The sequence below is a fragment of the Streptomyces coeruleorubidus genome (assembly GCF_008705135.1).
In the GTDB taxonomy this organism is placed as follows: Bacteria; Actinomycetota; Actinomycetes; order Streptomycetales; family Streptomycetaceae; genus Streptomyces; species Streptomyces coeruleofuscus.
This window is the reverse complement of the sequence record NZ_CP023694.1, coordinates 4,055,687-4,284,852: the sequence shown is the minus strand read 5'-3', so window position 1 is coordinate 4,284,852 and position 229,166 is coordinate 4,055,687. Positions and strand designations below refer to the sequence as shown.

201 protein-coding genes, 2 tRNA genes and 6 pseudogenes (2 of these 209 running past the window's edge) are annotated in these 229,166 nt (G+C 70.9%); 109 read left to right on the top strand and 100 right to left on the bottom strand.

Annotation, left to right across the window (positions count from 1 at the left end; all coding sequences use genetic code 11):
- Positions 1–1,109, top strand: partial view of an alpha/beta hydrolase gene (locus CP976_RS19690; RefSeq protein ID WP_150481573.1) — the 3' portion only. It extends 484 nt beyond the left edge of the window; only the last 1,109 of its 1,593 coding nucleotides appear in the window; its start codon lies beyond the left edge, outside the window; the stop codon is at positions 1,107–1,109.
- A gap of 69 nt (positions 1,110–1,178) precedes the next feature.
- On the opposite strand, the gene CP976_RS19685 is transcribed toward CP976_RS19690, so the two are convergent.
- Complete coding sequence (locus CP976_RS19685) at positions 1,179–1,790, bottom strand: TetR/AcrR family transcriptional regulator (protein WP_150481572.1); 612 nt, start codon at positions 1,788–1,790, stop codon at positions 1,179–1,181.
- Positions 1,791–1,929: 139 nt separating this feature from the next.
- Between CP976_RS19685 and CP976_RS19680 the strand changes: the two genes are divergently transcribed.
- On the top strand, positions 1,930–2,832 hold the full coding sequence (locus tag CP976_RS19680; protein WP_268250145.1) for an NAD(P)-dependent oxidoreductase: 903 nt from the start codon (positions 1,930–1,932) through the stop codon (positions 2,830–2,832).
- 58 nt (positions 2,833–2,890) lie between these two features.
- Here the strand turns inward: CP976_RS19680 and serC are convergent, their stop codons facing one another.
- The gene (serC, locus tag CP976_RS19675) at positions 2,891–4,009 is read right to left on the bottom strand and encodes a phosphoserine transaminase (protein WP_150481570.1); all 1,119 of its coding nucleotides are present in this window, start codon (positions 4,007–4,009) and stop codon (positions 2,891–2,893) included.
- Positions 4,010–4,084: 75 nt separating this feature from the next.
- On the opposite strand from serC, the gene CP976_RS19670 reads away from it, so the two are divergent.
- The 4 genes from CP976_RS19670 to CP976_RS19655 all read left to right on the top strand — a co-directional run bounded on the left by CP976_RS19670 (position 4,085) and on the right by CP976_RS19655 (position 10,062).
- Complete coding sequence (locus tag CP976_RS19670) at positions 4,085–6,982, top strand: FAD-binding and (Fe-S)-binding domain-containing protein (RefSeq protein WP_150481569.1); 2,898 nt, start codon at positions 4,085–4,087, stop codon at positions 6,980–6,982.
- Positions 6,960–7,769, top strand: a complete 810-nt coding sequence (locus CP976_RS19665; RefSeq protein WP_150481568.1) for a metallophosphoesterase family protein — start codon at positions 6,960–6,962, stop codon at positions 7,767–7,769. The genes CP976_RS19670 and CP976_RS19665 overlap by 23 nt, the downstream gene beginning before the upstream one ends.
- Positions 7,770–7,803: 34 nt before the next feature.
- Positions 7,804–8,940 carry a lipid II:glycine glycyltransferase FemX gene (locus CP976_RS19660; protein ID WP_150481567.1) on the top strand — a complete coding sequence of 379 codons (1,137 nt, stop codon included), beginning with the start codon at positions 7,804–7,806 and terminating at the stop codon, positions 8,938–8,940.
- A 153-nt stretch (positions 8,941–9,093) separates the two neighbouring features.
- On the top strand, positions 9,094–10,062 hold the full coding sequence (locus CP976_RS19655; RefSeq protein ID WP_150481566.1) for an EamA family transporter: 969 nt from the start codon (positions 9,094–9,096) through the stop codon (positions 10,060–10,062).
- Positions 10,063–10,078: 16 nt separating this feature from the next.
- On the opposite strand, the gene CP976_RS19650 is transcribed toward CP976_RS19655, so the two are convergent.
- Positions 10,079–10,744 (bottom strand): formylglycine-generating enzyme family protein, encoded by a 666-nt coding sequence (locus CP976_RS19650; protein WP_150485413.1) that lies wholly within the window; start codon positions 10,742–10,744, stop codon positions 10,079–10,081.
- A gap of 102 nt (positions 10,745–10,846) precedes the next feature.
- On the opposite strand from CP976_RS19650, the gene CP976_RS19645 reads away from it, so the two are divergent.
- Positions 10,847–11,305, top strand: a complete 459-nt coding sequence (locus CP976_RS19645; RefSeq protein ID WP_150481565.1) for a pyridoxamine 5'-phosphate oxidase family protein — start codon at positions 10,847–10,849, stop codon at positions 11,303–11,305.
- A gap of 11 nt (positions 11,306–11,316) precedes the next feature.
- On the opposite strand, the gene CP976_RS19640 is transcribed toward CP976_RS19645, so the two are convergent.
- Positions 11,317–11,925 (bottom strand): TetR/AcrR family transcriptional regulator, encoded by a 609-nt coding sequence (locus CP976_RS19640; protein ID WP_150481564.1) that lies wholly within the window; start codon positions 11,923–11,925, stop codon positions 11,317–11,319.
- A 94-nt stretch (positions 11,926–12,019) separates the two neighbouring features.
- Between CP976_RS19640 and CP976_RS19635 the strand changes: the two genes are divergently transcribed.
- From CP976_RS19635 to CP976_RS19595, 9 genes are all read left to right on the top strand, one after another.
- A complete protein-coding gene (locus CP976_RS19635) occupies positions 12,020–12,766 on the top strand; it encodes an SDR family NAD(P)-dependent oxidoreductase (protein ID WP_150481563.1) in 747 nt (248 codons plus the stop codon).
- Positions 12,767–12,928: 162 nt separating this feature from the next.
- The gene (locus CP976_RS19630) at positions 12,929–13,726 is read left to right on the top strand and encodes a TIGR03084 family metal-binding protein (RefSeq protein ID WP_150481562.1); all 798 of its coding nucleotides are present in this window, start codon (positions 12,929–12,931) and stop codon (positions 13,724–13,726) included.
- Positions 13,723–15,390: an acyclic terpene utilization AtuA family protein gene (locus CP976_RS19625; protein ID WP_150481561.1), complete on the top strand. Its 1,668-nt coding sequence runs from the start codon at positions 13,723–13,725 to the stop codon at positions 15,388–15,390. Before CP976_RS19630 ends, CP976_RS19625 begins: the two co-directional genes overlap by 4 nt.
- Entirely contained in the window at positions 15,387–16,985 is a 1,599-nt protein-coding gene (locus CP976_RS19620; protein ID WP_150481560.1) for an acyl-CoA carboxylase subunit beta, read from the top strand. The genes CP976_RS19625 and CP976_RS19620 overlap by 4 nt, the downstream gene beginning before the upstream one ends.
- A gap of 11 nt (positions 16,986–16,996) precedes the next feature.
- Positions 16,997–18,844, top strand: a complete 1,848-nt coding sequence (locus tag CP976_RS19615) for an acetyl/propionyl/methylcrotonyl-CoA carboxylase subunit alpha (RefSeq protein WP_150481559.1) — start codon at positions 16,997–16,999, stop codon at positions 18,842–18,844.
- Positions 18,845–18,900: 56 nt separating this feature from the next.
- Positions 18,901–20,022 carry an acyl-CoA dehydrogenase family protein gene (locus CP976_RS19610; protein WP_150481558.1) on the top strand — a complete coding sequence of 374 codons (1,122 nt, stop codon included), beginning with the start codon at positions 18,901–18,903 and terminating at the stop codon, positions 20,020–20,022.
- A 25-nt stretch (positions 20,023–20,047) separates the two neighbouring features.
- Positions 20,048–21,652, top strand: coding sequence for a 4-coumarate--CoA ligase family protein (locus tag CP976_RS19605; protein WP_150481557.1), 1,605 nt, complete (start codon positions 20,048–20,050; stop codon positions 21,650–21,652).
- Positions 21,649–22,383, top strand: a complete 735-nt coding sequence (locus CP976_RS19600; protein WP_150481556.1) for an enoyl-CoA hydratase family protein — start codon at positions 21,649–21,651, stop codon at positions 22,381–22,383. Before CP976_RS19605 ends, CP976_RS19600 begins: the two co-directional genes overlap by 4 nt.
- A gap of 4 nt (positions 22,384–22,387) precedes the next feature.
- Positions 22,388–23,011: a TetR/AcrR family transcriptional regulator gene (locus CP976_RS19595; RefSeq protein ID WP_150481555.1), complete on the top strand. Its 624-nt coding sequence runs from the start codon at positions 22,388–22,390 to the stop codon at positions 23,009–23,011.
- Here CP976_RS19595 and pdxH read toward each other — a convergent pair.
- Complete coding sequence (gene pdxH / locus CP976_RS19590) at positions 23,001–23,669, bottom strand: pyridoxamine 5'-phosphate oxidase (RefSeq protein ID WP_150481554.1); 669 nt, start codon at positions 23,667–23,669, stop codon at positions 23,001–23,003. The genes CP976_RS19595 and pdxH overlap by 11 nt on opposite strands.
- A gap of 284 nt (positions 23,670–23,953) precedes the next feature.
- Between pdxH and CP976_RS19585 the strand changes: the two genes are divergently transcribed.
- Positions 23,954–25,054, top strand: coding sequence for a citrate synthase 2 (locus tag CP976_RS19585; RefSeq protein ID WP_150481553.1), 1,101 nt, complete (start codon positions 23,954–23,956; stop codon positions 25,052–25,054).
- A 51-nt stretch (positions 25,055–25,105) separates the two neighbouring features.
- Here the strand turns inward: CP976_RS19585 and CP976_RS19580 are convergent, their stop codons facing one another.
- Together CP976_RS19580 and iscB are read right to left on the bottom strand one after the other, a co-directional pair.
- The gene (locus tag CP976_RS19580) at positions 25,106–25,579 is read right to left on the bottom strand and encodes an HIT family protein (RefSeq protein ID WP_150481552.1); all 474 of its coding nucleotides are present in this window, start codon (positions 25,577–25,579) and stop codon (positions 25,106–25,108) included.
- A 262-nt stretch (positions 25,580–25,841) separates the two neighbouring features.
- Positions 25,842–27,197, bottom strand: coding sequence for an RNA-guided endonuclease IscB (gene iscB, locus CP976_RS19575; protein WP_308430023.1), 1,356 nt, complete (start codon positions 27,195–27,197; stop codon positions 25,842–25,844).
- A gap of 559 nt (positions 27,198–27,756) precedes the next feature.
- On the opposite strand from iscB, the pseudogene CP976_RS19570 reads away from it, so the two are divergent.
- Positions 27,757–28,172: pseudogene (locus tag CP976_RS19570) on the top strand (RidA family protein).
- Positions 28,173–28,278: 106 nt separating this feature from the next.
- On the top strand, positions 28,279–29,736 hold the full coding sequence (locus CP976_RS19565) for a PAS domain-containing protein (RefSeq protein ID WP_150481550.1): 1,458 nt from the start codon (positions 28,279–28,281) through the stop codon (positions 29,734–29,736).
- Positions 29,737–29,784: 48 nt separating this feature from the next.
- On the opposite strand, the gene CP976_RS19560 is transcribed toward CP976_RS19565, so the two are convergent.
- On the bottom strand, positions 29,785–30,540 hold the full coding sequence (locus CP976_RS19560) for an SIS domain-containing protein (protein ID WP_150481549.1): 756 nt from the start codon (positions 30,538–30,540) through the stop codon (positions 29,785–29,787).
- Between the two features lie 274 nt (positions 30,541–30,814).
- On the opposite strand from CP976_RS19560, the gene CP976_RS19555 reads away from it, so the two are divergent.
- Positions 30,815–31,507 (top strand): iron-dependent transcriptional repressor DtxR, encoded by a 693-nt coding sequence (locus CP976_RS19555; protein ID WP_010035781.1) that lies wholly within the window; start codon positions 30,815–30,817, stop codon positions 31,505–31,507.
- Between the two features lie 619 nt (positions 31,508–32,126).
- On the top strand, positions 32,127–33,014 hold the full coding sequence (locus tag CP976_RS19550) for an alpha/beta fold hydrolase (RefSeq protein WP_167537370.1): 888 nt from the start codon (positions 32,127–32,129) through the stop codon (positions 33,012–33,014).
- Between the two features lie 10 nt (positions 33,015–33,024).
- Here the strand turns inward: CP976_RS19550 and CP976_RS19545 are convergent, their stop codons facing one another.
- The 3 genes from CP976_RS19545 to CP976_RS19535 all read right to left on the bottom strand — a co-directional run bounded on the left by CP976_RS19545 (position 33,025) and on the right by CP976_RS19535 (position 36,179).
- Positions 33,025–34,617, bottom strand: a complete 1,593-nt coding sequence (locus CP976_RS19545; protein ID WP_190146924.1) for a transporter — start codon at positions 34,615–34,617, stop codon at positions 33,025–33,027.
- Positions 34,614–35,405 carry an ABC transporter ATP-binding protein gene (locus CP976_RS19540; protein ID WP_150481546.1) on the bottom strand — a complete coding sequence of 264 codons (792 nt, stop codon included), beginning with the start codon at positions 35,403–35,405 and terminating at the stop codon, positions 34,614–34,616. The genes CP976_RS19545 and CP976_RS19540 overlap by 4 nt, the downstream gene beginning before the upstream one ends.
- 111 nt (positions 35,406–35,516) lie before the next feature.
- Positions 35,517–36,179 (bottom strand): bifunctional DNA primase/polymerase, encoded by a 663-nt coding sequence (locus CP976_RS19535; protein WP_150481545.1) that lies wholly within the window; start codon positions 36,177–36,179, stop codon positions 35,517–35,519.
- A 307-nt stretch (positions 36,180–36,486) separates the two neighbouring features.
- Between CP976_RS19535 and CP976_RS19530 the strand changes: the two genes are divergently transcribed.
- Positions 36,487–37,872 carry an NsdA family TPR-like regulatory protein gene (locus CP976_RS19530; protein WP_150481544.1) on the top strand — a complete coding sequence of 462 codons (1,386 nt, stop codon included), beginning with the start codon at positions 36,487–36,489 and terminating at the stop codon, positions 37,870–37,872.
- A 200-nt stretch (positions 37,873–38,072) separates the two neighbouring features.
- Positions 38,073–40,037: a hypothetical protein gene (locus CP976_RS19525; RefSeq protein ID WP_150481543.1), complete on the top strand. Its 1,965-nt coding sequence runs from the start codon at positions 38,073–38,075 to the stop codon at positions 40,035–40,037.
- 37 nt (positions 40,038–40,074) lie between these two features.
- Here CP976_RS19525 and CP976_RS19520 read toward each other — a convergent pair whose 3' ends face one another.
- Positions 40,075–41,385: an ABC transporter substrate-binding protein gene (locus CP976_RS19520; protein ID WP_150481542.1), complete on the bottom strand. Its 1,311-nt coding sequence runs from the start codon at positions 41,383–41,385 to the stop codon at positions 40,075–40,077.
- A 117-nt stretch (positions 41,386–41,502) separates the two neighbouring features.
- On the opposite strand from CP976_RS19520, the gene CP976_RS19515 reads away from it, so the two are divergent.
- A complete protein-coding gene (locus CP976_RS19515; protein WP_059422658.1) occupies positions 41,503–42,003 on the top strand; it encodes an SCO4402 family protein in 501 nt (166 codons plus the stop codon).
- Positions 42,004–42,049: 46 nt separating this feature from the next.
- On the top strand, positions 42,050–42,931 hold the full coding sequence (gene purU, locus CP976_RS19510) for a formyltetrahydrofolate deformylase (RefSeq protein ID WP_150481541.1): 882 nt from the start codon (positions 42,050–42,052) through the stop codon (positions 42,929–42,931).
- A gap of 11 nt (positions 42,932–42,942) precedes the next feature.
- Here purU and CP976_RS19505 read toward each other — a convergent pair whose 3' ends face one another.
- Together CP976_RS19505 and CP976_RS19500 are read right to left on the bottom strand one after the other, a co-directional pair.
- Positions 42,943–44,241 (bottom strand): zf-HC2 domain-containing protein, encoded by a 1,299-nt coding sequence (locus CP976_RS19505; protein ID WP_150481540.1) that lies wholly within the window; start codon positions 44,239–44,241, stop codon positions 42,943–42,945.
- A complete protein-coding gene (locus CP976_RS19500) occupies positions 44,238–44,819 on the bottom strand; it encodes a sigma-70 family RNA polymerase sigma factor (protein WP_150481539.1) in 582 nt (193 codons plus the stop codon). The genes CP976_RS19505 and CP976_RS19500 overlap by 4 nt, the downstream gene beginning before the upstream one ends.
- A 360-nt stretch (positions 44,820–45,179) precedes the next feature.
- On the opposite strand from CP976_RS19500, the gene CP976_RS19495 reads away from it, so the two are divergent.
- Both CP976_RS19495 and CP976_RS19490 read left to right on the top strand, forming a co-directional pair.
- On the top strand, positions 45,180–45,560 hold the full coding sequence (locus CP976_RS19495) for an STAS domain-containing protein (RefSeq protein WP_086604412.1): 381 nt from the start codon (positions 45,180–45,182) through the stop codon (positions 45,558–45,560).
- 168 nt (positions 45,561–45,728) lie between these two features.
- Positions 45,729–46,241 (top strand): EF-hand domain-containing protein, encoded by a 513-nt coding sequence (locus CP976_RS19490; RefSeq protein ID WP_150481538.1) that lies wholly within the window; start codon positions 45,729–45,731, stop codon positions 46,239–46,241.
- Between the two features lie 19 nt (positions 46,242–46,260).
- On the opposite strand, the gene CP976_RS19485 is transcribed toward CP976_RS19490, so the two are convergent.
- Entirely contained in the window at positions 46,261–47,775 is a 1,515-nt protein-coding gene (locus CP976_RS19485) for an AMP-binding protein (protein ID WP_150481537.1), read from the bottom strand.
- Positions 47,776–47,865: 90 nt separating this feature from the next.
- On the opposite strand from CP976_RS19485, the gene CP976_RS19480 reads away from it, so the two are divergent.
- The 4 genes from CP976_RS19480 (at position 47,866) to CP976_RS19465 (ending at position 52,002) form a co-directional block, all read left to right on the top strand.
- Positions 47,866–49,062 (top strand): amidohydrolase family protein, encoded by a 1,197-nt coding sequence (locus CP976_RS19480; RefSeq protein WP_150481536.1) that lies wholly within the window; start codon positions 47,866–47,868, stop codon positions 49,060–49,062.
- Positions 49,062–50,195, top strand: a complete 1,134-nt coding sequence (locus tag CP976_RS19475; protein WP_150481535.1) for an acyl-CoA dehydrogenase family protein — start codon at positions 49,062–49,064, stop codon at positions 50,193–50,195. Before CP976_RS19480 ends, CP976_RS19475 begins: the two co-directional genes overlap by 1 nt.
- A gap of 2 nt (positions 50,196–50,197) precedes the next feature.
- Entirely contained in the window at positions 50,198–51,079 is an 882-nt protein-coding gene (locus tag CP976_RS19470) for an acyl-CoA dehydrogenase family protein (protein ID WP_150485412.1), read from the top strand.
- A gap of 443 nt (positions 51,080–51,522) precedes the next feature.
- Positions 51,523–52,002: an ATP-binding protein gene (locus tag CP976_RS19465; RefSeq protein WP_167537565.1), complete on the top strand. Its 480-nt coding sequence runs from the start codon at positions 51,523–51,525 to the stop codon at positions 52,000–52,002.
- Between the two features lie 528 nt (positions 52,003–52,530).
- Here the strand turns inward: CP976_RS19465 and CP976_RS19460 are convergent.
- Entirely contained in the window at positions 52,531–53,457 is a 927-nt protein-coding gene (locus CP976_RS19460; protein WP_150481533.1) for a cyclase family protein, read from the bottom strand.
- A gap of 105 nt (positions 53,458–53,562) precedes the next feature.
- Between CP976_RS19460 and CP976_RS19455 the strand changes: the two genes are divergently transcribed.
- From CP976_RS19455 to CP976_RS19445, 3 genes are all read left to right on the top strand, one after another.
- Positions 53,563–54,477, top strand: coding sequence for an SDR family oxidoreductase (locus CP976_RS19455; protein ID WP_150481532.1), 915 nt, complete (start codon positions 53,563–53,565; stop codon positions 54,475–54,477).
- A gap of 113 nt (positions 54,478–54,590) precedes the next feature.
- Positions 54,591–55,739, top strand: a complete 1,149-nt coding sequence (locus tag CP976_RS19450) for an acyl-CoA dehydrogenase family protein (RefSeq protein ID WP_150481531.1) — start codon at positions 54,591–54,593, stop codon at positions 55,737–55,739.
- Positions 55,739–56,788 (top strand): Zn-dependent alcohol dehydrogenase, encoded by a 1,050-nt coding sequence (locus tag CP976_RS19445; RefSeq protein ID WP_150481530.1) that lies wholly within the window; start codon positions 55,739–55,741, stop codon positions 56,786–56,788. Before CP976_RS19450 ends, CP976_RS19445 begins: the two co-directional genes overlap by 1 nt.
- Here CP976_RS19445 and CP976_RS19440 read toward each other — a convergent pair.
- Positions 56,778–57,818 carry a GlxA family transcriptional regulator gene (locus tag CP976_RS19440; RefSeq protein ID WP_150481529.1) on the bottom strand — a complete coding sequence of 347 codons (1,041 nt, stop codon included), beginning with the start codon at positions 57,816–57,818 and terminating at the stop codon, positions 56,778–56,780. The two genes, CP976_RS19445 and CP976_RS19440, sit on opposite strands and share 11 nt — an antisense overlap.
- Before the next feature lie 71 nt (positions 57,819–57,889).
- Here CP976_RS19440 and CP976_RS19435 point away from each other — a divergent pair, with 71 nt between their 5' ends.
- Together CP976_RS19435 and CP976_RS19430 are read left to right on the top strand one after the other, a co-directional pair.
- Entirely contained in the window at positions 57,890–59,206 is a 1,317-nt protein-coding gene (locus CP976_RS19435) for an MFS transporter (protein WP_150481528.1), read from the top strand.
- Between the two features lie 150 nt (positions 59,207–59,356).
- The gene (locus CP976_RS19430) at positions 59,357–60,580 is read left to right on the top strand and encodes a glycosyltransferase (protein ID WP_150481527.1); all 1,224 of its coding nucleotides are present in this window, start codon (positions 59,357–59,359) and stop codon (positions 60,578–60,580) included.
- Between the two features lie 44 nt (positions 60,581–60,624).
- Here CP976_RS19430 and CP976_RS19425 read toward each other — a convergent pair whose 3' ends face one another.
- Positions 60,625–61,524: a LysR family transcriptional regulator gene (locus CP976_RS19425; RefSeq protein ID WP_150481526.1), complete on the bottom strand. Its 900-nt coding sequence runs from the start codon at positions 61,522–61,524 to the stop codon at positions 60,625–60,627.
- Positions 61,525–61,622: 98 nt separating this feature from the next.
- Here CP976_RS19425 and CP976_RS19420 point away from each other — a divergent pair, with 98 nt between their 5' ends.
- Positions 61,623–61,988: a YybH family protein gene (locus CP976_RS19420; protein WP_150481525.1), complete on the top strand. Its 366-nt coding sequence runs from the start codon at positions 61,623–61,625 to the stop codon at positions 61,986–61,988.
- A 203-nt stretch (positions 61,989–62,191) separates the two neighbouring features.
- Positions 62,192–63,310, top strand: a complete 1,119-nt coding sequence (locus tag CP976_RS19415; protein ID WP_150481524.1) for a methyltransferase — start codon at positions 62,192–62,194, stop codon at positions 63,308–63,310.
- A gap of 15 nt (positions 63,311–63,325) precedes the next feature.
- Here CP976_RS19415 and CP976_RS19410 read toward each other — a convergent pair whose 3' ends face one another.
- The 3 genes from CP976_RS19410 to CP976_RS19400 are packed head-to-tail and all read right to left on the bottom strand — an operon-like array spanning position 63,326 to position 67,011.
- On the bottom strand, positions 63,326–63,949 hold the full coding sequence (locus tag CP976_RS19410; protein ID WP_229875745.1) for a flavin reductase family protein: 624 nt from the start codon (positions 63,947–63,949) through the stop codon (positions 63,326–63,328).
- 42 nt (positions 63,950–63,991) lie between these two features.
- Positions 63,992–64,786, bottom strand: coding sequence for an enoyl-CoA hydratase/isomerase family protein (locus CP976_RS19405; protein ID WP_150481523.1), 795 nt, complete (start codon positions 64,784–64,786; stop codon positions 63,992–63,994).
- Positions 64,783–67,011, bottom strand: coding sequence for an acetate--CoA ligase family protein (locus CP976_RS19400; RefSeq protein WP_150481522.1), 2,229 nt, complete (start codon positions 67,009–67,011; stop codon positions 64,783–64,785). Before CP976_RS19400 ends, CP976_RS19405 begins: the two co-directional genes overlap by 4 nt.
- A 154-nt stretch (positions 67,012–67,165) precedes the next feature.
- Here CP976_RS19400 and CP976_RS19395 point away from each other — a divergent pair, with 154 nt between their 5' ends.
- Positions 67,166–67,984, top strand: a complete 819-nt coding sequence (locus CP976_RS19395) for an endonuclease/exonuclease/phosphatase family protein (RefSeq protein ID WP_167537369.1) — start codon at positions 67,166–67,168, stop codon at positions 67,982–67,984.
- 45 nt (positions 67,985–68,029) lie between these two features.
- Here CP976_RS19395 and CP976_RS19390 read toward each other — a convergent pair whose 3' ends face one another.
- Entirely contained in the window at positions 68,030–69,229 is a 1,200-nt protein-coding gene (locus CP976_RS19390) for a flavin-containing monooxygenase (protein ID WP_150481520.1), read from the bottom strand.
- 233 nt (positions 69,230–69,462) lie between these two features.
- On the opposite strand from CP976_RS19390, the gene CP976_RS19385 reads away from it, so the two are divergent.
- Both CP976_RS19385 and CP976_RS19380 read left to right on the top strand, forming a co-directional pair.
- On the top strand, positions 69,463–69,888 hold the full coding sequence (locus CP976_RS19385) for a pyridoxamine 5'-phosphate oxidase family protein (protein ID WP_150481519.1): 426 nt from the start codon (positions 69,463–69,465) through the stop codon (positions 69,886–69,888).
- A 27-nt stretch (positions 69,889–69,915) separates the two neighbouring features.
- Entirely contained in the window at positions 69,916–70,581 is a 666-nt protein-coding gene (locus CP976_RS19380; RefSeq protein ID WP_150481518.1) for a pyridoxine/pyridoxamine 5'-phosphate oxidase, read from the top strand.
- A gap of 12 nt (positions 70,582–70,593) precedes the next feature.
- On the opposite strand, the gene CP976_RS19375 is transcribed toward CP976_RS19380, so the two are convergent.
- The 8 genes from CP976_RS19375 to CP976_RS19340 form a co-directional block, all read right to left on the bottom strand.
- Positions 70,594–71,598: a HEAT repeat domain-containing protein gene (locus tag CP976_RS19375; RefSeq protein ID WP_150481517.1), complete on the bottom strand. Its 1,005-nt coding sequence runs from the start codon at positions 71,596–71,598 to the stop codon at positions 70,594–70,596.
- 6 nt (positions 71,599–71,604) lie between these two features.
- The gene (locus CP976_RS19370; protein WP_150481516.1) at positions 71,605–72,273 is read right to left on the bottom strand and encodes a HEAT repeat domain-containing protein; all 669 of its coding nucleotides are present in this window, start codon (positions 72,271–72,273) and stop codon (positions 71,605–71,607) included.
- A 47-nt stretch (positions 72,274–72,320) separates the two neighbouring features.
- Complete coding sequence (locus CP976_RS19365) at positions 72,321–73,196, bottom strand: GNAT family N-acetyltransferase (protein WP_150481515.1); 876 nt, start codon at positions 73,194–73,196, stop codon at positions 72,321–72,323.
- A 52-nt stretch (positions 73,197–73,248) separates the two neighbouring features.
- Complete coding sequence (locus tag CP976_RS19360) at positions 73,249–73,902, bottom strand: GNAT family N-acetyltransferase (protein WP_150481514.1); 654 nt, start codon at positions 73,900–73,902, stop codon at positions 73,249–73,251.
- A gap of 31 nt (positions 73,903–73,933) precedes the next feature.
- The gene (locus CP976_RS19355) at positions 73,934–74,344 is read right to left on the bottom strand and encodes a Zn-ribbon domain-containing OB-fold protein (RefSeq protein ID WP_150481513.1); all 411 of its coding nucleotides are present in this window, start codon (positions 74,342–74,344) and stop codon (positions 73,934–73,936) included.
- Positions 74,344–74,793 (bottom strand): DoxX family protein, encoded by a 450-nt coding sequence (locus CP976_RS19350; protein WP_150481512.1) that lies wholly within the window; start codon positions 74,791–74,793, stop codon positions 74,344–74,346. The genes CP976_RS19355 and CP976_RS19350 overlap by 1 nt, the downstream gene beginning before the upstream one ends.
- 150 nt (positions 74,794–74,943) lie before the next feature.
- Positions 74,944–76,320, bottom strand: a complete 1,377-nt coding sequence (locus CP976_RS19345) for a pyridoxal phosphate-dependent decarboxylase family protein (RefSeq protein ID WP_150481511.1) — start codon at positions 76,318–76,320, stop codon at positions 74,944–74,946.
- 114 nt (positions 76,321–76,434) lie between these two features.
- A complete protein-coding gene (locus CP976_RS19340; protein WP_150481510.1) occupies positions 76,435–77,604 on the bottom strand; it encodes a thiolase C-terminal domain-containing protein in 1,170 nt (389 codons plus the stop codon).
- 110 nt (positions 77,605–77,714) lie between these two features.
- Between CP976_RS19340 and CP976_RS19335 the strand changes: the two genes are divergently transcribed.
- Positions 77,715–78,893: an acyl-CoA dehydrogenase family protein gene (locus CP976_RS19335; protein WP_150481509.1), complete on the top strand. Its 1,179-nt coding sequence runs from the start codon at positions 77,715–77,717 to the stop codon at positions 78,891–78,893.
- On the top strand, positions 78,893–79,378 hold the full coding sequence (locus tag CP976_RS19330; protein WP_229875748.1) for a nitroreductase/quinone reductase family protein: 486 nt from the start codon (positions 78,893–78,895) through the stop codon (positions 79,376–79,378). Before CP976_RS19335 ends, CP976_RS19330 begins: the two co-directional genes overlap by 1 nt.
- Before the next feature lie 88 nt (positions 79,379–79,466).
- On the opposite strand, the gene CP976_RS19325 is transcribed toward CP976_RS19330, so the two are convergent.
- The gene (locus CP976_RS19325; RefSeq protein ID WP_150485409.1) at positions 79,467–80,102 is read right to left on the bottom strand and encodes a TetR family transcriptional regulator; all 636 of its coding nucleotides are present in this window, start codon (positions 80,100–80,102) and stop codon (positions 79,467–79,469) included.
- Positions 80,103–80,236: 134 nt separating this feature from the next.
- Between CP976_RS19325 and kbpA the strand changes: the two genes are divergently transcribed.
- The 3 genes and pseudogenes from kbpA (at position 80,237) to CP976_RS19305 (ending at position 84,246) form a co-directional block, all read left to right on the top strand.
- Positions 80,237–80,959 carry an AfsK-binding protein KbpA gene (kbpA, locus tag CP976_RS19320; RefSeq protein ID WP_150481508.1) on the top strand — a complete coding sequence of 241 codons (723 nt, stop codon included), beginning with the start codon at positions 80,237–80,239 and terminating at the stop codon, positions 80,957–80,959.
- Between the two features lie 202 nt (positions 80,960–81,161).
- Positions 81,162–83,542: pseudogene (afsK, locus tag CP976_RS19310) on the top strand (protein serine/threonine kinase AfsK).
- Between the two features lie 95 nt (positions 83,543–83,637).
- A complete protein-coding gene (locus CP976_RS19305; RefSeq protein WP_150481507.1) occupies positions 83,638–84,246 on the top strand; it encodes a hypothetical protein in 609 nt (202 codons plus the stop codon).
- Positions 84,247–84,269: 23 nt separating this feature from the next.
- On the opposite strand, the gene CP976_RS19300 is transcribed toward CP976_RS19305, so the two are convergent.
- From CP976_RS19300 to CP976_RS19285, 4 genes are all read right to left on the bottom strand, one after another.
- Entirely contained in the window at positions 84,270–85,220 is a 951-nt protein-coding gene (locus CP976_RS19300) for an alpha/beta fold hydrolase (RefSeq protein ID WP_150485408.1), read from the bottom strand.
- 82 nt (positions 85,221–85,302) lie between these two features.
- Positions 85,303–86,076, bottom strand: coding sequence for an enoyl-CoA hydratase/isomerase family protein (locus CP976_RS19295; RefSeq protein ID WP_150481506.1), 774 nt, complete (start codon positions 86,074–86,076; stop codon positions 85,303–85,305).
- On the bottom strand, positions 86,073–86,486 hold the full coding sequence (locus CP976_RS19290) for a Zn-ribbon domain-containing OB-fold protein (protein WP_150481505.1): 414 nt from the start codon (positions 86,484–86,486) through the stop codon (positions 86,073–86,075). Before CP976_RS19290 ends, CP976_RS19295 begins: the two co-directional genes overlap by 4 nt.
- A 1-nt stretch (position 86,487) precedes the next feature.
- Positions 86,488–87,648, bottom strand: a complete 1,161-nt coding sequence (locus tag CP976_RS19285) for a lipid-transfer protein (protein WP_150481504.1) — start codon at positions 87,646–87,648, stop codon at positions 86,488–86,490.
- A 96-nt stretch (positions 87,649–87,744) separates the two neighbouring features.
- On the opposite strand from CP976_RS19285, the gene CP976_RS19280 reads away from it, so the two are divergent.
- Positions 87,745–89,355: a FadD3 family acyl-CoA ligase gene (locus CP976_RS19280; protein WP_150481503.1), complete on the top strand. Its 1,611-nt coding sequence runs from the start codon at positions 87,745–87,747 to the stop codon at positions 89,353–89,355.
- On the opposite strand, the gene CP976_RS19275 is transcribed toward CP976_RS19280, so the two are convergent.
- Positions 89,345–90,271, bottom strand: a complete 927-nt coding sequence (locus CP976_RS19275; RefSeq protein ID WP_150481502.1) for an SMP-30/gluconolactonase/LRE family protein — start codon at positions 90,269–90,271, stop codon at positions 89,345–89,347. The genes CP976_RS19280 and CP976_RS19275 overlap by 11 nt on opposite strands.
- Before the next feature lie 116 nt (positions 90,272–90,387).
- Between CP976_RS19275 and CP976_RS19270 the strand changes: the two genes are divergently transcribed.
- A complete protein-coding gene (locus CP976_RS19270; RefSeq protein ID WP_150481501.1) occupies positions 90,388–90,654 on the top strand; it encodes a hypothetical protein in 267 nt (88 codons plus the stop codon).
- The gene (locus CP976_RS19265; protein ID WP_150481500.1) at positions 90,654–91,049 is read left to right on the top strand and encodes a type II toxin-antitoxin system VapC family toxin; all 396 of its coding nucleotides are present in this window, start codon (positions 90,654–90,656) and stop codon (positions 91,047–91,049) included. Before CP976_RS19270 ends, CP976_RS19265 begins: the two co-directional genes overlap by 1 nt.
- A 108-nt stretch (positions 91,050–91,157) precedes the next feature.
- Here the strand turns inward: CP976_RS19265 and CP976_RS42945 are convergent, their stop codons facing one another.
- Together CP976_RS42945 and afsR are read right to left on the bottom strand one after the other, a co-directional pair.
- Positions 91,158–91,334, bottom strand: a complete 177-nt coding sequence (locus CP976_RS42945) for a hypothetical protein (RefSeq protein WP_167537368.1) — start codon at positions 91,332–91,334, stop codon at positions 91,158–91,160.
- Positions 91,335–91,552: 218 nt separating this feature from the next.
- Positions 91,553–94,555, bottom strand: coding sequence for an SARP-family global regulator AfsR (afsR, locus tag CP976_RS19260; protein WP_150481499.1), 3,003 nt, complete (start codon positions 94,553–94,555; stop codon positions 91,553–91,555).
- A gap of 217 nt (positions 94,556–94,772) precedes the next feature.
- On the opposite strand from afsR, the gene CP976_RS19255 reads away from it, so the two are divergent.
- The 6 genes from CP976_RS19255 to CP976_RS19230 all read left to right on the top strand — a co-directional run bounded on the left by CP976_RS19255 (position 94,773) and on the right by CP976_RS19230 (position 102,202).
- On the top strand, positions 94,773–96,008 hold the full coding sequence (locus tag CP976_RS19255; protein ID WP_150481498.1) for an amidohydrolase family protein: 1,236 nt from the start codon (positions 94,773–94,775) through the stop codon (positions 96,006–96,008).
- Positions 96,005–96,925 carry a TIGR03619 family F420-dependent LLM class oxidoreductase gene (locus CP976_RS19250; RefSeq protein ID WP_229875751.1) on the top strand — a complete coding sequence of 307 codons (921 nt, stop codon included), beginning with the start codon at positions 96,005–96,007 and terminating at the stop codon, positions 96,923–96,925. The genes CP976_RS19255 and CP976_RS19250 overlap by 4 nt, the downstream gene beginning before the upstream one ends.
- Positions 96,926–96,933: 8 nt before the next feature.
- A complete protein-coding gene (locus CP976_RS19245) occupies positions 96,934–97,704 on the top strand; it encodes an SDR family NAD(P)-dependent oxidoreductase (protein ID WP_150481497.1) in 771 nt (256 codons plus the stop codon).
- Positions 97,705–97,816: 112 nt separating this feature from the next.
- Positions 97,817–98,935 (top strand): LLM class flavin-dependent oxidoreductase, encoded by a 1,119-nt coding sequence (locus CP976_RS19240; RefSeq protein ID WP_150481496.1) that lies wholly within the window; start codon positions 97,817–97,819, stop codon positions 98,933–98,935.
- 88 nt (positions 98,936–99,023) lie between these two features.
- Complete coding sequence (locus tag CP976_RS19235; protein WP_150481495.1) at positions 99,024–100,754, top strand: N-acyl-D-amino-acid deacylase family protein; 1,731 nt, start codon at positions 99,024–99,026, stop codon at positions 100,752–100,754.
- Positions 100,751–102,202: an aldehyde dehydrogenase family protein gene (locus CP976_RS19230; protein ID WP_150481494.1), complete on the top strand. Its 1,452-nt coding sequence runs from the start codon at positions 100,751–100,753 to the stop codon at positions 102,200–102,202. Before CP976_RS19235 ends, CP976_RS19230 begins: the two co-directional genes overlap by 4 nt.
- 21 nt (positions 102,203–102,223) lie before the next feature.
- Here CP976_RS19230 and CP976_RS19225 read toward each other — a convergent pair whose 3' ends face one another.
- Positions 102,224–102,616, bottom strand: coding sequence for a nitroreductase/quinone reductase family protein (locus CP976_RS19225; protein ID WP_150481493.1), 393 nt, complete (start codon positions 102,614–102,616; stop codon positions 102,224–102,226).
- Between the two features lie 112 nt (positions 102,617–102,728).
- Here CP976_RS19225 and CP976_RS19220 point away from each other — a divergent pair, with 112 nt between their 5' ends.
- Positions 102,729–103,541 carry an endonuclease/exonuclease/phosphatase family protein gene (locus CP976_RS19220; RefSeq protein WP_150481492.1) on the top strand — a complete coding sequence of 271 codons (813 nt, stop codon included), beginning with the start codon at positions 102,729–102,731 and terminating at the stop codon, positions 103,539–103,541.
- Positions 103,542–103,591: 50 nt separating this feature from the next.
- Here the strand turns inward: CP976_RS19220 and CP976_RS43760 are convergent.
- A pseudogene (locus CP976_RS43760) lies at positions 103,592–103,699 on the bottom strand (DUF397 domain-containing protein); the annotation flags it as partial.
- A 10-nt stretch (positions 103,700–103,709) separates the two neighbouring features.
- Positions 103,710–104,561, bottom strand: coding sequence for a helix-turn-helix domain-containing protein (locus CP976_RS19210; RefSeq protein ID WP_150481491.1), 852 nt, complete (start codon positions 104,559–104,561; stop codon positions 103,710–103,712).
- Positions 104,562–104,762: 201 nt separating this feature from the next.
- Between CP976_RS19210 and CP976_RS19205 the strand changes: the two genes are divergently transcribed.
- The 3 genes from CP976_RS19205 (at position 104,763) to CP976_RS19195 (ending at position 105,855) form a co-directional block, all read left to right on the top strand.
- Positions 104,763–105,203 (top strand): ATP-binding protein, encoded by a 441-nt coding sequence (locus CP976_RS19205; RefSeq protein WP_150481490.1) that lies wholly within the window; start codon positions 104,763–104,765, stop codon positions 105,201–105,203.
- A gap of 101 nt (positions 105,204–105,304) precedes the next feature.
- Positions 105,305–105,577 carry a hypothetical protein gene (locus CP976_RS19200; protein ID WP_150481489.1) on the top strand — a complete coding sequence of 91 codons (273 nt, stop codon included), beginning with the start codon at positions 105,305–105,307 and terminating at the stop codon, positions 105,575–105,577.
- Entirely contained in the window at positions 105,574–105,855 is a 282-nt protein-coding gene (locus CP976_RS19195) for a hypothetical protein (protein ID WP_150481488.1), read from the top strand. Before CP976_RS19200 ends, CP976_RS19195 begins: the two co-directional genes overlap by 4 nt.
- A gap of 39 nt (positions 105,856–105,894) precedes the next feature.
- Here the strand turns inward: CP976_RS19195 and CP976_RS19190 are convergent, their stop codons facing one another.
- From CP976_RS19190 to CP976_RS19180, 3 genes are all read right to left on the bottom strand, one after another.
- Complete coding sequence (locus CP976_RS19190; RefSeq protein WP_150481487.1) at positions 105,895–107,418, bottom strand: CehA/McbA family metallohydrolase; 1,524 nt, start codon at positions 107,416–107,418, stop codon at positions 105,895–105,897.
- 147 nt (positions 107,419–107,565) lie between these two features.
- Positions 107,566–108,216 carry a response regulator gene (locus CP976_RS19185; RefSeq protein WP_086850195.1) on the bottom strand — a complete coding sequence of 217 codons (651 nt, stop codon included), beginning with the start codon at positions 108,214–108,216 and terminating at the stop codon, positions 107,566–107,568.
- Complete coding sequence (locus CP976_RS19180; protein WP_150481486.1) at positions 108,213–109,355, bottom strand: sensor histidine kinase; 1,143 nt, start codon at positions 109,353–109,355, stop codon at positions 108,213–108,215. The genes CP976_RS19185 and CP976_RS19180 overlap by 4 nt, the downstream gene beginning before the upstream one ends.
- 132 nt (positions 109,356–109,487) lie before the next feature.
- Here CP976_RS19180 and CP976_RS19175 point away from each other — a divergent pair, with 132 nt between their 5' ends.
- The 5 genes from CP976_RS19175 (at position 109,488) to CP976_RS19155 (ending at position 114,488) form a co-directional block, all read left to right on the top strand.
- The gene (locus tag CP976_RS19175) at positions 109,488–110,195 is read left to right on the top strand and encodes a class I SAM-dependent methyltransferase (protein ID WP_229875755.1); all 708 of its coding nucleotides are present in this window, start codon (positions 109,488–109,490) and stop codon (positions 110,193–110,195) included.
- The gene (locus tag CP976_RS19170) at positions 110,192–110,698 is read left to right on the top strand and encodes a DedA family protein (protein ID WP_150481484.1); all 507 of its coding nucleotides are present in this window, start codon (positions 110,192–110,194) and stop codon (positions 110,696–110,698) included. The genes CP976_RS19175 and CP976_RS19170 overlap by 4 nt, the downstream gene beginning before the upstream one ends.
- Positions 110,699–110,762: 64 nt before the next feature.
- Positions 110,763–111,617: an LLM class F420-dependent oxidoreductase gene (locus CP976_RS19165; RefSeq protein ID WP_150481483.1), complete on the top strand. Its 855-nt coding sequence runs from the start codon at positions 110,763–110,765 to the stop codon at positions 111,615–111,617.
- Positions 111,618–111,652: 35 nt separating this feature from the next.
- A complete protein-coding gene (locus CP976_RS19160) occupies positions 111,653–111,859 on the top strand; it encodes a hypothetical protein (RefSeq protein WP_150481482.1) in 207 nt (68 codons plus the stop codon).
- Between the two features lie 43 nt (positions 111,860–111,902).
- Entirely contained in the window at positions 111,903–114,488 is a 2,586-nt protein-coding gene (locus tag CP976_RS19155; protein WP_150481481.1) for a bifunctional FO biosynthesis protein CofGH, read from the top strand.
- A 5-nt stretch (positions 114,489–114,493) separates the two neighbouring features.
- Here CP976_RS19155 and CP976_RS19150 read toward each other — a convergent pair whose 3' ends face one another.
- Both CP976_RS19150 and CP976_RS19145 read right to left on the bottom strand, forming a co-directional pair.
- Positions 114,494–115,906: a hypothetical protein gene (locus tag CP976_RS19150; protein WP_229875765.1), complete on the bottom strand. Its 1,413-nt coding sequence runs from the start codon at positions 115,904–115,906 to the stop codon at positions 114,494–114,496.
- An 18-nt stretch (positions 115,907–115,924) separates the two neighbouring features.
- Positions 115,925–116,377, bottom strand: coding sequence for a GtrA family protein (locus CP976_RS19145; RefSeq protein ID WP_150481480.1), 453 nt, complete (start codon positions 116,375–116,377; stop codon positions 115,925–115,927).
- A gap of 133 nt (positions 116,378–116,510) precedes the next feature.
- Between CP976_RS19145 and CP976_RS19140 the strand changes: the two genes are divergently transcribed.
- Both CP976_RS19140 and CP976_RS19135 read left to right on the top strand, forming a co-directional pair.
- Positions 116,511–117,509, top strand: a complete 999-nt coding sequence (locus CP976_RS19140; protein WP_150481479.1) for a glycosyltransferase family 2 protein — start codon at positions 116,511–116,513, stop codon at positions 117,507–117,509.
- Positions 117,510–117,586: 77 nt separating this feature from the next.
- Entirely contained in the window at positions 117,587–118,147 is a 561-nt protein-coding gene (locus CP976_RS19135) for a hypothetical protein (protein WP_150481478.1), read from the top strand.
- Here the strand turns inward: CP976_RS19135 and CP976_RS19130 are convergent.
- A complete protein-coding gene (locus CP976_RS19130) occupies positions 118,140–118,652 on the bottom strand; it encodes a DUF2165 domain-containing protein (RefSeq protein WP_150481477.1) in 513 nt (170 codons plus the stop codon). The genes CP976_RS19135 and CP976_RS19130 overlap by 8 nt on opposite strands.
- Before the next feature lie 84 nt (positions 118,653–118,736).
- Between CP976_RS19130 and CP976_RS19125 the strand changes: the two genes are divergently transcribed.
- On the top strand, positions 118,737–121,250 hold the full coding sequence (locus CP976_RS19125) for a tetratricopeptide repeat protein (RefSeq protein WP_150481476.1): 2,514 nt from the start codon (positions 118,737–118,739) through the stop codon (positions 121,248–121,250).
- Between the two features lie 3 nt (positions 121,251–121,253).
- Here the strand turns inward: CP976_RS19125 and CP976_RS19120 are convergent, their stop codons facing one another.
- Together CP976_RS19120 and CP976_RS19115 are read right to left on the bottom strand one after the other, a co-directional pair.
- Positions 121,254–121,448, bottom strand: coding sequence for a DUF397 domain-containing protein (locus tag CP976_RS19120; RefSeq protein WP_150481475.1), 195 nt, complete (start codon positions 121,446–121,448; stop codon positions 121,254–121,256).
- Entirely contained in the window at positions 121,445–122,257 is an 813-nt protein-coding gene (locus CP976_RS19115) for a helix-turn-helix domain-containing protein (protein WP_150485404.1), read from the bottom strand. The genes CP976_RS19120 and CP976_RS19115 overlap by 4 nt, the downstream gene beginning before the upstream one ends.
- A gap of 15 nt (positions 122,258–122,272) precedes the next feature.
- Between CP976_RS19115 and CP976_RS19110 the strand changes: the two genes are divergently transcribed.
- The 4 genes from CP976_RS19110 (at position 122,273) to CP976_RS19095 (ending at position 127,821) form a co-directional block, all read left to right on the top strand.
- The gene (locus tag CP976_RS19110) at positions 122,273–122,503 is read left to right on the top strand and encodes a DUF1330 domain-containing protein (protein WP_208838938.1); all 231 of its coding nucleotides are present in this window, start codon (positions 122,273–122,275) and stop codon (positions 122,501–122,503) included.
- 168 nt (positions 122,504–122,671) lie between these two features.
- On the top strand, positions 122,672–125,527 hold the full coding sequence (gene uvrA, locus CP976_RS19105; protein ID WP_150481474.1) for an excinuclease ABC subunit UvrA: 2,856 nt from the start codon (positions 122,672–122,674) through the stop codon (positions 125,525–125,527).
- Entirely contained in the window at positions 125,524–126,543 is a 1,020-nt protein-coding gene (locus CP976_RS19100; protein ID WP_150481473.1) for an RNA polymerase sigma factor, read from the top strand. The genes uvrA and CP976_RS19100 overlap by 4 nt, the downstream gene beginning before the upstream one ends.
- Before the next feature lie 102 nt (positions 126,544–126,645).
- Positions 126,646–127,821: a DJ-1/PfpI family protein gene (locus CP976_RS19095; RefSeq protein ID WP_150481472.1), complete on the top strand. Its 1,176-nt coding sequence runs from the start codon at positions 126,646–126,648 to the stop codon at positions 127,819–127,821.
- Positions 127,822–127,900: 79 nt separating this feature from the next.
- On the opposite strand, the gene CP976_RS19090 is transcribed toward CP976_RS19095, so the two are convergent.
- A complete protein-coding gene (locus tag CP976_RS19090; RefSeq protein ID WP_150481471.1) occupies positions 127,901–128,716 on the bottom strand; it encodes an alpha/beta fold hydrolase in 816 nt (271 codons plus the stop codon).
- Between the two features lie 50 nt (positions 128,717–128,766).
- The gene (locus CP976_RS19085; protein ID WP_150481470.1) at positions 128,767–129,432 is read right to left on the bottom strand and encodes a DUF4097 family beta strand repeat-containing protein; all 666 of its coding nucleotides are present in this window, start codon (positions 129,430–129,432) and stop codon (positions 128,767–128,769) included.
- Positions 129,433–129,823: 391 nt separating this feature from the next.
- Here CP976_RS19085 and CP976_RS19080 point away from each other — a divergent pair, with 391 nt between their 5' ends.
- Together CP976_RS19080 and CP976_RS19075 are read left to right on the top strand one after the other, a co-directional pair.
- On the top strand, positions 129,824–130,351 hold the full coding sequence (locus CP976_RS19080) for a DUF1062 domain-containing protein (RefSeq protein WP_167537366.1): 528 nt from the start codon (positions 129,824–129,826) through the stop codon (positions 130,349–130,351).
- Positions 130,352–130,487: 136 nt separating this feature from the next.
- Positions 130,488–131,603 carry an ADP-ribosylglycohydrolase family protein gene (locus tag CP976_RS19075; RefSeq protein ID WP_150481468.1) on the top strand — a complete coding sequence of 372 codons (1,116 nt, stop codon included), beginning with the start codon at positions 130,488–130,490 and terminating at the stop codon, positions 131,601–131,603.
- Between the two features lie 44 nt (positions 131,604–131,647).
- Here the strand turns inward: CP976_RS19075 and CP976_RS19070 are convergent, their stop codons facing one another.
- Both CP976_RS19070 and CP976_RS19065 read right to left on the bottom strand, forming a co-directional pair.
- Positions 131,648–133,219, bottom strand: a complete 1,572-nt coding sequence (locus CP976_RS19070; RefSeq protein WP_150481467.1) for a sodium:solute symporter family protein — start codon at positions 133,217–133,219, stop codon at positions 131,648–131,650.
- Positions 133,220–133,381: 162 nt separating this feature from the next.
- Positions 133,382–134,167: an SDR family oxidoreductase gene (locus CP976_RS19065; protein ID WP_150481466.1), complete on the bottom strand. Its 786-nt coding sequence runs from the start codon at positions 134,165–134,167 to the stop codon at positions 133,382–133,384.
- A gap of 78 nt (positions 134,168–134,245) precedes the next feature.
- Here CP976_RS19065 and CP976_RS19060 point away from each other — a divergent pair, with 78 nt between their 5' ends.
- Complete coding sequence (locus CP976_RS19060; protein ID WP_150481465.1) at positions 134,246–135,085, top strand: hypothetical protein; 840 nt, start codon at positions 134,246–134,248, stop codon at positions 135,083–135,085.
- A 32-nt stretch (positions 135,086–135,117) separates the two neighbouring features.
- On the opposite strand, the gene CP976_RS19055 is transcribed toward CP976_RS19060, so the two are convergent.
- Positions 135,118–136,986, bottom strand: a complete 1,869-nt coding sequence (locus tag CP976_RS19055) for an MFS transporter (RefSeq protein ID WP_150481464.1) — start codon at positions 136,984–136,986, stop codon at positions 135,118–135,120.
- A gap of 168 nt (positions 136,987–137,154) precedes the next feature.
- Positions 137,155–139,998, bottom strand: a complete 2,844-nt coding sequence (locus tag CP976_RS19050; protein WP_150485403.1) for a D-alanyl-D-alanine carboxypeptidase — start codon at positions 139,996–139,998, stop codon at positions 137,155–137,157.
- Between the two features lie 237 nt (positions 139,999–140,235).
- Between CP976_RS19050 and CP976_RS19045 the strand changes: the two genes are divergently transcribed.
- The 3 genes from CP976_RS19045 to CP976_RS19035 all read left to right on the top strand — a co-directional run bounded on the left by CP976_RS19045 (position 140,236) and on the right by CP976_RS19035 (position 142,485).
- Positions 140,236–140,991, top strand: a complete 756-nt coding sequence (locus CP976_RS19045; protein WP_150481463.1) for a GOLPH3/VPS74 family protein — start codon at positions 140,236–140,238, stop codon at positions 140,989–140,991.
- 232 nt (positions 140,992–141,223) lie between these two features.
- Entirely contained in the window at positions 141,224–142,081 is an 858-nt protein-coding gene (locus tag CP976_RS19040) for a helix-turn-helix domain-containing protein (protein WP_150481462.1), read from the top strand.
- Between the two features lie 212 nt (positions 142,082–142,293).
- Positions 142,294–142,485, top strand: a complete 192-nt coding sequence (locus tag CP976_RS19035) for a DUF397 domain-containing protein (RefSeq protein WP_150481461.1) — start codon at positions 142,294–142,296, stop codon at positions 142,483–142,485.
- A 106-nt stretch (positions 142,486–142,591) separates the two neighbouring features.
- On the opposite strand, the gene CP976_RS19030 is transcribed toward CP976_RS19035, so the two are convergent.
- From CP976_RS19030 to CP976_RS19020, 3 genes are all read right to left on the bottom strand, one after another.
- Positions 142,592–143,509 carry a MerR family transcriptional regulator gene (locus CP976_RS19030; RefSeq protein ID WP_150481460.1) on the bottom strand — a complete coding sequence of 306 codons (918 nt, stop codon included), beginning with the start codon at positions 143,507–143,509 and terminating at the stop codon, positions 142,592–142,594.
- 71 nt (positions 143,510–143,580) lie between these two features.
- Positions 143,581–144,084: a glutathione peroxidase gene (locus CP976_RS19025; protein WP_086853406.1), complete on the bottom strand. Its 504-nt coding sequence runs from the start codon at positions 144,082–144,084 to the stop codon at positions 143,581–143,583.
- Between the two features lie 9 nt (positions 144,085–144,093).
- Positions 144,094–145,080 carry an ArsR/SmtB family transcription factor gene (locus tag CP976_RS19020; protein ID WP_150481459.1) on the bottom strand — a complete coding sequence of 329 codons (987 nt, stop codon included), beginning with the start codon at positions 145,078–145,080 and terminating at the stop codon, positions 144,094–144,096.
- A gap of 71 nt (positions 145,081–145,151) precedes the next feature.
- Here CP976_RS19020 and CP976_RS19015 point away from each other — a divergent pair, with 71 nt between their 5' ends.
- The gene (locus CP976_RS19015) at positions 145,152–146,369 is read left to right on the top strand and encodes an MFS transporter (RefSeq protein WP_150481458.1); all 1,218 of its coding nucleotides are present in this window, start codon (positions 145,152–145,154) and stop codon (positions 146,367–146,369) included.
- A gap of 9 nt (positions 146,370–146,378) precedes the next feature.
- Here the strand turns inward: CP976_RS19015 and CP976_RS19010 are convergent, their stop codons facing one another.
- From CP976_RS19010 to CP976_RS19000, 3 genes are all read right to left on the bottom strand, one after another.
- Complete coding sequence (locus CP976_RS19010) at positions 146,379–147,077, bottom strand: hypothetical protein (RefSeq protein ID WP_150481457.1); 699 nt, start codon at positions 147,075–147,077, stop codon at positions 146,379–146,381.
- A gap of 73 nt (positions 147,078–147,150) precedes the next feature.
- Positions 147,151–147,957 carry an SAM-dependent methyltransferase gene (locus CP976_RS19005; RefSeq protein ID WP_150481456.1) on the bottom strand — a complete coding sequence of 269 codons (807 nt, stop codon included), beginning with the start codon at positions 147,955–147,957 and terminating at the stop codon, positions 147,151–147,153.
- Positions 147,958–148,093: 136 nt separating this feature from the next.
- The gene (locus CP976_RS19000) at positions 148,094–148,573 is read right to left on the bottom strand and encodes a hypothetical protein (protein ID WP_190146928.1); all 480 of its coding nucleotides are present in this window, start codon (positions 148,571–148,573) and stop codon (positions 148,094–148,096) included.
- Between the two features lie 115 nt (positions 148,574–148,688).
- Between CP976_RS19000 and CP976_RS18995 the strand changes: the two genes are divergently transcribed.
- The gene (locus CP976_RS18995) at positions 148,689–149,921 is read left to right on the top strand and encodes an HNH endonuclease signature motif containing protein (protein ID WP_150481455.1); all 1,233 of its coding nucleotides are present in this window, start codon (positions 148,689–148,691) and stop codon (positions 149,919–149,921) included.
- A 100-nt stretch (positions 149,922–150,021) separates the two neighbouring features.
- On the opposite strand, the gene CP976_RS18990 is transcribed toward CP976_RS18995, so the two are convergent.
- Positions 150,022–150,693, bottom strand: coding sequence for a polysaccharide deacetylase family protein (locus CP976_RS18990; RefSeq protein WP_150481454.1), 672 nt, complete (start codon positions 150,691–150,693; stop codon positions 150,022–150,024).
- 2 nt (positions 150,694–150,695) lie between these two features.
- Complete coding sequence (locus tag CP976_RS18985) at positions 150,696–151,379, bottom strand: glycoside hydrolase family 11 protein (protein ID WP_150481453.1); 684 nt, start codon at positions 151,377–151,379, stop codon at positions 150,696–150,698.
- 295 nt (positions 151,380–151,674) lie between these two features.
- Here CP976_RS18985 and CP976_RS43755 point away from each other — a divergent pair.
- Positions 151,675–151,854: pseudogene (locus tag CP976_RS43755) on the top strand (VOC family protein); the annotation flags it as partial.
- Positions 151,855–151,943: 89 nt separating this feature from the next.
- Here CP976_RS43755 and CP976_RS18975 read toward each other — a convergent pair.
- Complete coding sequence (locus CP976_RS18975; protein WP_150481452.1) at positions 151,944–152,345, bottom strand: RidA family protein; 402 nt, start codon at positions 152,343–152,345, stop codon at positions 151,944–151,946.
- A gap of 97 nt (positions 152,346–152,442) precedes the next feature.
- Between CP976_RS18975 and CP976_RS18970 the strand changes: the two genes are divergently transcribed.
- On the top strand, positions 152,443–153,423 hold the full coding sequence (locus CP976_RS18970) for a helix-turn-helix transcriptional regulator (protein ID WP_150481451.1): 981 nt from the start codon (positions 152,443–152,445) through the stop codon (positions 153,421–153,423).
- 73 nt (positions 153,424–153,496) lie between these two features.
- Here CP976_RS18970 and CP976_RS18965 read toward each other — a convergent pair whose 3' ends face one another.
- The 3 genes from CP976_RS18965 to CP976_RS18955 form a co-directional block, all read right to left on the bottom strand.
- Positions 153,497–154,267, bottom strand: coding sequence for a DUF899 domain-containing protein (locus CP976_RS18965; protein ID WP_150481450.1), 771 nt, complete (start codon positions 154,265–154,267; stop codon positions 153,497–153,499).
- A gap of 71 nt (positions 154,268–154,338) precedes the next feature.
- Positions 154,339–155,430: an ArsR/SmtB family transcription factor gene (locus tag CP976_RS18960; protein WP_150481449.1), complete on the bottom strand. Its 1,092-nt coding sequence runs from the start codon at positions 155,428–155,430 to the stop codon at positions 154,339–154,341.
- A gap of 22 nt (positions 155,431–155,452) precedes the next feature.
- The gene (locus CP976_RS18955) at positions 155,453–157,027 is read right to left on the bottom strand and encodes an AbgT family transporter (protein WP_150481448.1); all 1,575 of its coding nucleotides are present in this window, start codon (positions 157,025–157,027) and stop codon (positions 155,453–155,455) included.
- Between the two features lie 273 nt (positions 157,028–157,300).
- On the opposite strand from CP976_RS18955, the gene CP976_RS18950 reads away from it, so the two are divergent.
- Entirely contained in the window at positions 157,301–159,250 is a 1,950-nt protein-coding gene (locus CP976_RS18950) for a CocE/NonD family hydrolase (protein WP_150481447.1), read from the top strand.
- An 8-nt stretch (positions 159,251–159,258) separates the two neighbouring features.
- On the opposite strand, the gene CP976_RS43750 is transcribed toward CP976_RS18950, so the two are convergent.
- Both CP976_RS43750 and CP976_RS18940 read right to left on the bottom strand, forming a co-directional pair.
- Positions 159,259–159,651 carry a hypothetical protein gene (locus CP976_RS43750; protein WP_229875768.1) on the bottom strand — a complete coding sequence of 131 codons (393 nt, stop codon included), beginning with the start codon at positions 159,649–159,651 and terminating at the stop codon, positions 159,259–159,261.
- Positions 159,652–159,712: 61 nt separating this feature from the next.
- A complete protein-coding gene (locus CP976_RS18940) occupies positions 159,713–160,612 on the bottom strand; it encodes a LysR family transcriptional regulator (protein WP_150485401.1) in 900 nt (299 codons plus the stop codon).
- A 79-nt stretch (positions 160,613–160,691) separates the two neighbouring features.
- Here CP976_RS18940 and CP976_RS18935 point away from each other — a divergent pair, with 79 nt between their 5' ends.
- From CP976_RS18935 to CP976_RS18905, 7 genes are all read left to right on the top strand, one after another.
- Positions 160,692–161,699, top strand: a complete 1,008-nt coding sequence (locus CP976_RS18935) for an EamA family transporter (protein ID WP_150481446.1) — start codon at positions 160,692–160,694, stop codon at positions 161,697–161,699.
- Positions 161,696–162,385, top strand: coding sequence for an NAD(P)-dependent oxidoreductase (locus CP976_RS18930; protein ID WP_229875771.1), 690 nt, complete (start codon positions 161,696–161,698; stop codon positions 162,383–162,385). The genes CP976_RS18935 and CP976_RS18930 overlap by 4 nt, the downstream gene beginning before the upstream one ends.
- Positions 162,386–163,383: 998 nt before the next feature.
- On the top strand, positions 163,384–164,394 hold the full coding sequence (locus CP976_RS18925) for an ABC transporter substrate-binding protein (RefSeq protein WP_150481445.1): 1,011 nt from the start codon (positions 163,384–163,386) through the stop codon (positions 164,392–164,394).
- A gap of 95 nt (positions 164,395–164,489) precedes the next feature.
- Entirely contained in the window at positions 164,490–166,028 is a 1,539-nt protein-coding gene (locus tag CP976_RS18920) for a sugar ABC transporter ATP-binding protein (protein WP_150481444.1), read from the top strand.
- Positions 166,025–167,119: an ABC transporter permease gene (locus CP976_RS18915; protein WP_150481443.1), complete on the top strand. Its 1,095-nt coding sequence runs from the start codon at positions 166,025–166,027 to the stop codon at positions 167,117–167,119. The genes CP976_RS18920 and CP976_RS18915 overlap by 4 nt, the downstream gene beginning before the upstream one ends.
- Entirely contained in the window at positions 167,116–168,147 is a 1,032-nt protein-coding gene (gene yjfF / locus CP976_RS18910; RefSeq protein ID WP_150481442.1) for a galactofuranose ABC transporter, permease protein YjfF, read from the top strand. Before CP976_RS18915 ends, yjfF begins: the two co-directional genes overlap by 4 nt.
- A gap of 129 nt (positions 168,148–168,276) precedes the next feature.
- Positions 168,277–169,707 (top strand): glycoside hydrolase family 43 protein, encoded by a 1,431-nt coding sequence (locus CP976_RS18905; protein ID WP_150481441.1) that lies wholly within the window; start codon positions 168,277–168,279, stop codon positions 169,705–169,707.
- Between the two features lie 55 nt (positions 169,708–169,762).
- On the opposite strand, the gene CP976_RS18900 is transcribed toward CP976_RS18905, so the two are convergent.
- Entirely contained in the window at positions 169,763–170,098 is a 336-nt protein-coding gene (locus tag CP976_RS18900; RefSeq protein WP_150481440.1) for a deoxyxylulose-5-phosphate synthase, read from the bottom strand.
- On the opposite strand from CP976_RS18900, the gene CP976_RS18895 reads away from it, so the two are divergent.
- Positions 170,090–171,190, top strand: a complete 1,101-nt coding sequence (locus CP976_RS18895; protein ID WP_425282095.1) for a DUF2332 domain-containing protein — start codon at positions 170,090–170,092, stop codon at positions 171,188–171,190. The genes CP976_RS18900 and CP976_RS18895 overlap by 9 nt on opposite strands.
- A 185-nt stretch (positions 171,191–171,375) precedes the next feature.
- Here the strand turns inward: CP976_RS18895 and CP976_RS44675 are convergent.
- Positions 171,376–171,763 (bottom strand): annotated as a pseudogene (locus CP976_RS44675) (VOC family protein).
- 343 nt (positions 171,764–172,106) lie between these two features.
- Between CP976_RS44675 and CP976_RS18875 the strand changes: the two are divergent.
- The 4 genes from CP976_RS18875 (at position 172,107) to CP976_RS18860 (ending at position 177,114) form a co-directional block, all read left to right on the top strand.
- The gene (locus tag CP976_RS18875) at positions 172,107–174,890 is read left to right on the top strand and encodes an alpha/beta hydrolase (protein ID WP_190146935.1); all 2,784 of its coding nucleotides are present in this window, start codon (positions 172,107–172,109) and stop codon (positions 174,888–174,890) included.
- 309 nt (positions 174,891–175,199) lie between these two features.
- Positions 175,200–175,466, top strand: coding sequence for a DUF6959 family protein (locus CP976_RS18870; protein ID WP_150481438.1), 267 nt, complete (start codon positions 175,200–175,202; stop codon positions 175,464–175,466).
- A gap of 270 nt (positions 175,467–175,736) precedes the next feature.
- Positions 175,737–176,435 (top strand): hypothetical protein, encoded by a 699-nt coding sequence (locus CP976_RS18865; RefSeq protein ID WP_229875774.1) that lies wholly within the window; start codon positions 175,737–175,739, stop codon positions 176,433–176,435.
- 178 nt (positions 176,436–176,613) lie between these two features.
- Entirely contained in the window at positions 176,614–177,114 is a 501-nt protein-coding gene (locus tag CP976_RS18860; RefSeq protein WP_167537365.1) for a YfbM family protein, read from the top strand.
- Between the two features lie 174 nt (positions 177,115–177,288).
- On the opposite strand, the gene CP976_RS18855 is transcribed toward CP976_RS18860, so the two are convergent.
- The 4 genes from CP976_RS18855 to CP976_RS18840 form a co-directional block, all read right to left on the bottom strand.
- Positions 177,289–177,768 (bottom strand): TRADD-N-associated membrane domain-containing protein, encoded by a 480-nt coding sequence (locus CP976_RS18855; RefSeq protein WP_150481437.1) that lies wholly within the window; start codon positions 177,766–177,768, stop codon positions 177,289–177,291.
- A 467-nt stretch (positions 177,769–178,235) separates the two neighbouring features.
- Positions 178,236–178,331, bottom strand: a tRNA-Arg gene (locus tag CP976_RS18850).
- A 95-nt stretch (positions 178,332–178,426) separates the two neighbouring features.
- Positions 178,427–178,774, bottom strand: a complete 348-nt coding sequence (locus tag CP976_RS18845; protein WP_150481436.1) for a hypothetical protein — start codon at positions 178,772–178,774, stop codon at positions 178,427–178,429.
- Between the two features lie 398 nt (positions 178,775–179,172).
- Positions 179,173–180,945 carry a hydroxysqualene dehydroxylase gene (locus CP976_RS18840; protein ID WP_150481435.1) on the bottom strand — a complete coding sequence of 591 codons (1,773 nt, stop codon included), beginning with the start codon at positions 180,943–180,945 and terminating at the stop codon, positions 179,173–179,175.
- 1,213 nt (positions 180,946–182,158) lie between these two features.
- Here CP976_RS18840 and CP976_RS18830 point away from each other — a divergent pair.
- Positions 182,159–184,720: a hypothetical protein gene (locus CP976_RS18830; RefSeq protein WP_150481433.1), complete on the top strand. Its 2,562-nt coding sequence runs from the start codon at positions 182,159–182,161 to the stop codon at positions 184,718–184,720.
- Between the two features lie 517 nt (positions 184,721–185,237).
- On the opposite strand, the gene CP976_RS18825 is transcribed toward CP976_RS18830, so the two are convergent.
- Positions 185,238–185,855, bottom strand: coding sequence for a hypothetical protein (locus CP976_RS18825; RefSeq protein WP_150481432.1), 618 nt, complete (start codon positions 185,853–185,855; stop codon positions 185,238–185,240).
- A gap of 92 nt (positions 185,856–185,947) precedes the next feature.
- The gene (locus tag CP976_RS18820) at positions 185,948–186,280 is read right to left on the bottom strand and encodes a hypothetical protein (protein ID WP_229875796.1); all 333 of its coding nucleotides are present in this window, start codon (positions 186,278–186,280) and stop codon (positions 185,948–185,950) included.
- On the opposite strand from CP976_RS18820, the pseudogene CP976_RS18815 reads away from it, so the two are divergent.
- Positions 186,215–187,036 (top strand): annotated as a pseudogene (locus CP976_RS18815) (replication initiator); the annotation flags it as partial. The gene CP976_RS18820 and the pseudogene CP976_RS18815 sit on opposite strands and share 66 nt — an antisense overlap.
- A gap of 11 nt (positions 187,037–187,047) precedes the next feature.
- Positions 187,048–188,196 carry a tyrosine-type recombinase/integrase gene (locus CP976_RS18810; protein WP_150481430.1) on the top strand — a complete coding sequence of 383 codons (1,149 nt, stop codon included), beginning with the start codon at positions 187,048–187,050 and terminating at the stop codon, positions 188,194–188,196.
- An 81-nt stretch (positions 188,197–188,277) separates the two neighbouring features.
- Here the strand turns inward: CP976_RS18810 and CP976_RS18805 are convergent.
- The 5 genes from CP976_RS18805 to CP976_RS18785 all read right to left on the bottom strand — a co-directional run bounded on the left by CP976_RS18805 (position 188,278) and on the right by CP976_RS18785 (position 196,169).
- Positions 188,278–188,350, bottom strand: a tRNA-Arg gene (locus CP976_RS18805).
- Positions 188,351–188,427: 77 nt separating this feature from the next.
- Positions 188,428–189,462, bottom strand: coding sequence for a hypothetical protein (locus tag CP976_RS18800; RefSeq protein WP_150481429.1), 1,035 nt, complete (start codon positions 189,460–189,462; stop codon positions 188,428–188,430).
- Between the two features lie 58 nt (positions 189,463–189,520).
- Positions 189,521–193,483: an FxSxx-COOH system tetratricopeptide repeat protein gene (gene fxsT, locus CP976_RS18795; protein ID WP_167537364.1), complete on the bottom strand. Its 3,963-nt coding sequence runs from the start codon at positions 193,481–193,483 to the stop codon at positions 189,521–189,523.
- A 51-nt stretch (positions 193,484–193,534) separates the two neighbouring features.
- Positions 193,535–194,746, bottom strand: a complete 1,212-nt coding sequence (fsxC, locus tag CP976_RS18790) for an FxsC protein (RefSeq protein WP_167537363.1) — start codon at positions 194,744–194,746, stop codon at positions 193,535–193,537.
- A 328-nt stretch (positions 194,747–195,074) separates the two neighbouring features.
- Positions 195,075–196,169 carry an FxsB family cyclophane-forming radical SAM/SPASM peptide maturase gene (locus tag CP976_RS18785; protein WP_280117573.1) on the bottom strand — a complete coding sequence of 365 codons (1,095 nt, stop codon included), beginning with the start codon at positions 196,167–196,169 and terminating at the stop codon, positions 195,075–195,077.
- A 360-nt stretch (positions 196,170–196,529) separates the two neighbouring features.
- Here CP976_RS18785 and CP976_RS18780 point away from each other — a divergent pair, with 360 nt between their 5' ends.
- The gene (locus tag CP976_RS18780; protein ID WP_150481425.1) at positions 196,530–197,615 is read left to right on the top strand and encodes a toll/interleukin-1 receptor domain-containing protein; all 1,086 of its coding nucleotides are present in this window, start codon (positions 196,530–196,532) and stop codon (positions 197,613–197,615) included.
- 36 nt (positions 197,616–197,651) lie between these two features.
- On the opposite strand, the gene CP976_RS18775 is transcribed toward CP976_RS18780, so the two are convergent.
- From CP976_RS18775 to CP976_RS18765, 3 genes are all read right to left on the bottom strand, one after another.
- Positions 197,652–198,104 (bottom strand): hypothetical protein, encoded by a 453-nt coding sequence (locus CP976_RS18775; protein ID WP_150481424.1) that lies wholly within the window; start codon positions 198,102–198,104, stop codon positions 197,652–197,654.
- Positions 198,105–198,200: 96 nt separating this feature from the next.
- Entirely contained in the window at positions 198,201–199,856 is a 1,656-nt protein-coding gene (locus CP976_RS18770; protein ID WP_167537362.1) for an IclR family transcriptional regulator domain-containing protein, read from the bottom strand.
- 276 nt (positions 199,857–200,132) lie between these two features.
- A complete protein-coding gene (locus CP976_RS18765; RefSeq protein WP_150481423.1) occupies positions 200,133–201,449 on the bottom strand; it encodes a M6 family metalloprotease domain-containing protein in 1,317 nt (438 codons plus the stop codon).
- 291 nt (positions 201,450–201,740) lie between these two features.
- On the opposite strand from CP976_RS18765, the gene CP976_RS18760 reads away from it, so the two are divergent.
- Positions 201,741–202,385: a TetR/AcrR family transcriptional regulator gene (locus CP976_RS18760; protein ID WP_150481422.1), complete on the top strand. Its 645-nt coding sequence runs from the start codon at positions 201,741–201,743 to the stop codon at positions 202,383–202,385.
- Positions 202,386–202,501: 116 nt separating this feature from the next.
- The gene (locus CP976_RS18755; protein ID WP_150481421.1) at positions 202,502–204,049 is read left to right on the top strand and encodes an MFS transporter; all 1,548 of its coding nucleotides are present in this window, start codon (positions 202,502–202,504) and stop codon (positions 204,047–204,049) included.
- An 88-nt stretch (positions 204,050–204,137) separates the two neighbouring features.
- Here the strand turns inward: CP976_RS18755 and CP976_RS18750 are convergent, their stop codons facing one another.
- Complete coding sequence (locus CP976_RS18750) at positions 204,138–204,671, bottom strand: MarR family winged helix-turn-helix transcriptional regulator (protein WP_150481420.1); 534 nt, start codon at positions 204,669–204,671, stop codon at positions 204,138–204,140.
- Positions 204,672–204,761: 90 nt separating this feature from the next.
- Between CP976_RS18750 and CP976_RS18745 the strand changes: the two genes are divergently transcribed.
- Positions 204,762–205,547, top strand: coding sequence for a dioxygenase family protein (locus tag CP976_RS18745; protein WP_190146988.1), 786 nt, complete (start codon positions 204,762–204,764; stop codon positions 205,545–205,547).
- Between the two features lie 23 nt (positions 205,548–205,570).
- Here the strand turns inward: CP976_RS18745 and CP976_RS18740 are convergent, their stop codons facing one another.
- The gene (locus tag CP976_RS18740) at positions 205,571–206,089 is read right to left on the bottom strand and encodes a GNAT family N-acetyltransferase (RefSeq protein WP_150481419.1); all 519 of its coding nucleotides are present in this window, start codon (positions 206,087–206,089) and stop codon (positions 205,571–205,573) included.
- A gap of 193 nt (positions 206,090–206,282) precedes the next feature.
- On the opposite strand from CP976_RS18740, the gene CP976_RS18735 reads away from it, so the two are divergent.
- Positions 206,283–207,281 carry a sigma-70 family RNA polymerase sigma factor gene (locus CP976_RS18735; RefSeq protein ID WP_150481418.1) on the top strand — a complete coding sequence of 333 codons (999 nt, stop codon included), beginning with the start codon at positions 206,283–206,285 and terminating at the stop codon, positions 207,279–207,281.
- A 444-nt stretch (positions 207,282–207,725) separates the two neighbouring features.
- Positions 207,726–208,436: a TetR/AcrR family transcriptional regulator gene (locus CP976_RS18730; protein ID WP_167537361.1), complete on the top strand. Its 711-nt coding sequence runs from the start codon at positions 207,726–207,728 to the stop codon at positions 208,434–208,436.
- Positions 208,437–208,449: 13 nt separating this feature from the next.
- Here CP976_RS18730 and CP976_RS18725 read toward each other — a convergent pair whose 3' ends face one another.
- From CP976_RS18725 to CP976_RS18710, 3 genes are all read right to left on the bottom strand, one after another.
- A complete protein-coding gene (locus CP976_RS18725) occupies positions 208,450–209,946 on the bottom strand; it encodes a DUF11 domain-containing protein (RefSeq protein ID WP_150481417.1) in 1,497 nt (498 codons plus the stop codon).
- 528 nt (positions 209,947–210,474) lie between these two features.
- Complete coding sequence (locus tag CP976_RS18715; protein ID WP_150481416.1) at positions 210,475–211,923, bottom strand: MATE family efflux transporter; 1,449 nt, start codon at positions 211,921–211,923, stop codon at positions 210,475–210,477.
- Between the two features lie 93 nt (positions 211,924–212,016).
- Entirely contained in the window at positions 212,017–212,997 is a 981-nt protein-coding gene (locus CP976_RS18710; RefSeq protein WP_150481415.1) for a helix-turn-helix transcriptional regulator, read from the bottom strand.
- A gap of 62 nt (positions 212,998–213,059) precedes the next feature.
- Here CP976_RS18710 and CP976_RS18705 point away from each other — a divergent pair, with 62 nt between their 5' ends.
- From CP976_RS18705 to CP976_RS42940, 5 genes are all read left to right on the top strand, one after another.
- On the top strand, positions 213,060–214,568 hold the full coding sequence (locus CP976_RS18705; protein WP_150481414.1) for an MFS transporter: 1,509 nt from the start codon (positions 213,060–213,062) through the stop codon (positions 214,566–214,568).
- 165 nt (positions 214,569–214,733) lie between these two features.
- Positions 214,734–215,495 (top strand): DeoR/GlpR family DNA-binding transcription regulator, encoded by a 762-nt coding sequence (locus tag CP976_RS18700; protein ID WP_150481413.1) that lies wholly within the window; start codon positions 214,734–214,736, stop codon positions 215,493–215,495.
- Complete coding sequence (pfkB, locus tag CP976_RS18695) at positions 215,492–216,439, top strand: 1-phosphofructokinase (RefSeq protein ID WP_150481412.1); 948 nt, start codon at positions 215,492–215,494, stop codon at positions 216,437–216,439. The genes CP976_RS18700 and pfkB overlap by 4 nt, the downstream gene beginning before the upstream one ends.
- Positions 216,440–216,584: 145 nt before the next feature.
- Positions 216,585–218,636 carry a PTS fructose transporter subunit IIABC gene (locus CP976_RS18690; RefSeq protein WP_150481411.1) on the top strand — a complete coding sequence of 684 codons (2,052 nt, stop codon included), beginning with the start codon at positions 216,585–216,587 and terminating at the stop codon, positions 218,634–218,636.
- 117 nt (positions 218,637–218,753) lie between these two features.
- On the top strand, positions 218,754–218,909 hold the full coding sequence (locus CP976_RS42940) for a hypothetical protein (RefSeq protein WP_167537229.1): 156 nt from the start codon (positions 218,754–218,756) through the stop codon (positions 218,907–218,909).
- Between the two features lie 10 nt (positions 218,910–218,919).
- Here CP976_RS42940 and CP976_RS18685 read toward each other — a convergent pair whose 3' ends face one another.
- From CP976_RS18685 to CP976_RS18670, 4 genes are all read right to left on the bottom strand, one after another.
- On the bottom strand, positions 218,920–219,666 hold the full coding sequence (locus CP976_RS18685) for a DUF6227 family protein (protein ID WP_150481410.1): 747 nt from the start codon (positions 219,664–219,666) through the stop codon (positions 218,920–218,922).
- A gap of 179 nt (positions 219,667–219,845) precedes the next feature.
- The gene (locus CP976_RS18680; RefSeq protein ID WP_150481409.1) at positions 219,846–221,063 is read right to left on the bottom strand and encodes a L,D-transpeptidase; all 1,218 of its coding nucleotides are present in this window, start codon (positions 221,061–221,063) and stop codon (positions 219,846–219,848) included.
- A gap of 162 nt (positions 221,064–221,225) precedes the next feature.
- Positions 221,226–222,266 carry a P1 family peptidase gene (locus CP976_RS18675; RefSeq protein ID WP_150481408.1) on the bottom strand — a complete coding sequence of 347 codons (1,041 nt, stop codon included), beginning with the start codon at positions 222,264–222,266 and terminating at the stop codon, positions 221,226–221,228.
- A gap of 269 nt (positions 222,267–222,535) precedes the next feature.
- Positions 222,536–223,804, bottom strand: coding sequence for a low temperature requirement protein A (locus tag CP976_RS18670; RefSeq protein ID WP_150481407.1), 1,269 nt, complete (start codon positions 223,802–223,804; stop codon positions 222,536–222,538).
- Positions 223,805–223,860: 56 nt separating this feature from the next.
- Here CP976_RS18670 and CP976_RS18665 point away from each other — a divergent pair, with 56 nt between their 5' ends.
- Positions 223,861–224,043: a hypothetical protein gene (locus CP976_RS18665; RefSeq protein ID WP_150481406.1), complete on the top strand. Its 183-nt coding sequence runs from the start codon at positions 223,861–223,863 to the stop codon at positions 224,041–224,043.
- Between the two features lie 28 nt (positions 224,044–224,071).
- On the opposite strand, the gene mscL is transcribed toward CP976_RS18665, so the two are convergent.
- The 6 genes from mscL to CP976_RS18635 all read right to left on the bottom strand — a co-directional run.
- On the bottom strand, positions 224,072–224,527 hold the full coding sequence (mscL, locus tag CP976_RS18660; protein ID WP_150481405.1) for a large conductance mechanosensitive channel protein MscL: 456 nt from the start codon (positions 224,525–224,527) through the stop codon (positions 224,072–224,074).
- Between the two features lie 120 nt (positions 224,528–224,647).
- Entirely contained in the window at positions 224,648–225,142 is a 495-nt protein-coding gene (locus CP976_RS18655; protein WP_150481404.1) for a hypothetical protein, read from the bottom strand.
- Between the two features lie 247 nt (positions 225,143–225,389).
- Positions 225,390–226,250, bottom strand: coding sequence for an S-methyl-5'-thioadenosine phosphorylase (locus tag CP976_RS18650; protein WP_150481403.1), 861 nt, complete (start codon positions 226,248–226,250; stop codon positions 225,390–225,392).
- A gap of 77 nt (positions 226,251–226,327) precedes the next feature.
- Positions 226,328–226,642, bottom strand: a complete 315-nt coding sequence (locus CP976_RS18645) for an FmdB family zinc ribbon protein (RefSeq protein WP_150481402.1) — start codon at positions 226,640–226,642, stop codon at positions 226,328–226,330.
- 67 nt (positions 226,643–226,709) lie between these two features.
- Positions 226,710–228,023, bottom strand: a complete 1,314-nt coding sequence (locus tag CP976_RS18640) for an MFS transporter (RefSeq protein WP_150481401.1) — start codon at positions 228,021–228,023, stop codon at positions 226,710–226,712.
- A 275-nt stretch (positions 228,024–228,298) separates the two neighbouring features.
- Positions 228,299–229,166, bottom strand: the 3' portion of a protein-coding gene (locus CP976_RS18635; protein WP_150481400.1) for a potassium/proton antiporter. Its footprint extends 662 nt past the window's final position; only the last 868 of its 1,530 coding nucleotides appear in the window; its start codon lies beyond the right edge, outside the window — the gene reads right to left on this strand; its stop codon occupies positions 228,299–228,301.

Below are 229,166 nucleotides of genomic sequence, written 5' to 3'. Positions count from 1 at the left end.
TCGACCGCGCCAAGTCCTTCGCCCAGGCCTGCGGCAAGAAGTACGCCGACGTCCTGCCGTACATCAACACGGTCAGCGCCGTGAAGGACATGGACTCGATCCGCAAGGCCCTCGGCGCCAAGAAGATCAACTACTTCGGCTACTCGTACGGCACCTACCTCGGCGCGGTCTACGGCAAGCTGTTCCCCGAGCGCGTGCGGCGCCTGGTGCTGGACTCGATCGTCGACCCGACCGGGGTCTGGTACGACGCCAACATCAAGCAGGACTACGCCTTCGACAAGCGCCACAAGGCGCTGATGGCGTGGATCGCGAAGTACGACTCCACGTACAAGCTCGGCACCGACCCGGCGAAGATCGAGGCCAAGTGGTACGCCATGCGGGCGGCCCTGGCCAAGAAGCCGGCGGGCGGCAAGGTGGGCGCCTCCGAGCTGGAGGACATCTTCATACCCGGCGGCTACAACAACGCCTACTGGCCCACCCTCGCCCAGACGTTCGCGGCGTACGTCAACAAGAAGGACACCGCTGCGCTGGTCAAGGCGTACGACAACATCGCCGCCATCGACGCCTCCGGCGACAACGGCTACAGCGTCTACGCCTCGGTCCAGTGCCGTGACGCGTCCTGGCCGCGCGACTGGAAGCAGTGGCGCAAGGACAACTGGGCGGTGTACGAGAAGGCGCCGTTCATGGCCTGGAACAACGCCTGGTACAACGCGCCGTGCGCGTTCTGGCCGACGAAGTCGCTGAAGCCGGTGAACGTCTCCAACACCAAGCTCCCGCCGGTGCTGCTGTTCCAGGCGACGGACGACGCGGCCACCCCGTACCAGGGCGGTGTCACCATGCACCGGCTGCTGCGCGGCTCCAGCCTGGTGGTGGAGCAGGGCGGCGGCAACCACGGCATCTCGCTGAGCGGCAACGCCTGCCTCGACAAGCACCTGGCGACGTACCTCACCAGCGGCAAGGTGCCGCAGGGCAGCGGCGTGGCCGACGCGGTCTGCAAGAAGCTGCCCGACCCGAAGCCGCAGGCCTCGGCGCAGAAGACGCCGAGCGCGCCCGAGTCGGCCGCGACGGTCGGCGACACCCTGCGCGGGATCCTGGGGTCCGTGGTCTGAGCGTGCCTGCTTGAACCGCCTGACGTGACATGAGGGGCGCCCGGTACCTGCCGGGCGCCCCTTGCGTCGTCACGTGCGGACGCTGCCTCCGTACGTCGCGATCAGACGCGCCAGATGCCGTCCCGCCGCCTCCAGCGGAGTCTCGCTGCGGGCGACCTGGGACGCCAGTTCGGCCCCCTCCAGTGTGGCGATCACCGTGTGGGCCAGATCCTCCGCGTCCGCTTCGGCGAACCCCGCGGTGACCAGCTTCCCGGCGACCACGGCCCGCCAGCGGGCGAACGCCTCGGCCGCCGCCTGCTGGATGCCGGGCGCGCCGGCCGCCGTGCCGACGACGGTCGAGGTGACCGGGCAGCCGTCGAGCCAGTCGGACTCGCGCAGGCCCTGGGCGAGGGAGGCGGTGAGCGCGACGAGGGCCTTCGCCGGGTCCGGCTCCGCGTCGAGAAACTCTCGCAGCAACTCGGTGAACTCCTCGTCGCCGAGCCGTACCGCGGCCGTGCCGAGCTCCTGCTTGCCGCCGGGGAAGAAGTGGTAGACCGAGCCGAGCGTCGCTCCGGCCTCGCGGGAGATCTGCTTGATGCCGGTGCCCTCGTAGCCCTGGCGCTGCATCAGCCGTGAGGCCGTGCGGACGATCCGCTCGCGGGTGCCGGCGGTCTCGAGGTCGTGCGGGGCCTTGGTCTTCACGACGCCACTTTACCGAATTAGAGCGATCGCTCTAGTCATCATGCTAGGTTCCACTCTGGATAGAGCGTTCGTTCTAGTCGCCGTTTCAGTGATCCCCGGGGAGATTTCTGTGAGTCCGTCCGCTGTGAGCCCGTCCGCTGTGAGTCCCTCTGTCACGCAGGCCTCGTCCGGCGTCTCCTCCGTCACCGTCATCGGTCTCGGTCCCATGGGCCGCGCGATGGCCGGTGCCTACCTGGACGCCGGCTACGACGTCACCGTCTGGAACCGCACCCCGAGCCGCGCCGACGAACTGATGGCCAGGGGCGCGCTGCGCGCCGCCACCGTCGAGGAGGCACTGGCGGCAGGCGAGGTGGTGGTGCTCAGTCTCACCGACTACGCCGCGATGTACGCCATCCTGGAGCCCGCCACCGCGGCACTGGCGGGCCGGGTCCTGGTCAACCTCAGTTCGGACACCCCGGAGAGGGCCCGCGAGGGGGCTGCCTGGGCGGTCGAGCACGGGGCGCGTCACCTCACCGGCGGAGTCCAGACACCGCCGTCCGGCATCGGCTCGCCGGAGTTCGACACCTTCTACAGCGGCCCGCGGGACCTCTTCGAGCGGTACGAGGACGTTCTGAAGGTCATCACGGGCACCGACTACCGCGGGGAGGACCCGGGCCTGGCCGCGCTCTACTACCAGCTCCAGATGGACCTCTTCTGGACCACCCTGACCGCCTGGCTGCACACGCTGGCGCTGGCGGACGCGAACGGCATCAGCGCCTCGGAGATCACGCCGTACGCGGCGCAGACGCTGGGCGGGATGGGCCAGTTCCTCGACTTCTACACACCGCGGATCGAGGCGGGGCGGCACTCCGGCGACGTCGAGCGGATCTCGATGGCCGTGGCGAGCATGGAACACGTCGTGCACACGGCTCGGGACGCGGGCGTGGACCCGGCGCTGCCCGCCGCGGTGCTGGAGGCGTTCCGGCGCGCGTCGGCGGAAGGCTACGCGGAGGACAGCCTGACCCGGCTGTTCGAGGTGTTCGGCAGGGGCGCGGCTGCCTGAGTACGAACGAGGGCGCCCCGCACAGGCAGGGCGCCCTCGGTCACGTACGCGAGAAGGGTCAGAGCTTCTCGATCACGTAGTCGACGCACTTCGTGAGGGCCTCGACGTCCGCCGGGTCGATCGCCGGGAACATCGCGACGCGGAGCTGGTTGCGGCCGAGCTTGCGGTAGGGCTCGGTGTCGACGATGCCGTTGGCGCGCAGGACCTTGGCGACGGCGGCGGCGTCGACCTCGTCCGTGAAGTCGATCGTGCCGATGACCTGGGAGCGCTTGGCCGGGTCGGTGACGAACGGGTTCGCGAACTTGACGTCCTCGGCCCAGCCGTACAGCGTCCGCGCGGACGTGGCGGTACGGCGGACCGACCAGTCCAGGCCGCCCTGGCCGTTGATCCACTCGAGCTGCTCGTTGAGGAGGAACAGCGTGGCGAGGGCCGGGGTGTTGTACGTCTGGTTCTTGCGGGAGTTGTCGATCGCCGTCGGCAGCGAGAAGAACTCGGGGACGTGCCGGCCGGAGGCGTGGACGCGCTCCGCGCGCTCGATCGCGGCCGGGGAGAAGACGCCGATCCACAGGCCGCCGTCGGAGGCGAAGGACTTCTGCGGGGCGAAGTAGTAGACGTCCGTCTCGGCGATGTCGACGGGCAGGCCGCCGGCGCCGGAAGTGGCGTCCACGAGGACCAGGGCGCCCTCGTCGGCGCCGGCCACGCGCTTGATCGGCATGGCGACACCGGTCGAGGTCTCGTTGTGGGTGAAGGCGTAGACGTCGACGCCCGCCTCGGCGACCGGCTCGGGGTGCGTGCCGGGGTCGGAGGAGATGACGTCCGGCTCGGCCAGCCAGGGGGCGAGCTTGGCGGCCTTGGCGAACTTGGAGGAGAACTCGCCGAAGCTGAGGTGCTGCGACTTGTTCTCGATCAGGCCGTGCGTCGCGACGTCCCAGAACGCGGTGGAGCCGCCGTTGCCGAGGATCACCTCGTAACCGTCGGGGAGCTGGAACAGCTCGCGGATGCCCTCACGCACCTTGCCGACCAGGTTCTTGACAGGAGCCTGGCGGTGGGAGGTGCCCATGAGGGAGGTGCCACTGGCGGCGAGGGCGTCCAGCGCCTCCGTCCGCACCTTGGAGGGACCCGCGCCGAAACGACCGTCCGCGGGCTTGATGTCAGAGGGAATCCGGATCTCAGCCACGAAGGGGAGCGTAGCCGTTCACAGAAACACGGGCGAAACGTCGTCCGTCGGGTGAGACGGTGTTGAGTAGGTGCCATGGCGAATCTTGAGGCGGAGCTTCGCGGGGCCGTCCGCGGCGAGGTCGGGTTCGATGCCACCTCCCGGGCGCTGGTCACCATGGACGCGTCCAACTACCGGAGGGTCCCTCGTGGGGTCGTCGCCCCCGTGGACGCCGACGACGTGGCCGCCGTGCTGGCCGTCTGCCGGGAGCACGGCGTGCCCGTCGTCGCCCGCGGCGGGGGTACGTCCATCGCCGGGCAGGCCACCGGCACCGGTGTCGTCCTGGACTTCACCCGGCACATGAACCGGCTGGTCACCCTGGATCCCGAGGCGCGTACGGCCGTCGTGCAGCCGGGGCTCGTGCTCGACCGGCTCCAGGAGGCGGCCGCTGCGCACGGGCTGCGGTTCGGGCCGGATCCGTCCACCCACAGCCGGTGCACGCTCGGCGGCATGATCGGCAACAACTCGTGCGGCTCGCACTCCGTGGCGTGGGGGACGACCGCGGACAGCGTGCGCGAGCTGGACGTGGTCACCGCGCGCGGGCGGCGGCTGCGGCTCGGACAGGACTGGGCCGGCGCCCCGGACGGTCTGCGGGAGCTGGTGGACGGCGAACTGGCCCGGCTGCGCACGGGCTTCCCGGAGCTGCCCCGCCGCATCTCCGGGTACGCGCTGGACGCCCTGCTGCCCGAGCGGGGCGCCGACGTGGCCCGCTCCTTCTGCGGTTCGGAGGGCACGCTGGGCGTGCTGACGGAGGCGGTCGTACGACTGGTCGAGGCACCACGCGCGCGTGCGCTGGCCGTGCTGGGCTACGCCGACGAGAGCGGGGCGGCGGAGGCGGCCGCCGGGCTGCTGCCGTTCGGCCCGCTGACGGTGGAGGGCATGGCGGCGGACCTGGTGCCGTCCGCGGCCGCGCTGCCACGGGGCAGGGCCTGGCTGTTCGTGGAGACCGGCGGGAAGTCGGCCGGGGAGGCACGCGCGCGTGCGGAGGCGATCGTGCGGGCGGCCGATGTCGTGGACGCCCTGGTGGTCACCGACCCGGCGGGGCAGCGCGCGCTGTGGCGGATCCGGGAGGACGCGAGCGGTACGGCGACCCGGATGCCCGATGGGAGTGAAGCCTGGCCGGGGTGGGAGGACTGTGCGGTGCCGCCCGCCCGGCTCGGGGCGTATCTGCGGGACTTCCGCGCGCTGCTCGGCGCGCACGGGCTGCGCGGCACGCCGTACGGGCACTTCGGGGACGGCTGTATCCACGTCCGTATCGACTTCGACCTGCTGACGGGGCCCGGCATCGCCCGTTTCCGGCGCTTCTCGGAGGAGCTCGCGGAACTGGTGGTGGCGCACGGCGGGTCGCTGTCCGGGGAGCACGGGGACGGGCAGGCGCGGGCGGAGCTGCTGCCGAAGATGTACGGGCGCGAGATGGTGGGCCTGTTCGAGCGGGTGAAAGGGGTGTGGGACCCCGACGACCTCCTCAACCCCGGCATGCTGGTCCGCCCCGCGCCCCTCGACGCCGACCTGCGCTTCTCCGTCCTCCCCCGCGAGCCCGTCGACGTCGCCTTCGGCTACCCCACCGACGGCGGTGACTTCTCGGCGGCGGTACGGCGCTGCGTGGGCGTCGCCAAATGCCGTACGGCATCGGTGTCCGGCTCGGCCGTCATGTGCCCGTCCTTCCGGGCGACCGGCGCGGAGGAGCACTCCACGCGCGGGCGTGCCCGGCTGCTGCACGAGATGCTCGCGGGTGAGGTGGTGACCGACGGCTGGCGCTCCACGGAAGTGCGGGACGCGCTGGATCTGTGCCTGTCCTGCAAGGGCTGCCGGTCGGACTGCCCGGTGGAGGTCGACATGGCCACGTACAAGGCGGAGTTCCTCCACCACCACTACGAGGGACGGCGCCGCCCGGCCGCGCACCACAGCATGGGCCGGCTCCCCGAGTGGCTGCGCGTGGTGGCACGCACGCGTACGGCGGCGCTGGTCAACGCCCTGACCGCGGTACGGCCGCTCGCCCGGGCGGCGAAACGGCTGGGCGGGATCGCACCGGAGCGGGAGATCCCGCGACTGGCGACACGGACGTTCAGCCGGTGGTGGGAGCGGCGGCGGGGGGAGAGGACACCCACCGGGCGCGGGGATCTCGTCGTGCTGTGGCCCGACACCTTCACCGAGCACCTCTCACCGGCCGTCGGACGGGCCGCCGTCCGCGTGCTGGAGGCGGCCGGGCTGCGGGTGGCGCTGCCGCCGACCGTGCGTCTGGCGAAACCGCCGGTGGGTGACGGGAGGACGGTCGCGCTCGACCCGCTGTCCCTGCTGCGGGGCCGGGGCCGTGTCTGCTGCGGGCTGACGTACGTGTCGACGGGGCAGCTCGACCGCGCCCGAGCGGTCATGCGCCGCACGCTCGACCTGATGGAGCCGGTGCTGGAGACCGACGCCCCGGTCGTGGTCCTGGAGCCGAGCTGCGCCGCGGCGCTCCGCACGGACGTCCCCGAGCTGCTGCACGACGATCCGCGCGCGGCCCGCCTCGCCGCAAAGGTCCTCACCTTCGCGGAGACGCTCGAACGCCACGCCCCCGACTGGACACCGCCGCGCGTGGACCGCCCGGTGGCCGGCCAGACCCACTGCCACCAGCACGCGGTGCTGGGCGACGCCGCCGACCGCCGGCTGCGTCAAGCCGCTCTGCTCTCCGGCGAACTGAGCGGCGGCTGCTGCGGCCTCGCGGGAAACTTCGGCTTCGAGAAGGGCCACTACGAGGTGTCCACCGCGTGCGCGGAGGAACAGCTCCTGCCGTCGGTACGGGACGCCCCGGACGGCACGGTGGTCCTGGCGGACGGCTTCTCCTGCCGCACACAGCTGGAGCAGCTGGCGGGCGTGCGGGGGAGGCACCTGGCGGAGGTCCTGGCGGCGGCATGGGAGGAAGGAGCAGGCAATGACCCGGAGGGCGAGCGCTGAACCGGGGCGGGTGGCCGTACTGTCCGACATCCACGGCGTCCTCCCCGTCCTGGAGGCCGTGCTCGCCGAGCCGGACGTGGCCGCCGCCGAGCGCGTCGTGCTCACCGGCGACATCGCGGCCGGCCCGCAACCGGGGGAGGTCATCGAGCTGCTGCGGGCGCAGGGCGACCGCGTGCTGTGGGTCGCGGGGAACGCCGACCGCGAGCTGGTCGAGATCCGCAGAGGCGGGCGGGACCGCTTCCCCGACACGATCACCCCGTACGCGGCACACCGGCTGACCGCCGGCCAGGTCGATTTCCTCGACTCCCTGCCCACGTCCCTGACCCTCACCGTCCCCGGCCACGGCAAGGTCCTCTTCTGCCACGCCACACCCCGCGACGACGAGGAGATCGTCCTGGTCGACTCCCGCCCGGCCCGCTGGGCGGAGGTGTTCACCGGCCTGGACGACGACATCCGCACGGTGGTGTGCGGCCACACCCACATGCCCTACGCCCGTCTGGCCCACGGCCGCCTGGTGGTCAACCCGGGCAGCGTCGGCATGCCGTACGGCCGCCCCGGCGCGCACTGGTGCCTGCTGGGCCCGGGCACCGATCTGCGCGTCACGCCGTACGACATCCCCACGGCGATCGCGCGGCTGACCGCCGAGTGCGCGTACCCGCACATCGCCGCCTGGGCGGACGAGTACCTCAACGCCCGCGCGAGTGACGTGGACGCACTTGAGGCGTTCGGGCCACGGGACGGGCGGACCCGAGTGTCTGAGCGGGGGGAGGGGCGGAGCCGCTCCTAGAGTCACGGCACCAGCCACTCGAAGGAGCCCGCGCATGAGCGTCCGCGTCCAGCCGATCACCCGTGACGAGCATCTCGCGTTCGTCTCGGCCCGCCCCTCCGCCAGTCACACGCAGCTCCCGTCCTGGGGCGAGGTGAAGCCCGACTGGCGGGCGGAGAGCCTCGGCTGGTTCGACGGTGCCGGGCAGCTCGTCGGCGCCGGACTGGTGCTGCTGCGCCCGCTGCCCGGGCCGAAGCTGCCCGGGCTGCCCCGGTACCTGGCGTACCTGCCCGAGGGCCCGCTCATCGACTGGCACGAGCCCGGTCTCGAACGCCTGCTGGAGCCGATGGTCGCCCATCTCGGACGGCGGGGCGCCTTCGCGGTGCGGATGGGCCCGCCGGTGGTGGTGCGCCGCTGGAGTGCCGAGGCGGTCAAGGCGGCGATCGCGGACCCGGCCGCCCGGCGGCTGCGCGACGTGCGGGCGACGTCGTTCGAACCGCGTGCCGGCCAGGTCGCGGACACCCTGCGCCGTATGGGCTGGCGGCAGACCGAACCCCGCGGCGAGGACGGCTTCGCCGCGGGACAGCCCCGGTACGTCTTCCAGGTGCCGTTCGCCGGACGATCGCTGGACGACATCCGCGGCGGCCTGAACCAGCAGTGGCGGCGCAACATCACCAAAGCGGAGAAGGCCGGCGTGAAGGTCGTGCGGGGCGGCTACGAGGATCTGCCGGCCTTCCACGAGCTGTACTCCGAGACCGCCGAGAGGGACCGCTTTCTCCCGCGTCCGCTTCCCTACTTCCAGCGCATGTGGAGCGCGCTCACGGCCGAGCACCCGGACCGGATGCGGCTCTACCTCGCCCACCACGACGGAGAGGTGCTGGCCGCCGCGACGATGCTGACCGTCGGCGACCACGTCTGGTACTCCTACGGCGCCTCCACCAGCCGGCGGCGCGAGGTCCAGCCGAGCAGCGCCGTGCAGTGGCGCATGATGACGGACGCCCATGAACTGGGCGCCGCCGTCTACGACCTGCGCGGCATCACCGACACCCTGGAGGAGTCCAGCCACCTGCTGGGCCTGCTCCGGTTCAAGGTGGGCACCGGCGGCGAGGCCGTCGAGTACCTCGGCGAGTGGGACTTCCCGCTCAACCGGCTGCTGTACAAGGCGCTGAACCTGTACCTCGCCCGCCGCTGACAGCCCGCATTCCGAGACAGTGGCATAAGCGGTTTACGCGCCTGACCGAGTCCATTACTCTGGACTGGAAAGTACAGCGTGTTGCATACGAGTGTGCAAGACGGTGTACGTACGCAGCCCCAGTACGCAGCCGAGCCGAGCACAGGACCGCCCGTGACCACCCCCGACGCCGTCACCACGCCCCCGCCCGCGACCACCGCCGCTGCCGCCGCACCGGCGGCCGGGCCGGGCCGGCTGGGCTCCCTCGGTCCGGTGGGCCTGGTGCTCGCGGGCGGGATCTCCGTGCAGTTCGGCGGCGCGCTGGCCGTGATGCTGATGCCCAGGGCGGGCGCCCTCGGGGTGGTGGCGCTGCGGCTGCTCGTGGCGGCGGTCGTCCTGCTGCTGGTCTGCCGCCCGCGGCTGCGCGGACACTCGCGCACCGACTGGGGCACGGTCGTCGTCTTCGGCATCACCATGGCCGCCATGAACGGCCTCTTCTACCAGGCGGTCGCCCGCATCCCACTGGGCCCCGCGGTCACCCTGGAGGTCCTCGGACCGCTCGCCCTCTCGGTCCTGGCGTCCCGCCGCGCGATCAACGTCGTCTGGGCGGCACTCGCCCTCGCCGGTGTCTTCCTCCTCGGCGGGGGAGGCTTCAGCGGCCTCGACCCCGCAGGAGTGGCCTTCGCCCTGGGGGCCGGCGCCATGTGGGCGTCCTACATCATCTTCAGCGCGCGTACGGGCCGCCGTTTCCCGCAGGCGGACGGCCTGGCACTGGCGATGGCGGTGGGGGCGGTGCTGTTCCTGCCCCTGGGCATCGCCGAGTCGGGCACGAAGCTGCTCGACCCGGTGACGCTGGGCCTGGGCGCGGCGGTGGCCCTGCTCTCCTCGGTCCTGCCCTACACCCTCGAACTGCTCGCCCTGCGCCGCCTGCCCGCCTCCGCCTTCGCGATCCTCATGAGCCTGGAACCGGCCATCGCCGCGGCGGCCGGCTTCCTCCTCCTCGACCAGGCCCTCACGGCCCTGCAGGCCGCCGCGATCGCCCTCGTCATCGCGGCGAGCATGGGGGCCGTACGGACCCAGGTCGGCCGGGGCCGCGGCCGCCGGAAGAAGGCGGCGCCGGAGGGTGCGGGGCTGGAGGGCTAGAGCGAGGGGGACGCGTTCACTGCGGCCGGTGCGCCCGCGCCACGCGAAACCCCACGTCGTCGATCCGGAACGTCGGATGACTACGGCGCCGTACGGAGGCGCGGCAACTCCAGTGCTCGTCGGCCCAGCCGCCGCCCCGCAGCACCCGGTAGGTGCCGTAGACCTCGGCGTCGTAGACGTCCCAGCACCACTCCCAGACATTGCCCAGCATGTCGTAGAGGCCCCACGCGTTGGGCTGCCTGCCGCCCACGGAACGGATCCGCTCCTGCGAGTTGCCGCGATACCAGGCGATCTCATCGAGCCGCCCGTACCGCGGCCCACCGCTCCCGGCCCGGCAGGCGTGCTCCCACTCGGCCTCGCTCGGCAGCCGGTACCCGTCACCGGAGACGTCCCGGCCGACCGACTCGGACTCACCGCACAGGCGATACACGGGCGTCAGCCCTTCCGCCCGGGACAGCGCGTTGCAGAACCGGACCGCGTCCCACCATGACACGCCCTCGACGGGCAGCCGCTCACCGTGAGCGGCACTCGGCCGCTCACCGGTGACCTGGGCGTACCAGGCCTGAGTGACCGGGAACGCCGACATCCGGAAGGGCGCGACCTCGACCGCCCAACTCCGCTGAGTCCGCCGGTCGGACAGCGTCACCCGCCCTGGCGGGACGGCCACCATCCCGTTCTCCATGTTCACGCCACCCCCTGCCGAGCCACCCTATGCCCGCCTCCACATGGAGCCCCGGACGACGGCCGGGGAATTCCCGCACTGGCAGGCGTAGTTGACCTGATCATGACTCAAGGTCCCGCACCCCGCCCGCTGTCCGACGAAGCCCTCTCCGACCTGCTCGGCAAGCAGCAGTTCGGCACTCTCGCCACCGTGAAGCGCAACGGCCGGCCCCATCTGACCACCATGGTCTACGGCTGGGACCCCGAGGCCCGGATCGTGCGGTTCTCGACCACGGCCGACCGCGTCAAGGTCAGGCAGCTGCGGCACAATCCGCGCGCGGCGCTGCATGTGCAGGGCGGTGACGTGTGGTCGTTCGCCGTCGCGGAGGGCGAGGCGGAGGTTTCCGAGGTCACGACGGTTCCCGGCGACGAGGTCGGGCGGGAGCTGCTCGGGATCATCCCGGAGCGGGCCAGGCCGGAGGACGAGGGCGCGTTCCTGGAGCAGTTGGTGGCCGAACGGCGGGTGGTCGTCCGGTTGCACGTGGACCGGCTGTACGGGACGGCGCTCGACATCGACGGCTGAGGTCGGTCCCGTCAGGCAGAAGGCCAGCCCCGCAGGGCCATGTCGGCCACCTGCTGGAGGGCGTCGCGGGTGGCGCCGCCGGCGGCCTGGACGGCGATGCCGTTGGCCACGGTCATGAGGTAACGGGCGAGCAGCTCGGGATCGGTGCCGGCGGGCAGGTCGCCCTCGTCGACGGCTCGCCGGAACCGGTCGCGCAGGAGGGAGGTGTGCTCATTGCGCCAGGCGGCGAGGGCGTCGCGGGCATGGCTTCCCTGAGCTCCGGCGGCGAGAGATCCCTGGACGCCTAGGCACCCGGCGGGGCAGCCGGGGCGGGTGGTGGCCCGGACGGAGCCGTTGAGGAAGGCGACGGCCACTTGCCGGGCGGTCGGTTCCCGCATGGCCCGGGCCCCGTACGAGGCGGGGCCTTCGGTGTAGCGCTCCAGGGCCTTGCGGAACAGGTCCTCCTTGTTGCCGAAGGCCGCGTACATGCTCGTGCGGGTGATGCCCATGGCGTTGGTCAGATCGGTGAGGCTGGCGCCTTCGTAGCCCTGCTCCCAGAAGACCCGCATGGCGCGTTCGAGGGCCTCCTCGGCGTCGAAACCCCTCGGCCGGCCGATCGGTGCCTTCCGCCGTGTCTCCATGCGGCCGATCATACCTCTTCCGTACTGATCGGTGCAGATGTGCTACGGTCCCGTTCGGTATCGATCGGTACGGAAATTCATGGAGGTCATCGGCATGGGGCAGTGTGAGGGCAAGACCGCCGTCGTCACCGGCGGCGGCACCGGGATCGGCCTGGCCACCGCCGTCCGGCTGGCAGCCGAGGGCGCGCACGTGTTCATCACCGGCCGGCGCAAGGACGTGCTGGACGCGGCCGTCGAGAAGATCGGCCCGGCGGGGGCCACCGCGGTGGTGGGTGACATCTCCGACCTGGCCGACCTGGACCGGCTCTACGCCGCGGTCCGCGCCCGGGGCCGGGGTCTGGACGTGTTGTTCGCCAATGCCGGCGCCACCTCGTTCGCGACGCTGGAGCAGGTCACCGAGGAGCACTTCGAGGAGACGTTCGGCGTCAACGTCCGGGGCACCTTGTTCACGGTGCAGAAGGCGCTGCCGCTGCTCAACGACGGCGCGTCGGTGATCCTGAACTCCTCGGTGCGCGCCGATGACGGTGTCGCGGCGTTCGGCGCGTACGCGGCCTCCAAGGCGGCGATACGGTCCTTCGCCCGGACCTGGGCCAACGAGCTCAAGGACCGCGGTGTCCGGGTCAACGCGGTCTCCCCGGGCACCATCGACACGCCCGGACTCGACGCCCTGGCTACGGGGGACGCGCCCGTCACCAAGTCACAGTTCGCCGCAGGAGTCCCGCTGGGCCGGATCGGACACCCGGACGACGTCGCCGACGTGGTGGCGTTCCTCGCTTCCGGGCAGAGCGGCTTCATGACCGGAGCGAACCTGTACGTCGACGGCGGCGAGAACCAGATCTGAGCCCGAACGGGCCTGAGGGGTGCTCGCCCTGGCGCACCAGCACCCCTCGGGAACATTTCATGCAAGCACGCTTGATTGTTTCTTGCCCCGCTGCCATGCTCCTCACCACGCCACACCACCCGGCATCACCCCGCACACCGCCGTGCCCCGAGGGGAGCGCCCGTGTCCGATCCGACGGCGTCCGTGATCGACGACCTGCGCGAGGAGAGCGAGGAACTCGACCGCCTCGTCGCCGGGTTGAGTGCACCGAGCTGGGCGCTCGCCACTCCCGCGCCCGGCTGGACCGTCGCCCACCAGATCGCCCACCTCGCCTGGACGGACCGTTCGGCCCTGCTCGCCGTCACGGACGCCGACGGCTTCCGCGTCCTGGTCGAGAAGGCCCTCGCCGCACCGGGCTCCTTCGTCGACGAGGGCGCCGAGGAGGACGCCGGACTCCCGCCCGCCGACCTGCTCGCGCGGTGGCGCGACGGCCGTACGGCGCTGGACGAGGCGCTGCGGGCCGCCCCGGCCAAGGCGCGCTTCCCCTGGTACGGCCCGCCCATGTCGGCCGCCTCCATGGCGACGGCCCGTCTCATGGAGACCTGGGCCCACGGACAGGATGTGGCCGATGCCCTCGGTGTGGTGCGCCCACCCACGGACCGGCTGCGGCATGTGGCCTGGCTCGGGGTGCGGACCCGGGACTTCGCCTACGGCGTGCACGGACTGACTCCGCCGGCCGATCCCTTCCGCGTCGAACTCCGGGCCCCCTCCGGCGACTCGTGGGCGTACGGCCCCGAGGACGCCCCGCAGAGCGTCACCGGGCCCGCCCTCGACTTCTGCCTCCTGGTCACCCAGCGCGCCCACCGGACCGACCTCGCCCTGCGCGCCGACGGCCCCGACGCCGACCGCTGGCTGGACATCGCCCAGGCCTTCGCGGGCCCGCCCGGCACCGGCCGCTCCCCGAAAGGGCAGGCGCGGTGACCCTCCGCATCGGCAACGCCTCCGGCTTCTACGGCGACCGTTTCGACGCGATGCGGGAGATGCTCACCGGCGGTGACCTGGACGTCCTCACCGGCGACTACCTCGCCGAGCTGACGATGCTCATCCTGGGGCGCGACCGGCTGAAGGACCCGGCCGCCGGGTACGCCCGTACCTTTCTGCGGCAGTTGGAGGACTGTCTGGGCCTCGCCCACGAGCGGGGCGTGAAGATCGTCGCCAACGCGGGCGGGCTCAACCCGGCCGGACTCGCCGACGCCGTAAGGGCGTTGGCCGACCGGCTCGGCATCCCCGTGCGTGTCGCACATGTCGAGGGCGACGACCTGACCGCCGCCCACCCCCACAGCCTCGCCGCCCACGCCTACCTCGGCGGCTTCGGGATCGCGGCCTGTCTGCGGGCGGGCGCCGACGTCGTCGTCACCGGACGGGTGACGGACGCGGCACTCGCGACCGGCCCGGCCGCCGCCCACTTCGGCTGGAAGGAAACGGACCACGACCGGCTCGCGGGGGCCGTCGTCGCCGGGCACGTGCTGGAGTGCGGGGCGCAGGCCACCGGCGGCAACTACGCCTTCTTCCGCGACGGCGACGTCCGACGGCCCGGCTTCCCGCTCGCCGAGCTCCACGAGGACGGCGGCTGCGTCATCACCAAACACCCCGGCACCGGCGGCTTCGTCGACGTCGGCACGGTCACCGCCCAGCTGCTGTACGAGACGGCCGGCGCCCAGTACGCCGGGCCGGACGTCACCGCCCGGCTCGACACCGTGCGGCTCCGCCAGGACGGACCCGACCGGGTGCGGATCGAGGGCGTGCGCGGCCAGGCGCCGCCGCCCACCCTCAAGGTCGGGCTCAACAAGGTCGGCGGCTTCCGCAACGAGGTCGTCTTCGTCCTCACCGGCCTCGACATCGAGGCCAAGGCCGCCTTGGTGCGGGAGCAGATGGAACCGGCCCTCGGCAAGGCCGCCGACGTGCGCTGGGAGCTGGTCCGCACCGACCGGCCCGACGCTCCGAGCGAGGAGACGGCGAGCGCGCTGCTGCGGCTCGTCGTACGGGACCCCGATCAGGAGGTCGTCGGGCGGGCCCTGAGCGGGGCGGCCGTGGAGCTGGCGCTCGCCAGTTACCCCGGTTTCCATGTGCTGGCGCCACCCGAAAAGGGTTCGCCCTATGGGGTCTTCGAGGAGGTGTACGTCCCCCATGGTGCGGTCGACCATGTGGCCGTCCTCCATGACGGGCGCCGGGTCCCCGTGCCGCCGGCCCCCGACACCGCCGTACTCGACGAGGTGCCGGAACCGCCCCTGCCGGAGCCGCTGCCGCCCGGGCCCACCCGGCACGCCCCCCTCGGCCTCGTCGCGGGCGCCCGCAGCGGCGACAAGGGCGGCAACGCCAACGTCGGTGTGTGGGCCCGTACGGACGACGCCTGGCGCTGGCTCGCGCACGAGCTGACCACCGACCGGTTCCGGGAACTGATCCCCGAGAGCCGGCCGCTGAAGGTCACCCGGCACGTCCTGCCCAACCTCCGCGCCCTCAACTTCGTCGTCGAAGGCATCCTCGGCGCGGGCGTCGCCGACCGGCACCGCTTCGACCCGCAGGCCAAGGCCCTCGGCGAATGGCTCCGCTCCCGCCACCTGGACATACCGGAGGCCCTGCTGTGACCGTCCTGACCTCCGCGCTCGACCCGAGCGGCCCCGAGTACCGGGCCAACCGCGAGACCATGCTCGCCAAGCTCACCGAACTCGACGCCGAGCACGCCAAGGCCCTCGCGGGCGGCGGCGAGAAGTACGTCGCACGGCACCGCAAGCGCGGCAAACTCCTCGCCCGCGAACGCATCGAGCTGCTTCTCGACCCCGACACACCGTTCCTGGAGCTGTCCCCGCTGGCCGCCTGGGGCAGCGACTACACCGTCGGCGCGTCCCTCGTCACCGGCATCGGTGTCGTCGAGGGAGTGGAGTGCCTGATCACGGCCAACGACCCGACCGTACGCGGGGGCGCGAGCAACCCGTGGTCGCTGAAGAAGGCCCTGCGCGCGAACGACATCGCGCTCACCAACCGGCTGCCCTGCATCAGCCTGGTGGAGTCCGGCGGCGCCGACCTGCCGTCCCAGAAGGAGATCTTCATCCCCGGGGGCGCCATCTTCCGGGACCTGACCCGGCTGTCCGCCGCCGGCATCCCCACCGTCGCGGTCGTCTTCGGCAACTCCACCGCCGGAGGCGCCTACATCCCCGGCATGTCCGACCATGTGATCATGGTCAAGGAGCGGGCCAAGGTGTTCCTCGGCGGTCCGCCGCTGGTGAAGATGGCCACGGGGGAGGAGAGCGACGACGAGTCCCTGGGCGGCGCCGGGATGCACGCGCGCGTGTCGGGCCTCGCCGACCACTTCGCCGTCGACGAGCACGACGCGCTCCGGCAGGCCCGCCGCGTGGTCGCCCGCCTCAACCACCGCAAGGCGTACGGCGATCCGGGTCCGGCCGAGCCCCCCAAGTACGACGCCGACGAACTCCTCGGCATCGTCCCCGGCGACCTCAAGAGCCCGTTCGACCCGCGTGAGGTCATCGCCCGTATCGTCGACGCCTCCGACTTCGACGAGTTCAAACCGCTGTACGGGACGAGCCTGACCACCGGCTGGGCCGCACTCCACGGCTATCCCGTCGGCATCCTGGCCAACGCCCAGGGAGTCCTCTTCAGCGAGGAGTCCCAGAAGGCCGCCCAGTTCATCCAGCTCGCCAACCAGCGCGACATCCCGCTGCTCTTCCTGCACAACACCACCGGCTACATGGTCGGCAGGGAGTACGAGCAGGGCGGCATCATCAAGCACGGCGCGATGATGATCAATGCCGTCAGCAACTCTAAAGTCGCCCACCTCTCCGTCCTCATGGGCGCCTCCTACGGCGCCGGCCACTACGGCATGTGCGGCCGGGCCTACGACCCGCGTTTCCTCTTCGCCTGGCCCAGCGCCAAGTCGGCCGTGATGGGCCCGCAGCAGCTCGCGGGCGTGCTGTCGATCGTCGCCCGCCAGTCGGCCGCCGCGAAGGGACAGCCGTACGACGAGGAGGCGGATGCCGCTCTGCGCGCCATGGTGGAGCAGCAGATCGAGTCCGAGTCGCTGCCGATGTTCCTGTCCGGGCGGCTGTACGACGACGGCGTCATCGACCCGCGCGACACCCGCACCGTCCTCGGCCTGTGCCTCTCCGCCATCCACACCGCCCCTTACGAGGGCGCGCGCGGCGGCTTCGGCGTCTTCCGGATGTGAGGAAACCTTCCGTGATCACTTCTGTGCTCGTCGCCAACCGGGGCGAGATAGCCTGCCGCGTCTTCCGCACCTGCCACGAGCTGGGCATCCGCACGGTCGCCGTGCACTCGGACGCCGACGAGAACGCCCTCCACGCGCGCGTGGCCGACACGGCCGTACGGCTTCCGGGGGCCGCGCCCGCCGGCACCTACCTGCGCGGCGACCTGATCGTGAAGGCCGCCCTCGCGTCCGGCGCGGACGCCGTGCACCCCGGCTACGGCTTCCTCTCCGAGAACGCCGGATTCGCCCGGGCCGTGCTGGACGCGGGCCTGCTCTGGATCGGTCCGTCCCCGGACGCCATCGAGGCGATGGCGTCCAAGACCCGGGCCAAGCGGCTCATGGGGCTGAACCCGCTCACCGACGTCACCGAGGCCGACCTCCCGGTCCTGGTGAAGGCGGCGGCGGGCGGCGGCGGCCGCGGCATGCGCGTCGTACGGCACCTCGTGGACCTGGACGCCGAACTGGCCGCCGCACGGGCCGAGGCGGAGAGCGCCTTCGGCGACGGCGAGGTCTTCGTCGAGCCGTACGTGGAGAACGGCCGCCACGTCGAGGTGCAGATCCTCGCCGACACCCACGGCACCGTCTGGCCCCTCGGCACCCGCGACTGCTCCCTCCAGCGCCGCCACCAGAAGGTCGTCGAGGAGGCCCCCGCACCCGGACTCGCCGAGGAACTCCAGGAGGAGGTGAGCGCCCTCGCCGTACGGGCCGCCCGAGCCGTCGACTACGTCGGGGCCGGCACGGTCGAGTTCCTCGTCGCCGACGGCAGGGCCCACTTCCTGGAGATGAACACCCGCCTCCAGGTGGAACACGCCGTGACCGAAGCCGTGTTCGGCCTCGACCTGGTCGCCGAACAGATCCGCGTCGCCGAGGGCCACCCCCTCGGCGACACCCCGCCACGCGCGCGTGGTCACGCCGTGGAGGCCCGCCTCTACGCCGAGGACCCGTCCCGCGACTGGTCACCGCAGACCGGTCGCCTGCACCGCCTGTCCGTACCGGAAGGCATCCGCCTCGACACCGGCTACTCCGACGGCGACGACATCGGCGTCCACTACGACCCCATGATCGCCAAGGTCGTGGCCCACGCCCCCACGCGCACGGAGGCCGTCCGCAAGCTCGCCTCCGCCCTGGAGCGGGCCGTGATCCACGGCCCCGTCACCAACCGCGACCTCCTGGTCCGCTCCCTGCGCCACCCGGAGTTCACCGCGGCCCGCATGGACACCGGCTTCTACGACCGCCACCTGCCGCAGCTGACCGAGCCGTCCCCCGACCCGCACGCCCCCCTGGCAGCCGCCCTCGCCGACGCCCACGGCCGCTCCCGCTTCGGCGGCTGGCGCAACGTCCCCTCACAGCCGCAGACCAAGCGCTACGCGATGGCGGGGGAGGAACACGAGGTCCACTACCGGCACACGCGTATGGGCCTGGAGGCGGACGGCGTACGGGTGGTGCACGCCGAGCCGAACCTCGTGGTCCTCGAAGTGGACGGAGTGCGGCGCAGGTTCGAGGTGGCCACCTACGGCGACGACCGGATCCACGTGAACAACACCGCCCTGACGGCCCTGCCCCGCTTCCCCGACCCGACGACCCAGCACGCCCCCGGCTCCCTCCTGGCCCCCATGCCGGGCACGGTCGTCCGAGTGGCCGACGGCGTCACAGCAGGGAGCACCGTAAAGGCCGGAGATCCCCTGCTCTGGCTGGAGGCGATGAAGATGCAGCACAAGATCACGGCTCCGGTGACAGGAACGCTGAGTGAGTTGTGTGTCGTGACAGGACAACAGGTCGAGCCGGGCGTGCTGCTGGCGGTGGTGAAGGAGACCTCTTAGGGGCGCGGGGAACTGCGCGACCAGCCACAGCGAGCCCGCACCCGAAAGGACTCCCCATGGACACCGAAGACCACAAAGCCCTACGAGAGGCCGTCGCCGCGCTAGGCAAACGCCACGGCCGCACAGCCGACACCACCCAACTCTGGGCAGACGCAGGAACACTCGGCTACCTCGGCGTCAACCTCCCCGAGGCGTACGGAGGAGGCGGCGGAGGCGTATCCGAACTCTCCATCGTCTTGGAAGAACTCGGCGCGGCCGGCTGCCCCCTCCTCATGCTGGTCGTCTCACCAGCCATCTGCGGCACGGTGATAGCCCGCTTCGGCACAGACGCCCAGAAACAACACTGGCTCCCCGCCCTGGCAGACGGCACCCGCCTCATGGCCTTCGGCATCACCGAACCCGACGCCGGCTCGAACTCACACCGCATCACGACCACAGCTCACCGCGACGGAGACAACTGGATCCTCAACGGCCGCAAGGTCTTCATCTCCGGCGTGGACATCGCGGACGCGACCCTCATCGTCGGCCGCACGGAGGACGCCCGCACCGGCCGCCTCAAGCCCTGCCTCTTCATCGTCCCCCGCGACACACCCGGCTTCACCCGGCAGCCCATCGACATGGAACTCAACGCCGCCGAGAAGCAGTTCGAGCTGACACTGGACGACGTACGGCTGCCCGCCGACGCCCTAGTCGGCGACGAGGACGCAGGGCTCCTCCAGCTCTTCGCCGGCCTCAACCCCGAACGCATCATGACGGCCGCCTTCGCGATCGGCATGGGCCGCTACGCCCTCGCGAAAGCCGTCGAATACGCCCGCGACCGGCAGGTCTGGAACACCCCCATCGGCGCCCACCAGGCCATCGCCCACCCCCTGGCCCAGGCGCACATCGACCTCGAACTCGCGCGCCTGATGATGCAGAAGGCGGCCCGGCTGTACGACGCCGGCGACGACATGGGCGCCGGTGAGGCCGCCAACATGGCGAAGTACGCGGCGGGGGAGGCCTGTGTGAAGGCCGTGGACCAGGCCGTGCACACCCTCGGCGGCAACGGACTCACCCGCGAGTTCGGTCTGGCCTCGCTGATAACCGCCGCGCGCGTGGCTCGTATTGCCCCGGTGAGCCGGGAGATGATTCTCAACTACGTCTCCCACCAGACCCTGGGCCTGCCCAAGTCGTACTGAGACGGCCCGCGCGCGAGGAGGAACCATGTTCCGCAGCGAGTACGCAGACGTCCCGCCCGTCGAACTGCCCATCCACGACGCCGTCCTTGCCCGGGCCGCGGAGTTCGGCGACATCCCGGCGCTGATCGACGGCACCGACGGCACCACCCTCTCGTACGAGCAGGTGGACCGGTTCCACCGGCGCGTCGCCGCCGCCCTCGCCGAGGCCGGGGTGCGCAAGGGCGACGTCCTCGCCCTGCACAGCCCCAACACCATCGCCTTCCCGACCGCCTTCTACGCCGCCACGCGCGCGGGCGCCACCGTCACCACCGTGCACCCGCTCGCCACCGCCCAGGAGTTCGCCAGGCAGCTCACGGACTGCGCGGCCCGCTGGATCATCACCGTCTCACCCCTGCTGGACATCGCGCGCCGGGCCGCCGAACTCGCGGGCGGCGTACACGAGATCTTCGTGTGCGACAGCGCGACCGGACACCGCTCCCTGATCGACATGCTGGCCTCCGCCGCCCCCGAGCCGCAGGTCGCCATCGACCCCGTGGAGGACGTGGCGGCCCTGCCGTACTCCTCCGGGACCACCGGCACACCCAAGGGCGTGATGCTCACTCACCGGCAGATCGCCACCAACCTCGCCCAGCTCCACCCGGCGATACCCGCAGGCCCCGGAGACCGTATTCTGGCGGTACTTCCCTTTTTCCACATCTACGGCCTCACGGCCCTGATGAACGCGCCCCTCAGGCAGGGCGCCACCGTCGTCGTCCTGCCCCGCTTCGACCTGGAACAGTTCCTCGCCGCCATCCAGAACCACCGCATCACCGCGCTGTACGTGGCCCCGCCGATCGTGCTCGCCCTCGCCAAACACCCGGCCGTCGCGCAATACGACCTGTCGTCCCTGAAGTACATCGTCAGCGCCGCCGCACCCCTGGACGCGCGCCTGGCCGTCGCCTGCTCCCAGCGGCTCGGGCTGCCGCCCGTCGGCCAGGCCTACGGCATGACGGAACTGTCGCCCGGCACCCACGTCGTCCCGCTGGACGCGATGAACGACGCCCCGCCCGGAACCGTCGGCAAGCTCATCGCCGGCACCGAGATGCGCATCGTCTCCCTCGACGACCCCGACAAGGACCTCCCCGCCGGCGAGTCCGGCGAGATCCTCATCCGCGGCCCCCAGGTCATGAAGGGCTACCTCGGCCGCCCCGACGCCACCACCGCCATGATCGATGCCGACGGCTGGCTGCACACCGGCGACGTGGGGCACGTGGACGGTGGGGGCACCTCCCGCTCGAGCGAAGCCGAGAGTGGGGGAGGCTGGCTGTTCGTCGTCGACCGCGTCAAGGAACTCATCAAGTACAAGGGCTTCCAGGTGGCCCCCGCCGAACTGGAGGCGCTGCTGCTCACCCACCCGGGCATCGTCGACGCCGCCGTCATCGGCACGTACGACGACGACGGCAACGAGATCCCGCACGCCTACGTGGTCCGCCAGCCGGACCGCACCGACCTCTCCGAGGCGGAGATCATGATGTACGTCGCCGAACGCGTGGCCCCCTACAAGCGGATCCGGCACGTCACCTTCATCGACGGCGTCCCCCGCGCGGCCTCCGGCAAGATCCTCCGCCGACAGCTCAGGGAGCGCGCATGACCCTGGTCGGCCGGGCACGCGCGCGTGCCGTCGAAACCCTCACCCTCGACTCACCCCACAACCGCAACGCCCTGTCGGCCGCCCTCGTAGGAGAACTGGCCGAGGCGCTCGTCGACGCCGGCCAGGACACCGGCGTCCGCGCGGTCGTCCTCACCCACACCGGCAACACCTTCAGCGCGGGCGCCGACCTCCGCGACCCCCCGCCCCCGGAAGCCCTCGTCGGCCTGCTGCGGCAGATCGTCGAACTGCCCAAGCCGGTCGTCGCCCGGGTCACCGGCCACGTCCGCGCGGGCGGCCTCGGCCTGCTGGCCGCCTGCGACATCGCGGCCGCCTCCACCGAGGCCACCTTCGCCTTCACGGAGGTCCGCATCGGCGTCGCCCCCGCCGTCATCTCCCTGCCGCTCCTCCCGCGCACGGACCCGCGCGCGCTGGCCCGCTACTACCTCACCGGCGAGCGGTTCGACGCGGCGGAAGCAACCCGCACGGGCCTGCTCACCACCCACGCCGACGACGTCGACACCGCACTGGCCCCCATCCTCGACGGCCTGCGCACATCAGCCCCCGACGCCCTGACCGAGACGAAACGGCTGCTCACGGCTAGGGTGCTGGAAACCTTCGACCGGGACGCGGACGCCCTGACCGCGCTCTCGGCCCGGCTGTTCTCCTCCCCGCAGGCCCGCGAGGGGATGACGGCCTTCCTCGAACGACGGGATCCGGCATGGGTGGTGTGAGGACATGGGCGGTGTGAGCACGGTCGACCGCGCGGAACGAGTCCCCAAACAGGACCGCAGCCGGGCCACCCGGCAGCGGCTCCTGGAAGCCGCCGTGGCCTGCCTCGCCGAACACGGCTGGGCCGGGTCCACCGTCTCCGTCGTCGCCGAACGCGCCGGCGTCTCCCGCGGCGCCGCCCAGCACCACTTCCCGACCCGCGAGGACCTCTTCACCGCGGCCGTCGAGTACGTCGCCGAGGAGCGCTCCACCGCCCTGCGCGCCCTCTTCCCGGAGGGCGCGGCCGGAGACCGCCACGCGGTCGTCGCGGCCCTGGTCGACCTCTACACCGGACCGCTGTTCCGCGCGGCCCTCCACCTCTGGGTGGCCGCCTCCAACGAGGACCAGCTCCGCCCCCGCGTCACCGAACTCGAATCCCGCGTGGGCCGCGAGACCCACCGCATAGCCGTCGACCTCCTGGCCGCCGACGAAACCGTCCCCGGCGTCCGCGAAACCGTCCAGGGCCTCCTCGACATGGCCCGGGGTCTGGGCCTGGCCAACCTCCTCACCGACGACGGAGCGCGCCGGGAACGGGTGGTCGAGCAGTGGGCGGGGCTGCTGGAGCAGACGCTGGGCGCCGTCAGGGACTGAGCCGCTCCACGCGCCAGCTCCCGTCGGCCCGCTCCACGTACCGCAACCGGTCGTGCAGCCGGTTCTCGCGGCCCTGCCAGAACTCCACCGTCTGCGGGGCCACCCGGAAACCGCCCCAGTTCGGCGGCACGGGCACCTGCTCGCCCTCGGGATAGCGGGCGGCCAGCTCGGCGTACGCCCCGTCGATGTCCGCGCGGGTGGCGATCACCGAGGACTGCGCACTGGCCCAGGCACCCAGCTGCGAGCCGTGCGGCCGGGTGCGGAAGTACGCCGCCGTCTCGTCCCGCCCGGTACGCCGCGCGACCCCGGTCACGATGACCTGCCGGGCCATCGGATGCCAGGGGAACAGCAGCGAGACGTACGGGTTCTCCGCCAGGTCACGTGCCTTGCGGGAGTCGTAGTTCGTGTAGAAGACGAAGCCCTGCCCGTCGAAGTGCTTCAGCAGCACCGTGCGGGCGCTGGGCCGCCCCTCGGCGTCGGCCGTCGAGACCACCATGGCGTTCGGCTCGAACAGTCCGCCGTCCGTAGCGGCCTGTTTGAACCAGCGCGCGAACTGCTCGACGGGGGTGGCGGCCAGCTCGTTCTCGGAGAGGCCCTCGGCCCGGTACTGCTTGCGCATCGAGGCCAGGTCGAAGGGGACGTCGTCGCGGTCGGTCACCCGGTCATCTTGCCGTACGGACGGTGTCCTTCGTCACTGACTGGCACTGAGTGCCGTGAACCCTCCCCAACGGTGGCACTCGGGGATATCGTTTCCGTGCCGTTCCGGTTGGGTGACCGCCAGCCGCACGGGGCATCACAGGGGAGACCGTCCGGGACCGCGAGTCGCCGCACACGACCGTGGATCCACCGGACGGCCGCCCGCTTCGCAAGCTGACTGACACATGGTTCGTCGTCCCACCCCACATCACACCATCTGTCTCTTACATCACGAGGAGCCGCCTGATGTCCGACTTCGTACCCGGGCTCGAGGGAGTCGTCGCGTTCGAGACGGAGATCGCCGAACCGGACAAGGAAGGCGGCGCCCTGCGTTATCGGGGCGTCGACATCGAGGACCTGGTCGGGCACGTCTCCTTCGGCAACGTCTGGGGCCTGCTCGTCGACGGTGCCTTCAATCCGGGCCTGCCGCCCGCCGAGCCGTTCCCCATCCCCGTCCACTCCGGCGACATCCGCGTCGACGTCCAGTCGGCCCTGGCCATGCTCGCGCCCGTCTGGGGCCTGAAGCCCCTCCTGGACATCGACGCCGAAGAGGCCCGCGAGGACCTGGCCCGGGCGGCCGTCATGGCTCTGTCCTACGTCGCCCAGTCGGCCCGCGGCCAAGGCCTGCCGATGGTCCCGCAGCGCGAGATCGACAAGGCCCACTCCGTCGTCGAACGCTTCATGATCCGCTGGCGCGGCGAGCCGGACCCCAAGCACGTGGCGGCGGTGGACGCGTACTGGACGAGCGCCGCGGAACACGGCATGAACGCGTCCACGTTCACGGCGAGGGTCATCGCGTCGACCGGCGCGGACGTCGCGGCCGCGCTCTCCGGCGCGGTGGGCGCGATGTCCGGCCCGCTGCACGGTGGCGCCCCCTCCCGCGTCCTGCACATGATCGAGGAGATCGAGCGCACGGGCGACGCCGAGGCCTACGTCAAGCAGACCCTCGACAAGGGCGAACGCCTCATGGGCTTCGGCCACCGCGTCTACCGCGCCGAGGACCCCAGGGCGAGGGTGCTGCGCCGCACGGCCCGCGAACTGGGCGCACCCCGCTTCGAGGTCGCCGAGGCTCTGGAGAAGGCGGCCCTGGCGGAACTCCACGCCCGCCGCCCCGACCGGGTCCTGGCCACCAACGTCGAGTTCTGGGCAGCCATCGTCCTGGACTTCGCCGAGGTCCCGGCCCACATGTTCACGTCCATGTTCACCTGCGCCCGCACGGCCGGCTGGTCCGCCCACATCCTCGAACAGAAGCGCACGGGCCGCCTGGTCCGCCCCTCGGCCCGCTACACCGGCCCCGGCTCCCGCGACCCCCGCGAGATCGAGGGCTACGAGGACATCGTCCACTGATCCGTCCCACACACGGCCTCACCCGGCTCCGGGTGAGGCCGCCCGCACGTCTCACCCTCCGAGCCGGTCCAGCTCCTCACCGATCGCCTCCCGCATCGGTGCGTGCCGAGCCCCGAGCGCGTACCGCTCGTCGCCCCACATCTCCCGCGGATAGAGCCACACGGGCAGCCGCACGAGATCCTCCGGCTCCCAGTCGTACCGCGGCCACACATGCGCGTGCAGGAACCCGTCGGCGTTCCCGAGAATCTCCAGATTGACCCGCCGAAACCCCGACTCCACCCGCCGGCAGGCCCGCTCGACGGCTTCCCCCAGCCGCTCCATGTCCCCCAGGAACGCCAGCCGCCTGCTCCGCGGCAGCTCCGACAGCCGCTCCACCGCGGGATCATCGGTCAGCAGCACCGAGTAACCAGGCAGGAACTGCACATCACCGATCACCGCGAACCCGGCGTCCAGCCTCCGCATCACGGCCGGATTCTCGCCCCGCAGAGCGCTGCCGATCCGGTCGTCGCGCCACTCACCCACCACCGTCGCCCCCCAAAAAACGCAGACGACCCGCGAGCCTGGTCCTCCAGAGGAGGGCCGGCCGGACGTACCGGCGGCTCGCGGGTCGGGTGACTGCTGGAGATTGGGCCGGCTGCACGCTTCGCTCACGCGCTGGTCCGGCACCGCACTGTGTGTGGTGACGGGCTGCTAGCCCGCAGCCACCTCTTCCGTCCGGTATGCATACATCTGCCGAACCACCTCCCTTCTGAAGTGGTAGCTACCCTAGGCAGCGGCTCTCGGCCGCTCAACTGTTTTTCTGAGAGACTGACGCCGCCGACTCCCGCCGACTGCTGTAGGCGTATCCGTCGCCCCGTTGGAGGAGCCGCAGGTTTCGGTGGGAGCAGTTGAATCTGCCTGAAGCCGTGGCCAAGCTGTGCTGTCCGCTGCTGCGGATGGAAACGCGCCCAGTCCAAGTTCCTGCCCACTTACCTGCGGTCACGACGGCGCGTACGAGGTCTCCGGTCACGTATCCGTGGTGCTGTTTGGCCCGCGGGCGTAGAAGGCGCGGGAACCCGTACCGGTTCGGGGTGGTGCGGGCGTAGGAGCCGCGTCCAGTGGCCTTGGCCGTCAGCGCATGGTGGGGGAACCTCACGATGTGGTCGCCAGCCGCATGATCAAGAGGCCCGATGCACAGGGCATCCAGAGTGTGTGTCTTGTCCAGGCCCATGGCGAGACGGTTCGCCTTGGTAAGCCGACCGGACCAGGCGTGCACCGGTCTGCCGAGGGCGGCCAGCACAGCTGTGAGTTGCCAGCGAGTGGCGTTCATGGCGGCGGCGTCATCGAGGGGTGCCCTGACCTGGGAAAGGACCGCCGCAAGACGGCTGGGACGATGAGCCAGGAAGGTTTCGACCGGCTTGCTGCCTTTGGCCTTGTTGCACGGAACGCAGGCCAGGACGAGGTTGGAGATCCGGTGTGAGCCCCCTCGGCTGCGGGGCCTGAGATGGTCGACGTTCAAGGGCACACCAGAGACACCACAGTAAGCACATGCAGCGTTCCACGTGGCTCGCAGATGTTCGCGGACAGTCGTTCCAGCTAGGGGGCCGCGCTGATGTTCGGTTCCATGAAGGGGCCTGCCCACGCTCTGCGAGTGGGTGTCGAAAGCGACGCTTTCCACGTGGATCTCTGTCACGGGTGCCCAGTGGCACAGTCGGTCGGCCAGCGAGAAAGTCGTGTCGACGCGATGGCGTAGGGAGGGCGGCAGCCAGCCTGACCGGCGTGCGCGGTTGTCCGACCGTGGTGCCCGGTAGCGCAAGTTCGCCTTGCGCCGACGGCGTCGGTATCCGGCGCGTTGACGCATACCGGCGCGGATCTGATCTCCCCGGTGCTGCAGCTCGACCGAGAGCAAGCCGCGCCGGACTGTGACGACGGGGTTCCGATCGTGAGGTTCCTTCTTCTCGTCGGTGAGCACGACCCCGGTTCCCTTGGAGCCGGGGTCGATGCGCAGCTGCACACCGTCGACTTCCGATTCGCCGAGCGTGCGGTCCTTCAGACGGATCACGAAGGGCACCTGCCGGACGACGACGGCCCGTGCCTTGCTTAACAGTTCGCGTGCACGGGCGGGATGACAGGGCATGAGAGGCTGCCCGTCCCTGGACAACACGAAGACCCTGCACGCGCCCGTCCCGCCTGCATACGATCGGCAGCTCTGGTCCAATGCGGGAGCGTCACCACTCCCGGTCTCTGCCGCCTGCGCCGTCGGAACGGCGCTCTTGGCGTGACGCCGACGGGCTGGGATGCCTGGCCCGCCGGTCTCCCCTCGCCCATGTTCCCTGCCGGTGTCCCGCCCGGTGGCGGGATGTCCGTGAGCCGTTTCGTCCCTGCTCCCAGGGGTGTCTGCTCCCACGGATTCCAGAGCAGGCTGCTGAGGAAGCACAGCCTGGTGGGTCTGCTCGCCCACAGGAAACGTAGTCATCGGGTGCATCTCCCTGATCTTGCGGATCGTGATGACTGGGGCTGGTCACTCGGCGACCTTGCGGTCGGGGAGCGAGTGACCTCCCTTCGGTGTGTGACGTCACGCTAAGCCCATGACCAGGGCGAAGAGCTGCCCTCGCCTGCAGACAGCTCATTCGTGCGAGGTGAGTACATCGATCGAACATCCACCTGGTCTTCGTGCTAAGAGCCGTTAGACGTATGACCGAAGGCCACCTACCGTTCCGCCCATGACACACCAGCGACGGGCGATTCTCAGCGGTTCGGTGTTCGAGGAGCGGATCGGGTACGCCCGGGCCGTCTGGACGGGGACTGGGTGCATGTGTCGGGTACGACCGGGTTCGACTACTCGGACATGACGATCTCCGAGGACGTCGTGGAGCAGGCCGAGCAGTGTCTGCGGAGCATAGGGGCCGCACTGGAGAAGGCGGGGTGTTCGTTCGCGGACGTCGTGCGGGTGCGGTACCTGCTGCCGGAGCGGGAGGACTTCGAACAGTGCTGGCCGGTGCTGCGCGAGTGCTTCGGTGAGGTGCGGCCGGCCGCGACGATGCTGGTGTGCGGTCTCGCGGATCCCCGGATGAAGATCGAGATCGAGGTGTACGCGCGGCGCGGGAGTGGTACTGGGGCCTTGTCGTTGATCGACTGAGTCCGCGGCGGGCCGTTCTCCGGGCGTTGACGTGGGGATCGCCGCCGTACAACGATTCCTTCAATGTTGTGGGAACTCGGTGTGCGCTGGGTCACGTTCCAGTTGAATGATTGCAAGTAGCGAACCGGCGTGCCGTACGTGCGGACGCAGCCTGCAGGGGGTCCAGGTGAGTGCTTCCCGGCGTAGTGGGACCACCGACGAGCTGGGGCCGGATGAGCCCGAGCGGGACAATTCGGATGGTTCGGATCTGCTTGCCGCGCTGCTGGACGGCATGGACGCGGCGCTGTGCGCCTTCGACGCCGACGGGGTCGTGACGCACTGGAACCGCGAGGCCGAGCGGATCCTGGGATGGAGCGCGGACGAGGCCGTGGGTCGGCGGGGCCTCGCCGGGTGGGCCGTGCGCAGCGCGGACGCCGAGGAGGTCGAGGGGCGGCTGCTGTCCGCCATGCACGCGCCGGGCCGCCAGGTCCACGAGTTCGCGCTGCTGACGAAGGACGGCGGGCGGGTGCTCGTACGGACGCAGTCGGCGGCCGTGCGGGGTCCGGACGGAAAGCCCGCGGGGGTGTACTGCGCCTTCAGCGAGGTGCACGCGCAGATCGATCTGGAGCGGTCGATCGCGCTCAGCGAGGCGCTGTTCGAGGACGCCAGCTGGGGTGTCGTGCTGGTGGACGTCGACCTGCGGCCGGCCGTGGTGAACGCGCACGCGGCCAAGGCGCTGGGCAAGGGGCGTACGTCCGTGCTCGGGCGGCCGCTCGGGGAGCTGCTCGCGCAGGGCGTGGAGGAGCTGGAGAGCGCGCTTCAGCATGTGCTGGCGGAGGGCGCGCCGCCCGCGCCGGCCGAGGTGTGGGTGACGGTGCGTACGTCCGAGGGGGAGCGGCGGCGCTGCTGGCGCAGCGGTTTCCTGCGGCTGGCCTCGCCGCTGGCGGAGGAGCCGGTTCCGCTGGGTGTGGGCTGGCTGTTCCAGGACGTGACGGAGGCCAAGCAGGCCGAGCAGGAGGCGTCGCTGCTGCGGTTCCGTGCGCAGCAGCTGCACCGGGCCGCGCGGGCCGCCGCCGAGTGCGAGGACCCGGCGGAGGCCGCGACCGTCCACCTGGACTTCGCCCTGGCCGGTTTCGCCGACCACGCGCTGATCGACCGGGTGGCGGGCGGCGCGCTCACCGAGGCGGAGACCGAGGGGCCGGTACGGCTGGTGCGGGTCGCCGCGACACCCTCCGGCGCGCCGGGGCCGAGCAAGCTCGCCGACCGGGCGGGTCTGCCCGTGCGGTACGCCGAGGGGCACCCGGCCCTGCAGTGTGTGGAGCGGGTGGGCGCGCTGCGGGCGAGCGCGGGCGCCGCCTCGCCCGAGCAGGCCCGGGAGTGGGCCCTGGCCCGTCAGTGGCCGCCGGACGCCGTGCACGCCCTGTGCGCGGTGCTGCGCAGCCGGGGGCGGACGCTGGGTGTCGTGACGTTCCTGCGGGGCGCGGGGCGCAGTGCCTTCGAGCGGTCCGACGCGATGTACGCGGAGGACGTGGCGGTCCGGATCGCCGCGGCGCTGGATCTCGCGGGGCTGTCGGACGAGGAGTGAGCGGCAGAGGCGCCCCGGGCCGCGTCGCCTCAGCGCCGACAGCGAGTGTCAGTGCCGGTAGAAGATCCGGTCCCGGTAGCGCTCCATCACCCGTCCGTTCCAGTCGTGGCCCCCGTCGACGTTCCCGGAGCGCAGGAGCGGGGGCTCGACGCCGCGGTCGGCGAGTGTGGCGGCCGTCATCGCCATGACGGCCTGGAGGAGGGCCGAGGTGACGACCGTGGAGGCGGGGGCGAAGGGGGCGGGCACGTTGTCGAGGGTGAGTTCCGCGTCGCCGACCGCGATCTTCGAGTCGAGGACGAGGTCGCAGTGGTCCTTGAGGTACGTCCCCGAGGCGTGCCGGGACTTCGTCTCCGAGGCGTACGCCACCGATGTCACGCCGATGACCTTGACGCCCAGGGCGCGGGCGCTCATGGCCATCTCCACGGGGAGGGCGTTGCGCCCCGAGAGGGAGATGATCAGCAGGGCGTCGCCCTCGCGCAGCGGGGAGCTGTCCAGGACGGCGCTCGCGAGGCCGTCGACGCGTTCCAGGGCGGAGCCGAGCGGTGCGGGCATGACGTCGACGCCGACGACGCCCGGCACGGCGAGCAGGTTCATCAGGGCCAGACCGCCGGCGCGGTAGACGAGGTCCTGGGCGGCGAGGGAGGAGTGCCCGGCGCCGAAGGCGAAGAGGCGGCCGCCGTTCTGGACGGTGTCGGCGAGGAGCGTCCCGGCCGCCGCGATGCTGTCGGCCTCCTCGTCGCGGACCCGCCGCAGCAGGCCGATCGCGGCGTCGAGGAACTGGCCGGCCGGCGCGCGGTCGCTCATACGGGGTCCCTTCGGGCTCAGGGCCGAGTGTCGCGCATCACGGTGCGGTCTGGACCAGTGCGGTGTCAATACGGCCGTGAAAAGCTCGGCAGGGCCGTGGGAGCGCTCCATGCGGCTGTGAAAGGCTCCCTGGTACCCCCCGCGGGCCATGGGTAACCCCCGCTTTTCCTCCCGCGGCACGGTTGTCGGTGGTATCCGGCAGAATTGGGTGCAGGGCCAGCGCACACGCCGGTGAGCCGTCCAGCCTCCGGCAGATCTCATTCGAGGGGCACGTATGTCCGGACTGATCGACACCACGGAGATGTATCTCCGCACCATCCTCGAGCTGGAGGAAGAGGGTGTGGTCCCCATGCGCGCCCGTATCGCCGAGCGGCTGGACCAGAGCGGGCCGACGGTGAGCCAGACCGTGGCGCGGATGGAGCGCGACGGCCTGGTGTCCGTCGCCAGCGACCGGCACCTGGAGCTCACCGACGAGGGCCGCCGGCTCGCCACGCGCGTGATGCGCAAGCACCGCCTCGCCGAGTGTCTGCTCGTCGACGTGATCGGTTTGGAGTGGGAGCAGGTCCACGCCGAGGCGTGCCGCTGGGAGCACGTGATGAGCGAGGCCGTGGAGCGCCGTGTCCTGGAGCTGCTGCGGCACCCGACGGAGTCGCCGTACGGCAACCCCATCCCGGGGCTGGAGGAGCTCGGCGAGAAGGACGGCGCCGACCCGTTCCTGGACGAGGGCATGGTGTCGCTGGCCAGTCTCGACCCGGGTGCGGAGGGCAAGACGGTCGTGGTGCGCCGTATCGGCGAGCCGATCCAGACGGACGCGCAGCTGATGTACACGCTGCGGCGGGCGGGTGTGCAGCCCGGTTCGGTGGTGAGCGTGACGGAGTCGGCCGGTGGTGTGCTGGTCGGCAGTGGTGGCGAGGCGGCCGAGCTGGAGTCGGACGTGGCCTCCCACGTGTTCGTCGCCAAGCCCTGAGCCCGGGGAGCCCGGCCGCGGACGCGGTCCCGGGGTGGTCGCCAACTTGCGTTGTGCGTGGGGCCGTTGTGGTGTTGGCGTGATCCCGTCGAATCCTGGATTCAGTCCGTCGAATGGCAGCGCTCGCCCGTTTCCCGTGCGACGCTGTCGCGTGAGGCATATGACCTGAGGGCTCTTGGCCGTGGCCTGACAGCGATGTCGCCCGGCCGGGGAGGGGGGCGGAAGGATGTGCCGTGCGGACGCAGAGGGCCCCGGCGCCGTGTGGCGCCGGGGCCTGTCCTCCCCTGTGCTGACCCGGAGCCCCGAGCTCTCAGGGTCATTCCCCTCGGACCGTTTTCCCCGAGCGGTCCGCCTCCCGTTGAAGATCTCCCCTTGGCCGAGGCGATCAATCCTTGAGGGTGGTCACTCGAACGAGGGGTGTTGCCCGCGAGAACGGCATCCTCGAATAGCTATTCGATAACCTGCGGGTGACGAACGAACCGGAACGTGCGCTACAGGGATGTGCACTCCGGCAGGAACCACAAGGAACGGCGACAGGCACGGCAGGCAGAACACGGTTCACAGGACCGACCGGCCCATGACGGCCACGGTCCGCGCGAAGCTTGGGGGGTGCCAGGACATGGCGCGACGCATCGACGTGACCGGGACGGGCGGCGTACGCCTCGCGGCCTGGGAGTTCGGCGACCCGCCCAAGACCGATCCGGCAGGATCCGATCAGGTGCGGGACGTGCCGGACGGCTCCCCGGGCGTGCTGTTACTCCACGGTCTGATGGGCCGCGCCTCGCACTGGGCGTCCACCGCCCGCTGGCTCTCCGGCCGGTACCGGGCGGTCGCCCTCGACCAGCGCGGCCACGGCCGCAGCGACAAGCCCCCGCAGGCTTCCTTCACGCGTGACGCCTACGTCGACGACGCCGAGGCCGCCCTCGAACAGCTCGGCCTCGCGCCGGTCGTCCTCATCGGCCACGCCATGGGCGCGCTGACCGCCTGGCAGCTCGCCGCCAAGCGCCCCGATCTGGTCCGGGGCCTGATCATCTGCGACATGCGGGCCTCCGCGCTCGGCGCCGCCTCGCAGCGCGAGTGGGACCAGTGGTTCAAGTCCTGGCCGCTGCCGTTCGCCACGCTCGCCGACGTCCGCAAGTGGTTCGGCGAGGACGACCCGTGGGTGGAGAGGCCCAATCCGGCCCGCGGCGAGTTCTACGCCGAGGTGATGGCCGAGTCCCCCGACGGCTGGCGCCCGGTCTTCGACCCGGCGCAGATGCTCCGCTCCCGCGAGACGTGGGTGTACGACGCGCACTGGGAGGAGCTGGCCCAGGTCCGGTGCCCGGCCCTGGTGGTGCGCGGCCTGGACGGCGAGCTGGGCCGGGCCGAGGCCCAGGAGATGGTCCGCGTCCTGCCCCGCGGCCAGTACGCGGAGGTCGCCGACGCCGGCCACCTGGTCCACTACGACCAGCCGGAGGCCTGGTGCGCGGCGATCGAGCCGTTCCTGGACTCCCTCGGAGGCGACTGACGTCCCGCGGTCACCCCTTGCTGACCGCCGTGAGGATCTCCGGCAACCGCCGGGCCGTCTGCGGAGCGGCGAGCCGCAGCCCCACCGCCGTGAGCGCCGCCGCGTACGCCGTGCCCACCGGCAGCAGCAGCCACGTCCAGGCGTCGCCGTCGGCGGTCACGTTCAGCCAGATCGTGAGCGCGATGACGGGCGCGCACAGCAGGGCGGCGGCGATCATCCCGCCGAAGATGGAGATCCAGGCGAGCCCGGTCTGTCCGGGGGCGACGTTCTTGTAGCCCTCCTGCGGGATGGAGTAGGGGAAGCGGGCGGACGTCCACGCCCCGGTCGCGAGCATCGCGCCGAGCAGCGCGAAGGACAGCCCCAGCGCCTCGGGCAGCCGCCGCCAGTCGCCGAGCATGGCGGTCGTCACCACGGTGACGAGCGTGGCGTACGGCAGGGTGATCAGCAGCAGGGCCAGCGCGCGGGCGCGCAGTTCGACGTAGGCGTCGCGGGTCGACGAGATCGTCATCGCGACCATCCAGAACGCCGAGGTGTCCTGCCCGAACTGGTTGTACATCTGGATGCCGAGCATCCCGGCGGCGAAGCAGGCGAAGTACACGGACCCGGTGCCCTGCCAGGCGTTGAACACCGGCACGATCAGACCGATGGCCAGCGACGTCACCCAGGCCGCCTTGGTCTTGGGGTCGCGCCACACGTACCGCAGGCTGCGCTCCATCACCGTGCCGGTGCGGCCGGAGGGCAGCAGCCGCCCGAGCCCGGTCGACGTCCGCTCGCGGGCGGCCGACTCGGCGGCCGGCAGCGTCGACCCGTCGGGCGAGGTCATCAGCCGGGTCAGATGCCGCGACCACACCGCGAGCAGCGCGGCCAGCGCGCCGGCGGTCAGCGCCAGTTGCACGGCGGCGAGACCGTACGACCCCTCGCCCACCGCGTGTACGGCCGCGATCGCCGACGCGGGCGGCACCCACTGGAGCACGTCCGCCGCCGGGTCGAGCTCGCCAAGCCCGGACGCCCCGAGCCGCTGCGCGCCGAAGTTGACGACCTGCGCCCCGATCGCGATGACCAGTCCGCTCAGCACCGCGAGGTCCCGCCCTTTGCGGCTGGTCAGCAACCGGACGTTGGCGGCGGCCACGGCCCGCGCGAGGGCCACGCACACGAGCAGCGCCAGCACGACGGCGGCGACACCGACGGCGAACCCCGCCCCGCCCTCTGCCACGGCGACCACGGATCCGACCAGCAGGCACAGCGTGAACAGCGGCCCGATGCCGACCAGCGACGCCGTGAGCAGGGCCCGCACCAGCGGCCGGGGGCGCAGCGGCAGCATCACCAGCCGGGTCGGGTCGAGGGTCTCGTCACCGCTGGGGAAGAACAGCGGCATCACCGCCCAGCCGAGCCCCAGCACCGCCGCCGCCAGCACGACCACCGACTCGGCGTGCGCGTGCCCGCGCAGCGCGATCAGGCCGATCAGCTGCAGCGCGGCGAACAGCAGGGCGAAGACGGCCGAGGCGATGTAGGCCGCCTTGCGCCCGCCGGACTGCCGCAGCCCGTTGCGCAGCAGCGAGAGCTTCAGCCGTACGACGACGGGGGTGATCGTGGAGCCGCTCACCGGGACCCGCCGCCCAGCCAGTCGAGATCGGATCCGGCGTCCCGGCTCTGCGCCCCGACGAGCTCCAGGAACGCCCGCTGCAACGAGGGCGCGTCACCCCGCACCTCCGCCAGCGTCCCGTGCGCGCGGATCCGCCCGGCGGCCATGACGGCCACCCAGTCACACAGTGACTCGACGAGCTCCATGACGTGGGAAGAGAACACGACCGTGGCGCCCGAGGCGGTGTACCGCTCCAGGACGCCCCGGATGGTCTGGGCGGAGACGGGATCGACGCCCTCGAACGGCTCGTCCAGGAAAAGGACTTCGGGATTGTGGAGGAGGGCCGTGGCGAGCCCGATCTTCTTGCGCATACCGGTGGAGTAGTCGACGACGAGCTTGTGCTGGGCGCCCGCCAGATCGAGGACGTCGAGGAGCTGTGTGGCCCGCTTGTCGACCTCGGCACCGGGCAGCCCGCGCAACCGCCCGCTGTACGCCAGCAGTTCCCGCCCCGACAGCCGCTCGAAGAGCCGCAGCCCCTCCGGCAGCACCCCGATCCGCGCCTTCACCTCGACGGGGTCCCGCCACACGTCGTGCCCCACCACTTCGACGGTGCCCTGATCGGGCCTGAGCAGCCCGGTCACCATCGACAACGTGGTGGTCTTCCCGGCCCCGTTCGGCCCGACGAGCCCGATGAACTTGCCCGCGGGCAACTCCAGATCGACCCCGGCAACAGCGACCTGCTGCCCGAACCGCTTCCAGAGCCCCTGCACACGCACAGCGCTGGATCCCACCGCATCTCCCTCCGTCAAGATGAACCCTACGGTGGGGCAGCGTGCCCAAAGGGGCGCGGGGAACTGCGCGATCAACCACGAACGACCCGCACCCGCCGACGAACACGGACCAGGCAGACGAACAGGCGCTTACCGATCCCTGCCGCACGCATACGCCAACGGCGAGATCAACTCCTCCGCATCCGGCAGCCACCGATTCGCAGGCGTAGGCCGGCAGGCCCACTGCACAGCCCCCCGAGACCCGAACCGCGTAGGCGGCGCAGCCACATACGCGCCCTCACCCAGCACCGTCAGATCCAGCGACGACAACGACCACCCCAGCTTCCGCACCAGATCAGGAACCTTCACAGCGGCCCCCGGCAGCACGAAGAACTCCATCCGCCGATCCGGCGTGAGCGTCACCGGCCCGAGCGTCAGCTCCATCCGCTCCATCCGCGCCAGCGCGAGAAACCCGGCGGTCTCCGGCACGGAAATCGCATCGAAGGTACGCCCCGTCGGCAGCAGGATCGACGCCGTCGCCTGCTTCTGCCACATCCGCCGCGCGACGGTCGCACTGCCCGTCGCCTGCGACTCCCAGTCCGGACGCGCCGGGTGCGACCCGGGCGCCGGGCACGCGGCGTCACCGCAGGAGCAGCGCTGAGCGCCGTCGGCGGCTTCCAGCCAGGTGCCGGGGAACACGTCCCAGTGACGCTCCTCGGCGTAGCGAACAGCGGTCTCCAGCAGCGATTCCCCGCGCTGCTTCGGGATCTGAGCGGCTTCGGTGCCGGCGATCGTCTCTTCCACGATGAACACAACTCTGGTCGTCACCAGGGGTTACGCCCACCCGCGTGCGCGGGGAGGAGCACCGCCCCTGTAGTCGGGGCGCATGGGTGCATGTGCGGGGGCGCGCAGGAGGAACCGCGGCCGGAGCTGGGTAGCCACGAGTGGGGCCGGCAACAGCCGTTACCCCGGCAATCCTCACATGCCTCGCATTTTCGCCTGGTCGGCGGGGCATTGATCTTCACGGCCGGATCCTTTCGCTGGAGCGTGAAGGGGCTCGGCCGCGGAAGACACGTCAACTCGGTGCGTGGGCAGGCACCGCAGCCACAGGGGGTACGCCATGGCCGCAAGGCCGCTCGTCGCCCGGCAGCCGAACGAACGGCTCCAGGCGCTCATCCAGGAAGCCGGATGCTCCAACGCCGGCCTCGCCCGCCGGGTCAACATGTGCGGGGCCGAGCACGGCCTCGACCTGCGCTACGACAAGACGTCGGTGGCGCGCTGGCTGCGCGGGCAGCAGCCAAGGGGCCGGGCACCGGCGATCATCGCCGAGGCGCTGGGCCGCAAGCTCGGCCGTACGGTCACGATCGACGAGATCGGCATGGCCAACGGCAAGAACCTCGCCTCGGGCGTCGGTCTCCAGTTCTCGCCGACGGTGCTGGGGGCCATCGAGCAGGTCTGCGAGCTGTGGCGCAGTGACGTGGGGCGGCGGGACTTCCTGTCCGGCTCCTCCGTCGCCGCGTCCGCGCTGGTCGAGCCCAGCCGTGACTGGCTGATCTCCGCGCCGGATGCGCAGGTGTCGCGCTCGGCCGGGCCGCGGGTGGGGCAGTCCGACGTGGAGGCCGTGCGGGCCATGACACAGGCGCTGGTGGATCTCGACCACCAGTACGGCAGCGGGCATGTGCGGCCGGTCGTCGTGCACTACCTCAACAGCGTCGTCTCGGGGCTGCTGGCGGGGTCGTACCGGGAGGCGGTGGGGCGGGACCTGTTCGCCGCCGTGGCCCGGCTGACCGAGCTCGCCGGGTACATGGCCGTGGACACGGGGCAGCCCGGTCTGGCCCAGCGCTACTACATCCAGGCGCTGCGGCTCGCCCAGGCGGCCGGGGACCGGGGTTACGGCGGGTACGTGCTCGCCGCCTCCATGAGCCACCTCGCCGCGCAGCTCGGGAACCCGCGGGAGATCGCGCAGTTGGCGCGGGCGGCGCAGGAGGGGGCGCGGGGGCGCGTGACACCGCGTGCGGAGTCGATGTTCCACGCGGCGGAGGCGCGCGGCCACGCACTGATGGGCGACGCGCGCGCCGCCCAGACCGCCGCCGGGCGCGCGGTGAGCGCCCTGGAGGCGGCTGATCCGGCCGCCGGGGACGACCCGGCGTGGATCGCGCACTTCGACGAGGCCTATCTCGCCGACGAGTTGGCCCACTGCCACCGGGATCTGGGGCAGGCCGAGGCGGCGGCGCGGTGTGCGCAGGAGTCGCTGGCCGGGCATCCCGAGACGCGGGCGCGCCGCCGGGCCATCGGCTATGTGCTGTTGGCCACTGCGCAGGTGCAGCAGCGCGAGATCGAAGAGGCGTGCGGCACAGGCATGAAGGCCGTCCAACTGCTGGAGGGGCTGCGCACCAACCGGGGCGCCGAGTATCTGGAGGACTTCCAGCAGCGGCTGGAGCCGTACCGGGACGAGGCGGTGGTCAGGGAGTTCGGGGCGCGGCTGGACCTCCAGACGGCGGCGTGAACACAGGGCCTGCGGATGCGTGAACGTGGGGAAACGGCCGCTTGACGCGCGGGAGGTGACATGAGCGGCGTGCCGTGACCCGGTTTTGTTACCGCGCTCACAGGGCAGGAGGTCTCGCCCTGTGCTGCGTGGCACCGGGCTCCGGGGACCCGGTAGCGTGACCCGACGATTCACAAGGTCCCCCATTAGTAGGAGTCCCGGTGACGCAGAGTGGACAGGGCGAGGAGCCCTCGGCGCGCCCCGCGCGCGAAGGCATCGTGCTGCCCTCCGACGGTGGTGAGCCCCTGCTGCCGGGCATGACGGGCGGATCCGGTGACGCGCCCTCCGGCCGCCGGTCCGGCCCGCCCCCGACCGGCCAGGCCCCGGCCTCCGCCCCCGCCGAGGGGCAGACCTGGGGCCAGCCTTGGGGCCCCGACCAGCAGACCCCGTCCGCGCAGCCGGGCCAGAGCTGGCAGTCCCCGCCGCCCCAGGCACCGGCATGGGACGCCCAGCACTCCGCTCCCGGCACACCGGGCCAGGGCACGCTGCCCCCGGAGGGCACCCAGCCCCCGAACCCGTATGCCGGCCAGTACGGCGCTCCCGCGGTCGGCGCCCAGTACGGCGCGACCACGGGCGGCGCCCCGCTGCCTCCGGAGGGCGGACAGCCGCCGCAGCAGACCGGCCCGTACGGCTCTCCTGCCGGAGGCGGCCTGCCTCCGGCCTCCGGGGGTGCGTACGGGCCCGCCGGCGGGGGTGGTTCGCTGCCACAGGGCGCTGACGCGTACAACTCCGCCGCCGGGACAGCGGGCTCCCAGGGAGCCGGTGGGTACGGGACCGGCCCGGCAGCCGGGCAGTCGCCCCAGCAGGCTGACGCGTACAACTCCTCTGCCGAGGCGCCGGGCCCTCAAGGGAGCGGTGGGTACGGGACCGGTCCTGCCGGGGGGCAGTCGCCTCAGCAGACCGACGCGTACGGGACCGGCCCCATGGGCGGGCAGCCGCCCCAGCAAGCTGACGCGTACGGGACCGGCACCACCGGCGGGCAGTTGCCCCAGCAATCCGACGCGTACGGTTCTCCCGCCGGGGGCGGTCTGCCTCCGGCCTCCGGTGCGTACGGGTCCGCCGCCGGACGTGCGCCGCTGCCCCCGGCCGCCGACGAGGGGGCGACCCAGTATCTGCCGCCCGTCGCCGCCGCCCCTGCCGACGAGGGGGCGACGCAGTACATACCCCCGGTGGGACCGGGCGCGCTGCCGCCCGAGATGCCCGCCGAGCAGGACTCCGAGGCGACGCGGTTCCTGGGGACCGGGCCGTTGCCGCCCGCCTCGAACCCGGACGCCGAGGCGACGCAGTACATCGCGCCGGTACCCGGCGGGGGCCAGCAGCCGCCCGCCGGGTTCGAGAACCTCTTCCGCAGCGAGCCCGGCGCCGAGAGCCCGGCCGCTGCCACCCAGCAGCTGCCCCGCTTCGAGGAGCCCCAGCCGCACTCCCAGCCCCAGTCCTCCTACGCCCCGCCCGGCGGCGGTCACTCCGGCGGCGGCCGGTCCGGTCGCGGTGGCCGTAGCGGCTCTCGCGTGCCGGTCATCGCGGCCGTCGGCATCGGCATCGCCGTCCTCGGCGTCGGTGCCGGCGCGCTGCTCGCGGGCGGCGGTGGCGGTGACGACGAAGGCGGCGACAACAAGACCGTGGCCGCCTCGGCGCCCGCGACGGACGGTTCCGCCTCTCCGTCCGCCGACCCGGCCCGCGCGCAGGCGGTCGAGCTGGACAAGCTGCTCGCCGACAGCGGCGACAGCCGCAGCACCGTGATCAACGCGGTGGCCGACGTGAAGGGCTGCGACAACCTCGCCCAAGCCGCCAAGGACCTGCGCGACGCGGCCGGGCAGCGCAACCAGCTGGTCACCCGGCTCTCCGGCGTCACGGTCGACAAGCTGCCCGACCACGCCGCGCTGACCACCGCCCTCACCAAGGCGTGGCAGGCATCGGCCTCGGCCGACAACCACTACGCGGCCTGGGCCGACCAGACCGCGGGCAAGAAGGGCTGCAAGAAGGGCCAGGCCCGCGTCACCGGCCAGACGCAGGCCGGCAACCGGGCCAGCGGTGTCGCGAGTGCCGAGAAGGCCAAGGCGGCCAAGCTGTGGAACGCCATCGCGAAGACGTACGGCCTGACCGAGCGGCAGCCGACGCAGCTGTGAGGCAATCCGGTACGGGCGTGCACCGCTGAGCCGGGGCTCAGTAGTTCACGTCGGCGTTCTCCAGCGTCCGCGTCGTGTCGAGGAAGCCCTTCCGCGCCGAGACCAGCCGTCCCTCCCGCACCACCTGAAGGGTCACGTCGGCATTGACCAGGCGCGGGAAGCCGACGGAGGCGAGCTTGCCCTCGAACTGCCACCGAAGGGTGGGCGTGAGCCCGCCCGTGCTGACGCTGAGGCCGTCGTCGAGGGCCTCCGCGACCGTGTCGGCGGTCACCTCCCCGCCGCCGAGCGACTCGACGACCTTGTGGAACACGCTGTAGGCGATCCATGTGGTCTGCACTCCGGCGTCCGCGGGGTCGATGCGGTTGTCGTCGAAGGCCTCCTCCTTGATCACCCGCTTCATCGCGTCCCAGCGGGGATCGCTCGCCACCGGGTACCAGCCGGTGATGTACGAGCCCTCGTACGGCCCCGACGCCCCGCCGGTCGCGTCGATCACCGTCTGGTCGACGCTGCCGAGCACCGTGGCCGTCCGTACGTCGGGGTACTCCTCGCGGGCCCGCCGGAAGGAGTCCATGAAGGTGCTGTTGCGGTCCCCGAGCGCCGGCACCACGCACCCCTCGTTCTCCGCGTCCGTGGTCGTCGTCCGCAGCGCCAGATCGGCGTGGCCGTCGTACTCGGTGGCGTCCTCCGCCGCCCGCTGGTCCCGGGAGGGCGAGTGCCCGCCCGTCTTCAGGCCGGAGTCGAGCAGCGGGGGCAGCTGGTCGCCCGCGATGGTGTCGGGCCGGATCAGCGAGACCGGCCCGCAGTCGGCGAGGGCGCTGCCGAGACCGGCGAGCAGCGCGGGCTGGCCGCCGTTGACGGGGTAGGACAGGGGGCTGGTGAACTCGGCGTTGGTGATGCCGTAGCCGCCTATGTACGGGATGCCCGCGCCCTCCAGGGAGGGGAAGAAGGAGTCGGCGTACTGGCTGTAGGATCCTACGACCGCGACGACGTTCTCCTTGGCCGCCCGTCGGGCGCACTTGGCGGCGGCCACGCTGTCGTTGTGGTCGTTGCAGGTCAGCACGTTGAGCTTGCGGCCGTTGATCCCGCCCTTGGCGTTGACCCAACGGGCGTAGGCGCGGGCGAAGGCGGGCATTCCGGGCTTGTTGGTGGCTTTGGTGTCCTCCGGCGCCCAGGTCATGACGGTGATCGGGTCGTCCCCGGCATCCCCCGTGGTGCCGGGGACGACCCCGCAGCCGGAGACGAGAGCCGCGCACGCGACCGCCGTGCCCGCGGAGAGGACGCCGTTTCTGGCGTGACGGGTGAGGAGGCCGGGGAGGAATGTGCTGCGCTTGCGTCGCCTGCCGGTCATGGTTCCGCACGATTCCGCCACATGGCTAACCCGTGAGTGATCTCTGGTCAACAATTGGTGACGCACAGGTGAATTGCAGGGGCCGGTGTGACCGATGCGGAGGGGAACGTACGATCGATGACCGTGCAAGCTTCGGAGAACTCTTCCCGTCGTGGCCGTCGCTCATCCACCATGGGCGGCATGCCTGTCAATGACATGCCGTGGTGGCGCTGGCGCAGCAACGTGCGCTCGGCGCTGCACATGCTCTCCGACCCCGTGTTCCAGCGGGACGTCTGGCTGGCCGGCGTGGACGGCTACGGCGACGTGACCGACGCGGTGTACCGGCTGGTCGAGGACACCTGGCTGGACCACTGGTCCGCCGAGAAGTACGTCGGCACGATCTTCCGCGACTCGCAGGAGGCGGCGCTCGTCGACACGGCCGTGCTGCGGGTGCTGCGGATCATGCACCAGGTCGGGCCGGACGCGCCGGTCGCCACGTACCTCGAGCACCAGGCGTGGCCCGAGGCGGTCCGGGCGGCCCGGGACGCGCATGTGCGGCTGGCCGCGAGCGACGGCGAAGACCCGGACACGCCACCGCGCAGCCTCGACGTACTGCGGATCATGACCAGGTCCGCCTAGCGGGACGATTGCCGGTCCCGTCGGCCCTTGTGGGAACCTGTCCTGCATGAACGAGCAGTCCACCCGCGCCGAGGCCCCGGCCGATCAGTACGTCCTCACCCTTTTCTGTCCGGACAGGAAGGGCATCGTGCACGCCGTGTCGAGCTATCTGTTCATGACCGGCTGCAACATCGAGGACAGCCAGCAGTTCGGCGACCACGACACGGGACTGTTCTTCATGCGCGTCCACTTCTCGGCGGACGCGCCGGTGACCCTGGACAAGCTGCGGGCCAGTTTCGCGGCGATCGGTGACTCCTTCCAGATGGACTGGCAGATCAACCGGGCCGACGAGAAGATGCGCATCCTGCTGATGGTCAGCAAGTTCGGGCACTGCCTGAACGATCTGCTGTTCCGGGCGCGTACCGGGGCGCTGCCGGTGGAGATCGCGGGTGTGGTGTCCAACCACACGGACTTCGCGGAGCTGGTGGACTCGTACAACATCCCCTTCCACCACATTCCGGTGACGAAGGACACGAAGTCCGAGGCTGAGGCCCGGCTGCTCGACATCGTGCGTGAGGAGGGCGTCGAGCTGGTCGTCCTCGCCCGGTACATGCAGGTGCTGTCGGACGACCTGTGCAAGGCGCTGGCCGGGCGGATCATCAACATCCACCACTCGTTCCTGCCGAGCTTCAAGGGGGCGAAGCCGTATCACCAGGCTCACGCCCGGGGTGTGAAGCTGATCGGGGCGACTGCTCACTACGTGACGGCCGATCTCGACGAGGGGCCGATCATCGAGCAGGAGGTCGAGCGGGTGGGGCACGACGTGACGCCGGAGGGGCTGGTCGCGATCGGGCGCGACGTGGAGTGCCAGGCGCTGGCCCGGGCCGTGAAGTGGCACGCCGAGCGGAGGATTCTGCTCAACGGGCGGCGGACGGTGATCTTCGCCTAGGAACCCGGTTCCTACATCCTGCTCAGTGACGCCGCCGCGAACAGCACGTCTCTGATCGCGTCCTTGTCTCCCACCTGGCCCGCTGCCGCCTCCTGCGGGGGCACGTGGCCCGCTGCCAGGCGGCAGAACTCGACGCCGTCCAGGGCCACGTGGGCCACCTCGTGGTCGGCGGAGCCCTTCGCGGCGGGGGAGTCGAGGGGGATCAGCCACTCGCCGCCGCCCGAGCCCTCGATCTCCAGGCGGAGACTGCGGCCCGGTTCCCCCGCTGTCACCAGGTGGCGGTGGTGGGCGGGTGCCGCCAGGCCGTTGCGGCGGCGGTGGGCCAGGACGTTCGGCAGCATGCGGGCGGCCAGGTCGATCATGCGGTGCAGATGGCGCGGCGAGGGCGGGTCGTACGGGTAGTCGACCGCGTCCGCGATGTCCTCCGCGTGCACCCAGCACTCGAAGGCCCGGTCGAGCATCGCGTCGCGCAGGGGCAGCTCGAAGTCGCCGTACGGCACGGGCAGCCCGCCGACGCCGCTGCCCGTGAAGGACGCCGTGCGGACGATGCCGTGGCTCTGCTCCCGCCAGGGCGCCCGCACGGCACGGGTGGGCGGGAAGTGGGAAGCACTCCAGTACGCCTCGGTGCGGGCCGCCGGCGTCGGGCGCCGGGACGTGACGTCGCCGAGCGGGTCGTCGAGGCCCAGCGCGACCGCCACCAGCCCGTCCACGCTGAGCAGATGCGCGATGACGCCGGCGACGGTGGTGCGGCGGCTCGTGGCCTCGTCGGCCCGGAACCAGCGCAGCCGTACCGGCGCGTGCCACTCGGCGTCGCCGAAGTCCTGGAGCAGGGCGTCCAGGCGCGCGGTCTCGGCGTCGTACGCGGCGGCCCAGTCCGGCACCGGGATGCGCGGCGGGCGACGCTCCAGGCAGGCTCCCAGGACCCGCGTGCACAGGCCCGGGTCCAGGTCGAGGCTGTCGGGGCGTTGCAGCAGACCGACCGCCTCGCGCAGCCGCCGCGCCTCGTCGGCGCACGCGCCGCACTCACCGAGGTGCTCCTCGACGGCCGTGGCCTCCTCCGCCGAGCAGGCGGCCAGCGCCCAGGCGCCGAGCAGGGCCTTCAGCACGGGGTGCTCGAACACGGGCCGTACGGGCGGCGGTGCCGGCGCGTCACCGGACTCCTCCAGCGCGGGCAACGGCAGCCCGCTGTCCTCGACGGAGGCCCGGGGCGTGGGGATCCGCGGCGGACGCCCGGGCTGCTGCCCATCCCCCTCCTCGTGCCCGTCACCGTCCGCACCGTCGTACGCCTCGAACCGGTCCGGCCCGTTCACACCGCACCCCCGTGTCCGGGCGGTGCGCCGGGTGCCTCGGAGTCGTGGGCGGTGGACAGGAGTTGCAGACCCAGGCGGAGGCGGCGGCGGGCCTCGTCCTCGGTGATGCCGAGGTCGGTGGCGGTCTGGCGGTAGTCGCGGCGCTGGAAGTAGGCCCGCTCCAGGGCCGAGCGCAGCGGGACCGGCATGGACTGGACGATGTAGTCGGCGCGGGCGGCGACCGAGGCCCGGCGCACCTTGTGCTCCAGTTCCTCCGGGGTGCCCGAGCCCTCGAGGGCGAGGGCGGCCGTCTCGGTGGTGCGCAGGCGCTGGACGGCCAGGCGGTGGGTCAGCGTGGCGACCCAGGTGCGCAGAGGGCCTTGTTTGGGGTCGTAGGCGTCCGGATGCTCCCAGACGTGGACGAAGACCTCGCGTGTGATGCCGTCGGCGGCGCGTTCGTCGCCGAGGACGCGGTGGGCGAGGCCGTGCACGAGGGAGGCGAACCGGTCGTAGAGCTCACCGAGGGCGGCGGCCTCCCCGCGGGCGAGCCGCTGCTGCATCTTGCGGTCCCAGCGCGGCGGTACGTCCTTTTGCGCCATGTGGCTCCCTCACCTCCTGCTCATGTGCCGCGCCCGTGCCCTGTCCAGCTTGTGTCCGACGTCTCCCCGAATGTAGTCGGCACGTCCGCTAGCGCACGCCCCTTTGTGGCAATGTGCGCCCCCTGATCGGCCGCAGGTGGTAGGGGGACCACCGGCGCTCGTGCCGGGTGCCGTCGGGCCGCGCTACCCATCCGTCCTCCGATCAGACCTGACTGAAGAGGATCGAACAGGAACGAAGTCGACTAAAACAAGCCTCTTCCGCGGGGGATCCGTTTTTCGGGTTGTGTTTCAGGGAACGGCCGCTGGGCAGCCGCGCTCAAGGAAGCGTAGGGACTGCTTCCGTTTTGGCGATCGAAGGGCGTGGTGGTGACCTTCAAAGTGACCGGCGGCGAGCAGGGCGAATGGGCCGTGCTCCAGGTGTCGGGCGAACTGGATCTGGTGACGTCGCCGGTGCTGCGTCAGCGTGTGCACGACGCGGTGGCCGAGGGGCACCACTGTCTCGTCCTCGACCTGTCCGAGGTGTTCTTCTGCGATTCCAGCGGCGTCGGCGTCCTCATCGCCGCCCGCCGTCTGATCCGCTCCTGCCAGGGCAGGCTGCGGCTGGTGCTGCCCGCCCGGGGCGCGGCCGACGGGTCGCACGTCAACCGGGTCCTCGGCGCGCTGGGCGTCCGCAGGCTGTTCGACGTGTACGGCGACGTGGACGCGGCCCTGGCCGACGAGGGCGAACCCCTGTCCGCGTGAGGGGCCGATGACGCACGGCAGGGCGAGTGTTGCCGTTCCGACACGCTGTTGTCCCGGAATTCCCCCGGTCTTGGCACAAGTGACGTTTTCCCGCGCCCGAACGGCCCCCTCCGTCGTACGCTCCGAGCGAGACGCACCCCACCTGACGTAAGGCGGCCCGAAAGAGACATGGTCAGCAGCGAGTACGAGCGCAGGATCGCCGCCCGGTTCGCCACCTTCGACCAGGACGGCAACGGCTACATCGACCGCGAGGACTTCTACGGCGCGGCCAAGGCGCTGCTCACGGAGTTCGCCGTGGCGGCCCGGTCCGACAAGGGACAGGCGCTGTACGGCGGCGCCGAGGGCTTCTGGCAGGGCATGGCCGGTATTGCGGACCGCGACGGCGACCAGCGCATCACGCGCGAGGAGTTCGTCAACGGCGCGGTCAAGCGCCTGCGCGACAACCCCGACCGCTTCGCCGAGATCGCCCGCCCCTTCCTGCACGCGTCCCTGGACGTCGCCGACACCGACGGTGACGGCGCGGCGACGGTCGAGGAGGCCGCCCGCGTCCTGAAGTGCCTGGGCGTCCCCGAGGACGTCGCCGGCACGGCCGCCGCCACGCTCGACGCGGACGGTGACGGCAAGGTCGGCGAGGCCGAGGTCGTGTCCGCCTTCGCCCGCTATTTCACCGTGCCCGAGTAGCCGCCCCGGGCGCCGGGCGTCACGTGCCCGCATAGCGCTCGCGCAGTTTGTACTTCAGCACCTTCCGCAGGGTCTCGCCCCGCGGAAGGGCGTCCACCACCTCCAGCCGCTCCGGCAGCTTGTGCACGGACAGTCCCTCCGCGCGCAGGAAGGCGGTCGCGTCCGCGAGCGTCAGGGGCTCGGCTCCCGGGGGCTGTTCCACCACCGCGCACACCAGCTCCCCGCGAGCCGCGTCCGGCAGCCCGACCACCGCCACGTCCCCGACCGCCGGATGCCGGTGCAGCAGGTCCTCGATCTCCTGGGCCGAGATGTTCTCGCCCTTGCGGATGATCACGTCCTTCAGCCGGCCGGTGAGGACCAGGTGCCCGGTGTCCGTGAGACGCCCGAGGTCGCCGGTGCGCAGGAACCCTTCCTCGTCGAAGGCCTCCGCCGTCTGCCCCGGATCCAGATATCCCCGGCACACGGCCTCCCCGCGCAGCCGCACCTCCCCGTCCACGATCCGTATCTCCATCCCCTCCGGTGGCCGGCCTTCTGTCGTCGCCAGCAGCTCGGGGGTGGCGTCCGGCGCCCCCATGGTGATCATCGGCACCTCGGTCATGCCGTAGCCGTGAGTGAGCTGCACGCCCATCTCACTGATGACGGCGTGATAGAGGTCCGGCGGCTTCGGCGCCCCGCCCCCCGCCAGCAGCCGCAGTGAGGGGACGACCGGAACGCCCGGCTGCTTGCGCTGTTCCGCCAGGAACATCGAGTAGAACGCCGTGGAGCCGCCCGCCACCGTCACCCCGTGCCGCCGGTAGCCCTCCAGCGCGTCCGGCAGCGCGAACTGCTCGAACAGCACCGCCGGGAAGCCGTACAGCAGCAGCATCACCGTGTAGTCGGGCCCGCCTATGTGGGCGTAGGGGAAGGCGATCGACCCCACGTCGTCCGCCGAGGGCCGCAGGGCGTGGGCCAGGCAGGAACCGCCCGCGAGCAGCGAACGGTCCGTGTGCAGCACGCCCTTGGGGGCGGAGGTCGTGCCGGACGTCCAGTAGATCCAGCGCACGGCGGTGCCGTCGGAGGGCGGGGGAGGCAGTACGGACGGATCGCCGTCGGGCAGGTCGTCGTAGGCCTCGAAGACGCCCTTCGCGCCCAGCCGCCGGGCCATCTCCGCGTGGTCGAAGCCGCGCCACTCGCCCGGCACCGCGAAGAACTCCGCCTTCGACTCGCGCAGCGCGAAGCCGACCTCGCGGTCCCGGTAGAAGGGGATCACCGGGGTCTGCACGGCGCCGAGGCGGGCCAGGGCGAAGGAGAGCAGGGCCGTCTCGATGCGGGTGGGAAGCTGCCAGGCGACCACCGTGCCGGGGCGTACGCCCATGCCGTACAGGCCGGCCGCGACCCGCTCGGCACGCGCGCGCAGGGCGCCGAAGGTGAGCCTGCGCCCCCCGGGGCGGTCGTCCTGGAGGAAGAGCGGGCGGTCGGGGGTGAGGGCGGCGCGCCGGGTGACCAGCTCCCACAGCGTGCGGGACGAACTCAGGGCGTGCGGGGTGTCGTTCACGTCTGCCCCCTGGCTCCTTGGCTGACGGGTCGTCAGGTGGGATGCTATCTGACGCTACATCAGATAAGTACCGTCCGGCGGAGGGGACCCATGGCGACCGAACTGCCCCGCATCATCAGCGTCGACGACCACGTGATCGAGCCGGCCCACCTCTTCGAGACGTGGCTGCCGGCCAAGTACCGCGACCGCGGCCCCAAGGCGCTGACCGCCGGGATCGGTGAACTCGCCTACGTCGCCGGCAAGTACCGGATCACGATGGATCCGGAGGGCCAGCCCACCGACTGGTGGATCTACGAGGACCTGAAGTTCCCGTACAAGCGCAACATCGCCGCCGTCGGCTTCGACCGGGACCAGATGACCCTGGAGGGCATCACCCGGGACGAGATGCGGCGCGGCTGCTGGGACCCCAAGGCACGGCTGGAGGACATGGACCTCAACCACGTCGAGGCCAGTCTCTGCTTCCCCTCCTTCCCCCGTTTCTGCGGCCAGACCTTCGCCGAGGCGCACGACAAGGAGGTCGCCCTCGCCTGCGTGCGCGCCTACAACGACTGGATGGTCGAGGAGTGGTGCGGGGACAGCGGCGGACGGCTCATCCCGCTGTGCCTGATCCCGCTGTGGGACGTCGGGCTGGCGGTCGCCGAGATCCGGCGCAACGCCGCGCGCGGGGTGAAGGCGGTGACCTTCTCCGAGATCCCCACGCACCTCGGGCTGCCGTCCATCCACTCCGGCTACTGGGACCCGTTCTTCGCGGTCTGCCAGGAGACCGGGACGGTCGTCAACATGCACATCGGGTCCTCGTCCCAGATGCCGGCCGCCTCCCCGGACGCCCCGCCCGCCGTCCAGGCCTCGCTCAGCTTCAACAACGCGATGGCCTCGATGATGGACTTCCTCTTCAGCGGGGTTTTGGTGAGGTTCCCGCGCCTCAAACTCGCCTACAGCGAGGGGCAGATGGGCTGGATCCCCTACGCCCTGGAGCGCGCCGACGACGTCTGGGAGGAGCACCGTGCCTGGGGCGGCGTCCGGGACACGATCCCCGAACCGCCGTCCACGTACTACTACCGGCAGATCTTCTGCTGCTTCTTCCGCGACAAGCACGGAGTGGCGTCGATCGACGTCGTCGGCCGCGACAACGCCACCTTCGAGACCGACTACCCGCACGTGGACTCGACCTTCCCGCACACCAAGGAGGTCGCCCTCGACCACGTGAAGGGCCTCGACGACGAGACGGTCTACAAGCTGATGCGCGGCAACGCCATCCGGATGCTGGACCTGGACCTCGACCGCTGATGGACCTGTCGGACACCCCCGAGGAGGAGGAGTTCCGGGCCCGCCTGCGGGAGTGGCTCGCGAAGACGCTCCCCGGCCTCCCGGCCGAGCCGTCCCCCGACGACTGGCCCGGGCGGCGCTCCTACGACCTCGGCTGGCAGCGCAGGCTCCACGACGCCGGATACGCCGACGTCCACTGGGACGCCTCCCCGGCCATCCGGCTCGTCTTCCTGGAGGAGACGGAGAAGGCGGGCGCGCCCTACGTGGGGGCCAGCTTCGTGGGGCTGCTGCACGCCGGGCCGACGATCGCCGCCGAGGGCACGGACGAGCAGCGGGCGCGCTGGCTGCCGCCGATCCTGCGCGGCGAGGAGGTCTGGTGCCAGGGCTTCAGCGAACCGGACGCCGGCTCCGACCTCGCGGCCCTGCGCACGCGCGCGTGGCGCGACGGCGACGACTACGTGGTGACCGGCTCCAAGATCTGGACCTCCCACGCGGAAGTCGCCGACTGGTGCGAACTGCTGGTCCGCACCGACCCGGACGCCCCCAGGCACCGGGGCATCACCTGGCTGGCCATGCCCATGGACGCGCCCGGTATCACCGTACGGCCGCTGCGCACGCTCGCCGGGTCGGCCGAGTTCGCCGAGGTCTTCCTCGACGAGGTGCGGGTGCCGGCGGAGAACCGGGTCGGGGACGAGAACGACGGCTGGCGCGTGACCATGGTGACGCTGTCCTTCGAACGCGGCACGGCCTTCGCCGGCGAGGTCGTCGCCTGCCGCCGCGTGCTCGGCGAACTGGCTGTCGAGGCCCGCGGGAACGGCCGCTGGGACGACCCGGCGCTCCGGCGCCGGCTGGGCAGGCTCAACGCCGAGTTCCGGGCGCTGTGGCGGCTGACGCAGTGGAACGTGAGCGCGGCTCAGGCGTCGGGCGGAGTGCCGGGCGTCGGAGGCTCGGTCTTCAAGCTGCGGTACTCGCATGCCCGCCAGGAGCTCTACGACGCCGCCGCCGAGGTACTGGGCGCCGGCTGTCTCGACCTGGACCGCCCCTGGATGCTCGACCGCCTCTCCTCCCTCTCGTACACCATCGCGGCCGGCACCTCACAGATCCAGCACAGCATCATCGCCGAGCGGATCCTCGGCCTGCCGAAGGGACGGTGACCGTGCGCTTCCGGTTGACGGACGACCAGCGGGCGTTGCGTGACGGGACGCGGCGGCTGCTCGCGCGGCGCTTCGGCGGGGAGGCCCTGAGGAGGGCCGTGGAGAGCCCTGGCCGGCTCGACCGGGCGTTGTGGCGGGCGCTGGGGGAGGCCGGGTTCTTCGCGTTGCGGTTGCCGGAGGCGGAGGGCGGGGTGGGACTCGGGCTGCCGGAGGCCGTGTTGGTGTTCGAGGAGGCGGGGCGGGCACTGCTGCCCGGGCCGTTGATCGCCACCCACCTCGCGGCCGGTGCGGTGCCGGGAGCCGCCACCGGGGAGACGGTCGTCTCGGCCGTGGACGGCGGGCTCGTGGAGTGGCCGGCGCAGGCCGACGTCGTACGCGGCGACGCCGCCGGAGCCGTGCCGATGCGCTCCCTCGACCCGCTGACGCCGCTGCACCGCGTGCCCGGCGGTGCGGCGGCGGACCCGGATCCCGCCGCCGTCCTCCTCACCGCCGCCGAGCAGCTCGGCACGGCCGCCCGCGTCTGCGAACTGGCGGTGCAACACGCCCGGGCGCGCGAGCAGTTCGGCCGGCCCGTCGGGGCCTTCCAGGCGGTGGCACATCTGTGCGCCGGGATGCTGGTCCGGTCGGAAACGGCCCGCGCGGCGGTGTACGCGGCGGCCGTCACCGCCGACCCGGTCGACATCGCCGCCGCCCGCCTGCTCGCCGACGAGGCCGCCGTGCGCGGTGCCCGCGACTGTCTCCAGGTGCACGGCGGCATGGGCTTCACCTGGGAGTCCGAGGTCCATCTGCATCTGAAACGCGCATGGGTTCGAACCCAACGTGCGGGCGGAATCACGGAGAGTGAGGAAGCTCTGGCGGCCGCTCTGGTGGCCGGAACGGCCTGACGGGCCGTCTGGCTGCGGTGTCGCCGAATATGCCCGTGGGGGTGTCGCGGATCGTGGCATCCGGTGATCACGGAGCGTTGATATCCGCTCGTGTCCTCCGTGCGGCTCGTTACGGCCCGGAGTCGACGGCCCGCTCCGGTACCTTGTGTGAGATGCGAGTGGCTCAGAGCGCAGTGCGACCCGGTGGCGCCGCCTGTTCGACTCCCCGCAGCGAGCGTCGCACAGTATGCCGCACGGGTACTCCTTCGCGCTGGAATATGCCCGAAGCGCTTGTTGGGGTGACTGTACGTCAACCATGCTGTCCCACAAGGGATTCACGTTCCGTGATCCCTGTCCCGGCCGTTGTTCTGGCCATGCAGAAAATGGCTACGATCGTGGCCTTCGTGAGGCGCGAGCCTAAGTGTCCGCCGGTTCGGATGGTGTGAGCGGTGCAGGTGCTTCAAGTGCAGCTGGAGATCCGGCCCGACCCCGCAGAAGTGGGGCGGGCCCGGCGGTGGGCCCGCTCCCGCCTGGCCGGGTCGGGCATACAGGCCGACGAGCCGCTCGCCGAGACCCTGATCCTGCTCGTGTCCGAGCTGGTCACCAACGCCGTGGTGCACACCGGCCGGCCCGCCGTGCTGCGACTGTCCCTGCCGCACGCGGTGACCGAGGAGGTCACCGTCCGTCTCGAGGTCGCCGATCGCAGCGGCCGGGCCCCCGTGCCCCGGTGCGCGGAGGACGACGCGACCGGCGGCCGGGGTCTCGCCCTCGTCGACGGCCTCGCCGACCGCTGGGGCTGGAGCGTCGAGAGCACCGGTAAGCGCATCTGGTGCGAACTGGACCGGTGTGCGAAGTCCTCCGAGGTCACGGCGGCGTGCGGGGGCGGCGCGGTGGCGTGCGGTGGCGGGGCGGCCTTCGAGGGGCTGGCGTACGAGGCGGTGTGAAGCGGCCCAGGGCCGGGGTTCTCGGGATGCCCTGTCCGTGACCGCCGGGCGCGTGGTCCACGAGGTGTGGTGTACGGCGGCACATGCCGCGTGGTGTTGCGGCGAAGCCGGGGCACGGTCGCACGGCGGCTCCGCCGTTTTCCTCATGGCATGCGCGATGCGCCGGGATGTGCTTCCGTGCGCGCCCAAGGCAAAAGCCGCATAAGTATTAAATCTCCGAATGGGTGTTGACGCCTCGTGACCGTTTGCTCACGCTTGTGAGCAGCGATTCGCCGTGAGGGGACGGCGAGGGCTGCGACGACGGCGGCCCTCGGCGAGTGTGAGTCGTGATTCGGCGTCGGCTCCCTGTCAGGGCCACGGGAGCCGGGGCGGGAGCGCCGGAGTCGGGTGGCGGCGCGCGCTGCCGTGCTCGGGGTGAGCAGCGCGGCGCCGCCATCCAGCTTCAGGCGGTGGGGCGGTGGCCTGGCCGGCGGTTGAGGGGGGCGGCCAGGCACGCCGTCCCGGTGTGCCTGGCCAGGCGGTGCCGGCCTAGAGGACGGCGACCGGGGCCACCGGAGAGCCGGTCGCTCCCGAGAACGGCTCGGGTGTCGCCGCCAGCAGGAACACGTAGCGGCCCGTTTCTCCACAGGCTGTGGACAACTTTTCGAGATCCCAGTTCTGGCCCTGCGGCATCCCCATCTCCACGAGGTGCAGGGCGTGCACCGGCAGCCACAGGTCCTCCACCTCGGGCGGGAACACCTCGAAGGTGAGGGTGTCGTTGGCGACCGCCGCGACATCGCGCGCGTGGAACCACTCCGGCGTCCGGATCGACAGCCCCGGCGACGGATACGCGTACCCGTGCCGGTCACCGGCCAGACAGAGCTGGACCTGCCCGGTCCGCACGAGCACCACGTCGCCGGACCGCACGCGCGTGCCGGCCAGTTCCTCGGCCGCGTCCAGGTCCTCGGGTGTGACGGCGTACCCGCCGTCGAGCCGGTCCGTGCCCCGGGCCCGGGCGACGTCGAGCAGTACTCCGCGTGAGACGACGTGCCGGACCTTGTCGATGCCGCTGAACTCCGCGCCGCCGTGCGGGGTGATGGAGTGCGCCGGACGGCCGTTGTAGAGCCTGCCCGAGTGCGAGACGTGCGGCAGCGCGTCCCAGTGCGTGGCCGCCTGGAGCCCCATGGTCACGGCGTCGTCGCTGCACGCCACGGTGCCCGGGCCGAAGAGCTCCTGGTTGATCTGCACCATGACGTGCAGCGGGTCGATCCGCCCCGGGATCATCCCCGTCTGGACGCCGTCGCGCCGGAGGGGGAGGGCGAGCGGGATCCGGCGACCGGTGCGGACCGTCGCCGCGGCCTCCCGGACCACCTCGTCGGTGATCAGGTTCAGCGTGCCGAGCTCGTCGGCGGCTCCCCAACGCCCCCAGTTGTTCACGCGCTTGGCGATGTCGTGGAACGCGTCCGGCAGCGACATGAGTCCTCCCCGGGGCTTGTGTTCCCGTATCTGACGGGCCGTAGAATCTGGAGTCCGCGAAATCTAACGGTCCGTCAGAAACCGTGGGACGGGAAGGGGCCGGGCGTGGGGAACTTCTTGGCAGGCAAGGTCGTCGCCGTCACGGGCGCCGGGCGGGGCATCGGCCGGGCGGTCGCGCTCGCGGCGGCGGCGGAGGGGGCGAAGGTCGTCGTCAACGACTACGGCGTGGCGGTCGACGGCGCCTCCCCGACGAGTGAGGTCGCCGAGGCCGTGGTCAAGGAGATCGAGGCGGCGGGCGGGGAGGCGGTCGCCGTGGCCGACGACATCTCCACGATGGCGGGCGGGCAGCGGGTCGTCGACGTGGCCCTGTCGTCGTACGGGCGGCTCGACGGGGTGGTCTGCGTGGCCGGGATCCTCCGGGAACGGATGCTGTTCAACATGACCGAGGAGGAGTGGGACCCGGTCGTCGCCACGCACCTGAAGGGCACGTTCACGGTGTTCCGGGCCGCCTCGGCGGTGATGCGCAAGCAGCGTGCCGGCACGCTGATCGGCTTCACCAGCGGCAACCACCAGGGGTCGGTGTCGCAGGCCAACTACAGCGCGGCCAAGGGCGGGATCATCTCGCTCGTGCGGAGCGCCGCGCTGGGGCTGCACAAGTACGGCGTGACCGCGAACGCGGTGGCGCCGGTGGCGCGTACGCGGATGTCCGCGGGGGTTCCCATGGAACTGGCGGAGATCGGGGAGCCGGAGGATGTCGCCGCGCTGGTGGTGTATCTGCTGTCCGACGAGGCCTCCCGGCAGGGGATCACCGGGCAGGTGTACACGGTCGCCGGGGCGAAGATCGCGGTGTGGGCGCAGCCGAGGGAGTTGCGTGCGGCGTATGCCTCCGGCGGGTGGTCCGTGGAGAGGATCGCGGAGTTTCTGCCCGGGTCGGTGGGGGTGGATCCGATGCCGATGCTTGAGCGGGTGCGGGAGATGGAGAGGGCGGCGCGGGAGGGGGAGCGGCCGAACGCCCAGTAGCTCGGGGGTGTGTGTGGTGTGGCGGCTGCGGGTGCGTTGTGGTTTCTCGCGCAGTTCCCCGCGCCCCTTAGGAACCTCATCTCAAGCCCAGTCATCGAACCAAGGCGGCAATCGTGGATTTCGGGTTCGCGCGAGAAGACGAGGACTTTCGGGGCGAGGCCAGGGACTGGCTCGCCGCGCACGCCGAGGGGGCAGGCGACCGCCGTTCCTGGGAGCGCACGCTCGGGGCAGCCGGGTGGATCGGGATCGGGTGGGGTGCGGGCGGGTACGGCAATCGCACCGCCACGCTCACCCAGCAGGTCGCCTGGGCCGAGGAGTACGCACGGTCGGCCGCGCCCCCGCGCTCCGGGCACATCGGTGAGAACCTCCTGGCGCCCACGCTCATCGCCCACGGCACCGAGGAGCAGAAGTCCCGCTTCCTGCCTCCGATCGCCGCCGGCGAGGAACTCTGGTGCCAGGGCTACAGCGAACCCGGCGCCGGCTCGGACCTGGCCGGTGTCCGTACCGCGGCCGTGCGCGAGGCGGACGGCCGTACCTACCGCGTCACCGGGCAGAAGATCTGGACGTCACTCGCGCACGAGGCCGACTGGTGCTTCGTCCTCGCCCGCACCGAGCCCGGTTCGCGGCGGCACCACGGACTGTCCTTCCTCCTCGTCCCCATGGACCAGCCGGGCCGGATCGAGGTGCGCCCCATCCGGCAGATGACGGGTACCAGCGACTTCAACGAGGTCTTCTTCGACGGCGCGCACGCGGAACACGTCGTCGGTGGCGAGGGCAACGGCTGGCGCGTCGCCATGAGCCTCCTCGGTTTCGAGCGGGGCGTGTCCACGCTCGCGCAGCAGATCGGGTTCGCCGAGGAGCTGGATCGTGTGGTGCGGACGGCCGTGGAGTCGGGTGCGGTGGCGGATCCCGTCGTACGGGAACTTCTCGTCCGGCAGTGGGCCGAGCTGCGCACCATGCGCTGGAACGCCCTGCGCACCCTGGGCGGTTCGGGCGACGCGGGCGCCCCGAGCGTGGCGAAACTGCTGTGGGCGGGCTGGCACCAGCGGCTCGGGGAGCTGGCGGTGCTGGTGCGGGGCGCTGCGGCGAGCGTCGGTCCGGCGGACTGGTCGGTCGCGTCGCCGTACGAACTGGACGCGGCGCAGCACCTCTTCCTCTTCTCGCGGGCCGACACCATCTACGGCGGCTCGGACCAGATCCAGCGCACGATCATCGCCGAGCGGGTGCTCGGCCTGCCCAGGGAGCCCAAGGGAGCCGTGTGATGCGAGGCGTGATCTTCGACGGGAAGCAGGTCCGGGTCGTCACGGACCTGGAGGTGCGGGAGCCGGGACCGGGTGAGGTGCGCGTCGCGATCTCGGCGGCGGGGCTGTGCCACAGCGATCTGTCGGTGGTGGACGGGACCATACCCTTCCCGGTTCCCGTGGTGCTGGGACACGAGGGAGCGGGTGTGGTGGAGACGGTGGGCGAGGGCGTCACCCATGTCGCGCCCGGGGATCACGTGTCCCTGTCCACGCTCGCGAACTGCGGTACGTGCGCGGAGTGTGACCGGGGGCGCCCGACCATGTGCCGACAGGCGATCGGGCGTCCCGGCCGGCCGTTCCGTCACGCCGGCCTGCCGGTCCACCAGTTCGCCGCGAACTCGGCGTTCGCGGAGCGCACGGTCGTGAAGGCCGTACAGGCGGTCCGGATCCCCGGGGACATCCCCATGGCGTCGGCGGCGCTCATCGGGTGCGGGGTGCTGACCGGGGTGGGCGCCGTGCTGAACCGGGCGCGGGTGGACCGCGGCGACAGCGTGCTGGTGATCGGAACGGGCGGCATCGGCCTGAACGTGTTGCAGGGGGCGCGGCTCGCCGGAGCACTGCGGATCGTGGCCGTCGACGCCAACCCGGCGAAGGAGGAGGTGGCACGCCGCTTCGGCGCGACCCACTTCCTCACCTCGACGGAGGGCGTGCGGGACATCCTGCCCACGGGCGCGGACCACGCCTTCGAGTGCGTCGGCCGGGTGGAGCTGATCCGCCAGGCGATCGACGCACTGGACCGGCACGGCCAGGCGATCCTCCTCGGGGTGCCGCCGGCCACGGCCGAGGCGTCCTTCCGCGTCTCGTCGATGTACCTCGACAAGTCCATCCTGGGCTGCCGCTACGGCTCCTCCCGCCCCCAGCGGGACATCGCCCTCTACGCGGACCTGTACCGCCAGGGCCGGCTGCTGCTCGACGAACTCGTCACCCGGACCTATCCGGTCGAGGACTTCGAGAAGGCGGCGGCGGACGCGGAGGCGGGGCGGGTGGCGCGCGGGGTGCTCATGTTCTGACGGCTCCCTTGTCTCCGGCGGTCCGGAAGGTCCGCCGGTAGGCGGTGGGCGTGACGCCGAGCGCCGCCTGGAGGTGCTGGCGCATCGACTGGGCCGTGCCGAAGCCCGCGTCCCCGGCCACCTGGTCGACGGTTCGGTCGGTGGTCTCCAGCAGGTGCCGGGCCCGTTCCACGCGCTGCTGGGTGAGCCACTGGCCGGGGCTGACGCCGGTCTCCTCGCGGAAGCGGCGGGTGAACGTGCGGACCGACATGGACTCCTGGGCGGCCATGTCGCGCAACTGGATCGGTTCGTGGAGGCGGCCCAGGGCCCAGGCGCGGGCGGTGGTGGTGGAGGCCTGCTGCGGATCGGGCACCGGCCGCTCGATGTACTGTGCCTGACCGCCGTCGCGGTGCGGCGGTACGACCGTACGGCGGGCCACGTCGTTGGCGACGGCGGTGCCGTGGTCCCGGCGCACCATGTGCAGGCACAGGTCGATGCCGGCGGCGACGCCCGCGGAGGTCAGTACGTCGCCGTCGTCGATGAACAGCACGTGCGGGTCGACCCGGACCTTGGGGAAGAGCCGCTGGAGACGCGCGGCGTCGGCCCAGTGGGTGGTGGCGGGGCGGCCGTCGAGGAGACCGGCGGCGGCGAGGACGTAGACGCCGGTGCAGATGGAGGCCAGCCGGGTGCCGGGCCGGAGGCGGGCGAGGGCCGCGGCCAGCTCCTCGGTCAGCACGCCCTCGGCGTGGACCGGGCCGAGTTCGTACGACGCCGGGATGATCACCGTGTCGGCGTCGGCCAGGGCCTCCGGGCCATGCGCGACGTGGATGGCGAAGTCGGCGTCCGTCTCGACCGGGCCCGGCGGGCGGATTGAGCAGGTCACGACCTCGTACAGGCGCCGCCCCAGGGCGTCCTTGGGGCGGCCGAAGATGCGGTGCGGGATGCCCAGTTCGAAGGGGAGCAGCCCGTCGAGGGCGAGGACGACGACGCGGTGGGGGCGGAAGCCGGTGGCCGGGGACGGGGCCGGACCGGAGTGGCTGGCCGATGTCATGGCCCGATCCTAGCGAATGCTGTCCTCCGGGCCACTCGATGAAAGTCGCCGCAGGCCGGAAGCTCTGTGTCGTGACCCAGACAAGCGAAGCCGCAGCGGCCGTGCCGCAGCCGCCGAAGCCGGGCCGCGGCAGCCGTACGCGTGTGCACCGGGCCTGGTTCGTCGCCGCCGTCACCTTCGTGACGATCATCGGCGCGGCCGCCTTCCGTTCCGTACCCGGCCTGCTCATCGACCCGTTGCACGACGAGTTCGACTGGTCGCGCGGCACGATCAGCGCCGCGGTCTCGGTCAATCTCGCGCTGTACGGTCTGACGGCCCCGTTCGCGGCGGCTCTCATGGACCGCTTCGGCATCCGCCGGGTCGTCGCGGTCGCCCTGACCGTCATCGCGCTCGGCTCGGGCCTCACGGTGTGGATGACGGCGGCCTGGCAACTGATGCTGTGCTGGGGCCTGCTGGTGGGGCTCGGCTCCGGCTCCATGGCGCTGGCGTTCGCGGCGACCGTCACCAACCGCTGGTTCACCGAGCGGCGCGGCCTGGTCAGCGGCATCCTCACCGCCGCGTCCGCCTCCGGCCAGCTGATCTTCCTGCCCCTGCTGTCCTGGATCGTCGAGCGGCACGACTGGCGCCCGGCGGCCGTGACGGTCGCGCTCGCCGCCCTCGCGGTCGTCCCGTTCGTCTGGCTCCTGCTGCGCGACCACCCCGCGGACGTGGGCCTGAAGCCGTACGGCGCGACCGAGTTCGTACCGAAGCCGGCACCGGTCCCCGGCGCCGCCCGCCGGGCCGTGACCGTCCTGTTCTCGGCCGCGCGCACCGGGCCGTTCTGGCTGCTCGCCGGCACCTTCGCGATCTGCGGCGCCTCGACGAACGGCCTGATCCAGACCCACTTCGTGCCCGCCGCCCACGACCACGGCATGCCCCTGACGACCGCCGCCTCGCTGCTCGCGGTCATCGGCGTCTTCGACGTCGTCGGCACGATCGCCTCCGGCTGGTTCACCGACCGCTTCGAAGCCCGGCGCCTGCTCGCCGTCTACTACTCCCTGCGGGGCGTCTCCCTCCTCTTCCTCCCCCTGCTCCTGGTCACACCCACCGTCCAGCCCCCGATGATCTTCTTCATCGTCTTCTACGGCCTCGACTGGGTCGCCACCGTCCCGCCCACCCTCGCCCTGTGCCGCGAGCAGTACGGCGAGGACAGCGCGATCGTCTTCGGCTGGGTCCTCGCCTCCCACCAGGTCGGCGCCGCCCTGGTCGCCTTCCTCGGCGGCGTCGCCCGCGACACGTTCGGCTCGTACGACGTGGTCTGGTACGCGTCTGGAGCGCTGTGCGCGGTGGCGGCGCTGATGGCACTGGTGATCCGGCGACGACCGGTGGGGGTGGCGACCACGGCCTGAGAGCGGGCTCTCGGCAAAAACCAACGGCAAGGAGAATCCCCCTCCTTGCCGTGCTCAACGTATAGCGCACCGGGGGGCTTGCGGCAAGGCCCCCGTGAGGCCGCAGAATCACCGACCGAGGCCAGTACCTGCGAAAACGGGAGTTGCGTAGTGCGTGTGTTGTTGTCGACGTATGGGTCGCGCGGGGATGTCGAACCGCTGGTGGCGCTCGCGGTGCGGTTACGGGAACTGGGCGTGCAGGTGAGGGTCTGTGCGCCGCCGGACGAGGTCTTCGCCCGGCTGCTGGACAGAGCCGGCGTGGAACTCGTGGCGATGGGCAGACCGATGGGCACGATGAAGGCGCCGTCGACGGAATCGGCGGCCTCCCGGCGTGTGACCGAGCTGGCCGAGCAGTTCGGCACGGTCATCGCGGCCGCCGAGGGATGCGACACCCTCCTGGCGACCGGGCTCGCGCACTTCTCGTCGCGGTCGGCGGCCGAGAAACTCGGTGTCCCCTACGTGTACGCGACCTTCTGCCCGTTCCTGCTGCGGTCGCCGCACCAGGCACCCCCCGCGCTGCTGCCGGGCCAGTCGTTCCCGCCGGAGGTGACCGACAACCTGGCGCTGTGGGACCTGAACGCCCGGACCTTCAACGCGCTGCACGGCGAGGCGCTCAACGCCCACCGGGCCTCGGTCGGTCTGCCGCCGGTGGACGACGTCCACGGTTTTATCTTCACCGACCGGCCGTGGCTGGCGTCGGACCCGGTCCTGGGTCCGTGGCGGGAGACCCCCGAGCTCGACGTCGTGCACACCGGGGCGTGGATCCTGCCGGACGAACGCCCGCTGCCGGACGACCTGCTGGCGTTCCTGGACGCGGGCACGCCCCCGGTGTTCGTCGGCTACGGCAGCATGCGGGGCGTCCCGGCGGACATGGCCCGGGTGTCCATCGAGGCGATCCGCGCGCACGGCCGCCGCGCACTCGTCGGCCGCGGCTGGGCGGAACTGGCCCTGATCGACGACCGGGACGACTGTTTCGTCGTCGGCGAGGTCAATCAGCAGGCACTGTTCGGCAGGGTCGCCGCCGTGGTGCACCACGGCGGCGCGGGCACGACGACGACGGCCGCCCAGGCCGGAGCGCCGCAGGTGGTAGTGCCCCAGGCGGCGGACCAGCCCTACTGGGCCGGCCGGGTCGCCGCCCTGGGCATCGGCGCGGCACACGACGGTTCGGCTCCCACCACCGAGTCCCTGTCAGCCGCACTCGGGACGGCCCTCGCCCCCGAGACCCTGGCACGGGCGAGGGCCGTGGCCGACGGCATCCGCACCGACGGGGCGACCGTGGCCGCGAAACTCCTGCTCGACACCGTCAGCCGGGAAAGGCCCTCGGTGCCCGCGTGAACCTCACACGGGATCACCGATCCTGACCGGCATACTCGGACCGTTCAGGAGTTCTGAGCGGGGTCGGGCTCGGTGAACGCCTGTCGGCTGTGCAGGAGCAGCTCGCGCAGGGCGGGGCTGTGCGGACTCTTCCAGACCAGCGCGAGCAACGCCGAAGTATCGACGTCCTCGATGGCGCGGGCGGTGAGCCGGTCGCGGTAGTTCGCGGCCATCGAGTCGCTGAGGACGGCGACGCCGAGCCCGCGGGCGGCGAGGCCGGCGATGGCATCCGCGGAGCCGGCTTGCAGGGCGATCGAGGGTTGGAGGCTCTGCGCAGCGCAGGCGCCGTCGAATACTGCACGTAGGCCGGTACCGGGCGGCATGCACACGATGGGGTGGGCGGCCAGGTCGCGCAGAGTGACCCGCCGCTGCTTCGCCAGGGGGTGCCCGGCCGGAACCGCTGCGACGATCCGCTCGCTGATGATGGTCAGCGCGTCCAGCCCCTGGGGAGTGGCGGTCGCGGTCCCGATGAGGGCCAGGTCGAGGGCGCCGGCGCGGACGCCCTCGACGAGCCGGTCGGAGTTGTCCTCCAGCAGGGAGATCTCCACACCCGGATGGGCCCGGTGGAATGCGGCGAGGGCGTCGAACAGCGGCGTGACGGTGCAGCCGATGACCATCCCGACCGTGAGCCGGCCGCGGATCAGGTCGGTGACCTCACCCACCGCCTGGCCGACCGCATCGGCCGCGGCGAGCGCGGCGCGGGCGTGTTCGAGCGCGGCCTTTCCCGCGACGGTGAGGGTGGCGGTGCGCGCTGACCGGTGGAACAGCTCGGCGCCGAGCTCGCGCTCCAACTGGCGGATCTGGGCGCTGACGCCGGACTGGCTGATGTGGACCCGCTCCGCCGCCCGCGTGAAGTTCTGTTCTTCCGCGACCGCGACGAAGTACTCCAGCTGCCTCATTTCCATGACTGGCGATTCTAGTTTCCAGAAGAACCATCTGTTGGACTTCTGGTCGACGGGTGAACAGGCTGGAAAGCGCTCAAGCCCGACGTCAGGAGGTACCCGTGCCGGAGTACGAGAAGGCCATGCGGCCCGAAGACATCACCCGCTTGTTCGTCGAACGCTCCAACGCCGGTGACGCGGCCGGGGTCGCCGCGCTCTACGAAGAGGACGCGGTGCTGGCCTACCCGCCCGGAGAGCGGACGGTGGGCCGGGAGGCGATCCGCGCGCTGTGGGAAAAGGTGCTGGCCGACCGTCCCCGCTTCGAGCCGGAACAACCGCTGCCGACTCTGGTCAGCGGCGACATCGCCCTCACCTCGACACCGCCGAAGGACGGGGCCGGCGCCCGGGCACAGGTCGTCCGCCGCCAGCCCGACGGCAGCTGGCTCCGCCTGCTCGACCAGCCCGAGTTCGTCCCGCCGAACGGCTGATTCCCTAGACCCGCGTGTCCGAGCGTTCGGTGGGACGCGTGGCGTGGAGTCGGAGGCCTGGGATGCCCGGTCGGCCTATCCTTGGCCTGGTTGCTTCTTCGCCACTCGGAAAGGTCCGTTGATGACAGTCGGCATGGTCCTCGGTGACGTGGTCGTCGTGACGCCGCAGGTTCGTTCGCGTTCGGCCTTCCGAGGAGTTTGCCGTGTCCACGATTCACTGGATCGATGCTCAGCCCCGTTCCGCCCGCTGGCATTCTGAGTCCGGGCTGCCCCTGCCCCGACGGGTCGTCGTCGCCGACGACCGGATGAGGGCCGCCGTCGCCTACCGGCTGGCCTGCGAGGGCACGGCGTTGTTGTGGCGCGGGGACTTTCAGAACGCGCGCCAGTTGTTGCGCGCGATGGACCGCCGCGTCGGCCGGACCGCGCCGGGTGCGGCGGGCGCGCCGGCCGAGACCTTCCGGCTGTACCGCCGGTTCCGCGCTCACCGTGCCCGTGTGCTCGGCAAGCTGCTCGTGTTGCTGGACGAGGAGTACGTACTGGATCTGCCCCGGGCGCCCGACGTGCGACTGGCGTGTACCGAGGCGTACGGGCCGTCCGGCGGGCCCATGGCCGTCGCCCTCACCGAACTGCTGGGTGTGATCAGTGCCCGGCAGTGGCGGGAGAAGGGTGTGTATGTTCCGGCGTTGGATGCGCCGGTCCATCCGCACTACGGGGTGTTCGCGCCGACGAGGGGCGAGTACGTCGACCTTGTCGCGCGGGCACCGCTGCCGGGTGGTGGCGGTGTGCGGACGGCGTTCGACCTGGGCACGGGCACCGGTGTGCTCGCCGCCGTGCTCGCCCGGCGCGGTGTCGGGCAGGTGGTGGCCACGGACGTCAGCGCACGGGCGCGGGAGTGTGCGAGGGACAACGTACGGCGGTTGGGGGTCGAGCGGGCGGTCCGCGTCACCGGCCCCGAGCTGTATCCCGAGGGGCGCGCCGAACTCGTGGTGTGCAACCCGCCCTGGCTCCCCGCCCGTCCCGCCTCCGACCTGGACCTCGGCGTCTACGACGCGGGCGGCGGCATGCTCCACGGGTTCCTCGACGGGCTCGCCGGCCGGCTGGAGCCGGGCGGCGAGGGCTGGCTCGTGCTGTCCGACCTGGCCGAGCGCCTCGGGCTGCGCAGCCGGGAGGAGCTGATGGCCGCCGTGGAGGGGGCCGGGCTGCGGGTGGTCGACCGTCTGGACACCCGACCGCGTCACGCGCGCGTGCGGGACACGGACGATCCGCTGCACGCCGTGCGGGCCGCCGAGGTCACGTCACTGTGGCGGCTGGCCGTCGCCTGATCCGCACCGATGCGATCAGTCCGGCAGCCGCGCGAAGCGCCCCCGGTGAAAGAGCAGCGGTCCCTCCGGATCCGGATCGTCGGCGGCCGTGCCGAGGGCGTCCACCCGGCCCACCACGATGAGGTGGTCACCGCCGGTGTGGACGGCGTGGATCGCGCAGTCGATCCAGGCGACGGCACCCGACAGGCGCGGCGAGCCGGACACCGGCGCCGCGTCGTACGCCACTCCCGCGAACTTGTCCGCCCCGCTCACCGCGAAGGCGCTGCACAGCTCGGCCTGGTGGGCGGCCAGGACGTTCACGCAGAACACCCCCGCCCTGGCGATGCGTGGCCACGTCGTCGACGTACGGCCGACCATGAAGGCGACCAGCGGCGGGTCGAGGGAGAGGGACGTGAAGGACTGGCAGGCGAAGCCGGCTGGGGAGTCGGCAGTCGTGGCGGGTGGTGACGTGATCACCGCCACGCCCGTCGCGAAGTTTCCGAGGACGCGGCGGAACTCCGCCGGGTCCAGGGGAGCGCGCTCGTCCGCGCCGACGCACCGCAACTCCGGGCGCGGCAGCGCTTCGACGGGCTCCGGGGCGGGTGTGCGGGCCGACCTGAGGTAGCGGACGGCGGCTTCTGCCATTCCTGCTTGTCCCATCACACCCCTCATTGAAACTGACGGGACGTCAGATAGAAAGGGTCAGTGGCCTTTGTATACCGCGCTGCGCCGCTCCACGAAGCTCCGTACGCCCTCCTGCGCGTCCGCCGTCGTCATGTTGATCTCCTGCGCGGCGGCCTCGGCGGCGAAGGCGGTGGCGCGGTCGGCGTCGAGGGAGGCGTTGACGAGCTGCTTGGTCAGGGCGAGGGCGCGGGTCGGGCCGGTGGCGAGGCGTTCGGCCCACGCGCGGGCCGTCTTGTCCAGGTCGCCGTCCGGGACGACCCGGTTGACCAGCCCCATCCGCTCCGCGTCGCTCGCCGTGAGCGCGTCGCCGAAGAACATCAGCTCCTTGGCGCGCTGCGGACCGACGAGGCGGGGGAGGAGGTAGGCGCCGCCGCCGTCGGGGACCAGGCCGCGGCGTACGAACACCTCGATGAACCGGGCCGATTCGGCCGCCAGGACCAGGTCGCAGGCGAACGCCAGATGCGCGCCGAGGCCCGCCGCCGTGCCGTTGACCGCCGCGATCACCGGCTTCTCGCAGTCCAGGACGGCGGCGATCAGGCGCTGGGCGCCGGTGCGGAGGGTGCGTGCGACATCTCCGGGGACGCGTTCGCCGGTCGTGGCGGTGGTGCCTCGGAGGTCCGCGCCGGCGCAGAAGCCGCGGCCCGTTCCCGTGAGGACGACCGCTCGTACCTCCGGCGACGCGGACGCCTCCGACAGCAGCCGCACGATCTCGTCCCGATCGCCGGGCGTGAGGGCGTTGAGGGTCTCGGGCCGGTTGAGGGTGACGGAGAGGACGTGGCCGGCCGTCGTGTGCACAGCGGCGGGTTCCGTCATGGGCTGCACACCGCCAGCGCGTCTAGTGCCACCGCTCCCTGCCCCTGGGGCAGGACCATCAGTGGGTTGATGTCCAACTCCGCGAGCTGGTCTCCGAGTTCCAGTGCCATGCGCTGCACGCGCAGGACGACCTCGACGAGTGCGTCCAGGTCCGCCGGCGGCCGGCCCCGGACCCCGTCGAGCAGTGCCCGCCCGCGCAGCCCGGCGAGCATGTCCCGCGCCTGGTCCTCGCCGAACGGCGGCACCCCTACGGCCGTGTCGCGCAGGACCTCCACGAGCACACCGCCGAGCCCGACGGTCACGGTCGGCCCGAACAGGTCGTCGTGCGTGACTCCGACGACCATCTCCACGCCCTGCTCGACCATCTGGCAGACCAGTACACCGTCCAGCGGGACATCCTCGTAGCGGGCGATGTCGGTCAGCTCCCGGTAGGCGTCGCGGACCTGGCTCGCCGAGGTGAGCCCGGTCTTCACGAGGCCCAGTTCGGTCTTGTGGGCGATCCGGGCGCCGGAGGCCTTCATCACCACCGGGTAGCCCACCAGCCCCGCCGCCCGTACGGCCGCCGCCGCGCTGGTCACCAACTGCTCGCGCGGCACGCGGATGCCGTACGCCCGCAGCAGCTGCTTCGCCGCGTGCTCGCTGAGCTGCTCGCCGGGCCGCATGAGCGCCTGGGCCTTGCGGTAGGACGGCGAGAGAGTGCGCGGGGCGTCGTCGAAGGGGGAGCGGTAGCCGGTCGTGAAGCGGTGGTGGCCGAGATAGGCGCGGACGGCGGTGAGGCAGTTGCCGACCGTGCGGAAGGTGGCGACGCGGGAGGAGCCGAGCAGGACCTCGCGGTAGGCGGCCTCGGTGCCGACCGGCGAGCCCCACACCACGCACACGAGCTTGTCGGTCTGCTCCGCCGCGTCCACCAGGTCCCGTACGAGCCGGTCGCTGAGCGGGGGGAACGGGCCGGTGATCGGGCAGACGAGCACCCCCACCTCGGGGTCGTCGAGGATCGCGTCGATGATCTTCCGGCCCCGCCAGTCACCGACCGGGTGACCGCCGTTGTCGACGGGGTTGGCGACGCTCAGGTACTCGGGTATCCACTGGTGCAGCTCGGCCTGCCTGGCTTGCGACAGCACCGGCAGCCGCAGGCCCGCCTCGGTCGCCAGGTCGGCGACGTGCGCGCCCGTGCCACCGGAGATCGAGTAGATGACGACCCCGTCGGAGCGCGGCGGGCGGGCCCGGGCCAACAGGGCCGACGTGTCCTGGAGTTCGTCGAGTCCGTCGACTCTGATCACGCCGTACTGCCGTAGCGCCGCGTCCACCACCGCGTCCGCGCCGGTCAGCTTGCCGGTGTGGGAGGCGGCCGTGCGGGCGCCGGTCTCGGTGCGGCCCACCTTGACCGCGACGACCGGCACGCCGCGCCGGGCGGCACGGTCGGCGGCGAGCAGGAAGGAGCGGCCGTCCTTCAGCCCCTCCAGGTAGCAGGCGACGGCGCCGACTTCGGGCCGCTCGGCGAAGTAGGCGAGGAAGTCGGCGGTCTCCAGGTCGGCCTCGTTGCCGGTGGGCGCCCAGTGGGAGAGGCGGATGCCGAGTTCCTGGAGGGCGAAGACGGGGCGGCCCTGGTGGCCGGACTGGGTGATCAACGCGATCGCCGGTCCCTCCAGGTCGGCACGGAACCGTTCGAAGGCGTTGAGGTTGGTGTTGGGGCCCAGCAGCCTCATCCCGGACCGTTCGACGGCGGCGGCCAGTCGCCGCTGGGCGGCCTCGCCCTCCGGCCCGGTCTCCGCGAACCCGGAGGCGAAGACGACCGCGAACCGTGCCTTGGCCTCGGCCAGTTCCTCGACCACCGGGAGGGGGTCGCCGACCAGCACCACGGCCAGGTCGACCTGCTCGGGCAGGGCGGAGACGGAAGGGTGGCAGGGCACGCCGAAGACGGACTGCCTGCTCGTATGCACCGGATACAGCTTCGCCCCGACCCGCTCGGCCCAGTCGGCCAGTTGCCGCGTGACGCCGGTGTTGGGGCGCCCTTCGGCATCGGACGCGCCGATCACGGCGACGGACTGCGGGCGGAAGAAACGGTCCAGATCGGGTACGTCGGCGTGCAGCGGACGTCCGCTGACGTCGAGGTCTCCCAGCTCGGCCGGCCTGCCGTGCACGACGGGCCCGGACCGTTCGCCACAGGCGATGGCCCGGGCCCGGCGGGAGTCGGTGGTAAGGGTGCCGTGGGTCGATCCAAGCATCGCTCCGCCCGCTCCTGTGAGACAGCCGCTAACTGACGAACTGTCAGATTATCCGAACTGACGTGATGTCAGGAATGGTTGTGGGCGAGCGAAGTTTCCCTGGGGGAGAGCCGAGAGTGAGAGTGAAAGCGAGGCGAGAACCTGTATGCGGTTGATGACCATGAACGTGCTGGCACCGCAGTACGCCGACGGCGCGAGCCGGCGGGCGGTACTGGCGCGGGAGATCCGGCACCAGGAGCCGGACGTACTCGCGCTCCAGGAAGTCACCCGTGAGGACATGGCAGCCCTCGTCGACGACGGCTGGCACGTCGTTCCACACCCTCGCTGGTCCTCCGACGGCGTGGGGGCCGTACTGGCCGCCCGACGCCCTTTCGGGCACACCGTGACGGACACGCTCCAGGTGACGGAGCGCACGGAGCGCACCAGCTGGTGCGGAGTCGTCGCCGCCGAAGTCCGGTTTCCCGAACCGCTCGGCACGGTCCGCGTCGTGCACCACAAGCCGAGCTGGCCCTACGACCACGAGTACGAACGGGAGTTGCAGGCGCTCGTCACCGCCCGGCTCGTGGAGAGCGTCGCCGCCGAGCGCCCCGTGCGCCACACCGTCCTGCTCGGCGATTTCGACGCGACCCCCGAGGCCGCCAGCCTGCGGTTCCTCCAGGGGCTCCAGTCGCTCGACGGCATGAGCGTCTGCTTCCAGGACGCCTGGTCGGCGGTGCACGCCGGCGAACCGGGCCCCACCTTCAGCCCTGCCAACCCGCTCGTACGGCGGGGTGACATGCCCGAGGCCTCGGATCGCCGTATCGACTACATCCTGCTCCGGTGCGGTCCCCACGGCCCCACCCTGCACGCCTCCTCGTGCCGGCGAGTCCTGGTGCGACCGGTGAACGGCGTCTACGCGAGCGACCACTACGGCTTGGTCGCCGACCTGACGCTACCCGGCCACCCTCCGGGCCGGTGGGAGGAACGGACGTGACGGCACGTGACGGCACGGGACGGACGGGTGCGCGGCCCGGACTGCTTAGCCCGGCAACCGCGACACCCTCCCCGAGCCGTCCCGCGCGATGGCCTTCGCGATCCTCACCGCGTCGATCGCCATCTCGCGGAGCATGCCGCTGATCGGGTTGGTGAAGCCGGTGAAGTACAGGCCGGGGGCGGTCCGCGGACTGCGGGGGCCCTGGACGACGGGCCTCCCGCGGGCGTCGAGCACGTCGAGGTGGCCGACGAGGCCCTCCAGGGCCCGGGTGTAGCCGGTGGCCGCGACGACGGCGTCCGGGGAGAGGCGGGTGCCGTCGGCGAGCACGACCTTGCCGTCCTCGAAGCCCTCCACGGCCGCCACGACCTCCACCCTGCCCTTGCGTACGGCGTCGATCAGACCGACGTCCTGGACGGGGACGGCGCCCTCGGTGACCCGGGTGTAGAGGCCGGTGCCCGGGCGCGGCAGGCCGTGGGCGGAGAGATCGGGCACGCTCAGTCTGCCCATCTGCCGGGCCATCCGGTCGACGAGACCGACCGGCAGGTGCCGTGCCATGACGCCGGAGTACTGCGCGGCCCAGCCCGCGGTCGAACGGCGCACGATGTGCGGGACGGTGCGGATGGACAGCCGTACCCGGGCGCCGCCGTCCGCCAGGTCCACGGCGATCTCGGCGCCGGTGTTGCCGGCGCCCACGACGAGGACCTCGCGGCCGGCGAAGGGCTCGGCGTTGCGGTAGGCGCAGGCGTGCAGGAACTCGCCGGTGTAGGTGTCGCGGCCGGGCCAGTCCGGCACCCGGGGCGTGTGGTTGTAGCCGGTGGCGACGACGACGGCCGCGCCGGTCAGCTCACGGCCGCCGGTGGCGTGCAGCAGCCAGCCCGTGCCGTCGGGCGCGTGCTCGATACGGGACACCTCGACGCCGGTGACGATTTCGAGCCGGTGGTGCTCGGCGTACTTCTCCAGGTACCGCACCACGTCGTCCCGGGACACCCACCGTCCGAACCGGCGCGGCATCGGCAGCCCGGGCAGGGACGACAGGCGGCGGGTGGTGTGCAGGTGCAGCCGGTCGTAGTGGCCGCGCCAGGACGACCCGACGTGGTCGGACTTCTCCAGGACGACGGCGCGTATGCCCCGGGCCCGCAGCGCGTACGCGGCGGAGAGTCCGCCGGGGCCGCCGCCGATGACGTAGACGGGGCGGTCGGGTGGGGGATGCGCGGAGGAGTGTGTGGGGGGAGTGGAGTCGGCCATGAGCGGGAGCGTAGCCACGGGGCTGCTTGATGGGTCTCGGTCAAGACCGGAATTGGTTTCGGATTGATCACGGCTGTGGGAGGAGGAGGTGGAGCCGGTGGTGCGGAGGGCCTGGTTGTGGCGAGCCGGTGATCATTCTTGACCTGTGGGCTCCCACACGGGAACACCCGGCTGTGGAGGCAGTGTTGAGAGGACGCCGATGGAGACCGGAACGCCCCGCGAAGGAGACCGGAATGGCCCTGACCCGTGAAGAGCGCGAACAGTTCCTGGCTGAGCCGCACATCGCCGCGCTGGCGGTCGACGCGGGGCCGGGCCGCGCGCCGCTGACCGTGCCGATCTGGTACCAGTACGAGCCCGGCGGCGACATCTGGATCATGACCGGCCTCGACTCCCGCAAGAACGAGCTGATCAGCGCGGCGGGCCGGTTCTCGCTGATGGTGGACCGGCTGGAGCCGACGATCCGGTACGTGTCGGTCGAGGGGCCGGTCGTCGACACGGCACCCGCCACCCTCGACCAGCTCCGCGAGCTCTCGGCGCGCTACCTGCCGGCCGACAAGGTCGACGGCTACGTCGACTTCGCCTGGAAGAACCACGGAGAACAGCTGGTGCTGCGGATGCGGCCGGAGCGATGGGTGTCGTCGGACCTCGGGCAGGTGTGAGGAGCGCGCCGGGGTGACAATCGGGGAATGGCAACGGATCTTCACGAGCTGCTGAGGTCACTGCGGGTCTGGGACCCGCAAGTCACGCGACTCCCCTCCTTCGACCCGACGACCGCTCCCGCCGCCCCGCTGCCCCTCTTCGCCGAGTGGTTCGCGGCGGCGGTGGCGGCCGGGCAGACCGAGCCGCACACCGTGTCGCTGGCGACCTCCGACGAGGACGGGCTGCCCGACGTACGGATCGTCATGCTGCACGGCGCCGACGAGACCGGCTGGTCCTTCGCGTCCCACGCCGGCAGCCGCAAAGGCCGCCATCTCACCGCCCGCCCGTACGCCGCCCTCTGCTTCTACTGGCCGGTCCTGGGCCGGCAGGTACGGGTGCGCGGCCCGGTGTCGGCGGCCCCGTCCGAGGAGGCCCAGGGCGACCTGCACGCCCGCTCGACGGGCGCGCTGGCCGCGGCACTGACCGGCCGCCAGAGCGAGATCCTGGGCTCGGTGGAGGAGATGGCGCGGGCCTCGGAGTCGGCGTGGGAACGGGCCCGGAGCGAGCCGGAGGCTCCCGTACCGTCCTGGACCCTGTACCGGCTGCGGCCGGAGGAGGTGGAGTTCTTCCAGGGGGACGAGGCGCGGCGGCACGTACGGCTGCGCTATCGGAGCACGGAGGAAGGGTGGACACGGGAACTGCTGTGGCCGTGAACGGACCGGGGGTTACCGGGTGTCGCGTATCCCGAGGATGTAGGCCGCGGTGAGCGCGACGGCGCGGTCTTCGTCATGCGACAGATCCGCGAGGGCACGTGACGCCGTGTGTCCCGGGATGTCCGCGAGCGCCTGCGTCAGCCGTCGACGTGCGGACGATCCGACGGTGCCGTCGGCGAGGCACTCGACGAGCCTGGAGGCGATCTGATCCGCCGACGCGGGACGACTCGCCAGCGCGCTCAGTGCGTCGGCCGCGTCGACGTCCTTCGTCTCCTCGACGATCATGCCGATGAGCGTCGGGACCGCGTCGGCCACTCCACGTGCCCCGAGCGCCACAGCCGCATACCTGCGGACCACGGTGTCGGAGTGCGCGAGGGCGTCCCGCAGCACTGCGGTCGCCTTGTCGTCCGGAATCTCGGCGATGGACTGGACGGCACGCTTCCGTACCTCGGCCGCCGGCGAGCCCAGGCCCTCCGCCAGCAGCGCCAGTCCGGCCTCGCCCGACTGCGCCAAGGCCCATCGCAGGGCCCCGGCGACGTTCGGGTCCGTCTCCCTCAGCGCTGCCTCGACCAGTGCTTCCACCGGCACCGGGACATCGTCGACCGAGGACAGGGCCGCGCGCTGGCGCGTTCCGGCGCTCTTCGAGCCCAACGCCTGGAGGAGGGCGACGATCTGGAGGACGTCCTCCCAGCCGGCGGGCTCCGCCGCACCGATCCGGCGCAGGCGCGTGAGCAGCTCCGTCTCGGCCGCGATGCGTTCTCGCGTCCGGCGGGCGAGGTCGTCGACGAGTTCCGAGGGCGTGAAGCCGGGGTCGTCGAGCGCGCGCCCGACGTCACGCAGCGACAGCCCCAGCGACCGCAGGCTCTCGATGTGGAAGATCCGCCGGATGTCCTCGCTGGAGTACTCGCGATAGCCGGCGCCGGTACGGCCCGTCGGCCGCACCAGCCCGAGCGAGTCGTAGTGCCTGAGCATGCGGGCGCTGACCCCGGACCGCCGGGCCACCTCACCGATCAACACTGCCTGTCACTCCTCCTGGCCGGCCGGGCCGAGCGCCACGACGCGCTTCGCCTCCTCGATCGCGAACTCGAACCCGGCATCCGGGTCGCGCGACAGCCGTTCCGTGGCGATCGCGTGCGCGCGCACCCGGGGGTCGGGCGCCGTCATCGCCGCGCGCAGGGTCGGCATGATCACCTCACCGAGCGCGATCAGCGCCCGGCTGAGACTCAACCGCGTCTCCCGCTCGCCGCGCCCGAGCTGCGTCACCAGCACTCCGGCCAGCCCCGCCTCTTCACCGTCGGGCACCAGGACGACCGCCGCTCGCCACGCGCTCCGCGCCACCTCGTCGTCGGCGTCGGTCAGCAGCGCCCGCGTGATCGCCGGCCACGCCTGCCGGTCTCCGATCTTGGACAGCGTGTGCAACGCCTGGCTCCGTGCCTGCGCACGCTCCGAGCGGAGTTCGTCGACAAGCCCCGGGACCGTCATCGACGCCGGGTGGCGGGTGAGCGCCCACGTGAGCATTTCACGGACGTAGAACTCCGGCTCGATCGCGCATCGTTCGATGAGCTTGCCGATGAACCGCGGGTCGGGGGCCGTGCCGACCGCCAGCGCCGTGCGCAGCCGCACCGACGAGCTGCTGTCCTCCAGCCCCCGGAGACCTCGAACCGTGTCCGTGTCCTGTTTCGGCATGCTCATCGGGACCACCCCCTCGGCACAGTGAAGGCCTTGTCACGGTGTCAAGGTCAAGCGGGCGCGGACCGCCCCGTGAAGTCGTACACCGCGAAGTCCGCCACGGGCCGGTATCCGATCCGCTGGTACAGGCCGTTGCTGGTGGGATTCGACAGGTCCGTGAAGAGGAGCACCTCCCGCGCTCCGGCGGCCAGGGCGGCGCGGCTGACCTCGGCCGTGGCGGCGCCCGCGTAGCCGCGGCCGCGGAGGTGGGGCGGGGTGTAGACCGGGGCGACGCGGATCTGGCCGGCGACCTGAGGGGTCGTCCCGGCCATGGCGGCGGGGGTGCCGTCGGGCGTCTCCCAGAACGTGATGCCGCCCTGCTCGATGCGGGCGTCCGCCCACTCGGCGGCGTCCTGGAAGACGCCCGAGCCGATAGCTGCGACGAACTCGTCGTGCCAGCGGATGAGTTGCTCCCGGTCCGCCTCACCGGCGACGCGGGGGCCGCCGGGCGGCAGGGGACGGGGCACGGTCAGGGTGCCGAGCCGGTAGAGCCGGTTGCGCTCTCGGAGGGTGGCCGTGACGCCCGTGTGCCGCTGCCAGGCCTCGGCGAACGCGGTGGCGGTGTCGCGGTCGGCGTGCACGCCGGGCAGGCGCTGCCCGAGGGCGGCCAGCCGTGCGGCCAGCACATCGGCCTCCTCGGCCGTCAGGACGGTGAGGTTCAGCCGGTGCGGTGGTGTGCGGAAGAACGTCGCCCGGACCGCGCCGTCCTGTTCCAGCACGCCGAACTCCGGCACTCCGTCGCCGTAGATGTGCGGGCCGCGCCTGCGCAGGTTGTCCGTGACGGTCAACGGGAGGGTGTGCGGACCGGGTCGGGAGTGGAGGAAGGCGCCGGCTCGGGTCAGGAAGGCGTCGAGGTCCCGGGTGAGGTGCCAGTCGTCGGTGCGCATGCCCCATGGTGCCGCCCGCGGCCCGGCCGGCACCTCCGAATTACGCCCCGGGCTATCGGCCCGCGCCCGGCTTCGGTTCCGCATCCGCATCCGCATCGGCATCCGCTTCCGCGTCCGGTTCCGGATCCGTCGCCAGCCGGGCGTGCAGGTGGGCGTCCCGGAACGCGTCGTGCCGCCCCTCCTCGAAGATCGCCCCGCGCAGGGTTCCCTCGTACGCGAATCCGCACCGCTCGGCGATCCGGCAGGAGGCGTCGTGGCCGACGGCGTGGTCCAGCTCCAGCCGGTGCAGGCCGAGTTCGGTGAGGGCCCAGTCGGCGGCGAGCAGGAGGGCCCGGGTGGCGACGCGCCGGCCGCGGGCCTCGGGGAGCACCCAGTAGCCGACGCGGGCGACCTTCATGTGGTACTTGATCTCGTTGACGCCGACGTGGCCCAGTGCCGTGTCGCTGCGGGCGTCCGCGACCCGGAACGACACGGACGTGCCCTCCGCCGCGCTCTGTGCCCGCGCGCGCAGCGACTCCTGGGCGCTCGTCCGGTCGGTGACCAGTCTGAGCGGGGTGTTCCAGCGCCGGAACTCCGGGTCTCGCATGCCGCGCAGCCATGTCTCGACATCGGAGCCGGACGTGGCGTCCCAGGGGCGCAGACGGAGGCCGCGGCCGTGGATTTCCGGGAGGGGGCCGGTCATGGACCGGTCGCGTATGGGGGCCATGGGGCCATTCAAGCGCGTGGGGCGGTGCCGTTCACCCGCCGGGCGCGCCCGGCACGACCCGGAACACCGGGATCCCCTCCCGGAACGCGACCTCCAGTTCCGCCCCGGCGGACAGCTCACCCGCCGACCCCGTTCCCACGACCTCCGTCATCATCCGCGGCCCCTCGGCGAGGTCGACCACGGCGGCGACGTACGGCGTGCGATCCGTGAAGGGCGGCAGGTCGTTGCGGTGGACGACGGACCAGGTGTAGAGGGTGGCGCGGCCGCTCGCGGGCTCCCAGACGGCGTCCTCGCTCCAGCAGTGGGGGCAGAACTCGCGCGGGTAGTGGTGGGTCCGGCCGCAGGCCCGGCAGCGGCGGATCAGCAGCCGGCCCTCGGCTGCCGCCTCCCAGTACGTCCGGGTGAAGGCGTCCGGCTCGGGCAGGTCGAAACGCCCTGTCATCAGAACAGCCCCAGTGCGCTGTCCAGCGACCAGGTCTGCCAGGACATCCCGAACAGCCCGACCACCGACATCAGCGCCATCATCGAGTTCTGCCCCTGCTCGGCGACGTCGTGGATCATGAGGGTGAAGTAGAGGGCGTTGAGGAGGAATCCGCCGGCCAGGGCGACCGGGGTGAGGAAGCCGGTGATCAGGCCCAGTCCGAGCGCGAGTTCCGCGTAGACGACGACGTACGCCATCGCGCGCGGGTGGGGCGCGACGACCCTGTCGAAGCCCGAACGTACGGCGCTCCAGCGGTGCTCGGCGGCTATCCCGGCCGCCCACGCGATGCCGGTGCCCCTCTGGAACCAGGCCTTACGGTCCTTGTGCCGCCAGCTCTCCAGCCACCACAGCCCGAGCCCGATCCGCAGCACGGCCAGCCATTCCGCTCCGGTGAGCCAGATCGTGTCCATGTCCATGCTCCCGCGTCGCCGCCGCCCGTGGACGGGATCTGACGGTACGTCAGATAAGCGGCGGCAACAAGCCCCGGAGCGGTCCCCCCCTCGCGGCGCCCGAACGCCGTGGGCTCCACCCCTCCCGGTCATCCGGCCAGGGCCCGGGGATCACGACGCCCGCGCCAGCCGCACGATCGCCGCGATCGACCGGTCGACGTCGGCCTCCGTCGTGGTGTGGCCGGACACCGAGACGCGCATCAGCCGTCGGCCGCGCCAGGTGGTGGCGCCCATCCAGCAGGTGCCGTCGTTCTGGACCGCCCGCACGACGCGGTCGGTGCGGGCGTCGTCGCCGAAGCCGACGAGGACCTGGTTGAGGACCACCTCGTTGACCACCTCGTAGCCCGCCGCGGACAGGCCGTCGGCGAAGCGGCGGGCGAGCAGGCAGCAGCGGTCCACGAGCGCGGCGACGCCGTCACGGCCGAGTTCGCGCAGCGCCGCCCAGGTGGCGAAGCCGCGGGCGTGACGGGAGGACTCGGTGGTGAAGTCGGCGCCACCGGCCGGAGTGCCGTCGGCGCGGGTGAGGTAGGAGGCGGTGTACGACAGGGCGTCGGCGTGGACGGCGGGGCGGGAGCAGAAGGCGTAGCCGCAGTCGTAGGGCACGTTCAGCCACTTGTGGCCGTCGCAGGCCCAGGAGTCGGCCAGCTCGACGCCGTCGACGAGGTGGCGGGTCGCCGGGCTGGCGGCCGCCCACAGGCCGAAGGCGCCGTCGACGTGCACCCAGCCGCCGTGGGCGTGGGTGAGATCGCAGGCCGTACGGAGGTCGTCGCAGGCGCCGGTGTTCACGTTGCCGGCCTGGGTGCACACGATCACCGGCGTGCCCGGGTCGGACGCCAGCACGCGGCGCAGGTCGTCGGTGTCGAGGGCGCCGCGTCCATCGGTGCGGACCGTCTCCAGGCAGTCGGTGCCCAGGCCGAGCAGCCGCAGCGAGCGGTCGACGGTGGCGTGGCGCTCCTCGCCCGCGATCACCCGCAGGCGTGGGGCGCCGCCCAGCCCCCTGCGTCCGACGTCCCAGCCGGCCTCGGTGAGCAGATGCTGCCGGGCCGCCGCGAGCCCCGCGGTGTTGGCCGCCTGTCCGCCGGTGACGAACCCGGTGGACGCGGTGGCGGGGATGCCGAGCAGGTCCTTCAGCCGGCCGCCCGCCGCCTCCTCCGCGGCGAGGGCGGCGGGTGAGAGCGCCGCGTTGAAGGCGTTCTGGTCCCACCCGGCGGCCAGGATCTCCGCGGCGGTGGCCGCGGGCAGCGCCCCGCCGACGACGAACCCGAAGAACCGCGGCCCGGCGGTGGCGACGAGTCCGTCCTCGGCGGCGGCCGCCAACTCGTCGACCACCGTGAGCGGGTCGGCGGGCGAGCGGTTCAGGGGGCGGGAGAACGCGGCGCGCAGGGCCGCGTGGTCGACGGGCCGCGCCACCGGCCGCTCGGGCAGCGAGCGGCGGTAGGCGGCGGCGTGCTCGGCGGCGCGCTGGAAGATCCTGGTCAGCTCGTCCATGGCCGGACCGTAACCACTCGTCCGAGCGATTGGAAACGGCCAAAGGGGGAAAATTGGACTGCCCTCCGATACCGCTCTCGGAAGCAGATGCCCGCGGACGGGGGCCAAGGGGTGTCACACCCCGAGCACCACCGTCCCCGACGAGCAGAACCACCCGCCCGTGCCGGACGCCACCCCCAGCCGCGGCAGCGACCCGTCGCCACGCCTGCGCACCTGCCGTTCCCCGCCCTCCCCCCGCAACTGCCGCACCGCCTCCACCAGCAGGAACAGCCCCCGCATCCCGGGATGCTGAGCCGACAGGCCGCCCCCGTCGGTGTTCACCGGAAGCTCCCCGCCCTCGACCCGCAGCCGGCCCTTCTCCGCGAACGCCCCGCCCTCGCCCTTCCCGCAGAAGCCGAGGTCCTCCAGCGTCACCAGGGTCATGTAGGTGAACGCGTCGTAGATCTCCGCGAAGTCCATCTCGTCCGGCCGTACGCCCGCCCGCTCGAAGGCCAGCCGTCCGCTCACCGCCGCCGGGGACACCGTGAAGTCCGGCCACTCGGACATCGCGGCGTGCGAGACGTGCTCCCCGCTCCCCAGCACCCACACCGGGGACGTGCGGCAGTCCCGTACGTACTCCTCCGCCGCCAGCAGCACCGCCGCCCCGCCGTCGGAACGGACGCAGCAGTGCAGCTTGGTGAAGGGGTCGGCGATCATGGGGCCGACCAGGACCTCGTCCACCGTGACCGGGGTACGGAACATCGCCTCCGGGTTCAGGGCCGCGTTGGCCCGGGCCTGGACCGCCACCTCCGCCAACTGCTCGATCGTCGTGCCGTACTCGATCATGTGGCGGCGGGCCGCCATGGCGTACTTGGCGATCAGGGTGTGACCGTAGGGGACTTCGAACTGGAGGGGGCCGCGCGTGCCGAAGGACAACGTCCCCGTGCGACGGCCCGCTCTGACGTCCGCGCGGGCCGTCGAGCCGTAGGCGAGCAGCACCACGCGCGCGTGCCCGGCCGCGATCGCGTCCGCCGCGTGGGCCGCCATCACCTCCCAGGTGGCGCCGCCGACGGAGGTGGAGTCGACCCAGGTGGGGCGCAGGCCCAGGTACTCGGCGACTTCGACGGGGGCCAGGGTGCCCAGGCCCGCCGAGGCGAAGCCGTCGACCAGCGAGCGGTCCAGGCCCGAATCGGCCAGGGCGCGGCGGGCCGCCTGGGCGTGCAGCGCGTACGGGGTCGCGTCGTCCACGCGGCCGCAGTCCGAGAGGGCCACGCCGACGACGGCCACTTTCCTCCGGGCAACCATGAATCTGACGGTACATCAGATAACGCCCGGCACAACCACGGCAGAGCTCTGGGCATCCCCGGCCCTCCGCCCTAATATGACGCACCGTCAGATGCGGAGGTGGTACCACGATGGACGCCCGCTTCACGGCCGAACAGGACGAGATCCGCCGCACCCTGCGCGAACTGCTCCACAAGCGGTGCGGCCCCGAGGAGCTGCGGGCCGCCGTCGACACCCCGGCCGGGCACGACCCGGCCCTGTGGACCGCCCTCGCCGAACAGCTCGGCCTGCCCGGACTGGCCCTCCCTGAGGGCTACGGCGGTGCCGGCTGCTCGGTCACCGAGCTGGCCCTCGCCTGCGAGGAGACGGGCCGGGCCCTCGCCCCCTCCCCGCTGCTCGCGACGGCCGTACTCACGGCACCGCTGCTGCTCGCCCTGGGCACCGACGCCCAGCGGGCCGACCTGCTCCCGCGGATCGCCTCCGGCGCACTCACCGCGGCCCTCGCGGTACCGGGCCCCGCCCTCGCCACCGCGCTCGGACTCACCGGCCACGACCCGCGCGGGGAGTGGGCCGGCGGCGGGCGGGCCGGGGGCGTGCAGGCCCGGCAGGCCGACGGCGGCTGGCGGCTGTACGGGCAGGTCGACCAGGTCCTCGACGGGCACAGTGCCCGGCTGCTCGTGGTCGCCGCGCACGCCGGCGGGTTCGCCCGCTCCCGCGTCCTGCTCTTCCTCGTGCGCGGTGCCGCGGCCGGTCTCACCCGCGTACGGCGGACCGCGCTGGACGCCACCCGCGCCCAAGCCCGCCTGCAACTCCGTCATGTCGAAGCAGAGTTGCTGGGTCACGGCGGCGATGATGTCCTGGCGGCCCTCGCCCGGCTCGGTGACACCGCCGCCGCCTGTCTCGCCGCCGAGGCCGTCGGCGCCGCCGGCCGGGTGCTGGAGCGAACCGTCGAGTACGTCGGGCAGCGCGTGCAGTTCGGGCGGCCGATCGGCTCCTTCCAGGCGGTGAAGCACCGGCTGGCCGACGTGTACGTCCAGGTGCAGGCGGCCCGCTCGGCCGCGTACTACGCGGCCTGGGCGACCGCCCAGGGGGAGCGGGTGGGCGGCCTCGCCCTCGCGCAGGCGCTTCAGGCCCTGCGCGGTGCCGCCGCCGAGGGGATCCAGTCGCACGGTGGTATCGGTGTCACCTGGGAGCACGACGTGCACCTGTACTTCAAGCGCGCCGCGGGCGACGAGCTGCTGTTCGGGCCGGTCCACCGGCTGCGGGCGCACGCCGCCGACCTGGCGCACGTCCTCGAGGAGGCCGGCTGATGGCGATGGGTGTGCGATGGGTGCAGAAGGTGTCCTCGACGCGGGGCTTCGCGCGGGTGGCGCCGTACGTCCTCCCCGCCCTGGACCGGGGCGTCCACCGGCTCACGCGCGGGAAGGTGCTGCTCAGCGCGCGGTTACTCCCGGGGCTGGTGCTGACCTCGACCGGGGCCAGGAGCGGGCTGCCGCGCCGTACGCCGCTGGCCTGCATGCCGGAGGAGGGCGGGAACAGCTGGATTCTCATGGGGTCCAACTTCGGCCGGACCGGCCACCCCGCCTGGAGTCACAACCTGCTCGCCCGTCCTGATGCCGAGATCAACTGGCAGGGCGAGGACATCGCGGTCACGGCCGCGCTGCTGCGGGGCGAGGAGCGGGCGGCGGTGTGGAAGGCGGTCGTGGAGTTCTGGCCGCCGTACGCCGCGTACCAGCGCCGGGTGGAGCGGGAGATCCGGCTCTTCCGGATCGTGCGCGAGCGCGCGGAGCGGTAGAGCGCAACAGGCGGCGGTCCACTCGGGTGGACCGCCGCCTGCCAGACAGGACTTGGGTGCGGGAAAAGACCGGGGGCGCCGGGCCGGGTTACTTCGTCGGCTTCCTGCCCGTGACGCCCAGGTGGACCAACAGCGCGAGGTTCGGCTTCAGTTCGGCCTGCTTCACGCCCCAGGAGGAGAAACCCTTCTGGTGGGAGGCGACGGCCGCGAGCATCGCGACCAGCGAACCGGCCACGGCCGCCGGGTTCACGTCCTTGTCGACCCTGCCCTTGGCCTGGAGCTCGGCGACGGCGTCCGCGAGGGAGTTGTTCACCGAGTTGAGGATCTTCATCCGGAGTTTGTAGAAGCGCTTGTCGCCCTCGGCGGCGCCGAGATCGACGACCCGGAGGATGGCGTCGTTCTTGCGCCAGAACTCCAGGAACCCGTCGACGAGTTCCTGTGCCGTCTGCCAGCCGGCCTTGCCGGCCCAGGAACGGCCCTGAAGGAGCTCGGTCAACGTGGCGCCCTCGGCCGCCATTTGCTCGGCGATCTCCAGTACGGCGCCCTCGACGTCCGGGAAGTACTGGTAGAAGGTCGCGGGCGAAGTGCCCGCCTTCCGGGCGACATCGATGACCTTGACGTCCCGGTAGGGGGAGGAGCTGAGCATCTCGCTGAGGCAGTCGAGCAGCTTCTGCCGGGTCGCCTGCCCACGCCGGCCGGCCACGCGGCCGTCGACGGTACGCACTTGTCCTGTCATGCCGTCAGCTTACCGAGGCGTGATCGGGGCGCGATTCGGCCGACTGCAAATGGGGTGTAAGGGAGTGCGGGGGCTGGTGTGCCTGGTCTGCGGGGTGCGGCAGTCGCGGTTACGTTGTCGGCATGGCCGAAAACAGGGCATCGGTGTACGCAGAGGGCGTTCCCTGCTGGGTGGACGCGCAGCTTGCCGACGTCGAGGCGGGCAAGCGGTTCTACGGTGAACTTTTCGGGTGGACCTTCGAGGACTGGTTCGGCCCCTTCGCGCAGGCGCTGAAGGACGGTGAACCCGTGGCCGCGCTGGTCCGCAAGATGGACGGCCGGCTGCCCACCGTCTGGACGGTGTACTTCGCGACCCCGGACGCGGCGGCCCTGGCCCGGCGCGTCCGGGCGGCCGGCGGGCAGGTCGTCTCGTCGCCGGTGCCGGCCGGCGAGCTGGGCGTCACCGCGCTCGTCACCGACCCGGAGGGCGCCGTCTTCGCCCTGTGGCAGCCGGCGGAGCACCCCGGCTTCGGCAGGCGGCACGAGCCGGGCACCTTCGCCTGGGCCGAGCTGTACGCGCGGGACACCGAGGCGGCCAACGCCTTCTACGGCGACCTCTTCCAGGAGGCCCTGTTCGGGCCCGACGCCGAGCCCGACTTCGGCCGCGCCCCCGTATCCGACGTGTTCCCGGCCGAGATGCCGCCCCACTTCCTCGTCCACTTCGCCGTCGAGGACGTACCGGCCGCGCTGGAGGACGTCACCCGCCTCGGCGGCCGGATCCAGGCCCCGCCTTTCGACACCTCGTACGGCACGGTCGCCGTCGTCACGGACAATCAGGGGGCGTCCTTCGCGCTGCTGCACCGCTGAGCAGGGCAGATCGGGCAGTGTTTGGTCATTGTTTGACCGCCTGTGTACCGAGACATCCCAATTGTCACCGGGTTCGCAACCAAGGCTCCGGCCAGGAAGAATCGGGGTGCGTGCCGCCATGGCGGTGCGGTGGTGAGACGCTGCACGGGGTCGCGTGGAACATGTGGCTTGGCGCGGCTCGTACGGGGAGGTGGCAGGCAGAGTGGTGGATCAGCTGACGCAGCACGATCCGCGGCGGATCGGGCCGTTCGAGGTGCTGGGACGGCTGGGTGCCGGCGGCATGGGGCTGGTCTATCTCGCGCGCTCGGCGTCCGGCCGGCGCGTGGCGATCAAGACCGTCCGGACGGAGCTGGCCGAGGACCAGCTCTTCCGGGTCCGCTTCACGCGTGAGGTGGAGGCGGCCCGCGCCGTCTCCGGCTTCTACACGGCCGCGGTCGTGGACGCCGACCCGCGCGCCGCCGTCCCGTGGCTGGCCACCGCGTACGTTCCCGCGCCCTCCCTCGAAGAGATAGTGAACGACTGCGGGCCGCTCCCGGCCCAGGCGGTGCGCTGGCTGGCGGCGGGTGTGGCCGAGGCGCTCCAGTCCATCCACGGTGCCGGGCTGGTGCACCGGGACCTCAAGCCGTCGAACGTCCTCGTCGTCGAGGACGGCCCCCGGGTGATCGACTTCGGTATCGCGTCGGGTGTTTCGAACACGCGTTTGACGATGACGAACGTCGCCGTCGGCACGCCCGCCTACATGTCCCCCGAGCAGGCGAAGGACTCCCGCAGCGTCACGGGCGCGAGCGACGTCTTCTCCCTCGGCTCCATGCTGGTCTTCGCCGCGACCGGACACCCGCCCTTCCACGGCGCCAACCCGGTCGAGACCGTCTTCATGCTGCTGCGTGAGGGCCCGGACCTGGAGGGTCTCCCGGACGAGCTGCGTCCGCTCATCGAGTCCTGTATGCAGATGGACCCGACGGCCCGCCCCAACCCGGCCGACCTCCAGGCCCAGCTCGCTCCCCACCTCTTCGGCTCCGGCTCCGACGACAGCGGCACGGCCTCCGCGTGGCTGCCCGAGCGGGCGGTGAGCCTGATCGAGACCCGCCGCAACGGCCGCCCGGCCGGCAAGCCCGCCCCCGTCGGCGGCGGCCGCAGCGGCGGCGGACGCCCCGCCCCGGGGCCCGCCCCCATCCCGCCCCCGCCCTCGCACGACCCCGTCGTACCGGCGCCCGCACCCGCGCCCGTCGGCGGACCCGACACCGGCCCCGTCCGGCTGGCCGGCGCCCAGGTGCCCATCGGCCCGGGCCCGCGCGTCGCCGACGTCCGTGCCGCCGCCGTCAAGGCACCCCCTCCGGAGGCCGCTCTCGCCGCCTCCTGGTCCAAGCCCCGCCCCGGCGTCAACGGCGCGGACCCCGCCGTAGGCCCTGCCGTCACCGCGCCCCCGGCCCCGGCCGCGCCCCCCGAGCAGGCGAGCGGCTGGCGACCCTGGCGCTTCCGCATGTCGAACGACGTCTGGGGCACCCCCTCCGTCGACGGCGACCTCGTCTACGTCACCTCCTTCGAGGTACACGCGCTGGACGTGGCCACCGGCCGCCGCCGCTTCAAGACCCGGGACGTCGCCTGGTCCATGGCGGTCGCGGACGGCCGCATCCACGCCTCCGACGGACCCACGCTGTTCGCCCTCGACGCCCGTGAGGGCGCCGACCTGTGGCGCCTTCAGACGGACGCCTGGGTCTACTCCCTCAAGGCCGGCCGCGGCACGGTCGTCACCGGCACCCGGGGCGGCGGCGTCCGGGCTGGGAGGCCTCGAACGGCCAGAAGCTCTGGGAGGTCACCGGCTGCCAGAGCGACTTCGAGTCCCCCGAGGCCGGACCCGCCCTGCACGACGGCACGGTCTACGTGTGGCAGGACGCCCGGCTGCGCGCCCTGGACGCCCGCACCGGCGACGAGCGCTGGTCTTACCCCATCGGCGACGCGGCCTCCTGCGGCGGCGTCCCGGTCCGGATCGCCCCGGCGACCGACGGCTACGTCTACGTCTGCGCCGGCACCCGCGTCCTCGCCCTCGACGTGGCCGCCGGGCACGTGAAGTGGCACTTCGAGGCCCCGGCCGCGTTCCTCTCCCCGCCCACCTTCGTCCCCGGCCCGGCCGTCACCGGCGGGGGCATCTACCTGGCCGACTACCTCGGCACGGTCTACGCCCTCGACGCCACCGACGGCCGCGACCGCTGGCGCATCGCCACCGAGTCCCGGGCGTCCGTCGACCCCGTCCTGGTCGCCGCCGGCCACGTCCACGTGGGCAGCGGCAAGGGCCTCTACACCCTCGACGCGGTCACCGGCACACCCAAGTGGCGCTTCCAGGCGGGCGGCGACATCGTGGGCGCCCCCTCGGTGGCCGAGGGCCGTATCCACTTCGGCTCCACCGACCACCTGCTCTACACCCTGAAGGCCGACGACGGCCGGCTCCGCTGGAAGCTCGCCACCGGCGGCGAGATCACCGGCTCCCCGGTCGTCCGGGACGGAGTGGTGTACGCGTGCAGCAAGGACCGCTGCGTGTACGCCCTGGACGCGGAGAAGGGCACGGGCACGGCGCGCACCGCGTGACGCGCCCGGGACGTCCGCGTGCCCGATCACTTCGGGCACGCACCGGTCGCCCCGCGGTGACATGACCGTGACAGGTGATCACTAGGCTGTCCGCCATGCGGATACGGGGGCGCAGGCTCAGGTTCACAGCGGTGTCGGTCCTGGTGGTACTGGCACTGACCGGCTTCTCGACGGGCCGGGGCCGCGGCGGCGGCCACGGCGGCCACGGCGGCAGCGGCGGCGGGGGAGGGGGCGGGTGCAGCAGCTCCAGCCAGGACCACGACAGTTCGAGGTCGTCGACGTCGGGCGGCGGCTCGTACGGCTCAGGCGGCTCGGGCGGCTCCTACGGTTCCGACGACGACGATGACCGCGGAACCAGCGGCGGCGGCTCGTACAACCGCAGGCCCCACTACGGCTCCACGCCGACGTCCTCCTCCGGCTCCGGCAAGGCCCTGCGGGACGGCACGGCGAAGCTGGTGACCTGCGCGACCCCCGCCTCCCCCCACGCGACCGTCGAGGTCGGCAACCCCAACGGCCGCAAGGCCACGTTCTCCGTCTCGGTGACCTTCGTAGACGCCCGGGGCATCACCGTCGTCGACCGGTACGCGGACGTCACGGTCCCCGCCCAGGGCAGGGCGACCGTCGAGGTCGAGGTGGGCGCCCCGGGCCTGGTCGACTCGGTCGACCACTGCGAGGTCGACCGCCAGGCCCTCGTCGACGACTGAACGGGACCGGGGCTGCCGGTACTTCAGTCCCGCAGCTCCGTCAGGAAGTCGAGCAGCGCCTCGTTCACCTCGGCCGGCCGCTCCTGCTGCGTCCAGTGGCCGCAGCCCGGCAGCACGAGCGGCTTCCGGCGCAGGCCGGGCATCAACTCGGGCAGCTTCTCGATCAGTTCGGGCGTGCCGGGGAAGGCCGGGACCAGGTCCCGGTCGCCGTACACGTACAGCGCGGGCGGGGACACCACCGCTCCCTGCCACGGTGCGGTCAGCTCCCAGTTGCGGTCCAGGTTGCGGTACCAGTTGAGCGCGCCGGTGAAGCCCCGCGCGTAACTGTCGGTGAGGGCGTCGAGGTCCTCCTCGGTCAGCCACCCGGGCAGCACCTCGGGGTCGGGCGCGTCCGCCAGCCAGCCGCGCTCCGGGTCGACCAGGGCCTGCTCGGGGCGTCCGGCGCCCGGGGCGTCACCGGAGGCGGAGTACAGCAGCTTGCGCAGGGTGGCGCGGGTGTCGGCGGTGAACTCGGCCTCGGCGACCCCGGGCTGCTCGAAGTAGTTCCAGTAGAAGCGACCCTCGAACCGCTCCCGCATGGTCCTGAGCGGCGGCTGCCCGCCACGGAACGGCGGCGGCACGCTCAGCCCCGCCACCCCGCGCACCACGTCCGGCCGCAGCAGCGCGGTGTGCCAGGCCACCGGCGCTCCCCAGTCGTGCCCGACGACGAACGCCCGCTCCTCGCCCAGCGCGTGGACCAGCCCGACCACGTCTCCCACCAGGTGGAGGATGCTGTACGCCTCGACGTCCTCGGGGTGATCGCTGCGCCCGTATCCGCGCTGGTCGGGCGCGACCACCCGGAAACCGGCCTCGGCCAGCGGCCCGAACTGGTGCCGCCAGGAGTGCCAGGACTCCGGGAACCCGTGCAGCAGCACCACGAGCGGGCCCTCGCCCTGCTCCGCGATGTGCAGCCGTATGCCGTTCACGTCGATCATCCGATGCTCAACCACCCGTCGAGCATACGCGTGTATGGGTAAACGATTTTCTGGCGCAACCGGTACGTCCGTGCAACCGGCGTCAACGCCACCGGTACTCCCGCCGCCGCCCCGCGAACAACCGGGCTTGCTCCTCACCCGCCGCGTTCCCGAGCGCGATCAGGTGCGGCGCCTGTGCGACGCCCCGGGACCGCCCCGCCTCACTCGCGGCCCACAGTGCCCGTACGGTCCCCTGCACGGCCTCGGTCGGATACCCGGCGATCACGGCGGCACAGGCACGCGCCGCTCCCAACGCCTCGCCCTCCGCGACGAGTTCCGACACCAGTCCGACCTCGTACGCCCGCCGTGCGGAGATCCGCTCCGCCGTCCCCATCAGCGCCATCCGCGCGACCTCCCCGTAGGGCATGCGCTGCGCCATGAGGACGGACTCGTAGGCGCTGACCATGCCGTAGGTGGTGTGCGGGTCGAAGAAGGCGGCGGTGGTGTCGGCGACCACGAACTCCGCCTCCCCGAGCAGGTAGAAGGCACCCCCGCAGGCCATCCCGCGCACGGCGGCGACGACCGGCTTCCACAGGTCGTTCGCCTTCGGCCCGATGCCGAGCAGCGGGTCGTCCTGCGCGTACGGCGAGCTCGGCTGCGGCACGACGGCGTCCCGGTCGATGCCCGTGCAGAAGGCACGTTCACCGGCGCCGGTGAGGACGACGGCCCGCACGGAGTCGTCGAACCGTACCTCCCGCCAGACCCGGGCGAGTTCTCCCGCCATCTCCAGATCGATCGCGTTGAGCCGGTCCGGCCGGTTCAGGGTGACGACCGCGACCCCGCTGTCCTCGTCGGCGCTCACCAGCACACTGCTCATGACCGCTCCGGAACCCACCGGGGAAGCCCGTCGTCGAAGACGGCCCGCACCCGGGTGCCGATCCGGAGGCGGTCCGTGGCAAGGGAGTTGACCGGCTCGCCGGGCCCGGCGACGAGGTTGCCGACGAGCCGGATGCGCGGCGCCTCGTCGAGCTCGACGACGACCACGTTGTACGGCGCCAGCTCGGCATAGCCGGGCAGCAGCGGCGGGTGCGGGACGACGTACGACCAGACGCGGCCCCGGCCGGACACCCGGCGCCACTCGGCCTCGAAGGACTGGCAGTGCGGGCAGCAGGGCCGGGGCGGGAAGCGGAACTCACCGCAGCCGGCGCAGGCCTGGACGCGGAGCTCGCCCCGGGCTGTGTACTCCCAGAAGGGCGCGCCGTCGGTGTCGGTGACCGGACGCAGCATCTCAACTCCTCAGCAGAAGGGCGGAGGTGGGCACTCCTTCACCCGCCGTGACCAGGCAGGCCGACGCGTCCGGCACCTGCGCGGTGCTGGTCCCGCGCAACTGCTTCACCCCTTCGTTGACGAGGTTGAAGCCGTGCACATAGGCCTCAGACAGTCCGCCCCCGCCGGTGTTCACGGGCAGCGTCCCGCCGATCTCCAGCGCCCCGCCCTCGGTGAACGCCCCGCCCTCGCCCCGCTCGCAGAAGCCGTAGCCCTCCAGGGACAGCAGGACCAGGGGCGTGAAGGCGTCATAGATCTGCGCGACGTCCACGTCCTGGGGCGTCAGGTCGGAGTGCTTCCACAGGTGCCGGGCGGCGGTCCAGGCCGGTCCGGTGAGGGGGTCGTCGTTCCAGTAGTTGACCATGCCGTGGTGCTGGGCGGGGAGCGACTGGGCGGCGGAATGGACGTAGACGGGTTTCCGGCGGCAGTCGCGGGCGCGCTCGGCGGAGACGACGACACAGGCCAGCGCCCCGTCCGTCTCCAGGCAGTTGTCGAAGAGGCACAGGGGCTCGCTGATCCAGCGGGACGTCATGTACATCTCGCGGGTGAGGGGCCGGTCGTACATGATCGCGGCGGGGTTCTGGTTGGCGCGGTTCCGGCAGGCCAGGGCCACGTTGAACAGGTGATCGCGGGTGGCCCCGTACTCGTGCATGTAGCGGCGGGCGAGCATGGCGATCTCGTCGACCGGCCTGAGCAGCCCGAACGGCCGGGTCCACTGGGCCGGGGTCGGCAGCTGGACGGCGGTGCTGGTCCACGGCCGGGGGCCGCTGCCCCGCTTGCGCGACCGCCAGGCGACCCCGACGTTCGCCTGCCCGGTGGCGACGGCGGCGGCGAGATGGGCGACGGTGGCACACGAACCGCCGCCTCCGTAGCCGACCTTGCTGAAGAAGGTGAGGTCCCCGAAGCCGCAGGCCTTCGCCAGCTCGACCTCGTCCGTCTCCTCCATCGTGTAGGAGGCGAGGGCGTCGACCTCGCCGGGCGCGATGCCGGCGTCGTCGAGGGCGGCCAGGACGGCACGGCAGGCGAGGGTGCGCTCGTCCTCGGGGAGCCGCTTGGCGAAGGGCGTCTGGCCTATGCCGACGATGGCGGTGGCGTCCTTGAGGCCGCCCGATCCTGCTGCCATGCTGCCGCACCTCCGGGGCCGAACGGTCGCTGACAGGTCGTCAGGTTACCGATAATCTGACGGGTAGTCAGCTCCTATGCCTTCGGGAGGCGCGCTGTGCGAGCGGATACGGAGTGGGGAAGCATCCCGGGCCTGGTGCGGACGGCGGCCGAGCGGTACGCGGACGCCGAGGCGGTCGTCGAGGGCCGCACCCGGATCACCTACGCGGAGCTGGGCGCCCGCGTGGAGCGCGCGGCGGCGGCCTGCCTGGCGCACGGCATCCGGCCGGGCGACCGGGTCGGCATCTGGGCGCCGAACACCCTCGACTGGATCGTCAGCGCCCTGGGTGCGGTCTCCGCGGGTGCGGTGCTCGTGCCGTTGAACACCCGGTTCAAGGGCGCGGAGGCGGCGGACGTCCTGCGCCGCAGCGGGGCGCGGCTGCTGTTCGTGACGGGCACGTTCCTCGGCACGTCGTACGTGGCGTCGCTGCGCAGAGCGGCGGGGCAGGGCCCGGGCTCCGGACCACTGCCCGGCCTGCCGGCCCTGGAGCAGGTGGTGGTCCTCTCGGAGGACGCCCCGGCGGACTTCCTCACCTGGAAGGACTTCCTCGCGAGCGGAGAGGCGGTCGGGACGGCGCAGGTGCGGGCGAGGGCGGACGCGGTCGACGGCTCCCGGCCCTCGGACCTCATCTTCACCTCGGGCACGACGGGCCGCCCGAAGGGCGCGGTCATCACCCATGCCCAGACGCTGCGGGCGTACGGCATCTGGAGCGACCTGGCGGGCCTGACCCGGGGCGACCGCTACCTCATCGTCAACCCGTTCTTCCACACCTTCGGCTACAAGGCCGGGGTGATCGCCTGCCTGACGCGGGGCGCGACGATGATCCCCCAGCCGGTGTTCAACGTGAACACGGTCCTGGCCAACATCGCGGCGGAACGCGTCTCCGTGCTCCCCGGCCCGCCGACCCTCCTCCAGTCCCTCCTGGACCACCCGGCGCGGGACGCGCACGACCTGTCGGCACTGCGCCTCGTGGTGACGGGAGCGGCGGTGGTGCCGCTGCGACTCGTCGAGCGGCTGCGCGGGGAACTCGGCGTCGGCACGGTCCTGACGGCCTACGGCCTCTCCGAAGCGGGCGGCGTCGTCACGATGTGCCGGCGCGGCGACGACCCGACGGTGATCGCCTCGACGTCGGGCCGCGCGATCCCCGGCACGGAGGTACGGGTTGTGAACTCCCGGGGCGAGCCCCTGGCGCCCGGCACCCCGGGCGAGGTCCTGGTCCGCGGCTTCAACGTCATGACCGGCTACTACGAGGACGAGGCGGCCACCGCCGAGGTGCTGTCCGAGGACGGCTGGCTGCGCACGGGCGACGTCGGCGTCCTGGACGCCGCGGGCAACCTGCGCATCACCGACCGCCTCAAGGACATGTTCATCGTCGGCGGCTTCAACGCCTACCCCGCGGAGATAGAGCAACTCCTGGGCCTGCACCCGGACGTGGCGGACGTGGCGGTGATCGGCGTCCCCGACGCCCGGCTGGGCGAGGTCGGCAGGGCGTACGTCGTGCGGCGGCCGGGCGCTCTCGTGACGGCGGACGACCTGATCGCCTGGTCCCGCAGGGAGATGGCCAACTACAAGGTCCCGAGGACGGTGGAGTTCGTGGCGGAGCTGCCCCGCAACGCGAGCGGAAAGGTCGTCAAGGGGGCGCTGCGGGACGGCCTCCTCAGCGGCTGACCGACGGCAGCGGCGGGGTCCCGGTGACGGACATGACGAGGGAGTAGAGGGTGCTGTCGGCGGCGATGAACATCCGGTTGCGCCGGGCGCCGCCGAACCGGATGTTGGCGACGGTGCCGGGCACCAGGACGCGGCCGAGGAGCGTGCCGTCGGGGTCGTAACAGTGCACGCCGCCGTGCAGGGCGGCGGCCCACAGACGTCCCTCGTCGTCGAACCGGATGTTGTCGAAGTTGCCGTTCCGGCACTCGGCGAAGACATCACCGCCGGACAGGGTGCCGTTCGGCCGGACGTCGAAGACGCGGATGTGGTTGGCCAGGCTGTCCGACACGTACAGCTTGCGCTCGTCGGGGGAGAACACCAGCCCGTTCGGACCCTGGAAGCCCTCGGCGGCCACACGTACCTCGCCGTTGCCGGGGTCCACCCGGTACACGTTCCGGGCGCCGATCTCGCTCTCCGCGCGGTGCCCCTCGTAGTCGGTCGCGATCCCGAACTCGGGATCGGAGAACCACACCGACCCGTCCGACCTCACGACGGCGTCGTTCGGGCTGTTGAGCCGCTTCCCCCGGAACCGCTCGGCGATCACGGTGACCGAGCCGTCGTGCTCGGTCCGGGTCACCCGCCGGTTGCCCTGCTCGCAGGTGATGAGCCGGCCCTGGCCGTCCAGGGTGTTGCCGTTGGGATACCCGGCGGGCGAGCGGAACACCCCGACGGACCCGGTGGTCTCGTCCCACCGCAGCAGCCGGTCGTTCGGGATGTCGCTCCACAGCAGATACCGTCCGGCCGGCACGTACACCGGCCCCTCGGCCCACCGGCACCCCTCGAACAACGTCTCCAGCCGCGAGTCCCCTGCCTGGCACCGGCCGGTGCGGAATCGCTCGTCGAGGGTCTCGTACGTCTGCGGTTGCTCACCGGGCATGGGGACCGCCTTCGGAATCGGGCCGATCGTGATCGTTCCGGACCTACTATCGCGCGCCCGGAGCGGCAGCGCACGCCACCGGGCCGAGCCCCTCCGGCCCGGGTATGGTAAACGGTATGGCAACGAAGAAGTACACCGTGACCCTCCCGGAGGAGCTCGCCGAGGAGATCCGGCAGGAGGTCGGGTCCGGCGGCTTCAGTGCCTATGTCGCGCGGGCCATAGAGCGTCAGCGGGAGCAGGACCGGCTCGGTGAGCTGGTGGCGTGGCTGGAGGGGGAACACGGCCCCGTCACCGACGACGAGCTGGCGTCGGCGGAAGCCGAGCGCAGGGAGTTGGAGAGCCACTTCGCGGAGCAGGGTGAGCAGCACCGGAAGGCGAGTTGATGCGGCCGTCCTGCTATGTGCTGGACTGCGAGGCGCTGTCGCGCGCCGTGCTGGGTGACCGGGCGATGCTCGCGCGGCTGAAGGACGCCCATCGCTCCGGCATCCGCGTCGTGACCAGCTCCATGACGCTGATCGAGGCGTATCACGGCCGGGTACAGCGTGCCGCCTGGGCGTGGGCGATGTCGCGTGTCGTGGTGGAGCCCGTGACGCGCGAGGTCGCCGACGCCGCCGTCGTCCTGCTCCAGGACACGGGCCTGCACGGCCACGAGTACGCCATCGACGCGGCCCTGGCCGTCATCGCGGGCCGGCAGCCCGGAGGCGTGGTGCTCTTCACGTCCGACGAGGACGACATGGGAAAGCTCTGCGGGCCGGGTGTGAAGGTCGTTCCGGTGTAGCGAACGACCCCGCTTGCGGGCACACTTCGGCCGCGACGGCTCCCCCTCCGCGCCGCCGCGGCCGAACCCCGTGTGGAGATGGCTTGCTTCCCCCGTCTGCGCGGTCGCCTACTTGGTCGGCTTGAAGGGCTCCGACGTGGCGTGCAGGTCCTTGGTCTCCAGCGGCTCGCCGGTGGCGTGCAGGTCCTGCGTCTTCACGGCGCCCTCTTCCGTGGCGTGCAGGTCCTCGGTCGAGGCCTCGCCGCCCGTGGCGTGCAGGTCCTGCGGCTTGAGCTCGTCGCCCATGATCGTCAACTCCCCTTGGCATGGATCAAGCAGTGAGGTCGGCGGGCCCGCCCGGTCACTCCCCCGAGGGCGACCGGGCGGGCCCGCCCGGGCCGCTCACCCTGGTTCTGCGGTGCGCGGCCCCGCGCAGTGACCCGTCTGCCCCCCGACGCGACGGATCGACTGCCTCAAGCATGGCGCGGAGCGATAAACGAATGATGAACGCGGGCCGCCAGGCCTCAGGCCGCCCGTACCGGGGACAGCAGCGCCCGCACCTCGGCGGCCTCGGGCGAGCCCAGCTCCTCGTAGATCGCCGCCGCCTCCTGCCAGCACACTTGGGCCCGGCCGGTCTGTCCTATGCCGCTGAGCGCGCGGCCGAGGACGGTGAGGACGTTGCCCCGCCGCCAGTCCCCGCCGATGCCGCGCAGCACGGTGAGTGCCATCTCGGCGTTGGCGGCGGCCTGTGCGGGGCGCCGGGCGGCGAGATCCACCTCGGCCAGCCGGAACAGGCTCATGCCCTCCCAGAGGCGTTGCCTGCTGTCGCGGAACACCTCCAGTGCCTCTTGGAGCCGGCCGGCCGCGTCGCCCAGCTCACCGCTCTGGGTGAGGGCGAGGCCGAGGGCGTAGCGGGCGTTCGCCCCGCGCATGGAGTTGCCCATGGCGTCGTAGATGTCGATGCCCTGCTGGGCCAGCGCGACGGCGCTCTGGGTGCGCCCGGTCGCGAGGTGGATCCGGGAGAGGTTGCAGAGCGCGGAGGCCTCGCCGGGGCGGTTGCCCAGGGCCCGGAAATGCTCGATGGCCCGGGAGAGGTGTTCCTCGCCGTCCTCGTGCCGGTTCTGGTAGAGCGCGATGATCCCGCGCGCGTTGCGTGCCCAGCAGACGGGAAGCAGGTCGTCGGCCTCCTGGGCCAGGACGATGACCCGTTCCGCCTCCTGGTCCGCCCGCTCGAAGCGGCCGCCGACGTGGTGGACGTTGACGAGCGTCGTGAGCGCCCGGGCCTCCGAGCGTGCGAGGCCGAACTGCCGTGCCGCTTCCAGGAGTGCCTGGGCCGTCGCCTCGTACTCCCTGGAGTTGGCTCCCGACTCGGAGAGGTCGTGCGCGGCCCACAGCAGGTCGATCGCCCGGGGGAGGGTGTCCGGATGCCCCGCGGACTGCCGCACGCACGCGAGGAGGCAGATGGCCTCCGCGTACAGCCAGTCCTGCGCCGTGTGCCGGTTCTCGAACCGCAGCCCCGGATACGAGGTCGGCTCCAGATGGTCCACCAGCCCGTCACCGGGCCGCTCGATCGCGTACACCCCCGCCGCGGACGCCAGATAGAAGTCCAGCAGCCGCGACAGCGCCGCCGCCCGTTCGCTCGGTGGCTGCTCGTCCCTTTCCGCACAGGCACGCGCGTAGAGCCGTACCAGATCGTGGAAGCGGTAGCGGCCGGGAGCGGCCGACTCGAGCAGTGAGGTGTCCACCAGGGATTCCAGGAGGTCCTCGGTGTCCTCCACGGGCAGGTCGAGGATCGCCGCCGCGGCCGGGAGGGAGATGTCCGGGCCGTCGGCCAGGCCCAGCAGGCGGAAGGCGCGGGCCTGGGCGGGCTCCAGCTGTCCGTAGCCCAGTTCGAAGGTGGCCTTCACCGCCAGGTCTCCGGCCTGGAGTTCGTCCAGGCGGCGGCGTTCGTCGGCGAGCTTCGCCGCGAGGACCGACACCGTCCAGGTACGGCGGGCCGCCAGGCGGGAGGCCGCGATGCGGATCGCCAACGGCAGGAAGCCGCAGGCCGCGACCACGTCCAGGGCGGCCTTCCGCTCGGACGCCACCCGCTCCTCGCCCACGATCTTCGTGAACAGCGCCAGGGCCTCGTCCGGCGCCATCACGTCCAGGTCGATCAGGTGGGCGCCCGCCAGGTCCACCATCCGCACCCGGGAGGTGACCAGCGCGGCACAGCCGTCCGTGCCGGGCAGCAGGGGGCGTACCTGGGCGGCGTCGCGGGCGTTGTCCAGCAGGACCAGGACGCGGCGGCCGGCCAGGACCGAGCGGTACAGCGCCGCGCGTTCCTCCAGGGAGTCGGGGATCGCCGTGTCGGCCGTGCCGAGGGCGCGCAGGAACGAGCCCAGGACCGTCTCCGGCTCCGCCGCCCGGGCGCCCGCGCCCTGGAGGTCGACGTACAGCTGCCCGTCCGGGAACGCCCCGCGGGCCTGGTGGGCCACGTGCACCGCGAGGGTCGTCTTGCCCACGCCGCCGATGCCGGCCAGGGCCGAGACCGCCATGACCCGGTTCCCGGCCGCGGCCAGGATGCCGCCGAGCTCGCGGACGAAGCCGGAGCGGCCGGTGAAGTCCGGCACCGTCGCAGGCAGCTGGGCCGGGCGGACCGGGACCGAGGCGGGCTCGGGGGCCGGGGAGGAGGGCTCCGCGAGCCCCGGGTCGGCCTGGAGGATCCGCTGTTGCAGTTCACTGAGGCCGGGGCGCGGGTCCACGCCCAGTTCGTCGGCGAGCAGGCGCCGGGTGTCGGCGTACACCGCGAGGGCCTCGGCCTGGCGGCCGCTGCGGTACAGCGCCAGCATCAGCAGCTCGCGCAGCCGCTCGCGGAGCGGATGGGCCGCGGTGAGGGCGGTGAGCTCCGAGACCGCCTCCGCGTGGCAGCCCTGCTCCAGGTCCATGTCCAGCCGGGATTCGACGAGCTGGAGCCGCCACTCCTCCAGGCGGACGCGCTGCGCCTCCGCGTACGGGCCCGGTACGCCGGCCAGCGTCTCCCCGTCCCACAGGGCGAGGGCGCGCCGCAGCACCTCACGGGCGTGGCAGAGGTCGCCGGCCGACCGCGCCTTCTCCGCCTCGGTCGCCAGGTCCTGGGCGACGGCGACGTCCAGGGCGCCGTCGCCCAGGACCCGAATCGCGTAGCCGCCGGATTCGCTGACCAGGACGCCGGGGTCCAGCACCTTGCGCAGACGGGAGGCGTACGTCCGCAGCGCCGCCAGGGCCTGCGAGGGCGGTTCCTCGCCCCACAGGGCGTCGATCAGCTCCGCGGCCGTGGCCGTACGGCCCTCGCGCAGCAGCAGGGCGGCCAGCAGGGCGCGCTGCTGGGGAGAACCGGTGGTGAGGGGCTCGTCGCCACGCCAGGCGCGCACCGGTCCGAGCACGCCGAAGCGCAGCGCCGCCCGCTCCGCCGATCCCCCCGTCTCCGCCGACTTCGGCGGCTCCGCCGAGGAGTCGGAACGCCGCTGCTCCGGTACGCGCGGTACACCGTCCGGTACACCGTCCATGCAGTCCCCCTAGACATCCTGAGCAACCACGCCAGTTTGCCTTGTGCACGGCGGATACGTCAGCCGTGGGAGACACCGATCACAGGGCGACGCACGGGAGTCCACAAGGTCCGCACACTCTCTCCGCACCTACCCGTCCCTGCCCGGCCACCGCGGCCGGAACCCGCCCCCGCCCGCATAGCTGACGCACCGTCAGATCAGCGCTACCGTGAGCGCCATGGACACCCACGCGAGCACGTTTCCGCTGATCATCTCCGTGGACGACCACACGGTGGAGCCCGCGACCGTCTGGCAGGACCGGCTCCCGGAGAAGTACCGGGGCGCCGGCCCCCGGATCGTCCGTGCGCCCGTCAAGGAGATGACGTTCCTCGGAGGGCGCTTCAAGCCGGTCATGGGCGCGCCCGGCGACGACGGTCCCGTCGGTGACTGGTGGGTCTACGAGGACCTCCGCAGGCCCCTCACCCGCCTCGACACCGCCGTCGGGTATGACAGGGACGAGATACGCCTGGAGGTCATCACCTACGAGCAGATGCGGCCCGGTTCCTACGACGTCCCGGCCCGGCTCGCCGACATGGACGTCAACCATGTCCAGTCCGCCCTCTGCTTCCCGACGTTCCCGCGTTTCTGCGGCCAGACCTTCACCGAGGCGAAGGACCACGAGCTGGGTCTGCTCTGCGTCCGTGCCTACAACGACTGGATGGTGGAGGAGTGGTGCGGCCCCGAGGCGCACGGGCGGCTCATCCCGCTCACCCTGATCCCCCTCTGGGACCCCGAGCTGGCCGCCGAGGAGGTCCGGCGGAACGCCGCACGCGGTGTCCGTGCCGTCGCCTTCTCCGAGATCCCGCCGTACCTCGGGCTCCCCTCCATCCACACCGACGACTGGGACCCCTTCCTCGCGGCGTGCGACGAGACCGGCACGGTCGTCGCCATGCACATCGGCAGCAGCAGCCGGATGCCCTCCACCTCCGCCGACGCCCCGCCCGCCGTCGGCTCCACCATCACCTTCGCCAACTGCTGCTTCTCGATGGTCGACTGGCTGATGAGCGGCAAGTTCGAGCAGTTCCCGAACCTCAAGGTCATGTACGCCGAGGGGCAGATCGGCTGGATCCCCTACATCCTGGAGCGGGCCGACGTCGTGTGGGAGGAGAACCGCGGCTGGGGCGGCGTCGCCGACAAGGTGCACCGGCCGCCGTCCGAGCTGTTCGCCGAGCACGTCTACGGCTGCTTCTTCGACGACGCCTTCGGGCTGCGCAACCTGGACGCGATCGGCCTGAACAACGTCCTCTACGAGACCGACTACCCCCACTCCGACAGCACCTGGCCCAAGTCCCGCGAGGTCGGCGAGGCGCAGATGGGGCACCTGGAGCCCGAGGTGGTGGAGCGCATCGTGCGGCGGAACGCGATCGAGCTGCTGGGGCTGAGCGACGACGGGCTCTGGGACGGGACGCGGTGAGCCTGGCCTACGGGATCCAGCTCCCGGTCCAGTCCCAGAGCACCCTCTACACCGAGCCCTGGGAAGCCGCCGCCGGGCCCGAGGACCTGCTCGCCGTCGCCCGCGCCGCCGACCGCGCCGGGTTCGCCTACCTGGCGAGCTGCGACCACATCGCCATCCCGCGCCGCCTCGCGTCCGCGATGAGCACGGTCTGGTACGACCCGGTGGCCACCCTCGCCTTCCTCGCGGCGGCCACCGAGCGGACCCGGCTGCTCAGCCACGTCGCCGTCGTGGGACTGCGGCATCCGCTGCTCAGCGCCAAGCAGTACGCCACCCTCGACCACCTGTCGGGCGGCCGGCTGGTCCTCGGGGTCGGGGCCGGGCATGTGCGCGAGGAGTTCGAGGTGCTGGGGGCCGACTTCGAGCGGCGCGGGGCCGTGCTGGACGAGTCGATCGACGCCCTGCGCGCCGCCCTCGGGCCGGACGAGTTCCCCGAACACCACGGCAAGCTGTACGACTTCGAAGGGCTCGGGCAGCGGCCGCGCCCGGCGCAGGACCGGGTCCCCCTCTGGGTCGGCGGGTCCTCGCCGGCCGCCCTGCGACGGGCCGCGCTCAAGGGCGACGGCTGGCTGCCGCAGGGCGATCCCAGGGACCGGCTGCCCGCGCAGATCGCGCGGATCCGGGAACTGCGCGAACGGGCGGGGGCATCAGGGCCGTTCACCGTGGGCGCCATCGCCGAACCGCTGTACGTCGGAGCGCCCCGCTGGGACGTCGGCCGCCGGACCCTCACCGGTGGTCCGCAGGAGCTCGCCGAATCGCTGCGGGCGTACCGCGCGATGGGCGTGGACCAGATCCAGGTGCGGTTCCGCAGCCGGGACCGCACCGAGCTCACCGACCAGATCGCGGCGTTCGGCGCCGAGGTCGCCCCACAGCTGTGAGGAGAACCATGGGCAAGCTCGACGGACGGGTCGTCATCATCACCGGCGCCGCGCGCGGCCAGGGCGAGCAGGAGGCCCGGCTGTTCACGGCCGAGGGCGCCCGGGTGGTCGTCGCGGATGTCCTCGACGACCAGGGCGAGGCCCTCGCGAAGGAGATCGGTGCCAGGTACGTCCATCTCGACGTCGGCCGGGAGGACGACTGGGAGGCGGCCGTCGCCGCGGCCAAGGACGCGTACGGCCGGGTCGACGGGCTCGTCAACAACGCCGGAATCCTCCGCTTCGACTCCCTCCTCGACACGCCCCTCGACGAGTTCATGCGGGTCGTCCAGGTCAACCAGGTGGGCTGCTTCCTCGGCATCAGGGCCGTCGCCCCGGAGCTGGCCGAGGGGGGCACGATCGTCAACACCGCCTCGTACACCGGCCTGACCGGAATGGCGGGGGTGGGCGCGTACGCGGCGAGCAAGCACGCCGTGGTCGGTCTGACCCGGGTGGCCGCGCTGGAGCTGGCCGGGCGGGGGATACGCGTCAACGCCGTCTGCCCGGGCGCCATCGACACCGCGATGTCCAACCCGGCCCGGCTGGACCCGGACGCCGACCCGGAGGAGAGCGCCAGGGGGCTCGACCGGCTGTACCGCAAGCTCGTGCCGCTGGGGCGGGTCGGGCAGCCGGAGGAGGTGGCGCGGCTCGCCCTGTTCCTGTCGTGCGACGACTCCTCCTACATCACCGGGCAGCCGTTCGTGATCGACGGCGGGTGGCTGGCGGGAGTGAGCGTCATCTGATCCGCCACTACCTGACGAACCGTCAGCTATTGACGCTCCCGAGGAGCGGTGGAACAGTCGGAGCCATCCATCTGACGGCTCGTCAGAAATAACCGTGGGGCGGTGAATCTCCTTGGAATTCGGGGTCTTCGTACAGGGATACGTGGGCAAACGGGCTGAAACCGACCCGCTCGCCGAGCACAAGGCGCTGATGGAGGAGACCGAGTACGTCATCCAGGCGGACAAGTCCGGCTTCAAGTACGCCTGGGCCTCCGAGCACCACTTCCTGGATGAGTACTCGCACCTGTCCGCCAACGACGTCTTCCTCGGGTATCTCGCCCACGCCACGGAGCGGATCCACCTCGGCTCGGGCATCTTCAACCCGCTCGCCCCGGTCAACCACCCCGTGAAGGTCGCCGAGAAGGTCGCCATGCTCGACCATCTCAGCAAGGGACGGTTCGAGTTCGGCAGCGGGCGGGGTGCCGGCTCGCACGAGATCCTGGGCTTCATGCCGGGGGTGACCGACATGAACCACACCAAGGAGATCTGGGAAGAGACCATCGCCGAGTTCCCCAAGATGTGGCTCCAGGACGAGTACGCCGGCTTCCAGGGCAAACACTGGTCGCTGCCGCCGAGGAAGGTCCTGCCGAAGCCGTACGGCGGCTCGCACCCGGCGATGTGGTACGCGGCCGGGTCGCCTCCGTCGTACGCCATGGCCGCGCAGAAGGGGCTCGGGGTGCTCGGCTTCAGCGTGCAGAAGGTCTCCGACATGGAGTGGGTGCTGGAGCAGTACAAGACGGCGATCGTGGACGCCGAGCCGGTCGGTGACTTCGTCAACGACAACGTGATGGTGACGACGACGGCGATCTGTGCGCCGACGCACGAGGAGGCGGTGCGGATCGCGGCGAACGGGCAGCTGCACTATCTGCCGTCGCTGGTGTTCCGGTACCACGACACGTTTCCCCGGCCCGAGGGGTTTCCGGTGTGGCCGGAGACGCTGCCGGAGTACACCGAGGAGCTCGTGGAGGTCCTCATCGAGGAGGAGCTGCTGATCTGCGGCGATCCGGACGAGGTGCTCACGCAGTGCAAGCGGTGGGAGCAGGCGGGGGCGGACCAGCTGAGTTTCGGGCTGCCGGTGGGGGTGCCGAAGGACGAGACCCTGCAGACGATTCGGCTGGTCGGGGAGCACGTGATTCCGAAGATCGATACGGATCCTGTGCATCGGACTTCGCGGTTCCGTAGGGGTGTTTGATCGCCGTTGGCGGGTGCGGGTGTGTGGGGGCTGGTCGCGCAGTTCCCCGCGCCCCTGAGGGACATGCAGCTCGAGGAGTTGAGTGCTCATGCTCGATCACGTCATCAAGGGGGCGACCGTCGTCGACGGGACCGGTGGGCCCGGCCGTGTCGCCGACGTCGGCATCCAGGACGGGCGGATCGCCGTCATCGGTGAGGTCGCTCAAGAAGCGCGCACAAGCGAGGACGCGCACGGCCTCGTCCTCGCCCCCGGCTTCGTCGACCCCCACACCCACTACGACGCCCAGCTCTTCTGGGATCCGTACGCCACGCCCTCCCTCAACCACGGGGTCACCACCGTCGCCGGGGGGAACTGCGGGTTCACCCTCGCTCCGCTGCACCCGGACCGGCCCGAGGACGCCGACTACACGCGGCGGATGATGTCGAAGGTCGAGGGCATGGCGCTGGTGGCGCTGGAGGAGGGGGCGCCCTGGACCTGGCATTCCTTCGGGGAGTACCTGGACGCCCTGGAGGGGCGGATCGCCGTCAACGCCGGGTTCATGGTGGGGCACTGTGCGCTGCGGCGGTACGTGATGGGGCCGCAGGCCATCGGCGGGCAGCCGACCGGGGAGCAACTGGCGGCGATGGTCCGGCTGTTGCGGGAGGCCATGGACGCCGGGGCCTGGGGGCTGTCCACCACCCAGTCGACCAGCCACTCCGACGGCGACGGGAAGCCGGTCGCCTCCCGGCACGCCGGGCCGGCCGAGCTGCTGGCGCTGTCGCGGGCCGTCGGAGAGCACGAGGGCACGCAGATCGAGGCGATCGTCGCGGGCTGTCTGGATCAGTTCAGCGACGCGGAGATCGACCTGTTCGCCGAGATGAGCGCGGCGGCGGGGCGGCCGCTGAACTGGAACGTCCTGACCATCGACGCGGGCGTGCCCGAGCGGGTGCCCCGGCAGCTCCTGGCGAGCGAGCAGGCAAGGAAGTCGGGCGGCCGGGTCGTTGCGCTGACCATGCCGATCCTCACGCCGATGAACATGTCGCTGGGGACTTTCTGCGCGCTCAACCTCATCCCCGGGTGGGGGCCGATTCTCGGCCTGCCCGTGCCCGAGCGGATCGAGAAGCTGCGCGACCCGGACGTACGGGACGGGATGCTGCGGCGCGCCCGGTCCAAGGAGGCGGGCGTCTTCCGGCGGCTGGCGAACTTCGGGCGGTACGTCATCGGCGACACCTACAGCGAGGCGAACGCCGGGCTGACCGGGCGGGTGGTCGAGGACATCGCCGAGGAGCGCGGCCAGGAGCCCTTCGCGTGCCTGGTGGAGATCTGCGCCAACGACGAGTTGCGCACGGTGTTGTGGCCGATGCCGCCCGACAACGACCCGGCGTCCTGGGCGCTGCGGGCGGAGACCTGGCAGCACGAGGACGTGCTGCTCGGCGGGTCCGACGCGGGTGCGCATCTGGACCGGATGTGCGGGGCGCCGTACACGACCCGGTTCCTCGGGGACTGTCTGCGGGGCCGGAAGCTGGTCGGTGTGGAGCAGGCCGTGAAGATGCTGACCGACGACCCGGCCCGGCTCTTCGGCCTGCGGGAGCGGGGGCAGGTGCGGGAGGGCTGGCATGCGGACCTCGTCCTGTTCGACCCGGAGCGGATCGACGCGGGCCCGGCCACCCTGGTGCACGACCTGCCGGGTGACAGCCCGCGGCTGGACTCCCGGGCACTGGGCGTGCGCGCCGTGTGGGTCAACGGGGTCGAGGCGATCCGGGACGACGTGGTGACCGGCGCCGTACCGGGCCGGGTGCTGCGCTCGGGCCGGGACACGGAGACGGTGAGCACGAGGTGACGGCACGGCAGCCGCTGTTCGTCGGCGGCTCCTGGGTGGAGCCGGACGGCGGCCACTACGAGGTGATCGACCCGGCGACCGAGCAGACCGTCGGGTGGGCGCCGGAGGCCTCGCGGGATCAGGTGCACGCTGCCTGCGCCGCGGCCCGCGAGGCCTTCGGGCCGTGGTCGGCAACGCCCGCGGAGGAGCGGGCCGCGATGCTCGCCCGCGCCGCGGACATCATCCGGGACCGTCTCGTGCCGTACGCCGAGCTGGCCCGGGCGGAGACCGGCGCGACCACCGGTACCGCACGCGGCATGCAGGTCGGCGTCGCCGCCGCCCGCTTCCGGCGCTACGCGCGCGTGGAGCCCGCCGAGTGGGCGATCCCGCCGCAGATCAACGAGGCCGGGCCGATGGGGCGGGCGGGCGTCATGGGCGCACTCGCCGTCCGCCAGCCCGTCGGTGTCGTCACCTGCATCACCTCGTACAACAACCCCTGGGCAAACCCGGCGGGCAAGATCGCCCCCGCTCTGGCGATGGGCAACACGGTCGTGGTGAAGCCGGCACCCCAGGATCCGCTGTCGGTCTACCGGATGGCTCAGGCGCTGGAGGCCGCCGGTGTGCCGCCCGGCGTGGTGAACGTGGTCAGCGGTGCACGGACAGAGGTCGGTGAGGCGGCCGTGGCCTCACCGGACGTCGACATGGTCAGCTTCACCGGCTCCACGGCGGTCGGGCAGCGCATCGCCGAGGTGTGCGGGCGCGACATGAAACGGCAGTTGATGGAGCTCGGCGGCAAAGGCGCGGCGGTCGTCCTCGACGACGCCGACATCGGCTCGGCCTTGTCCGGCATCGGCACCACCTTCTCCTTCTACAGCGGCCAGATCTGCACGGCACCGACCCGGGTGCTGGCGCAGCGCGGGATCTACGACCGCCTGGTCGGGCAACTGGCCGAGTACGCGGCCCGGTTGAAGGTGGGGGACCCCCGGGAGCCGGACACGGTGGTCGGGCCGGTGATCTCGGCGGCCCACCGGGACCGGGTCGAGTCGTATGTCGAACTGGGCCGGAAGGAAGGCGCGGTGGTCGTCACCGGCGGCCAACGCCCCTCCCTGCCGACCGGCTTCTACGTCACCCCGACCCTCCTCGGCGACTGCACCAACGATATGCGCGTGGCCCGCGAGGAGATCTTCGGCCCGGTGGTGGCCGTCATCCCCTTCGACGACGAGGAGGAGGGCGTGGCCCTGGCCAACGACACCGACTACGGCCTCATCGACTACGTCTGGTCGTCCGACGTGGCCAGGGCCTTCCGGGTGGCGCGGCGCCTGCGGGCGGGCGGTGTCGGGATCAACACCGTGGGCCGCAACATGGAGGCCCCCTTCGGCGGCTTCAAGAAGAGCGGCGTCGGCAGGGACGTCGGCTCGTACGCCCTGCACGCGTACAGCGAGGTGCAGGCGATCGTGTGGCCGGGCTGAGGGCCGTGCGCCCGGGGGCCGTCAGCCGGCCAGATCCACCCGCACCGTCAGCAGGTCCGTCCCGAACGCCCGCACCCCCAGACCGTTGACCTTGGGCAGCCGCCGCAGTCGCGCCACCGGGTCGTCGTCCGGCAGCAGGTGTGCGGTCCCCGTGTGCCACCGCCCCCGGATCCGCACCCGCACCCGCGGATCGGCCTTGATGTTGCGCACGTACTGCGACCGTTCGCCGAACTCCGACACCAGCCAGAAGGAGTCGCCGACGCGGCGGCCGCCCACCGGGGTGCGGCGGGGCAGGCCCGAGACGCGGCCCTTCGTCTCCAGGACGGTCTGGAGGGGGAGGCGGCGCACGATCGGGTTGACGCGGCGCTGGAAGGACGTGGCGGCGCGGAACCTCAGGTCGGCGACACGGGACATCGTCGGGGTCTCCTTCGCACGAGCTCTCACGGATTCCGCAACGGTTCCTGCTCCCACAGCGGTCCTGCTTCAATGATCCCTCACGCGGCGGGACGAGAGCGGGTGGCTGCGGATGCGGATCGTGACGTGGAACCTGTGGTGGCGCTTCGGGCCCTGGCAGGCACGGCAGAAGGCGATTCTCACGGCCCTGAGGGAGCTGCGCCCCGACGTCGTCGGCCTCCAGGAGGTGTGGGCCGCCGACGGTGAGAACCTCGCCGAGTGGCTGGCCGGTGAGCTGGGCCTGCACTGCGCCTGGGCCGCCTCGCCCGCACCGGAGCGCTGGCGGCGGCGGATCGGGGATCCCACGGTGGACATAGGCAACGCCGTGCTCAGCAGATGGCCGGTCGTGGACCGGGACATGCTGCCGCTGCCCGCCCCGGCCGACACGGACGACGGCCGGCTGGCCCTCTACGCCCGCCTGGCCGGCCCCGGCCACGACATCCCCTTCTTCACCACCCACTTCACCTCCGCCGTGCACGCCTCGGCGGTCCGCTGCCGCCAGGTCGCCGCGCTCGCCGAGTTCGTCGACCGGCACCGCGGCGACACGCCGTTCCCGCCCGTCGTCACCGGCGACCTCAACGCCTGGCCCGACTCCGACGAGATCCGCCTCCTCGGCGGCTACAAGACCGCCCCGGCCGTGCCCCGCCAGGTCCTCCTCGACGCCTGGGAGTACGCCGACCCGGCCGCCCCCTCCGCCACCTGGGACGCGGCCAACCCGTACGTGGCGCCGACCCACGAGCCGAGCGCGCGCATCGACTACATCCACGTGGGCCCGCCCGGCCCCGGGGGACTCGGCCACGTACGGGACGTCCGGCGGGCGTGCGACGGCCCGGTGGACGGGGTCTGGCCCTCCGACCACGCGGCGGTCGTGGCCGACCTGGCGTAGGAGAGCAGGGCGCGGAATGCGGTGTGGCTGGTGGTGAGGATGGCTCGGGGCGGGTCGGGGCGGTCGGTTATGTGGACGGAGTCCGGGCTGACGGATATGTGGACGCAGGCATCGCCTTCCTGGCAGTAGGACGACTTCTGCCAGCGGTGCGGGGACATGTCGGCTCCCTTACAGGTTCTGGGCGATGGAGTGGATCAGATCCCGGGACTTCTCGGGACTGAGTGCGATGGCTTCCACGATGTCGAGCAGGTTCCGGTACTTGTCCAGGAGGGCCTCGGCGTCGAGGAGGGCGGGGCCGTGAAACTGGTCGAGTTGCGCGGTGTCGAGTTGCGGCACAGTGCCGTACAGGTAGTTGATCGACTGACCGGCCCCGGGGAAAGCGCCGACGTCGTACGGAAGCACGCGGATCGTGATGTGCTCGCGTTCGCTCATGTCGAGCAAGTGCTGCAACTGGGTACGCGCCACGTTCCGTCCGCCGACGCGCATCTGCAGGGCAGCCTCGTGCACGGTCGTCCCGTACGGAGTCGGATTGTCCCCGTACAGCACTCCCTGCCGTTTGATCCGGTGGGAGACGCGGTGCTCGACCTCGGGGGGCGTCGGTGAGGGGATGACGTGCCGGAAGATCTCACGCGCGTGATCGGCGGTCTGGAGCAGCCCCGGCATGTGGGAGGTGTACGCCGTGCGTACGGCGATGGCGTGGTGCTCCAGTTCGGCCAGGTCGAGGAGCCCTGATGGCAGTACTTCGCGATACGACTCCCACCAGCCGAACGTCTTGTCGGTCGCCAGGTCGACCAGAGCCTCGATGAACCCCTGGTCCGCGCATGAGTAGATGCGGGCCAGAGCCCGGATGCGCTCGGGGCTCACTCCGAAGCGGCCCGACTCCACGTTGCTGAGCTGCCCCTGGCTCGTACCGAGCGCACGTGCGGCCTCGGTCGCCGTCATGCCCGCACGTTCGCGCATCTTGCGCAGCTCCACGGCGAGCCGGAGGCGGCGGGCCGTCAGAGGCGGTCTTGCGGGCATGTGAACGCCTCCTGGACATACGTTCCGTCGCAAGTCACCCACACGAAGGGAAGTTGGCCGAAGTATCTCCGGATCGCGCAAATGTCATTTGCCGAGGCCCTATCTTCCTCCTCAGGCGCCCGACCTGGAAGCGCACCGTGGGACGCCACGGCAGAGACACCAGGCACCCGTCCAACTCCCCTCAGTAACCGGAGACTTCCGATGGCCACCGTATCCCCGTCCTGGAACTACACCCTGCACCTGCCGCACGATCCACGCGCCCCCGGCATCGCACGCGGCGCCCTCAGACTCATTCTCGCCGCTCACGAGATGCCCGAACTCGTCCCGACGGCGGAACTCCTGGCCGCCGAACTGCTGGCGAACTCGCACTGCCACACCAAAGGGCCGTACGCCCTCCGAGTCCGCTCGGCGGAGCCCGGCCGGCTCCGTGTGGCCGTATGGGACACAGACCCTCGTGTCCCGCCCGGCTTCTCGAACGGAGAATCACCGGCGCCCCCACTGGATGCCGAGCACGGCCGCGGCCTCCCCCTCGTGTGGGCCTGCGCGGACGCATGGGGCGCGTCGGTGCTCCGCGAGCTGGGCGCGTCGAAGGGCGGCAAGCTGCTGTGGGCCGAGTGCGGGGGCGGAGCGGCAGCGTGGTGAGCGGGGCTGTGCGGGCGGTAGGCCATGGAGCGCGATGCCCGTCCAGGGCAGGCGGCGCCATACTGGGAGGTGGAGCGATGCCCTTTCATCAGGAGCAGATCATGAGCGCACAGCCCGAGCACGGCTGGACAGGGATGCCGCTGCCGGAGATCCGGACCGTGGACGATTTGCGCAGTGCGCTCAGCCGCTACGGCTTCCCGGGCGACCGGGAACGGTTCGAGGACGAGCTTGCGGCCGCCATAGGGGCCTCCCCGACCAACGACCTCACGGGCGCCGCAGCCGTGGTCCGGGCCTACCGGCACCGGGTGCTGATCAGGAACTCGCCCGACATCATGGCGGCTCTTGAAGAGGCGCGAGCCGGGGGCGGCGTGTGAACGAAGTCCCGTTGGAGGAGGCCGAGCCTGCGCGGAAGGCGTTCGGTGACCTGACGGAGGGGGAGCGGGAAGTCGTCCGGGACGCGCTCGCGGCCATCGCCCGCGACCCGGCTGCGGGTCGCGAGATCCCCGGCTGGCGGCCACCGTCCGTGGAATACACGTACACCACACCCCTGGCCCGTGACTCGGCTGAGGCGATCACCGTCGTGTACACGCACACCCCGGACATGGGAGTGACGGTCGTCTACTACTTCCGTGATCCACAGGTGGTGGACTGACTCCGCTCCGTACCCCCTGAAGGGGCCCCACGCTCGACCTCACTGACGTCCGAGGAAGATCGGATTGGTGAAGGCGGCCAGCGCCCCCGGCACCGGCCCCGCCGCCGCCTCGTGCCGCAGTTCCGCCCGTACGTACGCCGCGTACGACGGGGTCGTCCGCCACTCGACGACACCCGAGCCGGACACCGGCAGCGGGGCGCTGGTGTGCAGCACGCCCTGGTCGGTGACGAAGCGGACCGTGCAGCGCGGAGCGCCCGTGACCTCCAGGCGGACGGTGACCGGGGTGTCGCTGTCCACCCGCAACCGCTCGCCGATGCCCGCGTGTTCGCCGCGTGCGCCGGACGCCCGGAACGACAGCTCGACCTTGGCGGACTCGGCGACGTACGACCGTCCCGCCCGGATGCCCTCCTGGATCGCCCGGCGGGTCAGGTCGTCGGCCAGGACGACCGTCTGGGGCCGCCCGACGGGGTCCGGGTCGCGGTGGGCGTCGCTGCTGCCCATCGCCGGGATCCAGTCGCGCCCGTCCCGCACGGACGCCACCAGCATGCTGTCCCAGTCGGCGAGGGCGACCTCGTCGTCGGGCGTGTAGGGGCCGTTCCACACCTCGACCGCGTCCGCCTCGCCGAAGCCGAACTTCCAGTTGCAGCCGACGCACGTGGCGTGCGGGTGGGCCGGGACGACCAGGCCTCCGGCGCGGCGGATCTGGCGGGCGAACCGGCCGAAGCGGTTGTCGCGGGCCCGGTAGCGCCAGTCGACGAAGGTGCCCGGGTCGGTGCCCAGCGCGACGACGTGACCGTTGCGCGTGGTGACCTCCTCGCCCAGCATGACCAGCAGGTCGTCCCCGGCCACGTCCGACCAGTGGGCGTGCGCCGCGTGCGTGTTGTGCTCGGAGGAGTTGATGAAGTCCAGCCCCGCCGCCCGCGCCAGCGCCCCGATCTCGGCGGGGGTGCGACGGCCGTCGGAGTACCAGGAGTGCAGATGACAGTCGCCCCGGTACCAGGCACGGCCCCGGCCCCTGGCCCGGTCCGGCGGGTACACCGGCCGGGCTGCCTCGCCCGGCTCGCCGTAGGTCAGCGTGATCGTGATCTCGTACGACAGGCCCTGCGGGGCGACCGTGTACGGGCCGAGCGCGATGTGCCAGGTGCCCTCGCGCACCGGGCCCGGGATGTATCCGGGCGTCGCCTCGTCCGCACGGATGAAGAACTCCGTGCGCGCCCCGCCCGACCAGCCCCGGAAGCCCCGGCCGCCGAGCTCGGTGCCACGGTCGTCGAAGATGCCGATGTCGAGGGCGTTGCCGGTCGTGCCGGCCGGGACGGACGGGCGGTCGTAGGTGTAGGCGACCTTGATCTCCCGGACACCGGCCGGGACCTCGACCGGCACGTACACGAAGTCGGGGGAGCCGGGCGGCAGGGTGCCGCGCACCGTTCTGCTCTCCTGGTCCCCGTCGCCCTGGTCCGCGCCGGCCGCTGAAGCGAAGCTCACGCTTCCCAACGTAAGCGCGGCGGCCGCTCCCGTCACGAACAGAGCCCGCCGGCCGAGCCCGCCGTGGTTGTCCTCGCACATGCTGCTGCTCCCAGGTGTCGTCGGTGACAAGGCATGGGTGGTGCAGTGGTGGTGCGTGCAACCTTTGTATTCAGCCGTGAACCGGCGTGTAAGGGAAGGGGACCCGGCGGCGGGAAACAGCCGAACAGGCCAAGCCGGACGAGGAGTTCAGGCGGTGAGGCCGGCGTCGCGGGCCAGCAGGGCCGCCTGCACCCGGTTGGCGACCTCCAGCGCGGTGAGGATGCGGCTGACGTGGGCCTTGACGGTGCTCTCGCGCATGCCGAGGCGGTCGGCGATGTCGGCGTTGGTCTCCCCCTGCGCGAGCAGGGTCAGCACGTCGCGTTCCCGGGGCGTGAGCCGGTCGAGGCGGGCACGGGCGGCCGTGGCCTGCGAACCGCCCGAGCGGTGGTAGCGGTCGATGAGGCGGCGGGCGGCGCTCGGGTGGAGCATCGCCGAGCCCGCGGCGACGAGGTGGACGGCGCGCAGGATCTCGGCCGGATCGGTGTCCTTCAGGAGGAAGCCGTCGGCACCGGCCGCGAGGGCGTCGTAGACGTACTCGTCGAGATCGAAGGTGGTCAGCGTGATCACCCTCGGCGGACGGTGCAGGGCGCGCAGCCGGGCCGTGGCCGTGATGCCGTCCATGCGGGGCATGCGGACGTCCACGAGGGCGACGTCGACACGGTGCGCGGTGGCCAGCTCGACGGCGTGCAGGCCGTCGGACGCCTGGGCGACGACCTCGATGCCCGGGTCGCCGTCGAGGAGGTCGGTGAGGCCCAGGCGGACCAGGGCGTCGTCGTCGGCGATCAGGGCGCGGATCATGTGGGGGTGCCGTTCTGTTCGAGGGGCGCGGGGTGCGGGATGCGGGCGGCCAGCCGCCAGCTGCCGGCCCCGCCGGGTCCGGCGTGCAGGTGGCCGCCGAGGGCGGTGACACGCTCGCGCAGGCCGACCAGCCCGAAACCGGAGGCGACGGCGTGTGCGGCCGGGCTGCCGGGGGCGTTGGTGACCTCCACGGTGGTGGCGGGCGGCCGGTAACAGAGCTGGATGCGCACCGGGGCGCCCCCGGCGTGCTTGCGGGCGTTCGTCAGTGCTTCCTGGACGAGCCGGTAGACGGCCAGCCGGTGCGCGGCGGGAGCCTGCCCGGGCCGGCCGTCGACCCGCAGCTCGGCTCGTTGCCCGGCCGCCCGTGCCTGGTCGACCAGTGCGTCCACGTCACGCAGGACGGGGACGGGAGCGGCCTCGGCGGGCTCGGACCCGGGGTCGCGCAGGGCTCCGAGGACGTCGCGGAGGTCGGCCAGGGCCTCGGTGGAGGCGGTGCGCAGCAGGGCCAGGCGTTCCACGACCGGCGCGGGCAACTGCTCGTTGCGGGTGGCGAGGACGCCCGTGTGCAGGGCGATCAGGCTCAGGCGGTGAGCCAGTACGTCGTGCATCTCCGCGGCGATCCGGGACCGCTCGGCGGCCCGGGCGGCCTCCTCGCGCAACTGCCGCTCGATCCGCAGATGCTCGACCTGGTCGCCCAGCGCCTTCAGCAGCCGGCGACGGTTCCCCACCCACAGCCCGCTCACCAGGGCCAGCAGCACGAACAGGGTGGAGCCGTACTGCTGCGGGGTCCACAGCGAGGTCTCGGGGGTCAGGAGCAAGCTGGCGCCGAGCGCGGCCGCGGCGCACCCCACCGCCCACCGGATCCGCCGCTGCGCCGCCAGGTCGAACAGTGCGACGAGGAGCAGCACCAGCAGGGGCCATCCGCACAGCCCGGTCGCCGCGGTGGCAAGCCCGGCCGGGACGTACCGGGGCAGCCGCCGCACCAGCAGGGCCGCCCCGCACAGCACCGCCGCGGCGGTGGCCGGCGTCAGGTACCGGCCGCCGGCGACCGTCGCGCTGTTCTGCACCGCGAGGGCGGTCAGCAGCACGACCAGGCACCAGCGCCCGCAGGCGCTCCACCGGAATCCTTCTCGTATCACTCACCGGATGCTAGGCGGGCCCGGCCCGTCCGGCGTCCGACCTCAGTACCCTGCGACCCCCTACTTTCGTAGGGGAAGGCCGCCGCACAACGACGGATGTCCGGGCGCGGGCCGCTTCCTAGCGTCGAAACCATGGATTTTCGACCCATGGACTGGACGTTCCTCACCGAAGCGGCCCGCGACCCGCGCACCACCGGTGCCGTCGCCCCCAGCGGCAAGGCCCTGGCCCGTGCGCTGACCGACCCGGTACGCGCCCTCGCACCACGGCCGCTGACCGTCCTGGAGGCGGGAGCCGGAACCGGAGCGGTCACCCGCGCCCTCGTCCCGCAGCTGCCGCCGGGCAGTCGCCTGGACGTCGTCGAGGCCAACCCCCGATTCGCCGGACGGCTGCGCCGTCTCGTCGACACGCACCCCCTCCTGGCCGGGGAACCCGAGCGGGTCCGCGTCCACCGCTCCTACGTCGAGGACCTCCCCGGCGAGCAGCGCTACGACGTGATCGTCTCCGGCCTGCCCCTGACCAACTTCAGCCCCGGCCAGACCGAAACGATCATGGCCCGGTTCCTGGAGCTCCTCCACCCCGGCGGCACCCTCACCTACTTCGCCTACCGAGGCACCCGGCAGGCCCGCACCCTGCTGTCCTCCCGCGCGGAAGCCCGCCGGCACCATGCCGTCGAGGCGGTCATGGCCGCCTACCAGCGCCGGTACGGCACCGGCCGCTGGTCGGTGTGGGCGAACCTGCCTCCGGCCAGGGTCTGGCAGCTGCGGCGCCCGTCCCGCGACGCGCCGGATACGCCGGACGCGCGGGACGAGCGGTACGACGTCATCGGAGCCCGCCGGTGACCACCCCGTCGGACCTTATCGGCCACGTCCCCGCCACCACCGCCTACGCCGTCCTGGCGGTGGCGGTCCTGGCCGAGTCGGTCCTGCTGGTCGGCGCCTTCGTCCCCACCCTCGGCCTGCTTCTGGCGGCCGGGGCGCTGGCCCGCAGCGGGCAGCTGAGCCTGCCGCTCGTCGTCGGGGTCACGGCGGGCGCCGCGGTGGCAGGTGACCTGCTCGGCCACCGCACCGGAGCCCTGCTCGGCGACCGCCTGCGCACCGGACGCCTCGGCAGCCGTGTCCCGGCCACCGCCTGGCGGAACGCCGAGACCCGGATGGACCGCCGTGGCGGCCAGGCGGTGTTCCTGGCCCGCTTCGTTCCGGTGCTCCGCACGCTCATCCCGCACCTCGCGGGCGCCACCCGCCTGCCCTACCACCGGATCGCGCCCTACAGCGCGGTCGCCGCCCTGCTGTGGGCCGGCGCCGAGGCGGGCACGGGGTACGCGGCGCTCGCGACGGTCACCTGATACCGACCGAGGGGGCCGACCGGTCGGTAGGGACAGCCGACTCCCCCGCGGGTAGGAATAGGCCATGCGCATCGCCGTAACGATCTTCCTCACCGACGAGACGATCACCCCGGCCCGGCTCGCACGCGAGCTGGAGGACCGCGGTTTCGCCGGGCTGTATCTGCCCGAGCACACGCACATCCCCGTCGAGCGGACCACCCCGTACCCGGCGGGCGGCGAGCTGCCGCGCGAGTACGGCCGTACCCTCGACCCGTTCGTGGCGCTCGGCCAGGCCGCCGCCGTCACCGAGCGGCTCGGGCTCGGCACCGGCATCACGCTCGTCGCCCAGCACGACCCGATCGACCTGGCCAAGCAGGTCGCGACCCTGGACCACCTGTCAGGCGGCCGGTTCACGCTCGGGCTCGGCTTCGGCTGGAACGTCGAGGAGGCCGCCGACCACGGCGTACGGTGGCGCACCCGGCGCGAGCTGGTGCGGGATCGGATGGCGCTGATGCGGGCGCTGTGGTCGGAGGAACCCGTCGCGTACGAGGGGGAGTTCGGCAGCGTCCGGGCCAGTCACGCGCATCCCAAGCCCGTGCGGAAGCCGCGCGGCCCGGTCGTCGGCCCGCGCACGCTCGTCGGCGGCTCCGCCGGGCCCAAGCTGTTCTCCCACATCTGCGCGTACGCCGACGGCTGGCTCCCCATCGGCGGCCGCGGCCTGTCGGAGTCCCTGCCCCTGCTGCGCACGGCCTGGGCCGAAGCGGGCCGCGATCCCCAGGCCCTCCAGGTCGTCCCGTACGCCGTCCACCCGACCCCGGGCAAGCTCGCGTACTACGCCGACCTGGGCATCGAGGAGGTCGTGGCGCAACTGCCGCCGGCGGGGGAGGCGGAGATTCTGAAGGCGCTGGACGGGCTGACGGGATATCTTCCAGGTACCTGACAACTCAACGGGAAACAGGGGGAGAGCGCAGCGTCATGAGGATCACCTGGTTATGGTGGCTCACGCGACATTTCGGCGAATACGGCTACAGCCAAGGGCTGTTGCCCGCCGCGATCGGCACGTCGGCCGTGCTGGTGACCGCCGCGCTGGTCTGGTTCTCCCTGCACCGCCACAGGCCCCTCGCCGTGGCCCTCAGCGGTCTCGTGGCCGCCCTGGGCATCGGGTGGCTGGCGTTCCACTGACGGGGCCCGGCCCAGTTGATCAGCGCGATCGTATGCTCGAAGGATGACGACTTCCGCGACCCCCGGAACCGGCCCCACCGAGAACTCCATGCGTCGCGCCCTGAAACGGGCCAGGGACGGCGTCTCGCTCGACGTCGCCGAGGCGGCCGTCCTGCTCCAGGCCCGGGACGCGCACCTGGAGGACCTGGCGGCCTCGGCGGCCCGGGTGCGGGACGCGGGGCTCGAGGCGGCCGGCCGGCCCGGCGTCATCACGTACTCCAAGAGCGTCTTCATCCCACTGACCCGGCTGTGCCGGGACAAGTGCCACTACTGCACGTTCGTCACCGTCCCCGGCAAGCTGCGCCGGGAGGGCCACGGGATGTTCATGTCCCCCGACGAGGTGCTGGACATCGCCCGCAAGGGCGCCGCCCTGGGCTGCAAGGAAGCCCTCATCACCCTCGGCGACAAGCCCGAGGACCGCTGGCCGGAGGCGCGCGAGTGGCTCGACGCGCACGGCTACGACGACACCATCGCCTACGTCCGCGCCATCTCCATCCGCATCCTGGAGGAGACGGGCCTGCTGCCCCATCTGAACCCGGGCGTCATGAGCTGGACCGACTTCCAGCGGCTGAAGCCCGTCGCGCCCAGCATGGGCATGATGCTGGAGACGACCGCGACCCGCCTCTGGTCGGAGCCGGGCGGTCCCCACTACGGCTCGCCCGACAAGGAGCCCGCCGTCCGCCTGCGGGTGCTCGAGGACGCCGGGCGTTCCTCCGTCCCCTTCACCTCCGGGCTGCTCATAGGCATCGGCGAGACCTACGAGGAGCGCGCCGAGTCCCTGTTCGCGCTGCGGAAGGTCTCCCGGGCCTACCACGGCGTCCAGGAGCTGATCATCCAGAACTTCCGCGCCAAGCCGGACACCGCGATGCGCGGCATGCCGGACGCGGAACTGGACGAACTGGTCGCCACGGTGGCCGTCGCCCGCCTCCTCATGGGTCCCTCGGGCTGTATCCAGGCTCCGCCCAACCTCGTCGACGCCGAGTACGAGCGGCTGATCGGCGCCGGCATCGACGACTGGGGCGGGGTCTCCCCGCTGACCATCGACCACGTCAACCCCGAGCGCCCCTGGCCGCAGATCGACCAGCTCGCCGAGAAGTCGCGCGCGGCCGGTTTCGAACTGCGGGAACGGCTGTGCGTGTACCCGGAGTTCGTCCGGCGCGGCGAGCCCTGGCTGGACCCGCGACTGCGTCCGCACGTGGCGGCGCTGGCCGATCCGGAGACCGGGCTCGCGCGCCCCGAGGCCCTGCCCGAGGGCCTGCCGTGGCAGGAGCCGGAGGAGGTCTTCGTCGCGTCCGGCCGCACGGACCTGCACTCCTCGATCGACTCCGAGGGCCGTACGTCTGACCGCCGGGACGACTTCGACGAGGTGTACGGCGACTGGGGCGCCCTGCGCGAGGCGGCCGCCCCCGGCATGGCACCGGAGCGCATCGACACCGACGTACGGCAGGCCCTGCGCACGGCGGCCGACGACCCCACGAAGCTCACCGACGACGAGGCGCTGGCCCTGCTGCACGCGGACGGACCGGCCCTGGACGCCCTCGCGCAGGTCGCCGACGACGTCCGCAGGTCGGCCGTCGGCGACGACGTCACCTACATCGTCACGCGCAACATCAACTTCACCAACGTCTGCTACACGGGCTGCCGTTTCTGCGCCTTCGCCCAGCGCCGCACGGACGCCGACGCCTACACCCTGTCCCTGGACCAGGTCGCCGACCGGGCCCAGCAGGCCTGGGACGTCGGCGCGGTGGAGGTCTGCATGCAGGGCGGCATCCACCCGGACCTGCCCGGCACGGCGTACTTCGACATCGCGCGGGCCGTGAAGGAACGCGTCCCCGGCATGCACGTGCACGCCTTCTCGCCGATGGAGGTGGTCAACGGGGCGACCCGCACCGGCATGTCCGTCCGCGAGTGGCTGACCGCCGCCAAGGAGGCCGGCCTGGACACCATCCCGGGCACCGCCGCCGAGATCCTCGACGACGAGGTCCGCTGGATCCTGACCAAGGGCAAGCTGCCCGCGGCCGACTGGATCGACGTCGTGACGACGGCCCACGAGCTGGGCATCCGGTCGTCCTCGACGATGATGTACGGGCATGTCGACCAGCCCCGCCACTGGCTGGGCCACCTGCGCACCCTCGCCGGCATCCAGCAGCGCACCGGCGGCTTCACCGAGTTCGTGACGCTGCCGTTCGTGCACACCAACGCGCCCGTGTACCTCGCGGGCATCGCCCGCCCCGGCCCGACCATGCGGGACAACCGCGCGGTCACGGCCATGGCCCGGCTCCTGCTGCACCCGTACATCCCCAACATCCAGACGAGCTGGGTGAAGCTGGGCACCGAGGGCGCGGCCGAGATGCTCCGCTCGGGCGCCAACGACCTCGGCGGGACGCTCATGGAGGAGACCATCTCCCGCATGGCGGGCTCCTCCTACGGCTCGTACAAGTCGGTCAAGGACCTCATCGCGGTGGCCGACGCCGCGGGCCGCCCGGCGAAGCCCCGGAACACCCTGTACGGGGAGGTCCCGCAGGAGCGGCAGCGGGCGGCGCAGGCGTCGGACGGGCATCTGCCGGAGTTGCTGCCGGTGCTGGACTGAGAGGTCTACCGGCCCCCGGCGTCCGCCGGCTGCTGTGCCGTCACGGCGCGGTCGGGCGTGGCGCCGGGGCTCTTCGGCGGTGGGAGAGCCGTGCCCCGGCCCAGCCAGAGCAGGAGCAGGCCGAGTGTGCAGGCGATCGCCGGCCAGTAGACGTAGCGGAAGTCCGTCGCGGGCATGATCGGCAGGTAGCCGAGGATGTAGGCCGCCGAGCTGATGCCCAGCGCCCGGACCGGCATCGAGAACCGGCCCTTGCCCGGGCGGATGGCCAGCACCAGCGCGACGGCGAGCCAGAACCACCCGCGGAACAGCCACGGCACGTCCGTCACCATGCCCTTGACGTACGTGCCGAGCATGTCCTCCAGCCGGGGATGCGCCACCTCGATGCCCAGGTCGTTGCGGCTGACCCCCGCTTTGTACGGGTCGTCGGTCTCGAACAGCAGCGTCGTGAAGAGCCGCAGCCGGTACTGGAGGTAGTGCGGCACATGGCCGCTCATCTCGCGCAGCCACAGGGACGTGATCTCGTCTGAGTCCCCGCGCAGCCCGTCCGCCGGGCGTTCGTAGCAGGCCCAGTAGGCGTCCGACAGGGCCCCGACGCGCTCGCACTCCTGCGCGGATGCCACGAGCCGGTCCCTGAGATCGGGTGGCACGTCCGCCGTCCGGAGCTCGTCCACCTCCAGTACGTGGACCAGGTCGTCGAGCATGATCTGTGCGGCCTGTTCCGTCTCGAGAGGCCGCGCGAACAGGGAGATGGCGGCGGTCGGTACGACGAGGGCGGCCAGGAGTGCCGCCGTGCACATCGCCCACGTACGGCGGCCGGGAGCGCGCCACAGTGCGAGGACCAGCATGACGAAGACGGGGAGCGCGGCGAAGAAGGCGTTCTTGCGCACCAGCATGGCGTACGCGAGGAACAGCACGCCCAGCCCGAGCAGCCCCCACCGCACGGCGGGACGAGGAGGCCGGCGGTCCCGCAGCAGCAGCCCGGTGAGCGCGACCGCGCACGCGGCGAGCAGTGCGACCGCCGCGTGGACGTCCTTCCACACCACCCCGACGAACGTCAGCACGAAGGGAGCCAGACCGAGGCCGAGTACGGCGAGGGAACCGCCGCGGCTCGCGGTCAGCTCCCAGACGCACCAGGCCAGCACCCAGAGCGCTCCCCAGAAGAGAACGGCCTGGAGGACGAGCATGGACGTGATCGAGCCGGTCACCGCGATGAGCGCACGCCACACCAGGCTCAGCACGGGCGGGTGCCAGTCGGTCAGGGGCGTTTTCCCCTCGGCCTGCCGGAGCTGGTCGAGGCTGTCGGGACTCAGGTAGCCGGGGGCGAACACGAGGATCGTGCCCAGGCAGCAGACCGCGGCGACGGCGGCCAGTCCCCAGACCCAGCGGTGCGCACGCGGCAACCACGGCATTTGTCCCATATGCCGGATGCTAACGGCTCAGGGTGTGACGAAGACGTAGCGCCGGTAGGCGTAGAAGCGGAACAGGGTCGCGAGCACCCAGCCGAAGATGCGGGCGGTGTTGTCGCTGAGCGCCGAGTCGAGCCCGAGCAACTGCCGGGACGCGAAGACCGTGCCCGCCGTGATGGCGAGACCGACGCCGTTCGCGACGAGGAACAGGCCCAGTTCGCGGGCCACCTGCTCGCGGTGCTGGTGGCGGTAGGTCCAGTAGCGGTTCCCGGCCCAGCTGAAGAGCGCGGCGGCGCCCGTCGCGACGACGGAGGCCTGGACGGGAGCGGCCCCCATCGGCCCGCCCTCCGCGTCGCCGGGCAGCCCGAAGACCAGCAGGTTGTAGCCGCCGTTGTCCACGACGAAGGCCAGGGCGCCGACGGCTGAGAACTTCGCGGCCTCGCGCCAGATGCCCCGTACGGCATCACGGACGGAACGTGTCACAGAGGCGAGAACCGGCACAGAGCGAGAGTAGCCACCCGGCGCGCCCCCGCCGCATGGGCTCGCCCATACCGCATGATTTCCACCATATGTGACTATTCGACACCGGCTCGGATGTTCGGATGAGGAGTGGGGAGTGGCCGTGGAACCGACGATCGCGTGTGTCGTGCCGTGCCACAACGAGGAGGCGGCCGTCGGCAAGGTGGTCCGCGACCTGCGCGCGGCGCTCCCCGAGGCCGTCGTCTACGTCTACGACAACGCCTCCACCGACCGCACCGTGGACGTCGCCCGCGCGGCGGGCGCGATCGTCCGGCAGGAGCCCCGCAAGGGCAAGGGCAACGTCATCCGCCGCGCCTTCGCCGATGTCGACGCCGACGCCCTGCTCATCATCGACGGCGACGACACCTACGACGCCTCGCGCGCCCGGGACCTGGTGGACCTGCTCTTCGAGGGGCCGTACGACCAGGTCGTCGGCGCCCGCCGGGTAGCGGACGACGGCGCCTACCGGACCGGACACGCGGTCGGCAACAAGGTGCTCACCGGGGCCGTGCGGTCCCTGTTCGGCAACGACGTGACCGACATGCTCAGCGGCTACCGGGTGTTCTCGCGCCGCTTCGTGAAGTCCTTCCCGGCGCTGGCCCGGGAGTTCGAGACCGAGACCGAGATGACGATCCACGCCCTCCACCTGCGCCTTCCCACGGCGGAGGTGGTCGTGGACTACCGGGTCCGGCCGGCCGGCGGGGAGAGCAAGCTGCGCACCTACCGGGACGGCTGGCGCATCCTGCGGGTCATCCTCGACCTGGCGCGGCGCGAGCGGCCCTCCCTCGTGCACACCGTGATCGCCGGCGTCCTGGCCCTGGTCTCGGTCGTCCTCGGCATCCCGGTCATCGCCGACTTCGTCCGCACGGGCACGGTGCCCCGCGTTCCCACGGCGATCCTCGCCGCCGCGATCATGACCATCGCCGCGCTCGTCCTGCTCGTGGGCTACATCCTCGAGTCGCTCACCCACATGCGGCAGGAGCAGACCCGGCTCGTGCACCTCTCCTACCCGGCCCCCGTCCGCACCCCGCGCTACACCGCCCACGGAGCCGGCACGGGCCCCGTACCGGTCCGCAAAACCGTCGACGGCCCCTAGGCCGCCTGGGAAGCAACGGGCTCGCAGTACGATGATCGGAACCCCCGTTCCGCGGGGTCCCGTGACTGAGGAGATGCGTGCCCGTGCCTGCCCGACTTCCTTCGTGGGCCTGGGTGACCGGGCTGACCGTGGGAGCGATAGCCGCGGTGACGGTCCTGGCCGTGCAGGCGGACCGGGGCCCGCAGCCCACCGCCACCTCGGCCAAGCCGAGCGCCTCGGTGCCGGCGCAGCCCACGCCCTCGGCTTCGGTCCCGGCGAGGGTGCCCGACGGCTCCGGCACCGGCCGGCGCATCGTCTACTCACTCGACGAGAAGCGGGTGTGGCTGGTCGACGCGAGCGAGGCGACCCGCCGTACGTTCACCGTGTGGCCGGGCACGGTCAGCCCCGACCCCGGCACGTACACGGTGTCGTCCCGCAACGAGGCCACGACCGGCTCGGACGGCGTCCAGATCGAGCACATCATCTACTTCGCCGCGAAGTCCGGTGTCTCCGTCGCCTTCTCCAACGCGGTCGACGGCGCCTCGCCGCCTCCCGCCGACTCCGGTGCCAGGACGGGCGGAGTCAGGATGCGGAAGGCGGACGGCTCGGCACTGTGGGCGTTCGGCACCGTCGGCACGACGGTGACCGTGGTCAGGTAGTCGAGTCCGCCTGCTTGGACGGCAGGTGGTTGACGACCAGCACCAGCCCGCTGAACAGGAACACGCGGGTGGCGGCGTCCAGCCCGTTCCAGCTCTTCGACTGCCACATGGAGAACCACTCACCGCCGATCGCGATGAACCCGGCGCCGAACAGCAGCAACACCATCAGCAGCCCGTACGTGGACATCCGCCGGGCCTGCTGCTGGTCACGTCTGGCCCACAGCCAGGTCCCGTATATGAGGACCAGCGCGGCGACGGTCTCCCAGACGATGATCAGCACGTAGGCGGTGTCCTGGAGCCCCGTACTGGTGATGGCCCGCCACATCAGGTCCTCGTCCTTGAACGTGGTGTCCATGGCGAGAACATGCCGGACGAACTGCTGGTTGGTGCCGAAGTCGGTGATGTTCCCGAACGCGACCAGCGCCATGTAGAGGGCGACGGAGGCGGTGAGCAGGGCGGCGGCGAGAGGCAGCGCGCCGCGGCGTGAAGTGGAGGAGGTGGCCATGCCGATCATTCTTCCCGAGCGGCGGTCGCCGACGCGACAGAATGACGGCGGAAGCGGGCGGGGCGAGACGAGGGGGACGTGGGGATGGCGCAGGCGAGGCCGTCGATGCAGGACGTGATACGGCAGCGGACCCGGGCCGGTTTCGTCGGCCGGGCCGCTGAACGGGCGCTGTTCCGCGAGAACTTCGAGACTCCTCCGCACGACGAACGCCACCGCTTCCGCTTCCACGTGCACGGCAACGCGGGCGTCGGAAAGACCTTCCTGCTGCGGGAGTTGGAACAGATCGCCCGCGAACAGGGCGCGCTGACCGCGTACGTGGACGACAGCTCCGGCAGTGTGCCGGAGGTGATGGCGGAGATCAGCCGCCAGTTCGCCGCGCAGGGCCGCCGGTTGAAGGAACTCGACCGCACGCTCGCCACCCACGCCGAACGCAGGCACGAGGCGGAGCTGGCCGCGCTCGCCGCACTGGACGAGCAGGAGGAGGGTGCGGGCCCGACGGTCAGCGGGAGGGTGGTGGCCCGGGCCGGGACGGTCGCGCTGGGGATGGTCCCGGTGGTCGGCCCGCTCGCGGGCATGATCGACTCCGAGGAACTAGCGGGCGGAGTGGACCGGTTCAGAGAGAGGGTGCTGGCCCGCTTCCGCGACCAGGAGGACGTGCGGCTGGTCCTCGCCCCGGAGCAGGTGCTCACCCCGGTGCTCCTGCGCGAACTCTCGGAGGCCGCCGCCTCGGCCTCCTGGATCGCCCTCTTCCTCGACACCTACGAGCGGACGGGCCCGTACCTCGACCACTGGCTGCACGAGACGATGACCACCGACCGCCACGGCGCCATGCCGGCCACGGCCGTCGTGGTCACGGCGGGCCGGCGCCCCCTGGACACGGCCGTCTGGGGCGGCCTGAGGGACTTCATGACGGACGTCCCGCTGTCCCCCTTCACCGAGGCGGAGACCCGCGGCCTGCTCGCCGGCAAGGGTGTGACCTCCGAACCGGTCGTCGAGGAGGTCCTGCGCCTCACCGGCGGCCTCCCGGTCCTGGTCTCCACCCTCGCCGAGTCCCGCCCCGCCGACCCGGACGACGTGGGCGACCCGAGCGCCACGGCCGTGGAACGCTTCCTGAAGTGGGAGCGGGACCCGGCACGCCGCGCGGCCGCGCTGTCCTGCGCGCTGCCGAGATGGCTGGACGCGGACGTGTTCCGGGCGGCCACCGAGTGCCCGGATGAGCAACTGGTACCTCTCTACGCGTGGTTGCGGAGCATGCCGTTCGTCGGCGAGCTCGGCGGGGGCCGACTGCGCTACCACGACGTCGTACGGGCCCCGATGCTGCGCGCGGAACGGAACAGGTCACCCCGCGGATGGGCCGCGCGGCAGCGACACCTGGCGCGGACGTTCGGCGGCTGGCGGGAGGAGGCCCGGGGCGACGGGGACGAGCCGTGGACCGACGAGACGTGGCGGAGCCTGCGCCTGGCCGAGGTGTACCACCTGCTCTGCGCGGGTGAGCGGGACGCGCTGCCGCACGCGCTGCGGGACTTCGTCCACGCCTGCGACGCCGGTGAGGCCGTGGCCGCGCAGTGGGCGCGCGTGCTGGTGGACGCGGGCCAGGACGCGGAAGCGGCGGCGGTGGCCGGGTGGGGCACCGAACTGACGGCTGCACTCGACGAGGAAGGCATCACGTCCGCGCTCGGGCTGCTCCTGCGCCGCGCGGTGCTCGACGTGCCGGCCCAGGCCCGGGCCCGGGTCGTACGGGGTGACGAGCTGCGCGGACAGGCCGCGTACGCGCAGGCCCTCGCCGAGTACGACCGGGCCGTCGCCCTCGATCCGGAGCTGGCCGTCGCCTACCGTCACCGGGCGGGAATCCGGGGGGAACTGGGCGACCACGACGCGGCGATCGCCGACCTGGACCGGGCCGTCGCGCTGGAGCCGGACAACTCCTGGTACATCGCCCTGCGCGGCGAACACCACCGGCTCGCCCGGCACGACACCGAGGCCGTCCGGGACCTGAGCGAAGGGATCCGCCTCGACCCGGCCGGCGAGTTCGCCTGGGCCTCCCGGGGAGCCACGCACGAGCGCCGCGGAGACCTGGACGCCGCCCTCTCCGACCTGGGCCGGGCACTGGACCTCAAGCCGGACTACGCCTGGGCGCTCGCCCGCCGCGCCCGGGTCTGGCGCGCGCTGGGCGACCCCCGACGCCAACTGGCCGACCTCGACCATGCCCTCACCCTGAGCCCCGACTGGCCCTGGGCCCGCTGCGAACGCGGCGACGCGCTGCGCGCCGCGGGCCGCGACGCGGAGGCGGTCGCCGACTTCGACCGCGCGCTGTCCCTGGACCCCGCCTACGCCTCGGCGTACGCGAGCCGGGGCGCGTCCCTCACCAACCTCGGCCGCCACACGGAGGCCCTCGCCGACCTGGACCGGGCGGTGGAACTCCGGCCGGGGTATGCCTGGGCGTTGTGCCGCCGGGCCGTCCTGTTCGCGGCGATGGAACGGCTCACGGAGGCACGGGCCGACGTGGAAAGGATCCGCGAACTGGACTCCGGGGCACTGGAACGCTTTTCGGCTACCGACCGTGCGGTGCTTGGGTCGGTCCTCGCCTCCCAGGACTGAGACTCAGCGCCCCACTGCGAACTCCAGGAAGTCGGACCAAGCGCCGTCGGTGAATTCCAGGCGGGCGGCGTCCTTGTTCTTGGAGTCGCGGATGTGGATGGTCGGGTGGCGGGTGAGGGATATGGCGACCTCGACGCAATCAGGGCCGTCGTTTCCGCTGTAACTGCTCTTGATCCACGTCAGTGGGGTGGGCGTCATGTCTCTTCTCCCAGCACTTTTTCGATGAAGGCCAGCGACTCGCGCGGCGAGAGGGCCTGCGCCCGGATCATGCCATAGCGCATATCGAGGACCTGTACGTCCTTCGGGTCGCTGATCACGCGGTCGTACAGCTGGCTTTCCGTGTGACCGAGCGCCTTGCCACCCTGGAGCTTCAACAGCCTGAACGAGCCCATCGCAGCCGCGTGGTCCTCCCTGTCCATGGGCATCACTTGAATCTCGACGTGCCGCAACTCCGCTACCTCCAACAGGTGTTCGAGTTGCCGACGCAACACCATCTTGCCCCCGAAGGGGCGCCGCAGTGTCATCTCTTCCTGGACAAAGGTGACCAGCGGTCGGGGTACCCGATCGAAGACGGCCTTCCGTGCCATGCGTGCGGACACGTGACGCTCGATCTCGTCCTCGGTGTAGGCCGGCCGTCGCATCGCGTACAACGCCTGGGCGTACTCCGGCGTTTGCAGCAACCCGTGGATGTGCAGGGCTGCGTAGGCCCCGAGCTCGACTGCCTGGTCCTCCAGCTTCGTCAGGTCCCGTACGGTCTTCGGATACCGAGCCTCCTCCACATCCCTCTTCATCGCCGAGATCTTGCCCCCGGCACCAAGCACCTCGTCGGTCTTGTCCAGGAAGTCCGGCTTGGGGATCCGCCTCGCCCGCTCCACGGACGAAACCATCTCCTCGCCGTACCCGATCGCCGAGCCCAGCTCCGTCTGCTTCAACCCCGCGGCCTCGCGCCACATCTTGATCTGCCGCCCGACCGTCCTGAGCACGGCCGCCGCTTCCTCGTCCTCCACGCCTACAAAGTTCAGGTGCTGCCGGTCGTCGCCAAGTTCGGCGGCACCTACCGCGTCATCGCAGGAAACCCGTCGAACGTCGAGGGCGACTGGCACCCCGCCTACCTGGTGATGCTGGAGTTCCCCTCGGTCGAGCAGGCCAAAGCCTGGTACGACTCGCCCGAATACGAGCCGCTGAAGCGGATGCGTCTGGCGAGCGCCCGCGGCACCGGCGTGCTCATCGAAGGGCTCCCGGCCGCCGGGTGAGCCGGTCGGCAGCGCTGTTGTTGCTCACATTCCCGGCGGGAAGTCGAATGTTATTCGTCTTTCTGTGCCCACACGGTGGACTTTCTTGTCAAGGGCGATGTTCCCCACACCGGGAGCACGCTGAACAAGGGCCATCACCAGTGAAGTAGCGGTGTTACGGTTGGCTTCGTGACAAATCGCATCGTCATCAAGGGTGCCCGTCAACACAATCTCCGTGACGTGTCCGTCGATCTGCCCCGGGACGCACTGATCGTATTCACGGGCGTATCCGGATCCGGAAAGTCAAGCCTGGCGTTCGACACCATATTCGCCGAAGGTCAGCGGCGTTATGTCGAATCCCTCTCGGCATATGCGCGGCAGTTTCTGGGGCAGCTCGACAAGCCCGACGTCGATGCCGTCGAGGGACTGTCCCCGGCGATCGCCATCGACCAGAAGACGTCGAGCCGCAATCCGCGTTCCACGGTCGGCACCATCACCGAGGTCTACGACCACCTGCGACTGCTGTACGCCCGGATCGGTCACCCTCACTGCCCGACGTGCGGCGAGCCGGTCAGCAGGCAGACACCGCAGCGCATCGTCGACCTGCTCCTGGACGAGGACGAGGGGACCCGCTTCCAGGTGCTGGCCCCGGTCGTCCGCGACCGCAAGGGCGAACACGCCGAGGTCTTCCGGCAGTTGTCCGCCGACGGCTACAGCCGGGTCCGGGTGGACGGGACAGTCCTCGCGCTGGCCACGCCGCCCGCACTCGACCAGCGCAAGAAGCACTCGATCGATGTGGTCGTGGACCGGCTGGCCGTCAAGCCGGGCGTACGGCAGCGGTTGACGGAGTCCGTGGAGACCGCGCTGGGGCTCGGCGGCGGTGTCCTCCGGATCGAGTTCGTGGATCGCGAACCCGGGGCCGCGGGCCGTGAAGTGGTCTTCTCCGAGGCGATGGCCTGCCCGCGCTCCCACGACCCTGGCCTGGAGTCACTGGAGCCCCGGCTGTTCTCCTTCAACGCGCCCTGGGGTGCCTGCCCTGCCTGCACCGGCCTCGGCTCACGCATGGAGGTGGACCCCTCTCTCGTCGTACCGGACGACTCCAAGTCCCTGGCCGAGGGCGCCATCGCCCCTTGGACCAACACCAGCGGAGCCGACTACTTCACCCGCCTGCTCGAAGCCCTGGCCGCCGACGCCGGCTTCAGCACGGCCACGCCCTGGCGCGAACTCGGCGCCGACGTGAGGGAGATGGTGCTGCACGGGGCGGACCGCCGGTTGCACCTCGCGTACCGGAACCGGTTCGGCCGTGAGCGCTCGCACCTGTCCCGCTACGAAGGCGTGATCCCGCACATCGAGCGCCGCTACGCCGAGGGCGCCGAGTCCGGGGCCGGGCAGAACCTGTTCGCCGGATATATGCGCGAGGTGCCCTGCGCGGCCTGCGGGGGCGCCCGCCTCGCCCCGGGCGTCCTGGCAGTCACGGTCGGCGGACGCAGCATCGCCCAGGCGGCCGCGCTGCCACTCGGTGAACTCGCCGAGTTCGTCCGGGCGTTGGAGCTGACGGGCAGCGAGCGGCGGATCGCCGAGGCCGTGCTCGCGGAGATCGGCGAGCGGCTGCGGTTCCTGCTCGACGTGGGACTGGACTACCTCTCCCTCGACCGGCCCGCCGCCTCCCTCTCCGGCGGGGAGGCGCAGCGGATCCGGCTGGCGACCCAGATCGGAGCCGGCCTGACCGGTGTGCTGTACGTCCTTGACGAGCCGTCCATCGGGTTGCACCAGCGCGACAACCAGCGGCTCATCGAAACTCTGAAGCGGCTGCGCGACCGCGGCAACACGGTGATCGTGGTCGAGCACGACGAGGAGACATTGCGGGTCGCCGACTGGGTGGTGGACATCGGCCCCGGCGCCGGCATTCACGGCGGCCGGATCGTCTGCTCGGGCACCGTGCAGGAGCTGTCCGAGCACCCGGAATCCCTCACCGGCGCCTACCTCTCCGGACGTCGCAGGATCGCGCTGCCCACCCAGCGGCGACAGCCGGCAGCCGAGCGTGCCCTCACCGTGCACGCGGCGTCCGAGCACAACCTGCGCGACGTGACGGTGTCCTTCCCGCTCGGGGTGTTCACCGCCGTCACCGGCGTCTCCGGCTCCGGCAAGTCGACCCTGGTCAACGACATCCTGCACACCGCGCTCGCCCAGCGGATCCACCGCGCGCACAAGGTGCCGGGCCGGCACCGCGCCATCACCGGCATCGAGCACGTCGACAAGGTGGTCCAGGTCGACCAGTCGCCGATCGGCCGCAGCCCCCGCTCCAACCCGGCGACGTACACCGGCGTCTTCGACCACCTGCGCAAGCTGTTCGCCCAGACCCCGGAGGCGAAGGTGCGCGGCTACCAGCCCGGCCGGTTCTCCTTCAACGTCAAGGGCGGACGCTGCGAACACTGCTACGGCGACGGCACCATCACGGTCGAGATGAACTTCCTCCCGGACGTCTACGTCCCGTGCGAGGTGTGCAAGGGCGCCCAGTACAACCGGGAAACCCTCGACGTGCACTACAAGGGCCGGTCCATCGCGGACATCCTGGCCATGACCGTGGCGGAGAGCGTGGACTTCTTCGACGGCCACCAGATCATCTCCCGGCATCTGCGGACCCTGGACGACGTCGGGCTCGGCTATGTGAAGCTCGGCCAGGCGGCCACCACCCTGTCCGGCGGTGAGGCACAGCGCGTCAAGCTCGCCGCCGAACTCCAGCGCCGTACCCGCGGACGCACCCTCTACGTACTCGACGAACCCACCACCGGCCTCCACGCCGCGGACGTCGACCGGCTTCTGACGGCGCTGCAACGACTGGTCGACGGCGGCAACACGGTCGTCGTCATCGAGCACAACCTCGACGTGATCAAGTCGGCCGACTGGCTGATCGACATGGGACCGGAGGGCGGCCTGCGGGGCGGCGAGGTCATCGCCGAAGGCACCCCGGAACAGGTCGCGGCCGACGCCCGGTCGCACACCGGGCGATTCCTCAACTCCCTGCTGGAGCTGGAGCGGACATGAGCGTCACTGAGGCGCAGGCCCGGGTGGAGGACCCGGAGGAACTCCTGCTCGCGGAGGCCGACGAGACCGACGCGCCCCGTGCGCGGCTCTCCTCCGACAGCGGCACGGTCGACCAGGTGAAGGACTACCTGCGGCTCATCGCCAAGGTCCGGCTGCTGACCGCCGAACAGGAGGTGGACCTGGGCAAGCGCATCGAAGCCGGTCTCTACGCTGAGCACCTCCTCGCCGAAGAACCCGGGCTGGAGCCGCACTTCCGCCGGGAACTGACGCTCCTCGCGGAGGACGGGCGCCGCTCGAAGAACCACCTCACCGAGGCCAACCTCCGCCTGGTGGTCTCCGTCGCCAAGCGCTACACCGGACGCGGACTGCAGTTCCTCGACCTGATCCAGGAGGGCAACACCGGGCTGATCAGGGCCGTGGAGAAGTTCGACTACACCAAGGGCTTCAAGTTCTCCACGTACGCGACCTGGTGGATCAAGCAGGCGGTCACCCGTGCCCTGGCCGACCAGAGCCGCACCATACGCATCCCGGTCCACACCGTGGAGATCATCAACCGCGTGGCACGGGTCAGGCGCGAACTGCTCCACGACACCGGGATCGAGCCGACCCCGCAGGAAGTGGCCGAGAAGGCAGAGGTCCCCGTGGAGCGGCTGGCCGAACTCAACGCCTACACCAAGGACCCCGTCTCGCTGGACGTCACCCTGTCCGACGACGGCGACACCGAGTTCGGCGATCTCATCATGGACGGCGACTCGCCCTCCCCCTGGGAGATGGTCACCTTCGGCCTCCTCCAGCGAACCATCCAGACCCTCCTCGCCGACATGACCCCGCGCGAGTCCGGCATCATCTCCCTCCGATACGGCCTCTCCGGCGGCCGCCCGCGGACCTTGGACGAGATCGGACAGATCTACGGCGTCACCCGCGAACGCATCCGCCAGATCGAATCCAAGACGATGAGCAAGCTGCGCCACCCGTCGCGTTCGCAAGTGCTGCGGGACTACCTCGACGACGAGTGACGCTGCCGCCATTTCATCCACAAGCGCCATCACGAAACGAAACGACATAATTCCGCGCACTCGCACGCCGGTAATCCATCGAAATCCCAGGGGATCAGTAAATTGGCCAGGGTACTCATCATCGCGTCCGACGGCACCGCCATCGATCACCTCGATTACGCCTACTTCCGCATGCTGGAGGAAGGGTTCGAGGTGACGATCGCCGCCCCGCGAAAGGGGCAGGTCAAGAGCAGTGTGCACTGGGGCGGCCCCGACACCTACCACTACTGCATCGAGCGACCGGGCTACGTCCTGCCCGCTCACGCGTCCTTCGACGAGATCGATCCCACGGAATACGACGGTCTTCTGCTGCCCGGCGGCCGCGCTCCCGAATTCCTGCGCAATGACGAACGCTGCGTTTCGATCGTGCGCCACTTCATCGAGAGCGAAAAGCCGGTGGCCTCCCTGTGCCACGGCCCGCTGCTGCTCCTCGCCGCAGGTGTGACAGGGCGGCGGATGGCCTGCGCGGACGACATCGCCGTCGACGTCACCACGTCGAAGAACACGTACGTGGAGAACAAGGGCGAGATCCCCGGGCAGCCGGACCACGTGGTCGACGGCAATATCGTCACCGCGCGAGGCTGGTGGCACTACCACTCCTGGGTCCGGGAGTTCCTCAACCTCCTTCAGGAGCGCGGCATCAAGCTCCTGAGCGTGCCCGCTTCGAGTCCGTCCCGCGTACTCATCCTCGCCGGCGAGCACTCGAGCGCCGGGCAGCTGTCGTACGCGCTCGAACGCACCCTGGAAGCAGGTCACTCGGCAGCCGTCGCCGCGCCGGAGAAGACCGTCCTCAAGACCCTCATCGATCCGCGTGAGGAGGGCTGGGATCCGAGCGAGGAGACGCCCGGGCCCTACACCTTCGAATCGCTGGGCTTCCTGATCCCGTCGGACCTCGCGATCGACGAGGTCGACCCCTCCGAGTTCGACGCCCTGCTCATCCCGGGCGGCCGCGCCACGGAGTACCTGCGCAACATCCAGGGATTCCGTGACACCGTCCGGCACTTCGTCGAGCGCGACAAGCCGATCGGCGCCATCGCCGAGGGCGCTCGCCTGCTCCTGACGGCCGGAGTGACGGGGAGGAAACTGACCGGCATGGACATGATCCGGTCAGAGATCGCGCCCGGCAACACCTACGTGGCCGCGGGCGACGAGGCCGTCCGCGACGGAAACATCGTCACGGTCTCCGCCCGGCCGTACTACCACGTGTGGATGCGGGAGTTCCTGCCTCTGCTCCCGTAGGGGTGCGGCAAAGCGCCCCGGTCGCAGAGAGGGTGCATGCCTCCTCTGCGACCGGTGGGCTTCGAGGCTGGTCGTGACTTCAGTGCTCCCCGCCGTCGAGGGCCGCGACCTCGCGTACGGCATCGGCGATGGCCCGGAAGTCCTTCTTGAGGAGCGCGCCGTGGTTGCTGGCGACCTTCGCGCTGATCCGGATGTTCGGGTTGCCGGCGGTCACCGCGTCGAGGCCGGTGCGTATCCGTTCCTGGTCGTCACCGCGGCTGCCGAAGGACGTACCCGAAGCGACCACGTACCGCACCGGGACGGTGATGTCACCCAGCACGGGCCCCAGCTCCCGCTCCCGGGAGAGCCTGCCGAGTTCGATGTTGCTGTCGGCCTGCTGTGCGGCGGTCATCCGCGGGGTCAGGCCCGTCGGGCGCAGCAGCGGCATGAACCAGCCCAGCCGCCGGAACAGCTTCCGGATCCGCCGCTCCATGGCCTCGTCCAGCCAGTCGTAGGGGAACGCGCCGTCGACCAGGACCGCACCCACGGCACGCTCCGGGTTCCGCTCGGCCCAGTGTGCCCCGACGACGGCCCCGTAGGACCATCCGACCACGAGCGCCCGGTCCACGCCCCTGGCCGCGAGAACGGCGTCGACATCGCGCACGGCCGCCTCGAAGGAGTAGTCCGCCGAACGCTTCGACTTGCCCCGGGCCCGCTCGTCGAAGGTGATGTGCCGCCACCCCGTCCCCAGGTCGGCGATGACCCGCCGCCAGTACCCCTGGGTGGCGAACTGGCCGTTGAGGTAGACCACCGGCATCCCGGGACCGCCGGTGTCGGTGACGGCCAGGGCCGTGTCGTCGACCGGCACCATGCCGGTCCACGCCGAACTGTTCGAGGAAGTGCTGTTCTTCGTCATGTGGTCCCCCTGGTGGTGGGCTCGGGCCGGACAGTCCTGGTGCTGTTCGTTCAGAGGCTGCGTGCGGTGATGTCGCCGTGGGAGGTGGTGGCGCGGATGTCGAGTTCGGTGGTGCCGTCGTTCTTGAGGGAGTTGCTGACGCGGCCGTAGCCGGTGCCGGCGTCCAGGGCGGCCGAGACGCCCGCGGCGGCGACGACCGAGATGTCGCCGGACTGGGTGCGGAGCACGACCGCGCCGCGCACGGCCTCGGCGATCCGGATGTCGCCCCTCGCCGTGCTGATCTCCGCGGGGCCGCCCAGCCGGCCGACCTCGACGTCTCCGTCGATCGCGGTGAGGCGGACGCTCGCGGCCTCGTCGATCTTGATCTGTCGGTACGCGCCGTCGACGACGACGTCGCCGAGGCGCCCGACGCCGCGGAGCTCGGTGCTGTCGGCCTTGACCTCGACCCGGGAGCCGGCGGGCAGCCGGACCGTGACCTCCACGGCTCCGGAGGGGCCGGTGAGCTGGTTGCCGGAAGCCGAGGCCGTGATCCGCAGGACACCGTCGGTGTAGGTGACGGCGGTCTTCTCGGCGGTCTTGGTGTCGCGGCTCTTGGAGGGGTCGGCGGGCAGGACCTCGACGGTGGTGTCGGCGCGGTCCGCGGCGATGAACTGGACGCGTCCGGCCGGGATGTCGAGGACGGCGGAGATCGGGGCGGGGGTGGCGAAGTTCTGCATCGTGCTCTCCTTGGCTCGTCGTTTCGAACAATGGAAAAGCTACGTTGCATTCACGAGGCTGGCAACTATCTCGTTGCGCGCAGACGGTATTGCTGCAGTTCAGAGGGTAGTAATCGTTGCAACGGTTTGGAAATCAACGCAACGGCCGAGGCGATACTCGTTGCATTGAGTGGAAGTGAACGCACTGCCGTCCGAAAACCGGTGGAGCGGCGCCGCTGTGGCCCTACCGTGCTGCCCCACCAAGTCGCCGAGGCAAGGACGTGCCGTTGTACACCCTGTGAGACCTCCCGAGAGCTGATCTGTCGCGCGTCGCGCAGGTGCGCCGCGCTCCTTTTTGCTGCGGATTTCTCACTGGAACCGGTGTACTTCTGTGCTCATCGACTGGGTTGTCATGCCCACCTGCCTGCCGACCGTTCTCCGCCGTTGCCACGCGTGCGCGTCCGAGCGTTTCCGGGCGAACGGCAAGTTCCGCGTCAACGCGAACCACAAGCTCCTCGACGCCTGGCTCCTCGTGCTCTGTACCGGTTGCGGGGACACGGCGAAGCTCGCGGTCCTGGAGCGCATGAACGTGCGCTCCGTACGGCCTGGGCTGCTGGACCGGATGCACGACAACGACCCCGGCCTGGCGGCTGAGCTGCTCCAGGATCCGGTCGTGCGGCGCCGCAATCGCATCGCCCTCGACTGGGACGACGCCTGGCGCCTCGACACCGGCGGATCGGATCACCTGGACCGCGAGGTGATCGACGTATCGGTCCGCTTCGCGGCGCGGATCCCTGTCCGGCCGGTGCGACTGATCGCCGAAGGCCTCGGCCTTTCGCGGGCCGAGGTCGGGAGACTGATCGCGGAGGGGAAGCTCGTGTCGGCGGTCCGGCTGAGCGGCAGGCTCTCCGGCGACTTCACCTTCACGCTCAAGCGCTGAGCCTCCCCGGGCCCCCGGGGCCTGTCCGGCGTGTTCCGCCGGACAGGCCCACAGCATTCCGCCCCCTGAAGCCGCCGTCCCCGTTCGATTACAGTGCTGAGCTGTCGTACGTATGGACGGTCCCTGGGAGGTCAAGGTGGGTGCGACTGCCGGTGCCGTCTGGGGGCGTACGGAGCAGCAGGACTTTCGCAGCCGGGTGCGCGGGACGCTGCTCGGCTTGGCCGTCGGGGACGCGCTGGGTGCGCCCGTGGACGGGCTGGGGATCGACGGGATCAGGGAGGCGTACGGGGCGGAAGGGCTGGTCGATCTGGCTCCCGCCTACGGCAGACGCGGTGCCGTCACCCATCTCACCCAGCTCACCCTGTTCTCCGTGGACGGGCTGATACGGGCCCAGGTGCGGCGGGACACCGGTGCCTGGCATCCGCCCACCGACCTGCACCGGGCCTATCTGCGCTGGGCCGCCACCCAGCGGGACTGGGGGCCCGACCTGCGGCGCAAGGACGACGGGTGGCTCGCGCGGGAGGAGTGGCTGTATGCGCGCCGGGACCCGAGCCAGGCGCTGCTCCTCGGACTCGCCGACGAGACCATGGGGACCCCCGAGACGCCCAAGAACCCCGGTGAGCTCGGGCCCGAGGCCGCCGCCCGGTCCGCTCCGTTCGGGCTGCTCGTGGGGTGGGAGCCGCAGCTCGTCGCCCAGCTCGCGGTGGAGTGCGCGGCGCAGACCCACGGACACCCCACGGCATATCTCGCGGCGGGCGCGTACGCCGTGATCGTGCATGCCCTCGCCCTCGGGGAGAGTGTCGACGGTGCCGTGCAGCGGGGCTTCGCGCTGCTGGCCGCCCGGCCCGGGCACCAGCCCGTGTCGGACGCGCTCCAGCACGCCCTCGGTGCCGTACGGCAGGGACTGCCCGGGCCGGAGCGCGTGGCGGAGCTGTGCGGGGCCGGTACGGCGGAGAGTCTCGTCGCCGCTGCCGTGTACTGCGCCCTCGTCGCCGCCGACGTCCGGCACGGACTGACTCTCGCCGTCAACCACGACGGCCCCTCCGCCGCCACCGCCGCGCTGACGGGCGCGCTGCTCGGGGCCCTGCACGGCGAGACGGCCCTCCCCCCGGCCTGGCTGGCCGAGCTGGAGGGCCGCCCCACGATCCTGGAGCTGGCCGACGACTTCGCCATGGAGATGACCCAGGGGCCCGCCCTGCACGGGCCCGGGGGTTCGTCACCGGGGTGGCTCGCCCGCTATCCGAGGGCCTGAGCCCACCCCGCGGACCCTGCGCCTCAGCCCTTGACCGTCGTGCCTCAGTCCTTGACCGTCGTCCGCACCACGTCGTCCGCCGGCCCGGCCGGTACCGGGACCGCGGCCGACGCCGCCCCGTCCCCGTCCGTGTTGATCTTCTCGATGAGCGCCAGCCGCTCCGGGGTGTCCTCCGGCTTGATGTAGCCGATGAGGATGTAGAGGACCAGCGAAACCGCCAGCGGGATCGACACCTGGTACTGGAGCGGCACGCCGCCCTCGACGTTCCAGTGGATCGGGTAGTTCACCAGCCAGAAGGCGAGCAGGCCCATCGACCAGCTGACGAGGGCCGCCGTCGGTCCGGAGCGGCGGAACGCCCGCAGCAGGCCCAGCATCATCGGGATCGCCATCGGGCCCATCAGACCGGCCACCCACTTGATGACGACCGTGATGATGTCCTTGAACGCGGGGGAGTTGACCTGCGTCGCCGCCGCCATCGACAGGCCGAGGAAGACCACCGTCGCGACACGGGCGACCCGCAGGCCCTGGCTCTGGTTCCAGGCCCGTGCCCGGGCCCAGATCACCGGCGCGCAGTCCCGGGTGAACACGGCCGCGATGGCGTTGGCGTCCGAGGAGCACATGGCCATGGTGTGCGAGAAGAAGCCGACGATGACCAGACCCAGCAGGCCGTGGGGGAGGAGCTGTTCGGTCATCAGGGCGTAGGAGTCGGAGCCGTCGGCCTTCTGCGACTCGACCAGCAGCGGGGACATCCACATGGGGAAGAACAGCACCAGCGGCCAGACCAGCCAGAGGATCGCCGACAGCCGGGCCGACCGCTCGGCCTCCTTGGCGTTCGGGGTGGCCATGTAGCGCTGGGCCTGGTTGAGCATGCCGCCGTTGTACTCGAAGAGCTTGATGAACAGGAACGCCAGCAGGAAGACCGTGCCGTACGGGCCGACGAGCGGTTTCTCGTGGCCCTGGAGCTCGGGGGAGTCCCAGACGCCGAAGAAGCCGCCGTGGTCGTCGAGGCGTACGAACACCGCCACGAACATCGCGATGCCGGCCAGCAACTGGATGATGAACTGGCCGAGTTCGGTCAGCGCGTCCGCCCACAGGCCGCCGATCGTGCAGTAGACCGCCGTGATGCCGCCGGTGATGAGGATGCCCTGGTTGAGGGAGATCCCCGTGAAGACCGACAGCAGCGTCGCGATCGCCGCCCACTTCGCGCCCACGTCCACGATCTTCAGCAGCATGCCGGACCAGGCCAGCGCCTGCTGCGTCTTCAGGTCGTAACGGTTCTTCAGGTACTCCAGCGGGGAGGCCACATGGAGCCGCGAGCGGAGCCGGTTGATGCGCGGCGCGAACAGCTTCGAGCCGATGGCGATGCCGAGGGCGATCGGGAAGGACCAGGTGACGAAGGACGTGACGCCATAGGTGTAGGCGATGCCCGCGTACCCGGTGAACATCACCGCGCTGTAGCCCGACATGTGGTGCGAGATGCCGGAGAGCCACCACGGCATCTTGCCGCCGGCGGTGAAGAAGTCGCTGACGTTGTCCACGCGTTTGTGCGACCAGACGCCGATCGCGACCATCACGGCGAAGTAGCCGATGAGCACGGCCCAGTCGAGACCGTTCATGAGTCCCCTTCCACGGGTGCGCCGCCAGGGTCAGGCATGTGAACTCTGGGTTCGGTGACGTGCGCACGGCAAGGAAGAGGAAGGTCAAGAGACCGTAAAAAAGTTCGGTGAGATGACTTGCATTTATGTACGTGAACGACATCGTCTGGCTGGAAATCGCCTTCAGCGCATCAGCTCACCCGCGTTCACCAGCAGCGACTGGCCCGTGATCGCCCGCGCCCGGTCCGACGCCAGGAACACCGTCGCGTCCGCCACGTCCGCGTCCGTCGCCAGCTCCGGCAGTGCCGTACGACCCGTCAGCCTGCCCAGCACCTCCGCCTCCGACACGCCCTCCCGGCCGGCGGTGAACCGTACGTACGCCTGCACCGGCGGGCCCCACATCCAGCCCGGCAGCACGGTGTTGACCCGGATCCGGTACGGCCCCAGTTCCCGCGCCAGCGAGTACATCGCGCTCGTCAGCGCCCCCTTCGACGCCGCGTACGCCGCCTGCCGCACCTGCGAGGGAGCGGCCGCCGCCGACTGTGTCCCGATGAACACGACGGACCCGCCGCCTTGTTTGAGCGACGGCAGGCAGACCCGGGTCATCCGCAGCGTGCCCAGCAGATTCACGTCCAGGACCGAGTGCCAGGCCTCGAAGTCCGCGTCCTCCAGGCCGCCGAAGTGGCCGTCCAGCGCCGCCACATGCACCACCGCGTCGATCCGCCCGAACCGCTCCCGCGCCAGCCCCGCCAGCGCCTCGCACTGCCCCTCGTCGGTGATGTCGGTCGCCCGGTACGCCGTGCGCGACCCGTCCGGATCCAGCTCGGCGGCCGTCTTCGCCAGGTTCGCCTCGGTACGGGCCCCGAGCACGGCCCGGCCGCCGTCCCGTACGACGGCCGCCGCCACCTGCCGCCCCAGCCCGGCCCCGACCCCCGACACGACGACCGTCTTCCCCGCGAGCAGCGACATCGAAGCCTCCCCGGAACCCTGGCGCATTATCTGACGGAGCGTCAGAGTATGAGCCAGCCGCCAACAGAGGGGAAGGGCATGAGCGACGACACCCGCAGCGAGCTGTACGCCGAACTGGCCGCCGTCGGCCCCTACGGCACCCACCCCGGCCACGCCCTGATCACCATGGTCGAACCGCACCCGGGCCACGAGTACGCCTACAACCGCTGGTACGAGGACGACCACTACTACGCCGGCGCGATGGCCATGCCCTGGATGTACGCCGGCCGCCGCTGGGTGGCGACCCGGGACCTGCAACTCCTGCGCTACCCCGAGAAGTCGGCGGTCGCCCAGCCCGTCACCACGGGCTGCTACCTCTCCACGTACTGGATCACCGCCGGCCGCTACGACGACCACATGCGCTGGACGGTCGCCATCAACAAGCGCCTCAACCGCGACGGCCGCGTCTACCACGACCGCACCCACGTCCTCACGGCCTTCCAGGACCACGAGGCGACGGTCTACCGGGACGGGGCGGCCGGACCGCGCGACGTCCACGCCCTCGACCACCCCTACGCAGGCCTGGTCCTCCAGGTCGTCGAGGCCGGCGCACCCGAGCAGCGCCCGCAGCTGCTGGAGTGGCTGCGCTCCCGCCACCTGCCCAAGCGGCTCGCGGGCTCCCCGGCGGCGATGGTGACCGTCTTCCGGCCGACCCCGCTGCCCGGCGACCGCATGACCTACGTCAAGCAGGTCGAGGGCGTCGACACCCGGCTGACCCTGCTGTGGTTCCTCCAGGCGGACCCGCGCGAGTGCTGGGACGCCTTCTTCACCGGCCTGGACACCGCGGTCGGCGAATCAGGGCTCGGGCGGGTGGAGCTGGTCGCGCCCTTCGTCCCGACGGTGCCGGGAACGGACCAGTACGTCGACCGGCTCCGCTGAGAGCCGAGCGCCGAAAGCCAGAGCCGGCAGGGTCAGCGCAGCTCCTCCGGGCACGGCGTGCCCCGGGGCAGTTGGTAGGGCGCCGCCAGGTGGTAGGTGCCCGGCTTCGGCGCGACCAGCACCGTCCACTTGTCGCCGTCCTCGTCCTCCTCCGTCTCCGCCAGACAGCCGTTGACGTTGACGTACGTCTTCGGCTCGCCCTCGGGACGGTCCTCGGACGCCTCCGTCTCCTGCGGTGGCTTCAGACTCTTGCCCTCGGCGTCGACGATGCTCAGCCACGGCGAGTACGGGATGCGGACCAGGATCCGGCCCGCCTTCTTCACCTGGAGGATCATCTCGCCCTGCTCGGCCCGGTCGACGACGGCGTTCGGCTCGGCGAGCGGGGTGGGGTCGGTCACCTTGAAGAGCTGCCAGTTGGCGTCGCCCCAGACCTGGGTCAGATACGGCAGCCCGCGCTGCACGAGCGCACGCTCCCGCTGCCCCCCGTCGCCGTCCGGCTCGTCCTTCGGCAGCACCACGTAGTGCACCGCCCAGCGCTTCAGCCACTCGTGGTAGTTCGCCGAGTTGAGCGTGTCGTCGTAGAAGAGGGGGTTGCGCTCCATGTCGGCCTGCCGGTTCCAGCCCCGGGCCAGGTTGACGTACGGGGCGAGGGCGGAGGCCTCGCGGTGGGAGCGGGCAGGGACGACCTCCACGCGGCCCTTCTCGGCGCGGACCTCCTGCAACTCGTTCACCAGCGGCGCCAGCTCGCGCGACCAGGACGCCGCCGGCGCCGTGTGCACGATGTCGTCGACCGTCTTGAAGCCGATCCACCCGGCGAAACCGACGAGCGCGACGACGGCCGCGTACCACTTGCGGCTGCGCGGCACCGTGAACGGCAGCGCGGTGACCAGCGCCACCCCGGCGAACAGCATCGCCAGCCGCGTGATGTTCGAACCGATCTGGGAGCTGACCAGCCACACCAGCACGACGCCCAGCCCGTACACCGCGGCCGTCAGCCGGACCGTCTTCCAGTCCTCCGGCACCAGGACGAAGACGAGGACCGAGAACGCGAGCGGCAGCAGCACCGAGCCGATCATCATCGGCTGCGTCCCCGAGAACGGGAACAGCCACGCCGACACCGCCACCACCGCGGTCGGCGCCAGCCCCAGCGCCCACGCGCCCGGCCGTCGCTTCTGGAGGAACAGCGCCACCGCCACCAGGCCCACGAACAGACCCGCGACCGGCGAGGCCATGGTGGCCAGCGCGGCCAGCGGCGCCGCGGACAGGGCCTTCGCCCAGCGCTTGTAGCGCCACCGGTACGGCCAGCAGAACACGACGGCGACCGCGCCGAGCGCGAACATCATGCCCAGGCCGAACGTCACCCGCCCGGACACCGCGTTGCAGAACAGCCCGAATACACCGGCCAGCGACGCCCACAGGGGATTGCGGACGGACCGGCTGCGCAGGAGGAGCAGGGTCAGCAGGCCCGCCGAGACCGTCCCCGCGATCATCATCGTCGTGCGCACGCCGAGCACCGACATCAGATACGGCGACACCACGCTGTACGACACCGGGTGCATCCCGCCGTACCAGGCGAGGTTGTACGCCGAGTCCGGGTGCCGGCCGACGAACTCGGCCCAGGCGTCCTGCGCGGCCAGATCGCCGCCGCTGTTCGCGAACGTGAAGAACCAGACGACGTGGAGCACTCCGGCCAGGCCCGTGATGGACAGCACCGGGTGGCGCAGCATGCGCTCACGCAGCGTCAGTACGGCGGCCTTCAACCCGGATTCCGGGAGGTCGGGGGAGTCGCCGTCACGGCCGTTGCGGCTGCTGCCTTCCCCGGCTGCGGGCAGCCGTATTCGCGGGCCGGCTACCGGGCCCGGTTCGGCGTCGTCGGCGCGTGTCGGCTCCGCTGTGGCCACTCGAAGGCACTCCCCGTGTCCCGTCTTCTGTTCTCGTCTTCTCTTCCCGGCCGTGCCCCGTTGGTCAGCGGTTCACAGCCGCGCCGCGACGCTAGCACGCACCCCGCCGGGCGGCGCCCGGACGGGCCGTTACCGGCGGGGTGCGGTCGTGCGGGCCGGCGAGCCGGCTCAGCCGATGCGCGTGAGCTTGTCCGCGAAGCCCGGCTCCACGAGGTCCTTCTGGAGGGCGACCGGGACCTTGACCGCGTTGGTGCTGCCGTCACCGACGGTGAGCGTGCCCACCTTCTTGCCGGCCTTCGCCGTGTGCGGCAGCTCGTCAGCGGCGAACGTCAGCTTGACGGACAGGCCCGCCCAGCCGACCGCCGTGACGTCCTCGGTGACGGCGACCGGCGTACGGCCGCCGAGGCCGTCGTCCGCGTACCCGACGACTGTGCCCTTCTTCAGGATCGTCGCCGACTCCAGCGCGCCCTGCGCGGCCTTGATCAGCTTGTCGCCCTCGTGCAGCGCGGCGCCCAGGATGGTGTTGTCCGGGCCCCCGGCGGGCTGGCGCACGACGGCGCCGACGATCCGGCGGGTCTCACCGTTGACCTCTTTCCTCGCCGAGAAGACGAGGTTGCCGAGCGCCGAGGTGGTGGTGCCGGTCTTGATGCCGGTCACGTCGTTGTAGCCGACCAGGCGGTTCCAGTTGTCGTGCTTGGTGCCCTTGTAGTCGACGTACGACATCATCGCCGCGACCTCGCGGAAGGCGGGCTGCTCCATGGCCGCCTTGGCGAGCTTCACCTGGTCCACGGCGGTGGACACGGTGGTGTTGTTCAGGCCCGACGGGTCGGTGTACGTCGTGTTCTTCATGCCGAGGTCCTTGGCGGCGTCGTTCATCTTGCCCACGAACGCCTTCTCGGACCCCGCGTCCCAGCGGGCGAGCAGCCGCGCCACGTTGTTCGCGGAAGCGATCAGGATGCTCTCCAGAGCCTCCCGCTGGCTGATCTTGTCGCCCTTGGTGACGTCGACGGTGGACTCCTGGCCGGCGTCGGACTGGTCCTCGGCGGCCTGGTCGATGTCGATCTTCGGCCCGTCCGCACCGCTCTTGAGCGGGTGATCGCGGAGGATCACATAGGCGGTCATGACCTTGGCGACACTCGCGATCGGCACGGGCTTCTGCTCGCCGGACGACCCGAACGTGCCGATGCCCTGGACGTCCAGCGCGGCCTGGCCCTTGGCCGGCCAGGGGATGTCGACCTTGCCGCCCTCGAAGGTGTAGCTGTCCTCGGCGGTGAGTTCCAGGGTGGGCGCAGGCAGCGGGCGCACGCTCTGCACGACGCCGAAGACGATCACCAGCAGCAGCACCAGCGGCGTCCAGATCTTCACCCGCCGCACGGCCGTCCGCAGCGGGGTGTCCGGCGGCGGCGGGGTGTTCGTCAGCTCGGCCAGCAGGTCCAGCGGTGGGCGCGGCGGCAGGGGCTGCTGGGTGGTCCGCTCGGGGCCGACGGTGGGCACGGAGGCGGTGGCGTCGGCGGGGGCGGGGGCGGTCGCCGGCTTGCGGGCCGCCGGGTCGTCCAACGGCTTGAGCGCGACGAACTTACTGGTGCGCTCGGCGTCCTTCTCGGGCGCGGCCTTGGCGTCCTTGGCGTCCTTGGCGTCCTTGGCTTCCTTGGCGGCACCGCCGAGCTTCAGCATGGTGGTCGGCTGATCGACCGGCGGCCGTACAGCTTTGAAGACGGCTGTGGGCTGGTCGACGGGGGGCTCGGCGTCGCCCTTGCCGGTGTCGGTGTCGTCCGACTCGGGAGCCTTGTCCGCGCCGTCGGCCTCGGCCGTCTCGGGCTTCTCCGGGGTGTCGTCGGTGTCGTCGGAGGTGGTCGTGTCCGCCGAGGCGTCCTCGGAAGCGCCGGTGGCGGAACGGTCCGCCTCGGGCTCGTCGGCCTCCTCCTGCCCGTCCTCGGCACCGGCACCGGCCTCGTCCGCCTCGTCCGAGTCTCCGGCCTTCGGCCGGTCCTCGCCGTCGGTGGCAGCGTTGTCCGCGCCTTCGGTCCTCGGCCGGTCCTCGACGTCGGTGGCGGCCTCCTCCCCGCCTTCGGCGTCTTGGTCGTCCCGGGCGTCCACGTCGGCCTCAGCAGCCTTCTCAGGCTTCTGGCCGTCCGTGTCGGCCTCCGCGGCCTCTTCCGCCCTCTCAGCCGCCTCCTGGCCGTCCTCAGAGCCCTTGCCGGCGCCCTCGGCCCGCTCGCCCCGGCCCTCGGCCGCCGCAGGCTCCTCGTCCTGGTCGGCCGACGCCACCCACGCGGCCACGGCGTCCCGCAGCCGTCCGTCACCGGAGGCAGTGTCGTCCCCGCGCTGACCGGAGCCGGAGGACTCGCCGGAGCCCTTCACGTCCTCCTCGGCAGACCCCTGGGACGCGCCGGCCGCGGCGCCCTTGGCGCCGGCGTCGGTCCCGCCCTGCTCGGCGTCAGACGCCGAGTCGGTGTCGTCGGCGTCCTGCTCGGTGTCAGCGGCCGAGTCGGTGTCGTCGGCGTTCTGCTCGGTATCAGCCGCAGAGTCGGTCTCGCCCGCGTCCCGCTCGGCCTCAGCCGCCGCAGTCCCGGTGCCCGCGTCGCTGTCGCCCTGCTCGGCCTCAGCCGCCGGGCCCTCGGCACGGGTGTCGTCGGCGTCCTGCTCGGCGTCAGTCGCCGAGTCCGCCTCGTCCGAGCCCTGCTCGGCGTCAGCCTCTCGCTCGGCGTCAGCCGTCGAACCGGCCTCACCTTCGCCCCGCTCGGCGTCAGCCGGCGAACCCGCCTCGCCCGCGTCCCGCTCGGCGTCGGCCTCCTCGCCCGGCTTCTCCGCCGTCCGGGTGGACAGCACACGGGTCGCCGTATCGGCGCCGCCCCGCTTCGCGGACCTCTCCGTGTCCCGGGCCACCGCCAGGCGCGGGTCGCGCTTGGGTGCGGCCTCGCTCCTGGCCTCGGGAACCGGACTCGCGCTCCCCGACGTCGGTTCTGCCGACGACTCGCGCTGCTTCGACCTGTCGGGGGACTCGCCCGCCACCGATGCCTCCTCCTCGCGCCGCACCACCCGCGTGCGCGTACCGAACCGTGAACCGCCGCCCGTGACACCGCTCCCCGGCGCTGTCCGAACCATGTACCAGTGTCCTGTGTGCGGACTAAACCCATCCGGTAGACGAGAACGACATACCTACTGGTTCCACTACGAACCGGTCACGCACCCTCGACAGACCAATGTGAGAGGGGTCACCCTGTCATTCATCCACGCGGGGAGGCATGGATGGGCAGGAGCCGCAGAACACTTCCGGAAGAGCTTCTGCTGCTGGCACTGGACCCGGCCACGGGTACCACTGCGCAGCCGCAGTCGCTCGACCTCGGTCTGGCCGGTGCACAGCTAGTGGAGCTGGCACTGGCCGGACGGATAGCCCCAGACGGGGATCGTATCGCCGTGGTTGTACCACGGCCGACTGGAGATCCAACTCTGGACTGCGCGTTGGAGTTGCTGCGAAGGCGCGGCGCTCCTGTACGGGCCGTTCACTGGATCGGCGGGCCACGATTGGGGCTCCGCCAGACCTACCTCAGCCATCTGGAGCGGTGCGGCATGGTGCATGCCGTGGCGGGCCAGATGTGCGGAGTGCTGCCGACGACTCGCTACCAGGCGACGGACAACGACATCAGCCGGGAGATCAGGGCCCGGCTGGACTCGGCGATCCGCACCGGCGTACCGCCGGACCCGCGGACCGCGGCGCTCGCCGCCCTGGCACACGCGGTCGGCCTCGGCAAGCACCTGTATCCGGGCAACGAGGGGCGCTCCTCTCGGTCCCGGCTGCGGGATCTGATCAGGCACGACCCCATGGGCGGTCTCGTCGCGCACGCGGTGATGGACGTCCAGAACGGCGTGGCGGCCCAGCCGCGCCGCAGCCCGGCCCCGTCCGGCCGTCCGGCCGCCGGCGGAGCCAGGCCCGCACCGGAACCCGCCCGCGGTGTTCCGATGCAACCGCGCCACGGAACCATGGCGCGCGCCGTGGCCCACTGAGCCGCGCGGCGGCACGAGCACGACGCCGCGCCCACGAACCCGGTCACGGGAGCCGCTGTCCGAGCGGGGCGGGGAGAGCACACACTCTCCCCGCCCCGCTCGGCGTGCCTGCCCGAACTGGCGTGTACCCGTCGCATATCCACCGTTTCCCAGCGGTAGGAAGCAGCTTGGTGGCAGTCTGCTCAACAGCAGACACGCAAAGTAGAGGCACGCAGCCGGAGGTGCACGTCCCGTGGCGTCCAATGTCAATCCCACCGTCAGGCGGCGCCGGCTGGGCCAGGAGCTGCGCCGGCTCCGTGAGCTCAAGGGCATGACGGCCGAAGAGGTCGCCGAGCGGCTGCTGGTGTCCCAGTCGAAGATCAGCCGGCTGGAGAACGGGCGGCGCAGCATCAGCCAGCGCGACGTCCGGGACCTGTGCGGGGTCTACGAGGTCGAGGACCAGCGGATCGTCGACTCGCTGATGCAGATGGCCAAGGACTCCCGGCAGCAGGGCTGGTGGCACGCCTTCGGGGACATCCCGTACAGCGTCTACATCGGCCTGGAGACGGACGCCGAGTCGCTCAGGGTCTACGAACCCCAGATCATCACCGGCCTGTTGCAGACGCGTGCGTACGCCGAGGCCATCATCCGGGGCGGCTCGCCCGAGGCGTCGGAGGCGGACAACGACAAGCGCGTCGAGGTCCGGCTGCGCCGGCAGGGCCGGATCACCGCAGAGACGGAGCCGCTGCGGCTGTGGGTGGTCCTGGACGAGGCGTCCCTGCACCGGGTCGTCGGGAGCCGACAGGTGATGCGCGAGCAGCTCGAGCACCTCATCGAGATGTCGCAGCTGCCCCACATCACCGTGCAGGTGCTGCCGTTCGAGGTCGGCGCGCACGCCGGCATCAACGGGCAGTACTCGATCCTGGAGTTCGCCGACGCGGCCGACTCCAGCGTGGTGTACATCGAGGGCGTGACCAGCGACCTGTACCTGGAGAAGCCGCTCGACGTGCAGAAGTACACGGTGATGTACGAGCACCTGCGCGCCCAGTCGCTGAACGTGGACCAGTCGCGGCAGCTCATCGAGCGCCTCGCGAAGGATTACGCGCGCTGACCGTCCGTGGCGCGAGACCTTCCGTGGCCCGGGACCTTCCGTCCGGCAAAGCGCGGGATGCTACACCCCTGACACGCCTGACTGGAAGTCTCCCCTGGAATATGCCATCCGGTCGAGTGAATGACTGCTCCGAACGAGGATGTTGGCGAGTAGCGTCGATCACGCCAACCACCAGCACGGGTTGGCGTAAACGCAACTGCTACGGAGCGAACATGGCAATTCGTCTGGGCGCCACGGAAACGTGGACGACGTCGTCCTACACCAACAACAACGGCGCCTGTGTGATGGTCAGGTCGACCGTCGAAGAGGCCCTGGAACTCGGGGACACCAAGGTCCCCGAGGGCCCCAAGCTGGCGTTTCCCGCCGACGCGTGGGACGCCTTCGTGGCCTCGGTCAAGGCCTGAGCCACCGCTCGACAACAGCACAAGCACCACCGACAGAGCCCTCTCGACCAGCCTCGCCGTCCTTGCCGAGAGGGCTCCGCTTGTGCCCGCGGGCTCCTGAGCGCGCTCAGCTCACCGGGAACGCCACATCACACACCGGGTCGTCGGCTCCCGCCGCCCCCCAGTCCGCGAAGTACAGCTCCCGGCACGGACCGGCCGCGGCCAGTCCCCGAGCCGCCATCCACTCCTCCACCGCCTCGAACGCGGCCAGGATCTGCGGGTGCGCCACCTGCGCCTTGGTGATCCGGGTGTACGCCAGCCGCCGGGCCGGCTCCACCCGTACCGCCGTCTCCCACGCCCACCCTCCCCCAAGCTCTCGGCTCCGCTCGACCAGGGGGGACCCCCATCGTTCCGCCCAGGCCCGTGCCGCCGCCTCATCGGCGACAGGCACGCACGCCTCCGCGGGGCCGTCGCTCTCCATGGACACCTCGGCGTGGTAGGCGACGTACGGCACCCCGGCCACGCCCCCGCACTCCCGGGCCGCCTCCTCCAGCCGGCCCAGCGCCGCCCCGATCCACGTCGGCAGCTCGTCCGCCAGCGTGTGCCGCTTCTCGGTGATCACCACCTGCTCGGGCACGTCCACCGTCTCGACCGCGAACTTCCGGTACATCTCGGAGCTCCTCCCCGACAGTCGCCCACGGAGGTACTCGGCGAGCGTCCGCTGCCCCGCCACCCGCGCCTCGACGTCCGCCCAGTACGCGCCGAGCAGTTCCGCCGCCGTCGGCCCGTCGCCCGCCGCGACCACCTCGGCGATCCGGGCCAGCGGCATGTCGAGCTGCCGCAGCATGGCCACGAGCCGGGCCGGTTCGACCTGCCCTGCGCGGTAGTAGCGGTAGCCGGTGGCCTCGTCGACGTACGCCGGGGACAGCAGCCCCAGCCGGTCGTACAGCCGCAGGGCCTTGGCCGACAGCCGGGCGCGCGCGGCGAACGCCCCGATGGTGAGCAGGTCACGGTCCGGTATGTCCACCACGGCATCCTCCGTCATCGGGCGGCTCTTCCGCCCGATGACGAGGACGCTCGGCCCTGCCCCAGGGGCAAGGTCAACCGGGGCGGGTGTCAGGCCAGCTGCGCCTCGATCGCCGCCACGACCTCGTCCGACTCCGGCTCGGTCTGCGGGGAGAAGCGGGCGACGACCCGGCCGTCCCGGCCGACGAGGAACTTCTCGAAGTTCCAGCGGATGTCCCCGCTGTGCCCCTCGGCGTCGGCGAAGCCGGTCAGGCGGTCGTACAGCGGGTGCCGGTTCTCGCCGTTCACCTCGACCTTCTCCGTCAGCGGGAAGGTCACGCCGTAGGTCGCCGAGCAGAACTCGGCGATCTCCTCGGCGCTGCCGGGCTCCTGCCCGAGGAACTGGTTGCAGGGCACGCCGAGGACGGTGAAGCCGCGCTCGGCGTACCGCTCGTGGAGCTTCTCCAGCCCGTTGTACTGCGGGGTCAGGCCGCACTTGGAGGCCACGTTCACCACGAGCACCGCCTTGCCCGCGTACTGGGACAGGTCGGCGGAACCGCCCTGGAGGGCACCGATCTCGACGTCGAGGGGAGAGGAACCGTTGTCAGTCGTCATGAGCGGATGCTAACTCCGCCGGGTGTCGGGCCGACCCGTTCCGGCCTCCACCAGGACCTGCCCCGCCGCGGTGCGCGAGTACAGCACCGACCGGCCCGCCCGCCGCCGCTCGACCAGCCCGGCGTCCAGCAGCACCCTCAGGTGCCGGCCGACCGAGCCGAGCCCCTGCCCGGTCACGGCGACCAACTGGCTGGTGCTCAGCGGGGAGTCGAGCAGGACGAGCACACCGGCCCGTGCGGCCCCGAGCAGTGCGCCGAGGCTCGCGGGCACGGTCCGGCCGCCGGCGTCGGCGAGCACGCCCGCGCACGCGTAGATCACCGCGTACCGGTCGGGCTCCTCCCAGGACACCCAGCCGGTCCGCGGGGTGACGGGCACGAACAGGAGCTCGGCGCCGGAGATCTCGCGGGGCGGGTACTCGTGCAGATTCACCTGGAGCCGGTTGTCACCCAGCCACCGGGTCCGGCCCGGTCGCAGCGCGTCCAGCACCGCCGCCCAGCCGCCCCGGCTCACCTGCGCGGTACGGGCGACCACGTCCGCCTCCAGCACCCGCCGACGCCGGTCCCAGTCCGGCCGTACCGTCTCGGTCCAGACGTACGTCAGCAGGCCGGCCGCGCGCTCGGGGAGGTCGTCCCGGTCCAGGGCGGGGGGAAGCGGGCCGGCGAGGGAGAGCCGCAGATGGGCGCGGGCTGCGTCGGGGCGGGCCGCCCGCACCCGTGCCACCCCTTCCTCGAAGGTCTCCCGGTCTCTCGGGGTGGGCGTGAGGAAGTCGGCGATCCAGGACCGGCCCAGCCCGGCGCGGACGAGCAGCGCGGTCACGGGGTCGGCGGCCAGCCGGGCCCGGTAGCCGGGCAGGTGGTCGCGGAGCCAGGCCCGTTCGCCCGGGTGCGCGGGTGTGCCCCGGTGCAGCAACTGGAGGCAGGCGAAGGTCTCGGCGAGCGGGGAGAGCACGAACCGGCTCCCGGCCAGGGTGTCGGCGTTGATCTGCCACCAGCCCATGCGCACCCCCCGACGTTTCGCACCCGCGCGAAACAATAACCAGGCGATCCGGGGCGCCGGAGACTCCCCGCATGCGCAGCTACCGCGAACTGTTCCGCACGCCCGAGTTCACCCCGTTCTTCCTGGCCGCGTCGGCGCAGACGGTCGCCCAGACGATGGGCGGACTGGCGCTTGGCATCCTGGTGTACCGGGCGACCGAGTCGCCGCTGCTCTCGGCGCTGAGCATGTCCGGCTCGTCGCTGGTGCAGGTGGTGGGCGCGATGTTCCTGCTCTCGGCGGCCGACCGGCTGCCCCCGCGCGCGGCCCTCACGGCCCTGCCCCTGATCTTCGCGGCGGGCACGGCGGCCCTGGCCCTGCCCGGCCTGCCGATCTGGTCCCTCTTTGCGATCGTCCTGGCCATGGGGCTGGCGAAGTCGGTGGGCGGGGGAGTGCGCTGGGGCCTGCTGAACGAGATCCTCTCCAAGGACGGCTACCTGCTGGGCCGCTCGGTCTTCAACATGATGAGCGGCCTCATGCAGATCGCCGGATACGCGACCGGCGGCGCGCTCGTGGCCCTGCTGTCCCCGCGGATCTCGCTGCTGGTGGCCGCCGCCCTCTACGTCCTCGCAGCCGCGGTCGTCCGCCTCGGCCTGACCGGCCGCCCACCCCGCGCGACGGGCCGCCCCTCGGTGTCGGCGACCTGGCGCGCCAACGCCCTGCTCTGGTCGTCCGCACCCCGCCGCCAGGTCTATCTGGCCCTGTGGATCCCCAACGGCCTGGTCGTCGGCTGCGAATCCCTCTACGTCTCCTACGCCCCCGACTCCGCCGGCACCCTGTTCGCCTTCGCGGCACTCGGCATGCTGGCCGGGGACGTGCTGGTGGGCCGTCTGGTCCCACCGCGGCTGCGCCCCCGCCTGGGCTTCCCGCTCCTGCTGGTCCTGGCCGTCCCGTACGTGCCCTTCCTGCTCCACCCGCCCCTTCCGCTCGCCGCGGCCGCCGTCACGCTGGCCTCGGTCGGCTTCGGCGCGAGCCTCGTCCAGCAGGAGCGCCTGGTGGCCCTGACACCCGACGCCCTCACGGGCCACGCCCTGGGACTGCACTCGGCCGGCATGCTCACGATGCAGGGCGTGGCCGCGGCACTCGCGGGTTCGGTGGCCCAACTGACGTCCCCGGCAGGCGCGATGACGGCCATGGCGACCCTGTCGGCCGGGGTGACGCTGGCGCTGATGACGGCGGGGAGGCGGGAGCGGCGGGCGACGGCACCGGTGCCGGGACGGAGAGCTTCCGAGGGAAGGTCCGCGGGGAGGTGACGAAGGGTGTCACTCCTCCTCCGGGGCGCTCTCGTCCGGGGCCCCGCCCTCGATCAGCCGCTCCGCGATGTCGTCGGCCCACTCCTGGGCCCAGCGACGGAGTCCGGCGACGCCCGGGACGTCGAGGCCGTGGGCGGTGAACGCGCTGTCGTCGAGCCAGTCCGTGCCGGTCAGCCGGGCCTGGAGGTCGGTGAGGTCGAAGGGCTCGGAGGCGTGGCGGCGGCCCAGTTCCTCCAGTTCGGGATGGCTCCAGCGGGCCGAGGCGGCGTATACGTCGACCAGGTCGCGGGCGAGGCCACGGTCGGCCAGGTCCCGCACGCGGGTGCCGACGAGGTCGTCGAGGGAGAGGGCCGGCCCGAGCCCGGTCAGCACGGGCGGGCGCCACAGCACCTCCTTGTGGAGGCCGACCTCGTACTCCGCACCCGTCGCCGCGTCGGTGACGAGGAACTGGGCGGACAGCGGATCGCTCTCCCGCGTCCGCACGAGCCAGCCGCGCGCCACGAGCCCCGTCCGGACGGTGTCGGCGATGCCGTCCATCCCGGCGGGGTGCTCGGTGGCGACGTCCACGTCCGGTCCGGCCCGCCGCACCAGCCCGTGGGCCAGCACCGCGTACCCGCCCGCCAGGACGAGGGCGTACGCCTCACCCACCGCGAGCAGATCACCGATGAGCCGCCGGACCGGCTCGGGGGCGGGGGCTGGTGCGGCCATGTCCTGATTATCGCGTGGGGGCTTCCCGGGGGCGCGACCCGCCACGACGGCGCGCACCGGACCACGGGCCCCTTTACGCCTTGCGGCCCACGCCGCAGTACGCGTCCACAGCGGCGGCGTCCGCACCGGCCGCTCCCTCGGCAGGCTCCGGCCGCCACTCGGGCACCCGGACGACTCCTGGCTCCACCAACTCCAGCCCGTCGAAGAACCCGGCGATCTCGGCGACCTCGCGGACGTAATACGGCACCGCCCCACTCGCGTTGTAGGCCTCCGAAGCGGCGATCATGCCCTCACTCGTCGCGGTGCTGTCGCTGATCACCAGGTGGCTGCAGGCCGGCAACCCCGCCATCAGCCGCCGCACCAGCTCACGTGCCCGCTCGTAGTCGGCGACGTGCCCCAGCGTGTTGAGGATCATCAGGCCGACCGGCCGGGACAGGTCGAGCGTGCCCGCGGCGGCCTCCAGTACGGCCTCCGGGTCGTACAGGTCGGCGTCCAGATAGGCGGTCCTGCCCTCGGGTGTGCTGGTGAGCAGGGCGTTGGCGTGGGCCAGCACGATGGGGTCGTTGTCGACGTACACGATCCGGGAGTCCGGTGCCACGCGCTGGGCGACCTCGTGCGTGTTGTCGGCGGTCGGCAGCCCGGTGCCGATGTCCAGGAACTGCCGCACCCCCTGCTCGACGGCCAGATACCGCACCGCCCGTCCCAGGAACCGACGGCTCGTGACCGCCACGTCGACCAGACCCGGGAAGATCGACTTGATCTGGTCGCCGATCTCGCGGTCGACCTCGTAGTTGTCCTTGCCGCCGACGAAGTAGTTCCAGAAGCGGGCCGAGTGCGGCTTGGACGTGTCGATACGGTCACGCAGGCTGTCGTCGAGCACGGCAGGGCCTCCTGGGGGTGGGGAAGGGGGACCGGTCCACCAACCTAGGTGAACTCCGCACTCGGATACGGACGTTGACCCACCCGTCACCGGACCACCGTGGAATTTCGGCCACGCGGAAGCGAGCCGCCGCCCGTCACACCCCGCCGGAGGCGAAACCGCCCAGGCGCCGGCCCCCGGTCCCGCCGTCGTCCCCGTGCCGACGCGTCGCCAGCCACACGCCGCGCCCCAGGGCCCACAGAACCAGCCCGGCGGCGACCGGCGTACCGAAGATGATCAGCAGCCCGGCACCGATGTTGGCCCCGACGCCCCCCGCGGTCAGGATCCGCCAGCCCACACCGGCCATGAGCCCGACGACCACCAGCGGCCCGAGCACCCCCCACCAGCGCCGGTCCATCGCACCACGCCGCGCACCCCGCACGAGCACCGCGGCACCGACCCCCGCCAGCACCAGCGCGAGCCCACCGACGCCGGCGGCCACACCGTCCCCGATGTCCCACGGCTGAAAGGCGTAGTCCAGCTCACTCGCCGGCAACCCGTCGTAGTTCTGCTGCCCCATCAGCCCCCAAGCGGTGACAGGCACCCCGAGGACGAGCGCGGCCCCGGCCGAAAGCATTCCCCGATTCTTCATACCGCCATGGTCACTCGGGCCTGGCGGGCCGTCATGAGCACGCGTACTCAAGTACGACGAACTACCCGCGCCCCGGCCCGAGTCGCATAGAGTTCCCGCCATGGCTCTCGCGGACATATCGCGCGTCGAGATCGAGAAGGCGATCGAGGAGTGTGACCGGCTCGGACGGGATGCCTTCCTGAAGAGCCACAAGTTCCGGCGTGCGCGCCGCTACCTGCTGGTGCACGAGGGCAGGCACTACGATTCCAAGGCCATCGTCGGGGTGGCGCACGGATTCCTGCCCGGCGAGCGGGTACTGGCCCCGAACGCGAAGGGTTTCTCCGGTGGTGCGGAGCACGCCGCCCGCCTCCTGAAGCGCCTCGGCTTCGATGTCGTGGAGGACCCCGGGACGAGCGACCCGCCCCACGACGAGCTGATCTCCCGGATCACCCACCTGAAGGTGAACCGTTCCGCGAACGGCCCGGCCCTGTACAAACCGATCGCGCTGCTGTGGGCCATGGGACGAGCCGTCCGCGGCGAGCCGCGGCTCCTTCCCTGGCCGGAGACCGAGGAAGCGCTCAAGGATCTGTTGCGGAGACACGGAGCGAGGGGCGAGCGCCCGCGCCCCGACTACCCGGTCGCGTCTCTCCACCACGACGACATCTGGGAGTTGCGGGACTGCCCCCGTCCGGTACCCACCGCACACGGTGACGCCCGGCTGAAGCGATGGTTCGTCACGCACCAGCCGCTCGGCGGCCTCGCCGAGCCCGTGTACGACCGGTTCCGGCACTCCGCGGTGACCCGTCTCGCCGTCCTCGACGAACTCCTCGGCACGTTCTTCGAGGACCTCGACCCCGCCCCGCTCCTCGCCGACGTCGGTCTGGACGACGTCGAGTCGGCCGAACCGCGCACCCCGCCGGGTCGCGCACCCGAACAGTGGCTCATCACCGCCGCCGAGTACGAACGCGGTTGCAGGCTCGTCGAGGAACAGGAATCGAAGACCCACGGCCGCCGTGTCTCCCGGACCACTCACAGTCCGGTCCGCTCCCGGGCCGCCCGCTATCTGGTCCTGAGCCGCAGCCAGGGCCGCTGCGAGAACCCCGGCTGCACGGGCCAGCCGGCCGATGTCACCGACCGCGACCACCCCATCCTCGAGGTCGACCACGTCGTCGAGCTGGCCCTGGGAGGCCGCGACCACCCCAGTCAGATGGTGGCCCTCTGCCCCAACTGCCATGCGGTCAAGACCCGGGGACGTACCCGGGAGACGCTGCGCGAGACGTTGCTCAAGGTGGCGATGGAGCGGCACGCCGCCGGCGGTGGAGGCGGAACCGCTCCCCCCGGGCCGTCGCTGTAGAACACGGACCGGCGCGACGGCACTTGTCACCGCCGCGCCGGAAGTGCGCGCTGCCGTGCGGGTGTTCCCTGCGGTGTCCCTGGTCCCTGTGATCCCTCCCTCAGCCGGGAGCCACCGCACGCCCCGTCTGTGGGGAGATCATCCCCGCGCACAGGCCCCGGGCCGCCAGCCCCTGGGCGATGCGGGGGATCGCTGCGCGGGTGTTGGCGGACCAGTCGTGCATGAGGATGATCTGGCCGTTGGTGAGGCGGCCGGCGGCCTGAACGATCGCGTCGGTGCTCGCACCGTTCCAGTCCTGTGAGTCGACGTGCCAGATGATCTCGGTGAGGCCGTGGCGGGCCGCGACCGACTTGACCGTCGTGTTGGTCTCGCCGTACGGCGGGCGGAACAGTTTCGGTGTGCCGCCTCCCGCGTTCGCGATGGCCTGCTGGGTCCGGGAGATCTCGGAGTCGATCTGTGCCTGGTTCAGGCGGGTCAGGTGCGGGTGGGTGTAGCTGTGGTTGCCGATCCACATGCCGGCGGACACCTGGGCCCGGACCAGGGACGGATTGGCGGCGGCGTACTGGCCCTGGTTGAACATCGTGGCCCGTAGCCCGTTCTGGCGGAGTGCGTTGAGCAGTCCGGTCGTGTTGCCGGACGGGCCGTCGTCGAAGGTGAGTCCGACGTATCCGTTGCAGGCGGCGGCCTGGGACGGGGCGGTGGTGAGGGCGGTGGTCGCGGCCGTCGCGAGGACGGCCAGGGTCGTGAGCAGTGCGCGTGCCCTGGCTCTCATCGTCACGGTCCCGTGTGCACGGTGATGTTGGAGTTGCCGCTGCTCTGGTAACCCTCGGTCGCCATGATCATGTAGTACTTGAAGTTACCCATGCGCATGCCGGCCCGGGCCCACGCGTCGAAGTGGTTGCCGGTCGTGATGGTGCCGCCCGTCCTCTTGGACTGCCGCACGCTCCAGTACTGGTCGAAGGTCCGGACGCCCTCGACGGACGGGGCGTTGTACCGCGTGGTCTTGTAGATGTCGTACGTACCGCCGTCGCTGGTGACGGTTCCCTTGTACTGACCCGTGGGCCGGTACGTGCCCCAGTTGTCGACGATGTAGTACTCGACGAGCGGGTTCGCCGTCCAGCCGTAGAGGGTCAGGTAGGCGTTGCCGGACGGGTTGAACGTGCCGGAGTAGGACACGCTGCGGCGGGCTCCGGTGCTCCAGCCCTTGCCCGCGACGAAGTTGCCGGTGTTCCGCCATGACGTGCTGTAACGGCCGCCTGCGGACAGGGTCATGGAGACCGTGCCCGGGGCGTCGGTCCAGAACGAGTAGAAGTAGCCGTTGTCGGTGCCGGTCCGGTTCGAGGTGACGACCGTGTCGGCGTGGGCGGTGCCCGGCAGGGCGATGGTCGCCGCCGCCAGCAGGAACATGGTGCAGGCACTCCTGACGAGCAGCCGTAAGCGGCCTGATGACTTCTTCATGGGGGTGCTTCCTCCTCGTCCTCGTGGGGTTGGTCGATGGGGAGGTTGTGCCATCGGAGTGTTGGCCTGACCCTGTCAACTGTCAATGCTTTCGGTAAGAGTTTCGAATGATTCGTGGATGGGAGTGGTTCGCTGGCGGTCGACTTCCGCAGTTCAGGCGGTAGTTGTGGGGAGGCTGAGTCACGTCGATTCGGGTCTCGCTGCCCGTGCCGTGCGGAGGTGCATCTTCCGGTACTCGAATGTTTCGAATCGTTTCCGGACCACATACTCGCGCCGGGACCGACATCACACTGCGGCGGAAGCGCTCGGCTGGGGTGTCTCCAGCGAGGGACCCGGGGTGACCAGCGTCGAACCCGGTGGCGGCTTCGTCTGGCCGGACCCGGTCGCCGTCTGCGTCGACGTCGTCGCCGTCCCGGAACCCAAGACGGCGACGAAGAACCGAGTGCACGTCGATCTCGCCACGACCTCTGCGTCCTCGGCTCGTCCTGACGCGGAGTCTCGACGACATCCCGAGGGACCTGACCTGCTCCGCCCCACAGCCCCGGATGCGGGCGAGGTGGCGAGTCAGGGGCGGGCGGCGAGGGCCTCGACCTCGAACAGCACGTCAGGCGTTGCCAGGCTCGCGACCCCGATGAGGGTCTGCGTGGGCGGCTTGTCGCCCCAACTCTCCCGCACCGCCCCGGCGATGGGCCCCAGTTTGCCGACGTCGTGGTTCACCACATACGTCCTCAGCTGGACGACGTGGCTGAGGTCGAGCCCATGGGCGGCAAGAGCGACACCGATGTTGCGGAACGTCTGCTTCACCTGCTCGGAGAAGTCGCTGGAGACAATCGCGCCGTCCGGGCCCGAGCCGTACTGACCCGAGACGAGCACCAGTTCCGTACCCGCGGGGACGGTGGCGGTGTGGCTGTAGCCGAACGGGACCGGGTCGTGTAAACCGTCCGGATTGACAAGGGAGTGGGTCATGCGGATCACCTCTCGTGTGCGACGGGTGTTTGTGGCGCTGGTAAGCCTCCCAACGAATGACGACATCGCATGTCATGTATTCCAGTAGTGTTTTCGTATGCGCGCCGACCGGTTGGTATCGCTGGTGCTGCTGCTCCGGCAGCACGGTCGGCTGTCCGCGGCCGCGCTGGCCCGCGAGCTGGAGGTGTCCACCCGCACCGTGCTGCGCGACATCGAGGCACTGTCCGCGGCCGGCGTCCCGGTCTACGCCGAACGCGGTCGGCACGGCGGTTTCGAGTTGCTGCCCGGCTTCCGGACCGAGCTCACCGGACTGAACCACGACGAGGCACTCGCCCTGCTGGTCGCCGGATCACGGCGCGGCGCGCAGACGTTCGGCCTCGGCTCGGCGCTCGCCTCGGCCATGCTCAAGGTGGTCGACGCGCTCCCCGAGAGCTACCGCGCCACCGCGGCCGGCGCGGCGCAGCGAGTGCTCATCGATCCGGAGACCGACCTCCTCGCGCGCCGGCTGGTCGCGGACGAGGTGCCTGACGCCGTAGTGACCGAGGTCCGGCGCGCGGTGTTCGCCGGACACAAGCTGCGCATCCACTACGCGGCCGCGGACCAGACCCCGAGGTGGCGCACGGTGGACCCGATCGGCCTGGTCACCGTGCGCGACCAGGGCTACTTGCTGGCCACCAGGTCCGGCGCGGACCGCACCTACCGGTTGTCCCGCATCCTGGCCGCCGAGGAACTCGCCGAACCGGCACAGCGACCGGACCGGGTCGATCTGGACCGGGCCTGGCAGGAACGCAGCACGCGGTTCCGGACCGGCGGCGACCAAGTCACCGTGCTGGTACGGGTGGACCCTGCGCGGCGGCACGACCTGGTGGGCACCGCGCTGGCCGTCCGCGCCGAGGAAACCGACGCGGACGGCCGGCTGCGGCTGGAGGTGACCTTCCAGGATCCGAGACACGCCGAATGGGCACTGTGGAACCTCGCCACGAACGCGGAGGCCCTGGCGCCGCAGTGGTTGCGCGATTCCCTGCGCGAGCGCGCCGCCGCGATCGTCACGTGCTACGGAGGGTCAGCCCGAGCGTAGTCGGCCGAACTCGCCCACTCCGGGTGGCGGGAGGCTTTGGGCGCCGGCTCGGCTGTGGCCTTCGGGTCCGGCTTCAGGAGCAGCAGCCCGAACTGCCCGCGCCGGCCTGTCCGTCGACGAGGCCGTCGACGAGGCCGTCGTCGTGCCCGGCGGCGATCCGTGCCCATTGCGCGGTCGGCCGCCCGTCCTCGCGGAACTGCTGACCGCGGGTCTCGTACGGCTGTGGCCAGCCCGGCGGGCAGTCCTCCCAGGTCTCCTGCCGCCCGTAGACCGTCATGTCCAGGATGCCGTACGACGGCGCCATGGGTTCGACGCCGCGGCCGGTGGTCCAGTACGTCTCGTAGACACGGTCCCCGTCGCGGAGGTAGCACGCCTTCATCCCGAAGTGGCGACCGGCGACGAGCCGTTCGCGGGACCCGGCGGGTACGGAGTACCAGGGCAGCTCCCAGCCCATGAACCGCCGGTAGCGGTCCGACTCCTCGTAAGGCCCCTGGCAGAAGACGGCGAAAGTGACGCCACGCTGGTGCAGGTAGGACAGTTCGCGGACCTGGCCGGTGAAGAAGGTGCAGCCCTCACACTGCTCGGCGGCGGGGCGGCCGTCATGCCACATGTGATACGACACGAACAGCTGGGTGCGGCCCTCGAAGACGTCGGCCAAGGGGACGGGTCCCTCGCCTCCGACGAGCGGGGTCGAGGGATCCACCTCGGTCATGGGCAGGCGGCGCCGGGCGGCGGCGATCGCGTCGCCCTCCCGGGTGTGCGCCTTCTCCCGCGTGCGCAGAGTGTCGATTGCGGCCAGCCACTCCTGGCGGGAGACGACGGGCGGTGTGCTCGTTGCAGTCATGTCCGTACTGACCCGGCGGCCCGCAAGAACTCATCGCCGGCCGCTCCTGCCACTTCAGGCGTCCCGATGGTTCACCGTGCCACGGTTGCGAGCACATCGTGGCCCAGCCGCTGGATGACGTCCGTGGCGAGCCGGTGCCGCACCAGTTTGCCGTCTCGCGTGGAGCGCACCAGGCCCGCGTCGCGCAGGGTCCGCAGGGCGCGGGAGACCTGTGGCTCGCTGGAGCCGAGTCGGGCGGCGAGCTCCGAGGTGGTGATGGGCTCGCCCAGCAGATGGCGGCACAGTTCCATCCGGGCGGGCGAGGTCAGCGCCATCAGCCGGTGGTGCAGGTCCCGCAGGGTCAGCTGTTCGGCCGGGGTGGTGCCGCCCACCGCGTACTGCACCACCACGCACGACGGGTACTCGTTCTTGACCGTCAGATGCGGCCACACCCGGGCGGACGGGACGAGAACGAGGGGGCGCGGGGCCACCTTCACCTCGTCGATCTGGAGCTTGTCCAGCCGGACCCGTTCCCCCGGCCCGACCCGGGCCGCGGTCGGCAGCAGCTCGGTGAGCACGTCTGCGGGCGAGCGGATCATCAGCCGGCGACGTACCTCCCGCGCGTGGTCCTCCAGGGGCGTACGCAGGGTGCGCCAGTCCTCGGCGAAGAACGCGGTGTCGGCGGCCCGCAGCACCGCCAGCAGCCGGTCCCGCAGCTCCAGCGGTGCCGCCACCAGCTGTCGCGCCAGCTCACCGCGGGCGTAGGAGCGGCGCAGGCAGCGGCGGGCGTAGTCCTCCGCGGCGGCGGTACCCGCGCGCAGCTCGCGGACCGGCGGCACGGACTGCGCGTTGGTGCCGAGGACCCCGGGCGCCACCAGCTCCAGGAAGTCCTCGGCCGGCAGCGCCGCGACCGCCGCCAGCTCCTCGTCCAGGCTCGCCGCGAGCGGCAGCGCACGGGGAAAGAACAGGCGGCAGCGGAAGCGGGCCCACAGCGGGGCGAACACGGACAACTCGTCGCGCAGGTCGGGGCCCGCCGCGGCGGCGCGGGCCGCCCAGCCGGCGGCCTCGGGGTGGTGCTCGGGTTCGGCGAGCACATGCAGACTCGCCATCAGTTCCGACAGCGCGGAGGGCCCGGCCGCGAGGTCCGCGGGGCCAAGCCCTCCGAGGTCGAGGACGATGCTCACGCTGTCAGCGTACGGCCGGGGCTCACCGCACGGGTGCGCCCGGGCCGAGCGGGATGCCCAGCAGGTACCAGGCGAAGAACAGCAGCACCCAGACCACCAGCATGATCATGGCGAGGGGCAGGGTGAAGGACACCAGGGTGCCGATGCCGGCCTTGCGGCGCAGGGTCTGGAGGTAACCGACACAGAGCATGAACGAGGTGCTCATCGGGGTGATGGAGTTCGTGCAGGAGTCGGCGATGCGGTAGAGCGCCATGGTGGTGGCCGGGCTGGTGCCGAGCAGCATCAGCATCGGCACCAGGGCCGGGGCCACCAGGGTCCACAGGGCCGAGCCGGAGGTGATGAGGAGGTTCATCAGCGCGACCGCGACGATCAGCAGGGTGAACAGCACCAGCGTGGGCGCGCCCAGGCCCTGGAGGAAGTCCGCGCCTTCGACCGCGACGACCGTGGCGATGTTGGTCCACTTGAACAGGGCGAGGAACTGCGACACGGCGAAGAAGAGCACCAGCAGCGGCGCGATGGAGCGCACTCCGTCCGCCATGAACTCCGGTATCGCGCGGCTCCCCCTGATCCGCCCGGTGAGCCGCCCGTACACGGCGCCGACGAGCAGGAAGAAGACGGTGAGGAAGACGGCGATGGCGTTCATGAAGGTCGACTCCACGATCGCGCCCCCCTCGCCGCGCAGCGGTGACGAGGCGGGCAGCATCGCGAGCACGATCAGCGTGGCGTAGCCGAGCACGGCGAGGCCGGTCAGCTTCAGGGCCCGCAGCTCGGTGGCGTCGTCGACCCCGGCGGCCGCCACCCGCCCTGCCGCGGCGGCCTCCAGGTCCGCGTCGGGGACCAGGTGGTGCTCGCGCTTGGCGAGGAGCTTGTCCACGACCAGGGCGATGGTCCCGGCCAGCACGAACGCCGAGACGGTGGTGAAGTACATGTTGTCCGTCGCGCGGACCACCACGCCCTTGTCGACGAGCTGCGCGGCCTCGGTGGCCACGGAGGCGAACAGCGCGTCACCGGGGGCGATCAGCGGGTTGGCGTCGCCCGCGGCGTTGATGGACACGAACGCGACGATCATGCCGAGCATGGGGGAGCGGCCCACGGCGCGGAAGGCCACGGCCCCGAGCGGGATGAGGACCACGTACGCGGAGTCGGACAGGAACTTCCCCAGCACGCCGCCCAGAGCCACGCCCAGGACGACCGTGCGGGGGGACAGCCCCGACAGCATGCGGCGGGCGAGCGCTTCGAAGAGCCCCGAACGCTCGGCGACCGCGACGCCGAGCATCACCATCAGCACGACGCCGAGCGGGCCGAAGGTCACGAAGGACTCCTCGGCGCCGGTGATCAGGTCCCGTACGGCGTCCGCCGACAGCGCGCTGCGTACGCCGACCAGGTCCCCCGAGGAGGGGTCCTCGACCCGCACACCGGAGGCGTTCAGCGCCCAGCTGACGAGGGCGACGACCCCGCACAGGATCCAGAACAGCCAGAACGGATGCGGCAGCGCGTTGCCCGCGCGCTCGACCAGGTCGAGGAGCCGGGAGCCACGGCCCCCCTCGCCGGGCTCGGTGGCCTGCACCTCCTCGGTGCGGCTGTCGGGTGTGCTCATGGCGGCCTCCTGTGAGGACTGGGAGAGGGCGGGGGAGGGGGACGGGGCAGGGAGGGGGAAACGAGGGCATGGCGCGGCTGCGCCGCGAGCGGTGCAAGACGGAACCCAGAGCCGTGCAGAATCACGATCCGACGAGATGGCATGCACGGGGGGTGCTCTCGGGTTGCGCTGACAGTAGGTCCCGTTTCCGGCCCCGTCACCGTCCGGCGGAACAGTTGACCTGATGACGTCAAGTGATCGCCATGATCCTGGCTGTTGCTTAGCGTCACGGGAGTGACCTCGTACGACACCTCCCACGCCCGGCCCGAACCCCTCCAGGGCGGTGCCCTGTGGCGCCGTACCCTGCGCATCCGCATGCGGGACGGCGTCCATCTCGCCGCAGACCTGTACTCCGCGTCACCCGAGCCGGAGACGACCGCGCTTCCCGTGCTCCTCGAGCGCACCCCGTACGGTCGGCGCGCGCAGCGCGGTTCGGATCAGGACCGCAGCGACGCGCCGGTCCCGCGGCCCGAGGACATCGCACGGCACTTCACCGAAGCCCGCTACCACGTCGTACGGCAGGACTGCCGGGGACGCGGCGACTCCGAGGGGACGTTCGTGAAGTACCTCGGCGAAGGCCCGGACGGGGCGGACACGATCGCCTGGCTCAGGAACCAGCCGTGGTGCGACGGCAGGGTCGTGATGACGGGGGTGTCCTACTCCGCCCACGTCCAGGCAGCCGCGGCCGCCGAAGGGACGACGGGCCTGGCCGCCATGTTCCAGGACTCGGGCGGTTTCTCCTCCGCGTACGACGCGGGGATGCGGATGGGCGGCGCCTTCGAGCTGAAGCAGGTGACCTGGACGCTGCGGCATGCCGTGGAGAGCCCGGAGGCCACGGCGGATCCGGTCCTGGCCGAGGAACTGCGGCGCGTGGACCTGACGGGCTGGTTCGGCGCGATGCCGTGGCGGCCGGGCTGCACACCGCTGCGGCACCTGTCGGCGTACGAGGACTTCCTGCTGGAGCAGTGGCGGCAGGACACCTTCGGGGACTACTACCGCAACCCGGCGATATACGGGCGAGGCTTCTACGAGCGCTTCCCGGACGCGCCGAGCCTGCACATGGGCAGCTGGTACGACCCCTACGTCCGCTCCACCATCGAGAACTTCACCGCCCTGCGGAAGCTGAAGTCGGCACCCTCCTACCTGGTCATGGGCCCGTGGACACACGGGCACCGCTGCGAGACGTACGCCGGAGACGTGGACTTCGGTCCGCGGGCGACACTCGACGGCAACCTCGCCCCGTCGTACCTGGAGTTCCGCCGCCGCTGGTTCGACCGTGCGCTGGGCCGGGAGGACGAGGGTGAGGGAGTGAACCCGGAGAGCGGACATCCGGAGAACGGGCACCCGGAGAACGGAGACCTCCCCGCCGTCCAGTACTTCCTGATGGGCGGCGGCGACGGCCGGCGGGACGCGGCAGGGCGTATGCGGCACGGCGGCGCATGGCGCACCGACACCCGGTGGCCCCCGGCGTCGACGGGCCCTGTCGCCCTCTACCTCACCACCGACGGCGCCCTCACCACCGCCCCGCCCACCGTGGCCGCCGCGTCGGTGACCTACGACTTCGACCCGCGCCGGCCGGTCCCCACCATGGGGGGCCAAGTCACCTCGGGCGAGCCGGTGATGACGGGCGGGGCATACGACCAGAACGCCCCGGACGCCCGGGTGTACGGGGCGCGCGAGCCGTATCTGCCGCTGGACTCCCGCCCGGACGTGATCAGCCTGACCACCCCGCCGCTCGAGCGGGACGTGGTGCTGGCCGGCCCCGTGTCGGCACAGCTCTACATCTCGACGACGGCCCCGGACACCGACTTCACGATCAAGCTGATCGACGTCCATCCGCCCAACGCCGACTATCCGCACGGCTTCGCCATGAACCTCACCGACGGCATCGTCCGCTGCCGCTTCCACCGCTCCTACGAGAGGCCCGAGTTGCTCACTCCGGGCGAGGTGTACGCAATCGAGGTCACCGCCCCCGACACGGCCAACACGTTCGCCGCCGGCCACCGCATCCGCCTCGACGTCTCCTCCAGCAACTTCCCCCGCTTCGACGTCAACACCAACACCGGCGAACCGGAGGCAGCAGCCCGCCGCACCGCCATCGCCACGAACACCGTGCACATGGACGCAGGTCGCCCCTCCCACCTGCGAGTGCGGCTGGAAGGAGGCACGGCCGCGCTCGCGTAGCGTGGCTGTCAGCTCACCCCGTCGGCGAGCGGGTTCTGTTCGCGATCAGTGATGGTGAACTCCATCCACTCGATCCCGGCGACACGGAAACGGGCTCCGACGTTGGACGAGGCCACACCCTCGAACTCAGCACGTGCGCCCGCTTCCGGGTTGCTGACGCTCCACGGTGTCGCGACCCGCCAGGCCCGCTGAAGGGTGATCAGAAGCGCGTCCTGCGGGGCGGAACAACCAAGAGGGGACACGAACCGCAGCTCGGCCAGCTCCGGGAACTTCCAGTACCGCTCATAACCTTCGAGCTCGACGGTGTGCGCCAACAGCTCTCCGATGCGGCCGACCACTCGTTCGGCACTGCGGCGGTTGGCCACACGCGCGTAGCCACGCCAACGAATCGTCTCGAACATGCCGACACTGTACGGAAGTTGATGCCATCCGTGATGAACCGCTGGAGGAGCCCGTTGCGGCTCAGGCCGCTGTCGACTGCGGCCCGACCCCGAGGATGTCGAGCATCGCTCGGGTGGCGGGGCTGGGGTTGAAGCGGCTCCACGCCAGGTACTCGACGCGATGCGGTCCGTCGACCACCGGGACCAGTGCCAGTTCGGGGTCGTCCGTGGCCCGCGGCCGGATGAACGCCGACGGCAGCAGCGCGATGCCGAGGCCGCGGGCGATCAGCCGGGTGATCAGCTCCACGACGCCGGCTTCGTACGCGACATCGCGGACCAGGCCCGCGGCGGCGAACGCCTGATCGGACTGAGCCCGGGCGGGCGTACCGCTCACGAAGTCCACGAACGTCTCTTCGGCGATCTCCCGCAGCGTGACCTGGGAAACGCCCGCCAGTCGGTGCCCGGCCGGCACCACCAGCACGTGCTCGTCGTGAGCGAGATCAACGCACTCCACACCGGAAGGCCGTTCGCTCTCCGGCATGCCGAGGAAGGCGATGTCCAGGTCGCCGTTCCGGACCGCCGCAGCCAGTTCATCGCTGCGTCCGGAACGGAGGGCGACGTGGACGGCCGGGTGCTGGGCGCGGTACCGCTGCAGCAGCTCCGGTACGTCGACAGCAGCTGTCGTCACGATCACGCCAACGGCGAGTCGACCGCGTACCACGCCGGTAGCGGCGGCGGCGTCGGCGGCCGCGCGGTCGGCGGCGGCCAGGCACTCGCGTGCGCCGGCGACAAACGCCGCTCCCGCAGGGGTCAGCTCGACGCGGCGGCTGGACCGGGCGAACAGCTTGACTCCGAGTTCCCGTTCCAGGCCGGCGATCCGGTGACTGAGCGAGGACTGCACCACGAAGCAGCGCTCGGCGGCGCGGGTGAAGTTGCGGGTTTCGGCCACGGCGACGACGTAGCGCATCTGCTGGAGATCCACACGGTCATCGTTCTGGTTCATGACTGCGATGACAAGCATGTGTTGGACTCATGGCGGGCTGGTTCTGAAACTTCATCACATGCATACCTCGACCGAGCGGGCGCCGGACTCGCCGCGCATCCCGCACGCGCAGCAGGTGGCCACCGTCGCACTGACCGCACTCGCCCCCGCGTCCTGGGGCACCACGTACGTCGTCACCACGGAACTGCTTCCGCCCGGGCATCCGCTGTTCGCCGGGGTGCTGCGCGCCCTGCCCGGCGGGCTGCTCGCGCTGGCCATCACCCGTGTGCTCCCGCGCGGGGACTGGTGGTGGAAGGCCACCATCCTCGGCGCGCTCAACATCGGTGCCTTGTACCCCCTCTTGTTCGTGGCGGCCGAGCGACTTCCCGGCGGTGTCGCCGCCACTCTCGGTGCCACCCAGCCGCTGATGGTCGCCGGGTTGGCCGTCGCGCTGCTCCACGACCGGCCGACGGCCTGGCGATTGTCCTGGGGCGTGCTCGGCGCGGTCGGTGTCGGACTCGTCGTACTGGGACCGCAGGCCCGGCTGGACGCCGTCGGGGTCGTCGCCGGCCTCGGTGGTACGGCCGCCATGGCCGCCGGGATCGTCCTCACCAAGCGGTGGGGCCTTCCCCCGGGTGTCGGTCCACTGACCCTGACCGGTTGGCAACTGACGGCGGGCGGCCTGCTCTTGCTCCCGCTCGCCCTCGCGATCGAGGGAGCGCCGCCGCGCATCGACACCGGAGCCGCCGGCGGATACCTGTGGCTCGGCAGCGTGGGTGGGCTGATCGCGTCCACGCTGTGGTTCCGGGGTGTCGGAAAGCTGCCGGTCGGCGCGTCCGCACCGCTGGTGCTGCTGTCCCCGCTGGTCGCGGCCGTCATCGGCATCGCGCTGGGCGAGTCACTGAGCCTGCTGCAGACCTCCGGCTTCGTCCTCGCTCTGGCCGCGCTGCTCGCGGCGCAGCTCAATGCCCCGAACCTGTCGGCCCGGGTGGCGCGCCACAGGCTGGCAGAAGCCCAAAACCGAGAAGCCCGAATCCGAGAAGACCAGATGCGCGACGATCAGATACGAGAAGGACGGATCCGATGAAGACAGGCATGACGATCGCCGTACTGGGCGCCACGGGGATGGTCGGCAGCCGGGTGATCAACGAGGCCAGTGCACGCGGACACCAAGTGATCGCCCTGTCCCGGAAACCCGCGAATGAGAACCCGAAGCACCCGAACCTGACGCCGGTCGCGGTCGACGCCAACGACCCACACGCCATACGCGATGCGCTGGCAGGCTCCGCCTCCCACGGCGCTGCGGACGCCGTCGTAGTGACCGTGCGGACCACGCCGGTCGACGAGGAGTTCCTGGTCGGCGCTACCCGTACAGTGCTGGACATCGCCGCACGACTCGGGATCCGCGTCCTCGTGGTCGGCGGCGCCGGCGCATTGCGCAGCCCCGGTGACCGCGATCTGCTGGTCGCCGACAACCCGGCGTACGTGCCCGCCGAAATCAAGGCCGTCGCCGCCGCCGGAATCGCTCAGCTGCGAACCTGCCAGTCCCATGCCGATGCCGATTGCGTCTACCTGAGTCCACCGGCTCTGCTCGAACCCGGCGAACGGACCGGCCGCTATCGGCGCGGCAGCGACACCTTGCTCATCAGCGCCGACGGCCGATCCTGGATCAGCGCCGAGGACCTGGCTGTCGCCGTGGTCGACGAACTCGAGACGCCTGGTCCCGACCCTCTCATCACGGTCGTCCACCGAGGCGAACACCTGTCAGCGTGAGCTGGTCGGGATCGCCCGACGGCAGGCCGTCGAGAGGGCAGAAAGTCTCCACTGTGCCCACCCGGGAACGGTCGACAGGTACACGAGCCTGCTGCCCGGAGCGGATCTGACGATCGCCGCGGTTGCATGGGCCGCAGCAGGGAGGGACAGGCGGCACGGACTGCGGTGCTGCCAACTGTCGCCGTCATAACGGTGCCCTCATTTCGCGGCTCCGACCCGGACCAGGGTGCGGCGGAGGGACCGTCGGCGGGCCGGCCGTCCGGGATGTCGCACGGGGTTCGACACTTCGTTCAGCGATCGAAAGGTAAGGCCATGCCTGCCGAGCGTCAATATCTCTGCCGAAGAAGGTGTTTTCGCGCCGGGCGACCGGCAGGCCATCAGCCCCGCCGGCTGCCCCGCGTTACCCAAACGTGATGGCCTGCTTCTCGCTCACCCTCTTGACCAGGGGGGACGGTGGGCGCTCATATGACCTCCCCATCACTGACCACCTGAGGGAGGTACGGCCGTGGCACCTCCGGCGCACAGCAGCACCTCCCTGGCAGGTTGCGGCCCACGATTAGACGGCACTTGTTGTTGCGGAGGCCGGGTGAGGTGAGCGCCCGTACTCCCTGCGACGCCGCCGAGTTCGGGCGCTGAGCGCGGTCCGCCAGGACCTCTTCGCGGCGGCGGAACGTAGCCGCGCCCTGCTCCTTATAGCCATCGAGGAGTGGAACGAGGGCGGCACGGCTCGACCGGAACGCCTCCGGTCGTCATCGAGCCTGGACTCATCGCCCGCGTCGGCCGGGCGACGCCGGCGTCACGGCCACTTCGCCGGCCCTCCCTGATCCCGCCCTCACCCCGCCCTGACCACCCTCTGATGGCATGCGCGACGCATGTTCGATATTTCGAACGTCGGTCGGTCCTCAGAACGTCATCACTTCCACGGTTTCCCGACGGAACGTCAGAAGCCGCATTAACCGAGTCCAATCCCCGGGCCGGCTCAACGAAGGAGATCAAGCATGCTCAGCAGAAGGAACTTCCTCACCGCGGCGGTCGGTGTCGCGGCTGCGACCGGACTCGCGGCCTGCGCCAAGGAGGACGGCACCTCTGCCGCCGCCGCCGGCAGCGGCAGCGGCAGCAAGGCGATCACCCTCGGCTTCTCCCAGGTCGGCTCGGAGAGCGGCTGGCGCACCGCCAACAGCGACTCGGTGAAGTCGGCCGCGAAGGAGGCGGGTTACACCCTCAAGTTCTCCGACGCCCAGCAGAAGCAGGAGAACCAGATCTCCGCGATCCGCAACTACATCGCGCAGAAGGTCGACGTCATCGCCTTCTCGCCCGTGGTCGTCACCGGCTGGGACGCGGTGCTCAAGGAGGCCAAGGCCGCGAAGATCCCGGTGGTCCTCACCGACCGCTCCGTCGAGACCTCCGACGACTCCCTGTACGTGACCTTGGTGGGCTCCGACTTCACGGACGAGGGCCGGCGCGCCGCCAAGATCCTGGAGAAGGTCCTGGAGAAGGCGGGCCACAAGGGCGCCGTGAAGATCGCCCAGTTGGAGGGCACCACCGGCGCCGCCCCCGCGATCGAGCGCGCCAAGGGCTTCAAGGAGGTCATGGAGGCGGACCACGCGGACGACTGGAAGGTCGTCGTCAGCCAGACCGGGGACTTCACCCGGGCCGGCGGCAAGCAGGTCATGGCGGCCTTCCTCCAGTCCAACCCGGACATCAACGTGCTCTTCGCGCACAACGACGACATGGCCATCGGCGCCATCCAGTCCATCGAGGCGGCCGGCAAGAAGCCCGGCAAGGACATCCTCATCGTCTCCATCGACGGTGTGAAGGACGGCTTCGTCGCCATGTCCGAAGGCAAGATCAACGCCATCGTCGAGTGCAACCCGCTGCTCGGCCCGCAGCTGATGGAGGTCGTGAAGAAGGTCAAGGACGGCGAGACGGTCGAACGCTGGATCAAGACCAAGGAGAGCGACTTCATGCAGGACCAGGCCAAGGACGCGCTCCCCACCCGCAAGTACTGACCGACCGTCCCCACCGGCGGGAGCCTCCGGCCGGGCCGACATCCCTCGGCCGGGAGGCTCCCCGCGGACCTGGACCATTCACGAGGAGCGCTGCCATGGCAGAGCCGCAGCCCGTCCTGGAGATGACGGGCATAGTCAAAGAGTTTCCGGGGGTACGGGCTCTGTCGGGCGTCGACTTCCGGCTCTTCCCCGGCGAGATCCACGCCTTGATGGGCGAGAACGGTGCGGGGAAGTCCACCCTCATCAAGGTGCTGACGGGCGTCTACTCCCTGGACGGCGGCACCATCACCCTGGACGGCGAGTCCGCACGGTTCGGCAGCCCGCTCCAGGCGCAACAGGCCGGCATCAGCACGGTCTACCAGGAGGTCAACCTCTGCCCCAACCTGTCGGTGGCGGAGAACATCTTCATCGGACGCGAACCCACCCGCGCCGGCCGCATCCAGTGGAAGCGGATGCGCAAGGAGGCGGCGGAGCTGGTCGACCGGCTCGGACTCGACATCGACGTCGCCGCGCCGCTGTCCTCGTACCCCCTGGCCGTGCAGCAACTGGTCGCGATCGTACGGTCGGTGGGCACCGGAGCCCGGGACGGCGCGGGACTCGGCACCAAGGTGCTGGTCCTCGACGAGCCGACCTCCAGCCTCGACCGCGACGAGGTCCTCGAACTGTTCCGCCTGATGCGGCAGTTGAGGGACGAGGGCGTCGCGATCCTGTTCGTGTCGCACTTTCTCGACCAGATCTACGAGGTCTGCGACCGGATGACCGTCCTGCGCAACGGCACCCTGGTCGGCGAACACCTGGTCCGCGACCTCGACCAGGTCGGGCTGATCGAGCTGATGATCGGCAAGGCCCTGGACCAGCTCGAGGAACTGCACGAGCACCAGCTGCGCTCCGACCTCGGCGAGACACTGGTCAAGGCCGAAGGGCTCGGCCGCACCGGCGGGATCGCCCCCTTCGACCTGGAGATCAACAAGGGCGAGGTGCTCGGACTCGCCGGCCTGCTGGGATCGGGCCGCACCGAACTCGCCCGGCTGCTGTTCGGGGCAGACCAGCCCGACAACGGCAGGGTGACCATCGGCGGCAAGCAGGTCTCGATGAGCGCCCCGAACGACGCCATCGCGGCCGGTGTGGCGTTCTGCTCGGAGAACCGCAAGAGCGAGGGCCTGGTCCCCGACCTGACGGTGCGCGAGAACATCATCCTCGCCCTCCAGGCGGCCCGCGGCTGGACCCGGCCCATCCCGGCCTCCCAGCGCGACGAACTCGTCGCCAGGTACATCAAGGCGCTGGACATCCGCCCCGCCGACCCGGAGGCCCGCGTGGGCCGGCTCAGCGGCGGCAACCAGCAGAAGGTGCTGCTCGCCCGCTGGCTGATCACCCAGCCGAAACTGCTGATCCTGGACGAGCCGACGCGCGGCATCGACATCGGCGCCAAGACGGAGATCCAGAAACTGGTGGTGTCCCTCTCCGAGGACGGCATGTCGGTGCTGTACATCGCGGCCGAGCTGGAGGAGGTGCTCCGGCTCAGCCACACCATCGGAGTGCTGCGCGACCGCCGGCTGGTGGCGCGGCTGACCAACGGGCCGGAGATCACCACCAGCAAGATCCTCGAGACCATCGCGAGCGGAGAACACCAGTGACCACCACCTCCCGCTGGCGAGCACTGACGCATCACCACCTGTTCTGGCCGGTCGCGGTCCTGATCGCCCTGCTGCTCGTCAACGTCCCCTTCACGCCCGACTTCTTCTCGATCAACATGACGGACGGCCACCTCTACGGCAGCCTCGTCTCCATCGTGCTGTTCGGCTCACCGCTGATCCTGGTCGCGGTCGGCATGACCCTCGTCATCGCCACCGGCGGCATCGACCTCTCCGTCGGTGCCGTGGTCGCCATCACCGGCGCCCTGACCTGTTCGTACATCAGCGACCAGGCCGACCAGAACACCTTGTCCGCGGTGTTCCTGGCGATGGGCATCGGCCTGGTGGCCGCGGTCGTCTGCGGTCTGTGGAACGGCTTCCTGGTGGCCAGGATGGGCATCCAGCCCATCATCGCGACCCTCATCATCATGGTCGCGGGCCGAGGTGTCGCCCAGCTGGTCACCGACGGCCAGATCATCACCGTCAACAGCGAGCCGTACAAGCTGATCGGCGGTGGCTACTGGCTGACCCTGCCCTTCTCCGTGTTCGTGGTGGCCGCGGTGGTGGCCGTCACCGTGGCGCTGACCCGCCGCACGGCGCTCGGCCTGCTGGTCGAGTCGGTCGGCGGCAATGCCGAGGCCAGCCGCCTGGTCGGCATCAGGTCCACCCGCATCAAGATCATGGTGTACATGTTCTGCGCGCTGTGCGCGGGCATCGCGGGCCTGATGATCAGCTCCAACACCTCGGCCGCCGACGGCAACAACGCCGGCCTGTGGATCGAACTCGACGCCATCCTCGCCGTGGTGATCGGCGGCACCTCGCTGCTCGGCGGCCGGTTCTCCATCGGCGGCACGGTGGTCGGCGCCCTCGTCATCCAGACCCTGACCACCACGATCTACACCATCGGCGTGCCGACCCAGACCAACCTGGTCTTCAAGGCCGCCGTCGTCATCGTCGTCTGCCTGCTGCAGTCCCCGAAGTTCCGGGCCAAGGTCTTCGGCGCGAAGGGCCTCAAGGGCCCGCGCCGGGACGCCGCCCCGGTGGAGCCCGCTCCGGCGCCCGACGCCGCCCCGAAGATGGAGGTGTCGCGATGAGCGCGACCACCCAGACCCCCAAGGCGGCTCCGCGCGGCAGCACCGCCTCCCGTGCCCGTGCCACGCGCCTGCTCGGCGACCGGCGTCTGCCCGTCCTGGTCACGGCCGCCCTGTTCATCGCCATGTACGTCGGTGGCCTCAGCCGGTACCAGAACTACGGGTTCGGCGAACCCCAGGTGTTCCTCAACCTGTTCATCGACAACGGCTATCTGCTGGTCGCCGCCATCGGTGCCACCTTCGTCATCATGTCGGGCGGCATCGACCTGTCCGTGGGCTCGGTGATCGGCTTCACCACCATGTTCACGGCGTGGCTGGTGGAACGTCAGGGACTGCCGCTGCTCCTGGTCGTCCCACTCGCACTGGCCGTCGGCGCCTTCGGCGGCTTCCTGATGGGCTACGTCATCCACAACTTCGAGATCCAGCCCTTCATCGTCACCCTCGCCGGGCTCTTCCTCTTCCGCGGGCTGTGCCTGGTCATCAGCAAGGAGTCCATCTCCATCAACGACGCTTCGGTGGGCACCCTGGCCCAGACGCGAGTGTCGCTCGGCATGGGAGAACTGTCGATCGGCGCCCTCGTGGCCCTGATCGTCCTCGCTGTCGCCTGCTACGTCCTCCACTACACCCGCTTCGGCCGCCGTGTGTACGCCATCGGCGGCAACGAGCAGTCGGCCCTGCTCATGGGCCTTCCGTTGGGCGGCACGAAGATCGCCGTGTACACGGTGAGCGGCTTCTGCTCGGCCCTGGCGGGCCTGCTGTTCATGCTGTACATCCAGTCGGGCGACCCGCTGCACGCCGTCGGCATGGAACTCGACGCCATCGCCGCCGTGGTCATCGGCGGCACCCTGCTGACCGGCGGTTCCGGTTATGTGCTGGGCACACTCTTCGGTGTCCTGGTCCTGGGTCTGATCAAGAGCGTCATCACGTTCGAGGGCACGCTCAGCTCCTGGTGGACGAAGATCGCAACAGGTGTGCTGCTGTGCGCCTTCATCCTCATCCAGCGGACCATGACGTCACGCCGGAAGACCTGACGGGCACGCCTGAGGCCGCGACAGCGGCAAGTGATCCGACGCGCTCGGCGCAGCGCCCACGGGGAGCACCAGACAGTCAGACAAAGACAGTCAGAGAAAGACAGTCAGAGAAAGACAGGGGACATGCACATGCGCGCGCTTCTCTCCAGGCTGTCGGCGATAGCGCTCGCCGCCTGCCTCCTCTTCACGGGCCAGGCCCTGACCACACCTGACCGGGCCGCCGCCGCCGACCCGGGCTACCTGATGACGCACTTCATCGGGGAGGGGTCGACCGGTCAGCAGATCTACTTCTCGCACAGTACGGACGGCCTGAACTGGAGTGACCTCAACGGCGGCGGGATGACCCTGCGTTCCACGGTCGGAACCCGTGGCGTGCGCGACCCCGCACTGGTCAGAGCCCCCGGCGGTGACAAGTACTGGATCATCGCGACCGACCTCTGCATCGACTGCGGGCAGTCATGGGACGACTCCATGAACAACGGCAGCCGCAACCTCGTGGTGTGGGAGTCGACGGACCTGGTCACCTGGTCGCAGCCGCGGCTGCTCAACGTCGCCGGCGCGATCCCCGACGGGCGCAACGCCTGGGCACCCGAGGCCATCTGGAACCCCGAGACCAACGACTACGTCCTGTACTGGGCGACGAACGCGACCCGGGGCGGCGTGCTCAAGCACCGCATCTACTACGCCCGCACCACCGACTTCCGCACCATCACCACCCCGCAGCTCTACATCGACCGCCCCGGCACCCAGAACATCATCGACACCCAGATCGTCGAAGTGCCGTCTGGCGTCGGCAACTTCCGCTATGTACGGGCCTCCGGCGACGGCCAGATCACACTCGAAGGCAGCAATTCGATCCTCGGCACATGGACGAACCTCGGCAACCTCTCCGGCATCGGCCTGACCGGCTCCCAGGTCGAGGGCCCGATGTGGATGAAGTTCAGGGACCGCAACGAGTGGACCCTGTACCTCGACCAGTACGCCTCCGGACGCGGCTACATGCCGGTCACGACGACCAACCCCTCCGCCTCCGGCACCTACCGGCTCCCGGCATCGGGAAGCTACAACCTGGGCGGGACGAAGAAGCGCCACGGCGCGATCCTCAACCTCACGGCCGCCGAGGAGAGCCGCGTACTCGCACGCTGGGCCAACACCCCGGCCAAGCGGCTCCAGTCGTTCAACTTCCAGGACCGGTACGTCCGGCACGCCAACTTCGACGTGCGCATCGACCAGAACGTCACCGGCCCGGACGCCCAGTTCCGGCCGCGCCCCGGCCTGGCGGGCTCGGGCACCGTCTCCTTCGAGTCGGTGAACTTCCCCGGCCACTTCCTGCGGCACGCCGGATACGACTTCCAGCTGGCCCACAACGACGGCACCACCCAGTTCGCCGCTGACGCCACCTTCCGTCAGGTCGCCGGCCTCGCCGACTCGACATGGTCGTCCTTCCAGTCGTACAACCACCCCGACCGGTACATCCGCCACTACGCCTACGCACTCCGCCTCGACCCGATCACCACCACGACGGCCCGGAGCGACGCCACTTTCCGCGTGACGAACTGACCCACGCCGACGGGTGATCCCATGACGTGGGGAGGCCGGTAGCCACGGACATCGCTCAAGGCAGGTCGCGGCGGACCAACGCCTGAGCGAACGGTTCTCCGGTGGCCCGGGCGTAGGCCATCCGCTCGCGCACCTCGCTGAGGGTGCGTGGGCGGTAGCCGGGGCCACCGCAACAGCTCTTGTGGAAGCGAACACCGGCATGCAGCAGCATGGAGAGGGTGCGCCAGGCGGCGGTGTCCCGCCTCTTGGGTGCCGCGAAGGCGGAGCCGACGTGGATCAGTGGTTCGGCGCAGCGTGGACAGACCCGGTCGTGGTCGTGGTAGCCGGGGTAGGGCTGCTTGTACGACGCCCGGCAGGGCAGGCAGACGTACGAGGTCTTTCCATGGGCCATGGCGGCAAGGTTAGAGCCGCTGCGGGGCCGGGCTCGACGGATTTCCGGTGGCTCAGGTCTGCTGGTTTCCCGTGTTTTCGTGGTCCGTGCATCTACCGGTACTTCCGGAGTGGCCCATACGATCACGCCATGGCGATGACGGGATTGGACGACCGGATGACGACGGCGGAAAACTACCGTCGCTTCGCCGAGCGCGAGGCGGCCGGACGATCCCCCGCCTACGAGGCGCTGGCCCTCGCGGTGGCGTCCGACCCGGACGTGCTGGGTTTCCTGGGCACCCTGCCCGCCGACAAGCGCCAGCCGAACCTGCTGTTCGCCGCCGCCCGCCACATGCTTCGCATGGTGCCCGACGCGGACTCGCTGCGGGAGCTGGCCATTGTGCGGGCCGGGGAGCTGCGGGCGACGATCCTTTCGCGGCGTACCCAGACCAACGAACCGGGCCGCTGCGCAACGCTTCTGCCCGCGCTGGCTGCGGTCGATGGGCCGCTTGCCCTGATCGAGGTCGGCGCGAGCGCCGGACTGTGCCTGCACGTCGACCGGTACTCCTACGACTACGGCCACACGCACCTGACCGGCCGTGACCCACAGGCGCCGACACTCCGGTGCCGGGCGGAGGGACCGCACCCGGAACTGCGGATGCCCGAGGTGGCATGGGCGGCCGGCATCGACCTCAACCCGCTCAATCCGTCGGATCCCGGGGACCGGTCCTGGCTCGAGTGTCTGGTGTGGCCGGGGCAGACGACCCGTCGCGAACGCCTCGTCTCCGCCTTGGCAACCGCGCGGCGCCATCCTGTGCCTGTGCACGAGGGCGACCTGCTCGAAGCGCTGCCGGCCCTCGTCGAGCAGGCGCCCCGGGACGCGCGTGTTGTGGTCTTCCACTCGGCGGTGCTGGCATACGTCGGACCGCAGCTCCGCGCCGACTTCGCCGGGTTGACCCGCGAGCTTGACGTCGTATGGATCGCGAACGAGGCGCCGGGCGTGGTCGCCGACATCGCGCCGCCCCGGTTCGAGACCTCGCCGTTCGTCCTCACCGTCGACGGCGCACCTGCCGCCTTCACCCACCCGCACGGCGACTGGATCCGCTGGATGTAGCGCATGCGCGAGAGATGCTCATCTCAGCGGCGAGTGGGCGATGCGACGTGTCCGGCACCGCTTCACCAGCCGCCTGCGGTCCTCGACGCTCAGGGATGCATTCGCGTGGGGCACTCGTCGTCCTCTCGAAGTCAGACGACGGCAGGCGCGACACCTGTCGTGCGCGCCTGCCGCATTGCGGCCTTTCAGTCCTGCGGAGCGACGCGGATACGGTTCCCGTCAGGATCGGCCGCGAGGAAGGTCAGCCCGAACCCCGCATCATGAGGTCGCGCAGGATCTTGACCCCCTTGGACTGCATGTCGCGCGCCATGGTGATCGCCTGGTCGTCCGTGTGCACGATGCGGATCCGGGACAGCGTCCAGCTCCACAGTGCCTGCCTCGACGTTTCGCGGGGGTCCCATGCCTCCAACGTCGTGAGCGCCGAGGTGACGATCGGTTGTCGGGCCGCGGAGCCGTCTTGATCAGTGCGGCCATCTCGCGGTTGCCCTGAACCGCCTTGGAGAGAGCCTCGGAGTCGAACACGAAGACGCGCTGTCGCGGCCGGTGCAGCTTCGCTCGGGCGGTGCGGCTCACGCTGGGGACCAAGTTTTTTTCAGAGTGATCCCCGGGGTCGCTGAAAAACGCATCCGGCCTCGATGATCGTCCCCTCGGTGACATTCGGTAAGCCCGCTGCTCAGGTACTGGTCCCATGCTCAGCCACACCCCGGAGCGGCCCGTGAACGGGGCCGGTCCGCCGTGGCCACAGCCGTTCGCCCGTGCGAGCCGCATCGCCCACCGCCGCCCGTTCACCGGGCACCGGTGGCCGCCGAGGGCCCGGGAGCAATGCCGTCCAGCTCCGTCCGGCATGGAATCCGACCGCACATCCGACGACAAGGAGAAACGAGACGTGATACGTATCCCGCGCAGGGCGGCCGCCATGACGGCCGCCGTGACGACCGCCGTGACGGCGGCCTTCGCGGTGGCGTGGGGATGGCCGGGCGCGGTGCAAGCCGCACCCGACCCGGAGCCCCAGAGACCGTCCGCCGGCGCCTCACCGCACCTTCCCGACGGCTGGAGGATCACCGGCTCGGGCGGGACGGAGAAGCTGGAGTGGCGCTCACCCGGCCGGGTGCCGATGGGCGGTGCCCGGATCGAGTTCCGCAGTGGGGGCCGGCTGCTGGGGCATCCCGCGGCTGCCGCGGACGGGCGCACCCTCCGGCTTCCGCTGGACGGGGTACGTCTCGGGCAGGCGCGGGATCTGCGGGTCGAGGCCGCAGGACGGCGGCTGGACGCGGAGGGAACGGACCCCGGGCGCGCACGCGACCTCGACGGCTCTTCGGCCGCGTCGCCTCTGACGGCAACCCCGCCCGCGAACCCTGTGCACAAGATCGATCCCGGTGTCGCCGGAAAGTTCCGTACCGTCCAGGGCGAGTACTCCCTGCCGTCGGTGCGCCTGCCGGGGCTGGACACACGGGTGGAGATGAAGGCCGTGGTCGTGGCGCCGGCCGGTGCCACGGGCCGCCGGCCGTTGGCGCTCTTCCTGCACGGACGCCATGACACCTGCTTCGACGCGGAAGGAACGCTGACCGCGGAGTGGCCGTGCGGCACCGGCAAGAAGCCGGTGCCGAGTTACCGCGGTCACCTGCACGACCAGAAGCTGCTGGCTTCCCAGGGCTATGTCACGGTGTCGGTCTCGGCCAACGGCATCAACGCCCAGGACGTGGTGAGGGCGGACGGCAGCGCAGGGTTCCGGTCGTCCCTGATACGGCTGCACCTGGGGCACTGGGCGGACTGGGCCGCCGACCCGTCCAAGGCACCGGCGGCCGTGCGCAAGGCGCCCCGAGCCGACCTGGGACGTGTGCTGCTGGTGGGGCACTCGCGAGGCGGTGAGGCCGTCAACCGGGCCGCTCTGGACAGCCTGTACCCGCCGCCGGCCGCGCAGGACGGCTACCGGGGCCGCGTCCGCTGGACGATTCGCGGCACCGTTCTGATAGCCCCCTCCGCCCTGGCCCAGAACCCCGTCCCCGACGTGCCGTCCATGACGATCCTGCCGGGCTGCGACGGCGACATGCCCAATCTGCAGGGCGAGACGTACGTCGACGGCACGCGTGGTGTCAGCAGCGGCACGGCCCTGCACAGCGCGGTCTACATGGTCGGCGCGAACCACAACTACTTCAACACCGAGTGGACTCCCGGCCAGGCCGCGGCCTTCGCGGAGGACGACTTCACCTACTCCGGCGACCACGACGACCGGTTGTGCTCGAAGGGCGCCAAGACCCGTCTGACCGCCAAGCAGCAGCAGAAGGCGGGATCCACCTACATCGCCGCCGCGGCCCGGCTGTTCATCGCCCGGGACGACCGGGCCCGCCCGTTGATCGACGGCTCCGGCGTGCGCGCCGCCTCCGCCGGGCCCGCCCATGTGTACACCCACGCCGTCGGCGCCGGGCGCGGCGGAGCCTTCCTGCCGGCCCCCTCCGCCACCGTCGGCGGCGGCAGACTGTGCGCCCAGGTGGACACAAACCCGGCCACCTCCTGCCTGCCGTCCCGCCTCCAAGATGCCTCGCCGCACTTCGCCCTTTGGGAGACGCAGAAGGAGCCCGGCCGCTACGCGCTCGCCATGAGCTGGACCAAGTCCGGCGCCGCCACCCGGCTCAGCCCCGCTCGCCCGGTCTCCCTGTCCGGCGCCAAGGCGCTGACCCTGCGGGTGATCGTGCCGCCCAACACCACCGGCACCCGGCTGGACGTGTCACTCACCGACGCATCCGGCAAGCGGGCCACTCTCGGCCGCGTCCGCGTCGACGGCCTGCCCGGCACCAGCCTGACGTCCTCGTACTGGGCGCGCGAAGTCCGCGTACCGCTGTCCGCCGCGGCCAGGGCCGGACTCGACCTGGCTCACGTCAAGACCCTCCACCTCACCCCCCGCACCTCGTCCGGAAAGGCGTGGCTGCTGGACGCCTGGGGCTGGCGCCCCGGCACCCCCGCGGTCGAGCCGGCTCAACTCGCCCGCGTGGACGTCGGCCGTACGACCGTCAAGGAGGGCGGCCCCGGCACGCGCACCTATCAGGTGCCGGTGACGGTCTCCGGCAAGGGCAGCGGCCAGATCCGGGTGTTCGTGGACGAGCCGGGACACAAGTACCCGGTCGTGCGCACGGTGACGGTTCGCCCCGGCGCGCCCGTCAACGTACGGATGACGGTGAAGGGCGACGACCGCTACGAGGACGAGGTCGACCGTCCGGTGTTCGTCAAGTCGGTCCACGGCGCGGTGGTCGGCTCCCATCGCGGAAAGATCATCGTGGAGAACGACGACCCCAGGCCCACCATGCGGGTGACACCGGTCGCCGACCGCGTCACCGAGGGCAGGCAACTGATCTGGCGGATCAGCCTGTCCGCGGCAGCCGACGAACCCCTGTACGGAGACCTGTGGATCCGGCCCGTCCGCCGTGGCGCCGAGCTGTCCACCAAGGATGTCTCTCCCTCGTGGCTGAAGGAGAACTTCGACGTCTCACCCGGTCCGCAGCGGGCGCTGTCGCGGCTGCCGGACGAACCTCGTCTGTCGTTCGAGATTCCCGCGGGCAGCAGGAGCGTCGACGTGAAGGTGCCCACCATCGCCGACCGGATGACCGAGCCGGTCGAGTCCCTCCTGTTGCGGCTGAGCACGGCCGACGGCGACAAGGACGTCAAGGGGCCGGAGGTCACCGGCACGGTACGGGACGCGACATGACGCGGCTCAACGGTCCCTCGGCGTCCTGCGGCTGACCCCGCAGGCAGCTGCACGACGCAGGCATGGCGCTGCCACCTTCCACACGGGGTCGGAGCCGCCCCCGGTGCCGGCCCCGGACCATGATCGGTCCGGGGCCTTTTGGCTGGTGCCCCCGGCAGGATTCGAACCTGCGACACCCGCTTTAGGAGTTCGATCAGGCGGTTCTCATACGGCCCTCGCAGTCCTGACGGTGTGGCGTGTGTGATCGCTCAAGGCCGCCTGCGTCCACAGTCGTTGATGTCAGCTGGTGATGTCAGGTTGGATGGTCCGATGGAGCGTATAGAGGCCGAGCTGTTCACGGATGGCAGCAACGACGCCGTGGTTCGCCTCCCCGGCCGACGGTTCCCCGGGGTTCTGGTGCAGGGCGACTCCCTTCACATCCTCCGCAGTGCCGTGGCCGAGGTGGTGGAGGCATGCGAGCGAGGCGACGTGGACGAAGCTCGTGACTCCAGCGGCCTTCTTCTGGTGGACCTGGATGCTCTGTTGGCGCGGTACGAGGCTGCGTTGAACGAGCACGAGATTCCGCGGCCGTACTGAGCTGTTGGGCCATCGGCTTGGGAAGCTCCGGTCATTCGGGGCCTGTCCGGGTGCTGACCTGGGTGAACGCCCCGATTGTGGCTTCTCCGGGCTGGGCCGCTTTCACCGTGATTCCCCGCTGTTCCCCGCTCGATCTGGTGGGTTTGTGGTGCGATCGTTGGGGGCCGTTGCTCGTCGGGACAAATTGCTGTGGTTGCTATACGTCGCCGCTGCAACACCCTCGTGACCGGTGCCGAACATATGGAGTAGTGGGCGCGTACCGCTCAGGGGATGATCTGTCTTGTGATAGAGGCGGCAGGCTCGGGCATCGACGGCAGCGACCATGAGTGGATCGAGGGTTTGGCGTGGGCTTACGGCCTGGTAGCACCGGACCCCGTTGAGCGCGCTGCTGCCCTCGACCGTCAAGCCAGAGCCCGCATGGAGGTCGAGGCTGCGCTCGACCGGTTGAACGAAGGACGGTTCCCCATCCACTGGTTGCGGTTCAGAGCCAGGGACCGGGCCTATCGCAGGGCTTGCGGTCGTTGCCTGCCGGGAGCGCTGTGGAGCGAGAGCAGGTACGGCCACGGGAGAATCAGCACTTGGCCGGGGCTGTCCCTCGCTCTGCTCTTCCTGGAGTGGGAGGCACGCTACCCACAGGAGTGGACGGAGCACGCCAAGGACTGGGGCACGAAACAAGCTCTAATCCGTGACCTGGCCGCCACTGACCACGATCGACTTCTGAGAGCGAAGCTTGTCGATCTGGTCGACCTCGCTGTCCAACGGACCTACCGGTGCAAGGACCGTGAATACGTCCGTGTCGCCCGAGCCGTGGACGGAGACGAACTGCGGCACAGGCTCCACAGGGCCCAGCGCTCGGAGAACCCTGTGGCACAGCTTCACGCGCGCTACGTGCTCTGGCTCCTCGACCGTCCCGAGATACCGAATACCCGACACGTCTGGCGCACATGGCTCGCCGGCGCCCTCACCTGATGACTCGTGGCGCATGCGGTGCGTGCAGAGGCATTCACCTGCGTTCATGGGGGGATGGCCACGGGGCTGGGATCGGCTCCAGGTCTCGGCTGAACGGCGGTGAACCGGGCTGAATGAGACGGAAACTGAGACGGCCCGTCCGGTGACCGTTGTCAGTGGCCTCCCCTAGTCTCCGGCCATGAGCATGATCGGTGAGTATCTGCGTGTCACGGCTGCTGATCTTGACCGGGCGATCCGAGGCCCAGACTGGGCTTTGGACTTCGTCGAAGAGGTCCAGGACGCCGAGGAGGGGACGGAGCCTGCGCCGGCCGAAGCGCGCCACTTCAGCACGTACAAGACCTGGGACATGCTCCGCTTCCTCCTGGCGCGCGCCGAGTTCCCCGTGAACGTGATCCACGGTGAGGAGCCGTTCGCCGAGGATGAGGACTGGGGGTACGGGCCTCCGAGGTACCTGCGACCTGAGCGGGTCCAGCTCGCGGCGGAAGCCCTGCGGGCTACGAGCTATGCACAGCTCATCAGTGGCGTGGACCCTGCTGAAATGACCAGCGCCGAGGTGTATCCGCTCGGATGGAGTGAGGCCAACTCGCTGGAGTGGGGTCGTCCCTGGTACGACGGCCTCACACAGTTCTTCGAGGCTGCTGCCAGGGCAGACGACGCGATGCTCGTCTGGCTGGACTGACAGACCAAGGCAGCCGTGAGACCTCAGCGGGGAAGCTGCGATCATTTGTGGCGGATTCGGGCGTTAACCAGGGCGAACGGTCGAGATGTGGTGCCGCCCGGCACGGCTGCTTTCACCGTGATTCCCCGCTGTTCCCCGCCCGATCTGATGCGCTTGTGGTGCGCTCAAGGTTCGTCAGGGCTGACCGGGCGCGCCAGCGTCTGGACGACTTGCTTCGATCTCGCCGGAGACTCGTTGGGTCTCCGGCAGCACACGATCGGTAATAGCTGCCGGATCCGGATCAAGCCCCATATCCTTGATCGCCGCGGTTGTGTTCAACTGATCTCTCGTCTCTGGGCTTACGACACGATCAATCCAGCCTCTAAGCCTCTCCACCTTGTGATCCTCTGCGATCTGCGCGTCCAGGCGTTCGCCCTGTTCAGTCAAATGCTTACGTGCCCTGTTGGCGTGGATCGCGAGAGCTCCGCCACCTCCGGTGATGAGGGCACCCGTCAGACTGGTGATAATCGGCAGGTAGCTAAGGTCCGGGTTGCCTGCGTGAATTAGGGCGAGGATGCCGCCAGCGAGGATGATGGCTGCTCCCCCCGCCATAAACGCGACGCTCAAGCGAAACGTGGCCTCGGCGTGTCGGAGCGCCTGACGGAACGTGTCCATCCGAAGACGCTGTCGTTCAACGGCGAGCCCTTGGAGCTCGGCGGCGGCTCCCTGTAGCTGTGGAACTTGGTTGAGAGTGACGTTGCCCCCCGTCACAACCACGCCGATGTCTCCGCCGACTGCGACAGACCTTTCACCGCTTGCTCGGATCTCACCTGCGCGGGCCTTGCCGCCCTTCCGACGCCCGCCCCAGACCCTCACCATGCGATCCCCCCCTGACAAGCCAGATTTCCAGAGTAGCCGCCGTGCCACGTGTCCGAGAACCAAGCCGCAGCCCTGGAGCACGTGGGCAGTCGCCTACTCACTGATCGCGCGATGCCAGATGGCGAATGGGGTGCGCAGGGCGAAGCCATGAGCCACATGGATCGCCTGCTCAGGAGACGCCCCATCCGCGAGTTACCGCCCGCGTTGATGTCAGAAGTGGATGTCAAAGGCCCCGGACCATGATCGGTTCGGGGCCTTTTGGCTGGTGCCCCCGGCAGGATTCGAACCTGCGACACCCGCTTTAGGAGAGAGGCTGGGGAAACGGGTCGGTGACCTGCTGCTTCGTGGACCGATCTGGCGGGCACGGACGCACCCGACAGACCCTTTTGTTGACCGCTGCTGACCCCTGCATCTTGCACGGCTGTGGCACGGCGGCTGTTCGGTTCGAAGTACCTCAGGTGAGGCTTTCGGGCGATGACATCCAAGCGAAAGCGTCGGCTGTTCGGGTTGCCAGCGATCCGCGCCGCCAAGAATCGGTTATGTCGGTCCAGTGGTCGAGGCGGGCGCTGCGCGCGCCGTGCTCTGCTGCTTGGTCATAGTAGAGAGTGAACCTGTAGACCCTGCCTTCCTCGGAAATCACCTGGCCGTCCTCGTGATCTGGGCCCTCCTGCAAGAGGTCGACGACGATCGTTCGGTCCGGATCAAGTCCCTGGGCCCTCAGAAGCTCCCGCAACCGGCTCCACAGGTCGTAGTCGCTGGTCCGCAGGAGACCGGTGTACTGAACGACGATGCTTGACACCATGCCCCCATGATCGGTCCGGAATGCGGCGGAGGGAAGCCGGCCGCTGAGAAGCTGGCGGTAGACCATCAGCTTGGGAAGCTGCGGTCATTCGGGGCCTGTCCGGGCAATGAATTGGGGGACGCCCTGGCTGCCGCGTCCTCAGGCCGGACCGCATTCACCGTGATTCCCCGCCGTTCCCCGCCTGATCTGGTTCGCTTGTGGTGCGGCTGCCCGGCGCGCGCGTTCCGCTGTGCCGACGCGCACCTGGGGCTGCTGGGCGAGCAGGCCGCTGTCCGTAGGTGATCAGGGCCCCCGCTTTCCAGAGTGAGTGCGCCCCGGCTGGCAGCTGGGAGGGCGACGAGAAGGGTGCCCTCGCCGGCGCCATGGCTGATCAGGTCGAGCGACCGATCCCGACTGGATCACCCCAGGTCGAACGCGTTCGGCAGGCCGGCCTTGAAGCGGAAGTGGTCGTGGCGCTTGAGGCTCTCGAGCTCCGGCGGCCGGAACAGCGGGGTGACCGTGCAGCGCGGCGCACTCGAACCTGCTTGATCCAGAAGGGCATTGACCGCCTGACGGGCCGAGGCGTTCGCGCCCTCCATGGTGGCGAGGTCGATGTCCACGGCGACGTAATCCCCGGACAGGAAGAAGTTCGGGACCGTGGTCCTGGCCGATGGGCGGTTGTGCAGCGTGCCCACGGGGTGGATCAGCAGCTCGTCCTGGTTGGTCGGGTGCGGGGTGCCGATCCCGTCCACTCCGGGGTCCAGGAACCACGAGTGCAGCGTGCCGTCGCGCAGCACTGCCTTGCCGGTGTCGTTGAGTGCGTCCTTGAGCTGTGCCCACACCTCGCGTGCGACCTCCTCGCGGGTGCACTGTTTGGCCGTTTTGCCGTACAGGACGCCAGGCTTGTCCCACTCGGAGATATCCACCGACAGACACTCCTTGGCCACGCCGTCGCCGTAGTCGGCGGCGAAGTCACGCCCTGGCCAGTGCCGGGCCTGGGCGATCGCGGTCAGCGACCATGGCGAGTCGATGCAGTTGAAGTGGCCCTGTACCACGGGCGGCGTCTCGGTCAGATAGAACTGAAGGCCCGTCATCCAGTCCGTCTGCAGCTTGTCGCAGCGCGCCAACTGTGGGTCGGCAGCGCGTAATCCGGCACTCCAGGTGCGCCGCGCGTGCTCCACCGGCATGGCGGAGACATAGTGATCGGCGGTAATGGAGCGACGGACGCCGTCCGCATCCTCGATGACGGCCTCGGAGACCCGCCCGTCTCCGCCCAGCCTCACCTCGTGCACGGTCCAGCCGATACGGAACTCCACGCCCAGGGAAGTGAGATGAGCCACCCAGGGGTCGATCCAGGCCTCATTGGTGGGTGCGTTGAGGATCCGGTCGGGTGGGCCGTCCGCACCCCGTCCGAGCGCGTTGAAAACGAAGGCCTCGCCGAGGGTGCCGACCGTGCGGGTGCTGGCCTCCTCAGCCTTGGTGGCGACGATGTTGCGGGTGACGCCGACCGCGAGGATGCGCTGGTACTCCTTCGACATCTGCCCGGCGCGTACGAAAGTCCACCAAGGGGTGGCTTCCCAGGTGGAGTTGCGGCGCGCCTCGCAACTGGTCAGGAAAACGACGGCGCGGTTCACGAAGTACGCGATCTCATGGAGAGGAAGATGGAATCCCGTCTCCAGAAGACCGGTGAGGGCGCGTCTGATGTCGTCGAGGGTGAGCTCGGCGGGCTCCTCCTCCCCGGGGATGGGTATCCGCAGATCCTCGCGGCCGTTGTTCCGCGCGAACATCATCTCCTTGGGTGCGATCAGGTTGTCCCAGACGCCGCCTGCATTCCCGGGAAAGGGGATGCGCCGCATCGTGTCGGGGAGGTTGTGGTAAATCCCCGGGATGAAGCGGAACCCGTGCTCCGCGGGCAGTGGCTTGCGGCTTCCCTTCGCGCTGTCCGGTACGTCCATGGAGCGGGCCTTGCCGCCGAGCGCCCGGCGCTCGTAGACGGTCACCGCGAAGCCCCGCTCGGCGAGTTCATGCGCCGCCGTCAGCCCGGCGACGCCACCGCCGAGCACGGCGACGGCCTGCTGCCGTCCCTGCGCCGGTGCCGCTGAAGCCGCCGTGCCGGTGCCCAGCGCCACCGCCCCGCTTGCGGCCGCGGCCCCCACGACAAAGGTGCGTCGCGTGCTGCCCGTTCGCCCCATGACCGGTCTCCCCTACCGTCGGTAACGCCTGCGGTCCGGCGGAGGAGCCTAAGGGAGCACCCCTCGACGCGGAAGGCATGGACATGACTGACGTGGGCATGCGCTCGAATGTGGCGCGTTTGCGTTGCCGGAGAGCCGGTCGCATCACCGCCAGGGGTGATCGAAGTGGCGTAGACGGCATGCCACATCGCACGCCGCACAGGAACCGAGAAGCGTCGTCGACGGTGACGGAGCCGGGTGGCCAAGAGCCGGGTAGCTCAGGGTGGGGGATCGCACTTGGGTTCGTCCGGGCGCGGGGCGATTACGCCGAGGCCGTGTAGGGCGCGGTTCACCTCGGGGTACTGGCCGCGCGACTCTTCCTGACGCCGTTGGAGTCCGCGATGCTGTCGCGGGCCTTGTCGAGGGATTCGTAGATCGCCGTGGTCCGCCGTTCGAACCTGGGAGGGCGCCGCCGGTGTCGGCGGTGCCCTGCTGAGCACGTGGACAGACGTCCGGCAAGGTGCGGCACCGGAGGATTCCGGCGCCGCACCTTCCGTTGGCGCGGTGGTGGCAGGCAGCGTTTCGATCAACGTTTCTTCAACAATGAACCCCAGGTCGCTGACCTGGGGTTTTCATTGGAGCGGGTGACGAGAATCGAACTCGCGCTCTCAGCTTGGGAAGCTAGGGTTCTGCGTGGCCGGCAGGCTTGTTGGCCTGCTGAGAAGCGGTGTCTTGACCTACGGGCGTGCTGGGTGGGTGACTGCTGTTCCCCGTGGTTCCCCGCACTACCTGGCACGCATCTGGCACGGCAGTGAATTCAGCCGAGTCAGTCAGTCGCGTCGCAAGTTCGGTTGCCGAGGTCGGTGGAGGCGATCAATGAAGGGCTCCGGCGGGCTGGAGCCCCATGATCAGCGTGTGACTGCCACCAGCGCCGTAGTGACACTGCAAACCAGTGTCAGGGCCGTTCCGAATGCTGAGGCTGCCTTCGAGCAAGCTGCGGGGTAAGTGGCGCGATCTCGGCGTGCGAAGACTGCGGCAGCAATCGCGACAAGCACAGCGAGCAACACGGCCACGGCGCAGCCCAGAACAACAACAGCAGAGTGGTAAGACACGATCGGTCTCCTATCGGTGCGTCAACCTGTGCCGCTCAATCTCCTCAAGTTGCTGTTCGTCGTGGTCCGCGACGGTAGAACTGGTCGAAGACGAACAGGAGCGAACGACCACGGGAGATGGCATGGCCATGGAGGATGATTCGTCGCCTGCGGCGGCTCTGGCTGAACTACGTGCTCGTCTGGAGTACGGCCTGGCAGGGCTGGGCATAACGAAGACTGCCCTTGCGCGGCGCTCAAAGTTGGGACGAACTGCTGTCAGTGAGGCGTTCAACAGGTCCGCCCCTGCTCCCTCCGCCCGAACCGTTGGCGCGCTTGCCCGAGCACTCCACCTCGATGTGGAGGCTCTCCTGAAGCTTCGGACGACCGCTGCTGGTGTTCAACACAGGTCTTCAGAGGAGAACGGGATCTCCTTAGAGGCGGGCATTGGGCGGCCAATCGCTGAGTTTGACCCCCATGACCTCGAAGTTCATCCTGCCATTGACGTCGTACCTGCTTTGAGTGAACCGAAGAGCGTGCAGGCTCGTCGGCTTCCCGGCTATGTACGTCGTAACCACGATGGAGAGCTGAAGGCTCTTGTTAAGGCGGCAGCCGATGGGCAAAGCGGGATGGTCGTGCTGGTCGGTCCGTCCTCGACAGGGAAGACCCGCGCGTGTTGGGAGGCAATTCAACCCCTAGCATCTCAGGGATGGCGCCTCTGGCACCCATTCGATCCCACACGAGCTGAGGCCGCCTTGAACGATCTCAAGTGTGTGGGGCCGCGCACTGTGGTATGGCTAAACGAAACTCAGCATTACATTGGTGCCGGCCAAGGGGTGGGAGAGCACATTGCGGCTGCCCTTCGATCTCTCCTGCTTAACCGACAGGCTAGCCCGATCCTGATTTTGGGTACTTTGTGGAACAACTACGCGACTGAATACACGACTCTTCCCGCATCGGGAAAGCAAGATCTATACCCGCAAACGCGTGAACTTTTGGCGGGCCGCTTGATCTCAGTTCCCGATAATTTTGACACAGTCGCAATCAGAGATGCCCGGATCATGGCAAGCGCAGGTGACCCGCAACTGGCTCAAGCATTGAATCAAGCGCAAGACGGACGCCTAACTCAGTATCTCGCAGGAGCTCCAGCCTTGTCTGAGCGATACAGAATGGCCGCCCCTGCCGTGAAAGCATTGATTCAGGCCGCCATGGACGGACGTCGATTCGGTGTCGGGAATCACATAGCGGGCAATTTTCTTACTCATGCGGCAGAGGACTATCTCACAGATCCCGAGTACTTGACCCTTGGGGATAATTGGCTTTACGAAGCTTTTTGTGAATCCAATAGGCCAGTGCATGGGAACTTGGCGCCCCTGGCGCCCGTTCGTATTCGCGGCGCGTCTTATCGGCATCAACTGCACCAAATAGACAATATCGCGTCCAGTAAATACCGACTGGCTGACTCACTCGAACAACTGGGGCGACTTGAGCGTAACCCATTCTGCCCGCCAGCTTCGTTCTGGGAGGCGGCTCATGAGTACCTTACGGATTCCGTAGAGCTCGCAAATCTGGCCGTCGCTGCTCACGATCGGCATCGACTCTACTGGGCTCATCGCCTAACTAGACGGGTTGAGGAACACGGGGATGCCTCTGCGCTGATTGAACTAGCGGATATGTGGATGGAAGAGCATCTCGAATTGGCTGAGTCCCTATATCGGCGGTCAGCCAAAATGGGAAATGCTCGCGCCATGAATAGTGTGGGATATCTCCGTGAAGATGCCGGTGACAGAGATGAGGCCAAAGAGTGGTACGGGAAGGCTTCTGAAGCCGGCGACGGGGAGGCCACTTATCGTCTCGCCGAGATTTACGAGAATTTAGGGGATGCGGAAAAAGCGGAGAGGTTGTACCGGCAAGCTCTAGATTTAGGGGATACCGAAGCTCTGGGCTCCCTGGGTCGCATCGTCTCCGAGAGAGGTGGAGACGAGGGCGAGGCCATCTCTCTGTTCACTCGCTCGATTCTTCTGATGGTGCGCCAATCCGCACGCGCAATTATAGGGAGGCTGGACAGAGTGACGGGAGTACAGTACTCATCTATAGGGTCATGGGGCTCGGGGAAAAGGGTAGCGAATCCAATTGTTGAGATCGAAGAGAAGGGAGATGCAGGGGATCTTAGGGGATTTACTGATGCCCTGGTAGACGCCAGTCGCAATGGTGACACTTATGGAACTATGTGTCACTACCTGTTGTTTACTTCGGAAGATGGTGATCAAGCTGAAAAGATGCTGGAGCGTGCCGGACGGGATGGGAATACGTACGCCTTACTCGAGCTTGCGAACAAGCGAGAGAAGGCCGGTAAAGCAAAGGAAGCGGAAGCTCTTTATCGAGTGCTCATCGGGTCGGGCAATGATGCTCCGCTAGCACTCCTCGCCAACTTGATGAAAAAGGCCGGAAACCTTAAAGAGGCCGAGTCCCTTTATTGGCGGGCGATCGAGGCAGGAAATACGTATGCCCTGTGTCGACTCAGTGAGCTCAAAGAGTATACGGGCGATCACGCTGGTGCGGTCGAGATTGCGCTACAGGCTGCTAATGCCGGGGACGCAGGTGCCGTACGTGCGCTCTCGAAGGAGAGAGCAAGCCGTGAAGGGTTTGATGACCCTTGGCCGTACGGGCTCGATCCGGATGGCACACCGACGGTCGAATCTTGGTAACTGCTTAGGTCCAGGCTTCGGTGCGCCGACATGCAGCCGTACGGAACCTAAGCCCCCCACCGGCCCCAGCTTCCATCCCGTACGCCGTCGACCCACACACCGTGGAGCAAGGCGTGGTTCCTGGCGTCCAGGTGGAGCGCGCCACTGTACGAACGACCTGGACGCCAGGGGCCGCGTCTGCTCGGCTCTGCCTGGGTCGTCGGCGTACGGGATGGAAGCCCTCGCGCACGCCACGACGAACCCGCAGCCGGCGACGGCGCCCCGTCCATCCCGGTGCCGGCCGATCCCCCGCCGGAGGCATCGTTCTGACCTTGGCGGCTCACCAGAGGTGTTCACCTTGTGGCCCTCGGCTTGTCCACGCGCGCGGCACGGACACCGGCCGGGCTGGAGCGGGGCGGAGACAGGAGCGCAGGCCCGGCCGGGGGCCGGGCCGCGCGCGGTGAGCGGAGCGAGCCGCCTTGAACCTGTAGAGAAAGTTGTAACTCAGTCTGGCTGTCCATGCGGTCGAGGTGATCACTCACTGCGGTCGGTACAAGAGCACAGGGTCAGCCCATCCGCCGAGACGGCGGGAGATCCCGAAGCGTCGGGCCAGCCACCAGCGCCGTTTGACGTGGTCAGGCCGGACGGCGGACCACTGAGGGCCGGATAGGTCTTCTACCCCCCACCACGTCTTCACGGCCTTGTTCCCGTGCAGCTTCAGTAGAGGCCAACGCGGAAGGTGCAAGCCGACGAAGAACATTGAGACGTCATCGCCGCACTTGGTGGTGTAGAGGTAGCGCTCAACGTCTGCGTAGCTGGCTCCTAACCCACAGTCCAACCCCATGGTTCCGCCGAGCCAGGTGAGGGCCAGCTTGCCACCGACGGGGATTGACGGAACCAGTACCGGATTGAACCAAACCTCGCCATTGAGACCCCGCTTGAGCCCGGTCTTCTCGGTCTGAGCAACGACGATGTTGGTTGCTGGACCCGTTCCTACGTTGACGAGCCACCACTTCGGTTCGCCGGTGCCGCCCTGCCCGCTGTCCCACATGAACTGCAAGACGGGCATGTGGGAGCGCCGACTAGACGTATAGGCGACAGCTAAGGAGCCTACTGAGACGAGGACTGCAAGGACTGAGATAAGGATGGTCAGCATCGCCCCTCCTTCGTGCGCGACAAGCGCGGATGCTCCATACCCGCTACCTAGTGGCCGAACTCATTTCAGCCCTCAAGGTGGCAGGCTGGCACCTAAAGAGAGGTGTGGGGTTTGAAGTCGTATGCGCACGCTGGGAGTTCAGTTTCCCGCCGGTGAGACATCGGCAGGAAGATCACCGGCCGGATGGTCCAAGTGACGCGGGTGCTGGCGTGGATGACTGAGACTGCGCAGGGTTGGAAGCGTAAGAGGGCTTGTCGCGTGTCGATGCGGCCGTCGTAGAGCCAGGCCCAGGCCTCGTCGGAGGCGTTCGGATCGAGTGCCGGTGAGATGGTGCGCAGGGCGACCGCTACCCATCTGTCTGCCTGCGGTGCCGCACGACCCGATGCGCTGCCTGCGCCGAGGTCTACCGCCGCGACACCTTCCACCTGATCACCTCCGGCCTGCGCGGCGGCAAGGGCATCCCCGAACACGTCGCCGGCCACCCGCGCGTGTTCGCCACCTTCACCGCACCGAGCTTCGGCCCGGTCCACAACCGCCCCTCCAGCGGGCGCCCCTGCCGCTGCGGCACCCACCACGACCAGGACGACGACGCACTCGGCACCCCGCTCGACCCGGACACCTACGACTACGAAGCCGCCGTCCTGTGGAACGCCCACACCGGTCCGCTCTGGCAGCGCTTCTCCACCTACCACCGCTCGGCCGACTTCAACGGCGGCCAGGAGCTGACCGAGCGGGCAGTAGCGGCGTACATCGCCAAGTACGCCACCAAGGGCGCGGAGACCGCGACGGGAGCTCTGGACCGGCCGCTCAAGTTCGCCGCCGAACTCACCCAGCTCGACATCAGCGACCACGCCCGCCGCCTGATCCGCACCGCTTGGACGCTCGGCGCTCGCAAGGACCTGGAACACCTCCGCCTGCGCGCTTGGGCTCACATGCTCGGCTTCCGCGGCCACTTCTCCACCAAGTCCCGCCGCTACTCCACCACCCTCGGCGCCCTCCGCGACGCCCGCGCCAAATGGCGCCGAGCCCAAGCCGCAGCGGCTAACGGCGCCGAGCCCGACACGACGTACGTCCTCGCGCACTGGATCTTCGCCGGAACCGGCCTCTCGGACACCGAAGCCTGGCTGGCCGCATCCCTCGAACCCGCCCCCGGAACGGAAGGAGAGCCCACCCGTGGCTGACCGCTACCTCAATGTCGCGCAGGCGCCGTAGCTTCGGTTCGGTCAGGCAGCTTCCGTCCGGTCGCTGGCAGGTCCGATACCGCGACCCGGAGACCGGTCAACTGCGCCCGGCAGAGAAGACCTACGTTTCCAAGACTGACGCCCAAGTCGCTCTGACACACATCGAATCGGACGTAGCGCGGGGGCAGTGGGCGGACCCGGATGCCGGGGCGGTGAACTTCCAGGAGTACGCCACCGCGTGGCTGCGGGACCGGAAGCTGGCCGACCGGACCCGTGAGCGGAACGAGTCGGTGATGCGGCTGCACATCCTGCCGACCTTCGGGGCTGGGAGTGTGGCCGACGTGACGACGGCCCGGGTACGCGGCTGGCGCGGCAAGCTCCTTGCGGCCGGCGTCGGTGAGCCGACGGTGGTCAAGGCGTATCAGCTGCTGCGTGCCCTGATGAACACGGCTGTGGACGACGAGCTGATTCGGCGCAACCCTTGTCGCATCAAGGGCGCGGACCGTTATGACGTGCCCGAGCGGCCCGTCCTCACGGTGGCGGAGGTCTTCGCCATCGCCGACTCCATCGCGCCTCGTTACCGGCTGCTCGTGCTCCTGGCGGCCTTCACCACGCTCCGGTTCGGGGAGCTGGCGGCCCTGCGGCGCCGGGACATCGACCTGGAGGGGCTGGCTGTCACCGTGCGCCGTGCTCAGGCCGAGCTCCAGGACGGCCGTCTCTTCGACAAGGCACCGAAGTCCGCCGCCGGGGTGCGCTCCGTCTCCTTCCCGGCCGAACTGCTCGGCGCGGTCACGCACCACCTGGATCACTTCGCTGCTCCTGGCCGTGAGGGGCACGTCTTCGTCGGGCCGCAGGGTGGGCAGTTGCGGCGCAGCAACTTCCGCGACGACTGGGTCAAGGCCCGGAAGGCAGCTGGCGTCACGGCCGAACTGCACTTTCACGATCTACGGCACACGGGCAACACGCTCGCCTCCACGGCCGGGGCCAGCACCCGGGAGCTGATGACGCGGATGGGGCACAGTAGCTCCCGAGCCGCGCTGATCTATCAGCACATGACCAGCGACCGGGACAGGGCCATCGCGGACAGCCTTGGGGCCATGATCCGGGGCGGCGGGGGAGTGGCCTCAGGTTCCGCCGGAGAGGACGCCGAGCGGACGTAGTGGCACGCGTGTGGCACGGCGCCTGAAACGGCTAAGGGCCAGCCTGGGAGGAAACCCCTCCTGAGCTGGCCCTTCTGGCTGTGCCCCCGGCAGGATTCGAACCTGCGACACCCGCTTTAGGAGAGCGGTGCTCTATCCCCTGAGCTACGAAGGCGTGAAGGCAGCCGTGGCCACCGCCGACAGTGTAGCGGGTCGGGTGAGATCGGCGTCGGTGTCTGATCACCGGCACTGTCATTCACATGCCAAGGACGCCACCAGCCGCTCGATGTGCCGGTCCGCCTCCGCCAGTCGGGAATGGTCCAGGGAGACACCGAGCAGGTACTGGCCCTCCCCGAGGTGCTGGAAGTAGACGGCTCCCTGTTCCACGTTCAGGACGATCTGGTGAATCCGACCGTCCAGGAGGGCCTGGAGCGAGGTGTTCATACGACGGGTGACACCTGGCAGGAGCCGGCCCAGCAGGCTGTACTTGTCCCGCCGCTGCTGCGGTGTGGTGGAGACACCGAAGTGGGCGCTCAGGGCGCGGTGACGAAAGATGTCGACCGTGCAGGCGGGTACGCCGGCGGCGTAGTAGGCCACGTAGTGCAGGCCGTCCACGCCGAGGGCCGCGCGCAGCAGATCGGAGAGTTCGGCGGGTGTTCGGGCCGCGGAACCCACCGGGGTCGCCGAATCCCCCGTGGTCGCCGGGCCCCCCGTGACCGCCGGGCCCCCCGTGACCGCCGTACCCCCGGCAGTCGCGGAGTCCACCGTGTACAAGCTGCCCTCGATGACATCGGCGCGCTCGATGACGCGCTCGGTGACGCCGCCGGCGGCGGGTGGCTTCGCCGTAGGGGGAGCGGCAGGCATGCACCTGCTCAGATACGAGCGGCGGGGAAGCAGACTGTAACGAACGGTCGGCCTGAGATCGTCGATGCTCTCCGTCATGCGTGCGATCAGCTCGGTGACCCGGTCCCGCGGCGTGGCGCAGCAGAGATGGAATCCCGCGTCGATGGACTGATAGAGAAGCGCTCCCATAGGGACGCGCACCACCGTGCGTATGAGTGCGCCGGAGCGCAATTCCGCGAAATCGGGCGCCAATTCCTCAAGGATGTAGAAAAGCTGCCGCCCGGCGCGTTCGAGGCCGCTTGACGAGGGCTCGGCCGGCAATTCCTTCGGCGACCGCGGGTTTTTGGTGACGAACATCGTGGCCCGGTCGCGATCGTAGAACGCGAGGTGTTCCAGACCGCATGACTGCAGAAGCCGCTGGAGCTGTAAGTCGAGTTCGCCCATGTGCTGATTCACTCCGTCCAGTTCGTGCGCCGGGGCGTACGCCGGTGCCGTGACAGGGTCAGACACCTTGCACCTCCAGATCGGCACCGATCCTCTGATACGGCTCGGCCGACAGCGCGCCGGCGAGCCCGTGGTCCTTCGGGAGGTATTCGGAGACCTTGCGCTTGAGGCTTGCCGCGAGTTCGTCGTCGGCCGGTGAACGGGAGGCGAGCAGGTTGGCCATGGCGATCAGGGTGACCGGGTGGTTCTCGCCCCACGCCGACCGCTCCTTGCAGCCGTCGTAGACGTCCTGGTCCTCGTGCGCCAGCTCCACGGCGGTCATGTGACCGAGCGCGGCCGAGCAGTTGTTCTGGTTCATTCGCGCGACGAGCGTGTAGCGGTGCTTGCGGTGGAACGTCTCCTTCAACTGGAGCACCGCCTTGCCCGCGTGCTCGCTGGCTTCCGCCGCGCTCTCACAGTCCAGCAGGTACACCGCGAGATTGTTGCGGCAGATGCCGGTGAAGGGGTGGTCGTCGCCGAACACGTCGATGTAGTGGCTCAGGACGTCCCGGGTGTAGGCCACGGCGTCGTCGGTCCGGCCCTGGGCGTGCAGGCCGATGGCCAGGGACAGCCGGCAGGACATCGTGCGCGGGTGCTCCTCGCCCCACCGGTCGCGGTAGGCGACGTACGCGTCCTTCAGCAGGGGCAGGCCGTAGGACACCTCGCCCTGGCGCACCATGGTCATGCCGAGGCTGGCGACCGCGCCAAGTGTGTGGTGGGAGCCGGAGTCCAGCAGCCTGTTCAGGTGGTTGCGGGCCTCCGTCAGATACCGCAAGGAGGTGCCCAGGTCGCCCGCCTCCCGGTAGTAGGTGCCGAGGTGGGCGTACGACACCCATCGTTTGGGATCGGGGTCCTTGTCGGGGGCGCTCTGTCCGCGCCGCTCGTGCGCCTGCTGTTCCTGGAGGATGGCGGCCGGGACCGACTCGACGTAGAACTTGGACAAGGCGAGGTTGTGCGAGGCGGCCAGCGTGCCGTTGGCGTTCTCGCCGATGGCGTCCTGCAGCCCCGAAAACGTGGCTTGGTCCTGGTCGAAGGCCTCGCGGAACTTGCCCGCGGCACGGAGATCGGCCGCATAGCCGCGGCGAGCCAGCAGGATGTCGGCCTGGCTGCTTCCGGTGCTGCGCAGGGTGGTCGTGGCGTGAGTGGTGAGTCGCAGCGCCGTGCGGTGATCACCGAGGAGCCGGCAGGCCGCGCCGAGCTGGGACTCCATGCGCAGCACCATGAGGTGGTCCGGGTCCAGGGACTGCCGCCAGCGCTCCAGGACGCGTTCGCCCAGCTCGCGGGCGCCCTTCCAGTCGTTCGACATCCAGCGGTGGTACACCTGGCTCACCAGCCAGCGGTGGACCTCCGGGTCCGGGCTGTCGATGGCCCCCGAGACGATGACGTGCTTGTCGAGCTCCGCGAAGGTGTCGTGGTGCTTCGGCTTGTGGCGCTCCAGGTCGTTCGGCACCATCGAGGCGAGAACGCTCAGGGCCTCGGCGCGGGTGGCGTCCCGTTCCTCCTCGGACATCCAGCTGCGGACCAGATCCTGCACCACGCGGCAGATCGTGAGCGTCTGGGAAGGGAGGTCCTGCTCGGCAAGCGCCTGCTTACCGAGGAGGTTGAGATGCCGGTACAGGGTGAAGACGGAATCACCGAGTTCGGGATCGAAGGGCTTGAGCAGCTCCACCATCCTGTCCGACTGGACGACGTTCATGCCCACGCCGTCCGGTGAGAGGAAGACGCACAGGTCCAGGAGCCGGGCGGCGGCCGGGGACTGGTGCCGGAGGTCGTCGTAGGCCAGGCGGCAGGCATCGGTGAATTCCCCGTACTCCGGCGCGACCGCTGACTGGGAAGCGATCTGACCGCTGTCGAGCAGGGCGATGTACGCGTCGATGTCCTGGGGACAGGCCCGCAGGACGGCCGCGGCCGCCACCTCCGCGATCGGCAGGTGCCCCAACCGCTCGGCGAGCCGCAGCAAGTCCTTCTCGGCGGAGCCGGGCAGCCTGTGGCCGAGCAGGGCCACGCTCTCCTCGGGAGAGAAGCGGGAGACGGCGTGTCTGGTGTACTCGGGCGTCCACTCCATGGCGTTCGAGGTGATCAGGACGTGGCCCGAGCCGCCGGTGGGGAGGTAGTCCTCGACGGCCTGTTGATTCACCGCGCCGTGGAAGACGAGCAGCCACCGGCGAAGTTCCGGGTGCCGTCCCTGCCGCAGGTCCTCCAGCAACGTCTGCCGGTCCTCGCTGGTGCGTCGGCCGTCGCTCTTGGCGTTGATCTCCCTGGCCAGCTTGGTGAAGGAGTCCTGGATGCTCTCGGCGGTCGCGGCCGGCACCCACCACACCAGGTCGTACTGCGAGGCGAACCGGTGGGCGTACTCCAGGGCGATCTGCCGTTTGCCCACACCGGTCAGGCCGCACAGCACCTGAGGCGGGGAGGAGGTCGCGCCGGAGTGACCGAACCCCTCTCTCAGGGCGTTGAGTTGGTCGACGCGCCCGATGAACCCGGTGTTGCGCATCGCCAGGTTCCACACCGTCGGCTGGAGCCCGGGGAAGCGGGGACCGGCCCAAGCCGACTCCGTCTGGGTGTCGGTGGGCGATCCGAAGTGGCCGAGCAGCTCCCGGCGGGCCACGTCCTCGCTCTGTCCGTCCAGCGTGATGGTGTTCTGGCGGCCGAACTCGAAGTGCGGCGAGAACCGTGCGGTGCCCACCCGCACGCCGATGATCCGCTGGTCGCCGGGCCCGCTGCCGACGGGTGCGCCGGTGGCGAGACGCGCGACGGTGTCACCGGCCTGTGAACCCGCGAGGTGCGGGGAGAGCAGGGCGAGGACGTAGGTGGTGTCGGGCAGGGAGTCAGTGGGTTTGTCGCCCGGCGGGACGACCTGGATCCGGGTCGGCCGCAGGAGCTCGCCGATCCAGTCCGCCCACAGTTGGTCGTTGGGCGCGTGCAGCAGGGTGACCGTGCAGGGCTCGGTCTCCTGCCCGGCCCGGAGCCGCTCGCGTTGCGTGAGGAGTCGGCGATAGGCGACGTAGGCGTCGGCCGACGGCGGCTGGGGGTCGCATATCTCACCATCGGTGATCTGGTCGACGAGGTGCACGTACGCCGCGGCGATGCCGCCGGTGAAGCGGAGGTTCTGCCGCATCACCGCGAGTTCCTCGCCGTACGTGTAGTACGGCACGTACGGCACCCTCATCCGCCCCCAGTAGGTGGCGAGCGCGTCCTCGTCCGTGATGCCGAGATACGGGTCGAGGGCCTTGCGCGCTTCGCCGAAGCGCTGGTCCAGTCGGTCCAGTTCGTTCTGGTCGACCCGCATCTGCACGAAGTGCAGCTCGGTGCCCTGGCGGTGCCGGCGGATGAGCTCGGCGGCCTTGCGTGCGCCCTGGATGGCCTGCGAGTTCATGGTGAGGGCGATGACGACCTTGTCGGGCAGGGCGAGCGTGCAGATCCTGGCCCCGTCCGAGAAGCCGGTACGGCTGTCGATCAGGATGTAGTCGTAGTCGCTGGCGTGCAGCCGTTCCCGCAGCGCCTTCAGGAACTCCTGACCGTCGTCGCTGGTGTGGAACGCGGTCCAGTTGAAGTTGGCCAGGCGGTTGGCGTACTCCTCGTCCATGCGTCCGGGGCCCATGTAGTGCAGCCGCCCGCCGTCGGGGAACGGGTGGTCGAGGCCCATCTGGTAGCGCTCGAAGTCGGTGTGCTGCGGGTGCAGGGCCCGCAGGTCGTCATCGCCGGCGACGGCGGCGGCGCCGGCGAAGGCGGAGAACATGTCCAGCACACCGTCGGCGTAGCTGAGGTCGGGGACGGGGAGGAAGGCGCCGTAGTAGAGGTGGAGGTCGGGTGCCTCCAGGTCCCAGTCGATGACCAGCACCGATTTGCCCTGACTGGCGATGATCCAGGCGGCGTTCGCCAGGGCCATGGTGCGGCCGACTCCGCCCTTGAGCGAGTAGAAAGAAATGATCTTCGCCGCACCCGGCGAACCCGACGCCCTTGCCGCACCTGTGGTACTCATCCCCCGCCTCATGTGCTCAGCCCGGGCCCGGCGACTAGCCGGGCGTTCCGCTCAGTACCGGAGGCCACGGGTCACCCCGCGCCTGAGCCAGCCGACGCGCTCCCGCTGCCTGCGGACGCGCCGTTCCGCCGGACTCTCGATCGTCAACTCGCCTGTTCTGCCGCGGGTGCCTCCCGTGTCGTCCTCCGGGTGTGTGACGGAGTCGGCCATGACGGCCACCACGATGTGCGCGAGCGCTTCCCGGCTGCCCGCCTCGTGATGGGCGGCGTCGAGCATCCGGGCCGGTGTCCGGCAGACCGCTTCGCGCAGCCGGACCGCGTTGGCCGTGCTCTCCTCGTCGGTGCGGGCGAGCACGACGACGACGGCGGCGACCCGCGCCCGTGACCGCACGATCCGCTCCCACAGCGCGCGGAACGCCGGATCACCCGTCAGCCAGGGGTCGACCACGACGAGGACCGTCGCCGACGCGTCGACGTCTTCCGGGAACGGACCGTCCGGACCGGGCGCGACGACCGCCAGGCGGTCGACCCCGCAGGCCCGCGCCGCCCAGCCGACGGTCGATGTCACGGTCGCCTCGCTGTGCGGGCGGAAGGGGCGCCAATCCTCGGCGTGCTCCCCGTAGTAGTCGACGTGGTCACGCAGACGCCTCATCCGGTCGCTGGTACCGGTCACCAGCAGGAGCATCACGTGCCGGTCGTCCCGGTCGGAAACCGCCGCCGGAACGACGGGCGATGCGGCGTCCGGCTCCGTGACGCCACGCCGTTTGTGCGGCATGACGCGGTTCGGCCCGAACTGCGGGACGACCGCGCGGCTCTCCGGCCCGGACATCACGGGCGGCGGTGACTCGGCGGCGCGCATCAGACGCGCCGCGACGCGGCGCACGATTGCGTGGTAGCGGTCCCGACTGCGCGGATCCTGCTGGAGGCAGAGCACGCCGGGCCCCTGGTACTCCTCGTTGACGATGTGGGGAACGACCGTTACGGGCCGGGGCAGCACCAGCGCGTCCGAGCGCCACACGACGCCGACCAGCGAGTCGGGTCGTTCCCCGGTGCGCCGCATGCACCGGTCCATGCGCTCGGCGAAGACCGACCACTCCGCGGCGCACTGCGGGTCGTCCACGTACTCCGCCGAGTAGAGGATCAGCAGCGCGCGACAGTCGAGCACCGCGGGATCGGGGCCGGTGGCAGGCTCAGGGTGCTTCAGCCGGCCCTCGGCAAGGGGAGTGCGGCCCAGTACGCTGTAGATCTCGTTCTGGACATCCACGTGGAACCGCTGGACCGGTCCTCTGTCACCGGTCGAGCTGGCGTAGCTCGTAAAGAACAACGGCCCCATAACATCCCCCCCAAGGGCCTGCCTCCTGTTGCAACCACGGCTAGGTCTTTGCCCATGGACCCACATCGACGTGGCGCGCGCAGAGAGGTTTCAGTTGTGCGTCACCCCCACGCCAATTGGACTCATGCTAGGGGGTTTTGCCCGCCAGGCGCCCCCGAAAACCCGACATTGCCTATCCTCTCACCCGAAAGAACACGCAGGGTCGTACATATGCGCTGGTTGCCGCATCTTTTCGGCCGCGCGTTCCGGAATATCGGAGTCATTGATCCCTCGAGGATGTGATGTGCCGGATGAGGGCGGAGATGTCCTTGCAGTAGACGGAAGGGTTGGCGAATCCCCGGCCACGTCCGAAGCGGTGGGCGCGCAGACCACCACCGCAGACTTGCACCAGAGGGCACTCGCGGCACCGGCGGCACAGGGACCCCACACCGTCCTCCGGCGCGCTGTCGAGGCCCAGCAGGGCGTCGAAGGAGTGGCTGAATATCGTGCCGCCCGTGTGGGCAGCCCCCTCCGCGACGGCGTTGAGCGACTCCGTCCACGCGACCGTTCCGTCCGTTTCGATCGCCACGGCTGCCGCCGGCACGGTGCCCAGTACCTCGCTGCTGCTTCCGCCGCCGTACCGGGACAGTGAGTCGATCGACTCGAAGAGCCGGACCCGCATCGGGCGTCCGGCCGCCCGCCACCGGTCGTGGACGGCGCAGAGCCAGGCTCCGTACAGCGCCCCGTCACCGCCCCCGCCGGTCGGCGGGTGATCCCAAGTTCCGTGCGGCAGAAGGAAGTCGGCGGCCGGCGGACGGTGGGCGGCGAGCGCGTCGAAGGTGCGCACCGGATCGTTCGCGGGGTCGATCGTGCACAGCAGACCGCCGAACAGCGGCCGGTAGCGCGCACCGCCCAGCAGGGCGAGCGCGGCGGTCACCCGGGCGTGACTGCCCTTACCGGCGCCGGAGCCGGGCCCGCGCCGGTGCCGGTCGTGTGCCTCGGCGTAGCCGTCCAGACTGACGCCCACCTGTACGTCCAGCTCCAGCAGCAGGTCCAGGAGCGCCTCGGTGAGCAGCACGCCGTTGGTCTGCAGGGCGAAGTCCACCTCGGTTCCGGTCCCCTGTACGGCTCGGCGGACCGCCGTGGTGAAGTCGGCGATCACCCGGGGGCCGGCGAGGAGCGGCTCCCCGCCGTGCAGGAGCACGCGGACGCGGTCCAGGCCGTGCCGTCGCGCGTGTTCCGCGATGCGCGAGACGAGTTGTTCGCGGACCGGCGCGGACATGATTCGGGGGCGTTGCCGCCATCCTGAGTCGCGTAATTCATAGACGTAGCAGTAGTCGCAGCAAAGATTGCACCGACTGGACAGTTTGGTGATGAATTGATCGAAAGCCCTGAGTCTTGTCCGGCCGTCTTCAGTGACGGATATCCGAGGCTCTGGCCAATGATTCGGAGGTGGTGTGGAGTCGTCCCATGTGGGTCCCTGACGCCTGTTCCGGACTCCCGCCCATGACGTAGTGTCAAGGCTCGGCGAAGTTCCCTGCATCCGACCCCCCGTTCGTCGCCCGGGGGTCGGCTAGGTACCACGCCGGAGCGGCGGACGGCGTGGCGATATGTGTGTCCCCCCGCTCAGCGTACGAGGAACGACCGGTGTCCTATGAGCGGCCAACTGGCCAACGTTGGGTTTTTCTTGGCGTGACCCGGGTGCCGCGGGGCAAAGGGAGTGGAGGGGTTGTACATGGCCATCGACTTCATCACGAGTTTCGCCGCCGAAGACCACGGCACCTACGCGGAGCGATTCCACCGGGACTTGATCGAGGCGGTGACGCGACGCAAGGGACGTACGGTCAGTGCGGCCATGTGCCGTGGCGGGCAGGGCGACACGAACCGCCCCCTCGTCGCCGACGCGCAGGTTTTCGTCGCCCTGTGCTCGCAGGTCTACTACGACGACCGGGGCTGCGGCGCCGACTGGGCGGTGTTCGAGCACCGACTGCACCTCGTACCACCCCAGTTCCGCCCCTCCGACCCGCCTGCCCGCGTCCTGGTGCGCTGGCAGCCGGCCAAGCCGCCCTCCGGCGTCCCCCTCGCCCCGGTTCTCAGCGGCGAGATCACGGACAGCTACGCCAGCAAGGGCATCTACGGCATCATTTGCCAGGAGGGCTTGCGTTCCCAGGCGTACTGGGACGCCGTCGACGAGATCGCCGCCGCCGTCTGCGCTGGGCAGGAGTGCAGCCCGCCCGAGGTGTCCGTCGGTGAACTCCCCGCCCTGTCAATGCCGTTTCCCCGAGGTGCGGGCGATGCGCGGGTTTGCCGCCCCTCGCCCGCTGCGCAGCCCGGGGTGCCACGGCCTCGCAAGCCGACGGATGACGCGGAGAGACCGCGGGTGTTCATCTCGTACGCGCACGAGGAGGACGGTGACGTCCACAAGGGCAAGGTCGCGGCTCTGGCTGAACGCCTCCGCGAGGAGGGGATCGACGTCTTCCTGGACACCTCCGCCCACCGCAAGGGACCCCAGCACTGGGCACGGTGGATGCACAAGCACTACAAAGAGGCGGACTTCGTGCTCGTGATGGTCTCACCGGCCTACAAGCGCCGCGCCGAGCACGAGGAGGAACCGGGTAAGGGCGACGGGGTGGCGTACGAGGCGGACCTCATCCTCAGCGAGCGGATGGCCGTTCGCCGGTGGTACGAGCGAATATTGCTGGGGTCCTTCCCCGAGCACGGTAAGGCGTATGTCCCCTTCTTCCTGGACGGCGTGACCCTCTACACCCTCTACCAGGACCTGCCGGAACTCATCGACTTCATCAAGAGCAAGTCGTCCTGAGGGCCGCGACGAGGCCGGGAGGGCGGCGGATCCGGCTCATCGCACCATGACGGCGACGAGCGCCGCGTCGGCGACCAGCAAGGCGCCGTAGAAGAGTTGGAGCGTCCGGGAGAAAGTCGCCTCGAACCAGCTGATCCGCCGGAGATAGGGCCGTACGTCCATGGAGAGCGTCTCCACCTCGACCCCGGGCCGCCGCACATCGTCGTACAGATGCCGGAACAGGCGCTCCTGACGGAGGAACAGGCCGTCCAGGAACCAGAAGCACGCCAGTGGCACCAGTCCGCTGGCGGCCACTTGCCAGCTCTGCTGGCTGGAGGCGACGGCGAAGAACCCGGCGGCCAGCGTCAAGGCCCATCCCTTGACCAGGAAGGAATGGTTCGACAACCGTGTGATGACGGCCTGGAGGAACTCCAGGTGCTTGAGCCGTTCCTCGCCTAAGGACGCCGATCCGTTCACGGCCCCCGAACTCGCTTCGTCCAGCGTGGCCATCAGTCCCCCCTGCGCCGCGGAGCTCTCATCCTAGGTAGTCCGATGCCGCGGCGCACCCGTGCCGCCGGTACCGCCCGGGTACCCCGCCGGGTGGGGTCAGGTCAGTGGGACATGGGTGAAGCGGCCGGCGGTGCGGAGGTCCGACTCGATGCGGGTGGCCGTTGCGGTCAGTTCGGGGAGCAGGTCTGTCACGCACTCCCGCAGGGTGTGGCGGCTGGCGTGCATCGCCGTGTTCAGGGCGGCCACCACCTTTCCGGACCGGTCGCGGACCGGGACCGCGAGGGAGCGGAGGCCTTCTTCCAGTTCCTCGTCGACCAAGGCGTAGCCCTGGGAGCGGATCGAGGCCAGGCCGGGTCGTGCGTCGTCGCGTGTGTCCGCCAGCAGGACGCGGCCCAGTGCCGTCGCGTGCGCCGGCAGGCGCGTGCCCACCGTGATGTTCACGCTCATCACCCGGCCCGTCGCCACCCGGGCCGTGCACTGGATCTCCTCGCCCGAGTCCGAGAGCACCGCCAGCGACGTCGACTCGTGGATGCGGGACGTCAGGTCGGACAGGTGGGGCTGGGCGATCTCGGGCAGGGACGTGCGGGAGAGGGGTGGGAAGCCCAGGGAGAGGACCCGGGGGGTCAGGGTGAAGGTGCGGGGGCTCGGGGTGGTCACCAGGTCCAGGTGTTCGTAGGTGATCAGCGCCCGGCGGGCCGTCGCCCGGGCCAGGCCCGTCGCCTGGGCCACCTCCGTGAGGGTCAGCTCCGGCCTGCCCTCGCCGAAGGCCGTGAGGACCGTCAGGCCCCGGGCCAGGGATTCGATGAAGTCGCGGCCCAGCCGCTGCTTGGACGCGCCCGTCCAGAGAGCGAGGTTCGAGGGGGACGGGCCTGGCTCCGGGGGCGGCGTGCGGTGCAGTTCGCGTTCCATCTCCGCCACGGCCGAGCGCAGCCTCGGCAGCAGGGTCGTGCGCAGGTCGCGTGCGGTGTGCCGGCTCGTGTGGCTGACCACGCTCGCCACGCAGGCGATGCTCCGGCGGTCGCCCGGGTGCGGGGACCGGACCGGTACCGAGACCGCCACCAGGCCTGGTTCGATCAGTTGGTCGTCCAGGGCCCAGCCGTTCGCTGCCGCCTCTTCCGTGCGGGCGACGAAGGCCTCGGCGGCTCGTTCGTCCGCTCCGTACCTGCGCGGCGGTACGGCCGTGAATGACAGGTCCCTCGGGTCCGACGCCCTGCGGTCCCGCCAGTGCCGCCAGTCGGTGTCCGTCCACTCCGTCGCGAACAGCGGGCCCGGTGCCGTGCGTTCGGCGGGGAGCAGGTCGCCTATGCGGAAGCTCAGGGACATCGCGCGGCGGCGGGTCGCCTGGTGGATGAAGCGGATGCCGTCGCGGTCGGCGACCGCGAGGGAGACCGACTCGTCCAGTTCGTCGGCCAGGGCGTCCGCCCGGGCGGAGAGCAGGGCGGGGAGGCGCAGGGCGGAGAGGTAGGCGTTGCCCAGTTCCATCAGGCGCGGGGTCAGGTGCACGTCCCTGCCGTCCACGCGGACGTAGTCCATGCGGGCGAGTGTGGCCGTGATGCGGTCGACCGTGGAGCGGGCGAGGCCGGTGGCCCGTTCCAGGGCGCTGAGGCTCAGCGTGCCGTCCGCCTCGGTCAGTTCCCGCAGGACCGCGATGCCGCGGATCAGCGGCGTGACGGCCTCGGCGGGTGCCCCCGTGTTCCCGTCGGCCGGTGGGACCGCGCCCTCGTGGTGATCGTTCCTGGGTTTCGCTGGCATCGGCTCTCCGGTACGGCGGTCGCGGCAGGCCTACCGTAATCCGGAATCGGCGCCGTGCCCGTTCGCCGATCGCCCCGGTTCCGGCGGCGGCCTCCCCGTTCCTGGTGCCGGCGGCGGCCCCCCGTCCCCGGTGCCGGTGGCGGTCCCCCGTCCCTGGTTCCGGCGGCGGCCTCCCCGTTCCTGGTGCTGGCGGCTGCCTCCCTGCCCCCGTGCCGGTGGCGGGCCCCCGTCCCTGGTTCCGGCGGCGGCCTCCCTGCCCCCCCGTGCCGCCGCTGCCTACTCCCGCGTCACCCGCACTCTGTAGTCACCCGCCGGATCCGCCCCCGCCACCCTGATCGTGACCCCCCTGCGCGGATCCCTGAAGGTCTCCCCGGGTGCGAACGGCGCGTCGGACAGCTCCGCGTGGACGTTCGGCGCGCGCGTGCAGCCGCCGCTGTCGCGGCGGGAGTCGAAGACGGTGACCGGGCCCATGCCCGTGTCGACCTCGGCGTCGACCTTGTAGATCAGGACGCCCGGGCGGCACACCGACTCGTCGTTGCCGGCGCGGGTGCGCAGTTCGACGGCGTAGCCGGATCGGCTGTCCAGGGGGATGAAGACCAGTTTGGAGCCGCCCGCGCGGGCCAGCGGCGTCAGGGTGTATTCCGTGGTGCCGGGGGCCGATACGCAGTGCACCTGCGCGGCGTCCAGCCAGCCCAGCTTCCACTTGTGCCAGCCGAGGAAGTCGTTGTTGGCGCCCCAGTCCTCGCTCATGATGTCCCAGTGGCCGACCGCGCCCCCGCCCTCCGCGGTGTACAGGTCGGGCAGGCCGAAGACGTGGCCGTTCTCGTGGGGGAGGACCCGGTAGCCGGTGCGGCCGTAGGAGCCGGAGCCGTCGTCCTGGCGGGAGTAGACGAAGGAGGCGTTGGCCACGGGTATGCCGTCGGCTGTCGGGGCCTCGGGGTTGCCGGCGAAGGTGACCGAGAGGACGGTGTCGAGGGCGGAGGGGCCGGCGTTCGGGGTGACCAGCACGTTCAGCAGGTCGTATGCACGGAAGTCCACCTGCGGGTCGGCCGCGGCCACGAGGTCCTGGACCAGCGCGCGGTAGCCGGGGTCGAAGGGGGCGCCGCGCTCTATGCCGTACTCCTGGAAGGACTTCGGCATCCGCAGCCACTCCGGGATCGGGGTCTCGGGGCGGTAGTCGAGGCGGCCGTAGGAGCTGGTGCGGAACCAGTGCCGGGTCTGCGGGAAGAACTCCCGGTAGCGGTCCAGGGCCTTGCCCTCGCCGGGTGCGTCGGAGAAGTCGATCATCAGGGTGAGGGCGCGGACGGTGCCGGTGGAGCGGGCGTAGCCGGCGGTGGTGGGGATGCCCTCGGACATCTGGACCTGGCGGGCGCCGCGGATCATGCAGGGGGCGTGCGCGGAGGTGCGGGACAGGGAGATCGGGCCCGCTCCGGCCGTGCCGGCGCCCGGGGCGAGGTGGCCGGTGCCGGCCGAGGTGCTGACCGTGAAGGTCAGGGCGGTCACGCAGGCGAGGGCGGCCAGACGCCGCCGGGGTATCCGGCGGCCGGGCGGCCCCGAGCCGTACGACCGGGGGCGCTGGGGCTGCGGCTGCATGCAAGGGACCTGCAAGGGACCTCCCGCGCCACGGCAGCCTCCGGTCTCCGGCTGCACCCATGCGATCACCCTGCGTCGGGGGGTGTGGGGGGCGCGCGTTGGAGGAGACCGATCGTGGGTTTCCCGTCAGTAGCGGCGGCCCTGCCGGAACCGTGACCCAGGTCACAAATAAAAAGCCCTGGTGCGGGAAATACCGGGGACCCAGTCCCCGTTTAGCCATGTGTCCGACTGAAACGGGGAGCCTCTCCCCGGATCGCATCACCGCACACCCAGACCACTCAGGAGTACGCCGTGCAGACCGCCACCCCCGCACCGCGCAAGGCGCCCCGGCCCCGTGCCGACGCCCTGCGCAACCGGGAGCGGATCGTCACCGCCGCCCGGGAGATGTTCGTCGAGCACGGCCCCGAGGTGCCGCTCGACGACATCGCCCGCCGGGCCGGCGTGGGCAACGCCACGGTGTACCGCAACTTCCCGGACCGCGACGCGCTCGTGCGCGAGGTCGTCTGCTCCGTGCTGGACCGTACGGTCGCGGCGGGCGAGCTCGCGCTCGCGGAGTCCGGGGACGCCTTCGAGGCCCTGGAGCGCTTCGTGCACACCTCCGCCGACGAGCGGATCAGCGCGCTGTGCCCGATGGTCTCGAGCACGTTCGACGAGAACCACCCCGACCTGGAAGCGGCGCGCGAGCGCGTGGAGCGGATCCTCCAGGAGGTCATGGACCGCGCCAAGGCGGCCGGTCAGCTCCGCCCCGACGTCGGCGTCGGCGACGTGATGGTCGCCGTGGCCCAGCTCAGCCGGCCCCCGGCCGGCACGGCGTGCTTCAGCGCCGACCCCTTCGTACACCGTCATCTTCAGCTGTTCCTGGACGGACTGCGGGCCCCGGCCCGTTCCGCCCTGCCGGGCGCGGCAGTGACCATGGAGGACCTCCGCCGAGCCTGACCGATCAGTTCCGGGCGCCACCTCAGTCAGCACACACAGCTCACGGCCGAGCCGGTCGTCGAGCCGTCCCTCTACGACACCTTTTTCCGTCACCTTGTCCCGAAGTGGGTATCCCCATGTCTGAAACAGCCTCAAAGGCACTCGGCGCCCCGGCGGCCTCGCCGGACGCCGGCCGCTGGAAAGCGCTCGTCTTCATCGCGCTGGCCCAGCTGATGGTCGTCCTGGACGCCACCATCGTGAACATCGCCCTGCCCTCCGCCCAGCAGGATCTGGGCATCTCCGACGGCAACCGGCAGTGGGTCGTCACGGCCTACGCCCTCGCCTTCGGCGGTCTGCTGCTGTTCGGCGGCCGGATAGCCGACCTGTGGGGCCGCAAGAAGGCCTTCGTCGTGGGCCTGGGCGGCTTCGCCGTGGCCTCCGCGCTCGGCGGCGCGGCCACCAACGAGGCGATGATGTTCGGTGCCCGCGCCCTCCAGGGTGTCTTCGGAGCCCTGCTCGCGCCCGCCGCGCTCTCCCTGCTCGCCGTGATGTTCACGGACGCCAAGGAGCGCGCCAAGGCGTTCGGCATCTACGGCGCGATCGCCGGTGGCGGCGGCGCCGTCGGTCTGATCCTGGGCGGCTTCCTCACCGAGTACCTGGACTGGCGCTGGACGTTCTTCGTGAACATCCCGTTCGCCATCGTCGCCGCGGCCGGTGCGTACTTCGTCATCCGCGAGCCGGAGGGCGGCCGCAACCGCTCCCCGCTCGACATCCCGGGCGTCGTCCTGTCCACCCTCGGCCTGGTCGCCCTGGTCTACGGCTTCACCCGCGCCGAGTCCGAGGGCTGGAGCGACTCCGTGACGGTCGGCATGTTCGTGGCCTCCGCCGTCCTGCTCGCGACCTTCGTGCTCGTCGAGTCCAGGGTGAAGGCCCCGCTGCTGCCGCTGCGCGTGATCACCGAGCGCAACCGCGGCGGTGTCTACCTCTCCCTCGGTCTCGCGATCATCGCGATGTTCGGCCTGTTCCTCTTCCTGACCTACTACCTCCAGATCGTGAAGGGGTACTCGCCGGTCAAGACCGGGTTCGCGTTCCTGCCGATGATCGTGGGCATGATCACGGGCTCCACCCAGATCGGCACCCGCCTCATGACCCGGGTCGCGCCGCGCCTGCTGATGGGTCCGGGCTTCCTGGTCGCCGCGCTCGGCATGCTGCTGCTGACCCGGCTGGAGATCGGCTCCTCGTACGCGGCCCTGCTGCTGCCGGCGATGCTCCTGCTCGGCCTGGGCATGGGTACGGCCTTCATGCCGGCCATGTCGCTGTCCACGCAGGGTGTGGAGCCGCGGGACTCCGGTGTCGCCTCCGCGATGGTCAACACCTCGCAGCAGGTGGGCGGCGCGATCGGTACGGCCCTGCTGAACACCATCGCCGCCTCGGCGACCACGGCGTACGTCGCCGACCACATCGCCGGGGCGACCAGCCGGTCCCAGCAGCAGCTGGTCCAGCTGGAGGCCATGGTGGAGGGCTACACGAGCGCCATCTGGTTCGCCGTCGGCATCCTCGTCGTGGCCGCCGCGATCGCCCTGACCTTCGTCAACGCCGGCCGTCCGGGCAGCACCCCCGTGACCGGCTCCGGTTCCGGCGAGGGCGTGGCGGACGAGGTGCAGATCCCGGTCGTCGCCCACTGACGGCCGTACCCGGAAACACCCCTTCGGGCCCTCCGCAGGTACGAGGAGGGGACGCCTCGTACCTGCGGATTCCAGGACCTGCCCTGGCTCAGCGGAGCCAGGGCAGGTCCGCACCCGCTTCGGCCGGCTGGAGTCCCTCGGCGATGATCCGCATGATCTCGCCGAGGGACTTCTGCTGTTCCGGGGTGAGCCGGTCGAAGACCGCCTGGCGTACGGCCTCGACATGGCCCGGCGCGGTCTGCCGCAGCACCTCGTAGCCCTGGTCCGTGAGCACGGCGAACTGGCCCCGCTTGTCGTCGGGGCAGTCCTCGCGGTGCACCCAGCCGTTCTTCTCCAGGCGCGCGATGGCGTGCGAGAGGCGGGAGCGGGTGATCTTCGCCAGCATGGCGAGCTCCGTCATCCGCAGCCGCCGCCTCGGCGCCTCGGCCAGCTTGACCAGAAGGCCGTAGTAGACGTGCGGCATGCCCGCGTCGCGCTGGAGCTGACGGTCGAGATGGTCGTCCAGGAGGGTGACGCCCTCCATGAACGAGCGCCATACGCGCTGCTCCTCCTGGGTGAGCCAGCGCGGTTCCGGAGGCTCTGCCACGGAGCCTGGTGTCGATGCGGATGCGGGTGCCTTCATGTCTTCCACTCTACGTGGCCCCTCCTTGAACTTTAAACAAATGGCCCGTACAGTTTTGTTAGGGAACCATGTTTTGGAAGGAGCCGCAGCATGTCCGCCGCCACCCAGGAGCGCATGCCCGCTCTCTACCTCAGTCACGGCGCCCCGCCGCTGGCGGACGACCCGGTCTGGCCCGGTGAGCTGGCCGCCTGGTCGGCCGGTCTGCCGCGCCCCCGGGCGATCCTGATGGTCTCCGCCCACTGGGAGGAGGCCCCGCTCGCCATCGGCGCCACCGAGACCGTTCCGCTCGTCTACGACTTCTGGGGCTTCCCCGAGCACTACTACCGGGTGACCTACGAGGCCCCCGGCGCACCGGAGCTCGCCGAGTCGGTACGGAAGCTGCTGCGCGCCCCCGGCGTGCCCGTCCAGGACGTCCCCGACCGGGGTCTCGACCATGGCGCGTACGTCCCGCTCGTCGAGATGTACCCCGAGGCCGACATCCCGGTCCTCCAGGTCTCCATGCCGACGCTCGACCCGGTCCGGCTCATGGAGATCGGCCGCAGGCTCGCCCCCTTGCGGGACGAGGGCGTGCTCATCGTCGGCTCGGGCTTCTTCACCCATAACCTGGCCGCGCTCCGGCAGGGCGGCATCCCCGCCTGGTCGGCGGAGTTCGACGACTGGGGCCGGCGGGCGCTGGAGGCGCGTGACGTGGACGCCCTGCTCGACTTCACCCGCACGTCGCCCGCGGGGCAGCTCGCCCACCCGCGCACGGAGCACTTCGCCCCGCTGTTCGTGACCATGGGTGCGGCCGACGCGGCCGGTGAGCTGGACGCGCACAGGTCGGTGATCGACGGCTTCTGGATGGGGCTGGCGAAACGGTCGGTGCAGTTCGGCTGAGGCCGCCCCCCCCGGGAGCGGTCCTACAGCGGTTTCTCGTACCAGGCCACGTCCCAGTAGCGGCCGAACTTGCGGCCGACCTCCCGGTAGGTGCCGACGTACCGGAAGCCGAAGCGCTCGTGCAGCCGGGCCGACGCCTCGTTCGGCTGGGCGATGCCCGCGTAGGCGCGGTGCAGGTCCTCGCCGGACAGTGCCTCGAAGAGGGCCTTGTAGAGGAGGGTCCCGATGCCGCGGCGGCCGGCGTGCGGGGCGACGTACACCGTCGTCTCCACGGAGGTCGCGTAGGCGGGCTTCGCGCGGAAAGGGCTGGAGGTGGCGTAGCCCAGAATCTGCTGTGAGTCCGGGGCCGTGGCAACCATCAGGCGGTAAGGGCCGTCTTCAGGGTGGGAGAGCAGCCAAGGGCGGCGCTCTTCCGGAGTGAAGATCGCGGTATCGAATGTGATCGCCGTCTCACGAACATAGTGGTTGTAGAGAGCCGTGAGGGCCTCGAGGTCGTCCTCGACTCCCGGCCTGACCTGCACCTCTGTAGGTTCCGACGGCATCTCGCCCCCTCGCGTGGCCCGACAGGGTACTGCATGATCAGAAAATTCGGGGGGTCGGTTGGGAATTCTGTCCTGATTCCAGTCGTTGTTTCCATCGGATGCAGGGCACCCGAGGAGAGTCCGGAGAGTCCCGGAGACGGAGTCCAGCGTCCGAAGGACCGCCCGCTGACCTCATCATCGCAAGGGAGCACGCATGGCAACCCGTGCCGTCGCCCGTCGTCAGTCCGCCACCGGCGAGACGGCCGACAGGGCAAGCAGTGTTCGCGCCCATGGCGGCGAGATCGCCGATCGCGACCTGGTCGGCATGTACCTCGACGAGATCGCGCGTACACCGCTGCTCGACGCCGCCAAGGAGGTCGAGCTGTCCCAGGTCATCGAAGCGGGTGTGTTCGCGCGGCAGGTCCTCGACGGGTACGAGGAGACCAAGGCGGACGCCACCCGTGAGGAGCTGGAAGCCCTGGTCGCCGACGCGGAGCGGGCCAAGGACGTCTTCATCCGCTCCAACCTGCGCCTGGTCGTCGCCGTCGCCCGCCGCTACCCCCGCAGCGGTCTGCCGCTGCTGGACCTGATCCAGGAGGGCAACGCCGGCCTGGTGCGCGCGGTCGAGAAGTTCGACTACCGCAAGGGCTTCAAGTTCTCCACGTACGCGACGTGGTGGATCCGCCAGGCCATCACCCGCTCCATAGCCGACCAGTCCCGTACGATCCGCCTGCCCGTCCACCTCGTGGAGGAGCTTGGCCGGATCCGGCGGGTGCAGCGCGAGTTCAACCGCGAGCACGGGCGGGACCCGGAGCCCGCGGAGATCGCCGCCGAGCTCGGTTCGACGCCGGAGCGCGTCACCGACGTGCTCGACTGGGCCCGCGACCCGGTCTCGCTGAACATGTCGGTGGACGACGAGGGCGAGACCCAGTTCGGCGACCTCCTGGAGGACACCTCGGCGGTGTCGCCCGAGCAGTCGGTGCTCACGCTGCTGCGCAGCGAGGAGCTCGACGACCTCATCGGCCGCCTCGACCAGCGCACGGCCTCGATCATCAAGATGCGCTACGGCATCGAGGACGGCCGGGAGCGCACGCTGACCGAGGTCGGCAAGGAGCACGGCCTGACCCGCGAGCGCATCCGGCAGATCGAGAAGCACGCGCTGCTGGAGCTGAAGAAGCTGGCGCGCAGCACCGGGTTCGACGCGGCGGCGTGACGCCTGGTGTCCGCCGGCGGGCGTCCGGGCGTACGACTCGTCCCACGGCCTGTGGGTGTCGTCCCGCTGTCTGTTGACGACGGAGAGTGTGCGCCCGGGGGCCGCCGCGTACGCCGGGTGGCGAAAGACCGCGCAAACATGGCCATGTAACGCCGCTTCAACCCGCGGGGCACCGGGAACAAGACTTCCGGGCCCACCAGTTCGGGCCCGGGACCACGCCCCCCGGCCCCAGAGCCAAGTCCCGTCGCACTCCCCCCGGCGCCGGGACTCTCCAAAGCCGGGCTTCGGCGCCCCTCCCCCCGGGCGCCGGGGCCCGGCTCTCTGCATGACCGGGGGCGTGTGAGGGTGGAGGGCGATGCGCTGGAGGGCGGGCCACCCCGTACCTGAACCACGGGGTGGCCCGCCAGATGGCAGATTGTGTCACAGGGGCATAGCCTGCCGGGCGTGAGCAGCACCACCCCGACCCCTTCTCAGGCCTCGCTGACCGAGCGGCGGAAGGCCGAGACGCGTATGGAGATCGCCCGGGCCGCGGCCGGCCTCTTCGTACGGCACGGCCTGCGCGCCACCCGCGCGGAGGACATCGCCCAGGCGGCCGGCATCGCCCCGCGCACCTTCTACCGGTACTTCGCCACCAAGGAGGAGGCCGTCGCCCCGCTCTACGCGGCCGGCGCCCAGCGCTGGGTGGAGGCGGTACGCGCGGCTCCCGCCGACGACTCCGTGCCGCAGGCCTTGGAGCACGCAGTGCGCCACACCCTCACCCCCGGCGTCGGCGTCTCGGCGTCCTCCTGGGAGTGGGTCCGCACACTCCTGCGCCTCGCCGAGGCCAACCCGTCCCTGCGCCGGGTGTGGGCGGAGGTGTGCCAGGCATCCGAGCGGTCGCTGACGGAGGTACTGGCCGCGCGGCTGACGGCCGGTCCTGCGCGCTCTTCCTCGACCACCGCACCGGACAACGTTGCCACGTCTTCGGACCTGCGCTTCGCCGCCGCCGTGGCGAGCGCGGCCGTACGTGCGGCGGTGGAGGGCTGGGCGGCGGCCGGGGACGTCCCGGCGGACGGGCCGGAGGGACCGGCGGCACTGGCGTTGCGGAATCTGGGGGTGCTGCGGGATTTCCCCTGGGAGAGCCGGCGACTCGACGCTGGACGGTCACGCCGTTGACAGGGCCTTAGGGTCACTCGGCTGACAGGGCCTTGTCGACAAATCCGGGGCAGTCGCCTGCTGACTTGAAGGCTTTCGCGGCGTCGCGAAGAGACACGTCGAACACGGGTATCTCCGCGAGAGACACCGCCTCGTCGGGTCCAGCCCTGGTGACAGCGGCCTTGTACCCCTCGGAACTGGCCTGGGCCGGAGACGTCCCTTGCTCGAGTTCGTCACCCATCACCTCGGTGAATACGGTCAGGGCTTCCCTCGAGACGCCGGACGACTCGAAGTGCGCGGCGCATTGCCGGATGGCCTGCAGTTCGCCTTCGAGGTCCTGCTCGGACAGCTTCGGAGACTTGACGACGGCGAACTTGGCACTGCCCTGCTCCGCACCCCCCTCGTGCTTCACCTGGGTGACGTTCTCCTTCTCTCCGTAAGGCACCCGCGATGCCTTCACCACCGCACGGATGGTGATCGTGACCGTCTCCTCCGGCACGATCTTGGTGCCACCCTCCGTGGGGCAGGTCACCACGGTGCTCCCCGCAGTGATGTCGCAGTCGTTCTTCTCCCCTGAATCCGTCATCAGCTGCGCATGCAGCACGGGGTGGATGACGCCTCCCTCAGCACCGCCCGGGGCAGACTCGAACTCGTCTTCCACCGTCACACCGGTGACGTCGTCGTCCCCGTGGTTGGTGACCTTGACGGTGAAGGACTGGAACTCTCCCGGAGCGACCGTAGAGCTCAAGGGCTTGTTCCTGATCTCCAGCAGGGGCTTGCCCGAGTGCTTCTTGTTGTTCTTGTCGAGTTTGTCGAGGAAGTCCTTTCCCGCATCCTTCGCCTTGTCCCGGTCTTCGCGGGTCGCCGACCGGTCGTAGGACTTCAGCAGAGCAGCGCTCAGCTGCTCCACGTTCTTCTTGAGCTCGGCCTGCGCCTTCGACGGAAGGGGCCGGGTGTCAAGAATCTGCTGGCTCGTCCCCGACGCACTGATGGCCCTCACAGTCCAGTCGCGATACTTCTGCGGCGTCGGCAGGTCTTGAGAGCGAGTCAGCGTTTTGACGTCCTGCTCAACGTTGCTGAGGGCGAAGGACCGAAAGGCCTTGGGTGCTTCCTGATCCGTGACCAGCCCGAAGCGCTCGGTCATCTCTTCCATGCACTCCGTGTAGACGGCCCGCTCCTCGCGAGACGTCTTGGGATCCTGGATCGTCCCCAGCGTCCTGACTGTCCCGTCCACGATCCTCGTGTAGGCGGCCCGGTCCTCGGGCGGCGTGCCTCGATCCTGGATCACGCCCAGCGTTTCGGTCGACCTTTCCACGATGTGCGTGTGGGCGACTCGCTGCTCGCGAGGCGTCCTGGGATCCTGGATCATCTCCAGCTCGTCGGTGAGCCGAGACACGATTCTCATGTAGGCGGCCCGTTCGCTGGGCGGTATGTCCGGATCCCGGCTCATCTTCAGCAACCCGCTCAGCTCGTTCTCGACTTCCTCCTTCACTTCTTCCGGCACCTTCAGCGCTGCCGTGCGCTTCTCCATGAGCGTCGCTTGTTCCGAGGGGTCGGCCGGTGACGTGGGCTGTGACTGAGTGCCGGAGTCCGTCGGTTCGCTGGGGCTGGTCGGCTCGCTCGGCCCGGTCTGCGTGCCGGATCCCGTCGTCTCGGGATCCGTCGGCGTGCTGGGCCCGGGCGGAGTACTGGGCTCGGTCGGCGTGCCGGGTTCCGGGGTGCCGGGTTCCGGGGTGCCTGGATCTGGCGTGCCTGGATCTGGCGTGCCGGGATCCGGAGTGTCGGGATCCGGCGGTGGGGTGGGAGTCTGGGCCGGTGTCACGGTCGCGGCTTGGCCGAAGGCCCCCGTCGCGGAGACGGACACGCCTCCTGAGAGCGAGAGCGCTGCGACCAAGCAGTACGTGCAGCCCCTGTAACGGCAGATTCGGCGCTGGGCGTTTCTGGCCATGGCGTATCCAGGTGCACTGTGGAACATGCGGATTTGCCCGTACAGACACAACAACCACTTATGACTACTTTGGACCCAGTGGGTTCCTTCTGCAACTCGGCGACCAGTCCGCTACAACGACGCCATCAATGCCGCGACGGATACTCTGGTCGAAGTCGAGCGCGACTCCACGCCGTACCGATCCTCTTCCCTCGCGATTTCCCTCCCCAATTCTTCCAGGTCGGGAATTTTCCTGGAGTCGAATTTGTAGGACGAGATGGCGTACGCGTAATCAAACTCCTCGCGTGTGCCGGACCAGAATACGGTCACGTACCGGGGTTTGCGGGTGACGTTGATGATGTTGTTGTTGTGGCGCACTTTCCCTTCATGGATGATCGTGTCGCCGCATATTGCACAGTAGAATCGCCCTTCCTTCTTTTGCCAGGCAGGGTGTGCCTGCTGTAGTTGCAGAAGATCGATCTTTCCGCGATCCATCCTCATCGTCACCACGGCCAAGGTTGCTTCTAGGAGATCGTATTCAACGCTCCTGGGGATCTGTAGCACTTTTTCCTTTACGTGCCCCTCTCCCGGATGAAGCCAGTACCCCGGTCCGGCGAATTGTCCGGCGCTTATCGCTTTTCTGTCCGATTGGGCGACGTGGAGCTCGGCGTCTCCTCCTTTTTCCAGAGCCTTCTTCCAGTCCCTCAGTCCCGCGTCCTCCTCCGAGTATTCAGCCGAACGCCCGTAGATCAGATACTTATCTACAAGAACGTATGCCGGAACCTTGCCGGTGTTCTCCACTCGGAACGTCAGCGGCACATGGATGAACGGGCGGGTGGGATCGGTGTGAGGGGTGCCGAACTTTGCCGTGAGGGTGACATAGAAGGGAGCGGAGGTGGGCTGGTAGATGGCGGAGTATGCGAAGTTCGTGGAGGCAAGAAGGCCGGACAGGGCCACCCCGGTCGCAAATCTTTTGGGGTGGGGTATGACTCTCCACACCTGCTCATGAAACAGTCGCCAGAGGGCCCACAGCGACCACGTGAAGAGCAGCAGATATACGGGTAGGTAGAGTGTCGGTTCTCTTTCCTGGAGCCAGGTGAACAGGAAGATGCTCTCTGTGATCAAGGCGATCAGTACCCCGACCAGTACCACGGCTCCGGAGTACTTGAACTGCCGTTTTCCCTCATGGTCGAGGGTCGCCAGGGCTGCGAGGCCCTGCACCGCGCCGGACAGGATGAAGAGGAATCCCGTGATGCGCTGAGCGAATGTCAGCGCCCCCATGGCGTCCGGTCTTCCGACGACGGTGAGCAGGACCATGGACAGGATCAGTCCCGCCATCATGAACGCTGTGGCCGTGCGCCTTCGCCATGTGCGATCGGGCCATATCTCGCTGCCGGCCTCGCGCCAGACGATGACTCTCCGGTCTTCCAGATCGATGTTTTCCGGGCAACCGAGTTGACGGAGAACCTTGCGCAGCCCGCTCGGTGACCAGGCGCCGCCCACCACTGTTCCACCCACGCTGACTGCGCGGAGGCCTCTGCTGTCCGGCGGCTCCACGATCACCCTGGGAGTCTTCTCCATGACGGACAGCCTTGATGATGAACGGACACCACGCAGCCGGGCTTGCTCCAACCGGCCAGTCGGCAGTGCAGCCGCCCCCCGGCAACGGGCGCTTCACCTCACGCTCCGTCCCCCCTCGCCCGCCCTGCTCAACCGCGCCCCCAACTCCCTCACGGCCATGACGAGTTCCTCCGGCGCGTGCACCACGAAGTCGCACTCCAGCAGCGCGAGCCGGAACGCCACCCACTGCACCGCGTCCCCCACGGACCCCCGCAGCCGGCAGCTGCCGTCGTCCAGCGGCTCGGGCGTGCCCAGCCATGCGGGCAACCGGGCGGCGACGAAGTCGGCCGGTGCGGCGAACGTGATCTCGAAGTCGTACACCTCCTGCTGCCGTTGCATCGACTGCCGCAGGTACTCCGCCGCATTCCCCGTCGGCAGCTCGCGCGGCACGAACCGGGCCCCCGTGGCGAACGGTTCGCTCACGCGGTCGACGCGGAACGTGCGCCAGTCGTCGCGGTCGATGTCGTACGCCACCAGGTACCAGCGGCGGCCCGTCGACACCAGCCGGTACGGCTCCGTCAGGCGCCGCGACTCGGTGCCGTCCGCCGCCCGGTAGGCGAACCGCAGCCGCTCGTGCCCGGCCGCCGTGGAGGCCATGACGGTGAGTGTCTCGGGCGCGATGCTGGGTCCGTCCCCGCTGGTCAGCGGCGTGGTCGCGGCCTGGAGCGTGGTCACGCGGTGACGCAGCCGGCCCGGCAGCACCTGCTCCAGCTTGGCCAGTGCCCGCACCGACGCCTCGTCCAGGCCCTCCACCGCGTGCCCCGCCCCGGCGCGCAGCCCGACCGCGATGGCCACGGCCTCCTCGTCGTCGAGCACGAGGGGTGGCATGGCCTTGCCGGCGACCAGCCGGTAGCCGCCGTCGGCCCCCTTGCTCGCCTGCACGGGATAGCCGAGCTCGCGCAGTCGGTCGATGTCCCGCCGGACCGTGCGGCGGGAGACCCCGAGCCGCCCGGCGAGCTCGCCGCCGGGCCACTCGCGGGGCGTCTGGAGGAGGGAGAGGAGCGTCAGGAGCCGGGCCGGAGTGTCCGTCGTCATACCGACGAGGATGCCGCACCAGTAGGACAAGATCTGACCTATTGACCCTCTAGCTTCGTGGCATGACCTCCACCGAGACCACACCCAGCACCGCGGGCGGCGGGACCGACCGCCGCCGTTGGTTCGCTCTGGCGATCGTGATGACCGCGGCCTTCATGGACCTCGTCGACGTGACGATCGTCAACATCGCCATCCCGTCGATCCAGCGGGAGGCAGGCGCGTCGTTCAGCCAGATCCAGTGGATCACCGCCGGCTACGCCCTCGCCTTCGCCGCCGGTCTGATCACCGGCGGACGGCTCGGCGACATCTACGGCCGCAAGCGGATCTTCCTCATCGGCATCGGCGGCTTCACCGTCGCCTCCGCGCTGTGCGGACTCGCCGTGAACCCGGAGATGCTGGTCGCCTCGCGGTTCCTCCAGGGCGCCATGGCGGCGCTGATGGTGCCGCAGGTGCTGTCGATCGTGCACGCGACCTTCCCGGCGCACGAGCGGGGCAAGGTGTTCGGGCTGTTCGGCGCGGTCGTCGGTCTCGGGGCCGTGTCCGGTCCGCTGCTCGGCGCGCTGCTGACCGAGTGGAACCTGTTCGGGTGGGAGTGGCGCTCGATCTTCCTGATCAACCTGCCCGTGGGCGTCGCGGGTCTGATCCTGGGCAGCCGTTTCATCACCGAGTCCAAGGCGCCGCGGGCCCTGAAGCTGGACCTCGTGGGTGTCGCGCTCGTGACCCTGGGCCTGCTGATGCTGCTCTACCCGCTCATCCGCGGCCGCGAGCTGGGCTGGCCGCTGTGGGGGTACGTCTCCATGGCCGGCTCGCTCGTCGTCCTCGCGGCGCTGGTGGCGTACGAGCGGCGCAAGAGCGCACGGGACGGCTCCCCGCTGGTCGAGCTGTCGCTGTTCCGGGTCAAGAGCTTCGCGGCCGGGATCGCTGTGCAGACCGTCTTCGGAGTCGCGCTCGGCATCTTCTTCCTGGTGTGGACGCTGTACATGCAGATGGGCCTGGGCTGGAGCCCGCTGAAGGCCGGGCTGACCGGGGTGCCGTTCTCGATCGCCGTGTCCGTGGCCGCCGGGATGTCCGTGCAGCAACTGGTCCCGCGCTTCGGGCGCAAGGTGCTCCAGGCGGGCGCGCTGGTGATGGCGGCCGGGGTGCTGCTCTACCTCTGGGAGTCCGGGCACTACGGCCTCGGCATCGCGCCCTGGCAGATGGCGCTGCCGCTGGTGGTGATGGGCGTGGGCATGGGCCTGATCGTCGCTCCGCTGACCGACGCGATCCTCTCCGAGGTGCCGCGCGAGCACTCCGGCTCGGCCTCCGGCCTGCTCAACACCGTGCAGCAGATGGGCAACGCGCTGGGCCTGGGCCTGGTGTCGGTCGTCTTCTTCGGCACGATCGGCGACCATCTGCGCCCGGACCAGGTGGGCCCGGCCTTCGCGGACGCCTTCCGGAACTCCCTGGGCTGGGTGGCCGCGGTGATGGGTGTGATCTTCCTGCTGATGTTCGCCCTGCCGAAGCGGCCGGCGCTGCATGCCGAGGGGGAGCAGGCGGCGACGGAGCAGAAGGAACCGGCGCTGGTTTCCTGACAGTCGTCCGGCGATCGTCGGAGAACGGGCTCGGCACATCGGTGCCGAGCCCGCTTCTGTTTCCGATCATGCCCGATTGAGCCCGAACCTGTTTACTTCGCGGAAATCTCGGCGTAGCCTCCCGTCGAAACCACACGTTCGGGCACGAGGCGGAGGCGAACAGACATGTACGCACCGGAGCGGCAGCAGGAGATCCTCCGGCTCGCCCGTGACGGCGGCCGAGTGGATGTCGTGTCGCTGGCCGAGGAGTTCCAGGTGACGGCGGAGACGATCCGCCGGGACCTGAAGGCCCTCGACCGCGCCGGACTGGTCCGCCGGGTGCACGGCGGCGCCATCCCGGTCGGGCGCCTCGACTTCGAACCGGACCTCGCCGAGCGCGAGACGACGGCCGCCGACGAGAAGGACCGCATCGCCAAGGCGGCCCTCGCGGAACTGCCGAGCGAGGGCACGATGATCCTCGACGCCGGGACGACGGTGGCCAAGATGGCCGCCGCCCTTCCGCTGGAGGCCTCCCTCACCGTCGTCACCCACAGCCTGCCCATCGCGGCCCGCCTCGCCGACCACCCCGGCATCCAGCTCCACCTCGTCGGGGGGCGCGTACGGCACCGTACGCGCGCCGCCGTGGACGCCTGGGCGCTGCGCGCGTACGGCGAGATCCGCGCGGACGTGCTGTTCGTGGCCGCCAACGGCTTCTCCGCCGAACACGGCCTGACCACCCCCGACCTCGCCGAGGCCGCCGTCAAGCGCGCGGCCGTGGCCGCCGCCCGCCGCGTGGTGCTGCTCGCCGACTCCTCCAAGCACGGCCAGGAGCACTTCGCCCGCTTCGGCGACCTGAGCGATGTGGACCTGCTGATCACCGACAGCGGGCTGAGCCCCGAAGACACCGTCGCCATCGAGCGCGGCGGCACGGAAGTAGTGCGCGCATGATCCTCACCGTGACCCCCAACCCGTCCCTCGACCGCACCTACGAGGTGCCGTCCCTCGACCGCGGCGAGGTCATCCGCGCCACCGGCGAGCGGATGGACCCGGGCGGCAAGGGCGTGAACGTCTCACGCGCGGTCGCGGCGGCCGGTCAGCGCACGGTGGCGGTCCTGCCCCTGGGCGGTGCCCCGGGCGCGCTCGTCGCCGACCTGCTCGACCAGCAGGGCATCGAGGTGGCGCCGGTCCCGGTCGCCGGGGCCACCCGCTCCAACATCGCCCTCGCCGAAGCCGACGGCGTCCTGACGAAGATCAACGCGCCGGGCCCCGAACTGTCCGAGGCCGAGCGCGAACTGCTCCTGGAGACCGTACGGCAGCAGTCCCGCGACGCCGCCTGGATCGCCTGCTGCGGCAGCCTGCCGCGCGGCCTCGCCCCTTCCTGGTACGCCGAACTGGTCGCCCGCACGCACGCCGCCGGTGCCCGGATCGCCCTGGACACCTCCGGGCCCGCGCTCCTCGCGGCCCTGCGTGAGCGGCCCGACGTGGTCAAGCCGAACGCCGAAGAACTCGCGGAGGCCGTCGGCCGCCCCCTCGCCACCGTCGGCGACGCCGTGAAGGCGGCCGAGGAGCTGCGCGAGATGGGCGCCCGGGCCGTCCTCGCGAGCCTCGGCGCCGACGGGCAGCTGCTCGTATCCGACGAGGGCGCCTGGTTCGGCGGCGCCCGCGTGGACGCCGTACGCAGCAACGTGGGCGCCGGTGACTCCTCCCTCGCCGGCTTCCTGATCGCCGGCGGCAGCGGCCCCGAGGCCCTCGCCTCCGCGGTCGCCCACGGCGCGGCGGCCGTCCAGCTGCCCGGCAGCGTCATGCCGGAGCCCGGCGACCTGGACCCGGCCGCGGTGACGGTCACGGCGGACATCCCGGCGGACCGTGCGCTGAAGGAGCCGGTGTCATGACGTACGAGGAGCAGCGCGGCCCGACCCGCGAGCGGCCGACCTCCCCGTTACGGCCCGCCTCCACCACCGTCACCCCCCACCGCATCCCCGTCCCCTCCCCCGCCCATTCGACTGACCGGGCGATACGCGTGCTAAGGAGCCCGCGATGAGCGACATGATCACCGCGGACCTGGTCGATCTCGACCTGTCCGCCGATACCAAGGAAGCGGCGGCGCGTGCCCTCGCCGAGCGCATGGTGGCCCTGGGCCGGGTGACCGACCTGGACGGCTTCCTCGCCGACGTGGCCGCCCGCGAAGCCCAGATGCCGACCGGCCTCGACGGCGGCATCGGCATCCCGCACTGCCGCAGCGAGCACGTCACCGAGCCGACGCTCGCCTTCGGGCGCAGCGCCGACGGCATCGACTTCGGCGCTGCGGACGGCCCCGCCGACCTGATCTTCCTGATCGCCGCGCCGGCCGGCGCCGACGACGCCCACCTGACGATCCTGTCGTCGCTGGCCCGGCAGCTGATGAACACGGAGTTCACCGACGCCCTGCGCGCGGTGGGCGACGCTGCGGCCGCGGCGGCGCTGATCCGCGGCGACGAGCCCGGCGAGCCCGCCGAGGCAGGCTCCGAAGACCCCGTGGCGTCGGCGGGAGCGGCCTCTCCCGCCGCCGCCACGGTCACCGACGACGCCGACGACACCGCTGCCGCGGGGGAGCGCCCGTTCCGCATCGTCGCCGTCACCTCCTGCCCCACCGGCATCGCCCACACCTACATGGCGGCCGAGTCGCTGGAGAACGCCGGCCGTGAGGCGGGCGTCGACATCACCGTCGAGCCCCAGGGCTCGGCCGGCTTCACCCGGCTCGACCCGGCGGTCATCGCGGCGGCGGACGGCGTGATCTTCGCCCACGACGTGCCCGTACGGGAGAAGGAGCGCTTCGCCGGGAAGCCGACGGTCGACGTCGGTGTGAAGGCGGGCATCAACCGCCCCGCGGAACTCATCACCGAGGTCCGCGGCAAGGCCGCCCGCGGTGAGGTCACCTCCGGCTCCCCGGGCAGCACGCCCGTCGAGCGCACCGGCGACTCCGGCGAGGGCTACGGCACCAAGCTGCGCAAGTGGCTGATGTCCGGCGTGAGTTACATGGTGCCGTTCGTCGCGGCGGGCGGTCTGCTGATCGCCCTCGGCTTCGCGATCGGCGGCTGGAAGGTCGACAAGGCCCCGTCGGTGATGGAGCACTTCATGTGGCTCCAGGCCGACAGCTGGGCGGCCCTGCTCTTCCAGATCGGCGGCGTGGCCTTCGGCTTCCTCGTCCCGGTCCTGGCCGGCTACATCGCCTACGGCATGGCCGACCGGCCCGGTCTCGTCCCCGGCTTCGTCGGCGGCTCGATCGCCCTGACCATCAACGCCGGGTTCCTCGGCGGTCTCGCGGCCGGTCTGATCGCCGGTGGCGTGGTCATCGCCATCCAGAAGGTGAACATCCCGGCGGCGCTGCGCGGCATCATGCCGGTGGTGGTGATCCCGCTGATCTCCTCGGCGATCGTCGGGTTCCTGATGTTCGTCGTCATCGGCAAGCCCATCGCCGAGGCCCAGAAGGGCATGACCGACTGGCTGAACGGCCTGTCCGGCAGCAACGCCATCCTGCTCGGCGCCCTCCTCGGCCTGATGATGTGCTTCGACCTCGGCGGTCCGGTCAACAAGGTCGCCTACACCTTCGCCACCGCCGGCATCGCGGTGTCCAGCCCCAGCGACTCCGCGATGAAGATCATGGCGGCGGTCATGGCGGCCGGCATGGTGCCTCCGCTGGCGATGGCCCTGGCCACGACCGTGCGCGGCAAGCTCTTCACGCACACCGAGCGCGAGAACGGCAAGGCCGCCTGGGTGCTCGGCGCCTCCTTCATCTCCGAGGGCGCGATCCCGTTCGCCGCGGCCGACCCGCTGCGCGTCATCCCGGCCTCGATGGCGGGCGGCGCGATCACCGGCGCCCTGTCGATGGCCTTCGGCTCCACCCTGCGGGCCCCGCACGGCGGCATCTTCGTGGTCCCGCTGATCGGCAACCCGCTGCTCTACCTGGTCGCCATCGCCGCGGGCGTCTGCGTCACCACGGCCCTGGTGGTCGTCCTGAAGGGCCTGCGCAAGCCGGCTCCGGGCGCCACCGCGGCACCCGGCGAGGGCACCGCCCCGGCGGCGGAGACGAAGCAGCCGGTGGCGGCGTGAGCACGACGGCGTTCGCCCCCTTTCAGGGTGTGTGAGCCGTTCATGCCACCTGCGAGATAGATCACGAAAATCACGGCCCGGGACCGAAGTCCCGGGCCGTGGTGTCTACTGGGGCGCATGCCTGAGCACGTCTCCCGGTGGCCCGAGGGCCACTCCCTCCCCGCTCTCCCGCAACAGCGGCAGACAGGTCACCGGTCGGAGTCCGTGGAACTGACCCCGGAGGAGAGAGACGCCTTCGCCGAGCTGGTGCGCCACCTCGGCGACAGGAACTAGCGCCGCGGCGTCAGGAGAGCTGCGCCGCCCGCCGCTCCATCGCCTCGCGCGCCGCGTCCTCGCTGGCGTACACCTCGCACATGTGCCGCCCGTCCGGCGTCGCCGTGTGCTCCACCTCCCAGAGGGAGACCTCCGCGCCGTCGCGCAGCAGGAACGCGTGCTCGTAGAGCGAGTAGCCCAGCCCCGCCCGGCCCGCGCGGCACGGGCGGCCGAAGGCCTGGGTGATCTGGTGACCGGACGCCGTGGCCAGCAGGGCCGCCGTGTCGTCGCCCGGCCGGTCGGCGTTCTCCGCGCGGCGCAGTAAACGCCGCGCGTGGTCCGCCGAGTCGTCCCCGGCGTACGCGTGCCGGGGCGCGGCGACCTGGGACAGCTGCACCGTCACCGGCAGTTCGAAGTCAGGCGTGTCCGGCGGCAGCGGCAGACGCGAGGTGGCGGCGCGCAGCTCCTCCTCGTCGACGTACACCTCGTGCTGCGGTTCGCTGCCCGGAGCCGTGTTGTGGACGAGCTCCCAGAGCGTGAGCGCCGAACCGTCGGGGAGCAGCCACGTGTGCCGGTACGTCTCCCGGTGCAGGCCCGCGCTGTGGTGTGCGGAGTGCAGCGAACCGTCGTGTGCCAGCGCGCAGTCCAGCCGCCTTATCGTCTCGTCCGGCAGCTCGAAGGAGTTCAGGGCGCGGCCGAGGAGTCGCGCGAGGTGCTCCTCCGGAGACTCGGGCGAGTCGTGGGGTTCGTACGCTGCCGTCTCGTACGGAACGCTCAAGGTTTCTCCCGGCGTTGCTGCATGTCACCTTGTGGGTGCATACGGTAGCCCCTCGGTCGGACATCATGTCCGGGAACCGAGAAAACGTACGTCCAGGAAAACGCGCGGGCCGCGCGAAAAGTTCCCGCGCGGCCCGGTCGGTCCGTCAAAAACCCCAGTTGGGGAGGTCGTTCATCCGCTTACGAGGCGCTGCCCGCGACCCACTGGCTCCAGTCCATGTTCCAGCCGTTGAGCCCGTTGTCCGGCGTCACCGTCTTGTCGGGGGAGTTCTTGACGACCACCACGTCCCCGATGAGCGAGTTGTCGTAGAACCACTTGGCGGGCGTGCTGCCCCCGGCGCCCCGGACGTCCGCCAGGCCGACGCAGCCGTGGCTGGTGCCCTGGCGGCCGAAGGGCGGGTTGCCCTTGTTGTACCAGTAGTTGCCGTGGATGAACGTGCCGGAGGTCGTCAGGCGCATCGCGTGTGGCACGTCCGGGATGTCGTACTCACCGCCGAGCCCGACCGTCCGGCTGTTCATCCGGGTCTGCACGAACTTCTCGGAGATCACCATCTGCCCGTTGTACGTGGTGTGCTCCGGGCTGCCCGCCGAGATCGGGATCTGCTTGACGGTCTTGCCGTCCCGCACGACCGTCATGGTCTGCGTGTTGACGTCGACCGTGGAGACCTGCGAGCGCCCGACGGTGAAGGTGACCGTCTTCTTCTGCACGCCGTACACGCCGTTCGTGCCCTCGACCCCGTCCAGGTCGATCTTCATGGTGACCTTGGAGCCGGCCTTCCAGTACTCCTCGGGCCGGAAGTCGAGCCGCTGCCCGTTGAACCAGTGCCCGACGACCTTCTGCCCGCTGCTGGACGTGACGGTGATGTGCGACTGCACGTCCTTGCGGTTCGTGATGGCCTTGTCGAAGTTGAACGACACCGGCATGCCCACACCGACCGTGGTGCCGTTGTCCGGCGTGTACGTCCCGATGAAGCTGTTCGCCGTGGTGACCGTCGTGAAGATGGAGTTCGCGGCGGCCGTACGGCCCTTCGTGTCCTTCGCGGTCGCCGATATCTGGTACTTCGTGCCGCGCTCCAGCTGCTCCTTCGGCTTCCAGGCCTTGCCGTCGGAGGAGAGCGAGCCCGGTACGGCCTGATCGCTGCCCGCCACCGTCATCTTCACGTCGGTCAGCTTCCCGTCGCTGACCTTGACGCCGGTCGAGTTGATGGAGGCGTCGGTCGAACCGTCCTTCGCCGAGATGGCGATCTTCGCGACGGACGTCTTCACCGAGTCGTCGCCACCCTTGGCGTCGTCCTCGGCGTTGGCGCTGCCACCGCAGGCGGTGAGCGTCAGGGCGCCGATCATCAGGGCGGCACATGCCCCCAGTTTGCGCCGCGCTGCAATGTCCGGCGTTGTCACGGGCTGCTCCCAGTTCGAGTGATGTGCGTGGTCCGCTCCAGTACGTGGGAGAAGAGGGGCCGGGCGGCCGGTCGGGTTGCGTCCGACCGCCATGAGCGACATCACCGTTACAGGGCCGGGACAATGTCCGGTGCCGTCGTGGAGGCGCTGGTGCCCGTCCGCTCAGCGGCTCCCGTACAACTCCCCGTACGACGGCCACGCCCCGCCCGGACCGTCGACCGGCTCCGCGGCGCGCACGGCCCGGACGATCGCCCGCGTCACGACGTCCGCGCCCGCCGCGAGGATCTCGTTGAGCGCGAGCGGGTTCGCGGCGTCCAGGGCGCGGTCCCCGGTCGCCAGCGCGAACACCGTGTCCCCGTCGTTGAGGAGGTGCACCGGCCGCACCGCGCGGGCGATCCCGTCGTGTGCCGTGCCGGCCAGCTTCTGCGCCTGCGCCTTCGACAGGTCCGCGTCCGTGGCGACCACCGCGAGCGTGGTGTTGAGCGGCGGAGGCGCGCTCCTCGCGGCCGTCTCGGCGAGGCGCCGCTGCGCGGCCTCGTGCACCCGCGTCTCCGGGTACTCCACCCGCCCCTGGAACAACTCCCCGTACAGCACCCCCGTCTCCGGATCCAGCACCGACCCCGCCGCGTTGGCCACCACCAGCGCGGCCACCGTGATGCCCGAGCCGAGCACGGTGCTCGCGCCGCCGACGCCGCCCTTCACCACCCCGACCACCGCCCCCGTGCCGGCGCCCACGCATCCCTCGGGCACCGGTGCGCCGGGCTCGCTCGCCGCGGCCGCCTCGACCGCCGCACGGCCGGTGGCCGCGTCCGGCCGGGCCCGGAAGTCGCCGCCCCGCCCCAGATCGAAGACACAGGCGGCGGGCACCACCGGCACGACATGCGCCGGGTCCGCCCCGACACGGATCCCGCGCCCCCGTTCCTCCAGCCAGGCCATCACCCCCGAAGCCGCGTCGAGCCCGTACGCGCTGCCGCCGGTCAGCACGATCGCCTCGACCTTCCGCACCACGTTGCGCGGGTCGAGCGTGTCCGTCTCCTTGGTACCGGGACCACCGCCCCGCACGTCCACGGCGGCCACCGCCCCGCCCTCCGGGGCCAGCACCACCGTGGTGCCGGTGAGCCAGCCGTCGCCGGCGCGTGTCGCGTGCCCCACCCGCAGGCCGGAGACATCCGTCAGAGCGTCCACCAGAGCGTCAACTGTCATGCGCCCCAGTCTTGTCCAGACCCCCGCCCCTGCGGGTGAGCCCGGCCGGTCGGACCTCGTCGGGCGTGCCCGGGGGGTCGGGCCTCGTCGGGCGTGCCCGGGGGGTCGGGCCTCGTCGGGCGTGCCCCGGGGGGGCGGGCTTCCTCAGGTATGTCCGGCGAGTCGGGCCTCGTCGCGCACGCCCAGCGGGCCGGTCCCGTCGGGCGTGCCCGGCCGGCCGGAGCCGTCAGCCCGCCCGGCTCGCGGGGACTCGGGCCTGGCGGGCGCCGTCACCCGGCCGGCGCCCCGGTCCCGTCGGCGCGGGCTGCCCGCGCGGCGCGGGCGGCTCTGCGGGTGGCCAGAGTCTCTCCCGCCACCACCGACAGCGCGCAGACGACACCCGCCGCGAACACCGCCCAGTCGCCGAGGAACGTGCAGCAGATCACCAGCAGTGCCGTCGTCGGCAGCACCAGCTGCTGGGCGATGCCCGACTTGAAGTGGCGCGAGTGCAGAGCCCACAAGGTCAGCAGGTACAGGGCCGTCGGCAGGGTCACGGCGGACGACGCCGCCAGCGTGGAGATGTGCGCCTTGCCGACCGTCTGCTCCACCGCCACCTCCAGCCCGGCCCCGATCGCTGCCGCCGACGCGAAGACCAGGTAGTGGCCATAGCCCCACAGGAACGCCTGCCGGTTGGACCGCAGATGGTCGTGGATGGGCACCACGAAGTACACCCACCACGCGGCGAAGATGATCAGCAGCCCGCCCGCCGCGATGGGGAGGAGCTCGCCCAGGGCGTCGTTCTCGTCGATTCCGGACTTCACGGCGACCGTGGCCGCGGCGATCGTCTCGCCGAGCACGATGATGGTGAACAGCCCGTACCGCTCCGCGATATGGCGCGGATGCCAGGACGTGGGGTGGTCCTTCTCCGCCCACGGCGGCACGCACATCTCCAGCAGCGCCATGACCAGGAACCACCAGGGCCGGGCACCCTCGGGCAGGAACAGCAGCCCCAGCCAGCCGACCTGGCACAGCAGCACGCCACCGGCGTACCGCAGGGCCGTCGTCCGCTCCGGGCCCTCGCTCGAACGGGCCGCGCGCAGCCACTGAGCCGCCAGGGCGAGCCGCATGATCAGGTAGCCCAGCCAGACCACGAAGAACTCGTGCTCCTCGAACGCCCGGGAGACCCCCGCCGCGAGGACCAGCACACCGGCGATCTGCACCAGCGTGGCAACCCGGTAGAGCACGTCGTCGTTGTCGTACGCCGACGCGAACCACGTGAAGTTCATCCACGCCCACCACAGGGCGAAGAACACCATCGCGTAGTCGAGGATCCCCTCGCCCGCATGCCCCTCGGCGACGGCGTGCACCAACTGGATGCCCGCCTGGGCCACCGCCACGACGAAGCACAGGTCGAAGAAGAGCTCCAGCGGCGAGGCCGCCCGGTGCGCCTCGTCGCGACCGCGGGCCCTGAGCCTGCGCAGCGGTCCCCGGCCGCCGGGCGCGCCCGAGGGGACCGGTGCGCCGGAGGGGGCGGGCGGGGGAGTGGGGCTGGAGGTCATGAGTCCCAGCACAACAGAAGGCACGGGGATTTTCTCAGCGACCGTACCCTGGACGCATGAGCACCGCCCCCGATCCCGAGCCGCGCGCCCCGAAGCCCGCGCTGGTCTTCGACGACCCGCTCGACCAGCAGTCCGCCGACGACACCGACCGAGGCTGGGGCGAACGCTCCGACGGCGGGGGCGGCGGCGCGGCCGACCTCAAGCGCTTCCTCGACGAGAAGCCGCCCCACCACCTCTGAGCCTGCCGGGCGGCCGCCCGTAGCGCTGCTACCGGTCGTGTCCTGAGCCGCGCTGTGCGACCAGCGCGTCCCGGATCTCCTTCAGCACCTCCAGCTCGGTCACCTCGATGACCTCCTGCGTGCCCTCCTTCGCCTTGCGGCGGGCCTCCAGCCGGGCCAGGTACTTCGCCATGGGCAGCACCATCAGGAAGTAGACGACCGCCGCGGTGATCACGAAGCTCAGCGTGGCGCCGAGGACGGAACCCCACAGGATCCGGATGCCCTCCTCGCCCTTGCACGTCGAGCTCAGACATGAGCTGTAGTGGTCGAGGTTCTTGGTCCCGATGGCCCCGACGACGGGATTGATGATCCCCTTCACCACGGCGTTGACGATGTTGGTGAAGGCGGCACCGATCACCACCGCCACCGCCAGGTCGACGACGTTCCCGCGCATCAGGAAGGCCTTGAAGCCCTCCCAGAGGCTCGGTTCCTTCTTCTCGCTCACCTCGGGGTCTCTCCTCGCACGAGCAGCTTGCGGAACAAAACGCTCCGCAACCTACGTCAACGTTGCGCCGAACGGAGCACCTGGGTCCTTCGAACGAACGACTTGACGAGATCAGGGAGGTCACCACAGCGTCACTGCCAACCGCGCGGTGGCGCTCGCACCGGCCAGCCGAGCCGCCGTGGCCCGCGGCACCGACAGCACGACCAGCGCACCGCCGTCGCCCGCGCCCTCCAGCGGTTCCGGCACCTTCGTCACCCTGGCCCCGCGCGCGACCACCCGGGCGTCGCCGCCCGACACCGTCTCCTCGGCGGCGATGACGTCGACCCGGTCGCCGGGCCGCAGCAGCCGCACGGTGGCCGCGTCGGCGATCCGGACCGGGGCCGTCACCGCCCACGCGGCACGACGCGTCCGCACGGGCTGCTCCCCGGACACCGGGGCCGCGTGCGCGTGAGGCCGAGCCGGGGGATGTCCACGGGCGCCGTCGGAGCCGCGAGGTCCCGCCGCGACCAGCGCGGTCGCGGTGACCGCGAGCCCCACGGCCAGAGCCCGCCGCCGGTGCCGCACCAGCCGGCCGGCCCGGCCGCCGCGCACCCGTACGGGGTCGAACCGCGGCACCTCACGCGCCGCCGGGACCTCGGGCCCGGGTGGGCATGCGGCAGCAGACCAAGAAGGCAGGGTGAGGAAAGGGGAGGACGGAGCGCGGGACATGGGGAACACCACCTGTGACGAGCGACTGGTTTGCGCTCCCCACGATGAGGCTTCCCACCACCGCCCGCTCAGGCCTGTGGACCTACCGCCGCCCTGTGGACAACTCCCTCACCCGAACGGCAAGTTCCGCGTCCCGCAGTCCACAGCCCACCACCTACGGCAGCGCGAACCCCGGATCCATCCCGCCCAGCGCGTTCACACACAGACAGCCCCGCTCGTCCTCCTCCGGCAACCCCGCCACCGCGTCGAACAGCACTCCCCGCAGCCGGTCCACGTTCGCCGCGAACACCCGCAGCACCTCGTCGTGCGAGACGCCCTCCCCGGTCTCGGCACCGGCGTCGAGGTCGGTGACCAGGGTCAGGGACGTGTAGCAGAGCTCCAGCTCGCGGGCGAGCGCCGCCTCGGGGTGGCCGGTCATGCCCACCACCGACCAGCCCTGCGCCTGGTGCCACAACGATTCGGCACGGGTCGAGAAGCGCGGCCCCTCGATGACGACCAGCGTGCCCCCGTCCACCGGCTCCCAGTCCCGACCGCGCGCCGCCTTCAGCGCGACGGCCCGCCCGGCGGGGCAGTAGGGGTCGGCCAGCGACACGTGCACCACGTTCGGCACCGTCCCGTCGGGCAGCGGCAGCCCGTCGAAATACGTGTTCGCGCGGGACTTGGTCCGGTCGACGAGCTGGTCCGGAACCAGCAGCGTGCCAGGCCCGTACTCGGGACGCAGACCGCCGACTGCGCACGGGGCGAGCACCTGGCGCACGCCGACCGACCGCAGCGCCCAGAGATTGGCCCGGTAGTTGATCCGGTGCGGCGGCAAATGGTGGCCCCGTCCGTGCCGGGGCAGGAAGGCGACGCGCCGGCCGGCGACCTCGCCGAGGAAGAGGGAGTCGCTGGGCGGCCCGTAGGGGGTGTCGACCTGGACCTCGGTCACGTCGTCGAGGAAGGAGTAGAACCCGGAGCCGCCGATGACGCCGATCCCGGCGCCCCCCGTGTTCGCCACGTTCGCCTTGTTCGCCATGCCCGCACCCTAACCGCACGCGGAAACGCCGAGGACCCCACCGCCGAAAGGCGACAGGGTCCCGGCAGAAACAAGCCTTACGCGGCGGTGCTGCTGCTGCTGGTGGAGCTGCCGGTGCCGGACGACGAGCTCGAACCGGAGCCGGAGCCGGAGCCGGAGCCGGAGGACGACGAGGTGCTCGACGACTTCGACGCCGGGGTGCTGCTCGACGAGGAGCCGCGGCTGTCGTTCCGGTAGAAGCCGGAGCCCTTGAAGACAATGCCGACCGCCGAGAACACCTTCTTCAGGCGGCCCTTGCAGCTCGGGCACTCGGTGAGGGCGTCGTCGGTGAACTTCTGCACCGCCTCGAGGCCCTCGCCGCACTCGGTGCACTGGTACTGGTAGGTGGGCACTGTCTTCCTCCTGGCACTCTCACTCGATGAGTGCTAACGACGATCCATCTTGACGTATTCCGGCCGTTCAGTCCACTGCCACCGGCACGCGGTGACCCACGCCACGCGCGACGGTGCGGCCCTGGGCGCGTCCCGCCAGCCGGGAACGCAGGGCCAGGAGGGTCACCAGGGCGAGCACGGTGCCGCCCATCGGCACCAGGAAACCGGCGCCGTCCCGGAAGCGGTCCTCCAGCTGCCCGGCGACCGTGACGGCGGCCGCCTGGCCGAGCGCCACCGCGCCCGTCAGCCAGGTGAAGGCCTCGGTGCGGGCACCGGCCGGGACCAGGCTCTCGACCAGTGTGTAGCCGGTGATCAGGGCGGGCGCGATGCACATGCCGACCAGCAGGCCGAGTCCGGCGAGGACCGGCACCGAGTGCGCGGCCCACAGGCCCGACGCGGTGAGCGCGAGCGCCGTGTAGCCGACGACGAGGCGCCGCTGAGGGGCCACCTTCCAGGCGATCGCGCCGCAGACGACGCCGGAGAGCATGTTGCCCGCGGCGAAGACCCCGTAGAGGACGCCGTTGAGGCCCGGTTCGCCGATCGACTCGGTGAACGCGGCCAGCGAGACCTGCATGCCGCCGAAGACGGACCCGATGCCCAGGAACGTCACGATCAGCACGCGCACCCCGGGGATCCGCAGCGCTGAAACGTGCTCCACGCGCGCGTGGCCGCTGTCGCCTCCGACCGAGGGCTGGGTGCTCTTCTGCGCGGCGAACAACAGACCGCCGATCAGGGTCAGCGAGGCCTCCGTGACCAGCCCGGCGGCCGGGTCGACGGCCGTGCACAGGGCGGTGGCCAGCAGCGGGCCGACGACGAAGGTCAGTTCGTCCGTGACGGACTCGAAGGCCGCCGCGGTGGTCATCAGCGGAGAGTCCTTGAGCTTCACGCCCCAGCGGGCCCGCACCATGGGCCCGACCTGCGGCACCGAGGCACCGGTCGGGACGGCCGCCACGAACAGCGCCCACAAGGGCGCGTCCATGAGCGCCAGCGCCGTCAGCGTCAGCCCGGACAGGGCGTGCAGCAGCACGCCGGGCACCAGCACGGCACGCTGCCCGTAGCGGTCGGCGAGGCGCCCGCTGTAGGGAGCGAAGAGCGCCATGGAGACACCGGTGACGGCCGCGGCGGCGCCCGCCGCTCCGTAGGAGCCGGTGGTGTGCTGCACCAGCAGCACGATGGAGATCGTCAGCATCGCGAACGGCTGGCGCGCCGCGAAGCCGGGGAGCAGGAAGGTCCAGGCGCCGCGGGTGCGCAGCAGCCGGCCGTATCCCGGGCGGGCGGAAGCCGTCGAGTTCTTCGAGGTCCTCGAGTTCTTCGACTTCTTCGAGGTGACCGTGGACGCCACGGCCCGTGCCTTTCTGCCGCCTGGTAGCGCGGGCCCGTCAGCGGGCGGCGCCGAGAGCTGTCCTCTTGCGCGGAACTGCGGTAGATGCCGGGGCCCGGCTGAGGAGGGGCGACCCGACCGCCATACGGTCGCGCCAGCTCTGCGTCAGGCAGAGGTGGTTCGATCTTGGGTAACGCCTTCATCGTACAGGCACCTGGGAGGGCGGACCTGTGAAAAAGAGCACGGTGGGTGCGCCCGCCTGCGAAATCGGGGGCATGAACGAGACGAAACCGCTCTTAACGGCTCGCCTCGTCCGTCCCCAGCCATCCGGCCAGCTTGCCGCCGCGGCCCACCGCGCGCAGCCGGCGCTCCGTGGCGTCCCGCACGGGGTCCGTGGCCACGACGAGGAGCTCGTCCCCGCGTTGCAGCACCGTCGTGGGAAGCGGCACGAACGACTCCGACGCCCGAACGACGAGCGTCACGGCGGCACCGGGCGGCAGCCGCAGCTCGTTGACCTCCACGCCGTGCATCTTCGACCCGTCGGGGATCGCCACGGACAGCAGATGCCCGCTCAGCCGCTCCAGCGGGGCCGACTCGATGCCGAGGTCGGCGGCCTCCGAACCGTCGCCCAGGCGCAGCGTGCGGGCCAGCCAGGGCAGCGTCGGGCCCTGGACCAGGGTGTAGACGACGACCAGGATGAAGACGATGTTGAAGATCCGGCGGCTCGCCTCCACGCCCTCCACCATGGGGATGGTCGCCAGGATGATGGGCACCGCGCCGCGCAGCCCGGCCCAGGACATGAGGGCCTGTTCCTGCCACGGGACCCGGAAGGGCGACAGGGAGACCACCACGCTCAGCGGGCGCGCCACCATGGTCAGCACCAGCCCGATGACGAGCGCGGGCACGATGTCGTCGCCCAGCTCGTGCGGGGTGACCAGCAGACCGAGCAGGACGAACATGCCGATCTGGGCCATCCAGCCCAGCCCGTCGGCGAAGCCGCGCGTGGCCGGCCAGTGCGGCAGCCGCGCGTTGCCCATCACCATCGCGGCGAGATACACCGCGAGGAAGCCGCTGCCGTGGGCCAGCGCGCCCGCCGCGTACGCCACCACGGCGATGGCCATGACGGCGATCGGGTAGAGGCCGGAGGCCGGCAGCGCCACGTGC

Coding starts and splice junctions, on each gene's coding strand:
- CP976_RS19670 (WP_150481569.1), top strand. CDS start 4,085: ATGGCGAATCTTGAGGCGGAGCTTCGCGGGGCCGTCCGCGGCGAGGTC.
- CP976_RS19665 (WP_150481568.1), top strand. CDS start 6,960: ATGACCCGGAGGGCGAGCGCTGAACCGGGGCGGGTGGCCGTACTGTCC.
- CP976_RS19660 (WP_150481567.1), top strand. CDS start 7,804: ATGAGCGTCCGCGTCCAGCCGATCACCCGTGACGAGCATCTCGCGTTC.
- CP976_RS19650 (WP_150485413.1), bottom strand. CDS start 10,744: ATGGAGAACGGGATGGTGGCCGTCCCGCCAGGGCGGGTGACGCTGTCC.
- CP976_RS19645 (WP_150481565.1), top strand. CDS start 10,847: ATGACTCAAGGTCCCGCACCCCGCCCGCTGTCCGACGAAGCCCTCTCC.
- CP976_RS19640 (WP_150481564.1), bottom strand. CDS start 11,925: ATGGAGACACGGCGGAAGGCACCGATCGGCCGGCCGAGGGGTTTCGAC.
- CP976_RS19635 (WP_150481563.1), top strand. CDS start 12,020: ATGGGGCAGTGTGAGGGCAAGACCGCCGTCGTCACCGGCGGCGGCACC.
- CP976_RS19610 (WP_150481558.1), top strand. CDS start 18,901: ATGGACACCGAAGACCACAAAGCCCTACGAGAGGCCGTCGCCGCGCTA.
- CP976_RS19605 (WP_150481557.1), top strand. CDS start 20,048: ATGTTCCGCAGCGAGTACGCAGACGTCCCGCCCGTCGAACTGCCCATC.
- CP976_RS19600 (WP_150481556.1), top strand. CDS start 21,649: ATGACCCTGGTCGGCCGGGCACGCGCGCGTGCCGTCGAAACCCTCACC.
- CP976_RS19595 (WP_150481555.1), top strand. CDS start 22,388: ATGGGCGGTGTGAGCACGGTCGACCGCGCGGAACGAGTCCCCAAACAG.
- CP976_RS19585 (WP_150481553.1), top strand. CDS start 23,954: ATGTCCGACTTCGTACCCGGGCTCGAGGGAGTCGTCGCGTTCGAGACG.
- CP976_RS19565 (WP_150481550.1), top strand. CDS start 28,279: ATGATTGCAAGTAGCGAACCGGCGTGCCGTACGTGCGGACGCAGCCTG.
- CP976_RS19560 (WP_150481549.1), bottom strand. CDS start 30,540: ATGAGCGACCGCGCGCCGGCCGGCCAGTTCCTCGACGCCGCGATCGGC.
- CP976_RS19555 (WP_010035781.1), top strand. CDS start 30,815: ATGTCCGGACTGATCGACACCACGGAGATGTATCTCCGCACCATCCTC.
- CP976_RS19550 (WP_167537370.1), top strand. CDS start 32,127: ATGGCGCGACGCATCGACGTGACCGGGACGGGCGGCGTACGCCTCGCG.
- CP976_RS19530 (WP_150481544.1), top strand. CDS start 36,487: ATGGCCGCAAGGCCGCTCGTCGCCCGGCAGCCGAACGAACGGCTCCAG.
- CP976_RS19520 (WP_150481542.1), bottom strand. CDS start 41,385: ATGACCGGCAGGCGACGCAAGCGCAGCACATTCCTCCCCGGCCTCCTC.
- CP976_RS19515 (WP_059422658.1), top strand. CDS start 41,503: ATGACCGTGCAAGCTTCGGAGAACTCTTCCCGTCGTGGCCGTCGCTCA.
- purU (WP_150481541.1), top strand. CDS start 42,050: ATGAACGAGCAGTCCACCCGCGCCGAGGCCCCGGCCGATCAGTACGTC.
- CP976_RS19500 (WP_150481539.1), bottom strand. CDS start 44,819: ATGGCGCAAAAGGACGTACCGCCGCGCTGGGACCGCAAGATGCAGCAG.
- CP976_RS19490 (WP_150481538.1), top strand. CDS start 45,729: ATGGTCAGCAGCGAGTACGAGCGCAGGATCGCCGCCCGGTTCGCCACC.
- CP976_RS19480 (WP_150481536.1), top strand. CDS start 47,866: ATGGCGACCGAACTGCCCCGCATCATCAGCGTCGACGACCACGTGATC.
- CP976_RS19475 (WP_150481535.1), top strand. CDS start 49,062: ATGGACCTGTCGGACACCCCCGAGGAGGAGGAGTTCCGGGCCCGCCTG.
- CP976_RS19460 (WP_150481533.1), bottom strand. CDS start 53,457: ATGTCGCTGCCGGACGCGTTCCACGACATCGCCAAGCGCGTGAACAAC.
- CP976_RS19445 (WP_150481530.1), top strand. CDS start 55,739: ATGCGAGGCGTGATCTTCGACGGGAAGCAGGTCCGGGTCGTCACGGAC.
- CP976_RS19440 (WP_150481529.1), bottom strand. CDS start 57,818: ATGACATCGGCCAGCCACTCCGGTCCGGCCCCGTCCCCGGCCACCGGC.
- CP976_RS19425 (WP_150481526.1), bottom strand. CDS start 61,524: ATGGAAATGAGGCAGCTGGAGTACTTCGTCGCGGTCGCGGAAGAACAG.
- CP976_RS19410 (WP_229875745.1), bottom strand. CDS start 63,949: ATGGGACAAGCAGGAATGGCAGAAGCCGCCGTCCGCTACCTCAGGTCG.
- CP976_RS19405 (WP_150481523.1), bottom strand. CDS start 64,786: ATGACGGAACCCGCCGCTGTGCACACGACGGCCGGCCACGTCCTCTCC.
- CP976_RS19400 (WP_150481522.1), bottom strand. CDS start 67,011: ATGCTTGGATCGACCCACGGCACCCTTACCACCGACTCCCGCCGGGCC.
- CP976_RS19395 (WP_167537369.1), top strand. CDS start 67,166: ATGACCATGAACGTGCTGGCACCGCAGTACGCCGACGGCGCGAGCCGG.
- CP976_RS19390 (WP_150481520.1), bottom strand. CDS start 69,229: ATGGCCGACTCCACTCCCCCCACACACTCCTCCGCGCATCCCCCACCC.
- CP976_RS19385 (WP_150481519.1), top strand. CDS start 69,463: ATGGCCCTGACCCGTGAAGAGCGCGAACAGTTCCTGGCTGAGCCGCAC.
- CP976_RS19380 (WP_150481518.1), top strand. CDS start 69,916: ATGGCAACGGATCTTCACGAGCTGCTGAGGTCACTGCGGGTCTGGGAC.
- CP976_RS19370 (WP_150481516.1), bottom strand. CDS start 72,273: ATGAGCATGCCGAAACAGGACACGGACACGGTTCGAGGTCTCCGGGGG.
- CP976_RS19365 (WP_150481515.1), bottom strand. CDS start 73,196: ATGCGCACCGACGACTGGCACCTCACCCGGGACCTCGACGCCTTCCTG.
- CP976_RS19360 (WP_150481514.1), bottom strand. CDS start 73,902: ATGGCCCCCATACGCGACCGGTCCATGACCGGCCCCCTCCCGGAAATC.
- CP976_RS19355 (WP_150481513.1), bottom strand. CDS start 74,344: ATGACAGGGCGTTTCGACCTGCCCGAGCCGGACGCCTTCACCCGGACG.
- CP976_RS19350 (WP_150481512.1), bottom strand. CDS start 74,793: ATGGACACGATCTGGCTCACCGGAGCGGAATGGCTGGCCGTGCTGCGG.
- CP976_RS19345 (WP_150481511.1), bottom strand. CDS start 76,320: ATGGACGAGCTGACCAGGATCTTCCAGCGCGCCGCCGAGCACGCCGCC.
- CP976_RS19340 (WP_150481510.1), bottom strand. CDS start 77,604: ATGGTTGCCCGGAGGAAAGTGGCCGTCGTCGGCGTGGCCCTCTCGGAC.
- CP976_RS19335 (WP_150481509.1), top strand. CDS start 77,715: ATGGACGCCCGCTTCACGGCCGAACAGGACGAGATCCGCCGCACCCTG.
- CP976_RS19330 (WP_229875748.1), top strand. CDS start 78,893: ATGGCGATGGGTGTGCGATGGGTGCAGAAGGTGTCCTCGACGCGGGGC.
- kbpA (WP_150481508.1), top strand. CDS start 80,237: ATGGCCGAAAACAGGGCATCGGTGTACGCAGAGGGCGTTCCCTGCTGG.
- CP976_RS19305 (WP_150481507.1), top strand. CDS start 83,638: ATGCGGATACGGGGGCGCAGGCTCAGGTTCACAGCGGTGTCGGTCCTG.
- CP976_RS19300 (WP_150485408.1), bottom strand. CDS start 85,220: ATGATCGACGTGAACGGCATACGGCTGCACATCGCGGAGCAGGGCGAG.
- CP976_RS19295 (WP_150481506.1), bottom strand. CDS start 86,076: ATGAGCAGTGTGCTGGTGAGCGCCGACGAGGACAGCGGGGTCGCGGTC.
- CP976_RS19290 (WP_150481505.1), bottom strand. CDS start 86,486: ATGCTGCGTCCGGTCACCGACACCGACGGCGCGCCCTTCTGGGAGTAC.
- CP976_RS19285 (WP_150481504.1), bottom strand. CDS start 87,648: ATGGCAGCAGGATCGGGCGGCCTCAAGGACGCCACCGCCATCGTCGGC.
- CP976_RS19275 (WP_150481502.1), bottom strand. CDS start 90,271: ATGCCCGGTGAGCAACCGCAGACGTACGAGACCCTCGACGAGCGATTC.
- CP976_RS19270 (WP_150481501.1), top strand. CDS start 90,388: ATGGCAACGAAGAAGTACACCGTGACCCTCCCGGAGGAGCTCGCCGAG.
- CP976_RS19265 (WP_150481500.1), top strand. CDS start 90,654: ATGCGGCCGTCCTGCTATGTGCTGGACTGCGAGGCGCTGTCGCGCGCC.
- CP976_RS42945 (WP_167537368.1), bottom strand. CDS start 91,334: ATGGGCGACGAGCTCAAGCCGCAGGACCTGCACGCCACGGGCGGCGAG.
- afsR (WP_150481499.1), bottom strand. CDS start 94,555: ATGGACGGTGTACCGGACGGTGTACCGCGCGTACCGGAGCAGCGGCGT.
- CP976_RS19255 (WP_150481498.1), top strand. CDS start 94,773: ATGGACACCCACGCGAGCACGTTTCCGCTGATCATCTCCGTGGACGAC.
- CP976_RS19245 (WP_150481497.1), top strand. CDS start 96,934: ATGGGCAAGCTCGACGGACGGGTCGTCATCATCACCGGCGCCGCGCGC.
- CP976_RS19235 (WP_150481495.1), top strand. CDS start 99,024: ATGCTCGATCACGTCATCAAGGGGGCGACCGTCGTCGACGGGACCGGT.
- CP976_RS19225 (WP_150481493.1), bottom strand. CDS start 102,616: ATGTCCCGTGTCGCCGACCTGAGGTTCCGCGCCGCCACGTCCTTCCAG.
- CP976_RS19220 (WP_150481492.1), top strand. CDS start 102,729: ATGCGGATCGTGACGTGGAACCTGTGGTGGCGCTTCGGGCCCTGGCAG.
- CP976_RS19210 (WP_150481491.1), bottom strand. CDS start 104,561: ATGCCCGCAAGACCGCCTCTGACGGCCCGCCGCCTCCGGCTCGCCGTG.
- CP976_RS19205 (WP_150481490.1), top strand. CDS start 104,763: ATGGCCACCGTATCCCCGTCCTGGAACTACACCCTGCACCTGCCGCAC.
- CP976_RS19200 (WP_150481489.1), top strand. CDS start 105,305: ATGAGCGCACAGCCCGAGCACGGCTGGACAGGGATGCCGCTGCCGGAG.
- CP976_RS19190 (WP_150481487.1), bottom strand. CDS start 107,418: ATGTGCGAGGACAACCACGGCGGGCTCGGCCGGCGGGCTCTGTTCGTG.
- CP976_RS19185 (WP_086850195.1), bottom strand. CDS start 108,216: ATGATCCGCGCCCTGATCGCCGACGACGACGCCCTGGTCCGCCTGGGC.
- CP976_RS19175 (WP_229875755.1), top strand. CDS start 109,488: ATGGATTTTCGACCCATGGACTGGACGTTCCTCACCGAAGCGGCCCGC.
- CP976_RS19165 (WP_150481483.1), top strand. CDS start 110,763: ATGCGCATCGCCGTAACGATCTTCCTCACCGACGAGACGATCACCCCG.
- CP976_RS19160 (WP_150481482.1), top strand. CDS start 111,653: ATGAGGATCACCTGGTTATGGTGGCTCACGCGACATTTCGGCGAATAC.
- CP976_RS19155 (WP_150481481.1), top strand. CDS start 111,903: ATGACGACTTCCGCGACCCCCGGAACCGGCCCCACCGAGAACTCCATG.
- CP976_RS19150 (WP_229875765.1), bottom strand. CDS start 115,906: ATGGGACAAATGCCGTGGTTGCCGCGTGCGCACCGCTGGGTCTGGGGA.
- CP976_RS19130 (WP_150481477.1), bottom strand. CDS start 118,652: ATGGCCACCTCCTCCACTTCACGCCGCGGCGCGCTGCCTCTCGCCGCC.
- CP976_RS19125 (WP_150481476.1), top strand. CDS start 118,737: ATGGCGCAGGCGAGGCCGTCGATGCAGGACGTGATACGGCAGCGGACC.
- CP976_RS19120 (WP_150481475.1), bottom strand. CDS start 121,448: ATGACGCCCACCCCACTGACGTGGATCAAGAGCAGTTACAGCGGAAAC.
- CP976_RS19100 (WP_150481473.1), top strand. CDS start 125,524: ATGAGCGTCACTGAGGCGCAGGCCCGGGTGGAGGACCCGGAGGAACTC.
- CP976_RS19090 (WP_150481471.1), bottom strand. CDS start 128,716: ATGACGAAGAACAGCACTTCCTCGAACAGTTCGGCGTGGACCGGCATG.
- CP976_RS19085 (WP_150481470.1), bottom strand. CDS start 129,432: ATGCAGAACTTCGCCACCCCCGCCCCGATCTCCGCCGTCCTCGACATC.
- CP976_RS19080 (WP_167537366.1), top strand. CDS start 129,824: ATGCCCACCTGCCTGCCGACCGTTCTCCGCCGTTGCCACGCGTGCGCG.
- CP976_RS19070 (WP_150481467.1), bottom strand. CDS start 133,219: ATGAACGGTCTCGACTGGGCCGTGCTCATCGGCTACTTCGCCGTGATG.
- CP976_RS19065 (WP_150481466.1), bottom strand. CDS start 134,167: ATGTCGCTGCTCGCGGGGAAGACGGTCGTCGTGTCGGGGGTCGGGGCC.
- CP976_RS19060 (WP_150481465.1), top strand. CDS start 134,246: ATGAGCGACGACACCCGCAGCGAGCTGTACGCCGAACTGGCCGCCGTC.
- CP976_RS19045 (WP_150481463.1), top strand. CDS start 140,236: ATGGGCAGGAGCCGCAGAACACTTCCGGAAGAGCTTCTGCTGCTGGCA.
- CP976_RS19035 (WP_150481461.1), top strand. CDS start 142,294: ATGGCAATTCGTCTGGGCGCCACGGAAACGTGGACGACGTCGTCCTAC.
- CP976_RS19030 (WP_150481460.1), bottom strand. CDS start 143,509: ATGACGGAGGATGCCGTGGTGGACATACCGGACCGTGACCTGCTCACC.
- CP976_RS19025 (WP_086853406.1), bottom strand. CDS start 144,084: ATGACGACTGACAACGGTTCCTCTCCCCTCGACGTCGAGATCGGTGCC.
- CP976_RS19020 (WP_150481459.1), bottom strand. CDS start 145,080: ATGGGCTGGTGGCAGATCAACGCCGACACCCTGGCCGGGAGCCGGTTC.
- CP976_RS19015 (WP_150481458.1), top strand. CDS start 145,152: ATGCGCAGCTACCGCGAACTGTTCCGCACGCCCGAGTTCACCCCGTTC.
- CP976_RS19010 (WP_150481457.1), bottom strand. CDS start 147,077: ATGGCCGCACCAGCCCCCGCCCCCGAGCCGGTCCGGCGGCTCATCGGT.
- CP976_RS19000 (WP_190146928.1), bottom strand. CDS start 148,573: ATGCTTTCGGCCGGGGCCGCGCTCGTCCTCGGGGTGCCTGTCACCGCT.
- CP976_RS18995 (WP_150481455.1), top strand. CDS start 148,689: ATGGCTCTCGCGGACATATCGCGCGTCGAGATCGAGAAGGCGATCGAG.
- CP976_RS18990 (WP_150481454.1), bottom strand. CDS start 150,693: ATGAGAGCCAGGGCACGCGCACTGCTCACGACCCTGGCCGTCCTCGCG.
- CP976_RS18985 (WP_150481453.1), bottom strand. CDS start 151,379: ATGAAGAAGTCATCAGGCCGCTTACGGCTGCTCGTCAGGAGTGCCTGC.
- CP976_RS18975 (WP_150481452.1), bottom strand. CDS start 152,345: ATGACCCACTCCCTTGTCAATCCGGACGGTTTACACGACCCGGTCCCG.
- CP976_RS18970 (WP_150481451.1), top strand. CDS start 152,443: ATGCGCGCCGACCGGTTGGTATCGCTGGTGCTGCTGCTCCGGCAGCAC.
- CP976_RS18965 (WP_150481450.1), bottom strand. CDS start 154,267: ATGACTGCAACGAGCACACCGCCCGTCGTCTCCCGCCAGGAGTGGCTG.
- CP976_RS18955 (WP_150481448.1), bottom strand. CDS start 157,027: ATGAGCACACCCGACAGCCGCACCGAGGAGGTGCAGGCCACCGAGCCC.
- CP976_RS43750 (WP_229875768.1), bottom strand. CDS start 159,651: ATGTTCGAGACGATTCGTTGGCGTGGCTACGCGCGTGTGGCCAACCGC.
- CP976_RS18935 (WP_150481446.1), top strand. CDS start 160,692: ATGCATACCTCGACCGAGCGGGCGCCGGACTCGCCGCGCATCCCGCAC.
- CP976_RS18930 (WP_229875771.1), top strand. CDS start 161,696: ATGAAGACAGGCATGACGATCGCCGTACTGGGCGCCACGGGGATGGTC.
- CP976_RS18925 (WP_150481445.1), top strand. CDS start 163,384: ATGCTCAGCAGAAGGAACTTCCTCACCGCGGCGGTCGGTGTCGCGGCT.
- CP976_RS18920 (WP_150481444.1), top strand. CDS start 164,490: ATGGCAGAGCCGCAGCCCGTCCTGGAGATGACGGGCATAGTCAAAGAG.
- yjfF (WP_150481442.1), top strand. CDS start 167,116: ATGAGCGCGACCACCCAGACCCCCAAGGCGGCTCCGCGCGGCAGCACC.
- CP976_RS18905 (WP_150481441.1), top strand. CDS start 168,277: ATGCGCGCGCTTCTCTCCAGGCTGTCGGCGATAGCGCTCGCCGCCTGC.
- CP976_RS18895 (WP_425282095.1), top strand. CDS start 170,090: ATGGGCCATGGCGGCAAGGTTAGAGCCGCTGCGGGGCCGGGCTCGACG.
- CP976_RS18900 (WP_150481440.1), bottom strand. CDS start 170,098: ATGGCCCATGGAAAGACCTCGTACGTCTGCCTGCCCTGCCGGGCGTCG.
- CP976_RS18875 (WP_190146935.1), top strand. CDS start 172,107: ATGACGGCCGCCGTGACGACCGCCGTGACGGCGGCCTTCGCGGTGGCG.
- CP976_RS18870 (WP_150481438.1), top strand. CDS start 175,200: ATGGAGCGTATAGAGGCCGAGCTGTTCACGGATGGCAGCAACGACGCC.
- CP976_RS18865 (WP_229875774.1), top strand. CDS start 175,737: ATGATCTGTCTTGTGATAGAGGCGGCAGGCTCGGGCATCGACGGCAGC.
- CP976_RS18860 (WP_167537365.1), top strand. CDS start 176,614: ATGAGCATGATCGGTGAGTATCTGCGTGTCACGGCTGCTGATCTTGAC.
- CP976_RS18855 (WP_150481437.1), bottom strand. CDS start 177,768: ATGGACACGTTCCGTCAGGCGCTCCGACACGCCGAGGCCACGTTTCGC.
- CP976_RS18845 (WP_150481436.1), bottom strand. CDS start 178,774: ATGGTGTCAAGCATCGTCGTTCAGTACACCGGTCTCCTGCGGACCAGC.
- CP976_RS18840 (WP_150481435.1), bottom strand. CDS start 180,945: ATGGGGCGAACGGGCAGCACGCGACGCACCTTTGTCGTGGGGGCCGCG.
- CP976_RS18830 (WP_150481433.1), top strand. CDS start 182,159: ATGGCCATGGAGGATGATTCGTCGCCTGCGGCGGCTCTGGCTGAACTA.
- CP976_RS18825 (WP_150481432.1), bottom strand. CDS start 185,855: ATGCTGACCATCCTTATCTCAGTCCTTGCAGTCCTCGTCTCAGTAGGC.
- CP976_RS18810 (WP_150481430.1), top strand. CDS start 187,048: ATGTCGCGCAGGCGCCGTAGCTTCGGTTCGGTCAGGCAGCTTCCGTCC.
- CP976_RS18800 (WP_150481429.1), bottom strand. CDS start 189,462: ATGGGCGAACTCGACTTACAGCTCCAGCGGCTTCTGCAGTCATGCGGT.
- fxsT (WP_167537364.1), bottom strand. CDS start 193,483: ATGAGTACCACAGGTGCGGCAAGGGCGTCGGGTTCGCCGGGTGCGGCG.
- CP976_RS18780 (WP_150481425.1), top strand. CDS start 196,530: ATGGCCATCGACTTCATCACGAGTTTCGCCGCCGAAGACCACGGCACC.
- CP976_RS18775 (WP_150481424.1), bottom strand. CDS start 198,104: ATGGCCACGCTGGACGAAGCGAGTTCGGGGGCCGTGAACGGATCGGCG.
- CP976_RS18770 (WP_167537362.1), bottom strand. CDS start 199,856: ATGCCAGCGAAACCCAGGAACGATCACCACGAGGGCGCGGTCCCACCG.
- CP976_RS18765 (WP_150481423.1), bottom strand. CDS start 201,449: ATGCAGCCGCAGCCCCAGCGCCCCCGGTCGTACGGCTCGGGGCCGCCC.
- CP976_RS18755 (WP_150481421.1), top strand. CDS start 202,502: ATGTCTGAAACAGCCTCAAAGGCACTCGGCGCCCCGGCGGCCTCGCCG.
- CP976_RS18750 (WP_150481420.1), bottom strand. CDS start 204,671: ATGAAGGCACCCGCATCCGCATCGACACCAGGCTCCGTGGCAGAGCCT.
- CP976_RS18745 (WP_190146988.1), top strand. CDS start 204,762: ATGTCCGCCGCCACCCAGGAGCGCATGCCCGCTCTCTACCTCAGTCAC.
- CP976_RS18740 (WP_150481419.1), bottom strand. CDS start 206,089: ATGCCGTCGGAACCTACAGAGGTGCAGGTCAGGCCGGGAGTCGAGGAC.
- CP976_RS18735 (WP_150481418.1), top strand. CDS start 206,283: ATGGCAACCCGTGCCGTCGCCCGTCGTCAGTCCGCCACCGGCGAGACG.
- CP976_RS18725 (WP_150481417.1), bottom strand. CDS start 209,946: ATGGAGAAGCGCACGGCAGCGCTGAAGGTGCCGGAAGAAGTGAAGGAG.
- CP976_RS18715 (WP_150481416.1), bottom strand. CDS start 211,923: ATGGAGAAGACTCCCAGGGTGATCGTGGAGCCGCCGGACAGCAGAGGC.
- CP976_RS18710 (WP_150481415.1), bottom strand. CDS start 212,997: ATGACGACGGACACTCCGGCCCGGCTCCTGACGCTCCTCTCCCTCCTC.
- CP976_RS18705 (WP_150481414.1), top strand. CDS start 213,060: ATGACCTCCACCGAGACCACACCCAGCACCGCGGGCGGCGGGACCGAC.
- CP976_RS18700 (WP_150481413.1), top strand. CDS start 214,734: ATGTACGCACCGGAGCGGCAGCAGGAGATCCTCCGGCTCGCCCGTGAC.
- pfkB (WP_150481412.1), top strand. CDS start 215,492: ATGATCCTCACCGTGACCCCCAACCCGTCCCTCGACCGCACCTACGAG.
- CP976_RS18690 (WP_150481411.1), top strand. CDS start 216,585: ATGAGCGACATGATCACCGCGGACCTGGTCGATCTCGACCTGTCCGCC.
- CP976_RS42940 (WP_167537229.1), top strand. CDS start 218,754: ATGCCTGAGCACGTCTCCCGGTGGCCCGAGGGCCACTCCCTCCCCGCT.
- CP976_RS18675 (WP_150481408.1), bottom strand. CDS start 222,266: ATGACAGTTGACGCTCTGGTGGACGCTCTGACGGATGTCTCCGGCCTG.
- CP976_RS18670 (WP_150481407.1), bottom strand. CDS start 223,804: ATGACCTCCAGCCCCACTCCCCCGCCCGCCCCCTCCGGCGCACCGGTC.
- CP976_RS18665 (WP_150481406.1), top strand. CDS start 223,861: ATGAGCACCGCCCCCGATCCCGAGCCGCGCGCCCCGAAGCCCGCGCTG.
- CP976_RS18650 (WP_150481403.1), bottom strand. CDS start 226,250: ATGGCGAACAAGGCGAACGTGGCGAACACGGGGGGCGCCGGGATCGGC.